General features: G+C 48.0%; 216 protein-coding genes, 2 tRNA genes and 1 other RNA gene (2 of these 219 running past the window's edge). 77 read left to right on the forward strand and 142 right to left on the reverse strand.

The genetic code is table 11. From position 1 onward, the window contains the following. From ACNI23_RS09745 to ACNI23_RS09780, 8 genes are all read right to left on the reverse strand, one after another. On the reverse strand, positions 1-47 hold the beginning of the coding sequence (locus ACNI23_RS09745) for a single-stranded DNA-binding protein (protein ID WP_420248302.1). It extends 511 nt beyond the left edge of the window; 47 of the gene's 558 nt are visible here — the first part of the coding sequence; the start codon lies at positions 45-47; its stop codon lies beyond the left edge, outside the window. A gap of 12 nt (positions 48-59) precedes the next feature. After that, complete coding sequence (locus ACNI23_RS09750) at positions 60-413, reverse strand: hypothetical protein (RefSeq protein ID WP_420248304.1); 354 nt, start codon at positions 411-413, stop codon at positions 60-62. Positions 414-485: 72 nt separating this feature from the next. Then, positions 486-1136 carry a biotin attachment protein gene (locus tag ACNI23_RS09755; protein ID WP_420248305.1) on the reverse strand — a complete coding sequence of 217 codons (651 nt, stop codon included), beginning with the start codon at positions 1134-1136 and terminating at the stop codon, positions 486-488. A gap of 201 nt (positions 1137-1337) precedes the next feature. Beyond that, the gene (locus ACNI23_RS09760) at positions 1338-3590 is read right to left on the reverse strand and encodes a carboxyl transferase domain-containing protein (protein ID WP_420248306.1); all 2253 of its coding nucleotides are present in this window, start codon (positions 3588-3590) and stop codon (positions 1338-1340) included. Positions 3591-3620: 30 nt separating this feature from the next. Then, positions 3621-5039 (reverse strand): biotin carboxylase N-terminal domain-containing protein, encoded by a 1419-nt coding sequence (locus tag ACNI23_RS09765; RefSeq protein WP_420248307.1) that lies wholly within the window; start codon positions 5037-5039, stop codon positions 3621-3623. Between the two features lie 21 nt (positions 5040-5060). After that, positions 5061-5426 carry a PilZ domain-containing protein gene (locus ACNI23_RS09770; protein ID WP_420248308.1) on the reverse strand — a complete coding sequence of 122 codons (366 nt, stop codon included), beginning with the start codon at positions 5424-5426 and terminating at the stop codon, positions 5061-5063. Positions 5427-5560: 134 nt separating this feature from the next. Further along, positions 5561-6313 carry an OmpA/MotB family protein gene (locus ACNI23_RS09775; RefSeq protein WP_420248309.1) on the reverse strand — a complete coding sequence of 251 codons (753 nt, stop codon included), beginning with the start codon at positions 6311-6313 and terminating at the stop codon, positions 5561-5563. A gap of 3 nt (positions 6314-6316) precedes the next feature. Continuing rightward, positions 6317-7069: a motility protein A gene (locus tag ACNI23_RS09780; RefSeq protein ID WP_015852713.1), complete on the reverse strand. Its 753-nt coding sequence runs from the start codon at positions 7067-7069 to the stop codon at positions 6317-6319. A 110-nt stretch (positions 7070-7179) separates the two neighbouring features. Between ACNI23_RS09780 and ACNI23_RS09785 the strand changes: the two genes are divergently transcribed. Together ACNI23_RS09785 and ACNI23_RS09790 are read left to right on the forward strand one after the other, a co-directional pair. Continuing rightward, entirely contained in the window at positions 7180-8007 is an 828-nt protein-coding gene (locus ACNI23_RS09785; RefSeq protein WP_420248310.1) for a purine-nucleoside phosphorylase, read from the forward strand. A 185-nt stretch (positions 8008-8192) separates the two neighbouring features. Continuing rightward, positions 8193-8873, forward strand: a complete 681-nt coding sequence (locus ACNI23_RS09790) for a hypothetical protein (RefSeq protein ID WP_420248311.1) — start codon at positions 8193-8195, stop codon at positions 8871-8873. A 104-nt stretch (positions 8874-8977) separates the two neighbouring features. Here ACNI23_RS09790 and ACNI23_RS09795 read toward each other — a convergent pair whose 3' ends face one another. The 5 genes from ACNI23_RS09795 to ACNI23_RS09815 all read right to left on the reverse strand — a co-directional run bounded on the left by ACNI23_RS09795 (position 8978) and on the right by ACNI23_RS09815 (position 14322). After that, positions 8978-9793 carry an ATP-binding protein gene (locus ACNI23_RS09795; protein ID WP_420248312.1) on the reverse strand — a complete coding sequence of 272 codons (816 nt, stop codon included), beginning with the start codon at positions 9791-9793 and terminating at the stop codon, positions 8978-8980. Between the two features lie 354 nt (positions 9794-10147). Further along, a complete protein-coding gene (gene hcp / locus ACNI23_RS09800) occupies positions 10148-11749 on the reverse strand; it encodes a hydroxylamine reductase (protein ID WP_420250564.1) in 1602 nt (533 codons plus the stop codon). Positions 11750-12012: 263 nt separating this feature from the next. After that, positions 12013-12204 carry a ferredoxin gene (locus ACNI23_RS09805; protein WP_015852718.1) on the reverse strand — a complete coding sequence of 64 codons (192 nt, stop codon included), beginning with the start codon at positions 12202-12204 and terminating at the stop codon, positions 12013-12015. 163 nt (positions 12205-12367) lie between these two features. Further along, positions 12368-13675 carry a 4Fe-4S binding protein gene (locus ACNI23_RS09810; RefSeq protein WP_420248313.1) on the reverse strand — a complete coding sequence of 436 codons (1308 nt, stop codon included), beginning with the start codon at positions 13673-13675 and terminating at the stop codon, positions 12368-12370. Between the two features lie 23 nt (positions 13676-13698). Continuing rightward, complete coding sequence (locus ACNI23_RS09815) at positions 13699-14322, reverse strand: 4Fe-4S dicluster domain-containing protein (protein ID WP_420248314.1); 624 nt, start codon at positions 14320-14322, stop codon at positions 13699-13701. A 110-nt stretch (positions 14323-14432) separates the two neighbouring features. Between ACNI23_RS09815 and ACNI23_RS09820 the strand changes: the two genes are divergently transcribed. Continuing rightward, positions 14433-15113 carry a Crp/Fnr family transcriptional regulator gene (locus ACNI23_RS09820; protein ID WP_420248315.1) on the forward strand — a complete coding sequence of 227 codons (681 nt, stop codon included), beginning with the start codon at positions 14433-14435 and terminating at the stop codon, positions 15111-15113. Here ACNI23_RS09820 and ACNI23_RS09825 read toward each other — a convergent pair. From ACNI23_RS09825 to ACNI23_RS09845, 5 genes are all read right to left on the reverse strand, one after another. Then, the gene (locus tag ACNI23_RS09825; RefSeq protein WP_420248316.1) at positions 15110-16114 is read right to left on the reverse strand and encodes a chemotaxis protein; all 1005 of its coding nucleotides are present in this window, start codon (positions 16112-16114) and stop codon (positions 15110-15112) included. The genes ACNI23_RS09820 and ACNI23_RS09825 overlap by 4 nt on opposite strands. A 123-nt stretch (positions 16115-16237) precedes the next feature. Further along, positions 16238-17647, reverse strand: coding sequence for a tetratricopeptide repeat protein (locus ACNI23_RS09830; RefSeq protein WP_420248318.1), 1410 nt, complete (start codon positions 17645-17647; stop codon positions 16238-16240). Beyond that, positions 17644-18936 (reverse strand): HlyD family type I secretion periplasmic adaptor subunit, encoded by a 1293-nt coding sequence (locus ACNI23_RS09835; RefSeq protein WP_420248319.1) that lies wholly within the window; start codon positions 18934-18936, stop codon positions 17644-17646. The genes ACNI23_RS09830 and ACNI23_RS09835 overlap by 4 nt, the downstream gene beginning before the upstream one ends. Beyond that, entirely contained in the window at positions 18933-20612 is a 1680-nt protein-coding gene (locus ACNI23_RS09840) for an ATP-binding cassette domain-containing protein (RefSeq protein WP_420248321.1), read from the reverse strand. The genes ACNI23_RS09835 and ACNI23_RS09840 overlap by 4 nt, the downstream gene beginning before the upstream one ends. 132 nt (positions 20613-20744) lie before the next feature. Next, positions 20745-22088, reverse strand: a complete 1344-nt coding sequence (locus tag ACNI23_RS09845; protein ID WP_420248323.1) for a TolC family protein — start codon at positions 22086-22088, stop codon at positions 20745-20747. 177 nt (positions 22089-22265) lie between these two features. Between ACNI23_RS09845 and ACNI23_RS09850 the strand changes: the two genes are divergently transcribed. Both ACNI23_RS09850 and ACNI23_RS09855 read left to right on the forward strand, forming a co-directional pair. Next, positions 22266-24623 carry a CHASE2 domain-containing protein gene (locus ACNI23_RS09850; RefSeq protein WP_420248325.1) on the forward strand — a complete coding sequence of 786 codons (2358 nt, stop codon included), beginning with the start codon at positions 22266-22268 and terminating at the stop codon, positions 24621-24623. Between the two features lie 126 nt (positions 24624-24749). Continuing rightward, positions 24750-25655 carry a hypothetical protein gene (locus ACNI23_RS09855; protein ID WP_420248326.1) on the forward strand — a complete coding sequence of 302 codons (906 nt, stop codon included), beginning with the start codon at positions 24750-24752 and terminating at the stop codon, positions 25653-25655. A gap of 66 nt (positions 25656-25721) precedes the next feature. Here ACNI23_RS09855 and ACNI23_RS09860 read toward each other — a convergent pair whose 3' ends face one another. Beyond that, on the reverse strand, positions 25722-28016 hold the full coding sequence (locus ACNI23_RS09860; RefSeq protein WP_420248327.1) for a cysteine synthase: 2295 nt from the start codon (positions 28014-28016) through the stop codon (positions 25722-25724). Positions 28017-28193: 177 nt separating this feature from the next. On the opposite strand from ACNI23_RS09860, the gene ACNI23_RS09865 reads away from it, so the two are divergent. Then, complete coding sequence (locus tag ACNI23_RS09865; RefSeq protein WP_420248328.1) at positions 28194-29957, forward strand: motility associated factor glycosyltransferase family protein; 1764 nt, start codon at positions 28194-28196, stop codon at positions 29955-29957. A 106-nt stretch (positions 29958-30063) separates the two neighbouring features. On the opposite strand, the gene ACNI23_RS09870 is transcribed toward ACNI23_RS09865, so the two are convergent. Beyond that, positions 30064-31356: a sulfotransferase family 2 domain-containing protein gene (locus tag ACNI23_RS09870; RefSeq protein ID WP_420248329.1), complete on the reverse strand. Its 1293-nt coding sequence runs from the start codon at positions 31354-31356 to the stop codon at positions 30064-30066. Between the two features lie 195 nt (positions 31357-31551). Between ACNI23_RS09870 and ACNI23_RS09875 the strand changes: the two genes are divergently transcribed. The 4 genes from ACNI23_RS09875 to ACNI23_RS09890 all read left to right on the forward strand — a co-directional run bounded on the left by ACNI23_RS09875 (position 31552) and on the right by ACNI23_RS09890 (position 35429). After that, positions 31552-31779 carry a hypothetical protein gene (locus ACNI23_RS09875; RefSeq protein WP_420248331.1) on the forward strand — a complete coding sequence of 76 codons (228 nt, stop codon included), beginning with the start codon at positions 31552-31554 and terminating at the stop codon, positions 31777-31779. 4 nt (positions 31780-31783) lie between these two features. Beyond that, complete coding sequence (locus ACNI23_RS09880; RefSeq protein ID WP_420248333.1) at positions 31784-32410, forward strand: phosphatase PAP2 family protein; 627 nt, start codon at positions 31784-31786, stop codon at positions 32408-32410. Between the two features lie 3 nt (positions 32411-32413). Further along, positions 32414-34051, forward strand: a complete 1638-nt coding sequence (locus ACNI23_RS09885; RefSeq protein WP_420248334.1) for an ArnT family glycosyltransferase — start codon at positions 32414-32416, stop codon at positions 34049-34051. Positions 34052-34208: 157 nt separating this feature from the next. After that, on the forward strand, positions 34209-35429 hold the full coding sequence (locus ACNI23_RS09890) for an HDOD domain-containing protein (RefSeq protein ID WP_420248336.1): 1221 nt from the start codon (positions 34209-34211) through the stop codon (positions 35427-35429). 64 nt (positions 35430-35493) lie between these two features. On the opposite strand, the gene ACNI23_RS09895 is transcribed toward ACNI23_RS09890, so the two are convergent. Continuing rightward, positions 35494-37143, reverse strand: coding sequence for an NAD+ synthase (locus ACNI23_RS09895; protein WP_420248338.1), 1650 nt, complete (start codon positions 37141-37143; stop codon positions 35494-35496). Positions 37144-37315: 172 nt separating this feature from the next. Here ACNI23_RS09895 and ACNI23_RS09900 point away from each other — a divergent pair, with 172 nt between their 5' ends. Together ACNI23_RS09900 and ACNI23_RS09905 are read left to right on the forward strand one after the other, a co-directional pair. Further along, positions 37316-40117 carry a response regulator gene (locus ACNI23_RS09900; RefSeq protein WP_420248339.1) on the forward strand — a complete coding sequence of 934 codons (2802 nt, stop codon included), beginning with the start codon at positions 37316-37318 and terminating at the stop codon, positions 40115-40117. A gap of 101 nt (positions 40118-40218) precedes the next feature. Further along, positions 40219-40560 carry a hypothetical protein gene (locus ACNI23_RS09905; RefSeq protein WP_420248340.1) on the forward strand — a complete coding sequence of 114 codons (342 nt, stop codon included), beginning with the start codon at positions 40219-40221 and terminating at the stop codon, positions 40558-40560. Between the two features lie 31 nt (positions 40561-40591). Here the strand turns inward: ACNI23_RS09905 and ACNI23_RS09910 are convergent, their stop codons facing one another. From ACNI23_RS09910 to ACNI23_RS09925, 4 genes are all read right to left on the reverse strand, one after another. Next, positions 40592-43057, reverse strand: coding sequence for a glycogen/starch/alpha-glucan phosphorylase (locus ACNI23_RS09910; RefSeq protein WP_420248342.1), 2466 nt, complete (start codon positions 43055-43057; stop codon positions 40592-40594). Positions 43058-43207: 150 nt separating this feature from the next. Then, positions 43208-43855: an ABC transporter ATP-binding protein gene (locus ACNI23_RS09915; protein WP_420248343.1), complete on the reverse strand. Its 648-nt coding sequence runs from the start codon at positions 43853-43855 to the stop codon at positions 43208-43210. Further along, the gene (locus tag ACNI23_RS09920) at positions 43855-44550 is read right to left on the reverse strand and encodes an ABC transporter permease (RefSeq protein ID WP_420248345.1); all 696 of its coding nucleotides are present in this window, start codon (positions 44548-44550) and stop codon (positions 43855-43857) included. Before ACNI23_RS09920 ends, ACNI23_RS09915 begins: the two co-directional genes overlap by 1 nt. A 135-nt stretch (positions 44551-44685) precedes the next feature. Beyond that, positions 44686-45510, reverse strand: coding sequence for an ABC transporter substrate-binding protein (locus ACNI23_RS09925; protein ID WP_420248346.1), 825 nt, complete (start codon positions 45508-45510; stop codon positions 44686-44688). Positions 45511-45763: 253 nt separating this feature from the next. Between ACNI23_RS09925 and fdhD the strand changes: the two genes are divergently transcribed. The 4 genes from fdhD (at position 45764) to ACNI23_RS09945 (ending at position 49579) form a co-directional block, all read left to right on the forward strand. After that, positions 45764-46552 carry a formate dehydrogenase accessory sulfurtransferase FdhD gene (fdhD, locus tag ACNI23_RS09930; RefSeq protein ID WP_420248348.1) on the forward strand — a complete coding sequence of 263 codons (789 nt, stop codon included), beginning with the start codon at positions 45764-45766 and terminating at the stop codon, positions 46550-46552. A gap of 195 nt (positions 46553-46747) precedes the next feature. Then, positions 46748-47689 (forward strand): formate dehydrogenase accessory protein FdhE, encoded by a 942-nt coding sequence (locus ACNI23_RS09935; RefSeq protein ID WP_420248350.1) that lies wholly within the window; start codon positions 46748-46750, stop codon positions 47687-47689. Position 47690: 1 nt separating this feature from the next. Continuing rightward, entirely contained in the window at positions 47691-48683 is a 993-nt protein-coding gene (gene moaA / locus ACNI23_RS09940) for a GTP 3',8-cyclase MoaA (RefSeq protein ID WP_420248351.1), read from the forward strand. An 11-nt stretch (positions 48684-48694) separates the two neighbouring features. Next, positions 48695-49579, forward strand: a complete 885-nt coding sequence (locus ACNI23_RS09945; RefSeq protein WP_420250565.1) for a transposase — start codon at positions 48695-48697, stop codon at positions 49577-49579. A 75-nt stretch (positions 49580-49654) separates the two neighbouring features. On the opposite strand, the gene mauJ is transcribed toward ACNI23_RS09945, so the two are convergent. The 7 genes from mauJ to ACNI23_RS09980 all read right to left on the reverse strand — a co-directional run bounded on the left by mauJ (position 49655) and on the right by ACNI23_RS09980 (position 55703). Further along, positions 49655-50386: a methylamine utilization protein MauJ gene (mauJ, locus tag ACNI23_RS09950; protein WP_420248353.1), complete on the reverse strand. Its 732-nt coding sequence runs from the start codon at positions 50384-50386 to the stop codon at positions 49655-49657. A gap of 133 nt (positions 50387-50519) precedes the next feature. After that, positions 50520-51968: a sensor domain-containing diguanylate cyclase gene (locus tag ACNI23_RS09955; protein ID WP_420248354.1), complete on the reverse strand. Its 1449-nt coding sequence runs from the start codon at positions 51966-51968 to the stop codon at positions 50520-50522. 86 nt (positions 51969-52054) lie between these two features. Further along, positions 52055-53041 carry a Holliday junction branch migration DNA helicase RuvB gene (gene ruvB / locus ACNI23_RS09960; protein ID WP_420248356.1) on the reverse strand — a complete coding sequence of 329 codons (987 nt, stop codon included), beginning with the start codon at positions 53039-53041 and terminating at the stop codon, positions 52055-52057. A 24-nt stretch (positions 53042-53065) separates the two neighbouring features. Then, on the reverse strand, positions 53066-53677 hold the full coding sequence (gene ruvA, locus ACNI23_RS09965) for a Holliday junction branch migration protein RuvA (RefSeq protein WP_420248357.1): 612 nt from the start codon (positions 53675-53677) through the stop codon (positions 53066-53068). Continuing rightward, positions 53674-54180, reverse strand: coding sequence for a crossover junction endodeoxyribonuclease RuvC (gene ruvC / locus ACNI23_RS09970; RefSeq protein WP_420248359.1), 507 nt, complete (start codon positions 54178-54180; stop codon positions 53674-53676). Before ruvC ends, ruvA begins: the two co-directional genes overlap by 4 nt. Further along, positions 54181-54927, reverse strand: a complete 747-nt coding sequence (locus ACNI23_RS09975; RefSeq protein ID WP_420248361.1) for a YebC/PmpR family DNA-binding transcriptional regulator — start codon at positions 54925-54927, stop codon at positions 54181-54183. A 176-nt stretch (positions 54928-55103) separates the two neighbouring features. After that, complete coding sequence (locus ACNI23_RS09980; RefSeq protein ID WP_015852755.1) at positions 55104-55703, reverse strand: RlmE family RNA methyltransferase; 600 nt, start codon at positions 55701-55703, stop codon at positions 55104-55106. Between the two features lie 109 nt (positions 55704-55812). On the opposite strand from ACNI23_RS09980, the gene ACNI23_RS09985 reads away from it, so the two are divergent. Next, the gene (locus tag ACNI23_RS09985; protein ID WP_420248362.1) at positions 55813-57294 is read left to right on the forward strand and encodes a glycosyltransferase family protein; all 1482 of its coding nucleotides are present in this window, start codon (positions 55813-55815) and stop codon (positions 57292-57294) included. 73 nt (positions 57295-57367) lie between these two features. Further along, positions 57368-58027 (forward strand): BON domain-containing protein, encoded by a 660-nt coding sequence (locus ACNI23_RS09990; protein WP_420248363.1) that lies wholly within the window; start codon positions 57368-57370, stop codon positions 58025-58027. A gap of 22 nt (positions 58028-58049) precedes the next feature. Here ACNI23_RS09990 and ACNI23_RS09995 read toward each other — a convergent pair whose 3' ends face one another. The 4 genes from ACNI23_RS09995 to ACNI23_RS10010 all read right to left on the reverse strand — a co-directional run bounded on the left by ACNI23_RS09995 (position 58050) and on the right by ACNI23_RS10010 (position 64988). Next, positions 58050-58679: a GntR family transcriptional regulator gene (locus tag ACNI23_RS09995; protein ID WP_420248365.1), complete on the reverse strand. Its 630-nt coding sequence runs from the start codon at positions 58677-58679 to the stop codon at positions 58050-58052. Positions 58680-59127: 448 nt separating this feature from the next. Then, positions 59128-61218 carry a methyl-accepting chemotaxis protein gene (locus ACNI23_RS10000; RefSeq protein ID WP_420248367.1) on the reverse strand — a complete coding sequence of 697 codons (2091 nt, stop codon included), beginning with the start codon at positions 61216-61218 and terminating at the stop codon, positions 59128-59130. Between the two features lie 204 nt (positions 61219-61422). After that, positions 61423-63705 (reverse strand): ATP-binding protein, encoded by a 2283-nt coding sequence (locus tag ACNI23_RS10005; RefSeq protein WP_420248369.1) that lies wholly within the window; start codon positions 63703-63705, stop codon positions 61423-61425. 821 nt (positions 63706-64526) lie between these two features. Then, positions 64527-64988 carry an Lrp/AsnC family transcriptional regulator gene (locus ACNI23_RS10010; protein WP_420248371.1) on the reverse strand — a complete coding sequence of 154 codons (462 nt, stop codon included), beginning with the start codon at positions 64986-64988 and terminating at the stop codon, positions 64527-64529. A gap of 231 nt (positions 64989-65219) precedes the next feature. On the opposite strand from ACNI23_RS10010, the gene ACNI23_RS10015 reads away from it, so the two are divergent. Together ACNI23_RS10015 and tdh are read left to right on the forward strand one after the other, a co-directional pair. Continuing rightward, positions 65220-66410, forward strand: a complete 1191-nt coding sequence (locus tag ACNI23_RS10015) for a glycine C-acetyltransferase (protein ID WP_420248373.1) — start codon at positions 65220-65222, stop codon at positions 66408-66410. 18 nt (positions 66411-66428) lie between these two features. Further along, positions 66429-67466, forward strand: a complete 1038-nt coding sequence (gene tdh, locus ACNI23_RS10020; RefSeq protein WP_490722700.1) for an L-threonine 3-dehydrogenase — start codon at positions 66429-66431, stop codon at positions 67464-67466. Between the two features lie 51 nt (positions 67467-67517). Here the strand turns inward: tdh and ACNI23_RS10025 are convergent, their stop codons facing one another. Next, positions 67518-67787 carry a hypothetical protein gene (locus tag ACNI23_RS10025; protein ID WP_420248375.1) on the reverse strand — a complete coding sequence of 90 codons (270 nt, stop codon included), beginning with the start codon at positions 67785-67787 and terminating at the stop codon, positions 67518-67520. Positions 67788-67942: 155 nt separating this feature from the next. Further along, on the reverse strand, positions 67943-70114 hold the full coding sequence (locus tag ACNI23_RS10030) for an AsmA family protein (RefSeq protein WP_420248377.1): 2172 nt from the start codon (positions 70112-70114) through the stop codon (positions 67943-67945). Between the two features lie 319 nt (positions 70115-70433). On the opposite strand from ACNI23_RS10030, the gene ACNI23_RS10035 reads away from it, so the two are divergent. Then, entirely contained in the window at positions 70434-71105 is a 672-nt protein-coding gene (locus ACNI23_RS10035) for a hypothetical protein (RefSeq protein ID WP_420248379.1), read from the forward strand. Between the two features lie 64 nt (positions 71106-71169). Here ACNI23_RS10035 and ACNI23_RS10040 read toward each other — a convergent pair whose 3' ends face one another. Then, the gene (locus ACNI23_RS10040) at positions 71170-71574 is read right to left on the reverse strand and encodes a MerR family transcriptional regulator (RefSeq protein WP_420248381.1); all 405 of its coding nucleotides are present in this window, start codon (positions 71572-71574) and stop codon (positions 71170-71172) included. A 247-nt stretch (positions 71575-71821) separates the two neighbouring features. Here ACNI23_RS10040 and ACNI23_RS10045 point away from each other — a divergent pair. Further along, positions 71822-71896 (forward strand) — tRNA-Val (locus tag ACNI23_RS10045). Between the two features lie 214 nt (positions 71897-72110). Here the strand turns inward: ACNI23_RS10045 and ACNI23_RS10050 are convergent. The 51 genes from ACNI23_RS10050 to ACNI23_RS10300 form a co-directional block, all read right to left on the reverse strand. After that, positions 72111-72836 carry a Mom family adenine methylcarbamoylation protein gene (locus tag ACNI23_RS10050; RefSeq protein ID WP_420248383.1) on the reverse strand — a complete coding sequence of 242 codons (726 nt, stop codon included), beginning with the start codon at positions 72834-72836 and terminating at the stop codon, positions 72111-72113. After that, positions 72793-72993, reverse strand: a complete 201-nt coding sequence (locus tag ACNI23_RS10055; RefSeq protein WP_420248385.1) for a Com family DNA-binding transcriptional regulator — start codon at positions 72991-72993, stop codon at positions 72793-72795. The genes ACNI23_RS10050 and ACNI23_RS10055 overlap by 44 nt, the downstream gene beginning before the upstream one ends. 272 nt (positions 72994-73265) lie before the next feature. Continuing rightward, on the reverse strand, positions 73266-73562 hold the full coding sequence (locus ACNI23_RS10060) for a hypothetical protein (protein WP_420248386.1): 297 nt from the start codon (positions 73560-73562) through the stop codon (positions 73266-73268). Then, a complete protein-coding gene (locus tag ACNI23_RS10065) occupies positions 73562-74548 on the reverse strand; it encodes a contractile injection system protein, VgrG/Pvc8 family (RefSeq protein WP_420248388.1) in 987 nt (328 codons plus the stop codon). Before ACNI23_RS10065 ends, ACNI23_RS10060 begins: the two co-directional genes overlap by 1 nt. A gap of 3 nt (positions 74549-74551) precedes the next feature. Further along, positions 74552-74761, reverse strand: a complete 210-nt coding sequence (locus ACNI23_RS10070; protein ID WP_420248390.1) for a tail protein X — start codon at positions 74759-74761, stop codon at positions 74552-74554. Beyond that, on the reverse strand, positions 74758-75156 hold the full coding sequence (locus ACNI23_RS10075) for a phage tail protein (protein WP_420248392.1): 399 nt from the start codon (positions 75154-75156) through the stop codon (positions 74758-74760). Before ACNI23_RS10075 ends, ACNI23_RS10070 begins: the two co-directional genes overlap by 4 nt. Next, positions 75146-77356: a phage tail tape measure protein gene (locus ACNI23_RS10080; protein ID WP_420248394.1), complete on the reverse strand. Its 2211-nt coding sequence runs from the start codon at positions 77354-77356 to the stop codon at positions 75146-75148. The genes ACNI23_RS10075 and ACNI23_RS10080 overlap by 11 nt, the downstream gene beginning before the upstream one ends. A gap of 73 nt (positions 77357-77429) precedes the next feature. After that, complete coding sequence (locus ACNI23_RS10085; protein WP_420248396.1) at positions 77430-77714, reverse strand: phage tail assembly protein; 285 nt, start codon at positions 77712-77714, stop codon at positions 77430-77432. A 24-nt stretch (positions 77715-77738) separates the two neighbouring features. Then, entirely contained in the window at positions 77739-78254 is a 516-nt protein-coding gene (locus tag ACNI23_RS10090) for a phage major tail tube protein (protein ID WP_420248397.1), read from the reverse strand. Between the two features lie 11 nt (positions 78255-78265). After that, the gene (locus ACNI23_RS10095; RefSeq protein ID WP_420248399.1) at positions 78266-79438 is read right to left on the reverse strand and encodes a phage tail sheath subtilisin-like domain-containing protein; all 1173 of its coding nucleotides are present in this window, start codon (positions 79436-79438) and stop codon (positions 78266-78268) included. Positions 79439-79440: 2 nt separating this feature from the next. Beyond that, a complete protein-coding gene (locus ACNI23_RS10100) occupies positions 79441-79719 on the reverse strand; it encodes a hypothetical protein (protein WP_420248401.1) in 279 nt (92 codons plus the stop codon). Further along, the gene (locus ACNI23_RS10105) at positions 79719-82094 is read right to left on the reverse strand and encodes a LamG-like jellyroll fold domain-containing protein (RefSeq protein WP_420248403.1); all 2376 of its coding nucleotides are present in this window, start codon (positions 82092-82094) and stop codon (positions 79719-79721) included. The genes ACNI23_RS10100 and ACNI23_RS10105 overlap by 1 nt, the downstream gene beginning before the upstream one ends. Beyond that, positions 82095-82781: a phage tail protein I gene (locus ACNI23_RS10110; RefSeq protein WP_420248404.1), complete on the reverse strand. Its 687-nt coding sequence runs from the start codon at positions 82779-82781 to the stop codon at positions 82095-82097. After that, positions 82778-83674, reverse strand: coding sequence for a baseplate assembly protein (locus ACNI23_RS10115; protein WP_420248406.1), 897 nt, complete (start codon positions 83672-83674; stop codon positions 82778-82780). Before ACNI23_RS10115 ends, ACNI23_RS10110 begins: the two co-directional genes overlap by 4 nt. Next, complete coding sequence (locus ACNI23_RS10120; RefSeq protein ID WP_420248408.1) at positions 83671-84006, reverse strand: GPW/gp25 family protein; 336 nt, start codon at positions 84004-84006, stop codon at positions 83671-83673. Before ACNI23_RS10120 ends, ACNI23_RS10115 begins: the two co-directional genes overlap by 4 nt. A gap of 2 nt (positions 84007-84008) precedes the next feature. After that, entirely contained in the window at positions 84009-84200 is a 192-nt protein-coding gene (locus tag ACNI23_RS10125; protein WP_420248410.1) for a hypothetical protein, read from the reverse strand. Beyond that, positions 84190-85035: a phage baseplate assembly protein V gene (locus tag ACNI23_RS10130; RefSeq protein WP_420248412.1), complete on the reverse strand. Its 846-nt coding sequence runs from the start codon at positions 85033-85035 to the stop codon at positions 84190-84192. Before ACNI23_RS10130 ends, ACNI23_RS10125 begins: the two co-directional genes overlap by 11 nt. Then, a complete protein-coding gene (locus tag ACNI23_RS10135) occupies positions 85035-85622 on the reverse strand; it encodes a hypothetical protein (RefSeq protein ID WP_420248414.1) in 588 nt (195 codons plus the stop codon). Before ACNI23_RS10135 ends, ACNI23_RS10130 begins: the two co-directional genes overlap by 1 nt. Positions 85623-85626: 4 nt before the next feature. Then, a complete protein-coding gene (locus ACNI23_RS10140) occupies positions 85627-86106 on the reverse strand; it encodes a phage virion morphogenesis protein (RefSeq protein ID WP_420248416.1) in 480 nt (159 codons plus the stop codon). A 3-nt stretch (positions 86107-86109) separates the two neighbouring features. Next, a complete protein-coding gene (locus tag ACNI23_RS10145) occupies positions 86110-86523 on the reverse strand; it encodes a gp436 family protein (protein WP_420248417.1) in 414 nt (137 codons plus the stop codon). Then, positions 86524-86892, reverse strand: a complete 369-nt coding sequence (locus ACNI23_RS10150; RefSeq protein ID WP_420248419.1) for a DUF7210 family protein — start codon at positions 86890-86892, stop codon at positions 86524-86526. It abuts the gene before it with no gap. 8 nt (positions 86893-86900) lie between these two features. Then, entirely contained in the window at positions 86901-87830 is a 930-nt protein-coding gene (locus tag ACNI23_RS10155) for a hypothetical protein (RefSeq protein ID WP_420248420.1), read from the reverse strand. A gap of 12 nt (positions 87831-87842) precedes the next feature. Then, complete coding sequence (locus ACNI23_RS10160) at positions 87843-88208, reverse strand: capsid cement protein (RefSeq protein WP_420248422.1); 366 nt, start codon at positions 88206-88208, stop codon at positions 87843-87845. Continuing rightward, complete coding sequence (locus tag ACNI23_RS10165) at positions 88201-89349, reverse strand: hypothetical protein (RefSeq protein WP_420248424.1); 1149 nt, start codon at positions 89347-89349, stop codon at positions 88201-88203. Before ACNI23_RS10165 ends, ACNI23_RS10160 begins: the two co-directional genes overlap by 8 nt. A gap of 389 nt (positions 89350-89738) precedes the next feature. Further along, on the reverse strand, positions 89739-90968 hold the full coding sequence (locus tag ACNI23_RS10170) for a phage minor head protein (RefSeq protein WP_420248426.1): 1230 nt from the start codon (positions 90966-90968) through the stop codon (positions 89739-89741). After that, the gene (locus ACNI23_RS10175) at positions 90955-92397 is read right to left on the reverse strand and encodes a DUF935 domain-containing protein (protein ID WP_420248427.1); all 1443 of its coding nucleotides are present in this window, start codon (positions 92395-92397) and stop codon (positions 90955-90957) included. The genes ACNI23_RS10170 and ACNI23_RS10175 overlap by 14 nt, the downstream gene beginning before the upstream one ends. 1 nt (position 92398) lies before the next feature. After that, positions 92399-94057, reverse strand: coding sequence for a hypothetical protein (locus ACNI23_RS10180; protein WP_420248429.1), 1659 nt, complete (start codon positions 94055-94057; stop codon positions 92399-92401). Positions 94058-94060: 3 nt separating this feature from the next. After that, positions 94061-94654: a DUF3486 family protein gene (locus ACNI23_RS10185; protein ID WP_420248431.1), complete on the reverse strand. Its 594-nt coding sequence runs from the start codon at positions 94652-94654 to the stop codon at positions 94061-94063. Between the two features lie 9 nt (positions 94655-94663). Further along, a complete protein-coding gene (locus ACNI23_RS10190) occupies positions 94664-94960 on the reverse strand; it encodes a VpaChn25_0724 family phage protein (RefSeq protein WP_420248432.1) in 297 nt (98 codons plus the stop codon). Positions 94961-94963: 3 nt separating this feature from the next. After that, complete coding sequence (locus ACNI23_RS10195; protein WP_420248434.1) at positions 94964-95410, reverse strand: DUF2730 family protein; 447 nt, start codon at positions 95408-95410, stop codon at positions 94964-94966. Then, positions 95411-95950: a hypothetical protein gene (locus tag ACNI23_RS10200; RefSeq protein ID WP_420248435.1), complete on the reverse strand. Its 540-nt coding sequence runs from the start codon at positions 95948-95950 to the stop codon at positions 95411-95413. Between the two features lie 3 nt (positions 95951-95953). Continuing rightward, a complete protein-coding gene (locus tag ACNI23_RS10205) occupies positions 95954-96109 on the reverse strand; it encodes a hypothetical protein (protein WP_420248437.1) in 156 nt (51 codons plus the stop codon). Next, a complete protein-coding gene (locus ACNI23_RS10210) occupies positions 96106-96525 on the reverse strand; it encodes a DUF5675 family protein (RefSeq protein ID WP_420248439.1) in 420 nt (139 codons plus the stop codon). Before ACNI23_RS10210 ends, ACNI23_RS10205 begins: the two co-directional genes overlap by 4 nt. 9 nt (positions 96526-96534) lie before the next feature. After that, the gene (locus ACNI23_RS10215) at positions 96535-96879 is read right to left on the reverse strand and encodes a hypothetical protein (protein WP_420248440.1); all 345 of its coding nucleotides are present in this window, start codon (positions 96877-96879) and stop codon (positions 96535-96537) included. Between the two features lie 167 nt (positions 96880-97046). Next, the gene (locus ACNI23_RS10220; RefSeq protein WP_420248442.1) at positions 97047-97418 is read right to left on the reverse strand and encodes a hypothetical protein; all 372 of its coding nucleotides are present in this window, start codon (positions 97416-97418) and stop codon (positions 97047-97049) included. 47 nt (positions 97419-97465) lie between these two features. Next, on the reverse strand, positions 97466-97840 hold the full coding sequence (locus ACNI23_RS10225) for an RNA helicase (protein ID WP_420248444.1): 375 nt from the start codon (positions 97838-97840) through the stop codon (positions 97466-97468). A 9-nt stretch (positions 97841-97849) separates the two neighbouring features. Beyond that, positions 97850-98296 (reverse strand): gp16 family protein, encoded by a 447-nt coding sequence (locus ACNI23_RS10230; protein ID WP_420248446.1) that lies wholly within the window; start codon positions 98294-98296, stop codon positions 97850-97852. Next, on the reverse strand, positions 98297-98752 hold the full coding sequence (locus tag ACNI23_RS10235; protein WP_420248447.1) for a hypothetical protein: 456 nt from the start codon (positions 98750-98752) through the stop codon (positions 98297-98299). Between the two features lie 2 nt (positions 98753-98754). Next, complete coding sequence (locus ACNI23_RS10240) at positions 98755-99051, reverse strand: hypothetical protein (RefSeq protein ID WP_420248449.1); 297 nt, start codon at positions 99049-99051, stop codon at positions 98755-98757. Beyond that, entirely contained in the window at positions 99036-99233 is a 198-nt protein-coding gene (locus tag ACNI23_RS10245; RefSeq protein WP_420248451.1) for a hypothetical protein, read from the reverse strand. Before ACNI23_RS10245 ends, ACNI23_RS10240 begins: the two co-directional genes overlap by 16 nt. Positions 99234-99259: 26 nt before the next feature. Next, positions 99260-99324, reverse strand: an RNA gene (locus tag ACNI23_RS10250) — hammerhead ribozyme type II. After that, on the reverse strand, positions 99324-99572 hold the full coding sequence (locus ACNI23_RS10255) for a hypothetical protein (protein WP_420248452.1): 249 nt from the start codon (positions 99570-99572) through the stop codon (positions 99324-99326). Before ACNI23_RS10255 ends, ACNI23_RS10250 begins: the two co-directional genes overlap by 1 nt. Before the next feature lie 247 nt (positions 99573-99819). After that, positions 99820-100440 carry a DUF3164 family protein gene (locus ACNI23_RS10260; protein ID WP_420248454.1) on the reverse strand — a complete coding sequence of 207 codons (621 nt, stop codon included), beginning with the start codon at positions 100438-100440 and terminating at the stop codon, positions 99820-99822. Between the two features lie 2 nt (positions 100441-100442). Beyond that, a complete protein-coding gene (locus tag ACNI23_RS10265) occupies positions 100443-100640 on the reverse strand; it encodes a hypothetical protein (RefSeq protein ID WP_420248456.1) in 198 nt (65 codons plus the stop codon). Between the two features lie 4 nt (positions 100641-100644). Beyond that, a complete protein-coding gene (locus tag ACNI23_RS10270; protein WP_420248457.1) occupies positions 100645-101013 on the reverse strand; it encodes a helix-turn-helix domain-containing protein in 369 nt (122 codons plus the stop codon). Further along, positions 101010-101603: a hypothetical protein gene (locus ACNI23_RS10275; RefSeq protein WP_420248459.1), complete on the reverse strand. Its 594-nt coding sequence runs from the start codon at positions 101601-101603 to the stop codon at positions 101010-101012. The genes ACNI23_RS10270 and ACNI23_RS10275 overlap by 4 nt, the downstream gene beginning before the upstream one ends. Continuing rightward, the gene (locus ACNI23_RS10280) at positions 101603-102337 is read right to left on the reverse strand and encodes an AAA family ATPase (RefSeq protein ID WP_420248461.1); all 735 of its coding nucleotides are present in this window, start codon (positions 102335-102337) and stop codon (positions 101603-101605) included. The genes ACNI23_RS10275 and ACNI23_RS10280 overlap by 1 nt, the downstream gene beginning before the upstream one ends. A 10-nt stretch (positions 102338-102347) precedes the next feature. Further along, positions 102348-104444, reverse strand: a complete 2097-nt coding sequence (locus ACNI23_RS10285; RefSeq protein ID WP_420248463.1) for a Mu transposase C-terminal domain-containing protein — start codon at positions 104442-104444, stop codon at positions 102348-102350. Between the two features lie 8 nt (positions 104445-104452). Next, positions 104453-104836 (reverse strand): hypothetical protein, encoded by a 384-nt coding sequence (locus ACNI23_RS10290; RefSeq protein ID WP_420248465.1) that lies wholly within the window; start codon positions 104834-104836, stop codon positions 104453-104455. Continuing rightward, complete coding sequence (locus ACNI23_RS10295; protein ID WP_319778412.1) at positions 104833-105072, reverse strand: hypothetical protein; 240 nt, start codon at positions 105070-105072, stop codon at positions 104833-104835. The genes ACNI23_RS10290 and ACNI23_RS10295 overlap by 4 nt, the downstream gene beginning before the upstream one ends. Beyond that, complete coding sequence (locus ACNI23_RS10300; RefSeq protein ID WP_420248467.1) at positions 105069-105500, reverse strand: hypothetical protein; 432 nt, start codon at positions 105498-105500, stop codon at positions 105069-105071. The genes ACNI23_RS10295 and ACNI23_RS10300 overlap by 4 nt, the downstream gene beginning before the upstream one ends. A 285-nt stretch (positions 105501-105785) precedes the next feature. Here ACNI23_RS10300 and ACNI23_RS10305 point away from each other — a divergent pair, with 285 nt between their 5' ends. After that, positions 105786-106256, forward strand: coding sequence for a helix-turn-helix domain-containing protein (locus tag ACNI23_RS10305; protein ID WP_420248469.1), 471 nt, complete (start codon positions 105786-105788; stop codon positions 106254-106256). Between the two features lie 527 nt (positions 106257-106783). After that, positions 106784-108775, forward strand: a complete 1992-nt coding sequence (locus tag ACNI23_RS10310) for a GNAT family N-acetyltransferase (RefSeq protein WP_420248471.1) — start codon at positions 106784-106786, stop codon at positions 108773-108775. Positions 108776-108966: 191 nt separating this feature from the next. On the opposite strand, the gene ACNI23_RS10315 is transcribed toward ACNI23_RS10310, so the two are convergent. Beyond that, complete coding sequence (locus ACNI23_RS10315) at positions 108967-109767, reverse strand: DUF3108 domain-containing protein (RefSeq protein WP_420248473.1); 801 nt, start codon at positions 109765-109767, stop codon at positions 108967-108969. Between the two features lie 42 nt (positions 109768-109809). Continuing rightward, on the reverse strand, positions 109810-110646 hold the full coding sequence (locus ACNI23_RS10320; protein ID WP_420248475.1) for a helix-turn-helix domain-containing protein: 837 nt from the start codon (positions 110644-110646) through the stop codon (positions 109810-109812). Between the two features lie 290 nt (positions 110647-110936). Here ACNI23_RS10320 and ACNI23_RS10325 point away from each other — a divergent pair, with 290 nt between their 5' ends. From ACNI23_RS10325 to ACNI23_RS10345, 5 genes are all read left to right on the forward strand, one after another. Next, positions 110937-113171: a mechanosensitive ion channel family protein gene (locus tag ACNI23_RS10325; protein WP_420248476.1), complete on the forward strand. Its 2235-nt coding sequence runs from the start codon at positions 110937-110939 to the stop codon at positions 113169-113171. A gap of 27 nt (positions 113172-113198) precedes the next feature. Further along, positions 113199-114230: a TIGR00341 family protein gene (locus ACNI23_RS10330; RefSeq protein WP_420248478.1), complete on the forward strand. Its 1032-nt coding sequence runs from the start codon at positions 113199-113201 to the stop codon at positions 114228-114230. A gap of 30 nt (positions 114231-114260) precedes the next feature. After that, positions 114261-115325 (forward strand): magnesium/cobalt transporter CorA, encoded by a 1065-nt coding sequence (corA, locus tag ACNI23_RS10335; RefSeq protein WP_420248480.1) that lies wholly within the window; start codon positions 114261-114263, stop codon positions 115323-115325. Positions 115326-115940: 615 nt separating this feature from the next. Then, a complete protein-coding gene (locus tag ACNI23_RS10340; RefSeq protein ID WP_420248481.1) occupies positions 115941-117014 on the forward strand; it encodes a KamA family radical SAM protein in 1074 nt (357 codons plus the stop codon). A gap of 228 nt (positions 117015-117242) precedes the next feature. Beyond that, on the forward strand, positions 117243-118529 hold the full coding sequence (locus ACNI23_RS10345; protein WP_420248483.1) for a dicarboxylate/amino acid:cation symporter: 1287 nt from the start codon (positions 117243-117245) through the stop codon (positions 118527-118529). Positions 118530-118606: 77 nt separating this feature from the next. Here ACNI23_RS10345 and ACNI23_RS10350 read toward each other — a convergent pair whose 3' ends face one another. From ACNI23_RS10350 to ACNI23_RS10370, 5 genes are all read right to left on the reverse strand, one after another. Further along, entirely contained in the window at positions 118607-119434 is an 828-nt protein-coding gene (locus ACNI23_RS10350; protein ID WP_420248485.1) for a glycerophosphodiester phosphodiesterase, read from the reverse strand. Positions 119435-119443: 9 nt separating this feature from the next. Next, positions 119444-120223: an amino acid ABC transporter ATP-binding protein gene (locus tag ACNI23_RS10355; RefSeq protein ID WP_420248487.1), complete on the reverse strand. Its 780-nt coding sequence runs from the start codon at positions 120221-120223 to the stop codon at positions 119444-119446. 12 nt (positions 120224-120235) lie between these two features. Further along, on the reverse strand, positions 120236-121324 hold the full coding sequence (locus ACNI23_RS10360; RefSeq protein ID WP_420248489.1) for an amino acid ABC transporter permease: 1089 nt from the start codon (positions 121322-121324) through the stop codon (positions 120236-120238). A gap of 1 nt (position 121325) precedes the next feature. After that, the gene (locus ACNI23_RS10365; RefSeq protein WP_420248491.1) at positions 121326-122705 is read right to left on the reverse strand and encodes an amino acid ABC transporter permease; all 1380 of its coding nucleotides are present in this window, start codon (positions 122703-122705) and stop codon (positions 121326-121328) included. Between the two features lie 72 nt (positions 122706-122777). Further along, complete coding sequence (locus tag ACNI23_RS10370) at positions 122778-123788, reverse strand: amino acid ABC transporter substrate-binding protein (RefSeq protein ID WP_420248493.1); 1011 nt, start codon at positions 123786-123788, stop codon at positions 122778-122780. Positions 123789-124085: 297 nt separating this feature from the next. On the opposite strand from ACNI23_RS10370, the gene ACNI23_RS10375 reads away from it, so the two are divergent. Further along, the gene (locus tag ACNI23_RS10375) at positions 124086-124799 is read left to right on the forward strand and encodes a GntR family transcriptional regulator (protein ID WP_420248494.1); all 714 of its coding nucleotides are present in this window, start codon (positions 124086-124088) and stop codon (positions 124797-124799) included. 75 nt (positions 124800-124874) lie between these two features. On the opposite strand, the gene ACNI23_RS10380 is transcribed toward ACNI23_RS10375, so the two are convergent. From ACNI23_RS10380 to ACNI23_RS10405, 6 genes are all read right to left on the reverse strand, one after another. Then, positions 124875-125249 (reverse strand): hypothetical protein, encoded by a 375-nt coding sequence (locus ACNI23_RS10380; RefSeq protein ID WP_420248495.1) that lies wholly within the window; start codon positions 125247-125249, stop codon positions 124875-124877. 232 nt (positions 125250-125481) lie between these two features. Next, positions 125482-126756, reverse strand: a complete 1275-nt coding sequence (locus ACNI23_RS10385) for a TRAP transporter large permease (RefSeq protein WP_420248497.1) — start codon at positions 126754-126756, stop codon at positions 125482-125484. A gap of 2 nt (positions 126757-126758) precedes the next feature. Beyond that, a complete protein-coding gene (locus ACNI23_RS10390) occupies positions 126759-127280 on the reverse strand; it encodes a TRAP transporter small permease (RefSeq protein ID WP_420248498.1) in 522 nt (173 codons plus the stop codon). Positions 127281-127337: 57 nt separating this feature from the next. Next, positions 127338-128315 carry a TRAP transporter substrate-binding protein gene (locus ACNI23_RS10395; protein ID WP_420248500.1) on the reverse strand — a complete coding sequence of 326 codons (978 nt, stop codon included), beginning with the start codon at positions 128313-128315 and terminating at the stop codon, positions 127338-127340. A gap of 246 nt (positions 128316-128561) precedes the next feature. Next, positions 128562-129269: a response regulator gene (locus ACNI23_RS10400; protein ID WP_420248501.1), complete on the reverse strand. Its 708-nt coding sequence runs from the start codon at positions 129267-129269 to the stop codon at positions 128562-128564. Then, positions 129266-130891 (reverse strand): ATP-binding protein, encoded by a 1626-nt coding sequence (locus ACNI23_RS10405; RefSeq protein ID WP_420248502.1) that lies wholly within the window; start codon positions 130889-130891, stop codon positions 129266-129268. The genes ACNI23_RS10400 and ACNI23_RS10405 overlap by 4 nt, the downstream gene beginning before the upstream one ends. Before the next feature lie 223 nt (positions 130892-131114). Between ACNI23_RS10405 and ACNI23_RS10410 the strand changes: the two genes are divergently transcribed. From ACNI23_RS10410 to ACNI23_RS10460, 11 genes are all read left to right on the forward strand, one after another. Beyond that, the gene (locus ACNI23_RS10410; RefSeq protein ID WP_420248503.1) at positions 131115-132557 is read left to right on the forward strand and encodes a DegQ family serine endoprotease; all 1443 of its coding nucleotides are present in this window, start codon (positions 131115-131117) and stop codon (positions 132555-132557) included. A 93-nt stretch (positions 132558-132650) separates the two neighbouring features. Then, complete coding sequence (gene ispE / locus ACNI23_RS10415) at positions 132651-133520, forward strand: 4-(cytidine 5'-diphospho)-2-C-methyl-D-erythritol kinase (RefSeq protein ID WP_420248505.1); 870 nt, start codon at positions 132651-132653, stop codon at positions 133518-133520. Between the two features lie 36 nt (positions 133521-133556). Beyond that, a tRNA-Gln gene (locus ACNI23_RS10420) sits at positions 133557-133632 on the forward strand. A gap of 39 nt (positions 133633-133671) precedes the next feature. After that, the gene (locus ACNI23_RS10425; protein ID WP_420248506.1) at positions 133672-134616 is read left to right on the forward strand and encodes a ribose-phosphate diphosphokinase; all 945 of its coding nucleotides are present in this window, start codon (positions 133672-133674) and stop codon (positions 134614-134616) included. 66 nt (positions 134617-134682) lie between these two features. Then, positions 134683-135273 carry a 50S ribosomal protein L25 gene (locus tag ACNI23_RS10430; RefSeq protein WP_420248507.1) on the forward strand — a complete coding sequence of 197 codons (591 nt, stop codon included), beginning with the start codon at positions 134683-134685 and terminating at the stop codon, positions 135271-135273. 75 nt (positions 135274-135348) lie between these two features. Then, positions 135349-135966, forward strand: coding sequence for an aminoacyl-tRNA hydrolase (gene pth / locus ACNI23_RS10435; RefSeq protein ID WP_420248508.1), 618 nt, complete (start codon positions 135349-135351; stop codon positions 135964-135966). Between the two features lie 216 nt (positions 135967-136182). After that, the gene (locus ACNI23_RS10440; RefSeq protein ID WP_015852796.1) at positions 136183-136698 is read left to right on the forward strand and encodes a CarD family transcriptional regulator; all 516 of its coding nucleotides are present in this window, start codon (positions 136183-136185) and stop codon (positions 136696-136698) included. A 336-nt stretch (positions 136699-137034) separates the two neighbouring features. Next, positions 137035-138309, forward strand: a complete 1275-nt coding sequence (gene rho / locus ACNI23_RS10445; protein ID WP_420248509.1) for a transcription termination factor Rho — start codon at positions 137035-137037, stop codon at positions 138307-138309. A 153-nt stretch (positions 138310-138462) separates the two neighbouring features. Beyond that, the gene (locus ACNI23_RS10450) at positions 138463-139926 is read left to right on the forward strand and encodes a M48 family metalloprotease (RefSeq protein WP_420248510.1); all 1464 of its coding nucleotides are present in this window, start codon (positions 138463-138465) and stop codon (positions 139924-139926) included. Between the two features lie 66 nt (positions 139927-139992). Further along, a complete protein-coding gene (locus ACNI23_RS10455; protein ID WP_420248511.1) occupies positions 139993-140976 on the forward strand; it encodes a bifunctional riboflavin kinase/FAD synthetase in 984 nt (327 codons plus the stop codon). Then, positions 140976-142793, forward strand: a complete 1818-nt coding sequence (locus ACNI23_RS10460; RefSeq protein WP_420248512.1) for a chloride channel protein — start codon at positions 140976-140978, stop codon at positions 142791-142793. The genes ACNI23_RS10455 and ACNI23_RS10460 overlap by 1 nt, the downstream gene beginning before the upstream one ends. A 97-nt stretch (positions 142794-142890) precedes the next feature. Here ACNI23_RS10460 and ACNI23_RS10465 read toward each other — a convergent pair whose 3' ends face one another. Both ACNI23_RS10465 and ACNI23_RS10470 read right to left on the reverse strand, forming a co-directional pair. Further along, the gene (locus tag ACNI23_RS10465) at positions 142891-143676 is read right to left on the reverse strand and encodes a hypothetical protein (protein ID WP_420248513.1); all 786 of its coding nucleotides are present in this window, start codon (positions 143674-143676) and stop codon (positions 142891-142893) included. A gap of 189 nt (positions 143677-143865) precedes the next feature. Next, on the reverse strand, positions 143866-145236 hold the full coding sequence (locus tag ACNI23_RS10470; RefSeq protein ID WP_420248515.1) for a KAP family P-loop NTPase fold protein: 1371 nt from the start codon (positions 145234-145236) through the stop codon (positions 143866-143868). Between the two features lie 292 nt (positions 145237-145528). On the opposite strand from ACNI23_RS10470, the gene hslV reads away from it, so the two are divergent. The 4 genes from hslV (at position 145529) to ACNI23_RS10490 (ending at position 150212) form a co-directional block, all read left to right on the forward strand. Further along, positions 145529-146068, forward strand: a complete 540-nt coding sequence (gene hslV, locus ACNI23_RS10475) for an ATP-dependent protease subunit HslV (protein ID WP_420248516.1) — start codon at positions 145529-145531, stop codon at positions 146066-146068. A gap of 19 nt (positions 146069-146087) precedes the next feature. Then, a complete protein-coding gene (gene hslU / locus ACNI23_RS10480) occupies positions 146088-147461 on the forward strand; it encodes an ATP-dependent protease ATPase subunit HslU (protein WP_420248517.1) in 1374 nt (457 codons plus the stop codon). A 176-nt stretch (positions 147462-147637) separates the two neighbouring features. Then, a complete protein-coding gene (locus tag ACNI23_RS10485) occupies positions 147638-148384 on the forward strand; it encodes a tetratricopeptide repeat protein (protein ID WP_420248518.1) in 747 nt (248 codons plus the stop codon). Between the two features lie 241 nt (positions 148385-148625). After that, positions 148626-150212, forward strand: coding sequence for a flagellar hook protein FlgE (locus ACNI23_RS10490; protein WP_420248519.1), 1587 nt, complete (start codon positions 148626-148628; stop codon positions 150210-150212). Between the two features lie 78 nt (positions 150213-150290). On the opposite strand, the gene ACNI23_RS10495 is transcribed toward ACNI23_RS10490, so the two are convergent. Then, on the reverse strand, positions 150291-150764 hold the full coding sequence (locus tag ACNI23_RS10495) for a ferritin-like domain-containing protein (RefSeq protein WP_420248520.1): 474 nt from the start codon (positions 150762-150764) through the stop codon (positions 150291-150293). A gap of 317 nt (positions 150765-151081) precedes the next feature. Between ACNI23_RS10495 and ACNI23_RS10500 the strand changes: the two genes are divergently transcribed. From ACNI23_RS10500 to ACNI23_RS10535, 8 genes are all read left to right on the forward strand, one after another. Beyond that, the gene (locus tag ACNI23_RS10500; RefSeq protein ID WP_420248522.1) at positions 151082-152683 is read left to right on the forward strand and encodes an aminotransferase class I/II-fold pyridoxal phosphate-dependent enzyme; all 1602 of its coding nucleotides are present in this window, start codon (positions 151082-151084) and stop codon (positions 152681-152683) included. A gap of 14 nt (positions 152684-152697) precedes the next feature. Then, entirely contained in the window at positions 152698-153015 is a 318-nt protein-coding gene (locus tag ACNI23_RS10505; RefSeq protein ID WP_420248523.1) for a hypothetical protein, read from the forward strand. Positions 153016-153151: 136 nt separating this feature from the next. Then, positions 153152-155218, forward strand: a complete 2067-nt coding sequence (locus ACNI23_RS10510; protein ID WP_420248524.1) for a methyl-accepting chemotaxis protein — start codon at positions 153152-153154, stop codon at positions 155216-155218. A gap of 616 nt (positions 155219-155834) precedes the next feature. Continuing rightward, on the forward strand, positions 155835-157016 hold the full coding sequence (locus tag ACNI23_RS10515; RefSeq protein WP_420248525.1) for an ABC transporter substrate-binding protein: 1182 nt from the start codon (positions 155835-155837) through the stop codon (positions 157014-157016). A gap of 91 nt (positions 157017-157107) precedes the next feature. Continuing rightward, positions 157108-158016 (forward strand): branched-chain amino acid ABC transporter permease, encoded by a 909-nt coding sequence (locus tag ACNI23_RS10520; RefSeq protein ID WP_420248527.1) that lies wholly within the window; start codon positions 157108-157110, stop codon positions 158014-158016. 12 nt (positions 158017-158028) lie between these two features. After that, the gene (locus ACNI23_RS10525) at positions 158029-159105 is read left to right on the forward strand and encodes a branched-chain amino acid ABC transporter permease (RefSeq protein WP_420248529.1); all 1077 of its coding nucleotides are present in this window, start codon (positions 158029-158031) and stop codon (positions 159103-159105) included. A 26-nt stretch (positions 159106-159131) separates the two neighbouring features. Continuing rightward, positions 159132-159899, forward strand: a complete 768-nt coding sequence (locus ACNI23_RS10530; protein ID WP_420248531.1) for an ABC transporter ATP-binding protein — start codon at positions 159132-159134, stop codon at positions 159897-159899. Continuing rightward, positions 159899-160633, forward strand: coding sequence for an ABC transporter ATP-binding protein (locus tag ACNI23_RS10535; RefSeq protein WP_420248533.1), 735 nt, complete (start codon positions 159899-159901; stop codon positions 160631-160633). Before ACNI23_RS10530 ends, ACNI23_RS10535 begins: the two co-directional genes overlap by 1 nt. Positions 160634-160780: 147 nt before the next feature. Here the strand turns inward: ACNI23_RS10535 and ACNI23_RS10540 are convergent, their stop codons facing one another. Together ACNI23_RS10540 and ACNI23_RS10545 are read right to left on the reverse strand one after the other, a co-directional pair. Continuing rightward, positions 160781-161248 carry a pyridoxamine 5'-phosphate oxidase family protein gene (locus tag ACNI23_RS10540; RefSeq protein ID WP_420248535.1) on the reverse strand — a complete coding sequence of 156 codons (468 nt, stop codon included), beginning with the start codon at positions 161246-161248 and terminating at the stop codon, positions 160781-160783. A 126-nt stretch (positions 161249-161374) separates the two neighbouring features. Then, positions 161375-162040: a trimeric intracellular cation channel family protein gene (locus tag ACNI23_RS10545; protein ID WP_420248537.1), complete on the reverse strand. Its 666-nt coding sequence runs from the start codon at positions 162038-162040 to the stop codon at positions 161375-161377. Positions 162041-162302: 262 nt separating this feature from the next. On the opposite strand from ACNI23_RS10545, the gene purU reads away from it, so the two are divergent. Then, complete coding sequence (gene purU / locus ACNI23_RS10550) at positions 162303-163172, forward strand: formyltetrahydrofolate deformylase (protein WP_420248539.1); 870 nt, start codon at positions 162303-162305, stop codon at positions 163170-163172. 77 nt (positions 163173-163249) lie between these two features. On the opposite strand, the gene ACNI23_RS10555 is transcribed toward purU, so the two are convergent. Then, positions 163250-164833: a hypothetical protein gene (locus tag ACNI23_RS10555; RefSeq protein ID WP_420248541.1), complete on the reverse strand. Its 1584-nt coding sequence runs from the start codon at positions 164831-164833 to the stop codon at positions 163250-163252. Between the two features lie 290 nt (positions 164834-165123). Here ACNI23_RS10555 and ACNI23_RS10560 point away from each other — a divergent pair, with 290 nt between their 5' ends. Beyond that, positions 165124-165426, forward strand: a complete 303-nt coding sequence (locus ACNI23_RS10560; RefSeq protein ID WP_420248542.1) for a hypothetical protein — start codon at positions 165124-165126, stop codon at positions 165424-165426. Here the strand turns inward: ACNI23_RS10560 and ACNI23_RS10565 are convergent. Further along, positions 165392-165916 (reverse strand): hypothetical protein, encoded by a 525-nt coding sequence (locus tag ACNI23_RS10565; protein ID WP_420248544.1) that lies wholly within the window; start codon positions 165914-165916, stop codon positions 165392-165394. The genes ACNI23_RS10560 and ACNI23_RS10565 overlap by 35 nt on opposite strands. 519 nt (positions 165917-166435) lie before the next feature. Between ACNI23_RS10565 and ACNI23_RS10570 the strand changes: the two genes are divergently transcribed. The 3 genes from ACNI23_RS10570 to ACNI23_RS10580 all read left to right on the forward strand — a co-directional run bounded on the left by ACNI23_RS10570 (position 166436) and on the right by ACNI23_RS10580 (position 169706). Then, positions 166436-167116 (forward strand): anaerobic ribonucleoside-triphosphate reductase activating protein, encoded by a 681-nt coding sequence (locus ACNI23_RS10570; RefSeq protein WP_420248546.1) that lies wholly within the window; start codon positions 166436-166438, stop codon positions 167114-167116. Then, a complete protein-coding gene (locus ACNI23_RS10575) occupies positions 167064-169115 on the forward strand; it encodes a ribonucleoside triphosphate reductase (RefSeq protein ID WP_420248547.1) in 2052 nt (683 codons plus the stop codon). The genes ACNI23_RS10570 and ACNI23_RS10575 overlap by 53 nt, the downstream gene beginning before the upstream one ends. A 213-nt stretch (positions 169116-169328) precedes the next feature. Continuing rightward, positions 169329-169706 (forward strand): response regulator, encoded by a 378-nt coding sequence (locus ACNI23_RS10580; RefSeq protein WP_420248549.1) that lies wholly within the window; start codon positions 169329-169331, stop codon positions 169704-169706. Between the two features lie 54 nt (positions 169707-169760). Here the strand turns inward: ACNI23_RS10580 and ACNI23_RS10585 are convergent, their stop codons facing one another. From ACNI23_RS10585 to ACNI23_RS10625, 9 genes are all read right to left on the reverse strand, one after another. Then, the gene (locus tag ACNI23_RS10585) at positions 169761-170609 is read right to left on the reverse strand and encodes a CheR family methyltransferase (protein WP_420248551.1); all 849 of its coding nucleotides are present in this window, start codon (positions 170607-170609) and stop codon (positions 169761-169763) included. A 29-nt stretch (positions 170610-170638) separates the two neighbouring features. After that, on the reverse strand, positions 170639-171895 hold the full coding sequence (locus ACNI23_RS10590) for an EAL and HDOD domain-containing protein (protein WP_420248552.1): 1257 nt from the start codon (positions 171893-171895) through the stop codon (positions 170639-170641). A 107-nt stretch (positions 171896-172002) separates the two neighbouring features. After that, complete coding sequence (gene argC, locus ACNI23_RS10595) at positions 172003-173055, reverse strand: N-acetyl-gamma-glutamyl-phosphate reductase (RefSeq protein ID WP_420248554.1); 1053 nt, start codon at positions 173053-173055, stop codon at positions 172003-172005. Between the two features lie 115 nt (positions 173056-173170). Then, entirely contained in the window at positions 173171-173473 is a 303-nt protein-coding gene (locus ACNI23_RS10600; RefSeq protein WP_015852828.1) for a DUF1844 domain-containing protein, read from the reverse strand. A gap of 139 nt (positions 173474-173612) precedes the next feature. Beyond that, entirely contained in the window at positions 173613-176267 is a 2655-nt protein-coding gene (polA, locus tag ACNI23_RS10605; RefSeq protein WP_420248556.1) for a DNA polymerase I, read from the reverse strand. A 47-nt stretch (positions 176268-176314) separates the two neighbouring features. Then, a complete protein-coding gene (locus tag ACNI23_RS10610; RefSeq protein WP_420248558.1) occupies positions 176315-177307 on the reverse strand; it encodes a DHH family phosphoesterase in 993 nt (330 codons plus the stop codon). A gap of 2 nt (positions 177308-177309) precedes the next feature. After that, on the reverse strand, positions 177310-177816 hold the full coding sequence (locus ACNI23_RS10615) for a bifunctional adenosylcobinamide kinase/adenosylcobinamide-phosphate guanylyltransferase (protein ID WP_420248560.1): 507 nt from the start codon (positions 177814-177816) through the stop codon (positions 177310-177312). A gap of 100 nt (positions 177817-177916) precedes the next feature. Then, positions 177917-178678: a cobamide remodeling phosphodiesterase CbiR gene (cbiR, locus tag ACNI23_RS10620; protein WP_420248562.1), complete on the reverse strand. Its 762-nt coding sequence runs from the start codon at positions 178676-178678 to the stop codon at positions 177917-177919. A gap of 335 nt (positions 178679-179013) precedes the next feature. Further along, positions 179014-182118: a UvrD-helicase domain-containing protein gene (locus tag ACNI23_RS10625; protein ID WP_420248563.1), complete on the reverse strand. Its 3105-nt coding sequence runs from the start codon at positions 182116-182118 to the stop codon at positions 179014-179016. A 307-nt stretch (positions 182119-182425) separates the two neighbouring features. On the opposite strand from ACNI23_RS10625, the gene ACNI23_RS10630 reads away from it, so the two are divergent. Then, positions 182426-184237, forward strand: a complete 1812-nt coding sequence (locus ACNI23_RS10630; protein WP_420248565.1) for a hypothetical protein — start codon at positions 182426-182428, stop codon at positions 184235-184237. A gap of 163 nt (positions 184238-184400) precedes the next feature. Here ACNI23_RS10630 and ACNI23_RS10635 read toward each other — a convergent pair whose 3' ends face one another. Further along, a complete protein-coding gene (locus ACNI23_RS10635; RefSeq protein WP_420248567.1) occupies positions 184401-184763 on the reverse strand; it encodes a hypothetical protein in 363 nt (120 codons plus the stop codon). Positions 184764-185108: 345 nt separating this feature from the next. Here ACNI23_RS10635 and ACNI23_RS10640 point away from each other — a divergent pair, with 345 nt between their 5' ends. The 8 genes from ACNI23_RS10640 (at position 185109) to ACNI23_RS10675 (ending at position 193291) form a co-directional block, all read left to right on the forward strand. Continuing rightward, complete coding sequence (locus tag ACNI23_RS10640) at positions 185109-186722, forward strand: ABC transporter substrate-binding protein (protein ID WP_420248569.1); 1614 nt, start codon at positions 185109-185111, stop codon at positions 186720-186722. 204 nt (positions 186723-186926) lie between these two features. Next, positions 186927-187901, forward strand: coding sequence for an ABC transporter permease (locus ACNI23_RS10645; protein WP_420248570.1), 975 nt, complete (start codon positions 186927-186929; stop codon positions 187899-187901). Beyond that, positions 187902-188828: an ABC transporter permease gene (locus ACNI23_RS10650; protein ID WP_420248572.1), complete on the forward strand. Its 927-nt coding sequence runs from the start codon at positions 187902-187904 to the stop codon at positions 188826-188828. Positions 188829-188831: 3 nt separating this feature from the next. Beyond that, positions 188832-189800 (forward strand): ABC transporter ATP-binding protein, encoded by a 969-nt coding sequence (locus tag ACNI23_RS10655; protein WP_420248574.1) that lies wholly within the window; start codon positions 188832-188834, stop codon positions 189798-189800. A 9-nt stretch (positions 189801-189809) separates the two neighbouring features. Further along, entirely contained in the window at positions 189810-190823 is a 1014-nt protein-coding gene (locus tag ACNI23_RS10660; RefSeq protein WP_420248576.1) for an ABC transporter ATP-binding protein, read from the forward strand. Between the two features lie 126 nt (positions 190824-190949). After that, a complete protein-coding gene (locus ACNI23_RS10665; RefSeq protein WP_420248578.1) occupies positions 190950-191702 on the forward strand; it encodes a tetratricopeptide repeat protein in 753 nt (250 codons plus the stop codon). A 204-nt stretch (positions 191703-191906) separates the two neighbouring features. After that, positions 191907-192641 carry a tetratricopeptide repeat protein gene (locus tag ACNI23_RS10670; protein WP_420248580.1) on the forward strand — a complete coding sequence of 245 codons (735 nt, stop codon included), beginning with the start codon at positions 191907-191909 and terminating at the stop codon, positions 192639-192641. Continuing rightward, positions 192638-193291 carry a PilZ domain-containing protein gene (locus ACNI23_RS10675; protein WP_420248582.1) on the forward strand — a complete coding sequence of 218 codons (654 nt, stop codon included), beginning with the start codon at positions 192638-192640 and terminating at the stop codon, positions 193289-193291. The genes ACNI23_RS10670 and ACNI23_RS10675 overlap by 4 nt, the downstream gene beginning before the upstream one ends. A gap of 69 nt (positions 193292-193360) precedes the next feature. Here ACNI23_RS10675 and bioB read toward each other — a convergent pair whose 3' ends face one another. From bioB to ACNI23_RS10725, 10 genes are all read right to left on the reverse strand, one after another. Further along, complete coding sequence (bioB, locus tag ACNI23_RS10680) at positions 193361-194344, reverse strand: biotin synthase BioB (RefSeq protein WP_420248583.1); 984 nt, start codon at positions 194342-194344, stop codon at positions 193361-193363. 4 nt (positions 194345-194348) lie between these two features. Beyond that, the gene (gene bioA / locus ACNI23_RS10685; protein WP_420248584.1) at positions 194349-195620 is read right to left on the reverse strand and encodes an adenosylmethionine--8-amino-7-oxononanoate transaminase; all 1272 of its coding nucleotides are present in this window, start codon (positions 195618-195620) and stop codon (positions 194349-194351) included. 106 nt (positions 195621-195726) lie between these two features. Then, the gene (bioD, locus tag ACNI23_RS10690) at positions 195727-196419 is read right to left on the reverse strand and encodes a dethiobiotin synthase (RefSeq protein WP_420248586.1); all 693 of its coding nucleotides are present in this window, start codon (positions 196417-196419) and stop codon (positions 195727-195729) included. A 1-nt stretch (position 196420) separates the two neighbouring features. Further along, complete coding sequence (locus ACNI23_RS10695) at positions 196421-196777, reverse strand: hypothetical protein (RefSeq protein WP_420248588.1); 357 nt, start codon at positions 196775-196777, stop codon at positions 196421-196423. Next, positions 196770-198431, reverse strand: coding sequence for a hydantoinase/oxoprolinase N-terminal domain-containing protein (locus ACNI23_RS10700; protein WP_420248589.1), 1662 nt, complete (start codon positions 198429-198431; stop codon positions 196770-196772). The genes ACNI23_RS10695 and ACNI23_RS10700 overlap by 8 nt, the downstream gene beginning before the upstream one ends. A gap of 133 nt (positions 198432-198564) precedes the next feature. Further along, entirely contained in the window at positions 198565-199377 is an 813-nt protein-coding gene (amrB, locus tag ACNI23_RS10705) for an AmmeMemoRadiSam system protein B (RefSeq protein ID WP_420248591.1), read from the reverse strand. An 18-nt stretch (positions 199378-199395) separates the two neighbouring features. Then, positions 199396-202803, reverse strand: coding sequence for a tetratricopeptide repeat protein (locus ACNI23_RS10710; RefSeq protein ID WP_420248593.1), 3408 nt, complete (start codon positions 202801-202803; stop codon positions 199396-199398). A gap of 63 nt (positions 202804-202866) precedes the next feature. After that, positions 202867-203883: a sigma-54 interaction domain-containing protein gene (locus tag ACNI23_RS10715; protein ID WP_420248595.1), complete on the reverse strand. Its 1017-nt coding sequence runs from the start codon at positions 203881-203883 to the stop codon at positions 202867-202869. A 203-nt stretch (positions 203884-204086) separates the two neighbouring features. Then, positions 204087-205499, reverse strand: coding sequence for a sugar porter family MFS transporter (locus ACNI23_RS10720; protein ID WP_420248597.1), 1413 nt, complete (start codon positions 205497-205499; stop codon positions 204087-204089). A gap of 181 nt (positions 205500-205680) precedes the next feature. Next, entirely contained in the window at positions 205681-207087 is a 1407-nt protein-coding gene (locus ACNI23_RS10725) for an NAD(P)/FAD-dependent oxidoreductase (protein WP_420248599.1), read from the reverse strand. A 246-nt stretch (positions 207088-207333) separates the two neighbouring features. Here ACNI23_RS10725 and ACNI23_RS10730 point away from each other — a divergent pair, with 246 nt between their 5' ends. The 3 genes from ACNI23_RS10730 (at position 207334) to ACNI23_RS10740 (ending at position 208918) form a co-directional block, all read left to right on the forward strand. Next, complete coding sequence (locus ACNI23_RS10730; RefSeq protein ID WP_015852855.1) at positions 207334-207765, forward strand: RrF2 family transcriptional regulator; 432 nt, start codon at positions 207334-207336, stop codon at positions 207763-207765. A 135-nt stretch (positions 207766-207900) separates the two neighbouring features. After that, positions 207901-208350 carry a DUF1499 domain-containing protein gene (locus tag ACNI23_RS10735; RefSeq protein ID WP_420248601.1) on the forward strand — a complete coding sequence of 150 codons (450 nt, stop codon included), beginning with the start codon at positions 207901-207903 and terminating at the stop codon, positions 208348-208350. Positions 208351-208483: 133 nt separating this feature from the next. Next, the gene (locus tag ACNI23_RS10740; RefSeq protein WP_420248603.1) at positions 208484-208918 is read left to right on the forward strand and encodes a rhodanese-like domain-containing protein; all 435 of its coding nucleotides are present in this window, start codon (positions 208484-208486) and stop codon (positions 208916-208918) included. A gap of 172 nt (positions 208919-209090) precedes the next feature. On the opposite strand, the gene folE2 is transcribed toward ACNI23_RS10740, so the two are convergent. From folE2 to ACNI23_RS10755, 3 genes are read right to left on the reverse strand one after another with little or no spacing between them, the layout of a single operon-like run. Beyond that, a complete protein-coding gene (gene folE2, locus ACNI23_RS10745; RefSeq protein WP_420248605.1) occupies positions 209091-209861 on the reverse strand; it encodes a GTP cyclohydrolase FolE2 in 771 nt (256 codons plus the stop codon). A 1-nt stretch (position 209862) separates the two neighbouring features. After that, positions 209863-210282: a nickel-responsive transcriptional regulator NikR gene (gene nikR / locus ACNI23_RS10750; RefSeq protein WP_420248606.1), complete on the reverse strand. Its 420-nt coding sequence runs from the start codon at positions 210280-210282 to the stop codon at positions 209863-209865. 18 nt (positions 210283-210300) lie between these two features. Further along, positions 210301-210972 carry a class I SAM-dependent methyltransferase gene (locus tag ACNI23_RS10755; RefSeq protein ID WP_420248608.1) on the reverse strand — a complete coding sequence of 224 codons (672 nt, stop codon included), beginning with the start codon at positions 210970-210972 and terminating at the stop codon, positions 210301-210303. A gap of 258 nt (positions 210973-211230) precedes the next feature. Here ACNI23_RS10755 and gcvH point away from each other — a divergent pair, with 258 nt between their 5' ends. The 5 genes from gcvH to ACNI23_RS10780 all read left to right on the forward strand — a co-directional run bounded on the left by gcvH (position 211231) and on the right by ACNI23_RS10780 (position 216749). Beyond that, on the forward strand, positions 211231-211611 hold the full coding sequence (gcvH, locus tag ACNI23_RS10760) for a glycine cleavage system protein GcvH (RefSeq protein ID WP_015852862.1): 381 nt from the start codon (positions 211231-211233) through the stop codon (positions 211609-211611). Positions 211612-211699: 88 nt separating this feature from the next. Continuing rightward, positions 211700-213031 (forward strand): aminomethyl-transferring glycine dehydrogenase subunit GcvPA, encoded by a 1332-nt coding sequence (gene gcvPA, locus ACNI23_RS10765; RefSeq protein ID WP_420248610.1) that lies wholly within the window; start codon positions 211700-211702, stop codon positions 213029-213031. Continuing rightward, positions 213031-214476 (forward strand): aminomethyl-transferring glycine dehydrogenase subunit GcvPB, encoded by a 1446-nt coding sequence (gcvPB, locus tag ACNI23_RS10770; RefSeq protein ID WP_420248612.1) that lies wholly within the window; start codon positions 213031-213033, stop codon positions 214474-214476. The genes gcvPA and gcvPB overlap by 1 nt, the downstream gene beginning before the upstream one ends. Then, positions 214463-215854, forward strand: a complete 1392-nt coding sequence (locus ACNI23_RS10775) for a dihydrolipoyl dehydrogenase family protein (protein ID WP_420248614.1) — start codon at positions 214463-214465, stop codon at positions 215852-215854. The genes gcvPB and ACNI23_RS10775 overlap by 14 nt, the downstream gene beginning before the upstream one ends. Before the next feature lie 139 nt (positions 215855-215993). Next, a complete protein-coding gene (locus ACNI23_RS10780) occupies positions 215994-216749 on the forward strand; it encodes a substrate-binding periplasmic protein (RefSeq protein ID WP_420248616.1) in 756 nt (251 codons plus the stop codon). On the opposite strand, the gene ACNI23_RS10785 is transcribed toward ACNI23_RS10780, so the two are convergent. Beyond that, entirely contained in the window at positions 216746-217924 is a 1179-nt protein-coding gene (locus tag ACNI23_RS10785) for an SGNH/GDSL hydrolase family protein (RefSeq protein WP_420248618.1), read from the reverse strand. The two genes, ACNI23_RS10780 and ACNI23_RS10785, sit on opposite strands and share 4 nt — an antisense overlap. Positions 217925-217998: 74 nt before the next feature. On the opposite strand from ACNI23_RS10785, the gene ACNI23_RS10790 reads away from it, so the two are divergent. After that, positions 217999-218622, forward strand: a complete 624-nt coding sequence (locus ACNI23_RS10790) for an MBL fold metallo-hydrolase (RefSeq protein ID WP_420248619.1) — start codon at positions 217999-218001, stop codon at positions 218620-218622. Between the two features lie 184 nt (positions 218623-218806). Here ACNI23_RS10790 and ACNI23_RS10795 read toward each other — a convergent pair whose 3' ends face one another. Together ACNI23_RS10795 and ACNI23_RS10800 are read right to left on the reverse strand one after the other, a co-directional pair. Continuing rightward, positions 218807-219874, reverse strand: coding sequence for a phosphotransacetylase family protein (locus tag ACNI23_RS10795; protein WP_420248621.1), 1068 nt, complete (start codon positions 219872-219874; stop codon positions 218807-218809). Between the two features lie 16 nt (positions 219875-219890). Continuing rightward, positions 219891-221972 (reverse strand): acetate--CoA ligase family protein, encoded by a 2082-nt coding sequence (locus tag ACNI23_RS10800; RefSeq protein WP_420248622.1) that lies wholly within the window; start codon positions 221970-221972, stop codon positions 219891-219893. A gap of 55 nt (positions 221973-222027) precedes the next feature. Between ACNI23_RS10800 and rnc the strand changes: the two genes are divergently transcribed. Beyond that, a complete protein-coding gene (rnc, locus tag ACNI23_RS10805) occupies positions 222028-222732 on the forward strand; it encodes a ribonuclease III (RefSeq protein WP_420248624.1) in 705 nt (234 codons plus the stop codon). A gap of 235 nt (positions 222733-222967) precedes the next feature. Here rnc and ACNI23_RS10810 read toward each other — a convergent pair whose 3' ends face one another. From ACNI23_RS10810 to fsa, 6 genes are all read right to left on the reverse strand, one after another. Next, complete coding sequence (locus tag ACNI23_RS10810) at positions 222968-223840, reverse strand: flagellin N-terminal helical domain-containing protein (protein ID WP_420248626.1); 873 nt, start codon at positions 223838-223840, stop codon at positions 222968-222970. Positions 223841-224362: 522 nt separating this feature from the next. Then, the gene (locus ACNI23_RS10815) at positions 224363-226012 is read right to left on the reverse strand and encodes a flagellar hook protein FlgE (RefSeq protein WP_420248628.1); all 1650 of its coding nucleotides are present in this window, start codon (positions 226010-226012) and stop codon (positions 224363-224365) included. A 73-nt stretch (positions 226013-226085) separates the two neighbouring features. Then, a complete protein-coding gene (locus ACNI23_RS10820; RefSeq protein ID WP_015852874.1) occupies positions 226086-226814 on the reverse strand; it encodes a flagellar hook assembly protein FlgD in 729 nt (242 codons plus the stop codon). A 42-nt stretch (positions 226815-226856) separates the two neighbouring features. Beyond that, positions 226857-228617: a flagellar hook-length control protein FliK gene (locus tag ACNI23_RS10825; protein WP_420248629.1), complete on the reverse strand. Its 1761-nt coding sequence runs from the start codon at positions 228615-228617 to the stop codon at positions 226857-226859. 136 nt (positions 228618-228753) lie between these two features. Further along, complete coding sequence (locus ACNI23_RS10830) at positions 228754-230166, reverse strand: glycosyltransferase family 9 protein (RefSeq protein WP_420248631.1); 1413 nt, start codon at positions 230164-230166, stop codon at positions 228754-228756. Between the two features lie 109 nt (positions 230167-230275). Then, on the reverse strand, positions 230276-230686 hold the 3' portion of the coding sequence (gene fsa, locus ACNI23_RS10835; RefSeq protein ID WP_420248633.1) for a fructose-6-phosphate aldolase. Its footprint extends 234 nt past the window's final position; only the last 411 of its 645 coding nucleotides appear in the window; the start codon falls outside the window, past its right edge; its stop codon occupies positions 230276-230278.

A 230686-nucleotide genomic window follows, 5' to 3' on the forward strand; every position in this document is an offset into this window, starting at 1 on the left:
TGCCCGAGACGTCCTATCAATATTACTTTGTTCATGCTTCCTGCCATCTAGGCCCCCATTTATCTGAATTTTCTTTTTGATGCGATCTTTTCCGCAACACTCAGCTCATCTTCAAGATCATAGCTGATGGTATTGGCTTCCGAAGCTTTCCAGTCGCCAAGAGCTTTTTCCATACGCAATTTAAGATCATATGCTTTACGGATGGATTCAGCCATGGCTTCGGCCTTTTCTTCCGGAATCATGCCCAGCTCAAGACGGTCCTTAAGGTCCTCGACAAGCTCGATAACACCGTGCGGACGCCCCTCGGGCTGCGGTTCTTCCCAAGCGGTCTTAACCAGATAAGGCCAGTTTTTCTCAACTTCGGCTTCATCATATGTACGGGCCATAACCCTAATTTGGAGCACATTTCCCATGCGAAAAATCCTTTATTAATACGGAAAAAAAGAATCCGTCAATCGCTAGATTTCAAAAAGCAAAAACTCTTATTAATCAACCTCTTCCCATTCGCTCTGAACGCGGTTGACAACTTCCTGAATCTGCTTGAGCTGATCAGCAGGACAAACACCGATCAGGGGCTGGGCAGCATCAACGTTGTCACCGTTATTGAAATATACGGAATAAATGAGACCTTCGGGCCCGCTGTAGTTGAGCGGAGTTTCCCTTTTCATGCGGGAAACTATAAACAGATCCATACCTTCGGTGACCTTAACGGAACGCTCACCGGAACCTTTGATCTTGGCATCAACTTCAGGAGTGAAGTAGTATTTTGCTTTTTCAGGAGCATTGAACAGAAAAAGAGCTTTCTTGAGGATCAGCTGAATTACTTCTTCTTTAGAAAGGAAGTGGCGGATCTTGATCAGTACTTCCCCTGCTTCAACAAAACTGCCTTCCAGATCCTGACGGATGGAAACAATCTCACCTTTTTCAGGAGCAGTGATGCTCTTGGTATTGCGTTCACGAGTAAGTTTAGCCAGTACGGTGCCGGGCTTTTCCTTCCATTCACCGGAGGGACCTTTCACCTTGTCGCCAACCTTGAGACCGGTAAACTCAACAGTTCCGGTATGGGGTACGGAGATTTCAATTTCCTCGTAAGGAGAAGCCTTGATCTCTTCAAGCAGTTCCTTAATATTCAGCATTATATTAACCTCTGGATTATTTTTACTTATATACCGCCTCATTGGACGGAGATCATTATTTTTACATTTTAAACCGGAGCCCTAAGACCCAGCATCCGGTTCGGGCAATTTGCAGACATTATCAGGCAAAGTCAACCTGCTGCGAAACTCCCTAACACAGAAAACACTTTACGATAAGTACCTACACAAATGTAGGTATATTTATCTATAATACAAATTCCGGCCACCCATGGTCATAAGAGCCTGACCGATATTGCGGCCCATTTCGCGTCTATCCCAGATTCCTTGAATATGTCCTCTGGCAAGTGCATTCCAGGCATTGTGGTAATTAGGTGGAACAGGAATGCCCGTAGTTTCGGTGATAACCCTTGGTCCGGCAAAACCGATCTTGGAAGACCGTATCCCGAACTGATAGGGGGAACATCCCAGAAAACTTGCCACGGACCCACCGTAAGAGTTGGTATCGTAGATTACCAGATATAAGCCCCCGGCATCCACATATTTACGCAGAGCCATAGTACAGCGAGGCATCTGGAGCACACCGTTGGTACCTTCTTGAATGCGGATTCCGGCTGTTCCATGAGCATAAAAAATAAGCGGCAATTGTTTGCGCTGGGCCCTTTCTGCCGCTCGGATAATCTTCTCGCCTTCAGCCGCTCCCACAGAACCGCCCCTGAACGGCGCAGCAAGGCAGATAACCACGGCATTGATCCCGTCCAAACGGGTCTCGAAGGTTATGCAGGAAGAACGCAGACCGGTTTTCTTACGGGCTTCGTCAAGCTTCAAATCAAAACCTTCGTACCCCAGCGGGTTGGCAGATTCTATGCCGGAATTGAATTCAAAACCTTCAGCATAGTTGAAAACATTATACAGATACCACTGGTATTCCATAGTAAAATGGTGACCGCAATTACTGCAAACCCCGGCAAAATCTCCAAACAAATCCGGTGCCCAGAGATCAAGACAACCCTCGGTAGCAGAATTTGGGCATGTAAAAGTACGGTCATCCTTGCACTTGGGACTATTGTATTTCCAGCGGCCTTCTTCAAAACATGGTGACTGGTCAGAAGTGGAAAGACAGAGCAATTTGTCACGTACGTCACTTGAAATCTTAACCGCCGAGCCATTATCGACACTGTTCTTCTTTAGAAGTCTGGCTGTACGCTCCTTGACGAGATGGGCTTCGGCCTGAATCTCTTCCATTCCCTGCTTTGCAGCACGAACGGTACGCCCCACAAGGTTATAGACAAAGAGCGATTTAGTGGACCAAGCCACTCCCTGAACAGCAGCCCCCATTTTCAGGAACACGGAACGCTGGTCCATATATGCAGAGGTGGAAAGGTTGCGAAATTTCTCATAGCGCTTCTCAACCAACCTTGCGCGGGCACGGGAACTCAGGGCCCAGCGCATGAAAACGTCCTCACCCTCTTCCGGTCCCTTCTGCTTGAGAGCCATAGCCCGGAAAAGTTTGAGCCCTTTCACGGAAATACAAACTTCGTTGGTAGCCCGGATTACCTCGGAACGCAGGGTGCGGAAAAAATCATAACTGGCAGGCTTGGCACCCAGATGAGGTTCCTGCACCACGCGGTCAATGTACCCCATCTTCAGGTTATCTTCGGCAGTAATCCCTAGTTTGCGAGCACAATTCCCGATCAGTGCGTTATCCACCCGTTTGCCGCCCTTGAGATTAGCCTCAATGGCTGCTGCGCCTTCCGGGGAAATGACCGAGTAGTAGCCATGCGAAAGCATGAGCCTGCGGTCGGCAAGGCCGATGGCTTCAGCGCCGCCGGACCCGCCTTCGGAAATAACGGAGATGATGGGCACATCAATTTTGCCCATCTCATAAATATTTTTGGCTATCTGCTGCGCCGCTCCGGGGTAATCCTCAATAGGATACGATCCGGGGGTAAAAATATAGGTATGAATGGGAATCCCTTCGGCCTGCGCAACTTTCATGTAATGAAGGGCCTTGGCGTTACCCCAGGGTTTAGCAGAACCTCCATTACGGAACTCCTGCCCATGCCCTTTCTCCTGTCCGATAACCATAACCGGCTGATGGACAACCTTCTGCCCCACCCGTCTGGTAATGTAGGCCTGAGCAATGAGCATGGAAGGGTCGATGCTGAACTCACCCAGTCCGCCAAGCTCGGTGTAGTTGTCGTAAACATTTTCCAGAATATCAGTCAGGCAGATGCGCTGTGGATGACGGACAATGCGCACCCTGTCCATTGGAGTCAGCTCTTTCTCCAGCTTGGATTCAAGAAAAGAAAACAGGTCCTCAAGGCGGGCAAGCTTGCTCAGGGAATCTTTGGTTGAAATGGTCCCGCGCAAACCACGGAACTCATCCAGCTCAGAGCCGAGCATGGAAATATTGGCATTTTCGAGATTCCCGAAAATATCCTTAATATAATTGAGCCTTTCAGAAAGGGCATCGATGCGCTTATCAATATTCATACAATTCCTGAATTATTTCAGCACAAGAGGCTAAAATTCCAACAACCCGGAGCTCTTATCAATCAAATACGAAATATTTGACTCAAGCTTACGTCCCGCCCGATCATGCCCCTGTAGAATCAGGCCCTTTAAAAATTCAACTCCACGCTGCTTGGCATGTTCCAGATTGTCACCGCGGACAATTGCCAGCGCGAGGTTGGGGTCAAATTCAGTGGGGATTTCATACGGACGATCAGTGGGAACCTGAGTGTAAACCTCAAGCCACTCTTCTTGCTGCCAACCGAACTCCTCAATGGTTCCTACCCAAGGAGCAAAATCATTGTCCGGATTCTCGGCAATAATGCGGTATTCAATGGCAACTCCGGAAAGATCTACGTCCTCCTGAACGTAGCCTATGGATTCACCCAGCCCGAGGCGGACCTGCTCGCGCACGATATTCACATTACGCTCACCTTTTATTGCCGAGACGGCAGCGGAGACTCCGTTCTCAACCTGAATACGGGTGTTAACCTCCATGAGAAACGGTTCTCCGCGCGGGGTAACAATCCATTCCCATGTACCCACGTTATCATAATTAACTGCCCGTGCCATGGACAGGGAATGTTCGGTTATGCTGTCCAGCACACCGGAAGCGTTGAAAATATAGTGGATTTCTTGAGGCGCAAATCCGGGAGCAACTTCAATCCGCTTCTGATTTCCGCTACTCTGCACCGAGCAGTTGCGGGTGCCGAAATGAAGATGTTTCCGTCCGCTTCGTTCGCAAACAACTTGAACCTCAAGATGGTTGAATCCGTAGATACGTTGCTCGATAAGCACACCTTCATCATTGAACTGACGTTTGGCGTAATTGCGGATACGTCTGTAAACGGAACGGAATTCATCAGGATCGTTTACTTCTTCAATCCCCATTCCTCCACCACCGGCAGAGGCTTTAACCATGATGGCCGGAGCCTGAAATCCCTGCTCCTTCTGAAAAGCGAAAAGGCTGTCGGCAAGCTCGACAGCCTCAAGTTCATCATAAATCGGACTATCGGAACCCGGTACGGTAGGCACCCCCAAACTGCGCGCAAGACGTTTTGTGTTGATCTTGTCACCCAATTCCTGAATCACCCGCCACGAAGGCCCGATAAAAATAAGCGGTTGTTCTCTCTTCACCACTCGGCGCGCAAACCTGAAATCCTCTGCAAAAAAACCGTATCCCGGATGAATGGCCGAGGCTCCGCTACGGTCCGCAACACTGAAAATTTCATTGGCATCACGGTAGGAACTTATGCAAAAGAGGCTGTTCTCGTCACCATTTTCCCGCGCAAAACGAACATGCCCGCTTTCACTATCCGCCTCAGTATAGATGCAGACAAAATTTTGATTAAGTTCCAGACAGGCTTTAGCTATCCTGATGGCAATTTCACCACGGTTGGCGATGAGGACCTTATGTTCACCTTTATACACAGTAAAATACCAACCGGGAAATCAGGATGCGCCTTTTTTCTTGCGCAGCAGGATCATACGTTTCTGGACTTCTAAAACCAGCTTATCAAGACGTGCTTCCTGATACTTATCCAGATCGACATAAATACAGCCCATCAAACCTTTGCCGATATCACGCACCACCTTAACTTCAATTCCGGTCAAAAGTTCTTTTTTACCAAGGACAAAATCAACCTTGAACTGCTGGCCCACCTCAAAACTATCTTTACCAGCAGAAAAAGCCAGACCGTTAACACTGAAATCCTTCACACTGTAAGTGGAAGGATAACCTTCAATCCTGAGAGCCAGCCCGGGAAGACTGGTCCGGAAAGCTCCTCTTGCCGAACTGCTATCGAATGAAATATCCATTCTTCTCTCCAATCACATTCAACTGGTTAACACCGTTGAGACAAAACAATAATCCAAAATCTATTCCCCAAAATAAAACCATGTCTACTTTGAGAGTGAAATCATACTTTTAATACGCTATAATAATCGCGAGCTTAAGGACCGGTCATAATCTTATCCAGAACAAACTCAACCCGTCGGTTACGCTCACGGTTCCGCTTCGAATTATTGGGAACAAGGGGATCCATTTCCCCAAGCCCTGTCGCGGTAAGCCTATTCGGTTTAATCCCTAATTTCATTAGGTAACGCAACACATTTACCGCACGTAAAGATGAAATTTCCCAGTTATCTTTCAATCTGCTCTTACTGCTGGGCTGAGTATCATCAGTATATCCCTTGATATTGATATACTGGTCAGGGTGGCTGATAAAAAAGTTCTTTAAGGCTTTTACCGCATTCTGCCCTTTTTGACTCAGCTGAACCTGCCCGGGATTGAAGAGTACATCTGAAGGCAGCTTAAGGGTAATTTTGCCATCCTCAAACTTGGCGCTCATGATACCTTCCACGCCCTTTGTGGTCTGAAGATATTTAACATCTTCAAAGACCTTCCGCTGAGCCTTGATGATCTGCCTGCGGGTGACAACCTGATTAAGGATTGCCCCGGCTTCTTCACGAGAGGCCTTGCTGGTAGCAATTTTCTGCAATTTCCCGCTGATAGATTTGCTGACAGACTGGAATGTCATATCAAACTTTTTCGCATCAATCTCGGACATGGAGTAAAGCAAAATGAAGAAAACCAGCAGCAGCATGGATAAATCCGCAAAGGTGGTTATCCACTCATTAGGCTCATCCTCGTCTGCATCGTCATCACCAGCCAGCAGCGTACCTTTCAGAAGCTCATCATCCATGGCTTAATCTCCGCTTCTGTCCTTGGGAGCCTGGAACGAGGAAAGCTTCTCGTAAACCAGACGGGGGTTATTATTCTCAAGAATGGACTTGGCACCCTCGAAAATAATTTCAAGATGCAGCTGTTCCTGAAGAGTTCTGGCTCTAAGCTTTGCCCCGATGGGAATAAAAAGCAGGGTTGCCAACAAGGAGCCGTAAAAAGTAGTCAGGATTGCCACAGCCATAGCCGGACCGATGGATGCGGGGTCCTGCAGGTTGGAAAGCATCTGAACCAGACCGATCAGGGTACCGAGCATCCCGAAGGCAGGAGCCAGACCAGCAAGACGTTTGTATACGTCCTGCGCGATCTTATGACGCCTTTTCATGGCTGAAATTTCAATCTGTAAAGTAGCCCTGATGAGTTCAGGATCAGCGTTATCAGCGATGAGCTGACATGATTTACGCAGAACTACGTTTTCCGTCTGGACATTCTCAAGAGCTATTAAACCTTCACGGCGGCTGATTTCAGCAACCTTAACCATGATGTTCACTACTTCGTTTACTTTGACCTTTCTGGAAGAAAAGGCCTTAAACCCTGCAAGCATGGCCTGCAGAACTTCTTCAAAAGGAAAAGCAACGCAGATAGAGGCCAAAGTTCCACCGATAACAATCATCATACCGGGAACGTTGACAAATACATCAACAGCCCCACCGATAAAAATCGCACCGACAACAAGGGAAAGCCCGACCAGCATCCCGATTAAAGTGGAAAAATCCATAGAATCCCGTTCTCTTTTAAGTTACTAGTTAAGACGGATGATAGAGGAATCACGGCGCATCTTTATGCCCCATCCGTACATTAAACCCGAAACTACGAGTAAAACAACCCATGACCTCCCCGGAATCTATACATACTATTAGCAGGCATATACTAGAAAAGATAGATAATTTTAAAACTAACGCCACCGGGATCATTCTCGGTTCCGGTCTTGGCGAAGCCATAACCCGGCTGGATTCGGCCATTGAAATCCCATACTCTGATATACCGGGCTTCCCGCAGTCCACGGTAAAGGGCCATTCCGGCAGTCTTATCTACGGATTTATGGAAGGAAAGCCGGTACTTGTATTCAGCGGACGTTTCCATATCTACGAAGGATACAGCGCAGCTGAAGCCTGCACCCCGGTAAGAGTCATGGGAGAGCTGGGCATAAAACGGGTTTTTATTACGAATGCCGCCGGAGCACTCAATCCGCAATTTGATGCCGGTGACCTCATGCTGATCACCGACCAGATCAATTTCACAGGTCATTCCCCGCTCACCGGACCCAACAACGACGATTGGGGAGTCCGCTTCCCGGACATGAGCAAAGTTTATTGCGATAAACTGCGCGCCCTTGCCATATCTGCGGCAAAGGACAAGGGCGTCCGGCTTGAACGCGGTGTTTACGTGCAGGTAACCGGACCAAACCTTGAAACCCCGGCCGAAACCCGTATGTTCAAAAGGCTTGGAGCCGATGCAGTAGGCATGTCCACCGCCATTGAAGCCATTGCTGCCGTGCACATGGGCATCAAGGTAATGGGCATTGCCTGCCTGACCAACAAGAACCTCCCGGACTGCATGGCTGAGACAACCCACGAAGCCGTGATTGAGCAGGCAGCTAAATCTTCAACCGCCATGTCGACCCTGATCAGAGAAATTATTTCCCGACTGGATTGATCCTTACTGGCTATGATTGCCATTTTTCCGGCTTTATCTGCCCGGTTTGCCTCTGCAAATCAAATAGCCACGGGGTCAACAGGCTGTTTAAGCGGCTCTTTTGCTCCGTGGCATTTTCATTGCAATTAACTTAGCGTCAGCAACCTATTGCAATATTGCTCATATTTTAAAAACAGGGAACTTTCATGAAAGGCAGAACAATCAGCTTGATACTGGCACTGGCCGCACTTCTGGCCCTTGGCGCATGTTCAGCGGGCTATAAAGAACGGACCTTGGACTATCTCGGCAAACGGCCTACAACCGGACCGTTTTTCAAGGAAGATAATACCCCTATGGTGGAATTGAACTACAATGCCGGGGACCAGATTTCGAACCAGCTTGAAGAAAGGCTGCCTCCGGGTTCCCCCATTACCGTATCCATGTTCCGACTTCGTGGCAGTACCCTACAGACGGACTTTGCCAAAGTACTTACCGAGCAGGTTGCCTCACGTATTGCCCAGAAAGGATTCGCCATTGTTGCTGATAGTTCCCGCTTTCCTCTTGGCGCCCTTGATGAAGATCTCGCCCCGCCGGAAAAATGCGTTCTTGCCGGAGCATATTCCGTCGGCAAGGAACAAATTTTTGTTACCGCCGCAGTTTCAACAGTTGCTGACGGTGAAATTCTCGGATCATGGGACTGGACCGTGCCGCTCAATTCCAAGACTAAAGCCCTGCTGCCCATAAAAGAAGATCCGAACATCTATCCAATGGTCAACACCTCTGGACCGTATGAAAAACGCACCCCAGCTCAATCTTCTGCACAGCCGCAATACGTACCGGACCAGTTCAACAACCAGCCCGGTTTTGAGCAGGATATTATGAATTAAAACAGTCTTTTCAAATAGAAACGGGGCATCTCCAAACAATTCGGAGATGCCCCGTTTCGGCTTATATAGTCAAAGGAGGTAGATGAATCCTTCTTTTTGAAATCCTAGAGAGGTACAGGCTGGTCAAGGGTGGTCTTGGCCTTAATTTCACCGGTACGCTTCACAATTATCTTTTCTGCAGGAATATCAGCTCCGGCCTGCTTGAGGGCTGCAGCCACAATTCTACTGAAATTGGAGCAACAGGGAACTTCCATTTCCAGCACAGTGATGGACTTGATGCCGCTCACGCTGAAAATTTCAGCCAGACGCTGTACATAAAGCTGCACATCATCAAACTTGGGGCAGCCCATGAGAACCTTCTTACCGGGCAGGAATCTTTCATGATAGCCCGGCATCGAAACAGCCACACAGTCTGCGGTAAGCAGCAGGTCCGCACCCTTCAGGAACGGGGCATCAGCAGGTACTAGGCGGATCTGGATCGGCCAGTGGGTCAGATGCGAAGGACCGGCCTCTGCATCAGTCGGTACATTGGCCTGCTGACAGGGAGAAGCTGCCGGAGCAAAAGCCTCAATCCTAGATCCTGCACAGCCGCAACCTCCGGAAGCAGGCTTAGCCTTAGAACCATCCAGATGCAGGCTTTTAGGATCAGGCATGTGATCAGGAACCGCACGGCCCTGTTCGGTAAGCAGTTCTTTAACTGCTTCAGGGTCAAAATCATCGGCTTCCACTTCAATGACCTTCAGAGCACCGGTGGGACATTCGCCCAGACATGCGCCCAAGCCATCACAGTACTTCTCGGCCACAAGCCTGGCCTTGCCATCAATAATCTGCAATGCGCCTTCTTCACAGCCCGGTACGCACTGGCCGCAACCGTCACAAAGATCTTCATCTATAGAAATCATCTTACGTAATACTTTCATTTTATTATCCTCCTGCGCCCCTACAGGGCTTAGGATTTGATGCGCTTACGCGCTTTTTCTCTAAGATGCCTTCGGCGATCCTGCCGGAGGCCTTAAACCCTTTTCCAAAAGGGTTTAAGAATCCCAAAACGTTTTAGTCAGTTTCAGGTGTGCCTCGGGGGATTAAACCCAAAGCGGAAATTTGTATTAAATCGTAAACGCCGCTCAAACAGGTAAAAATAAATTTATGAGGTTAACTAAAAATCTTCTGATTAACAGAGCGACAGCTTATTAAAAGGTTCTGAAAGGGGTGGGGTCTGGGGAGGGGAAAACTCTTGCAAGAGTTTTCCCCTCCCCGGCCGCCGGAGGCATTCCCTAACCGAGAATTGCCTTGAGATCTTCTTCAGGGGTGCTGATGGGCATAATGTTGAAGTTTTCAACGAGGAAGTTCAGCACGTTGGGTGTTACGAATGCCGGGAGACTGGGTCCGAGGCGGATGTCCTTGATGCCGAGGTGCAGCAGGGTCAGCAGGATAGATACTGCCTTCTGCTCGTACCATGAAAGAATCATGGACAGGGGCAGGTCGTTAACGCCGCATTCGAATGCATTGGCAAGCGCTACTGCGATCTGGATTGCGGAGTAGGCATCGTTGCACTGTCCGATATCCAGCAGACGGGGAATACCGCCGATGTCGCCGAGCTGCTTGTCGAAGAAACGGAACTTACCGCAAGCGAGGGTCAGAATAACGGTATCCTGAGGAGCCTGCTCTACGAAATCAGTGTAGTAGTTACGTCCGGGCTTGGCACCGTCGCAACCGCCGACGAGGAAGAAATGCTTGATGGCACCGGCCTTAACACCTTCGATAACCTTGTCAGCTACACCGAGAACGCTATTACGGGCGAAACCGCAGAGAACCTTGCCGTTGTCAGTGTCAGCTTCGAAACCGGGAAGTTCCTGTGCCTTTGCGATTACTTCAGCAAAGTCACCGTTGGTTACGTGGGTAACTCCGGGCCAGCCTACGAGGCCGGTAGTGTAAATATTGCCCTTGTAGCTTTCAACAGGCTTCTGAATGCAGTTGGTGGTCATAAGGATTGCACCGGGGAACTGTGCAAATTCCTTGGCCTGATTCTGCCATGCGGTTCCGTAATGTCCATAGAAGTGGTCGAACTTCTTCAGCTCGGGGTAACCGTGGCAGGGCAGCATTTCGCCGTGGGTATAAATATTGATTCCGGTACCTTCGGTCTGCTCGAGAAGCTGGCGCAGATCCTTAAGATCGTGACCGGAAACGAGGATGGCCTTACCGGCCTTAGCACCGAGGGGTACTTCGGTAGGAACGGGATGACCGTAAGCGCCGGTGTTACCTGCATCAAGCAGTTCCATGGCCTTGAGGTTCATTTCACCGCACTTCATAGCCCAACCGACCAGCTCTTCCATGCCGAGCTGCTGGGGTACTACGGAAAGAGCTTCGTGGATCTGAGCGTAGAGTTCATCGTCTTCCTGACCGAGAATGGCGGCATGATCAGTGTATGCGGCAACACCCTTGAGGCCGTATACAAGGATCTGCTTAAGGGAACGCAGGTCTTCGTTCTCATCAAAGGAGGTTACAGGGAATGCCTCACCCTGCTTGCTCAGTTCAGCAGCAGTGCCTGCAACTTTGGTCAGCTTGCCACAGTCTGCACTGACCTTGGCAGCCAGTTCGTCACGGGCAGCAGCAACATTCTTAATGACCGGAACAAATCTTTCGTCGTCAAAGTTAACGTTGGTCAGGGTGGAGAACACACCTTCAGCGGTGAGACGGTTAACTTCGTTGGAAACCGCAATGCCTTCCTTGCGTGCTGCGGTAGCAACGGTACCGAGTTCTACAAGAATCTGTACCAGAAGGTCTTGGATGGCAGAGACTTCATCAGTCTTTCCGCAAACACCCTTAACGGTACAACCCTGTCCTTTCGCTGTCTGTTCACACTGGTTACAAAACATTCTAAACTCCTTTTCAGGTAATTGGTTTTCTACTTCTTCATTACCGAATATCGAAGTAACCTTTTTAAGTATTTGATTCAGATCAAAAGCCATAATTTTTCCCTCTTCCCGTTAAATTCTTTTTTAAAGTTTAACCTGAGGCGGGGTGTCATCCGCGATACCCCGCATTCAGGATTGATTTCTCATTCGTTGAGTCCAAATTAGGAAAACAACGGATAAAAGTATTTGATTCAGGTCAAGGGAGAGATTTTTTTTATAACTTTTTAATCTTCCCAAATAATACAGTTTACAGGACACATATCCATTGCCGACTCAATGCACTCTTCATCTGCCCCGTCGGGATTAGTGACCTGAGCCAAATCTCCGGGCCCCATTGCAAAAACATCAGGACATTCTTCAACACAAGCTTCACATCCGATACAAGCATCAATATCAATAGCTACAGTACGACCCATATTTTTTCTCCTTTCACGAATAAAGCAAACCAAACGGTTCAGGTAAGAAAATACCATACTATTAGGACCTGCGAAACCATTTTTGTAACCAACAATAAAAGCTCTATTAAGAGTACTTCCTAATAGAGCTTTGTAAAGTATAAATCTTAAATTTAATTGGTACTTAGATGCGCGCTACACCCAAAAATAAGGCATGCAAAGTAATCACGATAACCAAAAATATCATGCGGGCCGTTTTAGGAGTCACTATCGGCAACCGATACCCGAGACTGGAGCTGGAGCAACTTGAAATACAGTCTCCGCAGAGGGTACAGGAAATTCCTGGACGCCCCGCCTCGATATCTACGGGCTTGAGAGCATTATAGCGACAGGCCCTGCTGCACTTCATACATTTGCAGCAGTCGTCAGAAATTTTCATACGCCACGGAGAAATACGACCCAGCAGATTGGAAACTATGCCCATAGGACAAAAGGCCGTGCAGTGAAACATCATGCCCATGCGCCGGGAAAACCAAAACATGACCGTTATCCCCGCTAAACCGAACAGAGCGGCACTCCAGACCGCTATTGCAGCAGAAACTCCTGCCGCACGCATCCCCCAAGCTGCGCCAACCACCAAGACCAGAAGAACCAGTCGCAGCCAGATCAACCGGGAATTAAACTTACGCGAAGGTCTAAGGTTACCAAAACGGCTGCACTGATCATCCCACGCACCGATGTAGCAGAGATGACTGCACCATGCCGGACCGACCAGCAACACCGATACGGTAAAAAGGATAGGCATGAAAAAACCGGAACCGCGATATACCGGACCTGCGGCAATTAGCGCAGGAACAGGTAAATGAAGCTTTCCGGTCATCAGAAACTGCTCAATTCCTGCAAGTCCGAGGGCCAGCTGTCCGAAAAAGACCAGCGAGAACAAAGCCCAGATACGAGGGCGCATTATTTTTGCGCCTTCCGGACTGAACATTTTTCCACCCAGCCATGAAGCGTAGCAGGCTAAGAGAAATATCTCCGCCCTGCCCCAACCGGGGAAAAAGCGATCAACAAGAAGGATAGGAAAAGAGACCTTGTTGCGGGTAATTTCCAGCAACAGCACTGTCAGTAAAAATATACTTGCCCTGAACCACCCCTGATCCTTGCCCCGGCTGAAACGCTCGCGTCCGGCATGAGAGAAGCAATAGGCGGCAGCGAAAATAGTTAGAGCGAATAATGCCCCCATTATCACAGCCAGCCTGATCCAGTCCTCACCAACGCCGATACGCAGGTTGATCAGACTGGAACCTTTAACCAGCCAGATCAGCGAACCGCAACCGAGCATAACCCCGGCAACATTCCCGACCCAACGCTCCCTGCTGAAAGCAAGTCCGGCAGTTCCGATCATAAATACAGCCAGTCCGCCATCGCCGCCACGCAGGGCATGAGCAGCCAATAGCAGATAAGAAAGTGATATTATGAAAAGTCCCGACATTTTATCGCCTGTCGTTGAGCAAACTAAGATTCCAGCAGGATTTTATCGTGACCGACACGGTCCATAACCCAACCGAAACGCTTGCCGTCTACGTAATTATCCATCCAGAGTTTCATGCATCTGGAGATCAGCTCCAAAACTTCATCATCCGAATAAACACCGGGGAGCTCCATGCCAAGGCGAGGATGCCTTCCAAGCCTGCCGCCGACAAGAAAACGCCAGCCGCTACGGGAGCAAGAGATAACTTCCGTGGGACAGACATTGGTGCAATAGCCGCAGACAAGACATTTCTCGCGGGTTATGACTACCTTACCGTCAACCATTGCCATGGCTTCGTCAGGACAGTTGCGTATGCACTCTTCACAACCGATACAACCTTCATGATCAATGACCGGAACACAAGCCCGGATCAAACCTATATCAGCTACATGCGGGCGTGAACAACCATTGGGACAAGCAGCAGCGCTGACACTGACAAGCTTATGCCTATTGATCTTCTCACCGAACTTTTGGTGGAGGAATTCAGGCCAGCCACTTTTTTCAATCACCTTTTCAAGGCGCTCGGCAAAATCCTCATCCACATGCAGCGCAAAACGGCATCCCCCGGAAGTTCCCCGGCAGGCATTGATTACAGATGTTTTATCCATACTATTTCCTTTCTTCATTTTATCCGTTAGTTAATCGTACATGATACACTTGGCACAAACCCTGACTTAAGTCATTTACCGGGCACCATTAATTATAAAAGAATGATGTAATGAAAAAGATACACGAGCTTAACAAAATTTCCCTTTTCGCAGGCCTCAGTGCTGAACAGTTGGCAAAACTCGAACAGATCGTCGTTCCTCGTGAATTAAAGAAAGGTGAACAGATTTTTAGCGCAGGAAGTGATGCGACTGGCTTTTACTCAATTAAATCCGGGAAGGTAAAAATTTACCGGGAATCACTGGCCGGGAAGGAGCAGATTATTCATATTTTCGGAGCCGGAGAAATTTTCGGAGAGGTGCCGGTATTTCAAGGGGCATGCTACCCGGCAAGTGCGGTGACTCTTGCCAAATCAAAGCTACTGTACTTTCCTCGCGATAATTTTGAAAGAGTCATTCGCGAAGACCCGGACCTTGCCATGTCCATGCTGGCTCTGCTTTCTGGAAGGCTGCGTCAGCTGGTCAATCAGGTGGCGGCACTCAGCCTCAGCGAAGTCCCGGCAAGACTGGCCAGCTACCTGCTCCTGCTTAAGTCCACCCAGAATTCCAATACACTTGAACTGGACCTGCCCAAAGGATTGATCGCATCCTATCTGGGAACCATTCAGGAGACACTCTCCCGTGTCTTCAAAAAGATGAGTGAACAGGGACTTATCAAAGTTGAACGTAAGACAATTGAAATTATTGATGAAGCATCACTGGAATTAATCGCGAGCGGTGAAGAGCAGCTTTAACCTTTACATTTATAAAGCTCATCCAAGTCCTCTCGCGCCTGCTTTACCAGTGTGGCAATCTGTGGCTTGGAGTACTGGCGGTTCGCTCCGACTGCATCACCTTTATGCAATAATTCTTCAGTAATAAGAGAGGAAAAAAGATAAACGGTCAGATCACGTAAATTTGGATCTTCCTTAATACGCTTAGTCAAGGCATGCCCGTCCATTCCCGGCATTTCAATATCCGAGACAATCAGCTGTACGAATTCGGAAACATGCAGTCCGGTTTTGGACACTTTGGCAGAAATTTCTTTAAGAGCTTTCCAGATTTCGAGCCCGTTGGGATAAGCATCAACCTCAAACCCGCCCCGCTCAAGTGAATTTTTCACCAGATTGCGCATGGAACGGGAATCGTCAGCACAAATAGCCTGATAAACACACTCCACAGACTCTTCCACTTCTTCAAAAGCAGCCTTGTCGCGTGCAGGATTGAGGTCTTCCATGGCCTGCTCAATATCAAGCACCTGCAGGATACGGTCTGGATCGGTAAGCTTTACTGTTCCGATGATGGTGCCTTCAGCATATTTAGCCATGTTGCCTTGCAGTGATTCAAGCTCACTCCAGCTGACACGGTGAATGCGGTTAACCCCGGAAACAAGAAAAGCACTGACAACTTCATTAAACTCAGTGACCAGAACCATTCGCCGATCTTTGGAAACAGCTTCCATACGCAACCAGCCGCTAAGGTCAATGAGAGGAATGACTGTCCCCATAAACTCAAACATTCCCAGAACTAACGGACTTTTGGTATCAATAGAGGACGCAACCCTTGAAACGGAACCATCGTGCTTATGACCGGAAAATTTTGTAAGATCTGCTTCTCGAACAATTTTCTTTACTTTGGCTACGTTCAGGCCGAATGACCAACGCTTATATGAATCGCCGCTCCCCTCATCAAGGTAAAGTTCCAGAAGCTCAACTTCATTGGTTCCGGATTCAAGCAGAATTTTACTCCCCGACATTACTGGCTATCCCCTCAATTCACTTTAAAAACTTAATTAATTTTTTAATCCTGATTCATGAATTACCGCACCTGACACTTTCAGTCCAGCACTCTCAGTAAAAAGCACCGAATTGCCATATACTTAAATTTTTAGTTTCTTTTTCAAAGCAACCAACATGTTGTTAAAGACAAGATTCCAATCTCCCGGCTTTTTCTGGCGAAAAAGGGTCATGCTCGGATACCAAGGAGAATCCTTGCGCTTACGCATCCAGCGCCAATCCGGGTTATAGGGAATCGCCACCCACACGGGTATGTTCAAAGCTCCGGCCAGATGAGCAACTGAAGTATCCACAGTAATAATAAGGTCCAGCTGCTCCATCACCTTGGCCGTATCTGCAAAATCCTCACAGCCGTTACCGAGATCTCGTACCAGAACTCCGCAACCTAAATTCTCGCGTTGCTTTGTTTCCGGTCCCTTTTGCAAGGAATAAATGGCCACACCGGGAATTCCGGCAAACAGCAAGAAATTTTCAATGCTCACCGAACGATTGTGGTCATTTTTATGGGTAGGCTTACCGGCCCAGACAATTCCAATCTTAAATTTAGTACCTTCCGGGACATGAACCGGAAATCCTGCTTGTGCCGGAGCGGTAAGGTAAGGACATTCCCGGGGAATGGACTTCAGATCATGCTTTAAAATTCTCGGCAGGCTGAGTAACGGACTCTGGACATCAAATTCAGGTAGCTTATCACCGCCACTCACAATTTTTTCAATGCCGTCAATTCCTTCCAGCAATGAAATCAATTCCGGCTGGCACTCAAAAATAACCCTACCTCCGGCTTCGGCAACAAGCGGAAGATAGCGGCAAAAATTCAAAGTATCCCCGAAACCCTGCTCATGATAAATAAAAATTCTTTTCCCGTTTAAAGGGGATCCGTCCCAAAGCGGCTGACGGAAATGACGGGGAACCAGTTCTTTACGTTTCCAACGGTACTCATAAAGCTCAAAGCCGTTTATGAAATCACCTTTGGACAATAAAGCCAATGACTTATCCCAGTTAATTCTGTGGTCATCAGGCTTAAACTTCAGACAGTGATTAAAAAGCCGGATCGATTCATCCAGTTTTCCGAGATCCTGCAAAACCAATCCGAGGTTGTAATAGGCATCTATAAATTTGCGATCCAGTTCAATTGCCCTGCGATGGCAGGACACTGACTCCTTGAGCTGTCCCAACCTGCGCAGAACATTGCCCAGATTGCTCCATGCACCGGGACTGTCCGCATTAACGGCAATTGCTCTGCGGTAACACGATTCTGCGGCCTTAAATTTATCCTGCGCCCGCAAAGCCACCCCAAGATTACCCAAAAGGACCGGATCATCCGGCAGTTGGCTCAAAGCCATGGAGTACAGCGCTACAGCTTCCTCATAATTGCCAGCTGAATGAGCCCTTACAGCCCTAACGAAAACTTCCTTCACCCTGGGCGGAATAGTATCAATCCATTCAGGCTGCCTGCCTTCCTGTTTAGAAGAAACGGGGCTTGTTGTGCTCATCGTTCCCTCATGGCATAGCTCATGGAGCCCATGAAAGGTTCAAGAATATATTCCATCACCGAACGGGTTCCAATATGAATTCCGGCAATCACCCGTATACCGGGAAAAAGCTTGTAGTAATTACCATCGTGCTCAAAGAAATCCTTGTCAGTCTCGATACGCACCCTGTAGAAGGTCAATCCGCGATCAGTTGAATCTGCATCCGGGCTGATGTTGACAACCTTACCATCAATATTGCCAAACCGTGCGGCATCGCTTGAAGCCAGCTTAACCACCGCCTTCTGCCCGTCCTTAACATAACCGATATCACTGATAGGCAACCGCGCTTCAATAACCAGCTTATCCCCGGCAGGAACAATATCCATGATGGTCATACCGGGACGCACAACTTCACCCACGCTGACCACGTACAGGGTTTTAACCACCCCATCCACCGGGGAACGAATGATGGTACGGCTCAAGTTATCCGCAAATTTTCTAAGACGCTGGGAAAGCTCAGCAAATTCCCTTCGTGCTTCCTGAAGGTCTTCACGCACCGAAGCCAGATAGGAGTTTCTGATCTCCCCGATATCGGCCTTAGCTTGTGCCAAAGCAGAACGGGCCTTGGCAAGTTTCGCTGAATCCTCCTCAATAGAACTTTTCAGCTTCGACTCTTCTTTAAGAAAACCGAGATGCTTGTAACGTGAGGTCAACCCGTCTTCCAGTAATCCGGCACTAATTTCAATCTGTTCACGCAATAATTGCAAGCTATTGCGCGAGTTACGCTGCCGGGAAGTTATCTGCTTGATATCCTGTTCACGCTGCTTGATCTTTTCACGCTCCGAAAGCAGGTCACTTTCGACACGGGCCTTACGGGTCTGAAATAACTTCAGAGACCTCTCAATAAGAGCCGGAAATTTTTCATAAATATCTTTAGGATAATCAGGAGCTTTAAGCCCTTTATCCTCGGCAGACAGGCGGGCAATATTCACCCTCAGGGAAGTTACGCGAACCTCAAGTTCATCAACAGTGGAATCGCTGGCAGTTGCTTCAAGAACGACAAGTTCCTGTCCCTTTGCCACCATTTCCCCTTCGCGAACATTAATCTTCATGATAATGCCGCCTTCGAGGTGCTGAACAGGCTTAACCCTTGAGCTGGGAATAACCTCTCCCTCGGCCTGACTGACAATATCCAGCTGGAAGTAGCAGGCCCACGCCAGAAAGGCCAGGCACATAACTATGCACAGGAAAAGGAAAAAATGGCTGGCACCCGTTACTTCACCGGAATATTCCGGGCTCATGCTGTTCATTGCACACTCCCGCTTTTGGGTGATTCAGTATCCTCCGGCGCTACATCCTTTTTAGGATAAAGAACGTTTGGTTTCGGCTTATTTCCGAGGTCGATAATGATATCCGCACGCTGCATAAGACGCATATCCTGTGAAACAATAATCATGGTTTTCTTTACCTTGACCATGCTCTGGATAATCATGTCCATGGCCCGCAACCCTTCAATATCAAAACCCTCGGCAGGCTCATCAAGTATAGCGACAGCCCCCTGCACAGAAAGAGCACGGGCAAGAGCAAGCCTGCGCCTGATACCAACGGCCAATTCAGCTCCGCCGTTAACCACTTGGGCTTCCAGTCCCTGAACGCTGGTATCAAGATATTTCTTGAGTCCTGCGATTTCCACGACCCGATTCAGCCTCTCATCATCCATGCCCGGTGCATTCAGACAGATATTCTCCCTGATGGTTGCATTCAGGAAGGTCGGTTCCTGCGGCAGATAGATAACCTGCTTGCGCCACCACGGAGCAGAAAGCTGTCGGACATCTACTCCGCCAACAAGAATCTGTCCCCGTCCGGGATCAATAAGCCCCAGCAGCAAACGCACAAGGGATGTCTTGCCTGCACCGTTATGTCCGGTAACAATTACAATATTACCCGGCTCAATATTTACATCCAGCCCTTCAAATAAAGGTCCGGTAGAGCCGGGATATGCAAAGCCGAGATCTTTGATTTCGATTGCGCCCTGATAATTCTTAAGTTCTGTTCCTGTTTCGGATTCAAGGGGCTGTCGGACGAATTCATGCAAGGACTGCATCATCTGTCCGGCCTGAGCGATCATGGCCCGCGATTTCATAAAAGATGCTGATACAGCCAGAGCCTTACCTGAAAGAATGGAAGCACCGATTAATCCGCCGGTGCTCATTGATCCGGCAACGACTTCGCGCGCGCCCACAGCATAAACCATAACCCGCAATAACATGGCGATACTCTGCAAGACAGCCTGTCCTCGGGTTCCGCTCTGAACCATATCCCGCTTGATCTGCTGCAGTTTATCCATCTGGGTCTGAAAAACTCCAGTCAGATATTCACGCCCACCAAATGCGCGGACGGTATCAGCACCGCTGATGGCATTGGCAAGGTTGCCGCGATGGACCACAGATTCATTACGCATGGCATCATTCATCCGCTTGCCACGGCGAATGTTCAGCCACCCCGCAAGCATGGAACACGCTATTGCCAGCATGGTAATCAAGGCCAGCACCGGACTGAGAAAAAAGGTAGCCCCCACAAAAAGGAGCAAGAAAGGCATATCCAAAACAGAGCAGATAACGGATGCGTCATAGCCGGACTGCACAACCTGTATCCCGCTCATAAGCTCGTGAATACGAGCCGGGGGAATCCTGCCCAGCGTACTCATTTTGGCCCGTGCAAGGCAGCCCAGTACGGTCTCGGAAAGCATACGATCCGGTCCCACATTGACAGCCGAAGCCAGACGGACCCGAACCACGGTAAAAGCGTGGTTCAAAACCCCGGCAATTAGCATTCCGACGGTGAGTGTAATCAAAGTTCCGTCAAAACCATAACCCACGTAACGGTTCAGGACCTGAATTACGAAGATGGGAGAAGCAAGGGAAAGTATATTGATAAAAAAAGACGCGAGGCAGATCTCGAAGGCCAAAAACGGATGTAGCGACAATCTCCTCAACAACTCTCTCATGTGACCGACCCTCTGTCCAAAGTAAGAAAATCAAAAACTGTCCGGAAAAAGAAAATTCCATGAGCATGCACACATGGAATTTTCAGTAAACTTCTAATTCGCGCTTAAAGCTTATTTGAAAACATCAATGTTCATCATGCCCATTTCATAGAGAAGCTTGTAGGCAAAGATAATGTTATCAATGTCAGCAGTAACGCTGGCACTGGTAGCTGTGGAGTAATCCCTTTCACCTACAAGAATATCAAGCAACTCCACCTGTTCACCTGTGGCTCTCTTTTTCTTGATCAGTTCAAGGAATTCCGCAGTAATGTTAGCCTGAGTCCTGTATAGCTCTGCATTCTTACGCAGAGTCATAAGTTCAAGCCATGCATTGCGGACATTTTCCTCAACTGTGCGGCGAACATCAAGGGTCTGCTTGCGGATTTCGCGCAGATTGGCCTTGGCGGACTGAGTGGCCTCGTATTCATACAGGCCGGAAAAACCGGAGTAGCCAACCTGAAAAGTTGCCTTGTTCTCGGTTCTTACACCGCTGGCACCCTGATCCTGCTCCCTTCTCTTACCTTCAAGTACGAATTCGAACTTGGGGTAAAGGGTGGCTTCCTGCACACCAACATCGTGGGAAAGCCTTTCCTTGGAAAATTTAAGCTGCAGCAACATCGGGTTCTGGGCCTGAGCCTGAACGATGGCATCATCAAGGGATGCAGGCATATAGCTGGCAGGCATTGGCACCGGAACCATCTTTTCGATTTCATCTATGGCAATGGGAAAACCGTAGACAGCCTTGAAACGGTTGCGGGCAGTCTGGAGGGAGCGTTCAACTGTAACCCTGTATGAAGTCGCCCCGGCAAGCTGAGCCTTAATCTGGAGTTCCTTGTAAGACAGACCTGCTCCGCGCTTAACCAGTGTTTCTTCCATACCGGAAAGACGCTTCATGCTTTCTTCGGACTGAATTGCGTACTTAAGGGTTTCCCTTGCCCGGATCAAACCGAGATAAGCTTCAACACCCTGAATCATCAGTTGCTGACGAGTCTGTTCAAGAACTGCTTTGTATTCATTCAGCAAGGCTTTACTGCTGTCGATATCGCTATTCACACCGCCGAAGTCCCAGAGAAGCTGGGTGGCCTGAATTCTTTCTTCATTACGACCTTTGTTGGTTCCGCCACCGGGCTTATCGATTTCTTCACGCCCGCCCTCTACGGAAATATCAAAAGTCGGAGTCCATCCGGACCAACTCTGGGAGACAAGATGTTCTGCTGATTCAACACGTGCTTCAGCAGCCTTGATACGGTCATGTGTGGAAAGAAGGTCATTGAGAATTGCTCTGAGATAAGGCTTACCGTCAGCCTGATCAGGATTCATAGGAGCCATTTCCTGCTGTGCCGAAGCAATATTGAACGCCCCTGCCATCACGCAGAGTGCTAAACCCAAAATTAAAACCTTAATTGCTTTCACCACACAACCCTCCCCAAAAAACTAACTATATTAAACAGCTAAAGTTGAATGCTTTCTTAATTTAAACTTTATTGTTACAGATATATATAAATTTAATTGAAAAATCCAGACGATTCATACATATATAAATAGTATTTACCAATATCTATTAACATAAATTTTACCCCATATCCAAAAAAAATGCTGAGCGTACTAAAAAAAATCACCGGTTCAGATTCTTTCTTTTTACTTCTCACCGGGCTGACTATTTCATTTCTGACAGCATCCCTCTATATTTTTCAGCCGCCGATCCTGCAATTCGTGGATTACAAAATCTATGACCAGCTTATGCGCTCCAGCCCTGTAGGCACTAAAACCAATATCCCGGTAATCGTTGATATTGATGATGAAAGCCTTGCTGAACTGGGGCAATGGCCGTGGCCACGCTATCGTATGGCCCTGCTGCTGGCTAAAATCCAACAGTCCGGAGCACTATCAACCGGACTTGATATTCTCATCGGAGAACCGGACCGAACTTCCCCGGCAACCATTAAAAAAAGCCTGCACGAAGAATTGGGCGTAGAGGTTAATTTCAAAGGGTTGCCTCAAGGATTAATGGACAATGATCTGGTCTTGGCTGATGTGCTTGAACGCGGTCGTTTTGTACTTGGCTTTTATTTTGATTTTCTGGAAGAACAAACTCCATCTCTGAATGACCAGCCCTGCTTTGTTAAACCGTTACCCATTGCCCAGATAAAGGCCAAGGGGGCACCTCCGCTCAAGGATCTTACCCTAAGCGCACGGGATGCAATCTGTCCGCTGCCCGTTCTGGCAAAAGCTTCACCTCTGTGCGGTTTCTATAATTCAATCACCGACTATGACGGAGTTGTCCGCCGGGTTCCGCTGATCATCACCATGGACGGCAAACAATACCCAAGCCTCGCCCTCGCTACACTCATGAAGGCAATGGGCCGCAAGAACATCATTGCCAAGACAAGCCCCATCGGCATTGAGTCCATCCGGGTCGGCAAAACAACCATACCGGTTGACGCCAAAGGACAGATGCTGGTCCGCTACCGGGGCGGCATGGAAGAATTCCCCTACTACAGCGCCAAAGACATCCTCAGCGGAAAGGTCGGGAAAAAAGAACTCAAGGGTAAAATAGTGTTCATGGGTACCTCTGCTGCAGGACTGCGCGATTTAAGAGTTACCCCTTTTGCTTCGGACTATCCCGGAGTTGAAGTCCACGCCACCATAGTGGACAACATCCTGACCCGTGACTTCCTGCTTAAACCGGACTGGGTACCCGGTCTGGAGCTGCTACTGGTGTTCGCTGCGGGCATCATCTCCATGATCCTGCTGACATGGTCCCGCTCAATGTGGATGATCCTGCCCATCGCGGTCATGGGTGCCGGTATTGTTTACGGCTCGCTTCATGTTTTTCAGGCATACAATGCATACCTTACGCCCATGTATGCTCTGATCGCACTGGGTACAAACTTCACCTTGCTGACCTTGATCAAATTCTGGCGAGAGGAAGGACAGAAGAAATTCCTGCAAGCCACCTTCTCATCCTATCTGGCCCCGGAACTTATCGATGAGATGTTCAGCAACCGTGAAATGCCGGAACTCGGTGGTGAAGCAAGAGAAATCACAGCCTACTTTACCGATATCCAAAGCTTCTCAACCTTCTCGGAAAAGCTTACCGCTCCGCAGCTGGTTGAACTGCTCAACGAATATCTCTCGGTCATGACCGACATCCTCATCGAAGAAAAAGGAACTCTAGATAAATATGAAGGTGATGCGATTATCGCCTTTTTCGGCGCACCTATGGATGTGCCGGACCACGCCCTGCGCGCCTGCCGTGTGGCGGTAAAAATGCAGCGGGCGGGAATCGAATTGCGCGAAAAATGGGCCAAGGAAAGGCAGCTACCCAATGAGCCGGACCGCAACACCAAAAATTTCCCCGAAGAGCAATGGGCCAAGGGCGAAAAATGGCCCAAGGTTGTACACAACATGCGTACCAGAATCGGGGTCAACTCAGGTGAAATCGTAGTCGGCAACATGGGTTCATCCATGCGCATGGACTACACCATGATGGGTGACGCTGTTAACCTCGCCGCCCGTCTGGAAGAAGGAGCCAAGCAATTCGGCATATTCACTGCGGTTTCGCATTTCACGCTGGATCAGGAAGTGGATGTAGAAGGAAAAACCCACAAGATTCTTGATCTCGTGGAAGCACGGCTTATCGATAACATTCAGGTTGTCGGTAAGAATGAACCGGTGCGAATCTATGAACTGGTAGCCATGAAAGGCGGCCTCACCGAAAGCGAAGAAATCCTCTTCGACCTTTTTGCCAAGGCCCGAGAAGAATACGTTGCCCAGAACTGGGACAAGGCTATTGAACTATACAAAGAAGCCAACAAATACGAGCTGTACGACGACACCAAATTCACCCCCTCGGACGTATTCATCAAGCGCGCCGAGGAACACAAGATCAATCCGCCTGTCCCCGAAGGAGAACTTTGGGATGGGGTTTATCGGATGACTAAGAAGTAGGGAACAGTGCATCACCCAACATGAGTTAACCTACGTGCAACTAGCTCCTCCTTCTGACATTTGACATAATATCAATATAATAATAAAGACACTATATCTTTACATCTATCAAAAGGAGGGGGAGGGGTGATGGAGAATAGTGAGCAATGTATTGAAATTGCGAAGATGGAGCTAAACAGCATCGACGAAACAATAAAAAGTAAACAGGCAACTTTAAAAACAATCGTCAATACGTTCATACTTCTTAATTCTGGAATTTTTTTTCTTTTTTTCAAATATGTCGGAAACTTAAAAGAGTTACAAAACTATGGGTTGACAATATTTTCCTATTTAAACTTTTTTGCAGTTTGGGCACTTATATCCTTAGCATCACGCAAACTTGCAGAATTATATTCTCTCAAATTCTATAAGAATAGAATACGACGGAAAATATTAAAAACAATTGAGCATACCAGTTGGGAAGATGTAAAAAATTTATCTATTGACTACTTAAAATGCAATAAGCCAGCCATATCAAAAACTCTTAGGCATTGTGTTCCTTATATTCTTGCAACATACAATTTTGCCCTCTTACTTTTTTTCAACATAATATTATTTTACAACAACGAGGGATATTGTATTTGGTGGACAATGACATTTATAATATTGATAGTCATCTTCTATCCAAACGTTTGTACTAGATTCTGGATAAGAACAGTGCAACTATGGGGCGGAGTTCCATTCAACGAAGTTGATGATAAAATTATGAAATTGCATAAATCACGAAAAACAAGAAAGAAACTTAAAATAGCACTCAAGTATAAAATACTTATAGCTTTATCTATAACGGTCCATATAATACTATGGTCAGTGCAATGGTATATTTTTAATAACGACGTTTTAAATTATGACAATAAAAATTATTTCTACGCTGCAATGACAGTAAATTTTATGTTTTTTATATATACTAGAATTGACTATGAATTTATCTTAAACACTAATAAGCCATTAATAAGAAACTACTTTTTTAAACACATAAAAAGAACAATTTAAACAAACACGAAATCCCCCTGCCGCACCACGGCAGGGGGATTTCGTGTTTCTATATCCAAATAAATCCTACCTAACCCGAAAAACCCGCGCCCCCTCGGAGCTGTCTTCTACGTTGAAGCCAAGCTCAAGAAGTTTATCGCGCAGACCGTCGGCTGTGGTGAAGTCTTTGTTTGCACGGGCAAGTTCACGTTGTTCGAGTAGGTCCTTGGCCTCTTCGGGCAGAGATACGAACGGCACGGGCATGGCCTCGTGATCGAGGATGCCTAGGATGTCGTCCACTTCAAGGAGCTGGTCTAGACAAAATTTTGCTTCCTTAGCGGAAAGCTTGCCACTACCCAGCAGGGAGTTGATGGTCTTGGTGAAGCTGAACAGGATAGGCCAGAAGCGGTGCAGCATGAGGTTGTCGTTCAAGGCCTGTGAAAGGCCGGACTTGAGGGTGAAGACCTCTTGGTCGATGTCCTCGGAAAGCTGACCGGAATCCCCGGCGTGAATGCTCAACCCTGCGGCAAGATCCTGCAATTTCTGCTGGTTCTTGACCCACATGGAAATAGACTGCTCGCTGCACACCAGCGGTTTCTTGTAGGATGATGAAAGCATCCACATACGCACAGCGATGGGCTGACCGGACTGCTCCAGAAGCTCATCCACACAGGGCAACACCGGACCGCCGGGAAGTACCGGCTGGGCTACCATCCATGCTTGCGGCGCGACTCTGGCTCCGGCCCAGATAGCGCGCAGGTTTTCCAGATGCGGAAAGCGATGAATCTCCCCGGCCAGCACAAGACTTACTCCGGGCAGACCTTCAAGAGCGGTCACTGCCTGCTGCATGAACCAGCTGGGACGCACATTACCCCACTCGGTCTCGATGATGTCACCGAGTTTGAGGTCCTGCAGGGTTGCCCTCTTGAGCAGAGTAAAATCACGCGGATTTTCCTTTACGTAATCATCCATATCCACAGTCTTGCCAAGGCTGACCTTATCGATATCCATGTTGGACATCTGCCCGTAACCTTTGTCGCGGGAGATATCAAAATACACGGACCGCAGCTTCTCGTAAGCCAGACCATGAGCGAGCAGCGCGCGGCAAAGCTCCACAGTCCGGTCCACAGACTCAGAAGCACGCTCGAACTGCATGGATTTGCGCACGCCCAGCAGATAAGCGGCTTTACGTACCGCAGTGGCAATCTCAGTGGAAAAAGTTTCGCGATCCACACCCCGCTCACGGGAGGCGGCAAGGGTCTGGTCCTCGAGATCAGCCAAGCCTACCAGAGCGGACACCTTGGCACCCTCGCGTTCCAGATGACGGGCCAGAACATCGAGCAGCACTATGCGCCTGAACACTTCTGGGTCATAAGGATTGTCGAACGACGGCCCCATGGTGAAAAGTCCGGTTTCAGCTTCGGAAATGGAAAGAACCCGGTCTTCACCGCTGCTTTGATCAAAGATTTTCGGTCCTTTCAAAACCTGCGGACGGAACAGCGGGGTGGAAAGGTAGCGCTCCCCTCCATCGGGAAAAATCGCCACAACCAGTCCGTCTTCAAGCTCGGAGGCGATGGCAGCAGCCCCGGCCATGGCAGCGCCGGAACTCATACCCACAAATACGCCCTCTTCCTTGGCAAGACGGCGACAGGCGTCAAAAGCATCGTTATCCTGTACCCGGATAACACGGTCCAACTTCTGCTTATCGTAGATTCCGGGAGGATAGGATTCCTGCATATTTTTCAGGCCCTGAATCTTATGCCCCGGCTCAGGCTCAACAGCAATCATCTGGATATCCTTGTTCAACTCCTTGAGCCGCTTGGTGATACCCATGACTGTTCCGGTGGTACCGAGGCAGGCCACCACGTGGGTGACTTTCCCTTCGGTCTGATCCCAGATTTCCTGCCCGGTTCCTTCATAATGAGCCTCAATGGAAGCTTCATTATTGTACTGATCCATGAGCAGGTATTTTTCCGGTTCCTCGCGGTAAAAACGGTAAGCCTGTTCAATGGCACCGTCAGTAGCAAGATGACCGGGGGTGAGCAGAATCTCGGCCCCGTAGGCACGCATGATCATCTTGCGTTCCTCGGAAGCGGTCTCCGGCATGATCAGCATCAGCTTGTAACCGCGAACAGCACAAGCCATAGCCAGCCCGATACCGGTATTCCCGGAAGTGGCTTCAATAATAATTTTATCCGGGGTCAATTCCCCGCTTTTCTCGGCTTTGCGAATCATGGCCCCGGCTGCACGGTCCTTGATGGAACCGCCGGGGTTCATGGCTTCCAGCTTAGCCAGAATCTTGACATTTTTATTGGGATTGAGGACCCGCATTTCAACAAGGGGGGTTCCGCCGACCAGCTCAAGAATATCACGAACAAACATTTTATTTAATCCTTTCAACTAATTATCTTTAAGAAAATGATTTCAGGCCGCGTCCTTTTTACTTCTGGCAATCATTTTGCAAACAAGGGAGCAGTAGATCATCAGTGTTTGAAATCCGGGGCAAGGAATGAACCCGGCTAATTACAGCTAATAAACAGTCTGCCAAGGACGGAACAAATGTCAGCCTATCCTTTTCTTAAAGACAACATCGAAGCTCTTGCAACATACAACCCGCCCTTTTATTCCTGGCTGAGCAGTCAGGATATTGACGAAGAGAAACTGAAGGAATCTCTCTTCAAGAATAAGTGGGACATTCTCGACTGGAAAATGGAAAACGGCAGCGGCATATTTGAAACCGTCATGCCCAACATGATCTACAAGAGCTGGCAGGCCAAAGACAAACCAGAAACAAGTGCCACCATCATTGTAGGCTGTAACGTGGGTTACGGTGTCAATCAGGTATTGATGAATACTCCCGACACCCACAAAGTCATTGTCAGCGAACCGAATCCTGAGATGCTGCTCGCCTGTCTGGGCCAGACCGACTACCGTCCTTTCATGAAGGCCGGCAAGCTCCATTTTTGCCCGGTCGATGAAAACAGCCTGATGAATATCATTAAAGAACTCGACCTTCAATTCGTATACGGCAAAATTTATTTGAGACTGGATATCCCCAGCCAGCAGATCGGACCGGAATACGCTCGCTGGTCCTCAACCATCCGCAACAAGCTGGAATCATTCACCGTTGAGATGACCACCCTGCGCCTGAAGCAGGACGTTATGGTCGGCAACGAACTGGATAACTTTTCACGCATCCTTGGAGACGGCAGCATTGCTCCGCTCAAGGGAGCAGGACGCGGCATGGGCGCAGTCATTCTCGGTGCTGGTCCATCGCTGGCTAAATTCGGACCTGAACTGGCAAAAAATCCCGGACAGGCGGTTTTCACAACCTCGTTGCAGGGTCTTCCCGCTGTGCATAAAGCCGGAATCAAGCCCCACTTCTGCATTGGTATTGACTACAACGCATCCATGGGCCGTGTATATCAGCAGTTGGATCATGAATGGGCCAAAGACATTCCGCTCATCTACTCCACCAAGCTGGATCACGAAGTACTTGCCGCCTACCCCGGGCCAACTATTCCCATGTGGACTGTCGGTGGACTAGGTACCTTTGCCCTGAATAACCACGAAGAAGTTTTCGATGCCGGTAGTAACGTCAGTATCACTCTGGCAAGATTCCTCGACTGGTGCGGATTCAACCATGTTCTGATGGTTGGTCAGGACTTCGCATGGAAAGGTCAGGTTTCCCACGCATCCGGTCACCAGAACTCGGGCGCTCAATACAACCCGGCAATGCTGGTGGAACTGGAAAACGCGGACGGCGAAAAGCTGACCTCTACCGTCCAGTACATCACGTCCAAGCGTGAGATGGAAGATGACATCAAAAAACTGAGTACACCGTTCTATAACCTCTACGGCGGCTGTGCAGTAATCGAAGGCACCCGCAATGTGGATATGAATGAAGTCAACATGGAAGGCCTGCTCTCCGCAGTTCCGGGCAGCATGGAACATTTCAAAACAGCCATGAACATGACCGCCACTCCGCGCGATATTCCAGTATTCGAACCGCGCAGCCCGAAGTGGACCTCATCCCTGAACCACGTCACCAAACGGCTTGAAAAACTTTTCCGCAAGCACGGCAAGAATCAGGAAGAAATCCACAAAGCGCTTCATGAAGTATATTTCTTCATTAGGCAGGACCTGCTCTACCTGCCATACCTGTATAACGAAATCCTCGATATGGCAGGACTGGCAAGGGCAAAGTCACATTACGTACCCAAGGACCTGCCCCACTATAAGAGGATCATCAAAAAGATCCTGACCAAGGTCCGCCACATGGACCGGGCCATGAACGTGTCCGGAAACCGCAAAGCGGCCTGAAAGGATCAATCAGACAAGATCGTCCAGTAAGTTAATTCATCATAAGAAAGTCCCTTGCAGCACCTGCCCGCTGCAAGGGACTTTCGCATTGAAATTCATAGACAGATCACAAAAACTCATACCCGAAATTGATAAAATCATCCTCGTAACGCTCATTTACCAGCTTAATCAGCTCCGGGGTGTAGTAGTCCTTGATGTAATCAACTCTATCGGGTCTGGATTTATTTTTATGGGGAACTTCAATCTCTTCCCCAAGCGCAGAGAAGAAACTCTTCATATCGTCAGCAAAATTCTCCAGTCTTAACAGGGTAAAATCATCCCGCAGACCTTCCGGAAAGGTTAGATGTGCTGTCTGAGACATAAAGTGAACATCAGAGAACTCGTCTGGGCAAGCAGCTATAATTTTACAGAAATTTTCAAAGCTAAGCTGACCAACGTTCTTACTTAACAAAGGGTATAAAAATTTATTCGGCGCTTCCCGCATTACGTGGGCATATAAGGAAGCAAGTCGCTCATATGGATTTCTAACAATAGCAAACTTCAAATAATCTTCAAAATAAGGATCCGTGATATCGCTACAATTTCTAAGCTCTTTAAAATGGAAACATTGGTCTTTATATTTATCAAAAATCTGCCTTAAAATACCAACAGAACTTGATGCTCCATTCTTACAGATTTCAAGAAATAAAAGCTTTCTACCTTCAATGACTGAAAAGTTCCTGATTCCGATAGGACTTTTATATATAGAAATCGACCGCCCGAGTTCGGAAGTAATATATGCAGCCAAAGCTGCAAGTTGTGTTTTACGGCCATTAATATCAATAATACAAATATCTTTAACTTTAGCGAGGTCGATATCAGCAAAGATCTGTCCATGCTCATAGTCTAACAATTCAACAAAACAGTGCTTTAACGGTAAGGGAATACAATCCCCCAACAAATTGCGTACCGCTCCGGGACCATCTGCTCTACTACTGACATTAAATACATATAAACAGTCATCTTCTTCCATATCTGGAAGATTTGAAAAAATTGACATCTTATTTTCAGGGATTTCGAACAGATCTCTATATACATCTAAAAAACAACAATGTTCCACAAAAACGGAAAAATTTTTACATCCATATGCATATAACTTTTCTGCAATTTCTTCATAAAAAACAGATGCAACAATTACTTTACACCCCTTAAACCTGTCGACACCGTTTACATTAAAAACAGGAACACAAGAAAGATCACCGGAACAGATAGTACTATCCATAAAACATCGTATATTCACATCAGGACGAGTCCTCTTTAAAGCAAAAAACAATTCTTTTGCTGTTCCTCCAAGACCATAGATGACGACATCAGAACCAAATTCAATATCATTAAGATTATGAATATAATTATATTTCAAAACACACCATTTCCTGACATAGGACTACAAAATAAAATCACAATTAATATCAAATAAAGACATCATTCACTGAGATGTATATGACACCATACGATCAATTACAATCAAGACGTATTTTAATATAGCAACAGCCAAAACCATATTTACCGCAATGATTCCCTTGAATCCTCTCCCGTCAGCGTGTAAACCGTGCCCATGAGTGATAATAAGCAAGACATGCCCTATCTCATGGAAGACGGCACACTGGTTATCCCGTTCTCTTGTCCGGACCACGAATACAAGTACTGGAAAAAGGAAGGTAAAAATCTTTCCGAAGTACTTGCTGATCTTAATACCGACAAAGAGACATGGTATAAATTCACCACAGACAAGCACCCGGATGATGCTCCTGCAAAGGAAGAATCCGGTGATGGTGAGGAGTAGGTAATTGAATTCGTTTATTCATAGAAACCTGACCTTCTGCCATTACTTTCTGGGATCTCTGCCCCTGATACTGATATTTGCAGCCTTTTTTTTCAACTTCGGCAGCGAAGCGGAAGTATTGGCCTTTTTCAAGGCCCATTCGCAGGCACACCCGGACATCAAATCCTTTGCCAAGATCGTGACCAACTGGGGCAACGCAGCCCTTTACCCGATTTACATCTGGTTTCTGATCACAGGGATTAAACAGCGCAAGACGGATAAATCACGGTTACGTTTTGCCCTCGTTTTTATTGCTGTGCAGTTGGCTGTCAGCCTGATCGCCGTGCGCTTTCTGAAAATAGCCATAGGCAAACCCCGTCCGGGCGAAGGAACATTCTTCGAACCGATGTCAATGAAGGGAGCCTATCATTCCATGCCTTCGGGCCATACATGTGAAATTTACGGGGCAAGCCTGCCCTTGATTCTACGCTACCGTAACCTGCTGCTGACCTTGGGACTGGGCATTTTTGCCGCAACCGTGGCCTTCAGCCGAATTTACCTGAACTGGCACCATCCAAGCGATGTTTTCTGCGGCTGGATGCTGGGATCAGTAGCCGGATTCGCCATTCACCTTTTTTCCAAAGAGGACTAGTCCATGCGCTATGAAAAAAGACCGTTCATCTGGGACATCATGGAAGCCAACCCGTGGCTCAGTGTCCTGTTCATTCTCTTCCTGCAGTCCATCTTCACCATGGATTACCGCTCCCTGTGGTTTTCCGATGAAGTCCGCTACGCTGATGTCTACACCCAGATGAAGGATGCCGGACACTGGCTGGTCATGTATTTAAACGGTGTCGCCTACCCGGATAAACCGCCGGTATACTTCTGGTTCCTGTCCCTGATCGATACCCTGACCCCGGCAGACGGCATCAGTGTGTTTTTCCTCGGTTCAGCACTTTCCGCAGCTTTCTTCCTGCTTTCCACTGTAGCCCTTGCCCGCACCCTTGGCTGCGGACGCAAGACATCTCTCGCTACCGGGCTGGTGCTGCTGAGCAATATTTTCTTTATCGGCATAGCCCATTATTCACGCATGGACCTGCTCTTCGGCGGTTTCATTCTCTGGGCTAACATATGCCTGTATAAAGGATTCCAGAACCGGGATTCCGGGCGATACTTCCTCTGGGCTTTCGCTTTCATGGGAATCGCAACTCTTACCAAAGGCCCTCTGGGACTTATCTTCCCCCTGCTCACTGCAGCCTGTTTCCTGATCTGGAAAGGAAGACTGAAACTGCTGCGCGACAAAAGCCTGCTCAAAGGGCTTGGTATCCTGCTGGCAATTCTGCTGGCATGGGTTGTAGGTGCGCTCATTGTGGACGGATCATCTTTCATCCACAATATTTTCTACAAGCAAATCTATCAGCGCGCTGTAAGCTCTTTCCACCACGAAGAGCCTTTCCAGTATTACCTGATAGCCTTCCCGCTGGCATGGTTGCCGTGGACACTGGCAATCTTCGCCGCACCGCTGAAACAGATATTCTCCATTGACCACTGGGTAAAAGTGACTTCCCAACGCAAAAGCACTCAGAACGAAGGCCGTGACTGGGCCTGGATTATGTTCATCAGCGGCTTTGTGCTGCTTACCTGCTTAAGCATCAAGGTTCTGATTTACATCCTGCCCCTTTTCGCTCCGCTTGCCATGCTGACCGCACGGGGACTGCTCGGCGAAAACGGACAGGAACCGGTTCTCAATTCCAGGAAACTCTGGATTGCCATTGCCGGATTCTATCTGCTGCTCGCTGTGGCTGCGCCTTTTGCCGAAGTGCTGATTCCCTTTGATATCACCCTGCACGGCCTTTCCTTCACTGTCCTGATCATGGGACTGGCCGGACTGGCCCTCCTTAAATTCAGAGAATCAGGCGCATATAAAGGTTTGCTGGTCATGACCGCCGCCATGGTTATCTGGCTCCAGCCGCTGGCTCTGCTTACCCTGCCCTCACTTGATCCCCTCATGAGTCCCCGACAGACCGGTGAAATGATGAAGGAATACGTTGCTGAAGGCAGTTATCCTATGGCTCATAAGATTTATTCCGGCATTTTCTCTTACTACGCCGGAACCAACATCCACGAAACCAGCGATTTAGAAGAAATTGGAAAGGTTCTCGGAGAAAAAGACAACGTGATTCTGATCATGCAGAAAAAATACTATGACCGCTGGGAAGACAAGCCCGAAGGACTCACAGTAGTTAATGAACAGTTCATCTCCGACCGGCCCTATGTGCTGATAAAAAAATAACCGACATCTGCAATAGAAAACAGTGAAATCCCGCTCCCGCTTTACAGGGAGCGGGTTTTTTATTTTCAAAAATCCACGGACCGTGCTATCGTCATACCATTAGCAACAATTACAAACGACTATACATCCGATACATTTCATATTTCCGGAGATGATTATGGGCCGCTCTAAAAACATACTTTTTATCGACAACGATAAAGATCAGCTGCAAAGGCTTGATAAACAGTTGAGTGCTATGAAAAAACGCTGGCAAATTGATTATGCTTCAAACAAAGATGAAACCATGGCTCAACTCAGAACACGACCTTATGATATAATTGCCATGGAACTTCATATTGACGGTTTCGAAAGGGATGAGCTTCTTGATGAAATCAAATACCGTCAACCCGGAAGCATCAGATTCATCATTTCCGAATCAGTAGACTCAAATAACTACCTTAAATTTGTCAAATACGCCCACCAATTCATAACCAAGCCCTATCTTCAGTCAGAATTAATTGGAAAAATCAAGAAAAGTCTGCGCCTAAAACATGTATTTCTTAACGAGAGAGCTTCAAAAGGAATTGCCTCAATTGAAGAACTTCCATCCATGCCGGAACTCTTTTTGAAACTTGAAAGAGAACTGAGTAAAGATGATGTAATGATCAGTAATATCGGCAAGATGATAGGTGAAGACATGAGCATGACCGCAGGATTGTTAAAGCTGGTCAATTCACCATTTTTCGGCCTCTATTCCAAAGTAACCAAACCGGAACAGGCTGTTACCCTGCTGGGCCTTGATAACCTCAAAGGACTTGTGCTCGGCATTCATCTGTTCAACTCTACCAAGGGCGCCAATATTGATTTTTCCATAGAGGAACTGGGCAAACACTGCCAATACACAGCTCTCATGGCCAGGGCCATCATCAAAGCGGAAGGCGGCAGTAATGAACAGGCTGAACACACCTTTCTAGCCGGATTTTTGCACGACATAGGAAAACTGGTCCTTGCTACATCATATCCGGATGAATACAGCACAATCCTGAGCATAGTGCGTGAAACAAATATCCCTATACCGGAAGCGGAGAAGGACGTTTTGGGTTTCACCCATGCAGAAGTAGGAGCCTACCTGCTCGCTATCTGGGGATTTGACGAAGACGTAGTTGAAGCAATCTATTGCCACCACAGCCCCCAAAGGCTCGGCAGCGTAGACTTAAGCCCGGCTGTCGCCATCCATGTAGCTAATGCATTTGACCATGAACTGCGGGTCAAAAATAGCGAATACGCTCCGCACCTGCTTTCTGCTGCCTGGCTTGAGCAAAATGAATTCAGCTCAAAGCTTCCGGAATGGCTGCAGATATGTGCCGAAACAATGGAAGAGGACGCAAAAGCAATATAAAAAACACCCCGTCAAATCCACACTGATTTGACGGGGTGTTTATCTTTTATAAAATACGTTTCGACTACCCGGTAAACCTGCATGCAATGGGCATACGCCATCCGGTACCAAATGCCCTTGAAGTGATTTTGAGCCCCGGTGCGGCCTGTTTACGCTTGAACTCAGAAATCCTGATCAATCGTAGCACATGCTGCACAGTCTCAGCGTCAAACCCGGTTTCAGCTATTATTTCACTCTCTGCCTTATGGCCTTCCACCCGCAATTCGATGATCCGGTCCAGTACATCATACGGAGGCAATGAATCCTCATCCTTCTGCCCCGGGCGCAACTCTGCGGACGGTGGTTTCTCAATAATCGCCACCGGAATGATCTCGCCCCTGCCCTGCTCATTCAACCAGCGGCAGACCCGGAAAACAAGGGTCTTGTACAGGTCGGATATTACAGCCAGCCCTCCGGCCATGTCACCGTAAATGGTGCAATAACCTACAGCCAGTTCACTCTTGTTTCCTGTCGTAACCAGCAACGCGCCCATCTTGTTTGAAATCGCCATGACAAGATTCCCGCGTATACGTGACTGGATATTTTCTTCAGTAACGTTGGCGGGCAATCCTTCAAAGGTAGGCGCGAGGGCTTCTTCAAATTGACCCATGAGTTTGTCAATGGGGATGGTTGTGCAATTGATGCCGATATTTTTCACCAGATCAAGAGAATCATCAACGCTGCCCTTGCTGGAATAAGGGGACGGCATGAGCACTCCGGTAACGTGCTCAGCTCCGAGGGCCTCAGCAGCAACAGCTGCGGTCAATGCAGAATCAATCCCCCCGGAAAGACCAAGTACGACTTTACTGAAGCCGGTCTTGCCGAGATAGTCACGCAGCCCAAGAACCATGGCCTGCCATGCCTCGGATTCTTCGCAAAAATCATCTTCCTCAATGCGTCCGGCAGAACAATCAGATTCAACAATAACTACGTCTTCCACGAAACCGTGTCCGCGGGCAACCAGATCACCGTCTGTATTGAAAGCACAACTGCGTCCATCAAAGACAAGATCATCATTGCCGCCAACCTGATTGGCATAAAAAACCGGAACCTTGTACTTGGAAGCGATATCACCAAGCAGCTTTTCACGAATCCTCTGTTTGCCGATACTGAAGGGAGAAGCGGAAAGGTTGACCAGAACATCTGGATTCATATCCATAATCTGAGGAATGGGGTTACTTCCGTAGCGCCTTCCATTATGGTTTTCACGATCATTCCAGACATCTTCACAGATAGTCACCCCGATTTTCAACCCGTCAAACTCAAAGAAATTTATATTCTCAGCAGGTTCAAAATAACGCTGCTCATCAAATACATCATAGGTGGGCAGCAACCATTTATAAAATACTTTTGGAACAGCTCCGTGTTCGATCAGCCATGCGGCGTTGCGCAAAGGATTACCGATGCCCTCATGATTAAGATCGACTCCCCCGGCCAAAAGAGCCATACCCTCAGGCATGCGCCTTGAAATTTCGGAAACTGCTTCACGGCAACGGCAGACAAAATCCGCATTGAGCAGCAGGTCCCGCGGAGGATATCCGGTCAGGGCAAGTTCAGAGGTAAGGCAAAGCCTTGCACCGCGTTCAGCGGCCCTTTTAACTCCATCAAGGATGAGTTCAACATTTCCTTCAAGATCGCCAACTGTCAGGTTGAGCTGCAACAGGGCTATTTTCATTTATTCATGTCCGTCCTTAATATATTTGGGATGGGGGAGTATCTAACGTCTGAGAGGACTCTTGTCCATTGTCATGGAACAAATAATTGTCAGTCTCCCAAGCTCTTAACCTTGCACTGAATATGCTGGAATGCTAAACAGTTGTCTATATCTAAAGCAAGAGCACGGGAATTTGCCCAACGAATCAACCAACGGATTGAAATTGTTAAAAATTGATAAAGTACAAACCAGAATCGGGGTTCTGATCGTAGCTATATCCCTAATTTCATTCATTGTTTCCGGGGCATACGATTACAGCTTAATGCGTAGAAACATGCTGAACGAGCTCAATCAAAAGGCTGACGGCCTTGTTGAAAGACTCTCCGAATCGCTGATTACTCCGCTCTGGAATGTCGATCAGGCTGCTATCAACCGTATACTGCTATCAGAAATGAACGACAAACGCATTAAAGCCATTCTGGTCACTGAAGACAACGGCAACAATGTTTTTGCCGGAAAGATGCGTGACGAAAATTGGAACATAATCAATTTCAAAAACTGGCCCATCGGCAAATTCGTTAAACGCAAGACTGAAATTTCAATCATGAATCAGCCTATCGGTGCTGTTGAAATCTTTCTTTCCCCTAAGTTCATAGATGATGAGCTGTCGCAATCGCTCCTTAATTCACTACTGCGCACCATGCTGCTGGTTATGCTGATTAACCTTGCGCTGTTTGTGACCATGCGCAGGATTCTCATTTCCCCCATAACCAAATTAAGCCAGACCGCCAGACAGATTTCGCTGGATAAAAACTACAGCTCAAGGGTGCAAATCGAATGCAAAGGGGAAATGGAAAGCCTCGTCAAAAACTTCAACAATATGCTGCAACAGATTGAAGAGCAGGACCTTAAGCTCAAGCAATACAGCGGACAGTTGCAGGAAAAGATTCATCAAAGCAATAAAAACCTTGAGAAGAGTTACCGCGAACTGAAAACCATTAACCGTAAGCTGGAAATGGCCAAGGATGAAGCTGAAGCTGCATCCAAATCCAAAAGTGAATTCATGGCCAATGTCAGCCATGAAATCCGCACTCCCATGAATGCCATCATCGGTATGGCCGACCTGACCATGGAGACCGATCTTTCCTCCAAACAAAGGGAATTCATAAAAATAATTATCAGTTCGGGTAAGGTTCTTCTGCGGCTGATAAACGATATTCTCGACTTTTCAAAAATCGAAGCAGGGAAGCTCGGTCTCGAAGAAGTTAATTTTAACCTGCATCAACTCATCCATGACATCAGTGATCTTTTTGTTGAACAAATGGTAGCTTCACAGACGGAACTGGTTATTGATATCCGCCCCGGCGTGCCCCAGCGCATTATCGGTGACCCTTTGCGACTGCGTCAGGTTCTGGTCAACATTACAGCCAATGCGTTTAAATTTACCAGCAAAGGCGAAATCATAATAACTGTTTCCGCTGACCAGATAAACGCCACCAAAACTGAAATTGTTTTTGCGATCAAGGATACAGGGATTGGAATTCCAGAAGAAGTGCAGCCCTACCTTTTTGAAGCTTTCAAGCAGGCAGACGGTTCCACGACCCGTAAATACGGTGGAACAGGGCTGGGACTTTCCATTTCCAAACGTATCGTTAATCTCATGGGCGGAAATATCTGGTTCCGCAGCAGACCGGAAGACGGGAGTACTTTTTTCTTCACCATCACTCCTAATGTGGCAGTGGAAACTTCTTTGATTGAATTCGAAATACCGCAGGAACTTAAAAATAAACCGGTTCTGGTGGTAGACGACAACTTCGCGGTCCGTAGCGTGCTGGTACGCTATCTTAAACAATTCGGGTTTAAGCCCACCAGCGTTGCCAGTGCGGAAGAAGCAATCAAACTTATCGAAGATAAGAAAGATGACCAATTCAAACTGCTCATCATCGACCTCAAGCTGCCCGGCATGAATGGCGATGAGGCAAGTATTGAAATTCGCAATACGTACAGTAAAGAAGAACTCCCCATATTGATGATCACTGCTACAGAGCTTAATACCGCACTAAGTAAGGCACAGAACGCTCAAATAAACAGAATGATCAGTAAGCCGCTCAAACAGGCCACCCTCTTCAATTCCATCATGGAAACATTCGGTTACGATGTACCTAAAGAATACACCTATGAACCCTCAAAACCTATTAAGGATGAATTCAAATCTTTCAGACTGCTTCTTGTCGAAGACAACCCCATAAACCAGCAGGTTGCAGAACAGATACTTGAACCCACCGGAATTGAAATTGCTTCAGCCACTAATGGTGCGGAAGCTGTAAGAATGGTTCAGGAAGCAGGCTATGACATCGTTCTTATGGATATCCAAATGCCGGAAATGGACGGGTATGAAGCAACGACCATAATCCGTAATGACTTGAAAATGAAAGATCTTCCGATCATCGCCATGACAGCACACGCTATGCGCGGTGACAAAGAAAAATGCATAGCTTCCGGCATGGACGATTATATTCCAAAACCAATTGATAAAGAGCTGATGATCAGCATCATCCGCAACCATCTGAAGCAGGACAAACAGACTATACAGCCTGTCGCCATTTCACCAAAAGAGAAGTCAGCCAACACTCAGAGCGATGACACTAAATTACGGGAAATTAATGTTCCCGAAGTTCTGGAAAGAATTGGTGGGGATATGGGAATTCTGATCAGTATCCTGCGTAATTTCAGAGATTACAACAAAGAGTTCGGTGCAGACCTGCAAAAACTGCTGCAAGCCGATCAACTAAAGGAAGCCGGAGACAAAGCACACACATTAAAAGGTTCAGCCGCAAACATTTCAGCAAATGATTTGGCTATGGCAGCCCTTGAACTGGAAAAAAGCTGCAAATCAGATCTGAAGGAAGATGCTGAACTTGCCCTTGAAAAAACAACTGAAAAGCTCAATCTACTTTGCGACGAGATAGCCCTTCTTGAAAAAGATTTTGACTAAGTCCTGAATATCAGAACACGGTTCATTCATTCAGTTGAAATAAATTCATATTTGAGGCAGAAATCATTAATAAATATTGACTGTAAAAGAGGATTTTAAATATGGCGTTAATGTTTGGAAGCCCCAACCGCAAGACAAGCAGGACCATTGAAGATGCTAAAAAAGATCAGCGTCTTGAGATGGCCCGCACCCTTTATCTGGGCGGAAAAGTAAAAATTGTGACCACCGATGATGTCCCGAACAGGGAAGTTCTCGGAACATTCGGGCTTATAGTCTGCCGAAGCTATAACTTCGACAATGCATTTTACGGCCTCATCGCACAGGCAATTGATGCCAATGCTGATGCGATTGTGTGCTACAGAGAATCTGTATCATTCCATCCTGAAGGGGACAAATTCTATTCCTGCTACGGCACAGCCGTTCGCCTGAAAAAAGTTAAATAAAAAAGGACCGGAATTCCGGTCCTTTTTCTTATTACGACTTCACTGCCTTAATCTTCCAGATATCTTCAGCATATTCCAGCATGGTCCGGTCAGTTGAAAATTTTCCCATGCGCGCAGTATTCAAAATTGCCTTAGCAGACCAGATTTCCTTTTCAGCATAATCTCTGTCTATCCGTTTGTGGGCTTCACTGTATGATTTAAAATCAGCCAGATGCATATAATGCTCATTGTCAGCAAGCAGTTTATCAACCAGCCAGCGAAACAGATCCGGTTCATTGGGAGAGAACCTATTTTCCAATAAGGCGGTTAAAACCTGCCGTATTTCAGGACTGTGGTTATATATTTCACGTGGATGATAGCTGCCTTCCCGTAAAGCTTTTTCCACTTCTTCCTGCTTCAGCCCGAAAAGATAAAAATTATCTTGTCCCACCTCTTCCAGCATCTCAATGTTCGCGCCATCGTAAGTACCGACAGTCAAAGCACCGTTCATGGCAAACTTCATGTTTCCGGTACCTGAAGCCTCGGTTCCGGCAGTTGAAATCTGCTCACTTACATCACAGGCCGGAACAATCTTCTCCGCAAGGGAAACCCGGTAATCAGGCAGAAAAGCAACCTTGAGCAATCCTTCGGCACGCCTATCATTATTGACAACTTTAGCTACGGAATGAATCAGCTTAATAATCTGCTTGGCCTCCCAGTAACCGGGAGCTGCCTTACCTGCAAAGAGAAAAGCCCGTGAACATGAAGGTTCAACACCATTATCCACCAGATCAAGATAGAGATGAATTACGTGCAAAATATTCAGCAGTTGACGCTTATACTCATGAATGCGCTTGGCTTGAATATCGAAAATGGAATCAGGCGGGATATTAATATCCAAGGTAGAATTTATGAAATTGCCCAGCTTGACCTTATTGGCCCGCTTGGCTCCCATGAAACGAGAGCGGAATTCACTGTCATTGATATGTCCTTCCAGTTTGTGCAACTCATTCAAATCCGTAATCCAACCTTTACCTAAAGTATCGGTGAGCAATGTTGAGAGAGCGGGATTGGCCTTAAGCATCCAACGTCGCGGTGTTACCCCGTTGGTCTTGTTGTTGAATTTCTTCGGGGTAAATTCATAAAAATCTGGAAACAAACGGGTCTTAACCAGCTCGGAATGCAGTTCTGAAACCCCGTTTACGGAATGGGACCCGACCACAGCGAGATTGGCCATGCGCACTTTCTTAATCCCGTCCTCGCAGATGAGAGACATACGTCTCAATTTCTCTTTGTCACCGGGATACTTGCTCTCAACTTTTTTCAAAAAACGGCTGTTAATTTCATAAATGATCTGCAAATGGCGCGGCAGAACCTTTTCTATCAAGGATACCGACCACAACTCCAAAGCTTCCGGGAGCAGGGTATGATTGGTGTAAGCACAGGTAGCGCGGGTAATTTCCCAAGCCTTCCCCCATTCAATACGTCTTTCATCCACAAGATAACGCATCAACTCCACAACAGTCAGTGCCGGATGGGTATCATTAAGCTGAATGGCAACATACTCAGCAAACTCTTCAAAATTTTTATTCTGGGCAAGGAACCGGCGGGTGATATCTCGCAATCCGCAGGCGACAAGGAAGTATTCCTGAACCAGCCTTAATTCTTTACCGAAAGAAACAGATTCCGTGGGATAAAGGACCTTGGAAACCATTTCTGATTCTATTTTACGCTGCACGGCCCTGATGTAGTCGCCATGATTGAAAATATCCATGTCAAAATTATCTGAAGCTCTAGCCGCAAATAAACGCAGATAGTTTACAGTCTTTCCACCGTAACCGACCACAGGAATGTCATAAGGGACTCCGATAATATCATCCCAGTCCACCCACATAGGCAGATAATCCCCGCTAGGGGTAATCGCACTTTCCACCCTCCCGTAAAGCGGAACAATAACCGACTGGTCCGGGCGGGCAACCTGCAAGGGCATCCCTTCCTTCATCCAGTAATCGGCAAGTTCCTTTTGATAGCCGTTATGGATGGACTGCCGGAACAAACCGTACTCATAATGAATCCCGTACCCGCAACCGGGCAGATCAAGAGTCGCCAGAGAATCGAGGAAACAGGCCGCCAGTCTGCCCAGCCCCCCGTTACCGAGAGCGGGATCGCGTTCACTGTCCCTAACTTCGTCCAGATCGTAGCCGAGATCCTTGAAAAGATCCTCACATAGATCCAGAATCTCCATATTACACAGATTGTTACCAAGACTACGCCCCAGCAGATACTCGATGGAAAAATAATACATCCGCTTGGCCTTCACCCGCCGATAGCGGTCACGGGTATCAATCATCCTTTCCACCAACCTGTCGCGCAAGGCTAAGGCAAGAGCCTTGCCTGCATCCCATTCACTGGCATCCTTAACTTCTTTGCTCAACGAATAAATCACATGATTTCGGATGTCCTCGGTAAGGCTGACGCGATCATTCTTCTTCTGGATCTTGAAACTGCTTGTTTTCATGACTCCTCCTAACAACTACGGGGATTAGTCACAGAGTAACAGCTTGAAGGGTCTAAATCCACTTTTATCAAGTATGGAATTAAAACGAAAAAAGGCCCGGATAACTCCGGGCCCAATATTAGCAATAGCAATCTAACGAATAGCAAAAAATCAACCGGCAAGTTGACCGCTTTCCAACCGATAAATCGTATCCGACACTTCTTCCAGCCAAAGGTGATCATGGCTGACGATAACGAGAGTTGTTCCTTGTTCTTCACGGACAGAAACCGAAGCATCATGGATGAGCTGCGTGGATTCAAAATCAAGGCTGGCGGTGGGCTCATCAAGAAGCAGTACCCGTGGATTCAAAACTAGACGTGCAGCAAGGGCAACCCTCTGCGCCTCTCCGCCGGAAAGCTCAAACCAGTTGCGATGCAGAAATTTATCCGGATCCAAACCAACCTGAATCAGAGAATCGCAAACCCGGTCATGAATATTTTTTTCACCACGAAGTTCAAGGCCATATGCAACATTTGCTTCAACCGAACGCTTAAGGAGGTATGGCTCCTGCGTAAGCATGGTAACTTCGCGGCGTAAGCTCAAGTCCGGCTCCCGGACCTCATTGCCGTCATAAAAAATTTTACCGGAATCCGGGCTTTCCAGAAAAGAGAGCATACGCATAAGGGTGCTTTTTCCGCTGCCGTTATGTCCGGCTAAGCCGACAATAGCCCCTTCACCAACTGAAAATTCTTCAAGGGACAGAACCTGCCGGCCATTATAGCGCTGGCATATATTTTCAAGCCTGAACAAATCCTTCATTACTGGCCCGCCCTTTTTCTGACACCGGACATGGAATAGTTAACCGCAAAAGCAATAATCATAAGAACCAGACCGAGTGCGATACCCATAGCAAATTCACCCTTACCTGTTTCAAGGGCAATGGCTGTGGTGATGGTCCGGGTGTGCCATTTAATGTTTCCACCGACCATCATGGAAATACCGATCTCGGAAACTATGCGCCCGTACGCGGCTGCGGCGGCAAGGATAAGGCTGTAACGGGCCTCCCAAAGGATGGTCCGCAAAATCTGTCCATGTGAAGCACCAAGGGTAAGCAGAGTCTGCTTGAGACGCAGGTCGAGGTTTTCCACCGCTGTAGCCATCATGGCAATGACAATGGGCAATCCGAGCAGAGTCTGACCTACAGCGATGCCTGGGATGCTGAACAGAAGCTCCATTTCACCCATAGGCCCTCTGCGGGAAAGCATGGCGTATACGAGCAATCCTATAACTACAGTAGGAAAGGAAAGCATGGTGTCGGCAATAAGACGCAAGCATCTCTTGCCGGGAAATTCATGGTAGCCGAGCAGGAATCCTAACGGAGCACCAATGATCAGAGTTGCACTGATGGAAATGGTAGTCACGCAGACAGTGGTGTAAATGGCGGAATATGTTTCCGGATCAGCGGAAAAGAGCAGTACAAATGCCTGCCAGAAGCCGTTTAAAATAAAGTCCATGTACTATTAATCCCTCCCTTTCACATAAATCCTATTAATACCAAACGGCCTTACAGAGAACAAGAACGAAACATACTATAAAAAGGAGGGGAAAATGAGTGGAACTCCATAGGAGCTCCACTCAAGAATCATGATCTATTTAGCGTTGGGAATGAAGAGTTTTTTGCCGAGCAGTTTAAAGTCGCCGATAGCTTTCTGAGTTTTAGCAGAAGCCATCCACTCGGAGAACTTGGTTGCCAGTTCGTACTTTGCACTCTTGCAGTTGGCAGGGTTAACAGCCAGAACGCTGTACTGGTTGAAGAGAGACTTGTCGCCTTCCACCAGAACTTTCAGTTCGGGGGAACCGTTCTTGTTCGCGCTGTACTTAATGTAGGTGCCGCGGTCGGTCATGATGTATGCATCGCGCTCTTCAGCAACGGTGATACTTTTGATCATGCCCTGACCGGTCTGGATGTACCATTCTGCTTTATCGGGAACAGCCATGCCGGCAACTTTCCAAAGGGAAATTTCCTTTTTGTTGGTACCGGAGTTGTCACCGCGGCTTACGAAAGCGGCCTTTGAATCGGCAACAGCTTTCATAGCCTGCACAACAGGAAGACCTTTAATGCCTGCGGGATCAGAATCGGGACCGATGATTACGAAGTCATTATACATTACTTCGCGACGATCTTTGAGAGCGCCCATATCAACATATTTTTTTTCAGCTGCGGGAGCATGAACCATGAGAACGTCTACATCGCAGTTCTGGCCCATTTTGAGCGCCTTACCGGTACCTACAGCAGTCCACTTCAACTCAATGCCGGTATCCTTTTCAAACATGGGAGCAAGTTCATCAAGCAGACCAGTGTTATCTGTGCTGGTGGTGGTAGCCATCATCAGCGTTTCAGCTTTTACCAGTCCCGGAGCAACGAGCAGGGAAACGAGAGCGAGAGCAAGAAGTAATACTTTAAATTTTTTCATTTTTCCTCCAAAAAGAACTCTGTTTAAAAATTCGTGAATTCCAGATCATCCGCAAATTGAAATCACGCCGGATAATAAGCGTGCACAGTTTATTCCTAGACCAGAAAGAGCGCTCTATGTCAATATGAGCACAATTATACTCTTAGTCTTAACCTGATTTTGCACCAAAAGTGTGCAGAAACAGAAGCAGAAATTAAGATCTTGCCCGCAATGCCTGTTACACCTATGCTGATTAAAATATATCAGGCGGAGCATGATGAAAGAAAGTTTCAGCTATACAGTAAAAGAATATTGCGATGGTGAATTCAAGGATAAAGAGATCAGCAGCATCCTTGAAGTACCTTTGACCATCAACCTTAACGGCCGCGAAGTGGTTACCCTGCTGACCACGGCCCGCTACCCGGACTATCTGGCTGTGGGTTTTCTGAAATCCGACGCCTACATTTCCACTCGCGACCAAATAACTGATCTCAAGATCACAGAGCACGAGGACCGTATCATCGCGGATATCAGCACCAGCCATGATCCGTGGAAAGGCCGGGTTCTCGAATATTCCATTACTTCCGGCTGTGGTAAGGGTACCAACTTCGGACGTAATGTTTCCACAATCTCCAAACGGACCATAACCTCGGAACTGACCGTAACGCCAGAACAAATATTGACCCACGCTAATGAGCTGCATTCACGCTCCATTCTTTATAACAAAACACGCGGCTGCCATAATTCATCTCTTTGCACCCCGGAGGAAATGCTCTACTTCCGCGAGGATATCGGCCGCCACAATGCCATCGACATGATTGTCGGCCAGTGCTTTCTTGAAAATGTACCCACTGACGGAAAAATGATCGTCTCTACCGGACGCGTAGCATCGGAAATTCTGCTCAAAGCGGTACGAATCGGAGTCCCCATACTCGCTTCCACTGCCGTGGCAACCAGTTTTTCCGTAGAACTGGCCCGCAAAATCGGGATTACTCTTGTCGGAAACATCAGCAAAACCGGATTCTGGGTTTACAACGATCGTGGCCGAATCAAAGGATTGTAATTTTTCCGCATAGTTAAATTATACCATTTAGACCATAATATTTATTTAAAATAATCGATTAGACTTTGTGCCAAAACGCGATTAATTAACACTCTTATGCAGGTGCCACTATTAAGGCATATGCTTTTTTTAACAGGAATGAAACAAACTCGGCCGACCCTACAGCCGGGTTCCCCTTAAGGAGTGTTTTCTATAATGAATTTTGATTACAGCAGTGCAAAAGAACAGCTGGATAAAAAAGTATCCGAGCTGCGGGAAAAGCCCTTCCTCCCGGAAGAGCTTGTTAATTTAATTTCTAATGTTGCCGCAATCCAGCTGGAAGCGCAGCAGCACTCCTCCCCGACCATTCCGACGGACCTCGCTCCTGACGAAGCCAACCTGCAGGGACGCCCCCTGCTTGCCCGTGAAAATTTCACCTACGACTACGATCAGGCATGCAAACTTGTTGAAGAACTGGCTGAGCTGGTAGGCAAAGAAGAAGGTCCCATTGCCGAAGCAACCGCAATGATCACTGCATCCATCAAGTCCGGTGAGCTGGACCTGAAGCTGGCTTTCAAAGCCTACCTTGAAACCGATGATGATTTCTTCATGGGCTGGGCGGAGAAAATGCCCGAAGCACCGCGCACTCTCAGCTTTCTCGTCCAGTCTGCACTGACCCCTTCCATTAAGGCTGTTGCCGCCGCACTGGAAGAAAAACTGCCCCAAAAGCTGGCAGACACCACTGAACGAGCAGACAGTGTCGAGCTTGATTTTGAACTGGAGCAGCCCACACCGCGCAGCCACGGACACTGTCCCATCTGCGGTTCCGTACCCTTCATGCACACACTGCACCACCAGCAGGGATTCCGCTACGCCAACTGTTCCTTCTGCCATACCGAATACCGTGTTCGCCGCATGGCCTGTGCATACTGCGATAACACCAACGCGGACAGCCTTAAATTTTTCACCGTGGAAGAAGCACCGGGCTACCGTGTAGATGTCTGCGATTCCTGTAAAACCTATATGAAAACCGCAGACTTCAGGGAAGTGGATAAAGTTTCCGTCCCCGCACTCAATGACCTCGAATCCCTGCCTCTTGATTTCGTAGCAGTGGAGGAAGGATACAACCGGGGCACCCTCTCCGTCTGGGGATTCTAAAATGGTACTCACTGACAAGATAGGACGCACGGTAAATTACCTGCGGCTGAGTGTTACTGATCGCTGCAACCTGCGTTGCATGTATTGCGTAACCAAAGACTTCAAGCACATCCCCCACCCGGACATCCTGCGCTACGAGGAAATGCTCCGTCTGGTAGCTCTCGCTGCTTCCATGAATATTTCCAAGCTGCGCCTGACCGGAGGCGAACCATTTGCCCGCAAGGGATTCATGGATTTTATCTCGCAGGTTATGAACAGCCACCCGGAAATGGACCTGCGCATAACCACCAACGGGACCTTAATCGAACCGCTGGTACCGGAGCTTAAAAAGATCGGGGTCAGCAGGCTGAACATTTCGCTTGATACCCTCGACCGGGAAACCTTCAAGGACGTAACCGGACGCGATCATTTAAATGACGTACTGGCAACCATTTCCGCCTGTCTCTCAGCCGGAATCAGGGTTAAGGTCAACGCCGTGGCCATGAAAGGGATCAATGACAAAGAACTCAGTTCCTTCATCGACTTTGCGCGCGAAAATCCCATCGACATGCGTTTCATCGAATTCATGCCCATGGGTGACGAGACCAAATCCGACAGCCGGTTCTGGTCTGCGGATGATATCCTTGCGCAAGGCAGAGAATACGTGAACCTGATCCCGGTAAAACGTACTGCCGAGAACCGCGGCCCAGCACGCATGTACTCTATCGAAGGCGGTAAAGGGAGACTGGGCCTGATTTCCCCGGTAAGTTCGCATTTCTGCGCCACCTGCAACAGGTTGCGCATTACCTCCGATGGTCAGCTGCGTACCTGTCTTTTCTCCGATAAGACATACGGCCTGCGCGATATTTTAAGGAATCCCGAACTGGGTGACGATGACCTGCGTAAGGTAATTGCTGACGCAACTATCGACAAACCGCTGGGTTACCATCTTTTGGAACAAAGATCAGGATGTGAAGGTGTATGCGAGACACAGATGTCATCCATAGGCGGATAAAAGGATCTTCTATGGGAACTGTTTCCGATAACAGGGATGAACTGCTGGTGCGTCTGATGTCTTCTGAGGAGGAAGCCAGAAAATTCCTCCTGCACAAAGCTTTGGGAGATCGCAAACCCTTCTGCCCCCGCTGCCGGGAGCACAAGCTCTATAATCTTAACGGTGACCGCTACCGCTGCTCTTCCTGCAAGTACACCTTTCAGGATTTCAGCGGCCGCTGGATCAACAACGGCGGACTTTCCGCCCGTGAATGGGTGCGCCTGATCCAGATGTTCGCCGAGGATCATACCGCGCATGCAATTTCACTTGATCTGGAGCTTTCCTACAACGCAACCTACAAGGCAATCACCGCCCTGCGTTTCGCAATTCTAGCTCAGGCAATTGATGCTCAACAGCTGTTGAGCCCTGAGACCGGGTTGCATAAGCACCTCAAAAACAAAAAGCTGACCGGGGTCCCTTCTAAGAAAACCACCGGAAGCATTCCCGTATTCGGGATAATGGAAAAGAACGGCTGGGTGTTCATCGATTTAATGCAGAACATCACTGCGGAATCGGTGTTCCACTTCAACCACAACTTCCACCTCAAGCTGGTCCGTCACGGAAGTATTATCCACACCGACCGCTACCAGAAGTACGATTCCCTGATCCTCTGCGGAGACGATTCCCTACCGCTGGATTACATCCGAAAATACCCGGATATCACCCCGCACATAGAAATATCAGGCGGAGAGTTCTGGCAATTCGCACGTCAGCGTTTCAAGCGCTACAAGGGAATATCCCCGCACCGCTTTCCTTTATATCTGAAGGAGCTGGAATTTAGATTCAACAATCGCTCGAAAGATTTGTTCGATTTATTGACTAGTTATATTTGTAAGATTGTTCCTGACGTGGATTAGGTTAGGGATTTTTGATTGGGATAAATTAGAAAACCTCCCCTGCTTTGGTAAGCGGGGGAGTTTTTTATATAATTCCTAAAAACTTGGAATCTCCATCTCATACTTCATATATTCACGAACCGCAGGCTGAAGAATTGAATAGTATGATTGAATTCTCCGATAATCATGAAAAGAGTGAACATCTATGCTCTCTTTGCCGTGAGCAACAGCACATCGACCATACTTGTACATATCTAATGACAATTTTTCCGCATCGTCACCCAGGAATTCATTATCTGAATTGCCCCAATAAGTACTGCCCATAAAATTATCGAGATATTCAGTTAGCCAGATTCCTCTTTTTTTACCATCCATATTAATTTCAAGAATTTTAAAAAGACCTAAAAATCTAAAATAAACACTATTGCTACTGATGCCTTCTCTATAAAGCCCCAAAGCAAGTCTCTGAACATCATCCACCTCTAACGGCCAATGGTAGCCAAGATCAACGACAATTCGACCACCACGATGGCCAGCAAATTCAGTAATCCCCCGTATAGGTATTGAACCACCCGTATGCATTATTGAATGGATACGAACCTCAAATAACCATGAAATTTCACTTAAAAACATTAAGCCTGCAATGTGCGCTTCATGCTCTTTATCAGAATCAATTACAACTTGATTAGAAATAACTCTTGGAAACAGTCCTCTACCTCTGTCTTCATATGTCTCTTTAACCAATTTTAATTCAAATCCATTATAATCAGTAACAAACTCATCTTGTTTAAAAGAAGCGTTGGAATCAAAGGCAATAACTGAGTACATAGTAAGGGCCTCAAATATAGAAATATAAATCCGTATTAATCAATCACCAATATTCTTTCAAGCTTCAAATCCTAAAAGCCTCCGCACAACCAAGTTGTGCGGAGCTTTCCAATAAAAATATCAAATCAAAAACTTACCCCTTAATAACCTTATCCTTCCCCTGCGCCTTAGACTCATACATAGCCTTATCAGCCCTCACGATTAGAGAATCCAAGGTATCTGCATCAGCATACTGGGCAACACCGCAACTGACTGTGACTTTCTCACCGCAATCACTTGAGACAAGATCCTCATTACATGCATCCGCTACGGCAGCTCTGATCCTCTCGGCTACATCAAAGGCAAGATCAATTTCGCCATCTACAAGTAGAAGGAACTCATCCCCTCCCCAGCGGGCGCAGAAGTCTGAATCGCGGACGCAGGAGCGTATAATGGAGGAAATCTTCTTGAGTATGCGGTCTCCTTCCAGATGACCGCATTTGTCGTTAACCTCTTTGAAACCATCAACATCTAGCAAGATAATAGAAGAAGGACCGGACTTCTTCTTGATGCTGGAAACTGCGGAATCAAAAAAGCGTTCAAATGACCGCCGATTCCCTAAACCGGTCAATTCATCAGAATCAGCTTGCTGTTCCAAGCGCAACTGAAAATGATTGATTACAAGAATGCTCAAAACAACAATGAAAAGAGTAGCTATTCCACCGACTATAATCGTACGCACAAAATTATGCCGTGCAGCATCAAGCAGCACGGTTTCATTCTGCTCAACAATGAGCCACCACTCTAATTCCGGGATATAGCGTGAAGTCAAAAAGATTCGATCGCCGTCGAAATCAAATTCATATGTTGCAGGCTCAGCAGGGTTGCTCAAAACCTGCGAGGCAATCGAGCCATGCCCCGGCATATGCCTTAGGTTTATATTTTCTATCATTCCGACTTTATGGTGAACCTGTATAAGACCGTTCCCATCCACCAGAAAAATTGTTTTACCGTACTTTTCTGAGAACTTTTTCAGTAGTCTGGAAACATTGTCCACTTTCAAGCCAACACCGGTAACACCCAGCAACCTACCGTCATCACTGGCTAAACGGTGATTGATGAAAACAGTCAGGATATTGTCAGCAGCTTCATTGGAATCCACATCCAAATCATGATCCTCACCACTGCTAATGAAATCATAATACCAGACATCGTGTTCATCTTCATGGGAGATGGTTTTAAGAATTCCACCCGGATAATAGTATTTACCTGTTTCAGCGGAAACGAAAAAGGCGCTGAAAAATCCATACTTACCCTGAATCTCTCCAAGATATCTCTTAATTTTAGAAATATCACTTTCTCCGCTGGCGGCCCAATCCTTAAGAAAGGTATCATTCGCCATAAGGGAAGAGACAAATAAAGGCCGCATCAGTACGGTCTGAATTTCGGAATAAATATTATCGCGAGTCAGAGGGAGGGAGGAATTAACTATATCCCTGTGAATTTTTTTGCGGGATTCATTATAGTTAAAAAGGCTGAGTGAAATAAACGCAGAAACAAGAATCAAGGTCAACACGAGTATCAACTTTACCCGAACAGTCATTTCCCCTCCTAAAAACAAAAATCAACAGATATTAGAAAATATTAATTGAATGGATATAAATAGAAAAGAAAAAGACCTAACCTTACCTAAAACAAACTCCCCTGCCCGCCGGAAGAAACCTTCTGGAGATGCTGGTAAGCCCTTGCAGTTGCAACGCGCCCACGGGGGGTACGTTTCAAAAAACCGCACTGGATTAAGTATGGCTCATAAATTTCCTCAATGGTGCGCACTTCCTCGGAGCAGGCAACAGCGATTGTTTTCACGCCAACAGGCCCACCACCGAACTGGTCTATCAGAATAGAAAGAATCTTGCGGTCCATGTAATCCAGGCCTAACGGGTCAACATCAAGCTTATTCAGAGCCATGTCAGCCAGTTCGCCAGTAACGACCCCGTCACCATGCACGGTGGCGAAATCTCGCACCCTGCGCAACAGACGGTTGGCAATACGCGGTGTGCCGCGCGAACGCTTGCCGATAATCAATGCACCTTCTTCAGTCACTTTAAGGTCAAAAATTCGGGCAGCACGGGTGACTATGCGAGCCAATTCTTCGGGGGAATAGAATTCCAAGCGGAAGATACAGCCGAAACGGTCACGCAGTGGTGAAGTCAGCAAGCCTAAACGGGTTGTTGCTCCTACCAAGGTAAACGGTTCAAGATCGATCTTCACGGTACGGGCGGCTGGTCCCTGACCGATGATCAGGTCGATGTTGAAATCTTCCATGGCCGGATAGAGCACTTCCTCTACGTTGGCTGGCACACGGTGGATTTCGTCGATGAAAAGAATATCGTTGCGGGAAAGGTTGGTCAGGATGGCGGCGAGATCTCCGCTGCGCTCCAGAACCGGACCGGAGGTGGAAATGAGGTTAACTCCCAGCTCGGAAGCGATGATCCGCGCAAGAGTTGTCTTGCCCAGACCGGGGTTGCCGTAGAAAAGGGCATGGTCCATGGCGTTGCCGCGCCCACGCGCAGCCTGAATGAATACATCAAGGTTATCACGCAAGTCGTCCTGACCGATAAAATCGGTCAGCCGTTGCGGTCTGATGTGATCGTCTGAACCGTTGTTTTCCATCATATTCCGGTACTGCCTGCTGAAAAATTACTTGTTCTGGGAAATCTTTTTCAAAGCTACGCGGATAGCTCCACCAGCGTCAAGGTCGGGCTCTTCCTCAAAGATATCCTTGAGGAAATCGCGCACTTCATCATCTGCGTAGCCGAGATTGCGCAGGCCGGAAAGGGCATCGAGAAATTCACTGCGGTCACCTTCCACTGGGCAGGCTCCGCTGCGTACAGTGGCGGATTTCAGGGTTTCCATCTTGTCCTTGAGGGACCAGAGAATCTGGCGTGCGGACTTGGGCCCGATACCGGGCACGATGGAGAGAGTCTTCACATCCTCGCGGAAAACGAGATCCTGTAAATCCTTGGGACCGAATTGAGAAAGGATCGCCAGAGCCTTTTTGGGACCGAGGCGGTCAACTGAAATAAGGGTGCGGAAGACCTCACGGTCGTCAAAGCAGGGAAATCCGTAGAGATCGAAAGCATCTTCACGGATTACGGAATGAACGTAAAAAGTAACATCTGAGCCGGATTCCGGCAGGGTGGAGATAGCGGAAATGGTCAGGAAAAGTTCATAGCCCACTCCACCGGGGGTGAGGATAATGCAGGACTTGTCTGTGGCCTCTAGGAGCTTACCATGAATATAGGCGATCATCTTCCGGCTACCTTTGCGAATCTTCGTTCATTGAGATGGCAGATCGCAATGCCCAGCGCATCGGTGGTATCATTGGCCCACTTGGTGTCTTTCACCCCAAGGATGCGCTCCACCATGAAAGCGACCTGCGTTTTATCAGCCCGTCCACTGCCCACCAGATTACTTTTAACCTTGGTCGGTTCATACCCGGAAACCACAAGACCGGATACAGCACAAGCAGCCATGGCAGCGCCACGGGCCTGCCCCAGCTTAAGGGCCGAAGCCGGATTGGAGGCGACAAACGCATTTTCGATTGCCGCCTCATCCGGTGAATATTCTTCTATGAGCTCAGCTATGCGAGAGTATATCTCCCCCAGTCGCGAGCACATGGGCTTTTTGGTATTGGTCCGGATTGTCCCGGCATCCACAAGGGATACCTGCCCGGAAAGCTCTCTGACGATACCGTATCCGGTAACGCGGGTTCCGGGATCAATGCCGATGATTACAATACCTGATCCACCCATCTAGTCTTCCATTTCAGCCATGAGCTCATCGGGGAAGTCAGCGTTAACGTGTACGTTCTGTACATCATCGTTGTCTTCCAGCTTTTCCATGAGGTTCATGAGCTTTTTAGCGGTAGGTACGTCAACTTCAACGAGGTTCTTGGGAACGAAAGCGAGGTCAGAGCTTTTTGCTTCGCATTCAGCAGCTTCGAAAGCTTTCTGAACTTCACTGAAATCTTCAGGCATGCAATGTACTTCGAGGGTTTCATCTTCAGCGATTACGTCCTCAGCACCAGCATCAAGGCCGATTTCCAGCAGCTGGTCTTCGGTATACTTTTCAGCATCAAATACCATGACGCCTTTTTTATCGAACATCCATGCAACGCAGCCTGCTTCACCCATGGAGCCGCCGCCTTTACCGAGAGCGTGACGTACTTCAGCAACAGTACGGTTCTTGTTGTCGGTAGCTGCTTCAACGAGGATAGCAACACCGCCGGGACCGTAACCTTCGTACATGACTTCGGAAATATCACCACCGGCCAGTTCGCCGGTACCTTTTTTGATCGCGGTATCGATCTTGTCGTTAGGCATGTTCACTGCTTTCGCCTTGGCTATGGCGAGACGCAGGGAGGGGTTCATTGCCGGATCGCCTCCGCCCTTGGCTGCAAGGATAATGTCCTTTGCCATTTTGGTGAAAATTTTACCGCGCTTGGCGTCCTGTCTACCTTTTCTGTGCTGAATGTTAGCCCATTTACTATGTCCGGCCATTTTTTCCTCCTGAGAATATCAAAGTCCCGTCTGTTGGTTTTGATGGGACAGTATTTATATATAATGATGCCTTCGAAATACAACTCGGCGAAGCCTAATAAAAGGTTTTAAGCCGCCGGAGGCAAAGTCTTTTTTATCAAAAGCGCGAAGCGCATCAAATCAAAGAACCAATCTTCTTACCCTTCAATGCCGCGAAAGCCAAGTCCTACGATGAAGAACTCCTTGCTTTCCTCTCTGCAACTCTTCGGCTTGAATCTTTTCACTTTGGAAAACATCTTGCGCAGAGAGTCGATATATTCTTTAACGTCGGGCCCATCAAAAATTTTAACGATGAAATGCCCGCCCTGCTTAAGCCTGCTGGGCACGATATCACGCGCACGTTCGCAAAGCTCAAGGGAGTTGGCCTGATCGGCAAACTTTACCCCGGTTGTCTTGGGCGCCATATCACTGATGATAAGGTCATAGGGCAACTGCTTATCCATTGCAGCCAAAAGCTCCGGGGAATCCTCGAATACGTCGGCCTGCAAAAAAGTTGCGTTATCAGGGAAGGCAGTATCTGTGGACTGGATATCTACTGCAAGCACACGTCCGGTATCCCCGACTTTCTTGGCGGCAAACAGGGTCCATGAACCGGGAGCAGCCCCGAGATCCATAACATTCTGGCCTTTTGCGAAAACTTTGAAACGCTTGTCCAGTTCCTGAAGCTTGTATACGGAACGGGCAGGATAGTTTTCCTTTTTGGCCCTTTTGAAATAATGGTCGCGATATTGTTTCATATTCTGATTTATGTTTCGCAGTGATCCGCAAAAGACTTTTGCTACCGACTGCGTTATAAGGTGACTGGAAATTAACTTATTACGGCCCGCAAGCCAAGTATAGTAAGCAATGCAACGCCCCGAAAGAATCCGCATAAAGAACGAATCCGGTCAGCAGCAATCACTTCCCGAAGGTGAAAGATATTTTCAGGACCTCGGCGGCGAAGGGAAAATACTCTTTCTCGGCCTTGGACCGAATCCGGCAATAGCCGCGCAGCTTTTCCCGCAGGCGAAAAATTTATACTACCTTGAATGCCCGCAGCACTCCGCACAACTGCCCGAAGGGTATACAATCCCGTCACGATTTAAGCAAATCAGTACGAGCGAGACAACCGATCTCTCCGAATTCCGTATAATTCTGTATACACCCGGCAAGCGGTTATTTCCCGCTTTCTGGGAACCTCTGCTCGCCAAACTGACAGTTAACCGTGCCGGAATCATGCGCAAAAGCCGCACTAAAACCGTCTGGATTCCGGGCAATGACAACTCATTGCTGGTCCCTGAACTTTGCCGCGCCTTTAAGACAGAGGGGTTCTCTTACAGAGTTATTGAGCCGGACGCAATGCGCAAGAACCTGCTCTCCTTACTGCACAGCGAATTGCCGGAACTGATCGTAAGCGTCAATTTCAATGGTCTTGATAACGCTGGTGAAACATACTTCATGCTTCGCGAGGCCGGTGTGAAAGTCGCGGTCTGGATGGTGGACAATCCCTTCCATATCTTATCCGGCATCAAATCCACGTACTGGCAGGATGTCCCGCTCATGGTCACCGACCATTGGTTCATTCCTATTCTTGAAAAACACGGAGCGAGCAAAGTCGGGCACCTGCCCTTAGCCACCGATCCGAAAATATTCAATTCCCGGTTAGAACCATATCCGGACTTGGAAGAACGTACGGTCTTCGTGGGTCGTTCCAGCTTTCCAGCCAAGGATAACTTTTTTTCCGGCTGTATTTTTAATGAAAATGACGAACAAATAGCCCTGCAGGCCATCCAAAACGGCACAAAACCAGACTTTGAATGGTGGGCTGGTCAAGACGGTATTAAAAAATTATGGCCCGGAAAGGAAGTTCGTTTAACAGGTTACAAGACTGAACAATCAGGACTGATCTGGAGGATTTTATCATTGCAAAACGCCGGAAAGGAACTCACGGTTTTCGGTGATGAAAGCTGGAAACAATACCTGCCTGATGCAGACCTGCGGCCCCCGGTTGATTACTTTACCACCCTGCCGAGTATATATACCGGGGCCGGAATTAACCTGAATATGACCAGTCCGCTACTGCCCTGCGGCCTGACCCAGCGCAATTTCGATGTCTGGGCTGCCGGTGGATTCCTGCTGAGCGACTACACACCCGGCTTATCCATTTTCCCGGAAGAACTTCTTGAACACTGTACTTTCAAGACTCCTGCAGACCTGCCCGCCCAAATCGAATTCATCAAAAGCAATTCACACCTGCAGAAAGAGCTTTCAAAAATTTGGCAGAGCCATATAATGAAAGAACATACATATAAGAGCAGAATTTGTAAGATACTAAATTTTCTAAATTAAAAAATGTTTTAAACAAAACGGTATAGCTTTTGCTTCTCTGCACTCAGAAACTCTAATCAAGGATGATGACGAGATGCGGAAATTAATATTTTGCCTTACCCTGCTGGCTTTGACCTGCATGAGCGGATGCTCTGCTTCAGTGCTTATCCCACCATTGCCCGGACCGATGATGATTCCGTCATCAGTCGGGACCTTTTACAATGCCTACGCAATCGGTACAGATGAACGAGGTTTCCAGACCATCGTTGAAGATGAAATGCTGGAAACCCGTATCCAGTCTGAAATTCTCAACGAAAAGAATCTCAACATAATGGACCTGAGCACCTACGCATATAACGGACACGTTTATGTGGTCGGAGAATATGATCACAAGGAAGATTTTCAACTCATCCGCAAGATCGTCAGGAAGAACAAGAAGGTTAATTCTCTTACCACCTACCTGTTCGCTGAAGACGAGAATGCATGCGCCAAGACAGATGACTATATGATCCAAATGGCGGTAAAAAGTGCACTACTGAACGACGACTCCGTATGGGGAGCGAACGTAGCAGTTAAATCAGTACAGTGTAATGTGGTACTTATGGGCAGGGTCGCCAGCATAAATGAGGCGCTCAAAGCTAAGCAGATAGCCGCAGGAATTGGTGGGGTGAAGGGAGTAAAGTCATTCATCCGCTCCACCCGTCAGAACAAATATCTAGGGCAACAACAAAGAATAGCTGCTGCAATGCGTTAAGATTAAAAACAACTTGTGAAGATTAAAGAGAATAATGGTTCCGCAGAAGCTCTTTGGTAAGTTCAAGATCTCCCGCTTTAACAGCATTAACGATCTCTTTATGCTCTTGAGCGTGCGCACCAAGGTCTACACCATCTTCCAAATGCTGCTTTACCAAAGTGTGCATCCAGTAATCGTTAGCTAAAGCTTCCCATGAACGAACAAGAGAGCCGTTACCGGAACACTCCATAATTGTCCTGTGAAAATCAAGATCAGCCTGCCCCAAGGCAGCCATATCCTTACGCTCAACTCCAGCAAACATACTTTCAACTGCGGACATAAGACCGCCAATATCAATCCTATTCAGCTCGTACCCCCAGCTAAGAGCCAAAGGCTCAAGCTCACTCCGCACAGCAAAATAATCATATAACTCTTCTGAAGACAGTACTTTCACCCGGGACCCTTTATAGGGTTCGGTCTCAACAAAACCTCTGGCGGTCAAATCCCTGATCGCCTCCCGCACAGCACCCTGACTGACCTGAAGCTCCCGTGAAATTCTGGTTTCAATTATCTTATCCCCGGGTTTCAGCTGTCCTTTCAAAATACTGCCAACGATGTGTTCTACAACATCATCACGCAAAACCCGTCTTTTCAATCCAACACTGGATACCATAGAATTTTCCCCCTGAAGTAAAGGCCAGATGTATGCATTCCCCCTCTAAAACGCACATATCTTTGAGTGCGGAACCTAACCACTTTTTAAAACAATATCAAGGGAGGAAGTGTGCACCACAACAATATATTATATAAAATCAACAACTAACACGCACTACGAACAATACGAAAGCCCCATCTAATTACAAAATTAACAAAACACAATCAAACACTACGTGTTTTTATACAACATATCACCAAATACAACAGTTCAACTAAACCAATTATCGCAAAGCAGAATGCAGAGACTTTTATCGTGCCAATGTATTGCAAACATATTCTAATGTATTTCACAGTCGTCTGTTATTCGAAAATACGACCTGTTAACACCTCATTGCTACACTGGACAATAAAAAAACCGCCATCCTTGCGGATAGCGGCTTGTAAATAAGATTTGGATTCAGCGTTTAGACTTTTTTCAAATCATCAATAACACTCTTAAGATCTTCAGAGAGGCGGGACAACTCATGCACTGCCTGAGAGGATTGCTCCATAGCCTGTGATGTCTCAGCCGCGATACGGTTGATTTCATCAGTGTTACGGTTAATCTCTTCAGAAGCGGCGGACTGCTCCTCAGATGCAGTAGCAATAGCTCTGACCTGATCTGCTGTGGACTCTACAATATTTACTATTGAAGACAAAGACTCTCCTGCATCTGAAGCGTAAGCTGTACTTCGTTCTACCATGCCGGAAGCCTTTTCCATATCACTGATACTATTACGGGTTCCGGACTGAATAGCTGAAACCGCTTCACCGACTTCCTTAGTGGCATCCATTGTTTTTTCAGCCAATTTCCGGACTTCATCTGCAACTACAGCGAATCCTCGCCCTGCTTCACCTGCACGGGCGGCTTCAATGGCTGCGTTAAGAGCCAGCAAGTTAGTCTGGTCGGCAATATCGGTGATCACATTCATAACCTGTCCGATACCCTCAGCCCTCTTGCCGAGATTTTCAAGTCCGGTAGCCATCTGGCCCGCAGCGGCATCAACTTCACCAATGCTTGAAATAACATTGTCTACAATCCCGCCACCGGCATCAGCCTGATTGCGGGCATCATCTGCACTTTCCGCTGCCCGGGAAGCATTCTGGGCCACCTCAAAAACAGACGCATTCATTTCTTCCATAGCTGTTGCAGCCTCGGCTGAACGCTCGCGCTGAATTTCAGCACCGGATCTGGACTGCTCTATCTGTGCGGATAGCTCCTGCGATGCACTGGTAACCTGATCTACGATCTGTTCCAACTGACCTGCTGCCTGCAGCATACCTTCACGCTTGGCGTTTTCTGCGGCACTTCTTGCTTCCTCCGCATCAGCCAAAGCTTCTTTAGCCAGCTTTGTCTGCTCTTCAGCTTCAAGACCTTTCTCTTCAGTTGTCTTAAGCAGTTTCCCCAGATCGACAACCATATCTTTCAATGCCTGCTGCAAGGTGAGCAGCTCACCGGAAAAGCGGGACTCATCAGGGATGGCGTCAAAGTCCCCCTTTGAAACGGATTGCGCCGCTCTAACGAGCATCTGGATGGGGTTGGCAATAGACCGGGCAACAAACCAGCCAAAGAGGCAAAGCACGATAGCAATACCAAGCCCTATAAGCAGGGTGTCTTTTACAGTATCATATGCCCCTTCCATGATTTCTGCCTTATCGATCAGCAGAGCCAGCTTCCAGCCGAGTGCGGGGGAAGTAAATACCCTGACAAACTTCTCCTCTCCGCCAAGAATGACCGGAGCAAAGTCGTCGTTCATTTTAGCCAGTTCCTGCATTCCAGGATCATCAAGACTATCTGCCTGTTTAAAAGCGTAGTCTTTATTGGCAGGATCAGAGAGGATGGTGTTATCACCCTCCATTAATATAATATATCCGGTCTTACCTATTTTAATTGCTGAGACAACATCGGTAAGAGTGGACAGGTTGATGTCAAAACCGACAACACCTATTACCCGGCCATTATCTCTAATTTTTGAAGTGATGGAGCTTACAGCCACACCAGTTGTGGACTTATAAGCCTTACTGACAGCAGTATCCTTAGCCCCAGACATGGCTTCGGTATACCACGGTCTTGCCCGGGGATCATAACCGGCAGGCATACCATCCTCCGGGTACATATTGAATCCACCATCCTCCATACCGAAAAAAGCAAAATCATAAGCTTTATGACTTGTAACCATTCGTTTCATCAGGTCAAAAGCGTCCTTTGCCTTCTCATTCATCAACTCTCTTTTGACCGCATCAAGGCTCTTATCCTGAACCAGATTCAGGTTATTACCAAATGACTCCGTTACCGCCGGTTCCCCGGCCAGAAATTTTGCATTCAACTCTGCTTCATGCATAAACTCTGAGATAAAATTATTCACTTGCTGCAATTCGCTAAGCGAAGACTCCTCAAAAGCCGTCTGAGCCATATCAGTCATTTTCACAAAAGAAATCGAAGCCATACCGCCTGCACATAGCAGCACAGCAGCCAGAATCAACAATATCAATTTATTCTTGATGTCCAACCTCATTCAGGTAACCTCCTACCGAATTCTGTCCGAAATAAACGTAAGCACCACCCATGATACACAATTTACTCATCGTTCTAAACGGTCATTACTTAAGTGAACCAAACTAAATTTTATATTATAATCCACCTCAGTAGCACCATAACACAAAAAAAAGCCTTCCGACAGCGGAAGGCTTTACAGTGACACTTTTATTTAAATACTTAGCTATGCATTTTCATGACTATCCCCGGCAGGTAATCTGATTATGAATTTTGACCCCTTGCCCTCTTCAGACTCTACAAGGAATTCACCCTCATGGTTGCGGGTAATGATGAAATAGGAAACTGAAAGCCCAAGCCCGGTTCCAAGACCTACACGCTTGGTAGTATAAAACGGTTCAAAAACCCTTTTACGGACATCTTCATCCATTCCCGGACCGTTATCCTCTACTTCAACACGCACAAAATCTCCGTCCTTGCGGGTTCTCAGGGTCAAAGTAGGACGTTCATCCGTAAAGTCCTTATCGGCCATAGCCTGAGCAGCATTTTTAAATATATTCAAAAATACCTGCTCAATCTCAGTTTCAGTAATACCAACGGCCGGCAGATTCTGTTCATAATCCCGGCGGATTTCAATTACTTTAAAATCGTATTTTTTCTTAAGATCATAGTCATTTTCCGCAAGGCTCAAAGCTTTTTCAAGGATTCCCTTTACCTGAACCTGCGTACGGGAAGACTCACTTTTACGGCTGAATTCAAGCATATTACGAACAATAGAAGCTGCCCTGCGCCCAGCATCGCTGATTCCACGCAGATAGCCAAGAATACCCCGCTTATCCATATACTCGTGGACCTTATTCAAATCCAGCCCCAGTTCAGAAGCAACTTCTATATTCTTCTTCAGAGAAGGAGATAAACGTCTTTCCGTGCCCTGCACTCCAGAAAGCACTGCGCCCAGCGGGTTGTTGATTTCATGGGCCATCCCGGCAGCAAGTCCACCGACAGACATCATCTTTTCAGTCTGAATCATCATGTCCTCAAGGCGTGACTTCATGGTAACATCGTCAATAAGAACAACCGCGCCGCGCCCATCTTCACTTTCAAGCAGAGGATAAATCTTAATATTTTTATACTGGATATGACCGTCTGAATTAAACGGGATCTTATTCTTCTCACGAACTTCAAGCTTTTCAACCGAGTCCATAATTAAATCACGCTCGTCTTTAAGCTGTGGAAAAACATCCATTAACTGAGTCCCTGAGACCTGTTCGTAGGTCAGCCCTGTATCTTCCTCAGCAGACCGGTTCCACTGGTTGATACGCAGAGATTCATCTACACCGACCAGCATCGTCGGCATGGAATCAATGGTATTTTTAAGCAGGTTACGTAAACGGGCCAGTTCGTTTTCAGCAGTCTTTTTTTCTGTAAAATCAAAAGCAATTCCCAGAAAGGAAGTAACCTCACCAGTATCATCCCTGACAACCACAGTACTATCCGCGATCCAGTAAATCCGGCCTGTGGGATCTACGATCCGGTACTCATGCCGATAATGATCATCACCGGCATCAATGAACCCTTGAACCTCTTCCTCCACCTTGGCCTTATCGGCAGGATGAATAACCTCGCCGTACTTCACCTTGCCGGACATAAAGTCATCGGCTTTAAATCCCAACTGACTGACATTCTGGGAAACAAGCTCAACAGGCCAGTCATACTCATTTCTCCATTTAAAAAGAACCATGGGACTTTTTTCAACAATCATATTGGATTGCCGTAAAGCTTCTTCCGCTTTCTTGCGCTCGGCAATGTCCCTGATCAAATTGAGACGCATTTCATTGAAAGCTTCAGCAACGCGGTCAATTTCGTCCGGCTTGTTATTCTTCTTCCGCCGATTAAGCACTAACTCGCGCCCAAGGGTACTGATATCCATTTCCTGTGCATATTCAGCCATGGCCTGCAAATGACGCGTGACCATATAGTGGATAATCATGAGGATAAATAGCGCTACTAAAAATGTCTTAACAGCCTGCGTGAGCAGGACGACAAAGACCCTTAACCTTAACCGTTTGAAAACATTATCAAGATCAGCAACTGCACGCAGCTGCCCTACCTCAACGCTCTTCCCGTCAATGACATGCACCAGTGGAAAATTCTTCTCAATTACGTTGCCCCCGGCAGGGACTTTGCCGATAAATGCCACCGGATCAACAGACCCGAACGACATCTCAACAACCTCGAGGTAACGCATCCCCGGCAGCTTTAAAGCCCCTTCAAGCTGGATTTTAACATGATCTATATTAATATCCCAAAGACTTGCGGCTATAGTATTGACGTAGCTATTCTCAATCTGGCCGAATCCTTTTTGAATTTCGCTGACATCACTACGGTATTCCATATACAGCTGGACGCTGGTGCCAAGAATCGTAAAAAAGGAACTACAGATTAAAATATATACAAGAAGCTTGTATGGAAGGACCTGTCCCTTTCTTATTTTTAAAAATTTGACCATATTCTCCACCGGAGTAAATGTCGCTAAGGTATAAGTGAAAACTGTTTTTCGATACGAACTCTTCAGCGTATATTGACATAAATCGCTTAAGGATAAAAGATTCTTTTGTAATAAAACAATTAATTAAAACTAAAAGCCAGCCGGAACAGCAACATATTTTACAGATCAAGCATAGCCATACGGCAATACGCCTTTGAAACTGCAATACTTAACAAAAGAACAATCAAAATATCGACATTGACCACTGCGATACTGTTATTGATTGTGTCTTCTGTTGGTGCAGCCCACCTTACCAAAACGACATGAAAATTTATACCTCAAGTGACAGTGAGGGCTATAGTTTGGAATTGGCCATAGATGATGAGATAAACCACCAAAAGAATAAAAGGAAATCATTGAAAAGGTAAAAAACGGGACATTGCCGGCCCGGACAAAGAAAACCGCCCCCCCACGAAGAGAAGCTAAGGAAAGCTCAAGGTAAAAATTTAAATCGAACCCAAGGACACTTTTGCCCGCAGAGAGCTTAACCAGCTTGAAATCAGAGCAAACATGAAACTGATGAGAACGAAAGTCTCACTAAGACGTAACAAAGCGCACAAACGCTGGGACGAGCACGTCAAAAAAAATCGATGACATGCTGCGCCGCAAACGTAAGCGCAAGATTCTACTGATTCAGCACCGTCTTTACAGACCGTCACAAAGGATAGACTGCAAAGTGATCCTTCTTTTCGTGGAGTCTGCCCGGACGGGCAATTGAAGATCGATCCTTACAAAAACGGCAATATAAGATATCTTAAACCGTAATTAAGGAGCAGTCTGTACTACTCCTTGTGTTCCGCCCATTTATTTACGGCTTCAAGAAACATGAAAGTTTCAGTCGACTTTACGCCGCCGACGTTGGACAGATCATCAACCAGAAACTGGCGGAAAGCATTTCGGGAAGAGACAAAAACTTCAACAAGGAGGTCAAACCGTCCGGAAACATTCATTACAGACTGAACTCCGGGAACATTAGCCAATTTTTCCATGATCTCGGGGTTAGCTCTTTCTTCAAGGTCAATACCGACCATGGCGATAAGGCTGTTTTCAAAATAGAGAGGGTTTACGGAAGCAGTAATTCTCAAGTAATCATTTTTGATCATCCGTTCTGTACGCAAGCGCACTGTTCCGTCGGAAACTCCAAGCTTACGGGCGATGTTTTTATATGACTCGCGCCCATTACGCTGCAATTCTTCAATAATCTTACGGTCTACATCATCAAGTACCAAAGGACGCTCTTTCACGCGAAATCTCCTTTACTTAAAATAAATTCACTTTTTATCATTTAATGAAACATACATAGGAGGAAAATAACAATTCCGTCAATATCTGATTTCATTAATGCGAATTCATCAAAACAGACTTTTTATTAGCTTTCGCACAAAATTTATTATTAAAATTTTGCTTGACACAATTTAATATGTTGTTTTTTAAATAACGCGTAGCAACACTATTACTGGACGGGAGAAACGTATATGAAAAATAATTTACTTCAGGCACTTTCAGCCCAGACCGAAGAGCTGAAAGCCAATGGCCTTTACAAAGATGAAAGAATCATAACATCCCAGCAACAGGCCCTTATTTCGGTTAAGGGTGGTCAGGAAGTACTCAATTTCTGTGCTAACAACTATCTGGGACTGGCTAACAACCCCGATCTAATTGAAACGGGTAAAAAAGCTCTGGATAAATACGGCTTCGGACTCTCTTCAGTACGTTTCATTTGCGGAACGCAGGATGTCCACAAAGCGCTGGAAAAAAGAATCAGCGAATTTCTTAAAACCGAAGACACAATTCTTTACAGCTCTTGCTTTGACGCCAATGGCGGCCTTTTCGAAACAATCCTCTCCAAAGAAGATGCGGTTATCAGCGATTCCCTGAACCATGCATCAATCATTGACGGCGTACGCCTCTGCAAGGCTCAGCGATTTCGTTACCAGAACAACGACATGGCCGACCTTGAAGAACAGCTCAAAGCTGCGGAAGGCTGCCGTTACAAACTGATCGTCACCGACGGTGTTTTCTCTATGGACGGCATCATCGCCGACCTAAAATCCATCTGTGATCTGGCAGACAAATACGGTGCGCTGGTCATGGTTGACGATTCCCACGCAGTGGGCTTCATCGGAGAAAACGGTCGCGGTACTCCTGAATACTGCGGCGTGCTGGACCGTGTAGATATCATCACCGGTACTCTCGGCAAGGCCCTCGGCGGTGCTTCCGGCGGTTACACTTCCGGACGTAAGGAGATCATTGAATGGCTGCGCCAAAGATCCCGCCCATATCTCTTTTCCAACACCCTTGCCCCGGTAATTGCCTCCACTTCCATTGCTGTTCTGGACATGATTGCAGAGAAACCGGAACTCCGTGAAAGACTTAACGAAAACAGCAAAATATTCCGTACCCGCATGGAAGAGGCCGGTTTTGACCTCGTACCCGGCAACCACCCGATTATTCCGGTAATGCTCGGCGATGCCGTTCTGGCCCAGAAAGTGGCCGAAGGCCTGCTCAAGGAAGGCATTTACGTAATCGGATTCAGCTTCCCGGTAGTTCCTCGCGGACAGGCACGCATCAGGACCCAGATGTCCGCCGCGCACACCCCGGAACAGGTTAACAGAGCGGTTGATGCTTTCATCAAAGTCGGCCGCGAACTCAAGATCATTAAATAAGGTACAAGGCGAAATACAATGAGCACCATGAAAGCCCTCGTTAAGAGCAAAGCAGAAGAAGGCATCTGGATGGAAGAAGTTCCGGTTCCGGAATGCGGTCACAACGATGTTCTGATCAAAGTAAAGAAAACCGCTATCTGCGGAACAGATATCCACATTTACAACTGGGACAGCTGGGCACAGCAGACCATTCCCGTCCCCATGGTTGTTGGTCATGAATTTGTCGGTACCATTGAGAAAATGGGCGGCGAAGTTCAGGGACTGGCCCTTGGTGACCGCGTTTCCGCAGAAGGTCACGTTACCTGCGGGCACTGCCGTAACTGTCGTGCAGGCAAGCGCCACCTCTGCCGCAACACCATCGGTGTAGGCGTTAACCGTCCCGGCTGCTTTGCCGAATACGTATGCGTTCCCGCAGTCAACGTATTCAAACTGAATAACGCCATCACTGATGATGTAGCCTCCATCTTCGACCCCCTTGGAAACGCTGTCCACACAGCTCTTTCCTTTGACCTCGTAGGTGAAGACGTTCTCATCACCGGAGCAGGCCCCATCGGCATGATGGCCGTAGCCGTTGCCCGCCATGCAGGAGCAAGACATGTTGTCATCACCGACATCAATGACTACCGCCTTGATCTGGCCGGTAAAATGGGTGCAACCCGTACCGTCAACGTAACCAAAGAAAAGCTTGAAGACGTCATGGACGAACTTGGCATGACTGAAGGCTTTGACGTAGGTCTTGAAATGTCCGGCAGCCCCGCCGCATTCGGCGAAATGCTGGACAAGATGAACCACGGCGGCAACATCGCCCTGCTGGGAATTCTCCCTGACAACACCGCTATTGACTGGAACCAGGTAGTGTTCAAGGGGCTGAAACTCAAAGGCATCTACGGGCGTGAAATGTTTGAAACATGGTACAAAATGGCTTCCATGCTTCAGTCCAGCCTTGATGTTACCCCTGCAATTACCCACCACTTCAAAATCGACGATTTCCAGAAAGGTTTTGACGTGATGCGCACCGGTCAATCCGGAAAAGTTATCCTCGACTGGACCAAATAAATTATTTAGGGGCAGATGGTAATAACCACCTGCCCCTTTTTTATCCTCCCGCTAATTCTTCATCGAGGCATAGAGCCTACGTACGTGCCGTTTGCTTATTCCCAATCGCTCAGCAATATCAGCATTTTCCACGCCATAATCTTTAAGTTGAGCTACCTTTGCAGCCAACCCGGCATGCTTCAAAAATCGAGTTGAAACGTAAACGCTTTCATGAGCAAATTCGTTCATAACACTTAAGGCTGCTTTTTCCGGACATTTCATTCCAGATTTTACATGGTTCATTTCCCGAACCAAAACATCGTAGAGTACATTCTCCCTCATTTATCTAACTCCGTATAATTATACTTGAATAGATATAGACTACACTCTACTAAAGACACCTTCTGCCAGACCTTGTCAGTTTATAAAAAATAAGCGGGCCGGACTTATAAAATCCGACCCGCCACACTGATTAACATCTTATTAATACTGAACAATTAAAACAGTTTTTTAATCGCTCCACCAAGTTCCTGAACAGGATTCTTCTTGGTTTCTTCTTCGGTACCGGACTTTTTCTTTCCGGTGAAAGTATTGCCAATGCCTTCGAGAACATCACCGACACCCTCGATCACACTACCAGCAACCTTGAAACCGGACTTGGCTAAAATGGCAGCAAAACGAGGCAGATCAACCATGACAGAAGGATCGGCAACATCGCCGGTTATCGTCATGGGAACGGTTAATCCTACGAGATCCTGCATGCCTTTGCCGCCCTGCCCTTCAAGGGTACCGACCACTTTTGCATCCAATCCGTAGTCAATCTTCATCGTGTTCAAATCAAGCTTACCGGCACCGGCAGCACGCAGTAACGGGGATTTAAGCAACAGGTCACGGTTATCGGCAATGCCATTTTTAATTTTAGCAGTAGCAGAGACCTCACCGAACTCAGTCCGCTTACTATCACGCTTGCCGAAAACTCCACCCGTCAAAACAGAGAAAGCATCCCCTGCGAGATAAAGAAGGTCAAAACCGGACACATAACCGTCCAGAACCTTAAACCCAAGATCACCGTTCAAGTTGGAATAAACGGTTTTCATATCATTACCGCTTGTTTTCAACCCGGTATTAAAGCTCATATTTCCCGAGAACTTATCTTCTCCGGTCATCTGCTGCGAGAGGTCAGCCCCATCCAATCCGGTCAGCCCTGCTGTTACAGACATAAGCGGCTCCTTACCGCGAACATCCACTACAGCAGAGGAGGTAAAAGCCCCCTTGGCCACATTAAATGAAGCAGGTTTTACAGTCAGCACTCCATCCTTGGCACGGGCACGAACTACGATTTCAGTTACTTTAGCTTTCTTGGCTATAAGCTCTTTTATGTTCAGGTCTGCTTTAAGGGTAAGCTTGCGCAGCAAGTCCACAGGAATAAGCTCCTCCTTAGACTCGGCAGGTTTCTTTTCAGCAGTCTTATCTTCTGTTTTTTCGGCTTTTTTATCTGTTGCGGGCGGCAGGTAATTATCCACATTAATCTTATCAATGCCGAGCTGGGCCAAAATATCGGGCCGCTCCGGGTTGGCAAAGGAGAACAATCCTTTAATGATAGTCTCATCAAGATTAACCTGCAGATCCTTAATCTCCACAGACTTATTCGTACCCGCATAGTTAAAGTCCATACCTACAGAAGTCAGGGCTTTACTATCCGCAGTTTTCACTCCCATTCCCATTTCATCCAGAGTTTCTTTCAAGTTGAAACCGGGAATGCTCATATCGCCTGAAAAATTTATGGACTTGGAATTGAAGCCCTTTGCAGCAAGCGAACCTTGAGCCTTCATACCGTAAGCCTCAAGAACCAGCCCGACAACATCGGCACTGCCCTTAATCATATCAAGAGCCGCATCACCGGAAACCTTGACCTTCCCCTTACCACCGGGGACAGCATTACCGCTGGCATCAACCACAACATTCAACCCTTTCACGCTGAGCTGCTTAAAATCGGCAGAAATGGAGGCTTTACCTGTAGTTTCAATATCTGCTTTAACGTCAGGCTTTGTGGAAGAAAGAAGCACGTGGACATTAAAATCAAAAGGACTGCCCGGAGCGAATCCTTCAACAACGATATCACAATCATCAACTGCCTGCCGGACATCTTCCTTACGGTCATCCCAGACAACACGGGCATTCTGGATATTCACTCCGCCCGCAGAAAGGTTCAGTTCTGTTTTACCGGGAGAAGAGGTTTTCTGCGCTTCAGGCTTACTCTTTTTGTCTCCAGTCAGGTCATCCCAGTTGGTCACTCCAGCCTTGTTGCGCATCAAAAACAACTGCAAATCAACGACATCAACATTTTTAAGCTCAATCTTACCGGAAATAAGCGGTAAAAGTTTGAGGCTTACATCAGCTGATTTGAGGCTGAACATATTCTTTTCAGAAAAACCGGCAGCATTGGAAAGAGAAATTCCCCCGGTCTTGACTCCTATCCACGGAAAAACCGAAAGCTCTAAGTCACCATCAAAAACAAGCTCACGACCGGTCTTATCGCGCACTGCATCCGAGATGTCCCCTTTATAATCATTAGGATTAATCAAGATTACGGCTAGGACCATCGCCACGGCGACAACCAGAACCAGACCAGCAACTGATGCTACAACAATTTTTACTGCTTTACTCATTATCAAACTCTCCGTTTAGCGTTGGCTATGGACAGCGTTTATAAAAAAGGACTCATTATCATCAAATACAAAACAAATTATATCTTCTCGTGAGAGAAAATCAAACTATTAAATATAAAAAGAGTCTTACCTGTCTCATTACCTTCCAAACAAATTTCAAGAAGGATTTGCCAAGAGCGTTAGAATGAGGCAAACAATACCCATGAAAAATAAGAGGTCTTTACTTCTGGCGAGCATAGCCGCCTATATATTATATTTAGTGACGATGGTTAAACTTCCTGGACTTCTGGACCACCTCATTAATTCGGACTGGCCCAGAATGATCGGACATAAATTCGCTCGAAAGATGAGTGACACTACCTTGCTCTACTTCTGCCTTGGTCATATGGCCGTATTCGGAGCAATCATACCGCTCATCATTGCAAAAAAGTTCGATCTCAAGCCGCATAGAAAGGTTTCCGGAACAATCCTCTGGTCAAGTGTTGCAGTGCTGATCGGTGCTTTTATGTTTTACGCGCACGATCAAGGATTTCTGCCTAATATGCTCAATCCAGACCCCGACCCGGCCTATATGACCGAAGCTTTTTTTTACATCTTCCCACTATCGCTGGGGCTGTGTGTCTACTCGTGCTTCCTGCTGCCCCGTGCAATCATGCATCTCATGGATCAGAACAAATATTCACCGATCCTTGAGGCTCTCATAGCCGGGGGAACAATGCTGATTTCATGGAAAGTCTACACACTGAACCCACACATTGTACCGGAAAAAGTATTCTGGACCGGAATCGCCATTGCTGCGGCAGGAGCACTCTCACGCTCTTTCTACCTTGCTTTTATAGCCTGCTTTGCCACTCTCTATGGTGCATCGATGGTTATCCCGGTTTTCCATAAAATACCGTGGCAACCAATGTTGCCCGGTTTTCTGGCTGCTTTCGGGGCCTTCTGCCTCTATCTGCATTCGCGGGACACCCGTAAATTTCCATTACACTAAAAAATAAAAGGGGAAGAATCGACAAACTCGATCCTTCCCCTTTTTCTTAAATAAATAGCTATAATTAATTCAGCAAATCTTTAATTTCCAACAACTCAGCCCTAATTTCACGCAGTACTTCTTGGGTCTGCGCTTCTCTGGATTCTTCGTGGTTGAACAGGGGCATCTGAGCGACTGCATCTGAAAGCAAGGAGCCTGTCTCCTGAAAAGCATCTCCAGTGAGATCCTCCGGGGAATCAAGCCTCTTGCGCGCCCCTTCAATGGTCAAACCCTCGTCATGCAGCAAAGTCTTGATCCGGCTGATCAATGCAATATGCCCGTCATTATACAAGCGCTGACCGGATTCCGTACGAATCGGCTCCAGCTGATCAAACTCGCCCTCCCAAAACCGCAACACGTACGATTTCAGGCCCACAAGTTTGGCTGCCTGTCCGATTTTATATATTTTTTCTTCACTCTGCCCACTCATAGAAAAACTAGTATCAGAGAGCTACCCCTTAGAAAAGCCTAAACAGGCAAATATCTTCCTGATAATCATAATTCTTAATTGAATTATCCACGGAAACAACGCGCCAAACATCACAGCCAACACCCCAGAACACTTGATTATTTAGGAAAAGAGATAGAATCATAAAAAAAACTGAAAAACCAGCTTGACAGCAGAGGCCCTCTTACGTAGAACCTTCTTCGTCGACAGCGAGTCGACACCAAAAAATAGGCGCGTAGCTCAGGGGGAGAGCGCTTGCTTGACACGCAAGAGGTCAGCAGTTCAAAGCTGCTCGTGCCTACCAGAAGTTACAAGGACTTAAGAAGTAATTCTTAAGTCCTTTTTTCGTTTGGGAAACCGGCAAGAATCCCACTATGACACTCCGAACCGATCGCCCTGCTGTAGCGCGGCAAATGCTTTTGACACTCGCGCCACCCGTTTTTAACACCAAATGTGCCAAATTTTGGCCGGGGCGAACCTCTATTTCTATGGGGTCTGTCCCGGCCATTTTTTTATCCTTAATTTAACGATGGTTTAGGGTATGGAAACGTCTTCATCTTGAGGCGTGGTTGCCAGTTCTTTTTGATAAAGTAGATGTATCTGAACTGCCGCAACTTCTTCTTTTCGGCCCTGTCCAGATTGTCACGTAAATACCGTCCTCTTTTTCCTGCTTTCTTGTGTGCAGTCAAGAGCATCGGATGGTATGCCTCACCGTCCAACTCATAGAATGTGGTGTGATGGAAGCCGCAATATACAAAGTTGCTGGCCTGATAGACCACACCCAGACCGCCGCACCGTTCATCAGCAAATGACTGAATCCATGCGCAGGACGGGATAGCAGCCTTGATGTACTTAATAGCGTATGAAATCGCCTTGCTCTCGCTATTACGCGGAGCCTCGTCTGATAGCCACATCCTGTTTAATTCCAAGTATTCACCGACCACTGTATCAGCTACTATGCTGTTAGCACGGTGAGGGTTAAGGGCATAGCCAAATTGTAACACCCCGACCAGATTACCATCCATAAACACGCCTAAATGCACGTAGCTGTTGTTCACAATCCGATGTGAGTAATGGTGCTTAATGATGATATTTCTTGCCTCGGCAACAGGAATTTTCATTACATAATAATCCCGGTTGCCGAATCCGGCCACAGCCTTTGTACCGTGGATGTATCCTTTCTTTTCACTTGTCGGAAGCTTAATTTCTCCCGGTTCCGGTGGATGAAATGGTTTTCTTGCCATTTGAGTCCCTTATGGGAAGCTCATCGGCTCTCTCGCTGGAACTCATGGTTCTCAGGTGGTTTAATGTCCCGCATCGAGGGCATTTGATCTCAATATCTGTCGCGTGTCCTTTTGCCAGCAAGCGGCCACAGTGGCCGCATCTGATTTCTTCTTTCATTTCAGTTGTCAGAGGATAGCCCAAATGATAACCAACATTTCCGCATGATCATGCACGGAGTAGCGGGCAATCTCGGCATGTGGGTAGGTCCACATGTTGGGCCGTGGTGCGGTGCTCTAACACCGCGCCGGTTGGGGGTTACAGCCCCCGGCCTGCTCCAAATCGTACCCCGGCGATTCAGCACTTTTTTTGCTGAATCGCCAGTCTTTTTCTTGACTTATTTAGCTGTCAAAGATACATTTAACCAACTGCAATTAAAAGCTTTTATAGCGTTAGCAGTAGATCAAAACATACTCTTTCTTGAGTGCCTCGGCTCCCCAAATGGCCTTTACTGCCATTCTATCTGCTTCATTGAGCTGTGAGCCGGAAATTTTCTTAAAGTCGATTACAACGCGAATTAAACGGCCCTTTTTTTGGAAGCCATGCGAGATTGATACGAGCCGTCCAATACGACATGTTTCTTCATTCCACCGCTTGCCGTACTGCCTGATTTCATATTTCTTTTCCCCAGAACGGAACTTGATATAATGTTCCGTCATTAGGGCCATGAAGAGCGGTTTATCTGCCATTAGACTATCCCCTTACTCTGACCGGTAGGCGTTTCGCATTCAATCTGACAAGAATAGCCCTGATCATCCAGAGTATGTGCAACGCGCTGAATCACCCAATCGCCCTCCAGACCGTATACGCCTGAAACAGTCAACGCACATTCTGCTGCAATGGTTGGATTGCCACCCGTTGTCAGTGAAAGTGTAGCTGTACCGCGCTGGAGCTGATTGTATTTAGCTTGCGCCTTGGCGCGGGCTTCTGCCGGGGTTGCACTTGTTCCGCCTAAACAAAATTTTGGCTTGCCGCTACCAACTGTAATGGGCATGCGCTCGGCATCATCCAAACTATGCCAGTACGCTTTGACACTCTTATACTTTCCCCTGCTGGCGGCAGTCATATCCCAACGAGCAAGATCAGAACGCTTCAGAGCTATAGAGGGCAGCTTTTTGCCACTAGCTGATTTGGCTTCACCACGCGGAACAAACAACAACCGGGATTCAATTGGTTTGGCTACTGCATCGTGATCAGCCGCCAAGCGGGTCAGAAAATGCAAGTCTGATTCCTCGGTCTGATCTATGTGTGGAGTCTTAATCTCGCCAAGCGCGGAGGCAACTACCGGGATCAAACCATGGTTTGCGGCGATAGTGGAAACAATGTCGGAAATAGTCTTTTTATCCCAGCTCTTGGTATGCGGAGCTTTTAAACTGATCCGCATATTAGCTGCATGTGCTTGAATGGTAAGGGTGTCGGGAGGACCGGACAAAGTGATGTCTCCGGCGGTAAACAAGCCCATCCGTGTTAAGCCTGTCTCCGCGAATCCCATGTATACCTCCAACTCGGCACCGGTACGCGGGATAGAAATTGCTCCGTCACGGTTGTCCAGTTCAATCTCAACTGCATCTGAAGTCTGCCCAGCCTCGTCAGTAACAGTCAGACGCTTAAGGCGATCTGCTATTTTTGCGGTTATATCTACACTATCAGCTATAATTCTATACTTGGGTGTCATGGCCTAATCCCACAGCTTAACTGTTGCTGTTTCTTCTGTGGTTTCATCCAAATCAGGAAAGACAATAGTCACACCAGCTTTAAGTACCGCTCCCTTGTTTGCCAGACCGGGATTAGCTTCAAGTACCGCCGCCACAGCATCTTCACGTCCATATTGCTTGTAGCAAAGCGCATCCAGCATATCGCCGTCTTCGGTCAAGTAAGTAATGCTCATTTTGCGTCCTCGCCGTACTTGGCAATTCGTAATGAAAACTGCTGTTTCTTTGGTGCTCCGCCTTTGAAGTGGGCTGTTTGTTCCTCGCGGACTTCCTCAATGACATACTTACCCCACACTTTACCTCGACCATCAACAAGCATCAGCGGCTTTCCTTTTCCCGCTTCGGCCCGCATGTTATTCAGCTGCTCAAGACCTCCGAGAAATTGCGGGAATATTACGCCGCTTAATTCCAGAGTATCGTCTCCCGGACCAACAAACTGCAGGGCCGGTTCACGGCTTATGCGTTCCTGCTTTGCCCATCTATATGATGTAGTGCGCACCAGATTGTCATAGGCAGCGGTTATCATGGAAAACTTGTAGGCTCCCAGCTTCATCATAACTCTAGACGCCATCGTGTAACGCTCCTGAATTCTGACGTTTAAGAATTGCGGCAACCTTACGGGCCAGAGCTTCGGCGGACTCGCCGGGCTGCTGAATTATCTGGAAATGGTTGATTGTATCACCCTTGTGAACTTCTTTGACGCTTTGGCTACTGGTCGATTCTGAACGTTCAACTGTCCTTTCAGTATTTGAATAATTTTCGACAATCTTTGTTTCAGAATTGCTTTTCTCTGTATGCGATTCAATAAATCCGGCTGCTTCGGTTCCTGCAAACTCGCCAGCATAAGAACCAAGGACCGCTCCAAGAATTCCGCCTATAGCTGTGCCTATCACTGGCACAACTGAACCGAGAGTCGCACCGGCCATGGCTCCGCCTGCGGAACCGGCCATGCCTCCAATGGAACCGCCAATCTGTTTTGAATCACCGGAACTGACCGCACCAACAAGGTCCAAAGCATTGAGTGTTACACCGATGGGAGCGGCGGCTTTGCCGAGCGCTTTGCTACCGGTCTTAAAAATTCTGCTATTAGCTATCTTTGATCCGAACTTTGAGAAAAAGGCACCGGCCTTGGCTGTCAGCTTTGAAAATCTGCCTGTTTTTGAAGCAGTACGGGCTGCTCGGCCAGCACGGGAACGTTTGCCTGACTTACGACCTTTGCCTTCGCCCGGATCAACCAAGCCATCACCAAATGATGATCCGCCATCGGGCCAGTTGACCACCTTAACGGGCGTGATCCCGCTGGTGGCAGTCACGCCGTCTGAAATAGTTTCAGCTAATGAAGAGTCACCGGCATGACCTTTGTCCCTCTTGAAAAGTCTATGTGCTTTACGCCCAAGAACCAAAGCCCCAGCACTGGCGGCAGCAATCGCTCCGACATTAAGCAGGGTATTGGTTCCTTCCGCGCCGAGGCTGCTCATAACCGAGGCAGCTTCCTGCAACGGCGCAGTTAGTTTGTTTTCAGCCCACCTTTCGGCGGCGGCCAGCATGCTTGTCCATGAAGAATTGATAATTTTGGCGGCACGTTCAGCGTCTGCAACAGTTGTTTTGCCATCACCCTCCACGGCCATGAACTTATCCAGAGAATTAATCTGCCCGTTCTTCTGGTATTCGCTTGCGGCTGTGTTGAATGCGCGGATAGCTTCCGCATCAAATATAGTTCCCAAGGCAACTTTATCACCCGCTGTGCTCTGAACGATCTCCTTCATAAGCTCGTTGATAGGACGTAAAACCCGCTTACCTTCGGCAAGCTTATCAGGGTCGAAAAGTTCAATGCCCATCTTTTCAAGCTGCTTGATTTTGGCAGGATCGGTAACGGTGCGCATCACAGCTTCAAAGGCAGTTGCTGCCATTTCAGAGGAGCCTGTACCTTGTCGGATCATCTGAAGGGCCGCGCCCATTTCCTTGAGCGCATCCACGCCACCGCGTCCCGCTGAAGTGTAAGCGGTGATGACACGAGGACCGAGGGCTGCAAGGTTTTGCAGAGTGAATGCACCTGTCTTACCCTGAACGTTCAGGGTATCAAGGGCCTTCATTACATCTTCCGGCGCGGTGATGCCCATCTTCTGGAATTCAGCGAACAGCTCACCAATATCAAGACCGGCTGCACCTGTGGCCTGCATGGCAACGCCGATGTTGCGAATGTTGTCCTCTGCAAATTTCAGATCACCGGTTTTTTCAACGATGGCCTCAATTCCTGAAACCATTTCATCGGGCTTAACCCTGATTTTGTCGTCTTGAGCTATGACGTACAGCTTATCTTTAAGGGCGGTCAGCGCATCATCGGTTATCCCGGCCTGAATAGCGAGGCGGGTGAATCGCTCTTGAATGTTGCCGACCTTTACAGCCGTAGCCCCGGTTGCAACACCACCAACTAATCCCGCATATCGGTTATCAAGAGCATCAAGCCCACGCCCGGCAGCATGGCTTAATTTTTCAGTTGCACGGAGCTGCTTAAGATTCGCCTTAAGCTTCTGGCCATATTTCCGGGCGGCGTTTCCAGCACGGTCAAAAGTTCGGGCAAGGGCGGAGGTTTCACGGCTGGTTCGTTGGGTAGCACGTTGCTCACGCTCGGATGCACGGGTAATGACGCGGGCCTGACGGCTTGCGGTTTTACCCACATCGTCAAGCCCACGCTCGGTTGTTTGCAATGCACGGGTTAACTTGCTGTCAGTGCTTCCCGTGACCCGTATGGCTGCAACCATTTCTTTCATAATTTCTCCGCTACCTCAGCCCATTGTTCCAGTTCAGGCAAAGTGAATTTTAATACTTCCGAGAGAGACTGCCCTAGTTGCTTTGCTGTTCGGGCATAGAGGTATCGGACAAAGGGGCCGGTATCCTCGCGTATTCATCCTGCAACTGATTGATGTCCACTGCGTCCAGCCCTTCAATTAAAGAGACAGGAACATCGCACTGTTGAGCAAACAGGAGAAAGTCATTCTCCAGCGGGCTTTTACCTTTGCCTTCAATTTTCAAAAGGTCCGTGCCTTTAGGACGGCGATAGTTAAGGATTTTGATTTCTACACCGTCAATTTCAACAGGGTAATAAAGTGTTATCTCAGTGCTATTCATTTTGAATCTCCATTTAAACAGCTATTAAATACCCAGCGCGTCACGCTCACTGGCAAGCTGATCCACACCGCCAATAGTACGGATTATATTTACAGTGTCGATTTCAATCGTTTCATCACCGGCAATGGTTACTTTGTAGTAGGTGAGAGTTATTCCTACCTTGAGGGTTGAATCATCACCGGCTTTCCACGTTCCAGAATCCAGCTCTTTGACCTTCCCGCGCATTTCAAGAATCACTGCATCGGCATCATTTCCACCAGCTCTGATAGCCCCACGAAATGTGATCGGGATATCATCTTTTTCAAGTACGCCGAACTTCTCAAACAGTTCCGGGCTGTACTCGGCAAAGGTGGCATTGGCTTCAAGCTTTTCCATGCCCATGTCGATTTCAACGGGCGCATCCATGCCGCCAGCGCGGTACTCTTCAGTTTTGAGTGCCAGTTTAGGAGGTTCAAGTTCCTGTACTTTTCCCAAGTATCCGGTACCGTCCACCCACGCTGTGAATTTTTTTAACTTCCTCGGAAGTGTAGTAGCTGCCATTGTTTCACTCCTTATGCGGCCAGAACCTGATTAACCAGCTCGTCATAGTAGCCGTTGTTTCTGTGTGCCCTGAAGGTCAGACGCTCAAGCGGTGCCGGAGCTTCGTTGTCAAAATCAAGGTAAAGCTGACCGGCCATGAGGGTTTCCTTGGTGTTAAGTTCCGGGTCAAGCCAGCACTTGCCGCCGAGGGTTGCTCCAATTGCTTTCTGGTGGCGCAGAAAAGCGTTTACGCTACCCTGAATATCCAGAATGAGCTGTGCGCTAAAAGGCTTATCCATTGCCCAGAGAAATGCTTCCTCAATGGATTCGTAAATCATGTCATGCGCCCGGCGCACGGACAGGAACGCCCAGAGCGGATCAGTAGCGCAGTTGCGGTTACCCCAGAGGCGGTAGCCTTCACGGTGGATCACGGTTGCCACTTCATTTTCGTTGAGATAGTTCGCCGTGCTGTTGGAGTCGGACAAGTTGAAATCAACCGCGCGAGACAAACCGACAACGCCATTAAGGGTATGGTTGGAGGGCGATTCCCAATAGTTCAGCTTGGAAATGACCCCTGCAACACGGGAGCTGACCGGCTTACTTACGGGTTTATTCAAGGTTGTATCCCAAACAAGAACCGCCGGATCGACCACGTAAACACGGGGGCTGCCCCAATCATCGCGATAAGCAATAGCCTCGGCATCAGTGGTATTAGGACCGTCCGCAATGGTCACGGCGCGGAGCTTGTCCGAAATTCCGAGCAGCTCAGACACTACCGGGTTGGCGGCGTTGTCTACACGCTGAGAAGTAAAACCCGGAGCAATCATCACTTTAGGAGTTACATGAACGTGTGACTGAGAGCCGAGGAAAGCATGAACACCGGTGGCGTTTGCGCCGCTGCCTACAATATTGGAAAGGGTTGCAGCTTCGTCAGCTCCTTCAGGAACCCTGACCACAACAACCATTGCGCCGTTCTGATCGAACACACCGTCAATACCGTCTTTCAGGGTTCCGGTGCTGCCGAGCTTGGCGGCTTTAAGCTGATTACCGGGAATTAGTACCGGCTCATTTTCAGGAAAAACAGTGTTATCCGCATCCGGTGCGGTGCCTATCAGACCGATAACGGAGGACTTAACCACCTTAATCGGTCTGGTTCCATTGTTGATTTCAACGGTTTCGCAACCGTGCAGGAAGTCAGTCGACATACCTATTCCTCCTTGCGGCCAATAACCACAGTTCGTAAAACGTTAATCATTTGTCCTTGTGCTGCCAGTTGCTCCTCAACAGAGCTGGCATCGGCCATGGCCTGCTCCGCTGCCTCCAGTTCTGCATGTGTAGGATCGCCGATCATATTGGGATCGACCAGCCTCACACTGATCTTGTAGGCCTTCCCTTCATGAACAACGGTCATATCCGGGTTGCGCCGTGCATAGTCAAAGATAAGCGCGGCAGCTTCAGGAAGATTCTTTTTGAGAGTGTCCAGCATTATGATCCCTCCTTATCCAGATTTATAACTACTTCGTTAGCGCGGGTTTCGCTTCCTTCAGGCGGTTCTACTTGCACGGCAATCTGGCGAAATGCCGCCGGAGTAACCTTGGCAGTATCGATAACGACAGCCTGCGGGTTAGTCGGATCATCGTCAGTAACAAGTGTCGCCGATTCAATCGCTACCGCAGCATAATCGCCCTCGACAAAAGATGCGTTGGCAGCACCGGTGGCAACAGCAATCTTGGGGAGGATATGCGCACGGCTAGGCACACCAGAGAGGGCAGGAATTGTTGCTCGCCGGATTATGCCCGTCTCCTGCATCAGCTGACCAATCTCTTCAACGGTCAGAGCGCGATTAAACCAGCGCAGTTGATCCATCCGAAGATTGCGCGATCCGGTATTTGATTCCGGCCCCATGATGCGGACTGTTTGGCTGGTGAAATCAACAACCGCCTCACCAATCAGACTGCCATTGATATAGCGAGATACTTTGTTGTTTGTGATTATCAACGCCAGATGTAAAAAGGGAAAATCAGCAGGATCAGGACGCGGAATATTAATAGTGGAACCGGAAAACCGGGTTACCCATTCAACAGTACTGTCATATACTCGGGAATACGACATGTGGTCGCCCTGAGAATCAGTCATGTAGTTCATCGATGAGTTCGCATCGACAATGTTCGGCATGAACCAACTAAATGAAAAAAGATTGTTTGCTGCGGTTTGAAATGGGCTAAACGAAGTTGCCAGAGAATCATTCAAGACAACACCCTTGCCAATTTTCATATCCTCATAGCCAACTAATCCTGCGGCCTGGATAATGTTTCTATTTTCCTGAGAAATCAGGCTGTCATTAAAATTCCAGACATCAACGCCACTGCTATCACCAAAAAAATCAACCACCCCGGAGGTGTCTGTCTCGGTAACGGATTCAACCACACCGCTGCCATGTTCAGTTAAAACTGTATCGCCAACGGCTATGTAATCAGGAGTTTCCAGCTCATCCACTTTTGTACCTGACAACAGTTCCAACCCGGTACCGCGAACGACAACACGAACAGCAAATGCGACCCAATTAGCCTCATACTGCCCTTGCAGCACAGGATTACTGCGGAGAATTGCACCATGATTAAGCGCAACTCCGGCAGCACTGGCCTGTACATACTCCAGCCATGTCTGCCCGATGTATGCGGCTTCGTCAGTTACGATAAATGCCGCCGCAGTCCTGATCCCGGCCCCGACGGACCATTCGGACCACCCCAAAACCTCGCCACGCTGGCGACCTTCAACCTCATAGTCTCTGCTGATCTTGAGCAGGCCAGCCAGCAGCTTGTATGAGACACCGGGAGAAAGTTCTGATGAAGTCCAGATCACATCGCCGGTATCATTCTTTATCTGGTACTGATCGGCGACATGAGTGTCTGCTCCGCCAACTACCGCAAAGCCTGACAGGGATAAATCAGGTCTTTCCTGTACATTGGTAGCTCCTGCCAGCGGTGCAGTAATTGAAGGGCGTTTTACATAGACAAAATCGGAGCGTGTGGTCCATAGTGTTGCTTCTGCGCGGTCACTGATTAACCCGCCGGAAACATACTGTTCGCATGTCGAGCGAAATTGATTCCCCTCGGTCACAATTCCCCCCGGCAATTCATACAGGGTCAGCGCAGTGGCCAGAGGACCAGAATCATGGATCGGATTTAAGAACTCTGTATCAGCCGCCTCAGCCACCAGCCAGCGGGTGGCGTAATGTTCAGGCCCCTTGAGGATGGTCGCGTGCGGAGAACAACGCAGCAGCGGCGTTGCCCCCACATCATTCGTGCCGGTTGCCGGGGCAAGCATCAGAGGCTGGGGAGCGGCAAGGCGGTCAAAAAGATTATCGTGAGCTTTGGGGTCGGTGTTGTGGTCGTCAATGTCCACCTTGGTAGCCAGCACAACCATGTTGTTGATAGTAGCTGCCACGTTTACATTTCGGCCCACCACCAGCATATAGTCAATTACGTCCTCAACAATGTATGCAGAACCGCCGGGAGGGATGTAGCCACCAGCAGAGGCATAGTGCACGGCATAGAGAATTTTGCCATGTATGGGATCATCGGCATATATTCCGGTTTCAGTGTGGGAGAATCCCTCTGCCAAGCCGCTGTTAGTGAACGCAACGGTCAAAACCGCAGTCCCATCATTATCGTTTTTAATCTCCTGAATAGGCAGGGTCAGCTTGGAATCAACTAGGCTTTCCAGCTCTTCAAATTTGACATCTTCGGGATAAACACCCGTGCCGTATTCAACGTGTGAAAACTGAATCAGCGTCCCGGTGAGGGCGCGTTTCATAAGGTCGTCACCACGCTTCGTAAGGATTATTCCTTTAGAATCCATTTAAACGCTCCTTAAACTACGGCGGCGGGAGATACGCATAACGCCACCCATGTATAATGTGGTCGGTTCCGGTGTAATCGGCTTACACTCTGCCGGGTATACTTTACGGCGGCGGGCAAAGCGGATCGCGCCGATGAAATTCATGCTGCCCTCTGAGCCGGTCAGCTCAAAATGAGGATAAATCGTGCTACGGCGGCCCCGGTAAACAATGCCACCCATGTAGATGGTTCCTTCGCGCTGCTGTCGAATTTGAATTGCGTCACGCTCTTGGCTCTGGCGTTTGGCTACGTGATCAGCTGTGACTATGTTTTCATAGTCTTGAGTAGTCATACGCTCCTTGATCTGAAGCTTATAGCGGTCATGGCTTCCGTCATACTCGTGCCATTCCAAAACCCGCACATCATAATCAAGGGCTGCACACATCAGTTCTACCGCGCCGGGTGTGCCTTTTATCCAATGCAAGGCAATACTTTTAGCAATGACCTGCCGTTTCACCTTTTCCGGCCAATCCTCGTCCCAAACATCAACAGACAAAGCCCACGCTAGATAGGGCAACACGGAAAAATGGCATTCCCACGGATTCCAAAGATTGCTAACCGGCTTAAGATCCAGATCATCAATCCGGGCTGCATCAGACGCAGCCCGCTCAAGCTGGGAGGCATTCGGGGGTAACAAGCTTTTACTCATAACTGCACCACCTGAACGTTAATGGCCGTACAAAACGGAGCCTGCCATTCTTCACAGACAATGCTCTCAACCGGCTTGGACATCTGGACATCAACGACACCCGCAACAGTCAATGCGGCATTGATCCCGGAAAGAGTTACCCGGCCTGCAATCTGGTGGGCATTATCTGCATATTCCTGCGCGTATTCTTCAGCAGCCGCCGCAACCACAGCATCGGACGGACCATTAGCGACAGTCAGTACGGCGTTAATCTCGTACTCTCTGATCTCAGCAGCCCGGACCGTCAGCAGATCACCCTGCGGGCGAACTGTCCGGTCAGAAAATATGTTTTCAACTTTGGTAATTGTCTCAGCCACGGGAGTTCCGTTTCCATTGCGCCCCAGCACAGCCAGTTCAATGCAGCCCGGAGCCGTGCGCCGGGATCGTGCGTCTTTCACCTCAGCTGCTTTTAATGCGTGGAATCTGTAGCCCTCTCCCGGACCGGCAACAGAAAAACCTTCAGGGGCCAGTTGGGTTCTGGCACGAAATTCATCATTACTTTCCTCTGTCGGCGGAATGGGTGGCTCGGCTTCAGGATCACCGGGATCAACAATCTTGCGTTCAATCGGAACCAGCGCGGCAAGATGATCAAGATCAGGGCCGAATGCGTAAGCCAGCATCAAAGATTTTGCCCGGTCATTGAACTCCTGCCGGAGGTGCATCTCATCGTAAGCCGCTTCCTCCAGAATTTTGTAAATAGGATCAGACTCAACAATAGATGAATATTCAGGGTAATCCTTTTTAAACTTAGCAAGCTTGCGCTGAAAGATGGTTTCAAAGTCCAGCTCTTCAACAACTTGAGGAGCGGGAAGCTTGGCGAGGTCAATGCGGCTGAAACCGGATTTTTCACTCACAGCACTATCCTCTCAAGCCGAATTGTTTTGCCATCCGGCAAGTATTCACCTTCCACAGCCAGTTCCCAATGGCCCGGCTCGGCAGCAGTTACGAATATCTGCTCCAGCCTGAAACGCGGTTCCCAGCGGTCAAGAGCCACGGCCACAGCCGCAAATACATCAATTAGGGTGTCATCATTCATGGGCGCGTCAATCAGATCAGGCACATCACTACCGTACTCCCGGCGCATCACACGCGTATTAATGGGAGTAGTCAGGATGTCCCGGATGGACTGATGGAGATGGGCATAGCCGGAAAGAGGCTTACCCGTATTCGCACACACGCCCTGCATGATTAACCCTCAGCCTCGGCCTTAGCTTTGGAAGTCTTAGTGGAAGTTTCCTTTTTCACTTCCACATGACCACTCAGTTTCAGGTAACGTGCTTCGGGTTCAGTCATTTCCACAACTTCACTGGCTTCATGCCAGCCCTTCCCATGCTCACGAAAACGCACAATTACGTTGTATTCTTTAGTTTCAACTTCCATCTGTTGCTCCGTTGGGTTCATTGGTTACATCCCCATTCTCGTTATGGGTGTGGTGTGCATTGGACACACCTTTTGAAATAGTATCGCAGTTATGCTGGACCAGATCGCCGTCATAGTGATCAATCTTGCCCCTGATTTCACCGCCACCGCCATGCTGGCCGAGGCCATTGTTAATAATTCCGTCCAGCTCCAAAACGGGGGCGGCCAGCTTGACCTTGGAATCACTCTCAAGGGCTATGTCATCCTTGGCCCGCGCCGTAATCTTGCCTTCGGTGGCGGTCATGTTGATGTTGCCTTTCTCGGCAATCACATTGATGTTGTCGGTCAGAGCCTTAACCGTGACCTGTCCTTTGTTGGCAACCACATCAATGTTGCCTTCAAGCGATCCGACAAAAATATCGTGACCGGCAATGGCTTCAATATCGTGGTCACATTCAAGGAGTGCGGAGCCAGGCACATATCCATAGAGCCGATGGGCGGCTTTATCGTATTCGATAATTGCTCCGTCCTCATAAACGTGACGGTCAAGAGTCGGACGGTCCGCGCAGGCCGGGGAGGCAGTCTGATAAATTGCAGGCAGAACGACTCCCTGAGCCAGATCACCGCCGGGTGAAAGCACCATTACCTGTTCGCCCAATTCAGGTGCCCACCATGAAATATCGTTGCCAGCGCGGGTTGTGATCCACGGCAGCCAGCCGGTTGTCACGTCACCAGATTTGACCCGAAGACGGGCATTTCCGTAATCAGCCTCGCAAATCTTGCCGATGCGCAGGGTGTTTTCCAATCTGCGGCTAATATCGGCATAGGCTCTGGATAAATCTGCGTAGCCCACCATTATTCGCTGTCCTCACTTCCGCTTATAATTTCGGTGTAATCGTCTTTGTGCGCTGCGCCGATGTTGGGGGCTTGGCCGAGGAAGATGGATTTAAGGGTTACGCCGTCTTCCGGTTGCCACATATATTCACCGACCCGCAGAACCTGTTTAAATGTGACTTCCCATAGCTGAACCTTTTTACTGCGTAGTTTGCCGGAATAGAGATTGCGTCCATGAACATCTGTTACCGGGAATGCGTTTTCGGCAAATTGATGCTCCGGCAGAAATTTACCCAGAGCATTGACCAAACTGTTAGCAGCCTGAAATCTAGTCTTTTTAGTTCTGGCACTGTCCCCGGTAATAACTGCGATACTGATAGACATGTGCAAGTCGGTTGTTCCGCTGCTGTCGGCAACGGGATTAAATTCAAAGAGAGCTACGCGGAAAGCAGGACCGCGCATGGCTTCCTGCGCCAAATCCTCAATGGTGAAACGTCCGCAATGGACCTCACTGGATTTTAGGACGGAAAATTCTTTTTTAAACGTATCTGCAACGAGTTCTAAAAAGTCGTTAATTTCGTCAGGTACAAGTTCATTAACTTCAGTCATGGTCCTATCCTTCCAGTGCGTAGCTAAGAAATTCTTCTGTAATCTGGTCGATGTCCTGTTCGTCATCGTCATCCATACCCAGATAAGGCCGGGCCGGAACTTCAACCTGTTTCACAACCACCATTCCCTCGCCAGCCTGAAAACACAGGGCCTTGGCATTCTTGGGTTTGATGATGGCCCCGAACTGGTGGACGGCTGCGTAAATCATGTTGCTGCCGACATCGACACGGTCAGACTTTGCTTCGTAAGTGATGGAGTCTTGCAGATGTCTATCACGCAAAAGCGGCTGATCCGAGGGAGAATCCAGCCACTTGCTGCCGTCAGGGGCTGTGCTGGTTTCAAAACGGTTCTGGGTGGAAGCAACCATGGACATACCTATCTGCTCCATTAGCGGAGTCAGGTCGGACACGACCTCGGCAAGACGGTTCAGCCTTGCCTTGACAACCTCTGTGTCCAGATCAACAGTTATGATTGCTCCACCCATCGTTTAAAACCCGTTTAAATCCCCGAACGGAGACGGCTCATTGTAAGTGAGCATATTGCCGGGGGTTGATTCGTTTTTGTTTTCGTCCACATCCAGCAGGACGGTCCCGTTGCTGATCTTGGCAAGGAGCTTCCGGGCTTCCTTGGCCCGCTCTGTCACCAGCTCAGACTCACCCATTGCATTGACGGGCAGATTGGAGACAGCAAGGTCCGCGCAAATGCGGACAAGCATATCATCCACGCTTTCCAGTGGCAGCTCGTACCGCCTGCGCAGGTAGACATTGATTTCACTACCCGCATCGTTAAGGACCTTGGTGATGACGGCGACATTCAACTCACCGTTTTCATCTTCACCGACCATGGCCCACAGCTCGTCTTCGCCGTAGCGGTCTTTGACATCGGCAGGGGTGGCGTACATTTATTCGGCGTCCTTGGACTGATATTCGGCCCATGCAAGGTGGATGTCGTCAGAGGAAACATCCATGCCGAGCAGCTTTGAAACAGAAGCGACTTTGGGAGTACCGGCCTGAGTAAAGTCTGCGTCCTTGTCCAGATCGGGAATGACCTTGAGAATGGACTTATGCAGATCATCGGTTTCGTCCGTGGAACCAGTGGATTCATTTACAGGCTTATTAAGTTGGCGGGTTGTCCCTTCAATGCTTCCCAGTTCAAGAAGGATGTCAGCGGACTCTTCATCCAGCTCAATAAGATCACCGGCTTTGTACTGCTTGCCGTTATGACGGACTTTACGCAGACACTCATAAGTTTTTATTTCAATTTCAGACATGATCCCCCCTAGATGACGTTCTCAATGAGGTAGCCAGCGTCTTTTGCCAGCACCTTCTCCGAAACAGACTCACCGGCACGGACACGAACACCTCCACGCAGACCTATGGAGGAATCATATTCCTGCATTGCTACAGGCTTACCAAAGGGGACGGTCAAACCCCATGTCATGCCGCGCTTGTTGCTGGCAGTACGGTCCTGATAATGAAATGCGACAGAATTACCCCATGTGCGGACGGGGTTGGCAGCCTGTCCTTTACGGGCATTGTTCACAAAACTGCTACCTACGAGGAGGCGATCAATTTCCAGCTCCTCGCAAAGCTGTTTGCGGGTAATGGAACCTCCGCCGCCGTTAGGGTAAAAGGATTTAAGTACATTGGGATGACGACGAATCTTGCTCCATACCCCCTGTCCCATAGTCAGGGTGTTGCCACGGATAAACATGGATTCAAGAGCATCCGTTAATATTTCAAGAGGCTTACTGGCCGGATCGGTAAACATATCGGAGCCGGACAAGGATTCGACATTGTTCGCGTTGTAATTGTTGGGGTCCTGAACAACACTGGCCACACGGATTTCCCGATCGAGCTCAACCAGCCCCATGATGTATTCCACCGAATCGCCCTGAAGGTTGATCTTACGAGACTTGGCGGCATCAAGGTCAGTCTGCGGAATAAGATCGTCCAGACCATAGTCCTTGGTAGATCCGTCTTTCTCTTCAGCCTGAAAATCAACTTCGTTGACCTTACCTTTACGGCCCACAGCAGTTTCAGGAACCCTGATACCTTCGACGATGTCGTATTCAAGGTATTTGAATTCCATTGTCGGAATGGGGCTGCAACGAAACATTACTTCATCAGCGATGAGTGAGCCGTCCGGGTTGCGCCATGCAATGGCGATGGAAGTTAAAGTCGGATCAACCGGCATTCTGCTTTTCATTATTTTTACTCCTTAAGGCAGCACACCAAGAGCATGCTGGTAGGGTGCGATGTCGTCAGCCACGGCTGAAACATATGCGTAGCCGATAATCCGGGAACCACTGACTGTGGCCTTGATGGCCTTGCCTTCCGCGTCACTGGTCAGCGGATCGCCGCGCAGAACTGTGCCGCCGTATTGGACATCGGGAAGATCACCCATAGTTACATCAACACGTTCCCCGGCAGCGTCTGCGCCGAATTCGGAAGTTACGCCCATAAGGGCATCAGTTGCAGCGGAAGCCTGCACAACAGTGAGGTCGTTGCTGCCGTGGCCGACAATACGGTAAGGATTGATCACGCCTTCGGCGGTGAGGGTCTTGGTAAATCCGGGATTAGCCATTGCTGCCTCCCATGTGTTTACCGGCCTTGACGGCTTCTACTGCTTCGGTAACAGACAGCACCACGCCTCTTGAATTCATTGATTCACGGTAGGACACGGCTTCATTTGCGACTTCTTCCGCAGTCATGCCGCCGGGGTTTTCATCGTCTTCAGAACCTTTGGACTGCTCGCCGAAGTCAACTTGCTGGGGCAGACGCTTCAAGAAATCGGACATGAATTCACGCGGGGAAAGTTTCTTCTGGTCATCACCTTCACCGAATTCAACGATGGTAGTGCCATCCGTATCCAGCCCGGCCATGAAATCGACAAGACCTTCAGCTATGGCAGGGGTCAGTTGCCCGGCATCAACCAAACCTTTCACTTCGTCCTTGGCATCGCGGCGGCGGAACTGCTCTGCGAATTCGGCGTTCTGTTTTTTCAGGGCATCAATCTCGGACTGATTGTCAGGAGCATTGGCAGCCTGATCTTCAGCACCGGAATCATCCGGCTTGCCTTTCTTTTTCATTTCTTCTTCTCCCTGCCCGGAGTCATCCGGGGTTGAGGGTTTATCTTCACTGAATTCAGCCCTGCCTTCTTCACGCGCTGCCTGTTCCTGCACCCAATCCACATCCCAAGAAGACATGGCCCTGTCCGCCTCCTCTTTCCCGAACTTTTCAACAAAGAATTCACGCAGACTGCGGAGAATGCGGGCAACGGTAAGCTCTTCGCCGAACTCAACGGTTACGCAATCCTCATCGCTCCCGGCGAACTCAACGGGCTTAAGCCCTTTCACAGCCGGAACCTGCCCGCCGAGAAAACCGACATGGCGCAGGTAGTAAGAACCGGGAACGGGGTTGTTTTCAGAGTTGGGTAAGTAGAAGCTGGCCGAAATCTTTTTATAGCGACCGGCTTCAACGGATTCAGCAAAAGCCGGTTCGACCTGAGCAGGCTCAACCAGCAGTGAACCTTCGGAAAAAGACAGGGACTTAACCCAGCCGTATGCCGGATCATCATGTTTGGGATGCCCCTTAACCAAAGGGGATTCGTGCAGAGCGGGATCATAGCAAGAAGCACATTCGACAAGATCGGCCTCGGAGAAATCAATCACCTTGCCGTTCATGTCCTTGAACTTCCCGCATTTAAAAATCTCTATGAGCTTCATTCGATCCTCCTTCAAAACTTGAGAGTCGAATTCACCATAGGCACAAAAAAAAGAGCACCCGGAACAGTTCCGGGTGCTCTTTTCGGCTTTTCAATTTCGCTTGCCACCATAGTGCAAGTGGCGACATTTGTCACCCATGCATAGAAAATAGGCAGGATACATATATAGATATGTACGTGGTTGGGCGAGAATGCCGTTTAAATTTTGATTTAAAAAATACAGGCAACATCGACCCGCAAAATTAGTCTAGAAATTCTCTAAGGCCAAATTTAAGCATAGGTTGACCAACATAGAATTAAGGGCTATTTTATTTATACCGAAGACATGGATCGGGAGGCAGCCTCGTTAATCCATGTCGGGCGGTCGTGCGGCTGTCTCGCACATGACCCTTAATCCTTACCCCACACCAATTTCCCAACTCTATGCTTGTTTGCTTCGGCCATTCTCCTTATGGGAATGTATGTCCATGTTTCAAACATGCCGTTTGATGCCTGCGCCACCAGCAGCAACACTTTATTTTTATCCAGCTCCACCACTTTGATTAAACGCTTGCGCAGGGCAATGCGTCCTGTAATCTCGTGTTCCTCAAACGATATCCAGATTTCATAAGGATCGTTAATAAGGTCTGTCAGCATCGGGATAAACTGACTGCGGTCTAGGGGAATATGCCGGGCCAATGTTTCAGCATTGGCAAGCAGCGGGGAGCCGTCCGCCAGTGTAAATATTTTTTCTTCGCCGCCCAGTTCCTTACGCAGCATGGTTGCCATTTGTTCACGGTCAGCGGCTTTAGGTCCAAGTTTGGTAGTAACTTTTTCAGCTGGTACCAGAGGAGACCTTTTTTCTGATCTATGATCACCGGAGGAAAGCTTATTCCATTTCTTCCACTCACCGCTGGCCCGGTATTCGGATACCGCTTTATCAGACAAGGTGTTGCCCCAAGCAGCCTCACCCGGATTGTAATCAAAGCCGGGGTCTATCCCTTTGGGAACCTCTATTGTTTTCTTGCCGTTAATGGTGTTGATGGTGCGCTCTTCATATTCTATTGCCGGGGCTTCTTCTGAAATCTTGTAGCCGTACCGTTTAAGGTCAGCCTCACTCAAACTCTGAACTGTACATTTACAACCCCAACCATTCATGGGGTAATGAGTACGCCAGAACGGATGATCAACCGTAAGAATAGTTCCGTGCAGGGCTTTGTGTTCCGGTCTGCGGTTCCCGCCCTTACGAGCCACATAACGTAAGTAAGGACGTTGCTTTTTGGTTCGCTGTATCTGCTGCCAACGTCCGGCCATAGATGCTTGGCGCATGTTGGTATTGTAGATTACGCGGGAACGCCACCCCGGATTACCGTTGTAGCTCCAGCCATGCTTGGCAACGATGCTGTCAAAGTCCTTGCGAAAATCAGCCAAGGTGGTGCCATCCTTAATAGCCTTCTGGATGGCGGTGTGGAAATCAAGCAGCAAGTCATCCTTCATGGCCCCGGCCACGACAAACGCTTTTGCATGTTCGCCTTTCCAAATATCCGTCCATGTGGCTGTGGGTAACCGGACCTTGCTTTGTAGAAAATCAATGGCCTCGGTAAAAGGGACGGCACCAAACTTAGGTTCAGGTTTTGACATCATCGGCACCTTGTAAATAGGCCACGCTCATGGCCTGCCCCACCAGTTCACTTATACCAGACATGTCCATGCCGGGGTAAAGCTGCAAGAGCTGTTCGGCTACATAATCCAACCCTTCTCCCTGCTGTTCGGCCTGATCCAGCAGTCCGCGCACCTGATTGATTACATCGTCCATGCCGTCTACGGTGAGCTGGTCTAGCTGCCCGGAAATCAATTCAACGTCATCTTCTTCTGCGGGATCTCGTTGCACGGGTTGCTCGGCAAATGATGCCGGGGCCGGGTTCTCTTTGCGTTTCACCCAACCGGAGCCGTACTTTTCGGTGCAGGCTTCCTCGGTCAGCTCGAAGCCCATTGCATAAATTTTAGTATCGCGGTCAATCTGCATACCCACGCGTTCGGAATCTTCAACAATGCGTGAGACCTTCGGCGGAGTCGCGCCGGGATAGTTCCACTCGGTTAGCCAACAGGCCGGGCCGGTGTTGAAGGATTCACACAGCAGATCAGCATCGGAGCGCACCACATCCAGACGGACAGACTTATGCACGTTAGCGGTACCGACATAGGCCCCCGCGTTGGTTGTGCCTGTCTGGGAAAGTATGATTTTAGCTATGGCTATATCCCAATAGCTCATAAAGGACAGGTATGAGCCGGTTCCACTTCCCGTGGCTGACAACAACTCCAAATCAAAGCCTTCAGGGAAAGCCGATGCGCTGTTCTGCCGCAGAGCTTTTGCAGCTTGCAGGGCTACGCGCTTTTGCTTCTCGGTAGCGTTGTTGGGATATTTGGCTTTAACCGAGGGACTACCAAACTTATCAAGGTAGATGGCCCAATACTTAGCACCGTTTCGCTTAAGGAATACAGGCCACCAGAGATAATGCCCAAGCCCACGGCCATACGGCGAGTCGTCATCATCCGCGCCAAAGGACGCAACCCAAAACTTGCGTTCCGGCATGGCTTCGCTTTTGATCCTGTTAACATCATACAAACGCAGCTCGCGCATATCCTTACCGAAGCCGAACCGCCGCTGCTTGCGTACAAGGATTTGATCAAGGGCAATATTGCTGCCATCCTTGGCCCACATGCACTCAGCAACAGCATAACCGTGGAATACGCCGGAAAGCATCATCCGGGTTTTACGATCCCATGATATGCCGTTTAAATACTCATTTAAACTTTCAGCGGCCATCTGCGATTTTTTGTCTTTAGCTCCGGGTGTAACCGTCCAATCGCAGGCAATGACAGCATCCCGCCGCTGCTGGTAGCAACTTTGCACCTCATGGTCGCGAAGAAGCTTGGAATATTCTTCCAGATCGCCGCCAAGGGAAGCCAGAACGCTATCCTCATTGGGAATTATGTCGCCGATCCACGTATCATATATAGTATAGGTATCGTCTGCGGAAAATTCGATTAATTCGGGTCTATCGCTCATATTAATACTCCCAGAGCATATCTTCGGGGATTAAGGACATGGCGTCATTTATCTGGTGATTAAAGACGCTGTTGCTGGAGACTTCCTCACCGGAAGAATTGTCAGCGAGAAACTCAATAGGGGCCACGTCCATGAGCGTGGCTATGTAAGCAAGGAAGTGAGCTATAGCACTATCGCCATGTCTCTTTTTCTTCTTGCCTTTACCAGCAGCCTTGCCCCCATTGGACACAGTTCGGTCACCACGGGGAACCTTCGGAACTCCGTTTATCTTTTTAATTGCTTTATGATCCTGAACAACATCATCGTTATCAGGAACTGTTGTCATGCCTTCTTCAAAAGCCCGTTTAAATTTGGGCATGTTCTCTTTGTAATAGGCATCGGAAAGTTTAACCTGACTGATTCGCTCTTCTCCGAATTTCTGAGCTGCAACCTCGGCCAGATATGAACCGTTACCGGTTGCGTCCATAGCTCCAGACTGAAACAAGGGTAGGCCGTAAACAATATAGAAAAGGATTTGCTTCTGGGCTTCAAACGGGACATTACGCATTTCAACCAGAAACGGACAAAAGCGCACAAGGTTACGCTGAATACTAATAGGCCAGATAACAGAAAGGTCAGCCACACGAGCAAAGTCCTGCCCAAAGCAATGAACTAAATCTTTCGGAAGCTTATCCAGTAGTGGCTTTAAATTCTCCTCGCACCAATCATCAATCCATGAAATTCTCTTATCTTCCGGCCAGAAGGTAAACTCACTTTCAAGCTCCAAGGAAACAACAGGCACACCAGCTGCTCGTGCTTCAATAAGCATAGTGGGGAGGAATACACCGGAGCCTTTAGACGGGATACAGAACAACTCCTCATCAGCATCCTCGCCATAAAAATCAATTACGTCCTGCCGCCACTGAGCCTCGCCTTCAGGTGACCACTCCTGACCAGTGACCAAACAGATTCGCTGATACAGGCCATCTTTAAGGGCATCGTCAAACGTGATCTCGACCAGTTTACCCGGCCTGCGCTCAGAGCGGATGTCATCACACAGCTCATTAAACGCGTTTGCTTCACCATCATGAGTGGACACAACCACCACCTTACCGCCCCAGATCAGGAGGGCCATGGCCGCTTTGATCAGTTCCGGCAGATCATCATGAAATGCAGCCTCGTCAATTATGACCAGCCCTTGACGGCCACGTAGAGAACGGGGCCGGGAAGAAAGAGCGATAATCTCAAAACCGCTGGCAAAGCTGATCCTGAAAGCTTTGATATCCTTATCACCGTCTTTGTCGTCTTTATCAGTAAAGACGAAGTCTTCAACATCGGACGCAGCCTGATTGAATGCCTTGGCCCACATGGCGCACACGTCGATAAATTCGCGGGCCATATCCAGATTGTAGCCGATGTAAAGAGTATCCATTCCTCCAGCCCCTCTGGCAGCGGCAGAGGTCAGGACAGCAGAGGAACCTATTCCCCAAGTTTCGCCGATACGGCGAGACTTTGAAATTACGGTCAGGGGGTGTTCTTCAATAGAGCTATAGGTTTCTTTCTGATACCCAAGCAGAATATCAATAGCACTGCCGCCGGGTTCCAGAACATCCGGGAAAGATTGCATGGACTCGGCACGTATGTCGGCCCATTCTTTACGGCTTACCGGATTCTTACTCATGATCTACGCCTGCACCCTGATACCGAGGATAGAGGTTTTAATGGCACTGATAGTGTCGGTGGAAAGTCCTTTTTCCTTGCCAACGTTATCAACTTCTTTGGCAGCGGCTTTCTTAACCTGTGACTCAACATGTTCACGGATTTTGAATTCGCGGTCCGAGTCAAGTTTGCTGGCCTTAGCGATCTTCTCAACGATGATTGAAAGTGTTTTAAGGCGGTCAAGGTCCGGCCCTGCTTCATCTTCATCGCTACGGTCAAGCACGGCATCAAAGACCATTGTTTTAATCATTTCAGTTACAGCACGTCCCAGATCAGTATCCGAACTTTCACCAAGCCCACCGACCAAGCCTGCGGCAGCTTCACGGGCCTCACGAAGTTTTGATCCGGTTTCTTCAATATGCAGAGCATAACGATTGAGTGCAGACTTACTGATAGGCTCCGCGCCACGACCTTCAAGTAGCTCATTGAAGTGGTCGAGAATCTGCTTCTGGGTCAACCTGCGCTCACGTAAAGCGGTATTAATCGCAACCCGCAAATCTTCCGGCAGAAGATCAATGGATGATGGACGGCCACGGCCTTTGCTTTTTTTCTTGGGCATAACCGATCCTTACAGCGAGGGCATATCCACGCCTTCAACCTCATCCAATCCAGTAGCTACCCGCTTACCTTCGGCTGTAAGCTTGGGAGTCAAACATTTCTCGCAGTCATCGGGCAGGGTCACCAAGCCACGAGCTGCAAGCCATTTAATCTGGGTACGTAGACGTTCACGGTCTTCTGAAAATGCAAACCGTTTTACTGATATTTTTTCAATAAGACTTTCGTTGGCAGTTGCGCCGCCAATTTCCATAAGAATACGAAGAATGCACAGGCGCAGGCTCTCGTTGATGTATGATCCGTAATTCATTTTCTATCCTTTTTTCCTGAGATAATTATCAAGTCTGACAGCTAGCTCTTTAGTTGATATTTGGGCCTCCTTCACACCTTCAATACGCTCAGAAAGGATACCTATATCACCAGCTAGTTCTTTCATTGTGAGATTCAGTTCTGTAACTTCTTTAGCTGTGGGCTGATTTGCAAGCCGCTCTTCGTTGATAGAAATTCGATCCTCAAGATCGTCCACACCCTCATTTATTTTTTCTATGTCTTTAGCGACATCATCTTTCAATGTGTCAAAATCTGTACTGAGCTTGGCAACCGCGTCAGTGATTTCCTTACGACACTTTTCGCAATTACCTTTTCTGACAAACCGTTTATCCAGCTTGTACAAAAACCAGCCCATAACGAACTGCCCGGCAAATATTACGGTGGGTATCCACGACTTGATTTCAGAGAAGATGCTTGCTTCGGTACTCATTTACTTACTTTCCTTCTTCTTACGAGTACCGAACCACCATAGCAGTGCAGTGGTTGCGCAATACAGAATAGTATTAATGACCTGCTGATAAATCCCCAGAGCAGTCTTAGGGTCCATCACCGAGATATTTGACTGTTTGATCACATCCAAGACTTCACACCGAGTGGTCCACACAAGCCAGATCAGGAAGACCGTCAGGCCGGGGCGAACAAGCTTCCGTAAAGCCTCAATGGGAATGAGAAGCCATACAGACCAACCGGGCAGATCATGACCATCAAGGATACTGGACGAATCATGCTGATAGGAAAGTTCCATAAGATCATCGGCAGACTCTTCAAGGCGGGTTTCGGCCTCGCGATCTGCGGCCCGCTGGCGGTATTCCCACTCCTTGTCCATTTCTTTCATGTCGAGTTTGCGCATTTCGATTTCATGAGCGTTTTTGCGCTTATCTTCGAAGTACGAAAAAACTCCCGTAAAGATGGAGCCCAAAAGACCGGTAGCCCCGCCTGTCACTATGCTTAACAATGCATCTGCAATCATGGCTTACCTCATTTTCTTACGAATCTTACGGCCTGCAAACTGAATAGCGTCACAAATGCAGCCACCTACTTTAACAACGCCGACTGCTACATAGCCACCGAGAACAAGACCGAACCCCACACAGAAAGCGGTTCCACTAATTTCGAAAATATCAATCATTGTACGTCCTCAATTATCAGTTTGAACGGTTTATGATTCAGTGCAGACATAAAGGCAGAGAGAGCAGACCTGCTACATAATCCGGCAGTCTGTTTGCCCAGACGACCAATTTTACGAGCAGGAAGGATGCACCCGTGGGAATGAGTCTTCCAACCTAGCGAAGTATCTCCGGCATAGTTCCCGGAATGTATTAAAACGTGACTGCGTCCCGGCACATCTTTGACATGGTAAACCACACCAAAACGTGGAGAACGGACCAAGACACAGTCATAACTACCAGTGGGGATATGGGAGACATTAGAGCGGTTCTGTCTGTCCGGCAGCTCTATTACGTGGAGCCGTATGCCGGGACCACGCAGCAGCCCTAATGTTCCCTGATCACCGCAGTGATAGCGTTTAAGTCTGACTGTTATCATCACGTTGCCTTATCCCCAGATAGCGAGCACAACCCATGAAACAATGGCTATCAAGGCGATACCAATGCCGAGAATGACAGGTTCCGTCCCGGAGTAATTATGAGTGCCTTTAAATCTCTTTGCAGAAACCGCCCAGAGGATTAGACCCGCCACTTCGGCCAACAGTATCCAGTTGATCCACCACCACAGCCCACAATATGCCCATGAAATAACGGCCACCACTTCAAGCAGAAGCCCGGCAATATACAAGGGCAACTTGATGCTGACCTTTTTGATTTTGGGGTTATGGCAGCCCCAGACCATAGCGGCCATGGCCGCCAGCATGAGGAGCAAATTAACAAACAGTATTTTCATAACAGCCTCCTTAGATCAGTAATTTGATATGTAATCTTATGAATTTGATAGATACGGCAGGAGGCAGGATAGGAGGCACCCGGAACTGTTCCGGGCAAAAGAAAAGCCCCCGGTCATTTCTGGCCGGGGGCTTTAAAGGGATGTTTAAACGAGGATTTAAATTACTGTCAATCCCACAGGTTTACCTTCTGTTGGGCAACCGGGGTATTGTCAGGCTTTGCGCCGATCTTTTCGCAAGCCTGCATTTCTTCATAGCAAGCATTGGATGTGTCGTCTTCGCCCTTGCTCCAGAGCTGGCGGGGCTGACAATCAATGCCTGAAAATTTGGCCTGAACTTTGGCTTTGCAAGCTCTGATCTTAGCGCGGAGCACTGCGGCAGCATAATCCGCCTTCGGTACGGTTAAGAATTCAAAGTCGTCACAGGGCAGGCTTGTTTCGCCTGTCATTGCAGCGTATTCCTTGCAGTTAACACGTACATCCTCGGCATAGGCAGTGGAACAGATCAGAACCATAAACAACGCTATCATTGTCAATCTCATATATACCTCCTGATATATTCGCTAAGTATACAGCTAATAAGCAAAGGTCAACTTAAGCCGGGGAGCATACTTTGTTCAGATTTAGGAGCCTCATTAGCCACCCGGCGGACATACCTCTCACTTACACCCAGCTCACGCGCAATATCCCGGCCCGATTTCTGTCCCAGCATTTTCTGTATCTGTGGCTTTTTGGGATCAAGATTAACGCCGCGCGGAATGGTCATCCACATGCCACCATAGGTCTCGCACAGGATTCCCATACGTTCCATGCCAAGGAGTTTGGCAAGCTTATGACTAGGCTTTGCAGTCTGGGGGATATATTCAGATACGCCGCCCAATTCCTCAGCAAGCACAAGCGCAGGCTCCCGGCCTATGGTGTCGGCCAGCTCTTGCAATAACGGCGGCCATGATGATGTAGGCATAATAACCTCCTATGAGATTCTTGCTATCCACTGTTTGAGTGATTCTATGCACTGGTTGAGCTGCTTAGTTGTCAGCCATTCGGGATCACCAACACCATCAGGATGGTCCTCGCTCTTAGTCATACGTTTAACCCATGCCCGAAGAGCTTCACGGCTGGGATCGGAAACACCACCAGCCTCGTAAAGTTCAGTCCAAAGCCCGAAAAGCATCCGGGTGTGTGCATCTTTGGACTTCTTGTGCTTACGTTTATTGCCTTTGTTCTTGAAGACAACACCCCGGCTTTCCAAGTGGTTGATAACCATATGCAAGTCCTTGGCATTCATTTTTGCACATGAGGTCTTGTTCGTAAGATTGAAAAGCATGGTTTCGTATTCATCCCGCTTTTCAGGATCGTCTAAGCCAAGCTGTTTACAGCCGAGCTTGATCTTGCCGATAAGTTTATTGCGGAAACTCATTTAAACCACCTCCAGTTCATGAATAGGAACCTGCACACGACCCCGGCCAGCAATGGAGACAAAAACATGCCACTGCTGGTCCGCGCCGAGAAAAGCAGGAGAACCTACAAAACCCAAGTCCTTTCTTGGTCCAATATCCTCTTTACCGTTAGGCACGCGCACCCGTGTTCCCTGCGGCAGGTAAAGCCGCTTAGTGTTCACATTTGTGTTGTGATCAACCAGAGACAGAAAGCCGTCACGAAACACGGCTAGAATCTCAAGCTCATTCATGAAATCGTATTTAATGCCACGTGGAGTAAACCAGCAGCCTGCAACCTTCACACGGTATTTACCGTCCTCGGCTCCGGGCTGATCCGGCCACAACATGGAATCAAAAAGCTGGAGCTTGAGTACTGTCTTGCTCGTCTTTTTGATAAGTAAAGAAATACCTTCTTCGTCTTTGCGTTTTTCGCCCATGGTTAATAGCTCCGTAGCTCGTTCATGGCTTCCCTATATTTGTCAGCTCTAATCCAAATTTTATGCGCTTTTTCAGCGGTTACACATGATGCCACAATCGCCATAGTGTCATTATTGTCTGACGCTTCTTGCATTTCACGGTCTGCAACCTCACTAAGAGCTATGCTTTTCTCTCTAAGATACATCCAACGCGCATGTAGTAGCTCCCACTGACGAATCAGATTGAGTCCAGACTTTTCCCTTATCAGGATGATTAGTTCTGCTTTTGTGAGGTCTTCAAGGGTTAATTCTTTTGGCATTCCTGCGTTTCCTTTTGGTCAGCTATGAGCCGATCCAAAATCTTACCACCTCGGATAATTTCATCTTTGGCATTCTGGCAGTTGTCGGGATTTGCGATAATGCATTCAACAAGAATACGCATCGTAGCTTCCCAAGTAGGGGTAACATCGACCGTCATTTCTTTTTTGTTTTCAGTATTCATCATATCCACCTTTGGATTTTCATCAGATCTGGCTGCTCATCAGGGCGGAGCCACCACGCTCCGCCGACAGCCCCGTGGGGCTGTTTCGCATTACTGTTTTGCCTCAATCTCGGCGCATATAAGGGCCGCGCCGCATGCATCACATTGTAAATCGAACATCAGGACATTATGTCCCCACATGAGCGGGAAGCTGGACCCGCTGTAATCTCGGCAGACGACATAAACGCCTTCCTGCTTGGGTGCATTAATCATCCAATATTCGACTTTTATATCCTCAGTGACGAAAGTGATGTCTTCTTCGGTTCTTGTGAGGACGTGATTGGTTACATTGGTTCCCATGGCTACCCCAGCGGGTTAAACATTACGGAGTTAGGCGAAGGCATACCGGGCGTGTGATCAATGGATGCCCAAGGATCAAGTCCGCCTATGGAACGCTTCTTCTTATAACTTTCAACAGACGCAAGGGGCTTAAAAGCCGGTTTAGGTTTAGGCTCTGGCTTTTGGATTCCGTGCAAGCATTTATAGCCGCAAAACCTCAGATGACCTTTGGGGAGCGACTTCCCGCAGAATTCGCATAACGGCATGGCTATTCCTCCTCATCCAAACCGAGCGGAATGGAGGCCATGTTGAGGGAAAGGGCTTCGTAAGAGCCGTCTTCCTGCCGCTCATAAACGCGAACATAAGACTTGCTGCCGACAATTTGCAGACTGTCGTTAATAGCCCGTATTGCTTCATTCCAGCGTTCATCATTGATTTTCAGGCGGCGGAGGCCGAGAATTCTGCCGACCTTCACACGGCCTTCACTGTCGACTTTGAAAGCGTCATTAATAACGGCTTTTAGTTCTCCCGGACTACCTTCCGACCATTCTTGCAGGCATTCACCTATAAGAGTTTCTGCCGCTTCAAGACGTTCATCAAAGACCATGTGTTCCTGCATGGCACGTTCAATCTTGTACTTACCGTCAAATGAATGCAGGGTAACGTTGCCCTTTTTGCCGCCGCGCTTAACGCCGTATTCTTCCAGACTGGTCTGGACAAACGCTTCAATATCACCCATCATGCGCCCCTTGAGACGGCTCATAACTTTGCGCTCGTTATGGACCTGTCCTACCAGCTCCATCACAGTTTCGTGCCTGAGTTTGTCGATCTCTTTAACTTGGTCCAAGGGTACTTGGTGCCCTTGGGCATTTTCCATATAGCCTTCCATAATCAGCCCTCCATTCCCGCGCCCAGCTCGGCTGCGATTTCTTCGGACCGCCGGAAATCAACCTGCTTCGTCTTCAATTCACCAGCCAGATCACTGGCAATGGAGTTCGCTTCCTCGCGCAATTCGCAGGGCAGCATGTCTGCCAGTATCCGCATTCTGGCCACACAATCCTTGATCCTGTTCTCAGTTTTCCTTTTCATCTGTTTACTCCTTACGATTAAGGTTCTGTTTACACTTCTGGCATGCTTTCCAGAGCTGCACTTTCAACGAGCTGGCCGCGCTAAACGGCTTGCTCTGATTCTCCAGACACTGGCTGCTTCCGATCTCGCCCAGCACCGGGCAAGTGACGACATCGGTCATGAGCGCGGCCCGGACCTTCTTCTCAACATTGGGCAGGCTGCCGGGGTACTTGTTCTTCAAAATCTGGTTAACTGCGGTGGCAGAAATACCGACTCGCTTGGCGGTCTGGTGCTGGGATTCCTGATCATCACATGTCTGTGCCAAGGCCAGCACCCAATCCGGGACTGACTCCCAAGCCTTGTTGGTGGTTTCTACTGCGCTGGTGCGGCTCATGCTTTCTCCTCCGGTGTCCAGACAACCTTATTTAAATTGGGGTCAAACACCTGTTTAATGCGTTGAATTTTGGGGGGCAGCGGGCCAGTATTTTGGATCAGGAGGAACTTGAAAGCGTTTCCCTTCTTGCCGATATTCTTTACGTACCCGGCATGGGACAGATGTTTGATATAGTCCTTCGCGTCAGCGGGCTTGATGACTACCTCGTCCGTAGATGCCAAGGCCACCAGTTCACGGATGGTGAAGTTCTTATTCATGCGCATGGTCCGCCACATATGATCCCGCTTGGAAGGAGGCAGAAGCTTGCCGTCCCTGTCGACCTTGGGGGCAAAACGGCTCCGCTTGGCGATGCTGTAGAAATGACGGGTAATGATGCCCTCTTTTTCAGAGCGTACAACCTCCAAAAAACCTGCTTTCAACAACCTTCCCATGTATTCCTTGATCACTGCCTTGCTGGAGTTGGTCTTGCGGTAGACTGCGTCCAGAGTAAATCCGGCATCACAGTCCAACTGCTGCATAACCTGCCAATAGTGTTCCTGCCCACGCGGTGCATTCTCAGCGGCCTGCTTATCAATCGGCTTACGTCCCATTAGGCTCTCCTCATGGTCGGACGGGCCTGCCAGTAAGGCTGCCCGGCAACGTCTTTCATGGTTACTGTGGTCAGGCCCTTTACGGCAGCCATTTCCCGCACGGTCTCAATGCCGTGGCAGACGCGGCGGGTTACTCCGCTGGCCTGCGCGGTCATATCGGCAAGTATTGCTTCTTCAATTTTAATCTCACCCGCATACATCTTCGCCAGATGCCCGGCATCGGTAACGGTGCAGGGCTGTGCAGCAACCCAGCTCCGAACACGGCTATCGAAACGGGGCCAGCGGGACAAACGCGCAGGAAGGTTTTCTTCGCCGATCAGAACAATCGGACACCTCGCTTTGTCCAGTATTTCCCGGATGGTGTTGACTGATTTTTCCCCCATGTTGGTCACATGGTCGAATTCGTCTATAATCACCGGGCGGCTTTCCATGGCAAGGGCTTCAATTATCTGCTCTACAAGATCGGTAACGGTTTTTTTGATCTCACCTCTACCGACCAGTTCCCCGGCGAGCACCTGACAAAACTTTTTCAAGGTCCAACTTGCGCCGACCTCAAGGTAAAGCGCACCATGCTTGTTTGCGGCATAAGTAAGGCTTTTGGTCTTGCCGTAGCCGGGGAAACCAAAGAACACGCCCAGCGGGGTTAAGTGTTCAGGGGTGTCCACAAGTCTGTTCAGCATTTCCAATGCTAAAACCACATTAGAGAGCGGAGCTGTAAGTGCATCCTGTGCCATTTAATTCTCCTTAGTTTGCCTGATACGCTTGGTTAAAAAGTTCCTGCATATCACGGCGTGCTTTGTATTCTGCCGAATGCTGATAACCTCCAAGCCAAACAGCCAGTTTAGTATCAACATCAAGTCCATTGGAAATTTGTGCCTCCAGCTCAAGAGCCAGCTTGAACTGTTCGTCAGGATCAGAAGGAATGAGGTTGGCTTCCGCAGTCTTGATTTCAATCACTTTGGCGGAACTTTGCGGCACAGCCTCACTAAGCAGCTCGGCTTCAATTCGCTCCTGTTCAGGAGTCATCTTGAGCTTCTGGGCAACCGGAGCAGCCTCAAGAGCACCACCTATGCCGTGCAGCTCGGCATCAACTTCATCCATGTGAACCTGTAACCGCTTCTTGCGACCTTGAGCACGTTTTTCACGGGCTTGCTCAACAACCGGCATGGGGAAGTAATCTGCGCTGTTGGCTTCAAATCCGGCCTCACAGATAAATCTACCATCCAGATCACGCACCCAGACCTTGCTGGCATCGTGAATGTCGTAGCCGACTTGGACCTCTTGCTTGTGGTAGTCTTCAAGGCCTTTAGAAAAGTAACGGTTGCGGTAAAGATTGATTTCACAGCGACTAACGGTGCGGATTTCGTAAGGTCTGAACAGGTCCGCAACTTCGACTTCATTAGGAATAATAATATCGGCTTCGGTTTTCAGAGCAGCCCAGCGTTCATTTGGAGACTGATTGCGCTTTTTGCCAGTGCTTGAGTCAACAACTTTAGACAACGATGAATGAGGGCGGTCATTGTATTCAGCTACGAGCACTTTCATCATTTCAATGAATTGCTCCCAAGTAGGAATAATGCGGGTAGTTCCGGTTTCTTTGATCTCCTTGAGAGCCTTTTTGCGGACAAGCTGTGCTGCCTCTTTGTCCATATCCATGCCGCAGTAACCGGGCATGCGCCGGGCGTTACGGATCAGCTCTCGCTGGAACCGTTCAATCAAACCACGCGCTTGAGATGCATACGGCAAGCTGTGTTCTTTGCTCACGCCAAGTCGGGCCAGCATTCCCATACCCGGAGAATCAAGCATGGCATTCTTAAACCCTGAGCCGTTATCAACGTAGAAAATTGCGCATATACCGTGGTCAACCACCGACATACGTATGGCATCAGCAACGCCCCATGAGTTTTCAGCCAACCCTATGGACCAGCCCACACATTTACGGGTGGCAACATCAAGAATGCTGGTAACCTCTGGTCTGAACGGCTTGCCGTGCGCAGGATGCAACACGTACATATCCATCGTATGACCGTCTGCGGTGTAAACGTCAGTAGGGAGAAGCTTTTTGAACTCACGGCGAACAAAGGCTTTGAAGCGTTTAATTTCCCGTGGCAAAAGCCTTCCACGGTTTTTCTCTAATTCACCCAAAGCAGCGACCTTGCGCTCAACAGTGCGCAGGGATGGCAGATTTAAATCCTCTTTGAGGTCATAATAAATCTGCGAAATGCTCGGTTTTGAGGGCAAACGCCATTCACGAAGAAACGGCAAAAGCCATGCGGGAAATTGCTTTTCAAGGGGAGCCTGCGTCACTTTGGGTGCAAGCCCTTCCGCGCCTTCATTATTGTTGATCCTGCGCCAATTACGCAGGGTAGAAGCGGACAAAGCCCGCGCCTTACCCTTACGGGCATTAGCTTTAGCAATGAGGTCTTGATAATACTGGGAAAGTTCCCCGGTACGGGCCATCTTGGCAAAACGCTTTTCAGCTTTAATTATGCCATCTATGACCGCGATCCGCTGGACCTCTGCCAGTATGATCAAACGTGCTTCCATGATTTCGCGCTGCCAATCAGCCAGATTGACAGGCAGAACAGCCGGGAGTTGGGGTTTGGAGGGAGTCAGGGACTCCGGCTGTTCCGCCTGCATCTGCGAGGTGATTGATGCAGAAATTTGATCACGGGTTGACTCAGGCATGGAAGCCACAATCCAGAGCTTGCCGCCGCCACGGCCCGGACGAGGCTGTGACTGCCAACCTTCACGCTTGGCACGGCGAGAGATAGTCATAGCTGTGACTGTTAGCAGCTCGACAAGCTCTTGTGTGGTGTATGTGATATTTACCTGAGTCATGGATTCACCTAAGCAGTTATTGCGAGGGGGGTAGGCTGCAATTCAACCCAGCTCATAGTGACCGGGTCCAGCATTTCGACAACATCACCGCAGGTCTGAAAGGCCATACTTGATCCATAGGAACAACCTGTGGCGTACTGTTTACCGTTCACAAAAACACAGCCATAAAGATCAACAACACGCCCAAAAACTGCTGTTGTTGCAGTTGTATAATCGGGCTTGATTCCAACTGCTGCTATGAGTTGGGAGACACGGTTTGTTTCGGCAATCAAAGCGTCATGGACCTCGGCAAGCACCTGTGGGTCAAGATTACTTTCTACTTCGCCTTTGTGGTCGACTGCATAGACAAGTTCATCGCAGGGGTTGCCATGTTTAAAAATATCAACTCTCATTTCATCTCCTTCATATCTTCTGGCAGACTCAAAATTTTGGGTGAACACCCGACTTCGAGCAAAGCCGTTAAAACTCGTCTGTTGTTTTTCGCGCCCTTAACAGTGGCGTGAACAAGGTTGGGGCTAACGTCTATTTTCTTGGCTATCTGGGCCATGTTGGTTCCCAACTCATCCAGCCGCTTGCGGATCACCCAAGGGTCACGAAACTTGCCCGCTCCTGATGCGGCACTATTCATAAAAGCTCCTCCTCCATTTTCCTCTTATCTCGTTTGGTCTTGCGATCCTTGATTACAATTGCACCGTAATCGCGGAGCTTTCTGTCTTTAGGAGTCATGATGTCAGCACCATGAACCTGCAATTGCACCTGCAACGGAGTGAGATCTTTAACCACCTCACAGAAAGCATTGATGGCGCGACTGGGGGGAACATGGTGTTTTTCTTTGACCGACAACCATTTTTCAAAGGTCGCTACAGTGAGGGCTTTGGCGTTGCCTTTTGTCAGCTTAAACCGCCCTCTATCAGCAACAGCATTCATTGCGTCCACAATCTCATCCTTGCTTTTGCCACACCGCGCAAACGCCTGATGCATTGCTCTCGCAATAGCTGCATCAAGGTCACCCAAACGGGTGGCGGTGTCGTCAAAAAGAGATAACTGTGTGTGCATTTAAAGTCCGTTTACTGTCTGGGGTTTGAGGCGGTCATTGTCTGATTTAGACTCATCTCCAGACGTTGACCGCCTCTCTGTGGTGGGCTAGGTTGAGAAAGAACTATTTTTTTCAACTGCCCATGAGCTTTTTTAACCACAAAATTGAGTTAATATCAACCTCGATTTTGCGTTAAAGTTCAACTTTGTGATATCTGTTGGAAAAATCCATAAATATCAACTAGTTGTATAGCTATGCTTGGGTGTTAAAGTTTGTGTTAAACTTCAAAAAGGAACTTTAACCCTATGACTATTGGTCAAAGAATAAAGAAGATTCGCGGAAAGACACCTCAAAAAAGGTTTGCAAGCACAATAGGTGTTGCTCAGAACACGCTTGGAAACTACGAACGTGATGAAAGAACACCTAATGCAGATGTAATAATAGCCATAGCTAAGACTTACCGTGTGTCCTTCGATTGGCTTTTGACAGGAGAGGGTCCTACTGAGCTGGCAGAAGACTTTGTAATGAAAGAACTAGCATCTGCTGACATCATAGAGTTCGGTTCAGAACTAGAAAAAAGTAAACTTCTTGAAACTGAATTAAGCAAAGAGCGTGCGACTAACCGCGAACTAATGTTAGAGAACAGAGAACTATACAAAGAAAATAGACAGTTATGGAAAGAAAACAGCTTAATGAAAATAGAAATTGAAAAGCTCAAGGCGCGGGCTGCCCCGGATCAAGATATGCACAATGAAGCACATCGAAAGGTCGGTTAGAAACACATATAAGAAAAAAGCGAACGGGCAAAAAGGTAATCTTTTTGCCCGTTTAATTATTAATACAACACCAAGAACTGCTCTTTTTTATAAATATACTATTAGTATTTTAGCAATATCTTTGCGAAAAATAATAAAACTATTTTGCTCTATTTTTGAAGCAAAACAGTTTTTAAAGTCTGACCACCGACAGTGACAAAAGCAAATGCCGCAAACACAAGTTCACGGCATTTTTAGTGTCAAAAACAATTTGACCGAAATTCAACCTCAAATCCTACCTAAGCTCCCGTATCTTCCCGGTTAATCCCGGATAGTCCCGTATTACTTCCTGTGTTAATACCTAGTGTCGGGGTACACCTGCCCACAAACGAAGACCACCAGCACTGAATAAGGCCACAACCAATTGAATGGACTTACTTTATTTTTATCCAATTTTATTTACCGAAACCCGTGTTAGGTATATTCGTTATTTGCCCCGATAGGTCTTTCCTGACTTTGGGCGGGCGAATTTAACAACGGAGAAATACGTGAGCCTGATACACGGAGTGGATCACACTTCATGCCGATCCCATATCATTCGGGAGGCGGTTCCTAACGACTTAGACTTTGTAATGCAGCTTGAACGTGAGTGCTTTGCGGAGAAACGTCAGAGTTCAAAGCGTAGCCTGCAAAACAGCATATCCAGCGCCAGCCAGCTGGTGTTAATCATCGAAACCTCTCCCGGACGGAAAAAATCCGTTAAAATGGGTGCAGCCGTAATTATCCATTACAAACGTTCAATTCGAATATATTCGCTGGCCATCGACAGAAAGTATAGAAAAATGGGAGTCGGCGAAGCACTCATCAGACACATAATCAACTTCGCATCCAGTCATGGATATGAACGAATTTCACTTGAAGCGGACATTAGCAATCCGAGACTGATTGACTGGTACAGTAAATTTGGATTTGAGGCGGCAAGAGCCCTGCCAGACTACTATGGCCCGGGAGAATCCGGGCTCAGGATGTCTCTGGTGCTATCTGCCAAAAAGACGGTTCAGGACAGATTGCTCATAGTGACAGATGATGTCAGATCATTGAAGAAATGGTCTTCGGAACTGACTTTATGCTCTGCTCAAGACTACCTTTCGGACCAGAACTATGCCAAATCCAACAGATTTCATGTATTGAACATCTGTAATTCCTACAAGATCCACTCATTGGGATATTATGTATCTTTGCTGGCTAACGCACGCAATCACATGGTTATTCCGTCCGTTGTGAACATGAAAGATGCCACAACCCCAATGGTGGCGCAAAGTCTCCTTGATGAAATAGAGGATTATCTTGCGGCAAAGCTGTCACTCGTAACAGAGCAGGACTTCACCCTTACAATTATCATGGGCAAATCCAGCGATCAGCGATTTAATGAGCTGGCTCAAAAGTTGTTCCGCCTCTTTTCAATTCCATTCTTCAGCCTATGCCTTCAATTCAAAGAACGTTGGACTGTAAAGAAAATCAAAGTGCTGTCTGTGAAAAATATTATGGCTGAAAATGAACATTTGCTGCAGGAAGCTTTGGGAGAATACAGTTCGAAAAAACGCTATACCCGTCCACGACTCAAGCATTTTAAATATGATCTGGCAATACTGGTAAACCCTGAAGAGAAAACTCCCCCATCCTGCCCGGATGCACTCGATCGGTTCAGGAAGGCAGCGGAAAAAGTCGGTTTTTACGTGGAATTCATTACAAAGGCAGACAAACGTCGAATATGCGAGTTTGATGCCCTGTTTATTCGAGAAACAACAGCAATTGAAGACCATACATATGCCATATCTCGACACGCATACACCGAAGGGCTTGTCGTAATTGACGATCCATGGTCCATAATGCTCTGCTCAAACAAGGTATTCCTCTATGAAAAGCTTGTCAGCGAAGGGATTTGGCAGCCACGCGGATGGTTACTCACCAAGAAAGATATCTCTGATAAACGCATTCAATCATTAGTATTTCCACTGGTCCTGAAACTTCCTGAAAGCTCATTCTCACAGGGAGTATATCGAGTTGACTCTCAATCCGAGTTGCAGGAACGGTTAAATGAAATGCTGAAAAAATCAGATCTGGTTATCGCTCAGGAATTCCTTGTGTCGGAATATGACTGGCGCATCGGCGTTCTCGATAACAAGCCGATCTTTGCATGCAAATACTTCATGGCGAAGAATCATTGGCAAATATACAACTGGAATTCATCCGACACAGTCGGTTTCAGCGGCCAGCATGAAGCCGTCCGCATAGATCAGGTGCCGCCTTCAATTCTTAGGGCAGCGGTACGGGCATCATCGCTTATCGGAAACGGCTTTTACGGTGTGGATCTTAAGGAGATAGGCGGTAAAGCCTATGTAATCGAGGTAAATGACAACCCGAATGTCGATTTCGGCGTTGAGGATCAATTGCTCGGCAATGAGTTATACGAGCGAATTATGCAATCTATTTTCGATCGGATCGAATTGGAACGCCAACAAATCCGTTATATTTCCTAAAGATATTAACTTAATATCTTCTGACAAGAAGAGTTGAGCAATTTAAAGGCCGCTCGTGGCTGCCATTCAACTCAAGGACTTAAGAAATATTTCTTAAGTCCTTTTTCGTTATGGGAAAATCAGTCGAGTATGTTTAAGCACAATCACACTCAAAAATAACAAGAACAGAGACGCCTTTTTGCATCATTTATTCAGAATTCTACCTCTGGATCACCGGGAGTGTATTTTGAAAGCTCCACAGAGAAATGACCTACTGAAACTTCACTTTTAACTTTTACCGGAATGCGCAATTCATCCGCCGTGAACCACATTTTAAGTGTCGCGTCCGGGCTTTTCTTGAAAACGCCGCCCAGATCTTTAATCTCAGGCTCAACCACGAACGTATCATACTCTTTACCTGCAACAGTGATGGTCTCTCTTCCCGTAACCATAGCCCGGCCAATGACTGATTTTTTACCGTCTGTTATCGGACAGACAAACTCGTAACCTTCTTCCAAAGGCTGGGTACGAAATGAAAAGAGAATGGACAAAGGATCATGCTCGCCGGGATAGATGGGCAACTTCTGGCGAAAAGTCCCGTCTGAACCGTATCTGGTTACTGAAAAGGTATTCCAGTCGAAACGCAAGGTTATATCCCTATGGTAGTCCCCTTCGCGCTGTTTTTTAAAATAATAAAGAGCCGAATCCATGCCCGGAGTAGTAATGGATTCAATTCGATTTCTCACCTTGTAAAACACATCCACGAAATCATTTGTGCGGGCCGTTGCATTGAATATAGGACCGGATGTCCCGTTACCTTTTGATGTGGTCAGCTCCGCATATCCGGCATGAAATACAGTCCAGTAAAGATTGTATTCAATTTTTTCTCCGGGATGGAAGGGAAGTTTGGATTCTGCATGCGCTGCGCAGGCAAAGAAAAGAGTAAGTACGGCACTCAAAAAGCCAGCTGCGAGCAGAGACCTAACCATGTGATCGTATAAATATTTCTGCATACTTCTAAATCACATTTGAGCTAGTGGAAGTCAATATACGGATCAGATATGCAAATCTTTCTGATATTGGCTGGGAGGAAATCCGTGAATCGCTTTGAAGCTGCGTGAGAAATGAGCCTGATCAGCGAATCCGGCCTGTAAAGCAGCATCAACAAGCGGAACACCTTGGTCCACTGCTCTACGGGCTAGATAAACTCGACACTGCATGAGATAGGCATGAGGAGGGAGGCCGGTGATGGCCTTGAACTGCCGCAAAAAATAATATGGTGAAAGCCCTGCAACAGCGGCAATATCATTCACAGAAATATTCTCAGCCGCATTTTTACGGATATAGTTTATAGCTTTTTTCACGGCTTCTGTATTGCGTATAACCGGGCATGGAGACCGGCTTTCATCTCCGTGACGCAAAAAGACTTCCGCAACAACCTGCATCATCAGGCTTTCAGCAGCCAGCATGTTATTCTGGACCCCTTCCATAAATTGATGGGCATGGAGTAAGGCAGCAGACACATCCCGGTCAAAGAGTACCGGCGATTTAAAATATGAAACACTACGCCTATCGCCATAAAGACCGAAAAAAATATCGCTGAGCAGCTCATCATTAAAGTAGGCAACACGATAGCGGCATCCATCAGGAACAGCGGATTCACCGTCATGGACCTCACCGGGGTTTATCGCAATCATTGCCGAAGCCGGAGCGACACGCTTGGCACCACCGAGTCGAAACTGCTGGACACCATCTTCAATAACACCCAAGGCATAACTCTCATGGCTGTGCTTCTTGAATGAAAAAGTCTGGATCTCCGCCTTGTAAAGAGACACCCTGCTCTCTTTTACAGGCTTCCATAATCTGGCCCAATCTTTTTTATTTTTTCCCATTATCTTAAACACTCACATGTAGACAAGCAGTCAGTTTAAGGATCATTGGAGATAATTACTTGCCGCATAATCAGAAGCAAATCAACAGATATGGACTTTACGGCAAGTTATTATCTTGAAAGCAACTTATTGTTTGGATTGCGAAATCATCGAACAGTGGTGTATATAATCGATTAATTTACTGAGATAATATGCACAAAAAGTAAGGAGATCCCTCAATAATGCCTAAGGAAAAGTATACCGCACCCAAAATAGTCTTAATTTTTGGTTTAATAATTTTAGGACTTTGCGTGTCTTTTTCAGCACTTGCGAATCAGGACTATGATTTTTTACGGAGCAGGGTGCAGAATTATCAGGCTTTTGAGGCAGAAGAGCTTGCCACCTATGCGAGCGTTGAGGATATGATTGTTCAGTCGCAAAAAGAATTTGCAATACTGCTGCAACGTTCACAAATTCTTTTTATCTCTGAAAGAGCATCTGCAAACTCCCCGATAGAAAGGAAATTTGTAAAAAACACTCTGAATGATTTAAGAGATGACATTCAAGAAATCGTCGAAAAACTCAGAAACGCCAAATCTGAATGCCTGTCCAGAATTGAAGTTCTGAAATCCTTTGAACAGCTGGCTTCCAGCATGCCGGAGGGAACCCCTAAAGATTTGATCGCCATATATCGTGAAAGATTCAAATCAGTTTCCCAATTGCGTATAAAATCCAAAAAGCAGCTTTCACGCATCAACCTTTTAGATGCACAAGGCGTACGGATGCTTGACCGGATAGAGAAGCTTGAAAAAGGCGAAAAACAAAACCTTCTCCAGCTCTGGAAAGCTTATCTGCTGACAGGAAAAACTCCGATATTCAGCTCTGACTTTTGGGAAACATCTTTTTCTCTGCACAATTGGACCCAACTGAGAAGAGCCGAATTTACGGCTGCCCTGCAAATTTACAAAAACGACTGGCTCAAACATTTATCTGTTTTTATCGTTGTCCTTTTCATTTGTTTTTCAATTAAAGGATTAGTGCAAAAAACAATCACATGGCGATATTCCATACTCCATGAACATAGAAAGATAAGATTTTACACTTTTACCGCTCTATTCAGTATTTCTTTATGCATTGCTAATATCCTTGTGTTTACAGGAACACTGGAACTCTTTTTATATTTTGTTTTCTGCGTCTTCTTTTATTCTATTTTACGCCTGTCCAAATTCCTGTCTCGTGATAGATTCTTAGTCACCAGTGGCAGTTTCAGAATGAGTGTGCTGCTATTTATAAGTGTGGCGATGGTATCACTGCACGTCCCCAGTAAATATATTACTATATTTTTTCTATTATTCACCTTGGGTTCATGGACAGTCAGCTCCACAACCGCATGGCGCAAAAACGGATTCAAGGGACTTGTTCGATCAACTCAGAAAATAAGCTTCATTACTCCACTTGTTATCCTTTCTTTTCTGGGCTTCGGAAGAATGGCCTGTCTGGTCGCTATTCTATTGTGCCTTGGAATTTTCATACGTTCCTTTGGAAGACTATGGGGACAGATTCTGTTTGTAAGTACGGAAAAAGGCGAAAAGCTGCTCAAGGGGCTGATCAGCGGGCTGGCGGTCCCTCTAGGCTGGGGGATAGCCTTTTTGATTGTTTACTACTGGCTGTCAATATTTCTGGGGCCGACTGCCATTGATGATGTCATGGCCAGACAAATCAACATTTATGGATTCTCCCTGACAATAGGGAGCATTGTTTCTTTGGCTGTCCTGTTCTTTATAACCAAAAGCTGCGTAGCGGCGTTTAATGTTTCTATAGAACACGTCGGAAATAGATGGCCCAAAGGTAAACGCGGAGCAGTACCTTCAATGCAGACTCTCTTCACTTACAGTGTCTGGTCATTGTTTGTGATAATTTCCATGAGGGTTCTCGGGGTAAACCTTACAAGCATCGCCGTTATTGCCGGTGGTCTTAGTGTCGGTATCGGTTTCGGCCTCCAAAATATCGTTAACAACTTCATCAGCGGACTGATCCTGCTGTTTGGCCGGTCCATCCAGCAGGGAGATGTTATCGAGCTTAGCGGCCTCTGGTGCACCGTTCAAAAAATCAACATCCGTACAACCTTGGTTGAGACATTTGAAAATGCAGTAATCATGATCCCCAACTCCGACCTTGTAACAACCCAGATGACCAACTGGACCAAGAACAGTTCGACATTGCGGCGGGACATCCTTGTGGGAGTTGCCTATGGTTCCGATACTGCAAAAGTAAAAAGAACCCTTTTAGCAATTGCCGAAAAAAACGAACATGTTCTTGCAACTCCTGAACCTTATGTCCATTTCAGTAACTTCGGATCAAGCAGTCTGGATTTCATATTAAGAGTCTGGATAGATGACATTGATTACTCCATTAGAGCAATGTCTGACCTACGCTTTGAGATAGATAACAATTTCCGCAAAGAGGGCATAGAGATAGCTTTTCCGCAATTGGATATTCATGTTAAGAACATGCCTGAAGCTAAACCTTCCAAAGGCAACGCATAGCCGGAAGCCAAAACAGGAGGGAAGAGCATGCCGCTTCGAGTCATTGAGATAATTGCCCCGAGCGAAGATAAGGATGAAATATGTAAAACCCTTGAAGAACATCGTCCTGATGAGGGCTATGTATTTTGGATTTCTTCAAATGAAGAGGAGCACTCCCTCACATTCAAAGTCATTATGGATGTGAAAGAATCCGAAAATGTCCTTGATCGTTTAGAGTCCTTTTTTACATGGAAAGAAAAATACCGAATAGTTGTCTTTGCTGTTGAAGCCACTCTTCCGCGGCTGAAAGAAATAGAAGAAGAACCGCCTGAGGAAGACAACCCTCAAAATAACCGGAAAAAAATACAAAACAGGCTAAGCAGAGAAGAGCTCTATGCCGACGTGCTTGATACATGTGTGTTGTCCCGGAGCTACATTCTGCTCATAATATTTTCATCAATAGTCGCAGTCATAGGGCTATTGAAGAACAACGTTGCCATCATAATCGGAGCAATGGTTTTAGCCCCCCTGCTGGCACCGAACGTAGGGCTGTCCCTTGCCACAACACTGGGTGATAACGATCTTGCAAAAACGTCCTCCAAAACCCTTGTTACCGGTATTCTTTTAGCTTTTTCCATAACGTTCATTGCAGGGTTATTCACCGGAGTGGACATAAATGAGAACTCTTCTGAATTAATCTCAAGAGCATCGACTGACTTTTCAGATATTATTCTGGCAATAGTTTCAGGGGCAGCCGGAATCATCTCTTTCACTTTAGGAGTCCCGACCTCTTTAGTAGGCGTAATGGTCGCCCTGTCGCTTCTGCCGCCACTCAGTGCCTGTGGTTTATTTCTGGGAGCAGGACACACTTCACATGCCATCGGTGCCGCCACTTTGTTTTTTGCAAACATAATTTGTCTTAATCTCTCAGGTGTGGTTTCCTTTTTACTTATGGGAGTGCAGCCGCTGACCTGGTGGAAACGGGAGGAGGCAAAAGCATCATCAATAAAAATTATTGCGATTTGGGGTGCTCTGCTGGCAATATTAAGCGCTCTTTTATACTTTGGATTTGTTAAATAGGCCTGCGCCAAAGATAATTTAGGAGGATTTATGGCTAGATTTCTAAGAAATAAAGACCAAAAGGCCGGATTGCCTCCTGGATCGCTGATTTTCACAGGACAACACAAAATTTCCACGCCCGAACTCAGGCTTATTGAGTATGACAGCTCAAGCCTGACTGATACAGCCATAGATTCACTCGCCGACATTTCAGAAGAATCTGAAAGCACAAAAAAGACATGGTTAAACATAGACGGAGTTCACGATTCTGAACTGATGAAAGAACTCGGTGAACGCTTTAGTATTTCACCTCTGGCATTGGAAGATATACTTGATACAGGGCAACGCCCTTTCATTGAGGAATATCAAGACTATCTGTTTTCTACTATGAAAATACTAGTATCTGAAGATGTCGATCAGGAGATTTTTGCCGAGCAAGTCAGCTTTATCCTACAAGAAAAGTATCTGATCTCGTTCAACGAACAACCCAATTCCATTTTTGACCCGATCCACAAACGGCTTAAAAAGAACAAAAGCAAAATAAGAAACAATGGTACCGACTACCTCTTTTATACGCTGTTGGACTGTGTTCTCGAAAACTATCTTAAAGTTATAGAAATCACAGGAGAAAGAATAGAGGACCTTGAAGAGGAAGTAACCGCTGAGCCGTGTCCGGAACATTTGGAAAGCATAAATTTTTATCGCCGTGAAATTGCATACATCCGTAAATCAATCCGCCCGGTAAAAGAAATTATCTTAAAGATTAATAAACTTGATTCTGAGCTTATTTCCGATGACACAACAACATACATGAAAGATCTACTGAACATGATGGATCAGGCATTGGATTCGCTGGAAATTTATAAAGACATTCTAGGTGATCTATTCACCACCTACAGCATGTACATGGGTACCCGCTTGAACGAGACCATGAAATTCCTGACCATCTTCTCGACAATATTCATCCCGCTGACTTTTATTGCCGGGCTATATGGCATGAATTTCACGACCATACCCGGACTAAATTCCCCCAACGGCTTTTATCTATCGATCATAATTATGGGCGCAATTTCTGCAGGGATGCTGGTATTATTTAAAATGAAAAAATGGCTCTAAAAGAATTAGCGCAAACCTTGCCATAACGCTTACTAAAAACGGACCTTTCGCTCTTCAACGCCCGTAACTGCTGTCGAATCAACCTTCAACGACAGTTAAGGCCTCCCCTTATTCAATCATACAGATTCACGACCTCCTACGCTCAAATGGGTACACCCAGTACCCTATGAATACCCAATAGGTAGCCTTGCGGCTAAAGCTTATACCTGTTCAAACTTCTCTCGGACTAAGTTCATAAACTTTATTTACGTCCACTTAAACACGAACAAAGTGTAAAAACATCTGAAAACAATAATATTTGACATTATGTTTTTAGATATAAATCACTTTTACTTCAAAACTCTTCGTTCATAAATCAACTTATGACTAAAAACATCGCCGCAAGACCTGAAGTAAAATGATCATGTATTAACTTTTTTATCCTATAGGGTGATCACAACTTCGCCACTTTACCTGTTGTTATCGGTTTATTTATATAACCAACTCAAAATGCAGAATCTATGGAACATAATTACCCCCACATAATTTTGTGGGGTTTTTTCGTTTCAGGCAGCTGCAAAGCGAAGCCACATCTCCCTTGCACTTTTGTTCGCTAAACAAACATGGAGATTTTTTATGGAAAACTGGAAAGATCAGATGAAAAACATGGTTGATTCACTTGACCGCTTAAAACAGTATATTAACGTTACCTCCGATGAAGAGGAGGCCATAAACACTTTGAACACCAAGTGGGGGACAACCCCGCATATGGCTTCGCTGATGGACAAAGACGATCCTAATTGCCCCATCCGCATGCAGGCGATACCTTCTCTTAAAGAAACCAAGAATGAGTATGGTCTCGACAACTATCTGGTCTGGAAAGAGAACCGGGACACTGAGGAAAAACGCCCGGACTGTATCGCCCGCCAGTACGTTGACCGTATAGCCTTTACCGTCACCGATATTTGCGCCAACTACTGCCGCCACTGCTTCCGCAAGGAGTTGGTAGTAGATAAAAATCTGGAACTACGCTTTGATCTGGAAGAGGGAATAGACTGGATAAGGGAACATGAAGAAATACGGGATGTACTGGTTACCGGTGGCGATCCGCTGCTTCTTTCAGATGACCGCATTGATCACCTGTTGAAAAGCCTGCGCTCAATTGACCATGTCGAAATGATTCGTTTCGGAAGTCGTGTTCCCATTGCCATGCCGCAACGCATCACCCCGGAACTGGTCGAAATTCTGGGCGGAGACCATGAAGTCCCCGTATGGCTGAACACCCAGTGCAACCACCCCAAGGAACTGACTCCGCGAACCCGTAAGGCCGTTTATGATCTGCTAACCGCCGGTGTAAACATCGGCAACCAGATGGTCCTGCTCAAAGGAATCAATGACGACGTGGAGACCTTCCGCCACCTGCATCAGAAACTTTTACAATACCGCATCCGTCCTTATTACGTATTCTACTGTGAGCCTGCACCCGGTATCGACCATTTTCGCACTCCCATCGAAAAAGGTGCCGAGCTTATCCGTGACGGGCTTAGAGGGCACACTACCGGTCTTGCCCAGCCTATGTATGTATGCGCGACCAATATCGGTAAAATTCCGCTTATGCCGGACTACTACTGTGTAGATAAAAACGATAAAGAATACACTTTCCGCAACCACCGCGGACAGACAACTACTATGCCGGTGATCAAAGATTAAAAGAATTCAACGACAATACCGATCGAATCTTTCAAGGACTTACGATGCAAATCGTAGGTCCTTTTTTAATGGACCATCCTCAAACTTGCGGAGAATACCAAGAACTGCTATCAAACCCTACACTTTTCCGGATTTCATTCAAAATACTACATATTTTTTCGATAAATGAAAATTTGTTTGTCTGAAAATTCTATTTGAGCACACTCTTAACTTACATCAGGAGGGAAGATGTTTTCTTGGTACTTCAAAAGTAACCTGTTGATTCGAATCATTATCGGTCTGGTATTAGGAGCCATTACAGGACTTATTTTAGGGCCTGAAGCAAAAGTCCTGTCTCCGCTGGGAGATATATTGGTCCGTTCGCTGAAAATGATCGTAATGCCTGTGGTCGTCTCCACCATCATCGTAGGAGCAGGCAGTGTAAAGCCCAGCCAGCTCGGTAAAGTAGGCGCTAAGTGTATGGGCTTTTACATGCTGACCACCGGATTTGCTGTTGCCATCGGCCTCTTTTTCGGAAACATTCTCCAGCCAGGTAATGGTCTTGAACTCGCAGCAGAAGGCGCTACCCTCAAAGTAGCAGCCCCCAAGGCAACATCCTTTCTCGATATCCTGATCAACATCATCCCCAAAAACCCGTTTGCAGCTATTACCACCGGTGACGTTCTCTCAACCATATTCTTCTGTATCATCACAGGTATTGCCATCTCCATGCTGCGCCACAGCGAAGACGCACGCATCAAAAATGCAGGAGACTCACTTTTCTACCTTTTCGAAGGTCTTGCTGAAGTAATGTACATCATCATCGACTGGGTGCTGCAGTACGTTCCCATCGGTGTTTTCGCACTTATCGCCGTTGTTTTCGGCGCTCAGGGCTCCAAAGCCGCCGGACCTCTGGGTGTGGTCGTAATTGCAACCTACCTTGCTTTTGCCTGCCACATTTTCCTTATTTACGGCGGTGGCCTGCTGCTTTTCAAGATAAACCCCATCAGCTTTTTCAAGAAAGTTAAGACCGCTTCCATTGCCGCATTTGTAACCCGCTCCAGCAGCGGCGTACTGCCCATCAGCATGGAAGTTGCCGACAAAGAACTGGGCGTAGACAAAAGCATCTACTCCTTCTCCCTGCCGCTGGGCGCAACCATCAACATGGATGGTACCGCAATCTATCAGGGTGTATGTGCCCTGTTCATCGGTTACGCTATCGGTGAACCCCTTACCGCCAGCCAGCAGATAACCGTCATCGGGACCACTGTTCTGGCTTCTCTCGGTACTGCCGGTATTCCCGGCGCAGGCGCAATCATGCTCATGATCGTGCTTAATTCCGTGGGTCTGGAAATCACCGCAGGCTCCCCCACTGCACTGGCCTATGCCATGATCTTCGGCATTGACGCCCTGCTCGACATGGGCCGCACCTGCACCAACGTTACCGGTGACCTTGCCGTAACCTGCGCAGTAGCCAACAGCGAAAATGAAATTAATCATGAATGCTGGGAAGCTCGCGAAGTAACACAGGAATAAACACCTGTACCACAACGCAATTAAAAAGGCCGATTCCAGATGGAATCGGCCTTTTTAATTGCGTATTTGAAATCGACCTATGCATTCTGCGGATAATCGGTAACCAGTCCGGTCACACCCCACTTTGTGAGCCGCTTTATATCTTCCACTTCGTTAACTGTATACGGGTTAATCGCCAATCCTGCTTCACGCGCAGCCTTGACCTTATCTTCAGTAAGATAGCGGAAGCCCGGATGCCAAGCATCTGCTTTAGCAATGCGGGCAGCTTCAAGCGGATCTCCTGCATATTTATGCTCGGTCAAGACCCCGGTAAGAATATGCGGGGCAACTTCTTTACTCCTGCGCACGTAATCGTGATTAAAAGAAGAAACCACCACCTGATCATCCATAGACTGCGCCCGGATGACTCCAAGCACCTTTTCCACAATATCCCCGGCAAGTGAATCCGGGACAGCTTTACTGAGGTCCTTGATCTCCACATTGATCCACATATCCAGCTCCCTGCTGACTTTCAGGGCCTCAATCAAAGTGGGAATTCGCAAATCAGCAGGAAGATTTTCCGGCAGCTCCCGCCAAGGCTGCTCAATATACTTGGGCGGGCAGAAACGACGCGGGAAGATATCAGCGCTAAGCTCCTTTATTTCAATAAGGCTGAACCTCCACGGCAGAGCCGGAGGATTACCGATAAACAAAGGATGAACACTGGCATTGGTGGACCGCAGCAGATTCAGGTCGTGGAGGAGAATGACTTCCCCGTCCTTGGTGACCTGCACATCAAGCTCCCAGCCGTCCGCCCCGGCCTCTTTGGCCTTACGCACTGCTGCAAGAGTATTTTCAGCCGCAAGGGAACGTCCCCCACGGTGCGCCCAGATCAATGGACGTTCATTAATTAAATTTAGTGACATGTATAAACTCTAATGATTCAAAATCTGCTCAAGAAACATGCGGCTGCGCTCTTCTTTGGGCGCGGTAAAGAAGTCCTTTACCGGTGCATATTCCACGATCTGGCCCTTATCCATGAAAACCATGGTATCGGCCACTTCACGGGCAAAACCCATTTCGTGGGTAACGCAGATCATGGTCATACCCTGCTCGGCCAGCTCACGCATTACATCGAGAACTTCCTTAATCATTTCGGGGTCAAGTGCTGAAGTGGGTTCGTCGAAAAGCATAATCTTGGGCTGCATGGCCAAGGCGCGTGCAATTGCCACACGCTGCTGCTGACCGCCGGAAAGCTGTCCGGGGAACTTGTTGGCCTGCTCGGCAATGCCGACTCGCTCAAGGTAAGAATGAGCAAGATCAACAGCCTGTTTGCGGGGCATGTTGCGTACGTGAATAGGACCGGAAATAACGTTATCCAGAATGGTCATATGCGGGAACAGGTTGAACTGCTGGAAAACCATGCCTACCTCACGGCGGACACGTTCAATCTGTTTCACATCATTGGTCAACGGCGCACCATCGACAATGATGGAACCTTCCTGATGTTCTTCCAGCCTGTTGATGGTCCTGATCAGGGTGGATTTACCAGACCCGGAAGGTCCGCAGATAACAACTTTCTCCTGCTGACGAATCTGGAGGTTGATATCTTTCAGTACGTGAAACTGCCCGTACCATTTATTAAGGCCCTGTATATCGATCACAACCGGGCTGTCCCCGAGATGTGTAGCTGTGTTTATGTGTGCGGTTGTCATTATATTTCTCCTCTATTTACTTGCGGAAGGCATCTTGCGTTCAAGGTATTGGCTGTAGCTGGAAAGGGCGTAGCAAAGAATCCAGTACCAGAAGGCAATAAATACGTATGCTTCCTCCAGCCTGCCGAACCATTTGGGGTTCGAGGTGGTGGCGAATGCGATTTGCAGAAGGTCCACCAGACCTACGATGCCAACGAGGGAAGTATCTTTCAGAATTCCGATGAAGTTGTTGACCATGGGCGGGATAACAATGCGCAGAGCCTGCGGCAGAATTACCACGATGGTCTTTTTCCAATAGCTCATGCCCAGTGCGTCAGCAGCCTCGTATTGACCTTTGCTGATACCCTGCAAACCGCCACGGATATTCTCCGCAAGGTAAGCGGAAAAGAACATGGTGATACCGACCAAGGCGCGCAGAACCTTATCCAATTCCATGCCCGCAGGCAGGAACAAAGGCAGAACTACGGAAGCCATGAACAGAATGGTGATCAGCGGCACACCACGGATAAGCTCGATATAGGCCACGCAAAAAGGTTTCGCGATAGGCATGTCCGAGGTACGGCCCAAGGCGAGCAGTACGCTGATAGGGAAAGCAGCCAGCATGGCGACAATGGACAGCATGATGGTAAGCATCAAGCCGCCCCAGTAGTGGGTTCCAACAACAGGAAGACCGACAATCTCGCCGCCGTAAACAAGCGCGAAAACAACAATAGGCGAAACAAACCAGAGGATTTTTAGCCACCTGCTGCGGCGATAGGATGCCACAAGACTGAGGCTGACCAGAATCACCACTATGCACAGAGCTATCAGCGGACGCCAGCGCTCTTCAGCCGGATAAACCCCGGTCATGAACACGGGCCACATTTCACGGATAAATCCCCATGCCGCCCCGGTGTATTCCTTGGCTACTTCCGGGTCGAGAGTGATGGAGGCATTGGTTACCGCCCACTCCCAGAAAGGAGCCACCGCCGACCAGATGGCCCAGCAGGAAACAATGGTCAGCACGGCGTTGTACCAAGGGCAGAGCAGATTCTTGCACACCCAGCCGATTACCCCCACTTGAGTTGCCGGGGGCTGTCTGTCAGGAATATCTTGAATCATACTACCTCTCCACCAACGCTACTTTGCTGTTGTAAATATTCATTCCAAAAGAAATGAACAGGGAAATGCACAGGTAAACACCCATCCAGATACCCACAATTTCAACCGCCTGACCGGACTGGTTCAGGATGGTTCCGCCGACACTGACGAATTCGGGATAACCGATAGCCACAGCAAGTGAGCTGTTCTTGGCGATAGCCAGATATTCACTGGTCATGGGCGGAACGATGATGCGCATGCCCTGCGGCAGGATAACAATGCGCATGACCTGACGCTCGTTCATTGCCAGAGCACGGGCGGCCTCTCGCTGTCCCTTGGAGACAGCTTCAATGCCGGAACGGATAATCTCGGCGTTGAAGGCTGATACATAGACAGTCAGCCCTACTACCAGTGCGGTGAATTCCGGGGTCAAGCCGGTACCGCCCTTGAAGTTAAAGCCTTTGAGCACGGGGAAATCGAGAGTGAAAGGCTGTCCGCCAACCAGCCATGCCAATGCGGGCAGGCCGATCAGCACGGCAAGGGCAGGAAATAAAGTTTTTACAGGCTTGCCTGTTTCATCAAGAATTCGTTTAGCACGTCTGCGGATGACCCAGATAGCGGCAAATCCGACCACAACGGCAGCGCAAAAAATCCACGCTCCCTGCTGCGGTACCAATGCAGGCATGTAAAGCCCGCGCTTGTTCAGGATCAACCAACCGCCGAGATCAATGGACTTGCGAACGTTGGGCAACTGCTGCAGGACGATAAAGTACCAGAAGAAGAGTTGCAGAAGCACAGGCAGGTTGCGGTTAAGCTCCACATACCAGCGGCAGATATTGGAAAGCAGCCAGTTTGGTGAAAGACGTCCGAGCGCCACCAGCAGCCCGAGAACAGTCGAAGCCACACAGCCGATGACCGTAACTTTCAAGGTATTGCCCAGCCCGGTTAGCAGGGCCATGAAATAGCTCGAAGATTCAGTATAGTGCGCAATTTCAACGCTGTCCCGGAAGACATAGAGTGTCAGCATGGGTAACCCGATGCTGAACATAAGACAGACCGAGAGCCACTTGCTGTTCATAGGTCTATCTGACTTACTCTTCAGGTGACGTGAAATAAGCTGGGACATTGCAAGCCCGGCCACAAGGCTGAGCAGAAACCAGAGCAATCCGCCCTGTGGCAGAGGGATTCCGGTTACCTCGCCGATGCGGAATCCGGCTTCATTACCCAGAAACCCGAAACCGGAACTGATACCACGGGTTTCAAGGTTGACCAATGTATTCCGGTACATGGAAACTGCCAGCCAGAGAAAACCACCGACCATGCAGAGCTGGAACATCCAGGCCCTTCCCTGCGGACTGCGCCAGAAAGGAACCTTTTCCTGCGGTGCGAAACGTTCGGACATAGAAAAAACCTTTTATTAAAATAAAAAAACGCGCCGGGAAAAATCCCGGCGCGAATACTACATTATTAAGACCTAGCGGAAAGGCGGTGCGTAGATGAGGCCACCCTCATTCCACTGCTTGTTGAGTCCGCGCTCCATGCGCAGGGGAGTTTTGGGACCGAGGTTACGGTCAAAGATTTCACCGTAGTTACCAACAGTCTTGATGATACGTACGGGAGCACCCTTATCAAGGCCGAGGTCGGTCCAAAGAGAACCGGTTTTACCAAGCATACGCTGTACTTCGGGGTCCTTGCTGTTAGCGAACATTTTTTCAACGTTAGCCTGAGTAACACCCTTTTCTTCAGCAGCCATGGTCAGCCAGATAGTCCAGCGGACAATGTCGGACCACTGGTTGTCGCCGTGGCGCACAACAGGACCGAGGGGTTCTTTGGAGATAACTTCGGAAAGAATGATGTGGTCAGCAGGCTTTTCCATCAGGGAGCGCTGAGCTGCAAGGCCGGAAACGTCGGTAGTGTGAACGTCACAACGGCCGGTGTCGTAAGCTTTACGTACATCAGGCTGTTTGTCGAAAACAACAGGAGTAAAGCTCATGCCGTTTTTACGGAAAAAATCGGAAATATTAAGCTCGGTAGTAGAACCGGTCTGCAGGCAAACAGTTGCGCCGTCCAGATCCTTGGCATCAGTAATGCCGAGTTCCTTGCGAACCATCATGCCCTGACCATCATAAAGAGTGGTCACGGTAAAATCGAGGCCGAGTTTAACGTCACGGCTCATGGTGTGAGTAGTGGTACGGGAGAGAAGATCAATTTCACCGGACTGCAAAGCAGGCAGACGCTCTTTGGATGTAAGCGGGGTGTATTTGATCTCGGGGACATTAACTGCTGCAGCAACTGCGCGGATAAAATCAACATCAAAACCTACACGTTTACCATTGCTGTCCAGAGCGGAAAAACCGGGGTTTTCAATGTGGGTTCCAGCCTTGAGAAAGCCGTCTTTCTTGACGTTATCCAAGGTGCCGGCCTGAGCAACGGATGCCATAGCCACAATCATCAGACAAATGAAAGAAGTACGAAAAAGAGCCATTTAACTACCTCCACCCTCAAAACTTCACAACGCAACATTGTGAGGGAATTCCAGTCCGTATAACATATAATACGGATTTGCGCTGCATAGATATTGCTGCCCACCGACCGTGGAGTCTATTCCACTTCCGAAGACAGTCATCCTGTTAACTCACTGTATGAAACCGTGATACACTGTTGCCAAGAACAGCTCAACTGGTTTAAACCAGTTTTTCAAAAAAAGTTACAAATTCGTGATGACTATGAAAAAATTATGTGCCAAGTTGAGACCTTGAACGCTCTAAAACATGACTAAATGATGAAAAAAACCAGATATTACGAAATAGTGCGGGACATGATCCTGAAACGGCTGGCTTCAGGAGAATTGAAGGCGGGAGACAAACTTCCCTCCGAAAGAACCCTCTGCGCAGAACTGTCCTTGAACAGAAACACTATCCGTCATGCCCTGCTGAAATTGCAGCGCGACGGTAAAATTTTCAGACTGGAACGGAAAGGATGGTATGTGAATCCTATCCGCATGGTCTACAACCCCGCAGACCACGTCAACTTCGCCCAACTTGCCGCATCACAGGGACGCAAAGCAGAATGGACCACAGAAGACAACGGCATCATCACTATAAAAGAAGACATGGAAACATATACCGAGGATGGATTTGCAGCCGGGACGAAAGTCTATTCCATGGAGAACACCTTCTTCCTAGATGACCAGAAAGTAGCCCGAACCCTGAACTATCTGAACGCTGAGAAACTGGAAGGAATTGTACCTAAAACCGCCCAACGCGCTATGACACAGGTTGTTGCAGACGATTACGGGCTTAGCCTGACACAAAGAAACCTGCTCATAAGACCGCTCCTACTGCCAAGGGATGTAACATCACACCTTGGAATAACTCACGGTTCTCCGGGAATTTATGTACGCCGCATCAAAACTGACGGCAAAGATACCGTGCTAACGGTCGAACACGAGTACTGGCGTTTTGATGCCATTGAACTGCGTGTGGACCAAAATTAATTTTCAGTCCAAAACAAAAACGACCCGCAATTTCTCGAATGAAATTGCGGGCCGTTTTTGTTTTAACACAAATATTTATTGTCCGGCAGCATGCTCTTCCATCACGGCAAGCAACTGGCCGGTCTTTTCTGCTTCTTCTGTCATACCCATTTCTGTAAATCCCCGGAAAGATTCGCGCACAACAGCCAATCCATCTTGGATGTTGCCGGAGACAAAAAGAAGTTGCCCGAGCAATTCTCCGGCAAAGCAATGACCTTTTGATTCGCCCAGCTTCTGAAACCTCGAATAAGCCTCCATGAGCATAAGCAGAGCCTGCTCCTGATTGCCTTCACTGATCTCGAGCTTTGCCATTTCATAAAGGGTTTCTGCCTTACCTTTGGAATCTCCGTTCTTCTCACATTCCTTAAGTCTATTTTCGTATTCCGCCTTCAAATCTGCTGACTGGTCCATATATTCTCCAAAATTGTTTTAAGCTTTGTGCGCTAGGGATATTAACGGTTTTTCCAAACGTCAAGGCACATTCAACCAGCAAAGCAACAGTTCCTCCAGCTTGTAAAAAGCTCAGCCCCCGCAACCGTTATCGGTTACGGGGGCTAGGAGCGTGAGGGATAATGAACCTGGCTGACACCACGTCCTTTATTTATTTCATAAACATTTTGATCATTAATCTGTCCACGTCACACTAATGCAAAAGGTTCGGCAGAAATGTGATAATCGGCGGACAGAAGGTCATCACCAGCAAAGAGCCCAACAGTGCGATAAGGTATGGAGTCGAAGCCTTCATAACCTTTTCCAGAGGAACCTTGGTAATTGCGCTGGCAACAAAAAGGTCCAGTCCAACAGGAGGAGTAATGCACCCAATTGCAAGGTTGATGACCATCAATACACCGAAAAACAGCGGATCAATTCCCAATTTTACAGCAACAGGCAGGAATATCGGGGTTAGAATTACAACTGCCGCAGATGCATTGATAAGAGTACCGATGAAGAGCAGCAGTACGTTCATCATAATCAGGAACATTGCCGGAGAACTGGTCAAAGAGACTATGTATTCCCCGATATGATGCGGAATCTCAAGGTTTGTGAGCATCCAGCCAAAGACCTTGGCCGCCCCGACAATGAACATAATCATTGTGGTTCCCATGACAGCCTGAAAAATAATACGCGGAAAATCCTTGAGAGTAAGTTCCTTATAGATAAAGAAACCAACAAAGATGCCGTATACCGCTGCCACAGCAGCAGCTTCGGTTGGGGTGAAGATACCGCCGTAGATTCCGCCGATGATGATTACCGGTGTCATCAATGCCCAGAAGGAATCCTTGAAGGATTTAAGTAAATGAAGGAAAGAGAATGAGCCTTCCGCCGGGATACCTTCCTTTTTGGCAATAGCGTAGCTTACCAGACACATGGTCAGCCCCATGAGCAATCCGGGAATCATTCCCCCCATGAACAGATCACCGATGGATGCACCTGCGATAACCCCGTAGACAACCAAAGTAATGGATGGAGGTATAACAATACCTACAGTTCCGCCGGCAGCAACAATACCGGTTGCCAATTCACGGCGGTACCCTTTTTTCTCCATCTCATCGACCATAGTCGAACCGATAGCAGCAGTGGTCGCTGCCGATGAACCGGAAATGGCCGCAAAGAACATACCTGAAACTGCGACAACCTGAGCCAGACCACCGGTAAACGATCCAACCAGAGCCTGTGCGAAATTAACAAGCCTTGAAGTTACCCCGCCAGCAGACATGAATGATCCTGCCAGCATGAAAAAAGGAACCGCCATAAAGGAAAATGAATCGATGCCGGAGTACATGACCTGAGTGATCATGACCTGCGGTATATTCATGTAGTAATAAAGAATTATTGAGACAGAAAGACCCAGTGCGTAGGCAACCGGTACTCCCAGAAAGGTCAAGCCCAGAAATGAACCGAGTAATACTGCTTCCATGACTACCTCCCTACTTCCGCTTTCTGTTCTACCGCAGCGTTAGTCCCGCAGCGTTCTTTGATCTCTTTGAATATTCTTATCGTATCTTTGATCAGGTAGAGAATCATCAAGAATGCGCTGATGGGAATAATGGAATAAACTACGCTCATGGAAATCCCCAGTCCCGGAGCGACCTGAAAAGTCATGACGGAAGTCATCTTGGCCCCCTGAATCAACAGGAGCATAGTGAAGGCATAGCTGCAAAGATTGATAAAAATTTCCAATACCAGACCGGAAGCAGTACCCTTAAATTTAGTGGGCAGAATTTGAACGGCCAGATGCCCGCTCTCGCCCATTATCAATGCTGAACCAAGGAAAACAACCCATACGAAAAGGAATCTTGCCAACTCTTCGGACCACTCGAAGGTATGCCCGAAGAAGTATCTGGTTACGACTTGAAAAAAGATCAGGCCGAGCATGACGGTCATTGAAGTTACGGAAATCCAGTACAGGACCGCGCGCAGTTTTTCGAATAATTTATCCATCAGGAATCCTCCCTGAGAAGCCGGAGCCGGAGAACTCCCCGGCTCCGATTGAAACGGCTATTTTTTCAGAGCATTAATTCTGTCGATATTGTCCTGTCCTACGATATCTGCAAACTTGTCATAAACAGGCTTGGTTGCTTTTGCGAACAGCTCGCGGTCAACTTCAGTAATTTTAATTTTTCCGGTTCCTTCGATGAGAGCCCAGTATTCATCATCCTTTTCAGTGGAGAACTTGCGCTGCCAGTCGATTGCTTCCTTAGCTGCTGACATGAGGATTTCCTGCTGTGCAGGACTGAGTCTGGACCAGCTGATCATGGACATTACCAGCGGTTCTGGAGCATAGGAATGGGCGGTCTTGGATGCATATTTCTGAACTTCGAAAAATCGTTTGGTCCAGATGTGGGCACTGGGGTTTTCCTGTCCGTCAACAGTACCCTGCTGCATTGCGGAATAGAGTTCACCGAAAGCCATAGGAGTGGGGGATGCTCCGAGGGATTTCATCATTTCAATATAAATTTTATTGGTCATGACCCTGATTTTAAGGCCTTCCATGTCAGCGGGAGTCTTAACTTCACGAACATTGTTGGTCAGATGGCGGATACCATTTTCCATGTATCCGAGAAGTTTGATGCCCTTGGGTTCAAGGGCTTTCCCCAGATCCATACCAACGGTATCAAGAGATTTATATGTGTGCTCACGATCCTGAAAGAGGAAAGGCATATCGAAAATTGAAATCTGAGGCTGGAACTGACCGAGTACAGCCGTGCCTACCAAGGCCATGTCAACGGTCCCGAAAATGAGGCCTTCGATCAAGTCCTTCTGGCCGCCCAGCTGGGAGGAAGGAAAAACTTTAACGATTATTTCTCCACCGGATTTTTCCTTAACAAGCTCAGCGAATTTCTCCGCTCCCTGTCCATAAGGATGCACGGGCTCTGCTATATGCCCGAGCTTGAGAACCACTTTACCTGCAAATGCGGGAATCGACATTGCTGCAATCAACACCAGCACACATATTACTGCTAATAAACGTCTCATAAACCCTCCTCTGCTTCGGCAGATTTTCAAATTTTTTTTCATAGAGCTTCTTCCCAACTTTCAAAACCTGGAGCTGAATCTATATGAAAAAAAGAAGGAGGGGTTATTAACTGTTTAATATTCTTTTTATTCTTTATGGGAATTTTGTTCATATTGTTCACGGACGTGAGAAAATGAACAATAAAAGGCAGGCGATGCCGGAATGTATCCGGATCAATAATAATTCTTCACAGTCAGCGAGACAAATCAGTTCCTGAAATACTTACGCTCCGGGCGTCCGACTGTGCCATATACGACATCGGGATAAATACTCCCGACAGACACAAGGTATTCTAGATAACGCCGGGCAGTAGACCTACTAGCTCCTATTGTCTCGCCCACTTCTTCGGCACTGATTCCTTCCTTCTTTTCAACGTTCCCATCAGCGAAAACAGCTTTGACCTTCTTCAAAGTCAAAGGATCAATACCCTTAGGCAGAGTTTCAGAATCTGAACCTGACTCGGACATGGAAGAGGCCGGATTAAGATTGCGTATGCTGTCCACGTCACTTTGCTCAATGGATTCTTCTGAACGGAGACGCTGAAAATATTCTCGAAATTTTTCGAGACAGGTCACGAAACGATCAAGAATGACCGGCTTGATGATATAGTCAAAGACCCCGCCACGCAGAGCTTCCTTGAGCGGTCCCATCTCACGGGCGGCGGTAATCAATATAACATCGGTTTCAATGCCCTGAATACGGATTTCGCGCAGCAGATCAAGACTGGTTCCTTCCGGGAAATACAAATCAAGGAGTATCAAATCCGGTTTATACAACTCAATCATGGCTTTGGCATCATCAAGCCCCTGAGCAATAGCCACCACGCTGAACCCCGGCACCCTCTCGGTAAAACGGCGGTGAAGGTCAGCTATTCTGGCATCATCCTCGACGATTACAACTTTTACATCGATCATACTACAGTACACCTGACTTTCGGAATTATCACGGAAAAGAGGGTTCCTCCGGATCTGGCAGCTGAAACGGAAACAAATCCACCGAGTTCATCTAGACGCTGGCGGACCAGATATAGCCCCAATCCCCGGCGGGAGCTTCCTTTGGATGATATCCCTTTTTCAAAAATCTTCTCTATCTGATCCGGGGAAACACCGGGACCGGAATCCTCAATTTCAAAAACAATATCATTTCCAAGGTCAGTAAAGGAAAGAAAGACCTTGCGATTGTCCTTATGCTGCTCCAGCACAGCTTCAAAAGCATTGTCCAGCAGGTTGCCAACAACTGTAACTATTTTCTCCTGCTTGATCCAATCCGGCACATCAACCATGGTGCTTTCACGGTCCACTTTGAAATCTATTTTGAGTTCCTTGGCCCGATTGTATTTGCCAAGCACAATGGCAGCAATAACAGGATGGGGCACGGCTTTGTTCAGAAATCTAATAATATCTTCGTAGCCGGAGGATTCTCGGGAAACAAGGTCCAGAGCCTCTTGATAGGCTTCAATCTGGATCAGTCCGGCAATAGTGTGAAGTTTATTTGAATATTCGTGAGTTTGTCCTCGCAACAGTTCGGAATACTCCTGAATACTTGAAAGCTCATGGGAAATACGGTCCAATTCGTCTTTTCGCCGGAAGCTGGCCACCAGCCCTTTAATTGATCCATCCTTAAGGACCGGAACAATGTTGAAGATAAGCTCCTGACCATTGACTATGCGTTCCTGGTCAAACTCGCTTTCACCGGTGGTTAGAGCATGCTTGAGCCCGGCACACGGAATAACGTCATCAATGTGCTTACCTACCAGTTCTGCGGAATAGAAGCAGGTGTATTTAAGTGCAGCTTTGTTGGCCAGACGAATTTCCCCCTTGTCGTCCGTGGCAATGACCCCCTCTCGGATGGTTTCAAGTACGGCTCCTCGTTCGAGGTAAAGGTTGGTGATTTCCGCCGGTTCAAGGTTGAGGGTAATCTTTTTAAGATGCCGGGCGATGCAGGCAGTAATAGCAAAACCAAGTAGAGTCAGGAAAAGGATAAAAATCAGTGGACGATGCATGTGCTCAGCAATGCTTTTCTTTACACTGGTCGAAAGGTACCCCACTGAGACAAAACCGAGAATTTCTTCATTCTCGGAGAAAATAGGTACAAACGCACGTATGGATCGACCCAGAGTACCGACCGCTTCCGAAACATAGGATTTACCTTCTTTAATGACCGGTCCAGTATCACCACCAACAAAGGTCTTACCGATCCTTTCTGGAACCGGATGCGAAAAGCGTTTGTTTTCCACATCACCTACCACAATAAAAGTCGCACCTGTCTTTCTGCGAATATTCTCTGCTAAAATCTGAATTCTACCTTCAGGATCATTGCGCATCAATTCTGCCCTGATCATGGGAGTATGCGCAATTGACTGCGCAGTCTGGAGAGCACGCAGACCGATCTGTTCCTTAAGCAGGTTAGATGTAAGGTCAGAAATAAGAAACAAGGTAATGCCCAATTGAGTCAGGACAAGGCCGGCAACCATATAGGCAAGGTAGTGCTGTATGGTCTTGGGTTTTATGGCAGTCAGGATCTTGTACAAACGCATGGAAATCTTCTCCCTGCAGTTTTGTTCCGGAATCATTATTTAATGAACAGACTGCATATACAACTGTAATCTGAAAACACTTGATCCGTAGCAGTCAAAAATAATGTTTGCAAATCAATACCTGCTGAATTTCCAGACTGACTATTTACATTTAAGAAAACAAGACTATACTCAAGAAAGTGCTGCCTATCCCGTTTTCCGGGCGGCATTACGAGGAGGTTACATGAAATTAAAACGCTACATTGGATTACTTACTCTCATCACTGTACTCATACTGCCCGTATACGCACATGCGGACGGACTGCCTTCCTTTGTGGATCTGGCTAAGAAATGTGGCCCCGCCGTGGTCAACATCAACACTGTGAAAATGGTCGAAGTGGGCAACCCCATGGAAGACTTTTTCAAATTCCACGGCAGAGGCGGAAACAATCCTTTTGAAGATTTCTTCAAGCAGTTCAACAACCGGGGAAATAACAAACAGCCCAAGCAGAAACGCAAAACAGGTTCTTTGGGCTCCGGTTTCATCATTTCCAAAGACGGATTTGTGGTCACAAACAACCATGTGGTCGCCTCTGCTGATGAAATCACGGTCAAGCTCCAGAACGACGGTCACGAATACCCGGCAAAAATCATCGGCAGGGACAAGGAAACCGACCTTGCCCTCTTAAAAATAGAAGTAAAAAAAGACCTGCCCTTCCTTGAATTCGCAAACTCGGACAAAGCCGAAGTGGGCGAATGGGTGCTGGCCATCGGCAACCCCTTCGGTTTAGGACATACCGTAACCAAGGGAATTATCAGCGCCAAAGGACGCATCATCGGTGCAGGTCCTTTTGACAACTTCATTCAGACTGATGCCAGCATCAACCCCGGAAACTCCGGCGGACCGCTCATCGACCTGAAGGGACGCGTCATCGGCATCAACACCGCAATCATTGCCAGCGGTCAGGGAATCGGTTTTGCCATCCCCAGCAACATGGCTGAAAACGTCATCTCTCAGCTTAAAACCGACCACAAAGTCAGCCGAGGCTGGCTCGGCGTAACCATTCAGGACGCTGATGCAAAGACAGCCAAAGCACTCGGACTGAAAGAGGAAAAAGGCGCGCTGGTCAACTCCGTGAATCCCGGTGACCCCGCAGATAAGGGCGGCATAAAAGTCGGCGACGTCATCCTCAAGATTGACGGCGAAAAAATCGACGACACCAACGACCTGCTGCGTACCGTAGCAGCCCTGCCTCCGGGCAAAGCCGTAAGTATTCAAGTATGGCGCAAGGGCCGTGAAAAGAACCTGCGCATCGTGCTTGGCGAACGCAACGGTAAAAATGTTGTAGCTGAAGCTGAAAAGATGTCCCCCAAGGCAGCGGAAGAGAACCTTGATGACCTCGGACTGGTGGTCCGCAGGGTCAACCGCAAGGCTGAAGCTGATTCCCTCGGACTGGACAGACCCGAAGGCCTGCTGGTCATCGAAGTAATGCAGGGGACACCATCCGAAGATGCAGCCATCGCAGTTGGTGATGTAATTATAGAAGCCAACCAGCATAAAGTTAATTCCATCAAAGATCTGCAGAAGATCATCAATACTGAAGGCAAAAAACGCGGATTGGTTATGCTGCTGCTGAAACGTCAGGGCCATAACATTTTCCGCACCATTGAACTGAAAGACAAATAGTCTCCCGACTGTTGTTAGCTCTCAATTGCCCCGTCCTGATCCAACTCAGGACGGGGCTTCCTAATTCAGAATCTTTACGTTATTAGACTGCCCATGAACAAAACAATTCTTACCGCCCCGGCTAAGGTCAACCTCTACTTGAAAATCGTCCGCAAAAGAGAGGACGGCTATCATGAGCTGGACACTCTCTTTCACCCCTTCCCCGCTTTGGCTGACACCCTTGAGGTTACCGAAACCGAAGAAGGCTGTACCATCCACTGTGCGGATTTCGACCTTCCGGCGGAAGACAACCTTATATATAAAGCTTGGGATAAATATGCAGAGGCAACCGGGTTCCGTCCGGGACTTCATATTGAATTGATCAAGCGCACCCCCACCGGGGCCGGACTTGGCGGAGGCAGCTCCGATGCTGCATCCATGCTCCGTTTCCTGAACACCCACCCGGACAGTCCGGGACTTGAACACGACAAGCTGAACGCACTGGCTGCGGGTCTTGGCGCGGATGTCCCCTTCTTTTTACTTGATGGTCCGGCGTGGGCAAAAGGAATAGGTGAAATTTTATCACCTTCAGAGGTTGACCTTTCCGGCCTGACCGCGTTATTAGCCTGCCCGGATGTGCACGTGAATACCGCATGGGCATACAAGGCATGGTCTGGTCGTGACCAATCCACTAATTTCAAAAAAAGTGGAGCCTTTGACTTGACAACGTCAGCCAGCGGTAATAATAGAACGGCCTCCAAAACGAGGGTGACTTTGTTCAATGACTTTGAAGAAGTTGTCCTTCCCGAGTTTCCCAAAATCAGGGAGACAAAGGAATATCTGTTGAAAAACGGAGCCTGCGGAGCTGTCATGAGCGGAAGCGGGGCAAGTATCATCTCTTTCTTTAAAGAAGATGAAGCAGCTAAAGCAGCTGCCACCGGCTTGAAATCAATAAACATTGACTCAGTTCTTCACAGGTTTTGAAAATTTTAATATAGATATATTTCACATAATCTGTGCAGGGATGTCGCCAAGTTGGTAAGGCACGTGGTTTTGGTCCACGCATTCGCGGGTTCGAGTCCTGCCATCCCTGCCAAATTCATTTCTCATCCGAGAGGTCAAGTTGGAGACCGACATGAACGGTGAACTCAAGATTATCAGCGGCTCGTCAAATCTGGCGCTTTCAGAAGCAATCTGTGACCATCTCGGCAGCACACTTACTCCCTGCCTGCGTGAAAAATTCAGTGATGGTGAAATCCGCATCGAAATTCAGGATAACGTCCGCGGCTGCGATGTTTTCGTAGTCCAGTCTACCTGTGACCCGGTGAACTTTCACTTCATGGAACTGTGTCTCATGCTGGACGCGCTTAAAAGAGCAAGTGCCCGCCGAGTAACTGCAGTTGTTCCTTACTATGGATACGCCAGACAGGACCGCAAGGTTTCTCCCCGCGCGCCCATCAGTGCAAAACTCTGTGCCGACTGCTTGACTGTTGCAGGCATGCAGCGTCTGGTTACTATTGACCTGCACGCAGGCCAGATTCAGGGATTTTTCGACCTCCCCGTAGATAACATTTACGCAGCGCCCGTCCTGCTGGACGAATTGCGCACTCGTGAAGAAGACATGGTTATGGTTTCCCCTGACGCAGGTGGAACCGAGCGCGCAAGAGCATACGCCAAACGCCTGAACGCAGGTCTGGCTATTGTTGATAAACGTCGCGACGCTCCCAACCAGGCTAAAGCCATGCACGTTATCGGCGAAGTAAAAGATAAAGTCTGCGTGGTCATGGATGACATGATCGACACCGCAGGCACCATGTGCCAGGCAGCTAAGGTTCTCATAGACCACGGCGCTAAAGACGTAATTGCCTGCGCAACCCACCCGGTTCTTTCCGGACCGGCTATCGACAGGCTGGCTGCAGCACCTTTTTCCGAGGTGATTGTAACCGACACCCTGCCTGTTCCCGAAGAAAAGCTTGCTAACTGTAACGGTAAGATCAAAGTCAAATCCGTTGCCGGAATTCTCGCCAAGTGCATCCACAATGTGCACTCCGAGTCCTCCGTAAGCGTACTCTTCGTATAACATTGCCTATTCCCACCCTCTGTCGGTCCTTTTGAGCGGCAGCAGGTTAACCATAAGGAGAAAATAATGTCTGAAAAAGTAACCTTCAAAGCTGAGCTGCGTACCAAAACCGGTAAATCCGCAAACCGCCAGCTCCGCAACCAGGGCATGGTTCCCGTTGTCTTCTACTCTCAGGAAGGCGAGAACCTCGTTCTTTCCGTTAACGAAATCGAATTCGTTAAAATGTATCGTAAGATCGGTACTACCCGCGTCTTCAGCCTTGAAGTTGACGGCAAGACCTACGATACCCTGATCTGGAAAGTGCAGATGGACCCCGTCCGTCCCCGCCCTAACCACATCGACTTCCTCGGTGTTTCCAAAGACCGTACCCTCAAAGTTGAAGTTCCCGTTGTAACTGAAGGTACTGCACCCGGTGTTAAACTCGGTGGCCGTATGGCTATTTACCGCCCCAAGCTCACCGTAGCTTGTACCGCTGCAACTCTTCCTGCTGAAATCGTTGTTAACATCGACAGCATGAACGTTGGTGACACTGTATTCGTAAACGAAATCGAACTCGGCGAAGGTGCTTCTGTTGTATATGACAGCAACTTTGCACTCGTTCGCTGTGCCGCTGGCCGCGGTTCTAAAGCTACTGACGAAGAAGCTGACGAAGAATAGGTCTTTACAAGTATACTCATTTTCGGGCCCCGGTTTATCCGGGGCCTTTGCCGTTTGTTAAGCAGGAATATTATCATGGAATACAAAGCACTAATCGTAGGACTGGGTAACCCCGGACCGGAATACGCCAAGACCAGACACAATATCGGTTTTATGGCGGTTGATGCTTTGGCAGAAATGGCAACATCCCGTAAAAGCATGCGCTTCAAAGAAATGGGTATTTCCGGTGACTTCGAACTTTTCAGCCTCAATTTAGCCGGAAACAATGTGCTGGTAACCAAACCGCTCACTTACATGAACTTGAGCGGTAAAGCGGTTGCGGCCATCTGCGGCAAATATTCCATTGCCGTATCAGATGTCTACGTCATACACGATGAACTGGACCTCCCCTGCGGAAGGATGAAATTCAAGAAAGGTGGAGGCAATAACGGCCACCGCGGACTTGAATCAATTCAGGAGAAGATGGGGTCTCCTAATTTTTTCCGTATAAGGGTTGGTATCGGCCGTCCGGAATTTTCCTCACAGGTCAAAGAGTATGTACTTGAGGAATTCAATGCGCAGGAACTTTCGATAGCTGCCCAGATGTCACAGGCAGCTATAAAAGGTTTGAATCTGCATTTCAGGCGCGGCCAAGGAACGGCAACTCAGTTCATGAACAGTTTCATGCCAGATCTTCCTGAAACCGAACCGTAGACTATTTTTTACAATTCAGTTATAATAACTTTTCGTAGCAATTCCCTCTTAAGAAAATAAATATCAATTAGAGGGTAAAAGAAATGGGAAGGGCCTGTAAACCCGTTTTCAGCTAATCCTGAATTCCACGTAACCGCGCCACCACCATCTCGGGATATCCCCGAAATTCGCACCGACCTTTCCAAGCATTTCTTTAGCAAGTCCAAGGAGCCATGAGTGTTTGAGCTAGACCAGTTGGTTGTCTACCCTTCACAGGGAGTAGGCAAAGTAGAACGTATCGAAAGCCAGGAAATCGGCGGAGCAACCGCTGAATTTTATATTGTCCGCATTTTAAGTAACAATGTTACGCTCATGGTTCCGGTCATGAACGCGCATAACGTAGGTCTTCGCGCAGTTTGTGACAAGGACGCGGGTATGGAAATATTTGAAAGCCTTAAGGACAGATCTGATTTCACCGGTTACACCGGTCAGAACTGGAACAGACGCTACCGTGAATATTCTGAGAAACTTAAAAGCGGCGATCTTCAGGACGTGGCTTATGTACTCAAAGAACTGTTCCTGATCGGTCGCGACAAAGAACTTTCCTTTGGTGAACGCAGACTCCTTGAACAAGCTATGGGGCTGGTTTCTATGGAGCTTTCCTTTGCTCTTGATCTTGATCAGGAAGAAATTAAGGAAGATATCAATGCACTTTTCAGTGATGTTCTGGAAAAGCAGGAAGAGGAATCCTAAAAATCCTGTTCAAACGACTTGTCATAAATGATTCTTTCAGTTAATGCCCTATGAGTTGCAGTCTTTAGAACGTTTCGCGTTTCATCAGAAACAATCAGCAAAGCACTTCTAAACAAAAAGACTGCAACTAGGGTGGAGCAAGAATCAAAGACGGTATTAAAGTCGTTGTATTCGAACAGATAAACAGCCCCTCACTCAGGAAAATCCAATATAATTTTCATCATTTAGTTAAGGTAGAGCATTTCAGCAAGTACATGACCACGTCATGCGTGCATTGCTGAGGCTTTCCGATAACTTATAAATATTTTTATAACTTTTTAAATCCGGTTATACAGTATGGTCCAAGAAAAAAAGATAAACAACCTGAACCTGACTGAACTTAAACAGAAGAAGATGTCTGATCTAATGGATCTGGCAGCTAAATTCAAAGTTGAAAACCCCAGCGGCATGCGCAAGCAGGAATTGATTTTTGCCCTGCTTCAGGGGTGCGCGGCACAAAACGGACAGATTTACGGGGAAGGTGTTCTGGAAGTCCTTCCCGATGGTTTCGGTTTCCTGCGTTCCCCCACCTACAGCTACATGCCCGGACCGGATGACATCTATGTTTCTCCTTCCCAGATCAGAAGATTCGGACTGCGTAAGGGTGACATTATCTCCGGACAGATTCGCCCTCCCAAAGAAGGCGAACGTTACTTCGCACTGCTCAGAGTAAATGAAATCGGACTTGAACCGCCGGAACACTCCAGAAACCTGGTTCTTTTCGACAACCTTACTCCCGTATACCCGGACAACCGTTTCAAAATGGAAAACGGACCAAAAAATTTCAGTTCCCGGGTAATCGATATCCTTTCCCCCATCGGTCGCGGCCAGCGCGCACTGCTCGTTGCACCGCCTCGTACCGGTAAAACCATGATGCTGCAGAACATCGCAAACTCCATCAACGCCAATCATCCTGATGTTGATCTCATTGTTCTGCTCATCGACGAACGTCCCGAAGAAGTCACCGACATGGCCAGAACTGTTAAGGCCGAAGTGGTCAGCTCCACTTTTGATGAGCCGCCGCAGCGCCATGTGCAGGTTACCGAAATGGTACTGGAAAAGGCCAAGCGCCTTGTTGAGCGGAAGCGTGACGTTGTCATCCTGCTCGACTCCATCACCCGACTCGGCCGCGCATACAACGCCGTAACCCCTTCCTCCGGCAGGGTTCTTTCCGGCGGTCTGGATGCCAACGCAATGCAGCGTCCCAAACGATTCTTCGGCGCAGCCCGTAACATTGAAGAAGGCGGCAGCCTGACTATCATCGCCACCGCTCTTATCGATACCGGCTCCCGCATGGACGAAGTTATCTTTGAAGAATTCAAGGGAACCGGTAACATGGACCTTTACCTTGACCGCAAACTCGCTGAAAAACGAGTCTTCCCTGCTATAGACATCAACCGTTCCGGTACCCGTAAGGAAGAACTCCTTCTCGATGACGGCGTTCTCAACAAGGTCTGGATCCTGCGCAAGCTTCTTGCCCCCATGAACTCCATTGATTCCATGGAATTCCTGCTCGATAAGATGAAGGGCACTAAAAACAATGACGAATTCTTCGATATGATGGGCAAATAGTAGCTCCAGTTTATAAAGAATTATCAACCCCGCAAGTTCTGCTTGCGGGGTTTTCTTTTTGCTTCCTTCCTTTACAAGGAGCCATTCAAAACTTACTCTCTTCAACATACAGATAATTCTTCAACATCATTTATAGATTCAATAGATTTCAGTATGCTCATCAGAAATAAAATCCATCTTCAGATCATATCGTTAATCCTGATATTTTTTTTCAGCCTGTGCATGACACCACAGGCCACTGCCAATTCACTGTTCGGGGATTTTACTGTCACAGATGAAATCAAGCTCGGCGGAGAGTTTGATAAAATGGTCCGCAACAGGCTTCCAATTATCCTTGATCCGCAAATTGACGGCTATGTAAAGCACCTTGTTGCCAAGGTGGCTAAGCATATCCCCCCCCAACCTTTCCCGATAACCGCTACCGTTATACGCAATAATGCAATGAATGCTTTCGCGGTTCCGGGCGGGTATGTCTATGTTTACACCGGCTTGATCCTGAATATGAAGCATGAGGCTGAGCTTGCAGCGGTTATCGGGCACGAACTTGCCCACGTATCCCTGCGCCACGTGGCCCGCCGCATGGAAAAAATGAAAATGGTCAACTTTGCAAGCATGCTCGGAACATTAGCCGGGATGCTGGTCGGTATTGCCGGTGGCGGCAGCAATATGAGCAATCTGGGGTCAGCTATTGCCATGGGCTCCATGGGCGGCGCGACCAGTGCATACCTCAACTACACACAGGAAAATGAAAGGGAAGCTGACCATCTCGGCATGAACTATCTCGTTGCCGCGGGTTACAACCCGCAAAGTATGATTAATGGTTTCAAGGTAATGAAACAACGCCAATGGCATATAAGCAATACCAACATACCTACCTATCTTTCCACTCACCCCGGCCTTGATTCACGTATCGGATACCTGCAGGACCGCTTCAAACGCATGCCGCCGGAATACTTTCAGCGTAAAGATGATGATGCTGCTTTTTTCAAAGTCCAGACCCTTATCAGGGCGAGACTGACTTCGCAGGACGTTGCCCTGGCCCATTATTTGGCAATACCTGAAAAAGACCGCACCTGCCTCGACCATTTAGGGCTGGGGATTGTCTACACACGCATGAAACAATACAAAAAAGCTGAGCAATCATTTAATCGGGCACACGAGCTTTGCCCTGACGACACCCTGATCCTGAGAGAACAAGGTCGGTTCTACTTTACAATCGGAGAAATGGATAAAGCCTCCCCGCTGTTGCGTGAGGCTTACCTGCGTGAGCCGCGTGATGCCATGACCCTCTTTTTTATCGCCCGTATTGAAGGCACTAGAAAAAACTACAAGCAAGCCATCCTGACAATGTGCAGAGTAGCCGAAATGGTTCCCCATGATCAGGAAATACACTACCATCTTGGACGTATGCTGGGAGAATCAGGACACTATTTCGAAGCCCACAGCCAACTCGCATATGCGGCTTTGTATGGTCAGGATATGAAAAAAGCTCAATTCCACCTCCGCAAGGCCGAGGGACTGGCAAAAACCAAGAAACAGCGCGAAGAACTCACTAAACTGCAGGAAACAATCAACCCAAAACCGCCCGAGGAAGAGGGCAAGGGAAAGCTTGAATGATATGGGCTTTTGAGGTAACGGTTTTCGTTTCTAAAATCCTATCTCCAATTAAAAAGTGAAGCGAATATGATCATCGCAAAATCAATAGATGAAATTATCAAGCCTGAAAAAGGCGCATGCGTAACAATCGGAAACTTTGACGGGGTCCACAAAGGCCACCAAAAGCTGATCAGCAGCACCTGCAAAAAAGCACGAGCCAACGGCCTTGCCAGTGTAGTAGTAACCTTTGACCCACATCCCCTTCGGGTACTGGTCAACAGCAAAACCCCGCCTTTCATCACCCTTACCTCTCAAAAACTGGAACTTATCGCCCTGCATAAGCCGGACATAATACTGGCCCTGAATTTCACCAAGGAAATGGCGGCCCTTTCTCCCGAAGAATTCATACAGCAGTACCTCATTGAACCGCTCGGGATGAAAGAAATGGTCGTTGGTTATGACTATGCATTGGGTAAAGGACGCAGCGGCAATTACGAAACCATCGTGAAACTGGGTCAAAAGCATGAATACGGGGTCGAACGCCTTGATCCGGTAATCATTAATGATGCTGTAGTCAGCTCCTCCCGTATCCGCGATATGGTCAGCGAAGGTAATGTCTGGGACGTACGTCCGTTGCTCGGCCGTTTTTATCAGGTGCGCGGTGAAGTTGTTCACGGCATGAACAGAGGCGGACGACTGCTCGGTTTCCCCACAGCCAACATCAAGCTTGAAGATGAACTTTTCCCCAAGAAAGGGGTCTACGCCATCCGTGTGGAAGTCGAAGGTAAGGTCCTGCCCGGTGTTGCAAACATCGGTAAAAATCCCACTTTCGGCAATGAAGCCCTTTCCGTAGAAGCACACATTCTCGATTTTTCCAAAGATATTTACGGCAAGGATATCCGAGTACACTTCATCCAGCGCATCCGTTCCGAGAAAAAATTCAACGGTCTGGACGAACTCAAAGAACGCATCGGTATTGATATCGGCCTTGCCAGAGAAATTCTTTCATACCCTGAATCACAGGTCCGTCCCGGCCTGCATCTGAGCGAATCAGAATCAGGAGCAGAATAATGAGTCCTTTTCTCAATCTGCATACATGGAAAGACCTCGCCCGCTCCTATCGTAAAGTCAGCCATTTCCGCTGGCTGGTACTCGGTATTGTAGTAGGTATCCTTTCCGGTATAGTGGCCGTGCTTTTTTTTGGCGCGGTAGAACTTGGCAAACACATTTTCATGAGCCAGCTGGCCGGACTTTCCCTGCCTGCCCCTGAAGGCGAAGAGCTTTTCCACGGCCATGCCGGGGAACATCTGCGCACTTGGACCATCCCCATCTGCCTGACTATAGTGGGTCTGGTTACCGGATGGCTGGTCAACAAGTACATACCGGAGACAACCTCCGGCGGCACAGACGGTACTGACGCCACCATCAAATGTTTCCATCAGGGCAGCGGACTCATGCGCCCCATCGTGCCCATCATCAAAGGAATCACCTCGGTTTTCACCATCTCCTGCGGTGGTAGTGCGGGCCGTGAAGGTCCCATCACCCAGATGGGAGCCGGAGTAGGCTCATGGCTGGCCCAGAAGCTGAAACTTTCCACCAAGGAACGCCGTATCCTGCTCCTTTCCGGTGCAGCAGGCGGTCTCGGTGCGATCTTCCGCGCCCCGCTGGGTGGCGCACTCACCGCCATCGAGGTAATCTACCGTGAGGACTTTGAATCCGAGGCTATCCTGCCTTCGGTCATATCCTCCGTTGTTTCTTATTCCCTGTTCACACTTTTTTACGGCACTGAACCGATCTTCGGTATCCCGCGCTTTGTCTTCCATGATCCGCGGGAACTGATATTCTACGTGGCTCTGGCTTTCGCCTGTACCTTGGCGGGCTGGATGTATATCCGCACTTTCCGCTTTATCAAGTTCTCGGTGTTCAACCAGATCAGGGATCGTGTCGGCCTCATGTGGGCCACAGCTCTCGGCGGACTGCTCATGGGCATCATGGGTATGTTCTTCCCGCAGGTGCTCACTGGCGGTTACGGCTGGCTGGAAATGGCAATCATGGGTGAAATTCCGCTCATGATGATGATCGCTATTGTAATCGGCAAAACCATCGCCACCTCCATGACTATCGGTTCCGGTATGTCCGGTGGTATGTTTGCTCCCGCTCTTTTCGTAGGCGGCATGTCCGGCGGTATCGTGGGACAGCTTGCCGGGAAATACTATCCCGACATCGTAACCCAGCCCGGCGGCTACGTACTGGTCGGTATGGCCGCATTCTTCGCCGGGGTGGCAAAAGCCCCCATCGGACCGCTGATCATGGTCTGTGAATTAACACAGGGTTACGGCCTGCTGGCCCCGCTTATGCTCGCTTCTGCGCTGTGCATCGTTCTGGGACGCAGCTTCTCCCTTTATGAGCATCAGGTGGAAAGTAAATTCGATTCCCCGGCTCATATCGAGGACAAGACCATCAATATACTTGAAGGTTTACACGTAGATACCCACTACAAACCGGGCCGAGTAACCACCCTTGAAGAAGGAACCACGCTCAAGGCACTGACAGACATCATCGCCAACACCAACGAGCTTTACTTCCCGGTCAAGAACGAGGAAGGGATAATCACCGGAATACTGACCATTCAGAATGTCCGTAACCACCTCTTCAACCCGGATCTCTTCGACCTCATCCTAGCCAAGGACCTCGCCACCAAACCGGCAACCCTCAAAGCGGATGATGACCTTTACACCGCCCTGCTCAAGTTCGTAGACACCGACTACGGGCAGATTCCGGTTGTAAGTAAAGAAGATCCCAACAGGATCATCGGTATCCTGAACAGGGAGAACGTGTTCCGCGCTTATGCCAAGTCTGTTAAGGAATTAAGGGAAGCTGCGGAATAAGGGCTTCGCCGTTTCAAAGACAAATTGTCATAGATCGATAAAGCTCCCTCTTGCGTTTGCAGGAGGGAGCTTTAAATTTTTCTGGCTAATTCAAACCCTAAACAACTTCATCAACATATGTTCCCGGCGGAGGAACCGTACCGACAGAAGCACTGCCTCCTTGCACGGTCTGCGTAGACTCTCCGGTCAGATCGACCTTCTTATTACCTTCCGGTGCGACAGAACTTGCCGCCGCGACTGTACTTACCTGCTCAGCAGCCTGAACATTCCCGGCAACGGTCTGAGGTTCATCCTGCTCGTTGCCTTTTAAAATCTTGTCACCTCTGGCTTCAGTAGCCTCTTCGACCTTCTCCGCAATTTCCTCGGTAAGCTCCTCGGGATCAGGATCAGCGTCCAGAACCTGCTTGGCTCCATCGGGCATGAGCTTTTCTTCAATCTTTTCCTCGACCTTCTGTTCCTGCTCTTTTTCCTCTTCCTTACGCTCAGCTTCTATCTTCTCTTCGAGCTTTTCCTTAGTATAATTCTCTGCCTTTTCTTCTGCTGCCCTTTCCGCTTTCATACCGACAAGCATCATTTCGGCCATATTTCCAGGTGAAGCTGCAGAGGTAATCGCAGCATCAAGCTGGCCAGACTCAAGCACACTCTGCATCTGGCTACGGAATTGATCAGCTACCGCATAAGAAGTCATCAACCCGTTAATATAGCGTGACTCCTCATGATTCTGCTTGACGAAACTGTCTGCCATCATATTGCGCTGGGAAAAAGTATGCCCCTGATTTTCTTGAGTTGAAACTTGCTGATGAGTAGAATTCTCCTCTTCCTCAACAGGTTTCTTCATATCGAAAATATTAAACTTAAAGCCCGAAGATTCATTGATTCTCATGGCTGGCCTCGGATATTAGTGTTTTAGAGGTTAAGTGCGTATCAATATTATTTTCGGCATAAATTAATATTTCTTTAGGTTGGGGAGCTGGATTTTTGGAAGGAAGGGAAAGGAAATGGACCTATAGAGCACTTCTGACAAAAAAACTCCCTCCTCTGCCATTTGGTCGGGGGAGGGATGTTTTATTTATTAAAGAATTGAGTCAATAATTTTTATTAATGGCCTCGTTGTTCGTTTATAATTCCAATTAGCATGTTGACCATCGTGATAACGCTTTTGCCATTCTGGATTCATTCTTTCAAATGGAACCAAGCAACAAATCAAATCATCAGAAAAAGGATCTTCTTCGCGATCTGTTTCATTAAAATAAATTACATTTTGTATATCTTGCACGCTATTAGTTCCAGATCTAATCTTTGAATATAGAGATTCATCTAAATGCAACGTAAAACAAAGAAACAGCAAAATATACGGATTATCTTTAGCTAGACTCCCTCTACGTGCTAAAAAGTATCTAGTTGCTATCTTACTCATTGTTCTTAGCTCAATTTCATGATCTTCACAGAACATTTCTAAAGCATGAACAAAACTATCTGAGCGACTATCTTGCTCACAATCAATAATATCGAGCAAATAATGCCCAAAACTATAAACCGTTTTAACCGCAGAATTATCTTTGTTAGGAAATTTAACTCTCAAATCGTAAAATTTCTCTAAATACGTACCGGCGTGCGTATCCAAACCATAACTTGACGACACAGCACACTCAAGTTGCTCCATATGAGTAACAAGAAAAAAATGAATACCCTCTCTACTAAAGAAATGTTTTATCTTCTCCAAAACATCTAATGCAAATGTAGGCTTACACCTGTCCAACTCATCAATCACGATTATTAAAGGACGTTTTGAATTTTCCTCATTTGGAATATTCCCATCTATGTCATTCGCAACTAAGTAATCTTGAAGCTGCGAGGACATGTTAATTGCAACCGAATCAAGAATTTTACTAAAATTTTTAAACGACTTCCTTTCTTGACGTCTACTAGCCAGTTTAGCTTTTAAAATAGACTCCATACCATCAAACGCAACTTGAGTAGATTCGGTGAGAATTTCAGAGAGTTCTTCCTCTCCTTCTTTGCCAACAAATTTTTGAAGCCCTCTTTTTATTATTCCTTTCCCCACAGCTGAGGCAACTTGGACTCCCACCTGCGCTGCATTATCAATAAAATCTTGCGTGGTACTGGATGGAACATCTAACTCTTGCGCCGCAGCGACAACTTCCCCAGCAATCGCTATAAAAGCATCATCTGAATAGTCATGTTTAAAAGCATCAAAATAAATGACAGGAAAACCATGCAGCCGCATATGACCACACCACATTTTTATAAATGTAGATTTGCCAGCACCCCACGGCTCATCGAGAATTGCAACCATTGGGTCTTCAACATTTCCAAAAAGACTTCTTAACGACTCGCCGAACTCTTTTCGTCGGAATATATCTTTCTCTGGTGTGAAGCCTTCATAATCCCCAACCTCAACCTCTGGAGGAAAAATGCGCATAGCAAACTCCTTTTATCGTATTGAATATGTGTATATTTTTAAAACCTCACTTTCATACGCTCATTAATATCAAAAGCAAAGCCACATATAGACAAACACACTTACTCAAAAATAATAAACATTTAAACTCATCTTCATCCCTCCCCCCTTGCCATCCCCCCCACAGGTATTATGTTCTGGTAACCAAAAATTTCACGCCGCTATGAATAAATATCCCCCGGCGTAATTATTGAATTCATAAACAAATTGAACTCAATCCGTCATATTGAAATAGATGAATCAGGAGATGAACATGGAAATGAGAGGAACAACCATTCTGGCCGTTAAGGACGATAAAGGCACTGCCATGATCGGTGACGGTCAGGTCACTATGGGACAGGCTGTGGTTATGAAACATTCCGCAGTTAAAGTCCGTACCCTTTACAATGATGAGGTCATCGCCGGATTCGCCGGAGCGACTGCTGATGCATTTACCCTTTTTGAACGCTTTGAAAAGAAACTCAAAACCTACTCCGGCAACCTTGTACGCTCCGCCGTTGAGATGGCTACCGACTGGCGCACTGATAAATTCCTGCGCAAGCTGGAAGCCATGATCATGGTTGCTGATGCCGAGCATATCCTCATCATCAGTGGTAACGGTGATGTTATCGAACCTGACGACGGTGTCGCTGCCATCGGTTCCGGCGGCTCCTACGCCCTTTCCGCAGCCCGTGCGCTCATGCGCAATACCGATATGCCCGCTGCGGACATAGCGCAGAAATCCATGGAAATCGCCAGTGAAATCTGCGTTTACACCAATGATCACTTTGTTCTCAAAACCCTTGAAAAATAAAATTTCGCGAGCCTGAAAAATGAGCAATCTTACACCTAGAGAAATCGTTTCTGAACTGGACAAATTCATTATCGGCCAGTCCGATGCCAAACGGATGGTCGCCATTGCCATGCGTAACCGCTGGCGCCGTCAGCAGCTTCCGCCGGAACTGCGTGACGAAATCGCACCCAAAAACATCATCATGATGGGCCCCACCGGGGTTGGTAAAACCGAAATCGCCCGCCGTCTGGCTAAGCTTGCCGGATGCCCGTTCTTCAAGGTCGAAGCCACCAAATTCACCGAGGTGGGTTACGTTGGCCGCGATGTTGAATCCATGGTCCGCGACCTTATGGAAATCGGCATCAATCTTGTGCGTAAGGAAGAAATGGATAAGGTAAAAGTCAAGGCTGAAAAACACGCTGAAGACGCGCTTCTCGATATTCTGCTCCCCTCTTCCAAGCCCAAGCAGCCCGGCATGGGATTCTTCAATCCCGCTGCCCCGGAAGAACAGCAAGAACAGCCCGCAGCCGACCAGTCATCCACCCGCGAAAAATTCCGCAAAATGTGGCGCGAAGGCAAACTCGATGATCGTGAAGTGGAAATCGAAGTTTCCGTACAGGGCGGCGGCGTGGAAATTATGTCCATGCCCGGTATGGAAGACATGGGCATGCAGGTCAACGATATGATCGGCAAGATGTTTCCCAACAAGAAAAAAATGCGCAAGGTCAAAATCCGCGAGGCTTACGATATCCTCATCCAGCAGGAATCAGACAAGCTCATCGATATGGATAACGTGGCAGAACTGGCCCGTGAACGTGTTGAGCAGGGCGGTATCCTCTTCCTTGATGAAATTGACAAGATTGCAGGGAATCAGGAAGGCGGCGGCTCCGCAAACGTTTCCCGCGAAGGCGTGCAGCGCGACCTGCTTCCCGTTGTTGAAGGATGCGTGGTCAATACCAAGTACGGCATGGTCAAGACCGACCACATCCTGTTCATATCCGCAGGTGCATTCAGCTACGCCAAGCCCTCTGACCTGATCCCGGAACTTCAGGGCCGTTTTCCCCTGCGCGTGGAACTGACCTCGCTAGATAAAGACGACTTCTACCGTATTCTCACCGAGCCGCAGAACGCCCTGACTGTACAGTACAAGGCCTTGCTGGAAACCGAAAAACTGAGCATTGATTTCAGCCGTGAAGCACTTGAAGAAGTGGCCTTCAACGCCCAGAAATTCAATGAAGAAACTGAAAACATCGGTGCACGTAGACTTTACACGATCATGGAAAAAATTCTCTCCGACCTTTCCTTTGAAGCACCGGACCGTTCGGGAGATTCAATTGTTATTGATAAGGAATACGTACAGAAACAACTGCAAGATGTAACAGAGGACAGAGATCTTTCACGTTACATTCTGTAACAGACTTTATATTTGCATTAATTTAACAGTAAAGCGGGACAGTTGTAAGACTGTCCCGCTTTTTTACTAGTTTTAAAAATTGAGGCTCATACAGATCTGTGCTATACGCACAGAAGACATGTGGCTGACATAATTTTAATTATATATTCTAAACAGTAAGAGACAAAACAGACGTTATGGCTGAAAGCACAGCTTCCATGCCCAAAATAAAGGGCACTTTTTCCACTAAACTGATACAGGAAATCGGAACCGGAACGACTAAAAGAAAAGTCATCCAGTCTTTTCTGTATTTTGCGGAGGAAAAAGATAATGGGGAAGTTGGCTTGCGGGTGCTCAATGAAAATGATGTTCCCTCCGGTGAAGAGCAGATTATAAGCAAGGAAGAACTGCTGGAATCATTCACCCCGGAAGTGGAACTTTATACATCCACAGTCTTCCCGGCCATCCAAAAGCTGAAGAAGACTCTTGCCAAGGCCGACCGCCATCGCAAGGAAGGCAACACCTTCACCGCAGAAATGGAATACGGCAAAGCCCTCAGCATTGATGAAGATAATATCAGAGCCAACTTCGGCATCGGCCTCTGCTACCTTGACCGCAATGAAGCGGATAAAGCTACAGATGTATTCAGTAGATTAATCGATCTTGATGCCGCCTTTGAACAGGAACATAAACACCTCTTTAATGATTTTGGTATCTCCCTGCGTAAGAATAAAATGTTTGACGAAGCCGTTAATTTTTATTCCAGAGCATTAGGGCTTACCGATGATGACGAAAACCTCTATTTCAATATAGCCCGCTGTCTTTATGAAAAAGGGGACCGTAAAGGTGCTCTGAAAAATGCTGAGAAATGCCTCGGGATTAATCCTAAGTCTGCTCCTGCAATGAAACTTAAAAGATATTTAAAAAAGAAAGCTTCAGCCTGATCTCAAAAATTACGCCCGAAATCAGAACAACTCTTGAAGTCCTCTTAATGTTTGTTAAGAAGGACTTTTTTTCCGCCTTCTCTCCAAACACAGCTAACAAACCCTTGATATTACTTAATACAAACTTTAGGCACGCCCCTTGCTTAAGTACTGGTGACCGGATTTTTATTCCGGCCTACAGGTTTAACAGGTGCAGGCGGAGTCACAGTTTTAATGCCGACACCTATCAAGGAGTTCAATCATGGGTTTCAGCTCAATGTATACAGCCGCGACGGGCGTGAAGTCACACAGTGTGCTACTGCAGCAGATTGGTGCCAATCTTGCCAACGTCAACACCACTGCCTACAAAAGCGGCGACACATTTCTTGAAACACTCGCCAGCCATAGTTCCGGGAAGGCAAATTCCGGTATTGTATCCGGTGGAATCAGCACACCGGGACAGATAGGACTGGGAACAAGGGTTGCGGCTACCAGAATTAATTTTAAGGAAGGCTCTTTTGAGACCACCAACTCAAGCACTGATATTGCTATCGGTGGTCAGGGATTTTTCCGTGTAGCCGACCCGGTCTCAAATACCAGCCGCTACACCCGTGCAGGCAGCTTCCACTTTGATAAAAACGGACAGCTCGTAGACTCTCACGATAACATTCTTCAGGGCTACAAGATTGATGATGACGGTAACATTGGCAGCACCTCGCAAAACATTGTGCTGCCCATGAAAGAAGAAACCGACACGTACGGCAACAAAATCATGGTTGTGAAATCAGACCCGAAAGGGACAGATTCTGTATCTATGCGCACCAACCTTGATTCCGGTGCAGTGGATAACAGCAGCAACGAGGATTCACCCTTCTTTTCCCTGCTTCAGGAATGGGACGGAACCAAAGACACTCCGTTGACTGCTGACAAGTATGAATACAACAGCTCCATTCAGATTTACGATGACAACGGTAACAAGCACGATCTGGTCGTATACTTCGATAAAGTAACAAATGACGGCGACAGTTCCGATAAAAGACACTGGGAATACATTGTAACCGTTCCCCCCGGCGAGGACGCAGGTGCATTGACCGGAACCTCCGGAGCCGGACTTGTTATGGCCGGGACGCTCACTTTTTCCGGTGACGGAGCCCTGCTCAACCAGAGTGCCTTCACTCTTGCAGCAGGTTCAGCTGACGGTAAGGATCTCGCCAACTGGGAACAGGCAACCTTGAACAGCAACGGGCAGCCTACTTTCAGTATTACTCTTTCCGGGGCAAGCGGAACCGCTACAGCACAGACCATATCTCTTAATATGGGTATCACTTCCGGGGCCGACTCATGGAATACCACCGGAGTGACAGCTGCGGATATAGGCAGCAATGCATCCTCACTGCCCGGGATGGTTGACGGAAAACTCAACGCTCTTGCCTCTACAGATTACTACGGCTCATCATCAACCATCAGCCAGTCACAGGACGGATTCGGGGAGGGCTACCTCCAGAACGTATCCTTCAGCCCCGATGGAATTTTGAGTGCCCTGTTCTCCAATGGAATGAGCGCAGAACTCTATCAGGTAAACCTGTACAATTTTAAAAATGAATTCGGACTGCGCCGTGAAGGATCAAACTACTTCAGCGCCACAGTCGACTCAGGAGAGGCAATCCAAGGTGTAGCGCGAAAAGAAGGACTCGGTTCTGTGGTCAGTAACAGCCTTGAAACCTCAAATGTGGATCTGGCGGACGAATTTGCCTACATGATTCTTACTCAGCGCGGCTTTCAGGCTAACTCCAAGGGAATCACCACCACGGATTCAATGATCAACACAGCGCTTGGCATCAAGAAATAACCTGATCATTAAATAAGCAAAAATAAAGCCCCCTCTGAATATTTCAGAGGGGGCTTTTCAATACCTTCGCAGCGTAAGCTAGCTCAGCTTTTCTGCCAGCATGCGCAAATGCTTGCGTTCTTCGTCAATACATTCTTCAACGAATTTACGTTCTGCATCAGGAACCATTCTCTTCAACTCAGTGAAAAGAAGAATGGTATCCTTTTCAAAACGCATGGCAGCTCGCACAGCCTGCTCAAAATTGAAAGACTCATCTTTAAAAGCCTCGGTGTAATCAAAATTGAAAACATCGTGGGAATCAACAAGTGCCATCACATACTGGGTATATTCTTCATAATCGCTTCCCGGAGGGACCTCAATAGAACCGATACGGTCACGCATATCACGGAAAAACAGTTCATGCCGGGATTCTTCCTCGGCAAAGAATTCGAAAAATTCCTTTGCGCCGGGATCTTTTGCCTCATCTGCAGCCAACAGGTAGAAAGCCTGTCCTTTCTGCTCAATACGCATTGCAAGTTCTGCCACTTCATTAGCACTGAAAAAGGTTACCATATGTACACCTCGTAAATTAAAAACTTCCTGTGGAAATCGATTTATTAATGATCTATCTTTGGATAAATCCGCCAAATCTCTGCAAACAGATGGTCATTGATTTTTAATATTAACCAGAGTTCTCAAAAGCGCAACCGTAATAAGTTATATTTTTAGCGAACAACCTTTGCCATTTTTATCATTCAAGAATATAAAAAGATAATGGATTTCTTCTAAAAAAAATTGCACAAATATTTTTTAACCGACAAGCTGAACCTTGGTTAACGGGTAATGATTTACCCCGAACCGTCTTAAATAAATCTGCCAAAGGTGATAAAATGACTGATGATTTACAAGAAGATGTAGCACTGCAACATTTCGTGGAACAATCTCTGGACAAACTGGACCAGATTGAAAACGTACTCATTGAAATGGAAAAAAGTTCCCCCCCTTCTGCGGCCTCTGTCGCACAGGTCTACGGGATACTTGTCTCCCTCAAAGAGAGTGCATCGCTGCTTGAACTCACCAACATCAGTCGCGTGGCCGACAAGATAGGCAAAGTCCTTGATCAGGTATTTAAAAATGAAATTGAACTTAGCACCGACCTGTTGAATATCATCATTGATTCTTTCGACAAACTTAATGAGATAGTCAGTAACGCCACCCTGAGTGACGATTTTGACATCCGCATAATCACCCTGCCCCTAGAAATGTATTCCAAGCCCGTGACAAAAAATGAGGCAACGGAACCACAGCAAGTAGCAAAAACAGCTGCATCTACACCGGAGCCGGAACCTGAACCCGTCGCTGCACCGGAACCTGAACCCGAAGTAACAGCAGCTCCTGCTGAAGAAGTTCAGGAAGCCGAGATTCCGGAAGCCAAACCCAAAACCGGCAAAAAACTGAGCTCAGCTGCTTTTCGTAAAAAATATGGAATCAAAAAAGAAGTAGACCTTGCCAGTAATTCCAACCCGCTGGGAATATCAAAGGCCGTTTCTAACGCCATCATAAACATGGCCAACAACTGCTCCGCATTTGAGAACAGTTCGGCAGACAGCCTTAAATTCGGTCTTGCAAAACGGCATGATGTGCCGGAAGAGTGTTTGCTTATGGCCGGAGGAGCCGTTGAGATTCTTGATCTGGCCCTGCGCTTGACCGCCATACCAGGTGTTGACCATGTGCTCAGCTATGAATACGGCATGCCCGAATACAGCAGCGTCGCAGCCTTATGCGGTGTAGAACTTTTGCGCCTGCCCAGAGGCCGTAACTACTCACCGCCTTTGGATCAGCTGGTAACGACAGCAAATGAAAACACTGCAGCAGTAATCATCACCAACCCGGACGAGCCATCCGGTTACGGCCTTCCCGCTGAAGAACTTGCAACCATGTCCAACCTGCTGCCGAAACGGACCCTGCTCATTGTCGATGAAAGGTCTGTTGAATTTTCATGGCCGGAAGATGACTACTCTATGGTCAATTTTCTGGAGAAAGCACCCAATCTTGTTATCCTGCGCAGCTTCTCGTGGTCCTTCGGACTTAAGGGAGTCCGGCTTGGATATGCACTCATGAACAGCGAGCGGGCCAGAGAATTTGAAGAATCCAGACTTCCCACTCCTATCAGTCCACTCAATATCGAAGCAGGGCTGGCAGCACTCAACCACAATGAATTCTACTACTCTACCATAGCCCTGATCATCAGAGGCCGGGAACGCGTACAGAAAGGCCTGGAAGAACTGGGTTGTACCGTATACCCCAGCCAGAGTAATTTCATTATGTTCAGTTCTCCTGTTCCGGCAAAACAACTGTACGCAGAAATGTTAGACCATGGATTTAAATTAAGGAAACTGGATGATTTCGGACTCCCGGACATGCTGACTGTTTCTATCGGCAACAATTCCCGCAACAGAATTTTTCTGGCAGCCATGAAAAACATTTTATAAACTCGGAGGATTCCATGTTGAAAAGAGTTATTATAAGCAGCATCCTGCTACTCTTTCTGGCAGGCTGTTCAGGCCATACCACCAGCATGCAGGATGTAAGCTCATTTTGTAGATCACTAGCTACGGAAGAATTATGCGACAATCAGAATTCCATATGTGCTAAGTACTCCGAAATCACGCTTGCCCCATACAAATCCGCCAAGGAATGCCGTACGAGCTGTGAAAGTGTGCGTATGAAAATGAACGCAAGCCCTGACCGGCAGGAATGCCTGCAACTGCTCCAGAGCGTGGAAGAGAAATGTAACGAGTTCTGCGACTCAAATTACGAATAATAACCTTTCAATTACCACGCACCTTGCAAGTCAGAACTCTCTGGCGTATTGACTAATCAAATATATAGGCAGTGCTTCTATAAAAAGAGGCACTGCCTATGATCAATAGATAACAAACAAAAGGATTTTTTGCGCCATGCTGAAAAGGTTTACTGTCGGACAAAAAATATTCTGTAGTTTTATTGTTGTTTTCGCCCTTTTTGGAATTGTAAGTATGGAATCCATGCTTGCACTGCAAAAATCATCTTCCGGCTTTACTGACTACCGCTTATTTGCCAAGGATTCAAATCTGATAGGCAAAATTCAAGCCAGCATACTGCAAGGTCGAACCCACGTTAAAGATTACATTATCACCGGCGACAAGAAGTTCAGTCGCAAATACTTTGAAAACGCAAAAACGGTTTTCCCCCTGCTTGAGCAGGCCGAAAAGGAGCTAGTCTCAGGCGACAGGATTAGAATAATCAAAGAGATTAAAACCTTACTGGCAGAATATGACGCCAGCTTTGCCGAAGTGGAAAAAGCTCAACTTTCAAGAGACAATCAAGCAAACTCCATACTGGTCCCGGAAGGTGACCTTATGGAGCAAGATTTCGAACGCATAATCAACAATCTCGGAAAATCTCAAAGCAACTCAGCTGCACTTTACCACTGTGCCAAAGGAGTCCGACATCTGGTTCTCGCAAGGTTATACACCACTAAATTCCTAGATAAGAGTCTAGAATCACATCAAAAAAGGGCCTTGGAAGAAATGGATTCTGTCAACGATGAACTGATTAAACTCAGCTCAATTCTAAAAGGCCAGAATCTGATGTTGCTAAATGAAATTAAGGAAGCAAAAGAAAATTACTCCAAAAGCCTAATCGAACTGTTTTCACAAACAACAACCCGCGACAGACTGATTAACACCGAACTGGATGTAATCGGCCCTAAGATGACAACTTTGATCAAACAGGCCAAATCATCAGTTATTTCGGATCAGGAAAAACTAGGCCCTTCCCTGCAGGCCCGCAACGACAGAGCCATCATGAACACTTGGATCTTCGGCATTATTGCCTTTGTCCTTGGATTCATTGCCGTTGTAATTGTAGGACGCAACATAACCCTGCCCTTGCGCAAAGTTGTTGAAGCGGCCTACCGCATTGCCGAAGGCGATATGAGTAAAGAGATCAAAGGAACTGATCGTCAGGACGAACTCGGAGCATTGGCAAGAGCCTTCAACAAAATGACCGAGTCACTCAATAATATGGCTGAAGCCATGGAAAGAGTCGCCAATTCCGATCTCACCGTGGAAGCAAAACCGCGCTCAGAGAATGACACCATTGGTAAAGCACTCGCGACCATGGTTGAAACCCTCAAAGGTGACAACCAGCAAATTCATGAAACAGTACGGACCCTATCTTCATCCTTGAGCCAGATTTCTGCTGCTTCAGCAGAATTGACTGCAAGTGCCGCAGAAACAGCAAGTGCTGTAGCTGAAACAAATGCCACAGTAGAAGAAGTAAAGCAGACAGCTCACCTCTCCAATGAAAAATCAAGACAGGTGGCTGATGTAGCCCGTAAAGCGGTTATCACATCACAGCAAGGAAAGAAGGCGGCGGAAGACGCATCTTCAGGAATGAAAGATATCCGCACCCAGATGGACACCATTGCTCAGTCTATCGTAAAACTTTCCGAACAGTCCCAGCATATCGGTGACATTATTTATGTAGTGAATGATCTGGCAGACCAGTCCAATATTCTAGCCGTGAACGCCTCGATTGAGGCATCCAAGGCCGGGGAAGAAGGACGCGGATTCACCGTGGTTGCCCGTGAAATCAGAAACCTTTCTGATCAATCCAAACAATCCGTAGCCCAGATCCAGTCAATCCTTGCTGATATCCAGAAAGCCACCAGTTCGGCGGTTATGATCACCGAACAAGGTGGCAAGGCTGTTGAAACCGGGGCAACACTCTCCTCTCAGACCGGGGAAGCTATCCTTAATCTGAGCACAGTTATCAACCAGTCCGCCCAGTCCTCAGCACAGATCGCCGCTTCCAGTCAAGAACAGTTAGCCGGCCTTGATCAGGTCGCAGTGGCCCTCGGTTCGATAAAGCAGGCTGGTGAGCAGAACCTTGATAGCTCACGCCAACTTGAAGAAGCAGTTAAAGACCTCGACCAACAAGCCCGCTCTCTCAAAGATATGATGGACAGATTTAAGCTCTAATTTTAACACGTACTAAACAAATAAGCCCCTTAATGCCTGGCATTAAGGGGCTTTACTTTTTTCGAAGAACGTTGATTGTCCAATCATTCAAAAACTGTCAAAAAACGACTACCACCTAAACAACTACTTTTATTAACTATAATCAGCACAAAATTATTTACGAGCCTTAAAAACAACAAATACATACCGCAAGATTCCTTCCCCTCTTTCCTTTCAAGCTTTTAATTTTCACTTTTACAAAATATAGACCATATATTTTTGTGAAAAACAAAATGCAATTCTTAAATTTAGCTTTTTTACAATTTTATACTAAAAACTCATACAAGAAATATATCTGAAACACACCGCAACACATAAACAAAGCACCCAATAATTGATAACATGCTGATTTATATACACTTAATTAGAAGTAATAATTTTAACATATTATTTAACGTCTAAACCCAACAAGATAACACAAATAATCCACCTTGTACAATACGCTGTAATAAAAGAATATAGATAATATTATTTGCCTTTTTGCAAAAATGTCTTTTTAAAATCTTCCATTTGCGGTATTTTTTTTACACCCAAAGACAAATCCACAATTCCCAATGAACACTTCAGGAGGTAAAGAATGAAAAAAATGATTCTCAGGTCGCTTCTGGCCCTCATGGTGCTTGGACTGGCCCTGATCATTGTCAGCGGCTGCTCAAAAACAGAAGAAAAAATCAAGATCGGGTTCAACATTCCGCTCACCGGAGATATCCCCAAAGTTGGTGAGGCCTCCAAGAACGCTGCAGAAATGCTTCTTGCCGACATAAACGGACAAGGCGGCCTTGAAGTTGGCGGCAAAAAAATCCCTCTCGAATTCTTTTATGAAGACAACGAATCCAAAGCAGAATCAGCTGTAAACGTTGCCCTTAAATTAATCGAGCAGGATGGCGTAGTTGCAATCATCGGCCCCAACTCCTCTAAGCAGGCTGTCCCCGCAGGCGGGACCTGTAACGACAACCGCACCCCCATGGTTTCACCTTGGTCCACCAACCCGGACACCACCAAAAACCGTCCCTGGGTTTTCCGCGCAGCATTCCTCGACCCCTTTCAGGGACCTGTTGCAGTAAACTTTGCCACCAAACAGTTTAAGGCAAAGACTGCTGCAGTACTCTTTGATATTTCAAACGACTACTCCAAGGGACTCGCTGAAATTTTCAAGGAAGTCTTTGAAAAGAAAAACGGCGATAAAGCCATTGTAGCCTTTGAATCACACGGAACCAAAGATCAGGACTTCTCCGCTCAGCTGACCAAAATCATCAATTCTAATCCCGATTTCATCTTTGTTCCAGACAACTACAATCAGGTTGCCCTCATTGTTAAACAAGCTCGTGACCTCGGATACAAAGGTCCCTTCATGGGTTCTGATGCATGGGGTTCCGCTGAGCTGATGAAGCTTTGCGGTGACGATTGTAAAGGCCAGTTTTTCTCCACTCATTACGCCGCAGCCGGTGCTAAAGGTGCGACCAAGGAATTCATCGACCGCTATGAAGCAAAATATGGTGAAACTCCTGACGATGTAGCTGCCCTTACTTGGGATGCCACCCGCCTCGTGCTTCAGGCCATTCAGGATTCCGGATCCTATAGTTCCGACCTGAAAACCGAACGTAAAGCTATCCGTGATGCCCTCAGTTCCATCAGGGAATTCGCAGGTATCACCGGTTCCATGAAATTCGACAGCCAGGGAGATCCCATCAAATGCGCAGTTGTTGTACGCATTGACGAAAACGGTAACTTTGTATTCGCCGAATCCGTCTGCCCCTAGTTCATTGAAGTAATCTCAGGCGGCGAATCTGATTCGCCGTCTGAGAAAATCCCTCCCTGCAACACCCCAAAGAAAAGAGGAAAGACGGAAAGTGGATATCCTCATCCAGAACCTGCTCAATGCCCTGCAGTGGGGTAGCTTTTATGCTCTCATTGCGCTGGGATACACCCTTGTTTACGGTGTCCTGCTCCTGATCAACTTTGCCCACGGCGACATTTTCATGGTCGGAGCCTACATCGCCTTTTTCGTTGCCACTGCCCTGCTCGGCTTTCTGGATTTTGCCCCGTGGATGGTGCTGGCGCTAACCGTTCCACTAACCATGATCCTCACCGCCGGGGTAGGGGTAACCCTCGAACGTATTGCCTACCGTCCCTTGAGACGAAAAGGTGCACATAGACTTTATGTGGTCATCACTGCACTTATGTGCGGCCTAATCCTAGAAAACGGCAACCTTGCCCTGCTGGGTGCCAGCCGTAAAAAATTTCCGGAACTGCTCGACAAGGTTGTCTACACTTTCGGCAATGTCTCGGTGACCAACCTTAAGATTATTGTTATCTTCGCCGCCATTGCCGTCTTCCTGCTCCTGCAATTCATTGTTACCAAGACAAGAATCGGCATGGCTATGCGCGGCATATCCTACGATAAATTTGCCATTCCACTCATGGGTATACCCATCGACAACGTAATCGTATTCACCTTTGTGCTCGGATCAGGAATGGCCGGACTTGCAGGACTGCTCTTTGCCATGTCCTACCCTATCCTTGAACCGTACATGGGGGCTCTCATCGGCTGGAAAGCCTTTATCGCTGCTGTTGTAGGAGGTATCGGAGATATTCGCGGGGCCTTTATCGGCGGCTTCCTGCTCGGCTTCATCGAAGTCGGGGTTGTTGCCATATTCCCCTCAACTTTCCGTGACCTATTCGCCTTTTCCATCCTGCTTATCATCCTCTGGATTAAGCCCACCGGAATATTCGGCGTTGCCAAGACAACCAAGATTTAAGGCGGATACAGAATGCAGAAGTACAGTTTTAATATCGGAATCTGGGCCATGGCCGCCATTGTTGTAGCCCTTTCCCAGTTCGGCGCGCTCGACCTCTATATCCAGTCGGTAATCATGTTCATCGGCATCAACATTATCCTTTCATCCAGCTTGAATGTTGTGAACGGGTATATGGGAGAGTTTTCCTGCGGACATGCCGGATTTATGTGTATCGGAGCCTATGTATCCTCTGTTCTGAGCGTAATGTTTTTCGCTCAGGACAAGATCTTCGGAGCTCCCATACTGCCCCCGGAACTTGCCCCGCTTGGATTCCCGATTGTGGTAATTATCTCAGGACTCGTTTCCGCTGTGGCCGGTCTGATTGTTGCCGTCCCTTCCTTCAAAACACGGGGCGACTATCTGGCCATCATCACCATTGCAGCCAACTACATGGTCATATCCGCCATTGAGAACATGGACATCATCGGCGGCCCGCGTGGATTCATGGGTATGAAACGCGTGGTTAACGCCATGGAAGATGTAATCGACATACCGTGGATGATGATCTGGGTAATCCTCGGCACTTTCATGTCCATCTGGATGATCCGTAGATTTGTATCATCCACCTACGGCAAAGGCATCATGTCCATTTGTCAGGATGAAGTTGCCGCCGAGATCATGAGCGTTGATACCAACAAAATGAAGATGGCTGCTTTCATGCTTTCCTCCGGTCTTGCCGGGGTAGCGGGAGCGCTCTTTGCCCATGTACTCGGCTATGTAAACCCGCAATCCTTCAACATCATGAAATCCACCGAATGCCTTGTAATGGTTTACCTCGGCGGCATGGGGTCACTTGGAGGATCAATACTTTCGGCCATATTCTTCACGGTGATGCTCGAGTTGCTGCGTTTCATCATCCCGGCCCTCGACACCGGACTGCATTTCCTGAATCTGCTCCCGGACACTTACCATCTCAGTCAGGTCTGGAAATGGGTACTCATTCCGCTGACCCTGATCCTGCTCATGCAGTTCAGACCCGAAGGAATCATGGGCAACAAGGAACTGCCCGACCTGTTCCCGCGGCTCAAGAAATTCTACAAATTCAAGTAGTCAACACCGCGAGAAAAGGAGATAAAATGTCACTATTAAGTATAGACGGACTTACACAGAGGTTCGGGGGGCTACAAGCCGTTTCCGATTTTAATATCGAGCTTGAAGAAGGTTCCCTTACCGGGCTGATCGGCCCGAACGGGGCAGGCAAAACCACCATATTCAACCTCATATCAGGATTTTATCAGCCAACAGAAGGGACCATAACCCTCGCAGGAAAGCCCACCCGCGGCCTCAAACCGCATCAGGTAACAGCTCAAGGCGTGGCGCGGACATTCCAGAACATCCGGCTCTGGCACGATATGACCGTTATGGACAATATCCGCATCGCCCAGCATTACCGCATGGGCTACGGCTTTTTCGATGCCATCATGCGTACGAAAAACTACTACCTGCGGGAAAAGGAAATTGAGCGAATCTCCACTGAACTGCTCGAATTCATGGATCTCAGGCAATACGCCGAGGAGTTGCCCACAAACCTGCCCTATGGATTACAGCGGCGGGTTGAAATAGCTAGGGCCATGTCCATCCAGCCCAAGCTACTGCTCCTTGATGAACCCGCAGCAGGCCTCAACTCTTCTGACGTTGAAGGTCTGATCAAGCTAATCAAATGGATTCATGATGAATTCGACATCACCATCCTCATGATTGAGCATCAGATGAAGGTGGTTATGACACTTTGTAAGTGGATTAAATGTATTGATTTCGGCGCAACCATCGCCGAAGGAACACCTGAAGATATCCAGTCCAGCGAGACTGTGATCAAAGCTTATCTGGGAGATGATTCAATCTGATGACTACTCTACTTGAAATCAAAGATCTCCACGTGAAATACGGTAATATCGAAGCCCTGCACGGCATCTCTTTCAATGTTAATGAAGGGGAAATCGTCACCCTGATCGGCGCTAACGGTGCAGGTAAAACGACCACCCTGCTTTCCATCAGCCGCCTTCCCCCACCGGAAGCACCCAAGGTCATCTCTGGTGACATATCATGGAAAGGTGACTCCATCCTCGACATGCCGCCGCATAAGGTTATTTCGGACCTGCACTTGGTCCTTGTGCCGGAAGGAAGACACATATTCGGCAACCTCACCGTGGAGGAAAACCTCAAGCTGGCAACCTATGCCCGCAAGGATTCCATCAAGGATGTTCATGGTGATTATGACCGCGTATTCGCCCTCTTTCCACGCCTAGCCGAACGCCGCAAGCAACGCAGTGAATCCCTTTCCGGAGGCGAACAGCAGATGCTAGCCGTGGGGCGCGCCCTCATGTCCAAATGCAACTTCATTATGCTAGACGAGCCTTCAATGGGCCTTGCACCACTGCTCATGTATGACATGTTCCGCACCCTGAAAGAACTGAATGAACAGGGGCTCACCATTCTCTTAATTGAGCAGAACGCAAACCTCGCGCTAAAGTTCGCCCATCGCGGCTACGTGCTTGATACCGGGGAAATTGTAGCTCAAGGTTCGTCTGCTGAGCTTATGGATGACCCGGAAGTGAAGAAGGCATATCTGGGCGGTTAAAGGTGCCTCCGGCGGCCCCTTCGGGGAGACCAAAGAAACTTTTAGTTTGGCTCCGCCGCTTTGGTTTATCAAAATTACTCAATTAAAAAAGGCTGGTTTGACTTTTTGTCAAACCAGCCCTTTTTAATATATTAATTTGCGGGGTATTTAGTTCGCGCGACCTTTTGCCGTTGCGTGTTCGATATTAATTTTAATTACACGCGTCTTGTCCATATCATTATGGATGTACTTTTCGCCTGCGGGAATATGATCCGGAGAAAGCCTGTGCACCAGTGCGAGCAAAGCTTCTTTCTTCTCTTCACCGGAAACTTCCTCAGCCTTACCGAAAGCGACGACTGATTTGAACTTGATGCTGAATTTGGACGGCACAAGTTCAGCATCAACATAGACGCAAAACGAAACTTTGGAATTAAAATCGATGTTGTCCAACTTGTGTCCGGTTAATGCACAATGGAAATAAATCGCTCCGTTGTGGTAAACATAATTAAGCGGGGTGGCATAGGGGTAACCGTCTTCACCGCATGTAGCCAAGACACCCTCTTCGCCGGCTTTAAGAATTTCTTCAACAGACTCTGCGGGCAATATTTTTTTGGTATTCTGAATTTCTCTGAACATAATATTTCTCCAGTTTGAACTTATGCCCAGACAATTACTTCAGAAGCCAGCCAACATAAAGAGACAATTTCCACTAATATTATGATGGCAGAAAAAAGCCCCTGAAAACGACAGGGGCTTTAAATATCACATTGATCTATTACGTCCGCCAACCCTGACAAATTCGCCGGGAGGGCCGAGCCGGATATCAAAGACCACTGCGGCTCCACGCAGGACCAGAGTCGCCATAAATCCCGATGCCATGGCAACTTCGGGCTGTACGTGCAATGTCATCATGCCCACGTTGACAAACGCTCCTGCAAGGGCAGCCACAGCATAAAGCTCGCCGCAAAGGATCATGGGGCGGTTTCCGGTCAGTAAATCGCGTATCACCCCTCCACCGGTTGCTGTCATGACTCCCATGAACACAGCAACTGTCCACGGCACCTGCGACTGCAGAAAGGCGACAGTACTTCCGGTAACGGCAAATGCACTCAAGCCGAGCGCGTCAAACCATGCGGTAGCCTTATAGCGGTCTTTAATTTCAAGACGGCAAAAATAAGTGAGCAGCGTAGCCATTATGCACAGGTACAACTCCACAGGCTCATGAGTCCACCAGACAGGGTGATCCAGCAAAACATCACGCAAGGAGCCGCCGCCAAGGCCAGTAATGGTCCCGATCAACACATAGCCGACGATATCCATCCTGCGCCTTCCAGCCGCCAACGCACCGCTGACCGCGAATACAATATCACCGAAATACATAAATCCGTTGATTGCGGACTGAACCATTTCACCGTTAATAACACTCATATCCAACCTCGAAAGCAGATAGACTGCATTTATTTTTTCAATGTTCACTTTTCCTGAAAGCGAAATCGAGCCTGAAATAATTTCTGATTCGACAGTTGTAAAGGCGTTTTTTTATAATTTCGAAATTTTTAAACACATTTTTTAAAAACTCTCTCAATTTCAAATATTTCTCACCCACTACTTTGTCTTGCCTGCCAAGAGCTGACTTGTTAAAAGAACTCCCTTTTTTGGGAACAAATTTATTTATATATCGAGTTAAACAATGACATCATCAAGAGAATCTACAGCATATTTGACTGTATCCTGTAAGGACAGACCCGGAATCGTTTCTGCTGTTTCCGGTTTCCTGTTTTCCAAGAATGCAAATATCATCCATTCCGACCAGCATTCCAGTGACCCCGTTGGAGGTCGTTTTTTCCTCAGAATGAAATTTCACATGAACGGGATTGAAGACGGCCTTGAAGAATTCAGACAGGAATTCGCCGAAAAGGTTGCTGATAAATTCGACATGGAGTGGAATATCAATCCCGCATGGATCAAGAAAAAAACAGCTATCCTCGTCTCCAAGTTCGACCATGCGCTCATGGACCTGCTCTGGAGGGCTAAACGCGACGAACTCCATACCGAAATAACTATGGTCATCAGCAACCATGATGACCTGCGTAAGGCAGTTGAATCATTTGATGTTCCCTTCCATCACGTTCCAGTGGAAAAAGGCAACAAAGAAGCCTCAGAGAACAAAATCCTTGAGCTGATGGAAGGCAATGCAGATCTGGTCATTCTCGCCCGTTACATGCAGATTTTGACCCCCAAACTGATCGATGCCTATCCCAACCGCATCATCAACATCCACCACTCCTTCCTGCCTGCATTCGTTGGTGCCGACCCTTACCGCAGGGCCGGAGAACGGGGTGTTAAGCTCATCGGGGCTACTGCCCACTATGTTACCGAGGAGCTGGATCAGGGTCCGATCATTGAACAGGACGTCATCCGCGTTTCCCACCGCCACGACTATGAAGAACTCAAAGTCCTTGGCCGGGACATTGAACGTCAGGTACTCAGCAGAGCCGTAAAATGGCACCTCACCGAAAGAGTACTGGTAGACGGCAACAAAACTGTTGTATTTATTTAGTATTTATTGGTCAAAAAAACAAAAAGCTCTCCCTGTTTACTACAGGGAGAGCTTTTTTATTGCCTGAAATATAAATTTTACTTTGCAGAGCCCGAGAGCTTCTTGGCCAGTTGCTCATCGCTCTGCTCACCGATACCGAAACGCATGAACAGATCGTTGAGCTTGCCGCGAACATCCTTGGTAGCCTTGGCAACAGCCTGCAAGCTGATGAAAACAAGAAACTCGACCTTATGGTCGCCCTTCTCGTAAAGCCTTAGAATTGCTGTTGCCAATTCTTTTTCAAGAACCAGCAGTTGCATTTCTTTTACCAACTCTTGGGCGCTATTATGTTTAAAAATCAACCAGTTCTTGTTTGCAGAATCTTTCAGCCAGAGTCTGGACATACGGATGCGGGTCATACCTATTTCATTGAGTGCCAGCACACCCTTGGTAGAAGCACGCCTGCGCTTAAGCACACGCAGCTGCATCTTACTTTCCTCGCCCTGCATCTTACTCTTAAGTAAAGAGGAAAATTTAACTTCAGTAAGGTAAAAGAATAACTTGTCCAAGGCTTCCACCCCAAACATACGCAGAAAAATGGTCAGAACCTTTTCATCGCGCTGGGTAAAACTTTTCAGACCCAGCAGGAATTCTCGGACAACAATATCAAGGGTAAGGCTTACCCCGATGGCACATGCCCCGATCTGATCCTGAGAAAACTGCATGTTACGGGCCATTTCCGCCTCTTTTTCTGCACTATCAGCTGAATATGCAGACTCGCGCAGGGCTTCCATGGCAGCGTCATAATCCTGTTTAAATTTGGTAGTAGCCGGATCAATACAGACAATGCGGGCAATTCGCTCAACAGTATCATTACTTACAGGTTCCTCACCCTGAATCAGCACCCCGCTATCAAGCAAAGAGTTATATGTCATCTTCAGAACTTCCGCAGACTCTTCATCTGCTCCGACCTGCTCAAATGCATTTTGAATTCTTGTCTTATCAATGGCTGGAAGATCAGACGAAAAACGCCCGGTGACATCATCAAACGGGAAACGCAGTATAACGTAGTTCTTATCACGGGTAAGCGTGTAGCGTTCTTTGGTGATTATCTCGGTAAGGGAGGATTCGACTTCCTGTGTGATGAACTGCTCAATCAGGGCATTCCAGAAATTCTTATCCATCTCATACTGCTCAAGCAAGGTATTGTATTTCTTGAGCGCAGGTTCACCCAGATGACGCAGGGTTACTTCCTCAAAGTTATCGGAAATAAGACAGGAAGCATAAACCACACCCTGGACAGTCTTGATCAGCAGGGTCTCAGCATTGATCAGCCGGGAACGAATGCCATCCAGAGCATCTTTATCCTTGCTGTCCTTGAGCTTGCTGTAACGACCAATCATCAGGATGAATTCACTGAGAATCTTCTTGATATATTCGTGAGATGGGAGATCGGTGGAACGGTGACATAAAAGCGCGATAATCCCGCTCTGCTGTTTTTCGAGCAAAGGAAATTCATTAATGCAGTTGTTATTGTACTTGATGAACTCAAGGAAAACCTCGCGCTCAAGTACTTCACGCAGGGTGCTGCGCTCTTTTAGGCGAGCCAGAACCTTAAGGTAAAAATCAATCCGCTTATCTTTGTCAGGAATCTGCGCATTTTCCTGGGGCACGTCACTCATGAAAACTCCATCCACAATTTCTTAAATTATTTGCATGAAAATGTCTCAATTCAGCTATAATAGTCAAGAAGTTTAGAATTATAAGCCTTAACATACACTACTTATGCAAGAATTATAACTGAAGTGCCCTCCCGAAATAATCTATTTAAAAAAAAGAACCAGCTGAAAACAATGGTACTTTTCTTGCTTACTCCAGATAAACAAATAAAATATTGACGATCATACATATTTTATTATTTACCAATACCACTGAAACTTAATACCAGAACCTTCTGAGGGATTACAGCTTAATGATAACCTGCACCAAATGCGGCCAAAAGAATAACAATGCAGCAAAAGCCTGCTCCAAATGCGGGCATAAACTGCAATCCGGCCGAAAACGGCTGGAATCCGAAATATCCCAACAGGAACGCCGAGAAATGTTCCACCTGAAAATGGAAAAAAACAAACGATTTTCCAAGCACGGTGAAGCATGGGTCTACGCTCTTTTCCTGCTTGGAGCCGTAGTATTTTTTACTTATAACCAAATTTACTGGCCCCTTTATGCCCTGACCCCAGCTATTGCTCTTCTGGCTTGGTTTCGGAAGATTTAGCGGTCTTGTTCTGTAACACCTTCAGAGCCTTCTCCTGATCCTCTTTCAACAGGTCAGGTACGGAACGCTGCCAGAACTCAGCTTCCTTATCAGCCTTCAGTTCTTTCTCAGACTTTGGAAAACAGCACTTGATTACTGAACGCTTAGTGCAGGAAGCAGGAAAGTATTCAATAATCCCACACTCATTCTCATCAATATAATACTTAACACTGCGCCGGAATTTCTTTTTCCGGGACATAATCGTAATTTCACCGTTTTCTATCTTGCAGAAGAAATCCGTGTACTTGGCCCCGTAAAAAGAATTATAGATGTAAATATTACCTCTTTTTGTACCAACGTAGCTGAACTCATGCGGATCCTTGCACTGGGCACGAGCGAGGGCTTGTCTGGTCAAACACAGATCACGCTCCTCCTCCATGCTTCTGGCCTGAGCCGTAGAAGGCACATGGCAAAGAACAGTCAATATAGTAATGAGCAAAAGGCTTCTCATAATACCTCACGAAAAAGGGTACGTTTTCAGATAAATAACTTTTCGGCCGTAATGATGACCGGCTTTAGCCTTGGGGAGACATAGCAGCGCACAATAATTTCAAATTTCACTACAAAAATCTTTTCAAATCACATACTGCTATGCTAAAAGAACTGATCATTTTGTGCAACCGCACAACCTTCCTTACTATTTTCCCATACCTTGTCAAAAACTGATTCCCGGCATTACGAACAACTTTTTTTTCTAAACTTTGTTTAGAAAAAGTCCTGTTTTTCCGTGCTCTTTGAAGGTTATGAACTTGTGGAAAACTTTTTTGATTTTCCATTATTTGGTCACATTTATATATAACCGCTAATAATGACAATGTAACAACAATTTTTCTTTCACCCCCCTGTACAAAACTCAGGCCCTGAGTTAGTATTCTCTCTGAAATTGATTCAGCCCATAATCTACGGGACCTGAAACAAAATTCAGGCAAAAGCCTTCTCTAAAAAACACATAATTCAGTAAAAAAATATCATGAACGAACTCTCTTCTGGATGGGATCATCTCCGCGGTATTGAACCGCTCAGTCTGTGTGACTGGCCCGGCAGATCCTGCTGCGTATTCTTCCTCGGCGGATGTAATTTAAACTGCCCCACTTGCCATAACTTCGACATGGCATGGAATATGGAGCGACTGCCCCTTCTGTCCAGAGCAGACATGAAATCTTTCCTAAGGAACCGAGCAAAATGGCTTGACGGGGTCACTATCACTGGTGGCGAGCCTACAACGGTACCTAACCTTGGTGAAATTCTTTATGAAATCAGACAAGTATCCAAACTGCCCATCAAAATGGACAGCAACGGAATGCTTCCCGACATTCTTGAAGATATTCTCCAGCAGGGATTGGCGGACATGTTCGCCGTTGATGTTAAAGGACCGTATGAAAAGTATCCTGCCCTGACCGGGCAGGCCGTTACCGCTGAAGCAGCGCAGAAAAACCTTGAACAGATTTTCGAGCTTGCCGAAGCCAACCCCAAAGCCTTCTATTTTCGTCTGACCAAGGTGCCCATCCTTACAGATGAAGATGTTGAAACTGCCAAGAGTTATCTTCCGGATGGTTTTGAACTGACCATCCAGAACTACATTCCTCCAAGGAGAGATCATGCCCACGCAGATAATGAAGCGAGACGGCCGGTTGGAGACCTGGTCGACTGAGCGAATTGCACAGGCCATTTTCAAAGCACTGAGCGCGAGCGGAATTAAAGACCCGCTCATGGCCAAACGCATGGCCAGAAAGGTTGAGTACAAGCTCGAAGGAGTCGACATCCCTGAACAGGAACATGTTCAGAATATGGTCGAAGAAGTGCTTATGGATTCCCGTCTGCACTCCGTTGCCAAAAAATTCATTCTCTACCGTGATAGCCGCCGCAGGCTCAGAAATCAAAAAGACGCTTATCTCGACATCAGGGAAACAATTGACGAATACCTTGAAAAAAGTGATTGGCGCGTGGCTGAAAATGCCAATATGACCCACTCCTTTCAGGGTCTCATGCTTCATCTCTCCGGAACAATTCAGGCACGTTACGCCCTTGAAAAATACCCTGAGGAAATCAGGCAGGCTCACGAACACGGCTATTTCCACATCCATGATCTTTCCTACGGACTGGCCGGTTATTGCGCCGGATGGTCCCTGCGCGACCTGCTGCTCGAAGGTTTCAATCTCGAAGGCCGTTCCTGTGCCGGACCGGCACGTCATTTTGACGCAGTCCTCGGTCAGATGGTCAACTTTCTCGGCACTCTGCAAAACGAATGGGCAGGCGCTCAGGCTTTCAACAACGTTGATACCTACCTAGCCCCGTTCATCCGCCATGACGGCCTCAGCTACGAGGAAGTACGTCAGGCCATGCAGAAATTCGTGTTCAACCTGAACACCACCTCCAGATGGGGAGGCCAGAGCCCGTTCACCAACCTCTCTTTCGACCTCGTTCCGCCAAAACACATCGCCAAGGAAGCGGTAATCATCGGCGGAAAACTTCAGGACACCACCTACGGCGAATATGCCGAGGAAATGGAGATGATCAACCGCTCCTTCCTTGAAGTTATGGTTAACGGAGATCAGCATAACCGCATATTCTCTTTTCCCATCCCCACTTACAACGTAACTGAAGACTTCCCGTGGGATTCCAAGATCGGCCACACCCTGCTCGACCTGACCGCAAAATACGGTGTACCTTATTTCCAGAATTTCATTAATTCAGACCTCAATCCCGAAGATGTGCGCTCCATGTGCTGCCGCCTGCAAATGGACCTGCGTGAACTGCGCAACAAGGTCGGCGGACTCTTCGGAGCAGGGGACCTGACAGGATCTATCGGCGTAGTAACCCTCAACCTGCCCAAACTGGCTTATCTGGCACAGGGTGAAGAGGATTTCCTCGATTTGATTGAGGAATACGCCATTCAGGCCAAGAACTCTCTTGAGTTCAAGCGTAAACTGATCCAGACCAACCTTGATAATGGTATGTTCCCGTGGTCCCGCCGCTATCTCAAGAACGGCTATAAAGGACATTTCTCAACCATCGGACTGCTGGGCGGACACGAAGCCTGCCTGAACCTGCTGGGCAAAGGAATTGAGACCGCTTCCGGAGTCCGGCTCATGACCCGGGTTCTAAACCACCTGCGTGATCTGACCTCCCAATTCCAGGAAGAAACCGGAAGCCTGTATAACCTTGAAGCCACCCCGGCTGAAGGTACCAGCTACCGTCTGGCGAAAATTGACAAGTCCCTTTACGCCGACATCAAGACCTCCGGCAACGGAACTCCGTATTACACCAACTCCACCACCCTTCCGGTAGGAGTTTCCGAAGATGTTGTTCTGGCACTCACCCATCAGAACAAACTCCAGCCCCTCTACACAGGCGGTTCGGTGTTCCACACCTTCCTCGGAGAATCCACAGCTGACCTTGATGCGCTCAAGAGCTTTATCATCAAAGCATTCCGCAACACCAAGATTCCATACCTCTCTATCACTCCGACCTTCTCCATATGTAAGGAGCACGGATATATTCAGGGAGAGCACCATACCTGCCCTGAATGCGGCTCTGAATCGGAAGTCTATACTCGAATTGTCGGCTATTATCGCCCGGTTAAACAGTGGAATGAAGGTAAAAAAGCAGAATACAAAGACAGACAGGTTTACAATACCTTCTGCTGCTAACATCGATATCGCATTTTATAATTACAAAGGGAGATCTTTGAAAAGATCTCCCTTTTTTTCATTTCAACTCATAAAACTCAACTTTGCGCTCATTTTCATTGCCAAGAAAAATACATTGCATTATGGTTAATAGTGAAAATGAGACAAGTCTGAGATTGATTTCATTGGGCTTCATTGCTCAAAAAATCACAGATGATATGAGATGGAGAGTATATGCGAATTCTGGTTGTAGATGATGAGCAGATGGTCAGGGAAAACCTTGTCGACTACCTTGAAGACGAAGGCCTTGATGTCATTTCGGTGGGGAGTGCCGAAGAAGCCCTGAATCTTATGAAAACTGAACATGCTGACATCGCCATAGTAGATATGCGTCTTCCGGTGATGCATGGCAATGATCTCATCATTCACTTAAAAAAGCTGCACCCGGATATGGATTTTATCATCCACACCGGATCAGTTGACTATGCAGTTCCGCCTGATGTCCGTACCTACGGTATTTCTTCCGACAACGTATTGCTTAAACCGGTTGCGGATATGGATATGTTCATCCAGAAAATAAGAAGCTTATTCGGCACTAAATACGATATTTAAAGAATATATTTGAAAAAGCATCACCGCCGCTTCTTTAAAAGAAGTTGGCGGTTTTTATTTTATTCCACGCATTTTACGATAAAGAAGAACCGCCCCCGTATGTTCAGTGACAAAACGGTCTGTATGCCCTGCCAGAGTTTCAGTCGCCCCAAGCATGAGATATCCTTTGTCCGGCAACAAATCGTGAATGCGGTGTATAATATCTATTTTTGTCGCATCATCGAAATAAATCAAAACATTACGGCACATAACAAAATCGAATTGACCTAAAGACCTGAAAGAATCCAGCAGATTGAACTTCTTAAAAGTAACAAGCGATTTTACAGAAGGGCCTACCTGCCAGTTAATGCCATTCTTCTCAAAGTACTTATCATACCCGGACGGCAGTCCACGAGACTTCTCCAGCCTACTGAAAAGCCCCTGTTTAGCGCGCTCAATAACTGTACCGGAAATATCAGTAGCGAGAATTGAAAAATCATCCGGGGATATTCCCCCAACGGTTCTGCTCCACTCGTGAATAAGCATGGAAAGTGAATAAGGCTCCTGCCCTGTAGACGAGGCAGCACACCAGATTTTTATTTTAGCCCCCGACCTGCGCTTCTTCACAAGCTCCGGGAGCACTTTGTTTCTGATAGCTATAAAGGGATGGTTGTCGCGGAAAAAACTGGTTTCGTGGGTGCTGATTGCTGATACAGCTTCTTCCTTAAAATGGGTATCGCCTGAAACCAGAAGATTATAAAACTCCCCCCAAGAACGACAATTACGGGATTGATACAGAGATTTAAAACGATGCTGGATCAGGTATTCCTTACCGTCGGAAATAGTCAACCCGCACATGTGGTATATCTGCTTACGCAGCAGTTCAAAATCTTTTTTCTCCAGCTTAACGTATTCCCTGCTCACAATAATATCTTTACCCGCTCTTGATCAGATTAATTTTCCCGTCCCATCAGAACAACCTCATTGGCCCACTGCATTGCTGCCATATGACTTCTGGCCACAGCAAGCGACGAAAGATTATTCCCCATAATCAAACGCCCAACCTCATCCCATTCTGCTTTCTCAAGACATTTTACCAGATCAAGATATAGCGCAGCGTCATTTTGTTTACCAACCAAGGCCATAATAAGTTCTTTTTCAACAGGCAACTCTTCCATCAATTCTTCCATAGGCCTGCCCAGCAGGACATCGAGCAAGGAAAACAGACCCAACATAAACATTGATTCAGCTGGAAGCGGACAATGCTTCATTTCCAGACAGACCAGCTCCAGAAATTTGGCTCTTTTAATGGACAGGAACGCAAGTTCGTTACCTGCAGGGCCTGCACTCATGTCTGAAAGCAAAATCATGCGCAGCCAACCTGCAAGTTTCCTGTATCCGATCAAGGTTATGGCCTGTTTGATGGAATGAATCTCGTTGGGCAATCCAAATGCAGCGGAATTCATGAACTTTAACAGGCGATAGCTCACCGAAACATCAGAGTTAATAGCCTCTGTAAGATCATCAACGTCAAAATCTTCACCACTGATGGAACTCAGAAGCTGCATGCGGTTAAGGTTGCTGGTAGAAACTTTCTTTCCGGGTATAATCTCCGGACGACTGAAAAAGAAGCCCTGAAAAAGATCAAAACCCAGCTCCAGACAGCGCTGGAACATTTCATTATCTTCAACCTTTTCAGCCAGAAGCATCACGTCCAATTGCTTGAGATTACCAACGATGTTGACAAGCTCATCAAGATTCAAATCAAGACAATCGACTTTGACTATATCAGCCAACTCAATAAAAGGCTCAAAGCCATCCTGCCCGATATAGTCATCAAGAGCCAGAACATAGCCTCGTTCTTTTAATCCCTTAAGGGCTTCGAGAACATCGGGCTCTGGTTGAACATGCTCCAAAATCTCAACAACACAAACTTCGGAGGGCAGAAAATCCGCGGCTCCCTCCAGAAGCATATTGCGGGGAAAGTTGACCAGCAGTCTCTGTCCTTCATCGATATCTTCCTGTATCAATCCGAAACCGTCAGCAATAACCTGCGATGTGGCTGCATCCTCGTCACCCACATCAGCAACATTACTCCCTTCGGAATTGCGGAAAAGCAATTCATACCCCCAGACCCCTTTATGCACGTCAAATACAGGTTGTCTGGCAACAAAGAAAGAATCTAGAAAAACATCCGAACATTCCGCCATAACTTCGCATTCCCCAAAATAATTTTAAAAAAATACTATTTAGTTAGCAGAGCTATACCTCAGCGTTTTCTTAATATCAATCAAGATGAATTATAAAGAATCCGGAATTAAGGCATCATCGGAGCAAGAGACAAGCCTCTGGTTTCTTCAAAACCAAGCATCAGGTTGGCGTTGGCAACAGCCTGCCCGGATGCCCCGCGACAGAGGTTATCAATAGCTGCAATGATAATCAGCCTTCCGGTACGCTCGTCAGGAACAACCGCTACATCACAGAATATGGTTCCGCGCACCCAGCGTGTTTCCGGCAACTGACCCTCGGAAAGAAAACGGATCATCTTTTCATTTCCATATGCCTTTTCATACGCTGCACGAATATCTGCGGCAGTCACACCGGGCTTCAGCTTTGTGTAAATGGTGGAAAGGATGCCCCGGTCAATAGGCAGCAGATGTGTGTTGAAAGAAACGGTCATATCTTCACCGGAAGCAACAGCAAGTTCCTGCTCAATTTCCGGGGTGTGGCGGTGGGTGGTCAGACCGTAAGCACGGAAGGAATCCGCAACTTCACAGAAAAGGGTTCCTACAGCAGCCTTGCGCCCTGCTCCACTGGTACCGGATTTAGAATCAATGACAATATCGGAAGTCTCAACCAGACCTTCACGCAAGGCAGGGGTCAAACCGACAATGACGGAAGTAGGATAGCAGCCGGGGTTGGCAACCAGCTTGGCGCCTTTGACCTGATCACGGTAAAATTCGGGAAGCCCGTAAACGGCTTCGGGAAGAAGGTCTTCGCGGGTGTGGTCCACCTTGTACCATTCTTCGTAAGTTTCGCGATCACGAATTCTGAAATCGGCACTGAGATCCACAACCTTGATGCCTTTGTCGTAAAGCTGCCCGCCGATGTTCATGGCTGTCTTATGCGGCACAGCAAGGAAAACCAGATCACAGGCTTCAGCAAGGTCCTCAACATCCGGGGCGGTAATTTCAAGCCCACCGAGCTCCATGCCGTTAAGAAAAGGATAAATGTCGGCCAGTTTTTTGCCGGCCTCAGCACGGGAAGTCACACGGACAAGTTTCATCCCGTCATGATTACTCAGAATACGGGTAAGTTCCATTCCGGTGTATCCGGTTACTCCTACAAGTCCTACAGGTACGGCACTCATAACTATCCATCCTTACGATAAATATTTTAGAAAAGGGCGTGACTGAGCACGCCCGGAATGATCGGTATATAAAGACAGCCCGCTCGGGGCACAAAGGAAATGTCGAAAAGGTCGGCTATTTCTTGGTTTTCTGCACGTATTTCATGCGCAGATTGTAAAGCATCTCACAGAGGAGTCGTTCTTCATCGGCGGTCATGCCGTTCTTGATTTTATCTTCTAGCACAGCAAGAACATCAATAGACTGTTTGGCAAGCACCGGAGAAAATTCAACTTTACCGGTTGAAGGATCAGGAACTTCACCCAGATGAACCATAGCGGAAGAACTCATGGACATGACAAATGTTGAGAAATTAACCTCAGGAATGGGCATATCCTTAGCGTATTCGCTACCGCAACCGCACTTTTTATCATCAGACATAATTGAACTCCTTAAGTAATCTGGCGGATTCTAAAAATATTCACCGTAAGATTCAAGCATTTTAAAAAATAAACCTCCCAAAGCTGAGAGGTTTATCAAAAAAGCAAAGACTCATGGACGGGTTAAACCGCCGGAGATATTAATGTGCTTGCGCCCAGTTACGGCCCAAGCCAAGATCCACTTTGAGCGGCACGGCGAGAGTAGCCACAGTCTGCATATCTTTTTGCAATAGCTTACCGATTTCCTCGATATTCTCTTCAGGACCTTCAACTAAAAGTTCATCATGAATCTGCAGGATCAACCTGCCGCCGAGATGCTTGATTTCGTTGTTATCAGCCACCTTGATCATGGACATCTTGATAATATCAGCAGCACTGCCCTGAATAACTGTGTTGATAGCCTGCCTGCGGGCCTGTGACAGCACCTGCGGACTGGTGGAATGAAGTTCCGGCAGTAGACGGCGGCGACCGGAAAGAGTGGTTACGTAACCTTTTTCGCGTCCCTGCTCCACTACGGAATCATAAAATTCTTTGAGCACATCAAGCTTTTCAAAATACTTGGCAATAAACTCTTTCGCCTCGTTAATTTTGATACCCAGCTCACGGGAAAGCTTCTGCGGTCCCATGCCGTAAATCAGACCGAAGTTGATGGTCTTGGCATTGCGACGCTCATCGGAAGTAACGTCCGCCGGATCACGGTCAAAAAGGAGCGCAGCTGTGCGGGAGTGAATATCCTCATCATGCTCAAAAGCGGAAACAAGGGCCGGGTCGCCGGAAAAATGAGCCAATACACGCAGCTCAACCTGCGAATAGTCCGCAGCTGCTAAACGCAATCCCTCCCCGGCAGTAAAACAGGCCCGCATACGCTTGCCCTGATCCCCACGAATGGGAATGTTCTGCAAGTTGGGACCGGAACTGGAAAGACGTCCGGTAGCTGTTGCCAGCTGATTAAAATTTGTATGAATACGCCCTTTGGCATTAACCAGCTTGGGCAGAGGTTCGAGATAAGTGGACCGCAGCTTCTCCATCTTCCTATACTCAAGAATATCGGTGATGATTTCATGCTGTCCGCTCAGCTTTTCCAATACAGAGTTGGCTGTGGAAAGTGCCCCTTTAGGGGTTTTGCCGCCCGGCTTAAGACCGAGGGAGTCAAAAAGAACAGTAGCCATCTGCTGGCTGGAACGGATGTTAAACGGCTCACCGGCACGCTCGTGGATAACGCGAGTAAGCTCGTTAATACGTTCATTTACCTCGGTCAGAAAACCAGCAAACGCATCCAGATCAATGGTGATTCCGGCTTTTTCCATATCTGCCAGAACAGGAATAAGCGGGATCTCAAGATTTGCTGTCAGCTCATCAAGACCTGCGGATTTAATGCGGGGACCAAGCACATGCATAAGAGCCAGCGCGGCCATACCCTGCGCATCTGGATGAACCTCATCCACCGCATCAGGAAGTTCTTCTCCGGCAAAAAGCATAGCCCGCAAGCGGTCCCAAGCATAGTTGCGTTCTTCAGGATTGAGCAGATAAGCAGCGAGACTTAAATCAAACCAGCGGGAGAGCTGAATCTGCCCCCACGCGTCATCAGCACGCAGAAATGATTTTACATCAGCCACAACAATTGTCTTTGCTGATTGCAATCCGGCGGCAAGTTCAGCGGCAGTAATCTTGCACATCCATTCATCACCGTCGAACCCGATGAAAAACATATTGCCCTCGCGCACCAAACCAACTTCCTTACCTGTGAAATCAGGAAGTTCTGCAGCAGAGGAAACCTTTTTCAGCTCAAGACGATTTTCAGGAGCAGCAGGGGCAGGAGCCTCCTCCCCAAACAGGGAAAGCTGGCCACCAGTGGATTTCTTGGGCTTTGCAACCGGAGCCGCTGCAGGAGCAGCCGAACCGGAAGAAGCAGGGAACAAAGTTTTTACATCCCGCACAAGTGAACGGAATTCGTAGGTAGTCATGAATTCCGCAGCACGGTCACCATCCACAGAACGAAGCTCGCACTGCTTAAGGTCACAATCAGGGCAGCTGCCCAGCCGCATGCGGGTCAGTTCACGATAGACAAAAATATTTTCCAGCTCGTCCTTCATCTTTTTCTGGATGGCAGGCTTGAGCTTATCGTAGTTGTCGCGGATATCTTCCAGAGTCGGGTATTCGGCCATTATCTTGGTGGCAGTAACCTTACCCACTCCCGGCACTCCGGGGATGTTATCAGCGGAGTCACCAACGAGGGCCTGAAAATCAGCCCATTGTTCCGGCTCCAGCTTGGTATCTTCGCGGAAATCAGTCAGAGAAGTAATCTTTTCCTTCTTTCCTGCGGGATCCCACATGAATACATTTTCATCAAGACACTGTTTGAGGTCCTTATCCGCTCCAAGGATAACCACCGGACGTTCAGACTTGTAACGGGCAGCAAGGGAAGCAATGCAGTCGTCAGCCTCTTCACCTTCGGAGACAATAAGCGGAACACCAATAACATTGAGAGCTTCCTTAAGCGGCTCAATCTGGGAGCGCAAATCATCTGGCATGGGCGGACGCTGGGCCTTGTACTGGTCGTAAAGCTCATGGCGGAAGTTCTTGCCCTTGCCGTCAAGGATGAAGACCAGATATTTCGGTTTTTCCTCTTTGATGACCTTGAGCAGGGTCCGCAACACAAAAAACATGGCATTGGTGGGCACACCGTCGGAACGCTTGAGGTCCGGGTAAGCATGAAAGCCGCGGTAAAAAAAAGCGGAACCGTCAATCAGGAACAGTGGTTCGCCGTCTAAATTCAATTTATCTCTGAGTGCCATTATATGCCTTCGGGTTCAAACCCTGCAATTGTTTGATTGAGAAAGGATCAGATGCGTTTTACGGACTTTTTGCCCTTGGTCAGTTTCTTGAGCACAAAGGATTCCGGGTCGGCACCTTCCAATGCTTCCAGCTTGATTTCAGCTCGCGCGGCAGCTTTGTGACCACCAGCGGAACCTATTTCATTGAAAAGCTTGGCGGCCATTTTGCCCATATCCTTGCGCATGCCGTCACCACGGAAAATAACCACAAGGGTATCCTCGTAAATGCCGGAAACAACGTCCCACGAAACACCGTGAATGCGCATGAGAAAATCAGCAAGTATGACCAGAGTATCCGGGTTTTCCACCTTGCCGATATGAGAAAACAACCCCGGACCGATGCGGCGCAGATTGTAAAAAGCGCGGGAGAAATAGCGCAACCAGTCAGGATGGATTTCACTGCGGGTAATGCGCTTGATGAGGTCCATATCCGCATATTTAGTCAGATATCTGAAAGCCTTGACGTCATCATCAATGAAGGGACGTTCAAAACTCTGGGTATCGGTCTTGATACCGTAGAGAAGTGCGGTGGCCAGAAGTTTGGCCGGACGGATATTCAGGTTGTAGAGATATTCGGTCATCATGGTGCAGTTAGCTGCATACTTGGGCCGGATATCCACATACTCCGCATGGGGGTATGGCTCTTCCGGCAGGGGATGATGGTCGATTATCACAGAAAATTTCAAATCCTCGAAATCGGGATGATGATGCGGCTGCGAATCGAGAATCGCAAACCTGTCGTACTGGGCCACAAGGGTAGGAATCATCCGTTGGGCCGGAATACGCAGGTAATGAATCATGGCAAGGTTATCTAGACGCTTGACCTCGTTGATATGAGCAATGCCCACTTCAGCGACCCTGCGCCCGATTATACGTTTAAAAGCCATTGCCGAAGCCAGAGAATCCGGGTCGGCATTGACCACTACCAGCCAACGCTCATCCTTATTGCAAAGGGCGAGCAAATCCTGAAGCTGATCTTCAAGCTGTTTAAAATAAGCCATAGCTACTTCTTCAGGGTCAGGGGCAACCCTGCGGCCACAAGATAAACTTCATCTGCGATTGCGGCCATTGTACGGTTGATTGATCCGAGCCTGCGAACAAAACTGCGGACTTCACGTGTCATTGCCAACGGGCCGAGCCCCACCTCACATGACACCAAAACAACATCCGGCCCTTTCCATTCAGATAAAAGCCGGACAACCTCCCCGATCTGCTGCTCTCCGTCCGCAACTTCGGAACAGGAAAACAGCCAAAAATCCAAACTGTCCACCAGCAGGTGGTCGTACCCTTCTCTAGCCTTAAGCAGAACCTGACGCAAGTCCGCGCCGGCCTCAAGAACCGGAATAGACGGATCGCGCTCCAGCCGATGATCCATAATCTGCTGCCTAAAAGCCATATCTCGGGCTTTTCCGGTAGCAATGAAGCATTTCCGGCCGGAATATTCTGCAAACAGGTCGAGGGCGTAGTCTGATTTTCCCGACTTATTGCCCCCCAGCACAAATGTAATCAAGATTTCTCCTAGGTACATGAGTACAAAAGAACGGGAAAACTATCTTTACGTACTCTATTTCCAGCAAAGACTGCAACCACAAGAAAAATTTCACAAGGTTTTACTTTATTCTTCTTGCCGTACAATAATCACTCAATAATTGCAGAGATTTAAAAAAGGATTTCTCCTCAAAAACCTCTATAGTGACCGTACCGCCCTTGCCGAGCATTTTAAATAAAACATCAAGGGTTTCAACCCCATCACTACTAAGATGTTCCAATCCCAGATGACGGCCTTTCGGCCCCGGAGCATTAAGATGCAGCATGGAAACCTGCCCCTCAAAACCGGGGTCACGCAGAAGGTCATGTTGTGCGTAAGCCAGTATGTGACCTAGATCAAGGCATATTTTCATCCCGCAATCAGCAATAACTCCGCTAAGACCAAGCAAAGAATTTTCTTTTATATTCTCAAAAAGGACAGTCTCAGGATTTATCCCGCTGCGTGAAACAACGGCCGCAAATTCCCGTATTAAACCTGCTGCTTCAGTACCGGCAGACGGAGGATGGACAACATGGGCCGTAGGATTCAGATGCTCGGCTTTTTCATTGAGGGCCAGTACTATTTCAGCAACCCTCCCTCCACCTTTTTCCCAGGGCAGATCAAGAGGATGGTGAATATGAAATGTCAATCCGGTATCGATCAATTCCTTCGGGAGATCAGCTTTCGTGTAAGCAAGGCAGGATTCTGTTTCAAAAAACAGCAATGCTATCTCGTCCACCTTCCCTGTCAGAAAACGACAGTTCTCAAAAATGGTACCGGGAATGACCCAAGACGGCGAAGATAATTGAAAATGAAAATCAGTATTATTCAAAAAAATGGACATTTTTGCCGCCACTCACTTATTAAATCGATAATATATACTTCACTAATTCACCCAACACACCGGACCACAGATTGTTTTTATATACGGCATAAGTATTGCTTAAAACAAAGTAGATTCAATTATGTCAGGAGAAACAAAAATGAAACGGGTAAGAAACTTTTTTCAACATCACTTCAACCCGTTGCACATTTTCTGCAGGCTCAGGGGAGCAGGGTTGAGCGCTATGGCCGCAAGAAGAATGTCAATGGTTTATGAAAAGGTGGTTTACAAGGTTTTTCTGTTGTAACTCAAAAACCTTGTCTACTCTTTCAACAGCACGGAATGATAAGAAAAGCCTACATATCCAATAGGCTGATCTTCTTCTCCTTCTGAACCTTTCGTGCAACCATTGCAGACTTCTTCACTGATTCAGGAATATTTTTCAAAAACCGCGACACAGGCAACATCAGGGTCCGTCCGTACAAAGGTCTCTTGACCGCGTGGGACATGTAAAGATTTTTCTTGGCTCTGGTCATACCTACATAAAGAAGCCTGCGTTCCTCTTCGGTGTTTTCCTGCACCAACGGAGCGTCTCCGGAAATCTTTCCGGTCAGGATATCCGGCCCGGCAAAAGGCACGATTCCATCATCAAGTCCGGCCAGAAATACGGCTTCAAACTCCAGCCCCTTTGCTGCATGCATGGACATGATCCGCACCTTCTCTGCTTTATTGCGCACTTGATCCAGATCATTCTGCATATGTATCCAGTTTAACAGACCGGACCACCCCCCATGCTCCTTATACCCTTTAACCATATCCCGGAAAGGCTTGCTCTCCCAGAAAAGCTGGTCAAAAGGCGGCATGTCGCTCAGGTATGCGGAAAGCCCCAAAGGACCACGGGCAATAACTTTCTCCGGAACCTCGGGAACTTCATCATCGGCGTCCTCGGCAAAACCGAGCATCCGTCGCGCAGCCGCAAGGAGCACTTCCACCCGCGAATCGTGCCAGAAACTCTCAGCTTCAGGCACACTGCAAGGGATTCCCTGCCGCTTGAGCATAGCCTCAATGGGACCGATCAATGCTTTAAAACGGACCAGCACGGCAATATCACCGGGACTTAAGGTTCCATGTTCACCAGCATCCACAAGGCTATGGCTGGTAGCCCCTATGAGGTACTTGATGCGCTCCCCGATCCAGGAAGCTTCACGGCCGCTGTCTGGAGCGGAAAAAAGATGGATATCAGCTTCATAATCTTTATGGGCCTTAAGCTGCGGAGGGTTAGCCAGAACCGACGCCGATGCATCCAGCACCCCTTGCGCAGAGCGGTAGTTATCCTCAAGTGTTATTTGAATCAGATTTTCCCAGAAAGCACGAAATCGATTCGCCACATTTCCGGCTGCTCCACGAAAACCGTAAATGGACTGATCAGGATCACCGATAGCAAAAAGCCCCTCCCCGTCATCACCGACCAAGCGCTGGACAATTGCCAGTTGCAAGGGTGAAAGATCCTGCACCTCATCAACAAGTACGTGAGTAAAGGTACGCACATACTTGTCGGACTTCAGCTCAGAAAGCCAGAACTCCAGCAGGTCTGTGTAATCCACCAGATTATATTGATCTTTCTGGCGTGTATATCTAGCTAAAATTTCTGCGGGGCCTTCACTCAATGTCTCCAGAGTTTCACGGGCAAGGCTGATGGAATCCCATGCGGACTTGAGCTTTGCACCGTTCAGCTCGGGATTGGCCCGTCCAAACACCCTCCGCGCAGTCTCTTCATTCAATATGATCGGGTCATGATCAAAAGCCGAAGTCCAGTATTCAAGAGCCAAGGCATGCAAGGTATCGGCACGGGGCAAAACTTCTTCGTCTCCGAGCATATTGCGCATACGGTCATTCATTTCCTCGGCAGCCTTACGGGTAAAGGTCAAGGAAAGAATACGCCTTGCCCGGGTTCCCCTTTCAAGCAGATGCTTGATACGCCCCATGAGAGTCTGAGTTTTACCTGTTCCCGGTCCGGCAATAACCAGCACCGGGTCCGGTCCGGCTTCAACAGCTTTTTTCTGGGCCTCATTAAAACGTACCACCCCGCTTTCCTGTTCCGGTTCGGATGTTTTACGCACCTCCGCCTCAGGCTTGGGAGTATCAAGATCACCCTTGGGTTTGCGAACCACAACAAGCTTTACGCCGTTGACAATCTCATCCCTTTCCTGTGCGGAAAAAACGGAAATGGTTCCATACAGCCCGTCAAAACCGGGGTTACGGATGACCTGTCCCTCACGCATACGGCGGATGCCCTCTGCAAGATGTTCGTTGTGACGCTTAAGGTCTTCAACCGGAACCTGCTGCAGGATAGAAAATTCTGAACCGAAATCTTTAATCAGCGGAGCGTAAACTCCGAGCACTTTCTTGGTTTTGGGCCCAGTACCCACAACCTCGGAGATAAGTTCCTTGAGCGGTACCAGAGAATCAAATCCGGGCTGTCCCTTGGGCTGTTGTGCTTCCTCACGGTCAGCAAGCTCCATAACCCTTGAATAAACACCCATAGTCAAAGGCTTGCCGCAGACCGGACAAATGCCGCCACGCATCTTTGACTCATGGGGATCAAGCATGATCCCGCACTTACGGTGCCCGTCCATGTGATATTTGCCTTCTTCCGGGAAGAATTCAATTGTACCCATGAACTTATGGCCCAGCCCCTCACCACGCAGAGCTCGATAAATTCCCTCATAGGACATATTACCGCTGAAAATATTAGCCTCACGCCCTAAATTCTCACCGGAATGGGCGTCGGAGTTCGAAACCATGCGGTATTTATCCAGCGCGGAGATAAACCAGTTCATTTCCGGGTCCGAGGAAAGTCCGGTTTCCATTGCGAAAATTTCTGAAGCAAGGTCTCCGTAGCATTCTTCCACTGTATCGAAGCCGGATTTGGAACCGAAAAGCGAGAACCACGGAGTCCAGATATGGGCAGGAATGAGAAAGGCTTTGTCGTGAGTTTCGAGGACGATTTCAAGAAGGTCTTTGCTGTCCAGACCGAGGATTGGTCTGCCGTCCGATTTGAGATTACCGATGGTATCGAGCTTGGCGTTGAATTTCTTAACCGATTCCAGATCGGGCATGTAGACGAGATTGTGAACTTTGCGGGTTTTGCCGTATTTTTTGTAGATGGAACTTATTTCAGTCTGGAGCATGAAGCGGGTCTGTCCGGCAAATGGACCGTCCACCCAATCTATGGATTCCTCAAGCCCCTTCGGTTCCCGCAAAGAAAGCAACCCGGAGCCGTCCTCCACCAGTTGCTCTTCAATTTCGGCCACCCATTCGGGATGAGTAAAATCCCCCGTACCGATGACGTCAATTCCTTTCACCCTCGCCCATGCAGCCAGAAGGCGCGGATTCAAGGCTTTGCTGGTGGCACGTGAAAATCTGGAGTGGATATGCAGGTCGGCTATAAATCTTTCCATGGTCTACCGTTCTTCCCCGTCTTGATCATTTATTGATCAACTTATCTATAAGAGCATCACAACGTCCTGTCATAACTGCACTTTATCATATCATCATCTAATCATCACAACCCTTTCAAGGCTTAAAAGGGACACTACATGCAGCCTCAAAAGATTGCAAGGCACCCCCCACTTTGATAGGGAAATTTTAAAAGAATGCCTCCGGCGGCCCTTCGGGGACCAGAGAAACTTTTTTGGAAAAGTTTCTCTGGACTCTTCAAAAACTTTTGTTGGGCTTCGCCGCTTCGTATAAATTAATGGAGCCAAATTGAGAAACGCTACAATTTACGATATTTGTGATGACCCGATTTTAAGATGTGAAAACCCCACAGTTCCGGGCGAAAACCTGCGCAAACTCTACAAGAAACTTTTCGGAAATCCGCTTTTCAAACATTTTATCCTGCGCTGGTGCTCGCATCCGGCAATTTTCCAAAGCAAGATCGGTCCTTATCAGGAGATGATGGAAGCAGCCATGCAGGCCAGCTATGAAAACTGGCAGGATAAGCAATGGATTGAAACAACCTTTGCTCCGCTGGCTAAACTGCTGGACCGTGTTCAAGACCCCGAGTGGCGCATCAGGGAAAAAGCGGACACCCGCCCCCCGCGCATACGCGAAAAAGAAGTAAATGAAGTGCTGAACGCGGTTCTTTCAGACATTATCCGAGTCTGGAACAAGAATCCCAAGGACCCTTATTTTCCGGTTTCCGCTCAGGTAATCATGCCCGGTGATTCTATCTGCGACGGCGAAAACTTCATGAACATCATGACCGGACTAGGATCATACGAATTTCAAAACATCAACCTTCTTTTCGGGTTGATGCGCTGCTTCCTGCACTCCAACCCGCTGGCACTGAAAATATTCCGCCGCCCTTGGAAAGGAATCGCCGAACCGCTCTCCATGCGTGTTTCGTGGATAACCCACCGCACCGGATTCTATGACGATATTTTCTGGGAACAAATATACAACCTTTATATATTGGAAGAGTTGCCGCAGGCTGAGCAGGACAAACTTAAGGAAATGCTGGAATCCCTGCTTCATTTCCTGATTGTTACCAGCATGGAATGGCTGCAGGCCCCCAGTTCAGGAATCAAGCATCCGGCTATCACCTGTTTGCCCAAAGATGGAAACGGACAGCCGCTTTGCAACCTCAAACCCCGCGACTGGAAAGCCAAAAAAGAACTTGGGTTTGACGATTACGTACCCGATGTAGATACAACGTTCCTCGCACTGGCAATGTCCCGCAAATGGCTGGATCTGGTGGAAGAAAAAAATCTGAATACAAATCAGGAGCTTCTGCGCGCAGCGGAAGTATTCCTTGATTTCCCGTGGGTGGAAATCATCAATGAATACCAGATAGGCGGAGGTAACAAGACCAATCCTCCGACCATCACCATGACCCGTCCGCTGGATTACTTCGGCTGCGTACCGCTCTGGTTCGACAAGCCCTTCAAAAGAGACAAAGAAGACGGACGCATTGTGCGAGAAACTCTGGGCAATGAAATCTGCCCCGGTCATAACATGGATATTTTCGAATCCATCCTCGCCAACCGCTACCAGTGGAAAGCGCTTGAGGGAGAAAATCTCGAAACCGTAAAACGATTCCTGACCTTCCATCACAATGCATTCATCAGCGGCAACTTCAAGGAAGACAGCGCAGTACGATTCTACCTGCCGGAAATCTACGTCAGTTATACCGGACGCCTTTACGATACTTGGCTGACCATCCCTGAAGATGAACGGCAACTTATCGATCCTGACGGTAAAGTCGAACAAATCCGGGCCGCAGCAATGGATTACTGCAAATACGATATGCTCGGCGCAACGCTCAATCCCTTTGACGCATCACTTGCAGTGGCAACACTCTGCCTGTTGCGCTACCCCAACCGCGGAGACGGACTTATCGAACGAGGCATAAAAGTTTTACATGACCACCTCGGCGAGGGATGCTTCAGGCATCCCTACAAAGCCTACGAATGGACCATGGTTCGCCATCCGACACGGATTATCGTCGGCAGCGAAGTCACAACCTCGCTCTTCGCCATGAACGCCATAGCTTGCTACAAACACTACATGAAATAAAAAGAGGGGGAGTGCTCTGCACCTCTCATTTAATCCGCCAGACGACTTAGAAAGTGCTAGATGCAAGGCGCAAAAAAAAGGCAGGAACGTAACGTATTACACATACGTGAGTTTCTGCCTTTTTTACAGCTACGAAGCAGATAGTGCTTTATAAGCCGTCTGGTTACCATTTAAAAAACGGCGGCCCATCCTTGGTTATATCCATATTGATAACCTTGTAGGCATCTCGTGTATCATCTCCCGGTCTCTTAATATTAATGATAACCGGAGCAGCCCCCAGCCCCACGGTGGTAAATTCAAACCGCCAACGCCCGAAATCCCCCATCATCCCGGAGTCGGGTTTGATTATCTTAAACTTATCCAGACTGACCAGCTCTGGATCAAAAGAAACCCCGTCAAATTGATAGCCCCCGGAACCGGGATTACGCATTTCGAAAGCAAGCTGCTCTCCGGGCATGAGTCCGAGGCTTATCTCATGCTTACCGTCCATATCATATTCGGCAATCGAGTCTGCAAAAGGGTTCAACGAAGAACAGCCGCTAGACATAAACGTTAATAAAAGCAGACATAACACCCAGCCAAACGAATTATATTTTTTTATTTTCATAAATTCTGCATTTTTATGTGCCTATTTTGACACCTGTGTTAATAAAATATTTTTTACAAAGCATTTCAACAAGTTAAGAATTTGAGAAAAAACCAATTCAAGTGTAATAATATTAACCGCATACGGCAAGGGGAAGCCGTACGCCATAGCTGTTTTAACAGTTATAATACTCATTTCGATGCGCGTCTTCTTCAGGAATGTTCCTGAATTCCCGGGCGCTTGGTGCTTTTATTATTGTTTTTACCTTTTTTAAGGAGTGTGAGGATGAAACGTTCATTACTGTTTCTTGCGCTAGTTGCTATTCTAAGTCTCGGCCTCGCCGGTTGCAGCGCGGAAAAAAAAGAAGAGGCCCCAGCCAAAAAGGAAATCACTGAAGCAGCTCCCGCTGCCGCAGCAGGTAAAACCCTGAAACTGGCCATGGATGCCGACCCTGTCTCCCTTGACCCTCATGTACAGCTTTCCGGTGGTATGCTCCAGTACTCCCACATGGTCTTCGATCCTCTCGTTCGCTGGGCTAAAGACGGTTCCTTCGAACCCCGTCTTGCTGAATCCTGGGAACGTATTGACGATAAAACCATGCGCTTTCACCTGCGTAAAGGTGTAAAATTTCACTCCGGCAACCCCTTCACCGCTGAAGACGTTGTCTGGACCATTGAGCGCCTCAAAAAAAGTGCTGACTTTAAAGGCCTGTTTGAGCCTTTCGCTCCCGCAAAAGTTGTTGATGCCAACACCGTTGATATCATCACCAAAGCGCCCTACGGTCTGCTCCTGAACATGGCTACTTACATTTTCCCCATGGACAAGAACTTCTACTCCGGCAAAGACGAATCCGGACAGCCTAAAGACGCTATCGTTAAAACCGGCCCCTCTTTTGCCAACGTGAACGAATCCGGTACCGGTAAATACACTGTTGCCGAACGTGAACAGGGCGTACGCGTAGTCTTCAAATCCTTCCCCGAATACTGGGACAAAGCAGGTAACGTTGATACCATCATCCTGACTCCCATTAAAAACGATGCTACCCGCGTAGCAGCACTGCTCTCCGGTGATGTTGATTTCATCATGCCCGTTCCCCCGCAGGATCTGAAACGCGTTGAGTCCACTGAAGGTCTGCAGCTGGTAACCATGTCAGGTTCCCGCATCATCACCTTCCAGCTGAACCAGAAACGCCAGAAGCCTTTCCAGAACCCCAAAGTTCGTCAGGCTATCGTATATGCTACCGATAATACCGGTATCGTAAACAAAGTAATGAAAGGCTTCGCTACTGTTGCCTGCCAGCAGGGCCCCGAAGGTTTTGCAGGTTACAATGCAGAACTCAAGCCTCGCTATGACCTTGAAAAAGCCAAGCAGCTCATGAAAGAAGCCGGCTACGAAAACGGTTTTGAGTGCACCATGATCGCACCTAACAACCGTTACGTTAACGACGAAAAAATCGCTGAAGCATTCGTTTCCATGCTCGGCAAAATCGGCATCAAGGTTAACCTGAAGACCATGCCTAAAGCTCAGTACTGGGATCAGTTCGACGCTCAGGTTGCTGACATCCAGATGATCGGCTGGCACTCTGATACTGAAGACTCTGCCAACTACACTGAGTTCCTGCTTATGTGCATCAACAAGGAAACCGGTTACGGCCAGTACAACAGCGGTAACTACTGCAATCAGGAAGTTGACGCTCTGGTTATCGGCTCTCAGACTGAAACCGACCTTGCAAAGCGTAGCGAAATGCTCCAGAAAGTTGAAAAAATCCTTTACGACGACGCAGCATTCGTACCCCTGCACTGGCAGAACCTGTCCTGGGCTTCCAAGGACGGTATGAACACCGAAGAAATCGTAAACGTACAGAACTTCCCCTACTTCGGCGACCTCGTCATCAAGTAGTGAGGATCACAGCATAAAATCACATCCAAAGGGAACTCCGATACGGGGTTCCCTTTGATGTGTCTGAAACACAATTAATTTTCAAAAAATCAATCCCGTAAGCGGGATTCCAAAGGTAAATGCTCCTTTGTCCGCCGGAGGCGAAATCACTCGCCCCAAAGCGTGAAGCGCCTCAACTGTTTTCCGTCTGGAGTGAAATAAAAAATGTTTGCTTTTATAGTCCGAAGGATCGCGCAGGCGATCATTGTAATGCTGATCATCAGCTTCATCGGCTTTGCCATCAAGCAAAGCTTCGGTGACCCGGTCAGGGAGATTACGGGGGTTTCCGTATCTGCTGCTGAAAGGGAGAAAATCAGAGACGAACTTGGCCTCAACGATCCGTTCATGGTCCAGTTCGGCCGTTTCATGCAGGGAGCGGTCAAGGGTGATATCGGTAGATCTTTCTTCTACAAAAAGTCTGCTCTTGAAGTAATCCTGAACAAAGCCCCTGCTACTCTGGAACTGGTTATCTGTGCCGCCCTGATCATCGTAATATTTTCTGTACCGCTGGGTATTTACTCGGCCATCAGGCCCAAGGCCCTATTCGCAAGATTTGTCATGGGCGGGTCCATTGTCGGGGTATCAATCCCGGTATTTCTAACCGCGATTCTCATGATCTATGTTTTTTCAGTAGAGCTGCACTGGCTGCCATCATACGGACGTGGTGAGACAGTTGACTTAGGCGGCTGGCGTACCGGATTTCTGACAGCTGACGGCTGGCTGCACCTGATCATGCCTTCCATCGCCTTATCTTCCATCATGCTCCCGCTCTTCATTCGACTCATTCGTTCCGAAATGATGGAAGTTCTTGAAAATGACTACATCAAATATGCATGGGCCAAGGGTTTGATGCCCAAACGCGTATGGATTGTCCACGCTTTCAAAAACACCCTGCTCCCGGTAATTACCGTGGGTGGTGTCCAGCTGGGAACAATGATCGCCTTCACCATCCTCACTGAGACCGTATTCCAGTGGCAGGGCATGGGCTTCATGTTCATTGAGGCAGTGGAACGCGGCGATGCTCCGCTGATGGTAGCCTACCTCATGGTGGTCGGGCTGATATTTGTAGTTGTTAACACCGTGGTTGACGTCATTTACGGACTGGTCAACCCGCAGGTCAGAATCGCGGGGCAAAAATAAATGAAAACCAGATCACGCTGGCAGAGATTCAAAGAATCATATTTTCTGCACGATTTTCTGCACGACAAAGTTGCCCTCACAAGTTTCGGTATTCTGGTCGTGCTGCTGTTCCTGGGCTTTGCGGCCCCCCTTGTCGCACCTTTTAATCCCTACGATGCCCACAACATCAATATCATGGACGCGGAAATCCCGCCTTCATGGCTTCCCGGCGGGAACAGCGAATTCCTGCTCGGAACAGATGCACAGGGTCGCGACCTCTTCTCCACCATGCTTTACGGCATGCGCGTATCACTGATCATCGGTTTCGGCGCTGTCGCCCTTCAGGCTTTCCTCGGCATCATGGTCGGGCTGGTAGCTGGTTTCATGGGTAAAAGGGTGGAATCCATCCTCATGCGCATTGCTGATGTACAGCTCTCCTTCTCCACCTACATGGTTGCTATCTTTATTTCAGCCATCTTTCAGGCTGTATTCGGGGTCGCCAAATACGAAGACATCGCTGTTCCATTACTGATTCTGGTCATCGGCTTTGCTGAATGGCCGCAGTATGCACGTACAGTGCGTGCTTCCGTACTGGCGGAAAAGAAAAAGGAATACGTTGAAGCGGCTAAGGTCATCGGCCTTTCCCAGAAAAGGATTATGTGGCGACACGTTCTGCCAAACACCCTTTCTCCGGTCTTCGTTATCTCCACCATTCAGGTTGCAAACGCCATCATGAGTGAGGCCGCCCTTTCCTTTGTCGGTTTGGGCATGCCTGTAACCCAGCCTTCGCTGGGCTCACTGATCAACGTTGGCTTTGAGTACATCTTCAGTGGCTCATGGTGGATTACCATGTTCCCCGGTATTGTACTCGTTGTGCTCATTCTGGTTATCAACCTGCTTGGTGACTGGCTGCGCGACTTCCTCAACCCGAAACTTTACAAGGGGTAACCAATGCAACCGCTTCTTGATGTTAAGAACTTAAGTGTCGAGTTCGCATTGCGCCAAGGCCCCCTTGAGGCAGTACGCAATGTAAGCTTCACCCTTAACAGGGGGGAAAGGCTCGGTCTGGTTGGTGAATCCGGGGCCGGTAAATCTGTTACCGGTTTCTCCATTATCAACCTTATTTCCAAGCCCGGATATATCTCTAACGGGTCGATCATGTTTGAAGGACAGGACCTTGCGAAAATGCCCTTTGATAAAATGCGCGGAGTTCGCGGCAACCGCATTTCCATGATCTTTCAGGATCCCATGATGACCCTGAACCCGGTCCTGACCATCGGTACCCAGATGATTGAGACCGTGCTGGCCCACATGGACGTCACCCGCAAGGAAGCTGAAGAAATTGCGCTGGAAAAATTGCGCAAAGTCTACATTCCTTCCCCGCGCAAACGTCTGGATCAGTACCCGCATGAATTCTCGGGCGGTATGCGCCAGCGTATCGTAATCGCCATTTCCCTTTTGACTGATCCCGCGTTGATTATCGCCGATGAACCGACCACCGCGCTGGACGTAACCATTCAGGCAGAGATCATGGACCTGCTGCTGGAGCTCTGTGAGACCGACAACATGGGCCTGATTCTGATCACCCATGACCTCGCTGTTGTATCGGAAGTAACCCAGCGCATCGCAGTCATGTATGCGGGCGGAATTGTGGAGACAGGTTCAACCCGTCAGGTAACCGAAACCCCGGGCCACCCTTACACTCAGGGACTGATCGCAGCCCTGCCCCAGTCCGGTGCAGCTGGAGATCGCTTGACCCAGATTCCCGGTGCCATGCCTTCACTCATGAATATGCCCGCTGGCTGTCCTTTCAACCCCAGATGTCAGCACTGTACTGAGATCTGTAAGCAGGAACGGCCCGAACTTAAAGAAAATAAATCCGGTATTCTGGTGGCCTGCCACCATGCCGACAAAGTATAGAGATTCGTCATGCCAACCGATTCCCTCGTAAAAATAAAAAATCTGGTCAAGCACTTCGACATTTCCGGTGGACTGCTCGACCAGCTGCAAATGGAAAACGGACGCATCACACGCAACCGGACCATCGTTAAAGCGGTCAACAACGTCAGCTTTGAGATTAAAAAAGGTGAAACCTTAAGCGTGGTCGGCGAATCCGGATGTGGTAAATCAACCCTTGCAAGAACCGTAATGGGCCTTTATCCGCCCAACTCCGGTGAAGTGCACTACGGTGGAGAGCGCATCGATCACCTGCCTCACTCGCAAATGCTGCCCTACCGTACAAAAATGCAAATGGTCTTTCAGGACCCCTATGCCTCGCTGAACCCGCGCATGACCGTGCGCCAAATCATTGAGGAGCCCATTTATTTCCACAACAAGGGCATCTCAAGGGGTGAAGCGAAAGACAAGCTGCATAAAGTCATGCGCAGCGTCGGTATGGACCCGGAATGGGCCGGAAACTATCCCCATGAATTCTCCGGTGGACAGCGTCAGCGCATCAGCATTGCCCGCGCTCTGGCTGTTGAACCTGAATTCATTGTGGCCGATGAACCCATCGCTGCACTGGATGTTTCCATTCAGGCCCAGATTCTGAACCTGCTTATGGATGCTCAGGAGGAACGCAACCTGACCTACCTGTTCATCAGCCACGACCTTTCCGTTGTTGAACACATTTCCACCCGTGTGGCGGTTATGTATCTGGGTAGTCTTTGCGAACTGGGCACATCCAAGGAAATCTTTGCCCGTCCGCAGCATCCTTACACAAGGGCTCTGCTCTCGGCCATTCCGACACTTGGCGGGGAAAAGAAAACGCACATCCACCTCTCCGGTGACGTGCCTACTCCCATTCACCTGCCCACAGGATGCGTCTTCCACGGTCGCTGCACATTTGCAAATGACCGCTGCAGGGAAGAAGTTCCCATCGCACGCAATCTGGAAAACGGCACCCTCTGTGCCTGCCACGCAGTGGAAGAAGGAAGGCTCTAGCCGGCAATACCGATTCGCAACCAATATCGACTTACAAAAGAAAAGCCCGTTAATCAGAGACGGGCTTTTCTTTTGTATGCTATACTCTTGCAATAACATTGATCCAATTTTTTGCAGGATGACAGTATGAGCCAAGAAATAAAAGTGTTGGGTGTTTACTCCCAAAACATCAAGACCAGAATCGGAACAGGCACAACCTCGCAAAAATCCGAACATAAAACCTACCATTACGTCATCCGCGTAGGCTACAGTAAGTACCATGTGCAACCATTGAACGAGCAGGACATTCCTTCCGGGATGATTTCCGTTATTTCTGAAAAAGATTTCATCGCTCAGTTCAGCCCTGAATTATATTACTACCAGCGCAAAACCCTGCCAGCTTTAAAAACTCTGCAAGCCAAAATAGCTAAAGGTGAAGATGCCTTTGAAAAAGGCAACTTGGATGATGCTGAGCATGCTTTTGCCGGGGCTCTGCTCCTGGACCCGAATAACCCCAAAGCGAATCTAGGCATGGGTACCGTCCAGTGTACAAAAGAAAATTTCGATAAGCTTACTGAGATCATCCAAGTTCTACTGAATCTGGATGCAGTTTTTCTTGAAGAACAACGTCAGGAATTCAACCTTTTTGCCATAGTGCTGCGCAAAAGCAAGCGATACAATGAAGCCCTGACTTTTTATAAGAAAGCACTTCATATTTATCCGAATGACGAAAACCTGCATTTCAATATTGCCCGGGCTTATTTTGATACTGACAACAAGGAAAAAGCTCTTTCACACATAAATAAAGCTCTTGAAATCAATCCTGAGCTGGAATCAGCCACTCTTTTCAAAAAATATCTGCTTAAAAAAAAGAAAAGAAAGCCCAAATCTTCAAATTAAAGATTGCCGCCGAACTACAGGGCAACACTAATGATAAACCAAACAAAAATTCCTAAATATAAACTCCTTTTTTAAACAAGTTCTAATCGACTTTTTTAAAAAGCCTGCTTATAAACAGCTGGCTTTTTGTTCAACAAAAAGAAGAATACGTTCCAGTGTAAGTGCGCAGCTTATTTGATATACGTCTATGTGGGGAGACAGTGGATGGAAGATATTTTTCAAGTACTTGGTGTTTATTCCAAAAACATCAAAGATCACACCGGAGCCGGGACAACAATGCAGCGGTCCGAGAGCAAGACATACTACTATGTCACACGGTCCGGTGTGGATAATTTTCAGGTTCAGCCCCTCAATAACCAGAACGTTCCCTCAGGCATGGTGATAACTTTAAGCAAAAAAGAGTTTATCACCCAATATGCTCCCGAAATAAAATACTACGAAAAGAAGACCCTTCCAGCTCTAAAATCACTCCAAAACAAAATTGAAAAAGGGGAAAAGAATTTCCTAAACGGAAACCTTGATGAAGCAGAACAATCCTTCGCCAAGGCCCTTATTCTGGACCCGGAACACCCGAAAGCCAATCTGGGAATGGGTTCTGTGCAATGCACGAAGAAAAATTTTAAGAAACTTTCCGGAATAATAGACAGGCTTTTAAATAAAGACGAAATTTTCATGGAAAGCCAGAGGCAAGAGTTCAACCTCTTTGCCATCAGCTTGCGCAAGCAATCTCTTTTTGATGAGGCCATCACATTTTATGACCGGGCCATTCAGATCAATCCTAATGACGAAAATTTGCATTTCAATACAGCCAGAGCTCATTTCGATGCCGGTAATAACGACATGGCGTTAAAACATCTGGATAAAGCACTTGAAATTGCACCTACACTTGAAGTAGCTTCCATGTTCAAGAAGTACATCGTCAAACGGAAAAAGAAATGATCTCTCAAAAGGAAAAACTCAAGGCAGCCTGTACTCCCGGACTCAAGATAACCATTGAGTTAGGTGGACTGAATGACAAAGCCCCGACCATCGTTGTTGGGGGGGACTTTATAAAATCCCTTATTGTCAAAGAACCCATGGTCCACCATGCAGACAAATCCCTCTGGTCCGAATACATGTATCCCGGAAACGAAGCCACTATCCGCTACATTTATGAAGGAATCGCTTCAGGATACAAAACCGAAGTGATCAGAATGATCAGCGCGCCCGACAGACTACTTTTTCTTAAATATCCAAAGCGGATAGAATCATATAATCTCAGAAGACACAAAAGGATCTCCTGCTTCATGGAAGCACAAATTGAACTTGGAGAGAAAAAGAATACAGCTGTGCTGGAGGATCTAAGCACCAGTGGCTGCTGTGTGAGCTACATAACAGATAAAAACTACCCGGACCCTGAAATTGGGGACAAAATGAAAATTTACTGTCCCTACTTTGCAGACAACGGAACCAAGTTCATTCCCTGCAAAGTACAGCGTTGCACCAAGGATTCACGAAAAACAATTCTGGGCATGACCTTTGAAAAACCATCCCCGGAAATCCTGATCAAGATACAGGATTACGTAGCCACCATACTTTACCATTCCTAAAAATTTCAAAAAGAAGGCCCTGCTGGATAATTCCAGCAGGGCCTTCTTTTATATCGTAAAAAAAACGGACTATTTTTTAGTACGGACCGTAAGCCCCAAATCTTCAAGCATGGTCAGATCATGATCTATGCCCTGCCCGGAGACAGTCAGAAAATCACCTACCATCAGGCCGTTACAGCCGGCATGGAAAATAAATGATTGTAATGAGCGCAGTGCGGCACGACCTGCAGCCATACGCACTTCCGCATGAGGGTTGACCAAACGGAACATTGCGATAGTCAGCAGAATTTCCAGAGGCTGCAATGGTTCAACGTCCTCCAGAGGTGTTCCCGGAATGGGGATCAGGAAATTAAGTGGAATGGAATCAACTTCCAACTCTGCAACAGCAAGAGCAAGTTCCACCCGCTGCTGATGACTTTCGCCAAGCCCAAGCAACCCACCGCAACAGACTTCAAGTCCGGCTTTTTTGGCATCGCGCACCGTACGCACCCGCTCTTCATAGCTATGAGTGGTGCAGACATTCGGGAAATAGCTTTCCGCTGCCTCAAGGTTGTGGTGATAACGAACTACGCCGGATTCATACAATTTCTTCAATGACTCAAAATCAAGACAACCAAGCGATGCACAATGGTTGAAACCCTTTCCGCGCATACCGTCCACAGCCTCACAGACATGATCAAGAGATTTACCCTTTAGTGCCCTGCCGCTGGTCACATAACTGAAGAATTCAAGGGGTGATTGCCCTGCTTTTTCAGCACAGTCACGGATTTCCTCCACTGACATGAGAGGATAAGCCGGAGCCGGGGTGCCTTTGAAATGGCTGGACTGGGCACAAAAGGTACAATCTTCCGAACAATTCCCGCTACGTACGTTGGCGATGGAACAAAGACTGACTTCACGGCCGAAGCGTCGCATGGTCATGGTATGTGCGGCGTGCAGAATTTCTGCAAGTTCTCCGTGGGAAGCACCGAGTACTGAAACCGCAGTATGTTCATCAATGGCTCCGCCACCGTGAACGGCATTCCACAAAGCCTGTTTCTCGTTTCTATCCAAAATATTACCCCTGAAGGCCGATCACTTCACATATAGCGGAAGTCAAAGCCTCAAGTTCAAGATTCGAAATTACATAAGGCGGCATCACATAGACGAGTTTTCCAAAAGGACGAACCCACACGCCGCGTTTTACAAATTCCCGCTGAATGGAATTCATATCCACGGGTTCTTTCAGCTCGACAACTCCAATAGCACCAAGGCAGCGAACATCAGCCACCGCACCTGATTTAGCACAAGGTGCCAGCCCGGAACAAAGAAGCTCGGTAATCTCCGCTACCCGCTCCTTCCAATTACTCTTCAACAAAAGATCTATAGAGGCATTAGCCACAGCGCAGGCCAAAGGGTTGCCCATAAATGTCGGGCCGTGCATGAACACCCCGCCCTTGGAGGAAATACCTTCGGCAACTTCCTTTGTAGCAAGGGTTGCTGCCAGAGTCATCATGCCCCCGGTAATGGCCTTGCCAACACACATAATGTCCGGGTTGATCCCGGCCATTTCGCTGGCGAACATGGCCCCGGCGCGCCCGAATCCGGTAGCAATTTCATCACAGATCAACAGAACGCCATGTTCATCGCAAGCCTCGCGGACCCGTTTCAGATATTCAGGGGAATAAAAACGCATCCCCCCTGCTCCCTGCACCACAGGTTCAAGGATAACTGCAGCCAACTCATGAGCGTGCTTTTCAATCTTGCTCTTGAAATCCGCAAAATCTTCATCCGTACATCCGGCATCGAATCCACACTGTGGGGCCTCGGCAAAAACATGCTCCGGCAACACAGAGGTGAACATGGAATGCATGCCGTTTACGGGATCACAGACCGACATGCAGCCGATGGTATCACCGTGATAGCCGTTACGGATTGTCATCAACCTGTTTTTCTCAGGCTTACCCGTGGCATACCAGTATTGGATAGCCATTTTGATTGCCACCTCGACTGAAACCGAACCGGAATCAGCCAGAAACACCTGCTGCAAAGGTTCCGGGGAAATCTGTACCAGCTTACGGGCCAGTTCCACAGCAGGTTCATGGGTCAGACCGCCAAACATAACATGCGGCATAGTCTCGGCCTGATCGCACAAAGCCTTAACCAGCGCCGGATTATTATAACCATGAATGGCGCACCACCAGGAAGCCATACCGTCAATAAGCTCGGTACCGTCTTCAAGAATGATCTTAACGCCCTCAGTGCGCTTGGCCTGAAAAGTAGGTAGAGGATTAGTAGCTGATGTATAAGGATGCCAAAGATGATTTTTGTCGAATTCTAGAATAGACATGGTATGCCTCCGGCGGCCCTGCCGGGGGCCTTAAACCCTTTTTGTAAAAAGGGTTTAAGAATCCCAAAAAATTTTATCAGGGCTCCGCCGCGTTATTTATAATAAATCAGGAATCAAGAGCCTTATCTACTTGCTCCCAGCATTTAGGATCATTGTAGTCCCAATTTTCGATATATGGAATGGAAGCTATAACTTTCACTTCGGAAATTTTTTCGATGAAACGGATATTCTCTTCGGCCATACCGAATTCTTCCGGAGCGGGCTGGTTGGGAGAAGTCATGACCAGACCGGAAATTTCCAGACCGGACTGCTGCAAGGCCGCGATGGAAAGCAGTGCCTCGTTAATGCAGCCAAGCTTGTTTTCAACAACCAGAATCACCGGATATCCAAGCTCTTTCATGAGATTGAGCATGGAAGAATCGTCACTAAGGGGAACCATTATTCCCCCGGCACCTTCTACCAGAAGAAAATCATCACCCTCAAGTTCACGGACTTTCCGGGCAATCTCGACATAATCAAGCTCCACCCCGGCCAGCCTTGCGGCAAGATGCGGAGAAGTCGGCGGCTCGAAAATATAAGGACATTGTCTATTGATATCCCAGACCGCCCCGGCAGCACGATAGACATCGCCGTCCGGGGAATCGAATGAACCGTCAGGCAGAACAATAGCCCCGGACTGGACAGGCTTCACCGGAAGTATACTCCGCCCTGATTTCATAAAGAAACGGGCAAGCCCTGCGGTAACCACAGTCTTTCCTACATCCGTACCTGTTCCGGTAATAAAAAATCCGGCAGACAATTTAACTGGCCTCGCCTGATTCGATTACTTCCAACGGGTCACGGTCACTTGTTTCGGCAAAGAACAGTTCTTTGTCGTAAGGACCGAAATGGCCTTCGTCACCAACTAGGGTAAAAAATTCAATGCGGGAATAGCGGCGGCAGCGTTCTTCGCTGACGCGATTGGCGATGTAGTAATTGAATTTATCCATGGAATGGGTGGACTGTCCCAGATCGATTACCCGGTCTGCAAATTCGCACCACGCATGAGCTACCCACTTGTCATCTTTAAAAATCCAACCGTGAACAACTTCAACTTCAGTATTCTCACTGGCAGGTTCAAGGCAATATTCGTATGCGGAAGGTTGATTTCTACTCATTACAGGTATCCTTTTTCTTGGTATCAAGAGCCATTTTGATCGCGCCCAAGGCGTTACCAACTTCATGGTGGGAGGGGAAAACAGCTTCAGTGTGCAGTTTTTCAGCAACTTCAGGCAGCAACTTTTGAGCGGCTGCGCCGATACCCACGATGGGCAGATTGAGTGAAGCATCAAAGCTTACCAGCGAACTTGCCGCACGCCCGGAAATAAATCCGGCCATGTTGCCGCCGATTTCCTTGCGCACAATGTGTTCGAGCATGGCATTTTCAATTTTGACCCTTGTTTCTGAAAGGACCATTTCCGCAAAGCCTGCTCCATCAAGATCGAATTCCTTGCCCAGAATATCAGCCGCTGCTTCAGAAACAGACTTATCGCCGATATCCAGCTGTCCCTGCACGTGCAGTGCGTCAGTGGGGGTAAAACCGACTTCTTCCACCAACTGTTCGCGTACAAGCTTCTGGACCTTTCCGCTAAGGCCGATTTCACCGAGTCCGGTTCCTTCCATGATCTGCCCGAAGGTTGCGGGACCGTTTTCTAAAAGATATTTCAGGACTGCGTCATCGGAGCTTTTTTCCGCAGACGGGCCGACCTTAAGCAGATGTGACTCGTGTCCTTTGCCGATCCATTTTTCGGGAGCGGGAATGTCCCCGGCCATACACAGGGGTACAACCCTGCCCGGACCGACTTCAAAATTTCCTGATCTGTTGATGCGGGCAAAACTGTCTCCACCGACACCAACGGTAAACATTTCCACCGCCTCAACATGGGTTTCCCAGTCGCCGATAATGGAACCGCTTTCTTGAATTGTAGGCTGGGAATTACGGATCAAAGTAACGTCAGTGGTGGTACCACCCACATCCACGATGAGCGCATCTTTTTCCGGGGAATAAATGGAGCCGTAATAAGCGGTTGAGGCAGGGCCGCTGGCAAAGGTTTCAGCCGCACGCTGAACAGCATCTTCCATGCTCATGGGAGTTGCGTTACCGCGCACAACAACCACAGAAGAACCGAGGCCGCGTTCATTAAGGGCCTTGCCTACACCGGACAAAAATTCTTTCATTACCGGCATGAGACGGGCATTCAGTACAGCTGTAGCCGCACGTTCAGCCTGCCCTGCACGGGTACTGATTGTATGGGAGCAGAATACGGGCTGGGGATCGGTAAGAGAAATAGCTTTTGCTGCAATAAGTTCGTGCGCCGGATTCTTGATACTCATGGCCGAGCAGACAGCATATGCATCGACATGTCCGGCCATATCCTGAATACCGTCCACAAGGGATTCAATATCCAGCGGATCTTCTTCCATTCCGGTAATCTTGTGTCCGCCCTTAACGTAACGCAAGGTCACAACAGGCAGCTTCAACGCCTTAGTGGTACCGATCATAAACAGACCGACCCGTGCACCTTTATTCTCAACAACGGCGTTGGTAGCCAGAGTGGTGGAAACAGAAACAAGCTTGACCTCATCCGGGCTGATCCCGCTTTCCTTCATGGCTTTATCCAGAGAAGAAGCCAGACCGAGGCTCAGGTCATGATGGGTGGTGGGTGATTTGGCTGTAGCCACCACGCTTGAGTCTTCGCATTTTACAACAACAGTGTCTGTGTAGGTTCCACCTGTATCAATACCGATCGCATAACCGCTCTCAAAACTCATTGCACATATATCCTTCGCCCGCAGGAGGCATTTTTGTTCAATATCCGACCGCACCATAGCAGGTCTGAACAGTACAAATAATGCCGCTTTTCCCGATTGGCAAGGGCTAGGATTCTATTTCATAAACCAGACGTTAAGAGATGATCACTCCTGCATAGGCCACTACCCGTTCGTAGTCACCGGTTGCCTGCCCTGAATTTGTGTAATGCACAAGCTTGCCGGAAGAGGCACCAAGCTTCTTGGCGGCAAACATTGCCAAGGTCATGGGCAGAACCCCGCACATACTGATCTGATTGGACGAAACTATGGAATAAAGGTCGGAAGGATCCATACGGATAATCGCCTCAAGGGCCATGGAATCGAGCTTCTTGGCCTGATCTGCAGAGACAAAATGACTCATGTCGGAACTGACAACCATAGAGACAGGTTGTGGATGATCTTTCATTATTTCCGCAATGGCCTCACCTGCCTTGCGCAGATTTGACGGGGAAGCTTCAGAAACGCAGACCGGAACGATCTTCATTGCCGGATTAAGGTAATGCAGAAAAGGCACAATAACTTCAAGGGAGTGTTCCCGCGAATGAGCCTTTTCATTTGAAACAAAACCGGTTCCACTTTCAATGAGCTTTGCGGCCAGTTCCTCATCCACATCCAGCTTGCCACCGGGAAATTCCCAGCTTCCTTTATCCCAGACAGATAAAGGTGAACCGAGTCCGGTATGGTTAGGACCAAGCAGAAATACAGTGTCAGCCAACCTGCTCTGGGCAAGGGTTTTACCGCATGGTTCACCGGAAAACATATATCCGGCATGGGGAACCATGACCAGGCGGTCAACCGGACGGTCCCCATCAAAATTCAGGGTTCCTGAATACATCTCAAGCTCCTTACGAAGCTGATCAGGACTTTCCGGGTAAAAACGTCCGGCTACTACGGGCTGTCTGTTCATATTTACCTGCCTTAAAAATTATTGAAACACCGGGTCCGGCTGGAACTTGGAAGCATCCTTCTCAATCTTGTGGGTTGCCAGTGCGGAAGTAGCAAGACGTCCGTAAAGATCGCCCGGCTTTTGCTTGGCAACTTCTTCCATCAGTTTCTTCCACTCGGAAACAGCCCCGGCCTTTTCGTAGAGCTGGGCCAGACGGAAACGGGAAGAAGCCCATTCCGGATCAGAAAGCGGGATATACTTATCGTATTCCGCAGCCCACTTAAGAGCTTCCCGGTAACGCCCGGAGCTTTCCGCCGCGAAAATTGTCATAAGGATACAATCCTTGATCTTTTCCCGGTCTCCACCGGTCTCAAGTAGCATGGCTAATGCTTCCTGTGCATAAACGAAAACCTTCTTCAGCTCCTTCTTCTTCATGGAAGACTTGGCCATGTAATACATGGCATAAGCACGCGAAGACTGGGGTAAAAGCAGATTGGAAGCCAGCCCTGCCCAAAGCGGAGTACTGCGCTCTGTCTCCCCGAGATTCTCGTAAGCCATGGCCTGAGCGTATTCTATATGAACCTTCTGCTTTGGATCAAGTTTCCACTTATCCTTAGCAAGGTCGACCAGCGCGGTTACCTTGCTCCAAGCTTGCTCATCCACATAGATACCAAGGGCCATATCAAGAGCCATTGCTGAATACTTGGGAATTTCCTCACCCTGCAAATAGCGGTCAATCAATTCCAAGGCTTTCGCAGGCTGCTCTTTCTTCCAGAAGCTGAGCGCCACACCGAGCCTTGTCTCATCATTAACATCTTTGCCTTCGTTATTCTTTTGGGCGTACTTGTTCCAGTAATCGACCACCCGGCCGTAGTTCTCATCCCGAACCAGTTCCGGCACAGCCTTATCAAAAACTCGTGTACCAAGTTCACTGGCCCGCTCTCTCAACCCGCTACGAGGATATTTATCCAGAAAACCCTGAACCGCACCGAGACAATCACCGTACTTCTTGTTCCAGTAATACCACATACCGAGCTTGAGCTGTGCAAGCGGAGCAAGCGGACTATCCGGGAATTTTTCAATAATGTGGTTATAAATTTTCTGCGGCCTGAGGTTGTAAGGACGGTCAAAGACCTTGTCCATCTGGCTCATGCTGGGGTCATCATAAATGCCCTCTTCAGCAAGACGCATCATGGAAACCAGCCCACCCTCTTTATCAGGAAAATCTTTGGCTGCTTTTTCGTAAATTTCCTTGGCGGCGGTTTTCTGACCTGTCTTAAGATAAATATCGCCGATGCGAGCCAAAACAATATCCGCTTCAGGAGCTTCCGGGGCAAGGTTGTAGTAAGCCCAATAGTTTTCACGGGCCTGCCCTATCTTGCCCAGTCTGTTCTGGGTATTGGCCGACATAAGCAGGAAATTCAGATCTTCAATGTAGAAACGAGGCCAGCGTTTATCAATATAGTCAATAATTTGAAAAGCCTGTTCATCATAACCAAGAGCATCCAAAGACTTGGCAAGACCGAGCGCGGCATCACGGACAATCTTGCTGTCCGGATACATCTGAACCAGATACTGGAACTGATCCGCAGCCTTTTCGTATTCTTTCATGCCGAGGTAGTACTCACCCCAATAGTAACTGATATAAGGAATGTTGGGATCGTTGGGATACTGGGATTTAAGAAGATTAAAATAAGCCTTGGCCTCAGGCATGTTGCCTACTTTGAGATTAAGCAATCCCAGATTGAGTAAGGCCATGGGGACATTCGGAGACTTGGTGTCCGCATTCATTGCTTCCATCCACGCACTGGCAATTTCACCGAAATTATCAGCCATGGCATCGCGATGCAGCTCGGTAAGCGACTCAGCTTTACCGTAAAGTGCGCGCAAACGCATATCCAGCGGCAACTCTTTCATTAAGGAAACTTCAGTAAAGCCATCTATTGCAGCTTGAATCTCCCCTTCATCCAGAGCTCCTTCCGCTGCAAGAAGAACCCCCTTGGCGACCTTGATCCGGTCCTCAAGAGTAATTTCCTTTTCGCCTTCAACACCACCTTCTCCGTCATCATCAATCTGCTCGGAGTCTCCCACTGGATAGGCGTCAGACGCAGATGCATCCTGTTCACCTTCTGCCGCTTCATCACGAACATCTGTTCCATTATCTGCCTCATTGCTAGTCTCACCAGCTTCTTTATTTTCAAGAGCGGGGTAATCAGTAGCCTCAAAGGAATCTTCATTACTAGGCGGAGGTGTAATCTGACCAGACGCTGAGGAATCAGGCGGTGCTATCTTGCCGGAAACCTGACCTGATACACTACCTGCAGCCTGTCCGCCTGACTGAGATGGAGGAGGTGCAATCCTGCCGGAGACACTGCCGGACGCACTGCCTTCGGATTGCTGCGGCGGGGTGACTGAACCGGACGCACCTTCGCCTTCGGGAAATTCTTCTTCGTAAGCAACTTCATCAGCAGCCACGCCCTCGTCAACTGCTTCATCGACACCTTCACCAACAGCCTCATCTGACGGTGGAGGTGCAATGGTTCCGCCTGCCGAGCCACCGGAACTTTCCGGTTCTATACGGGCGACAACCTGCCCACCGGAATCGCCGTTATCAGCAACACGGCGGGCAATGCCCCCGGCCCGTGCCGGAGGAACCGAAGTATCCACAGGCTTAGCCTGCCCGGGGCCGACGTTGGCAACAGGAGCACGGTAAGTATAAGGAACTGAATAAAATGGACGTTTTACTGGCTGTGGAGGAACCTGTTCATCCGGAGTCTCTTCTGAGCCCTGTTCCAACTCCTGTTTGAGTTGCGATGATTCTTCATCTTCAGGCAGATCGACTTCATCAATGACCGGAGGCTTTGGAGGCTTAGCCTCAGCCTTCATAGCGGCTTTTTTTGCGGCTGCAACACGAGCGGCTTCAGCTTTTTCTTTTGCTTTCTTGTCAGCTGCGCGTTTTGCCTCAGCCTTTTTCTGGGCTGCTATTTTCTTTTGAGCCGCTTTTTTACGTTCGGCTTCACGGCGAGCTTTTTCTTCAGGGGAGCGCCATTTGGAACCAATGGGATCGCGGAAAAACTGAATCGTCATTTGACCATTACCCGCGGGCATGCGGATAAAACCAAAAGCACTGGTCCGGGTTCCGATGGTGATGGAGCTCGGGCCCATTTGTAGAGAATTAACCAAACGCAAAGAGGATAAAGGAGCCGGGGTTGGCTGCTTTTCTCCCTTAAGGGCATTTTTGGGAAAAGAAATGGTGATCTGCTGCCGTCCGGTACGGGCGACTTTTCCGGAAAGATTTTTCTGATCAAAGACAAGACGTATGGAATCCATGTCAGCCTTGGTATCAATAAAGTACTCCAAGGCATGACTAGGATAAGGGCAGGCAAGCCAAAAAACGACCGCCAGAAAAAGGGACCGGACAACTCCGGTAAGTCGGCTAAGCGTCACAATTAATTATCTTTGCAATTTTCCTGCCTACCCCTCACAAAATCCACACTTTTTTTAAAATAACTAAACTTCCAGATTCCTCTTCTTGATCTTTTCAATCAACGTCGTCCGCTTTACCCCGAGAAGTTCTGCGGCCTTATTCTTGACGCCACCTGCCCTTTCAAGGGCTTCGATCATGAGACGGTCTTCTACCTTCTCCAGAAAATCCTTGAGCCCGTTGGCTCCCTGCTCTTCCATATCTGAAAGGGTAGGCCAATTGAATCCAACAGGCTGCATAAGCTCGGCAACCTTTTTCTTGGGTTCCTTGCCCACATCTTTCCAAATTTTTTCCGGCAGGTCATCGGGAACGATTTCAGCTTCATCACAAAGGATGCACATACGTTCCATAAAATTTTCGAGCTCACGGACATTACCCGGCCAAGTGTAGGAAACCAGCATATCAGCTGCATCGGACTGAATCCTAAGCTGCTCCATATCCTTATCCTCGCAGAACCGGCCAAGAAAATGCTGTGCCAGCAGAAGCACGTCCCCGCCGCGTTCACGCAGCGGAGGGAGATGCATGGGAATAACATTCAGGCGATAGAAAAGGTCCTCGCGAAATCTTCCTGCAGCAACCTCGACTTCGAGATCGCGGTTGGTTGCAGCAACAATACGCACATCAACCTTTTTGATGGAAGTCCCACCGACCCTTTCGATTTCCTTTTCCTGGAGGACTCTCAGGATTTTGACCTGCAGGCTCAGATCCATTTCACCGATTTCATCGAGGAAAATGGTCCCGCCGTCAGCAAGCTCGAAACGGCCCGGACGGGAACGCACTGCATGGGTGAAAGCACCCTTCTCATGCCCGAAAAGTTCAGATTCCAGCAACTCCTTGGGGATGGCCCCGCAGTTTACCGGAACAAATGGCTTTTCCTTTCGTTTGCTGTTGCGGTGCAAAGCACGCACAAGCAGCTCCTTACCCGTGCCGGATTCCCCGGTAACCAGCACGGTACTGTCTGTAGGCGCCACCTTTGCGAGAATCGCAAAGACCTCCTTAAGCGCAGGACTGTTTCCAATTATTCCACCTAAATTAAGAGCCATTCGGCCTCCCAAATTATTCTAGTCCGGGGAACTTTTTTAGTTCTGTTCCGCCTTGTACGGATTAATCCATCATATAAAATAGATAACCCTACACATTCACTGTCAATGAAATGACGCAAAGTCAATATGCAATTGAATTTTTCTTGCAAAAATCAAATAAAAAACAGTCGAATATCATAATATCAGCCACGGGGGATGAAAACTCACTCCATATCTTCCAATTCCCTGCCCTTGGTCTCCCGAACCATAAAGAGAACAAAGAAAAATGATACCGCCGCAAAAAAGGCATAAATGGAATAAGTAATACCCAATCCGACCCAGCTTACAAGCGATGGAAAGGAGGCGGAAACCATGAAATTTGCTACCCACTGTGCCCCGGCCCCAAGAGCAAGAGCAGAAGCGCGGATTCTGTTGTTGAACATTTCTCCGAGTAACACCCAGACCACAGGCCCCCATGAAAATCCGAAGCAGAAGACATAAAGATTGGCGGAATACAAAGCGGTTGTAGCGGATGCTCCTTGCAGAACCGGATGCCCGGAAGCATCAAGGGGAGCATTGCCGAACAAATAGGCCAAAACACCAAGAGTAACCAGCATTCCGGCCGAGCCTGCCAGAAGCAAAGGCTTTCGGCCCACACGATCAATAAGCACAATGGCTACCAGCGTGGTCACGATATTTACAACCCCGGTAATCACGGTAATCCACAAAGAATTCTCTTCGGAAAATCCGACACTGCGCCAGAGCATGGAACCGTAATAAAAAATGACATTAATACCCACGAACTGTTGCAATACCGAAAGTCCAAGCCCGATCCAGACTACGGGATGCAGCCCCCCTTCACATCTCAGGGCTGCAAATGAAGGAGTACACTCGATCGTAAGACTTCCCTTGATTTCTTCAATTTTCTCAAGAGTCTTGTCCCCAAGGACTTTCGCAAGGATGCCCTCTGCCTCTTTCTCTTTTCTGGAAGCAATAAGATAGCGGGGAGATTCCGGGATCATCAGAGCTGCAAATCCGTACAGAAGTGCAGGCGGGACCTCAGCCCAGAACATCCAGCGCCAAGTTTCAAAGCCGAGCCAGAGCACATTATCCGCCGATCCTCCGGCGATCCCCACCAGCATGTAGTTGCTGAGCATAGCAACGAAAATCCCGACCACAATGGCTAGCTGCTGCAATGAACCGAAACTTCCGCGCAGGTTGGCCGGGGAAATCTCTGCGATGTAAGCCGGAGTAATAGCGCTGGCAAGACCAATCCCCACGCCACCGAGAAAGCGCCAGAAAATAAAATCCCAGACAGAGATTGGAATCCCGGAACCAACTCCACTGAGGGTAAATAAAAAAGCCGCGAGCAACATCGGTTTAATGCGTCCGTACCGATCCGAAACCGCCCCAGAAAGCAAAGCTCCAACTGCCGAGCCTATCAACGCCAAAGAAACAGACATACCCACCAACACCGGACCGACCTTGAAATAATTACCCAGCGCCACCACAGCGCCGTTGATAACCGCAGTATCAAAGCCGAAAAGAAAGCCGCCGAGTGCTGCGGCAGCTGAAATAAGGAGAACAAAAATTACCGATGCTGATTGCTTGGGATCGTGGGCGGGACTTGCAGACATACTTACCTTCTTAAAGTTGGCTAATACAGCTTAGTAACAGTAACAAACAATACAAGCTGTTACCATAATCTCCGTATCAATGTCACCACAACTTCAAGACAACCACCGCAAAAACAAAAAAAGGAGATACCGACCAAAGTCAGTATCTCCCATTCTTTCATAAAAGACGCGAAGTGAATCTTTATTTCTTAGCTCTTCTGGCAATCTCTTTAGCGGGGATGATTCCGGTAGCGGAAGCGGAAACAATGTTTCCTGCTACGCCCGGACCGTCACCTGCTACGAAAAGACCTTCCAACGCTGTTTCAAGCTGGTCGCTGGTTTCCACCTGAGTGGAGAAGAACTTGATTTCCGGTGCGTAAAGCAGAGTTTCCTCGTTGGCAACACCGGGAACTACATCGTTAAGCTTCTCGAGACCTTCGATGAGGTTACGTACGATACGCTCAGGCAGAGCCATGGCGATATCACCGCAGGTAACGTTCTTCATGGTCGGCTCAATAAAGCTGTTGCGAACACGATTCCATGTGGAACGACGTCCGCGCTTGAGGTCGCCGAAACGCTGAAGGATCGGCTTGCCCCCGCCGATGATAGTGGCGAGCTTACCGATGGATTCACCATAAGCCTGGTTATCGGTAACAGGCTCTTCAAGCACAACCTTGGACAGGAAGGCGAAGTTGGTGTTCTCGGATTTTTTATCCATATAGGCGTGTCCGTTTACGCAGACAAAATCCTGATAGTTTTCAAGAGCTACGAAGCCACCCTGGTTGGTACAGAAAGTACGAACCTGATCATCGTAAGTATTAGTACGGATAAAGAAGGTGGGGTCATAGATCACGGAACAAAGATCACGCATGATATCGCCGTGTACTTCCACGCGAACACCGACCTCGATACCACGCTGGGTGATGGCAAGGTCGTGCTTCTTGGCAACGCTGCCCATCCACTCGGAACCGACGCGGCCCGGAGCGAGAATAACATTCTTGGCTTTGTATTCACCTTTCTTGGTCACAACACCGGCCAATTCGCCGTTTTCAATGAGAATGTCTTCTACGTGCTCACCGGTGCGGAAGGTAACACCCTTGCTCATACAGTAATCAGCCATTCCGGCAATGTGTCCGGGCAGGTTGTCACTACCAAGGTGCTTCTGCTTGATCAGCAGCAGATCGATACCGTGCTTGAGAGCATCCTTGCGGATATTCTTAGCTTCTTCCATGTTGGTGGGGTAAACCTGACCGTCCATGTTGAAGCGGTTGAAAATTTCTTCGGTCTCATCGATAAGGGCTTTCGCCTTGGAAACCGACATAAACTGGGTAAGGTCGGTTTTGCCGAGCTTGTGAATATAGTTGAGCTTGCCGTCAGAAAAAAGGCCAGCCCCGCCCACACCGGAAAGGATGTTGCAGGGTTTGCATTTAATGCATTCCTGATCCCCGGTTATGGGACAATGTCGTTTAAGGGACGCCTTTCCCTTTTCGATGACCAGAACATCAAGGTCGGTATTCTCGCCAAGGTAATAGGCTGCGAAAAGTCCTGCAGGACCACCGCCGACAATAATTACATCAAACTCTTTCTTCCCGTTATCTTTCGGGCTCATAATATTCTCCAGTATTGGTCTTTTTCGCCTGCTTTGCGCTACCCGCGCAGGCATGCCAATATACGCTTTTATCCATAGAATTTCAAAATTGCAACCTTTTCTTATTTTTTTTCAAATCAAACAAAAACTATATATAATCAAACACTTAAACCACACAGAGCAAATTATCGGTTATAGTTAAAGCGATCCCTCTTGACCCAGAGCAATTACTTTTCTAAATGGATTAGTAAACCAAAAGGAAATTTCATGAGACTGACAACTAGAAGCAGATACGGAACCCGAATGATACTGGACATTGCTACGCACTGCACTGCAGGCCCGGTCCGTATCAGTGACATTGCCAGCCGTCAGGGACTTTCAACAAAATACCTTGAAAAACTCATCCGCGAATTGAAAAAGGCCGGATTTATTGCCAGCAAACGCGGCCCCGGCGGTGGACATTCATTGGCAATGGCCCCGGAAGATATAACAGTAGGTGCAGTGGTTAGAAGCCTTGAGGGAGACGCCGGACTAGTCGAATGTCTGGATAATGACGATCTCTGCAAACGCATAGACAACTGCCCCACCCGCGAGGTCTGGATCAAAGCCAGCAAGGCCATGTATGCAGCCCTGGATGAAATATCCATTGCTGACCTGCTTAAAGAAGGCTCTTTCTGCGTCAAGACTAATCCTTTCTAAAAATTACTCACATTAATTTTCCACCCCTGCCCCGTTTTATCGGTTCAGGGGCTTTTTTTTGAATAACACTTTCTTTACAAAAATTTCATTAATTTACCTTGCGGATAAGCCAAAGAGTATTCTACATTCACACATATGATTTATAAACTAACAACACTCATTATCATTATTTGCGCTGGCGCCCTATTTACCGCTGCCCATTTTTCTTCCCCTCCTAAAAATCTGGGAATTACAGGCGGCAATCTTTCTCCATGCCCGAAAAGCCCCAACTGCGTTTCCTCACAGGAAACCGACAAAGAGCATTCCACCCAAGCTTTCAAAGCCAGCGGCAGCAATAAACAAGTCATGAAAAAACTAAGGGCCTGCATCAAAAAAATGGGTGGGAAAATTACTTCCCGCAGCGGCCCCTACCTGCACGCTGAGTTCCGGAGCAAATGGTTCCGTTTTGTAGATGACTTTGAATGCATTTATGATGAAGCGGAAGGAAAGATTGATGTTCGCTCGGCAGCACGCCTCGGCTATTCCGATTTCGGAGTAAACAAAAAAAGGGTTGATGAATTGCGTAAACTTTTTGAGGAAGAATAAAATTCTGACCATACTCAGCTTCTATAGAGAAGCAGGATACCATTTAACTTTATCTATCAGTTTTAAATATTCGACGAATTCTTCTGCCTGAGCTTAAGGATTGATTCTAAATCACAATCAGGAGGAGAAACAAATGACTTTTAGTAAAAAAATGATGGTAATGCTCGGATTGGCAGCACTGCTTCTTTGCGTTGCAGGAAACGCTTTCGCCATGAAGGATAGCTACAATTACATGAGCCCCGCAGCCCTGCAGAATGCAATCGACACCAAGGCTGATGTTGCCATTGTCGATATTCAGGTGGCTGAAGAATTTAAATCTCACCACATCAAGGGCGCAATCGAAACCTGCGCTTACCCGGTTAAGACCGTCGCCGAAACAGAAAAACTTAATGCAACCCTGAACAACCTCAAAAGCTCAACACAGCCTGTAGTTGTCATCTGCCCGCGCGGGAAAGGCGGCGCAGAAAGAACAGTAGACTACCTCGCCAAAAAGGGAATCGCTCCTTACCGTTTATTCATCCTCACCAACGGTCAGGACGGCTGGCCCTATGCTGTTGAATCGAACTAAGAACAGCTAGACAAAGCAGACAAAAAAACTCCCGCCGGAAAATCCAGCGGGAGTTTTTTTTATCCAAAAGTGTCGCCGCAATCGCTCTATCCTTTCGGTAAGCAACTGCGGCTGTCTGCGGAGATCAGGTGGGGAATAATCCCCTCTGCCTCCTTACTATAATAGTAAGCACTTATTCAGGTTTGGCAATACTTGCAAAGGCACAATGATTGTGAATTGATTCAAAACTTTCCACATCAACTTGATACCACAAAATTTTAGCGTGTTTTTCAAGCCCCATAGCGGCATTGCGGACCACGTCCTCAACGAAGGTGGGATTTGAAAAACTTTTTTCAGTTACGTGTTTTTCATCCTCTCGCTTAAGCAAAGAGAACACTTCACACGACCCTGAAGCTTCGGCAATCTCCACCAGATCCTCGATCCAGACAAAACCCTTTGACTTGGTCCTGATGTGGACCACCGCCCTCTGGCTGTGCGCTCCTTCATCACTGATAGCTTTTGAACAAGGGCAGACAGTCATAACCGGAACTTTTACACCTAGGGTGAATTCCAGATTATCACCGACCATTTCGCCTTCCACTGTGCACTCATAACTCATGATCCCCTTGCGTCCACTGACCGGGGATTTCTTTTGCAGGCAGTAGGGAAAGCTGAGTTCCGCATGAGCACGTTCAGCTTCGAGACGGCGCAGGATGTCGCTGAGCAGATTGTAAAAACTCTGATAATCCAACTCTTCGGACCAATCTTCGAGAGCCTCTACAAAACGGCTCATGTGTGTACCTTTGAAATGCGCGGGCAGATCAACAGATAAAGCTACTTTAGCCATGGTGCTTTGACTGCCTGATTCCCGGTCACGCACCACAAGAGGGAGAGTCAAATCCCGCACACCGACCCTGTCGATGGACATTGCCACTTTTGCGGGACTGTTCTGTACGTCTTCCATTTTAAACAAGAGCCTCGCCGGTAGTAGTAAGGCCGAGCTTTCCGTGCTTTACGCCTTTGGTAGAGATAAGGCGGTGAGCCAGTTCCTTGATCTGCTTGCCGTCACCCTTAAGGACCATGACTTCGAGACAATTGTCGTGGTCAAGGTGCACATGCAGGGTGGACATGATCAGATCATGACTGTCGTGCTGCAGCTCGGTGAGTCGCTGGGAAAGACCGCTCTGGTGATGGTCGTAGACGAGAGAAAGAGTTCCGGCCATTTGACCGTCAGCCTCATCCCATTCCTTTTCCACCAGCATGTTGCGGATCAGGTCGCGAATAGCCTCGGAACGGGTCTGGTAACTTTTCTCGTCACAAAGCTTATCAAATTTCTCAAGAAGATCGGAATCAAGGGAAACCCCGAAACGTATAGTTTTACCCATTTCAAACCTCCGTAAAAATCATATGGATTTGCCGGGAACAACTTCCCGGATATTTACTGTCATTTCCGCATTACAACAGGCCGCCTTCTCAGTCAGGGGCAACGCTGTTTTCCAGCCTAAAGCTTCAAGCTTTTCCCAGACCGGAACTGAAACATCACGCCTTGGTTCGGCCATCCAGATGGTTCCGCCCGGTTTAAGCACCCGCCGGAAAAGCTTTTCCAGCGGATCAAAAAATCTTTTTTCGTAGAGAATATCCCCGCCCCAGATAAAATCAAAGGAATTCTCGGCAAGGGAAGGCTCGCGCCAGTCCATCTGCAGCCAGAGCGGCTGGGAAGTGTTATTGGAAACGGCGTTGTCTTTCGCAAAATAGAGCGGCGGCAATTCATAATCAAAGGCCACAACGTCAGCTCCAAGAGACTGCCCGATAACGGCTGTCAGCCCCAGTCCGCAACCGAGATCAAGACACTTTCGTCCTTTGATCAAGTCCGCATTGCGATAAAGCCATTCACCGAGTAAAACACTGGCCGGCCAAAGTTCCGCCCAATATGGAAGTCGTTCGTCATCGCCAAACTCTTCTTCACCGATTTCATCCCAGAGGGTTTCAAGATCAGCTGTGCGCTCAATCTTCCAGACCCGTCCGGCGGTCTCCACTTCTATCAATTCCCGTTCACCGGAAACATAATCTTTCAATGAAAAGCACTCCTATTTGGTCTTCTGCGTATGCTTTTTTTCGTCAAAACACAAGAGACAGTAACACGAACTATCCGAATGCAAAATTATTAAATCATTCATTTTTAAGTTATGGATAATTTTACAGAATTTTTTTCTGCAAATTAGCCCTATAGAAGCCTTTTATTTCTTAAGCAGGAATGCTATCAGGAGCGAGTTATCCATAAAGACACGGTCAAACAACAAAACAACTCAGTCTATCCATAAGAAGGAGGCCCCATGATTCCGCAGGAACTTCTTTACGCCAAATCTCACGAATGGCTCAAGGTTGATGGTGAAAACGGTGTTATCGGTATCACCCATTTTGCTCAGGAACAGCTCGGCGACCTTACTTTCGTCGAACTCCCGCAGGAAGGTGACACTTTCGCAGCAGGCGACGAATTCGGTTCCATTGAATCCGTTAAAGCCGCCAGCGAAATGTACGCTCCGGTTGATTGTGAAGTAGTTGCAGTTAACGAAGCACTGGAAGACGCTCCCGAGAAAGTCAATGAAGATCCTTACGGTGACGGCTGGCTCATCAAAGTTAAAATCACCGGCCCCACTGACGCTCTTCTTGATGCCGCAGCTTATGAAAAGGTTACTGAAGAAGAAGCTCACTAATCAGGAGCCGTTCTTTATCTAATAGTACACAAAATTCCCCGCCGACCGCTTAAGTCAGCGGGGATTTATTTTTATACCGGAGGACATAATGCCTTACGTACCCCATTCCCCGGAAGAAATCCGGGAAATGCTTGATGTTATCGGCGTGAACTCCGTGGATGATCTCTTTGCCGAAATTCCGGCCGAACTGCGCCCCAAAAGCTTTAACCTGCCTAAAGGTAAAAGCGAAATGGCAGTTCTGCAGCAGCTGGGAAAAATGGCAGCAAAGAACACCACGGACCTGACCAGCTTCCTCGGAGCAGGCTTCTACGACCACTTCATTCCCACAGCGGTTGATGCCCTTTCCTCCCGCAGTGAGTTTTACACCGCCTACACCCCGTATCAGCCCGAATCCTCTCAGGGAACCCTGCAGGCGATCTTCGAATATCAGACCGCAATGGCCAGACTCATGGACATGGATTACGCCAACGCCTCTGTTTACGATGGCGGTTCCGCGCTCTACGAAGCCACTCTCATGGCTGTGCGCAAGACCAGACGCAGGAAAATCATCGTAAGTGAAGCGTTGAACCCGATTTACAGGGTTATGCTCGACTCTTACACCACCAACCTGAATCTTGAACTTGTCACCGTGCCACACAATCATGGCCGCACCAACGTCAAGTCCATCACCGCAGCAGTAGATAAAGACACCGCAGCGGTTATCGTTCAGAACCCCAACTTTTTCGGCTCAGTAAACGATTTCACCGAAATGTTTGCAGCCGTACACGAGCACAAGGCATTGGCAATCATGTCCACTTACCCGGTCATGCAGTCCGTGCTGAAGACTCCCGGTCAGATGGGTGCTGACATTGCCGTTGCAGACGGACAATCCATCGGACAGCCCCTGTCCTTCGGCGGTCCCTACCTCGGCATCATGACCTGCTCCAAAGCGCTGGTCCGCCAGATGCCCGGACGTATTGCAGGACGCACCGAAGACGAAGACGGCAAGCCCGGCTACGTTCTGACCATTCAGGCACGTGAGCAGCATATCCGCCGCCAGAAAGCGACCTCCAACATCTGCTCCAACCAGGCCCTCTGCGCCCTGCGTACCCTGATCCACCTCTGCCTGCTGGGCGAGGAAGGTCTGAACCGCACAGCTGTCCTTTCAGTTGAACGCGCCCACTACGCAGCTGAACGCCTCACCGCCATTGATGGTGTGGAAATGTTCACCAAGGGTCCCTTCGGCAACGAATTCGCAGTAACCCTTCCGGTTAACGCTTTCGAAGTAATCGACAAGCTCACCGAACGCGGTATCATCCCCGGTTTCCCAGTGGGACGTTACTACGAAGGACTGGAAAATGTACTGCTGGTGGCCTGCACAGAAAAGACCACTGAAGAACAGATCGGCATCTTTGCTGAAATTCTGCGGGGGACAATCTAATGAAGACAGTATTTGAAAAATCCGTTCCCGGCCGCGAAGGCTGCTGGCCTGAAGAACCCAAATCCAAAATCGAGGACTTCATTCCCGCAGACCTCCTTCGTGATGGCGCAGGTATGCCTTCCCTCTCCGAACTGGACGTGGTTCGCCACTTTACCCAGCTTTCCCAGAAAAACTTCGGTGTGGATTCCAACTTTTATCCGCTTGGTTCCTGCACCATGAAATACAACCCCAAGTTCACCGAACAGGTGGCAGCAATGCCCGGATTCGCAAAACTGCACCCGGTCATTCCCCAGCTCAAGGGAGCAGGCCACCATTGTCAGGGCGCACTTGAGGTTATTCACGAAACCGAATCACTGCTCAGCGAACTGACCGGTATGGCTGCATTCACCATGCATCCCATGGCCGGTGCTCACGGCGAGCTGACCGGTGTTATGCTCATGGCCGCCTACCACCGCGACAAGGGCAACAAAAAGACCAAGATCGTCTGCCCTGACTCCGCCCACGGCACCAACCCCGCATCCGCCGCTGTAGCCGGATACGATGTTGTTTCTGTTGAATCCAAGGACGGCATCATCACCCCTGAAGCCCTTGCCGAAGTACTTGATGATGAAGTTGCAGGCGTAATGATGACCTGCCCCAACACCCTCGGTCTTTTTGAGACCCACCTGCAGGAACTGGTGGAAATGATCCACGCTAAAGACGCCCTGCTCTACTATGACGGCGCAAACATGAACGCCATCATGGGCAAACTGCGTGTCGGCGATGCCGGATTCGACATCGTGCACCTCAACCTGCACAAAACCCTCGGCACCCCGCACGGCGGAGGTGGCCCCGGTTCCGGCCCTGTAGGCGTCAGCGAAAGGGTTAAGCCCTTCCTGCCCGTTTCCCGCGTGGAAAAGCTGGAAGACGGCCAGTACTACCTTTCCTATGACGAACCTAAATCCATCGGTTACGTTGCTCCCTTCTACGGCAACTTCGGCGTTTACCTGAAGGCATACGCATACATGCTCCGCCTCGGCCGCGAAGGTCTGACCCGCGCCACCGAAGGTGCGGTCCTCAGCGCGAACTACATGCGCAAACGTCTCGAAAAGCATTACGAGATTCCCTACAACCGCATCTGCATGCACGAATTCGTTGCATCCGCAGTTGAGCAGGCCAAAAACGGCGTACGCGCTCTCGACGTAGCCAAGGCCCTGCTGGATAAGGGACATCATGCTCCGACCATCTACTTCCCGCTCATCGTGAAGGAATGCCTGATGATTGAGCCCACCGAGACTGAAAACAAAGAAACCATCGATCGCTTCATCGACGATCTCATCGAGATCGCTGAAATAGCGGAAAAGAACCCCGAAGCGCTGCAGGCTGCTCCGATTTCCATGTCAGTAAAACGACTGGACGAGACCAAAGCTGCACGTTCCATGGTGATTACCGATGACGTCAAATAGTTTCCCGACAGAAACACGCTCCTACGACCTCGTGGTCGTAGGAGCCGGTCCGGGCGGTTTTGACGCGGCTCTTGAAGCTGCGGAAGAAGGCATAAAAGTCGCGCTGGTGGAAAAAGAACTGCTCGGCGGGACCTGCCTCAATGTGGGCTGCATTCCCACCAAGATGTACCTCGGTGCAACTTCTCCGGTGGAAGAACTTGCCGCCCAGTCCAAGGCGCGCGTTGCCAAAGGCGAAATCGAGATTGATTTCAAGGCACTGTGTACCAAGAAGGACCGTTTTATTGCTGCTACCCGCAAGGCTATGGCCCAAAAAGCCAAAAAGCTCGGCATCGACATTTACCCAGCAGTAGCTAAAGTAATTGAGCCGGGCAAAGTGGAAGTTTCCCACCCCGAAGAACAGGCTGTACTTGAGTACAAAAACCTTGTTCTCGCCACCGGTTCCCACCCCACTGCATTCCCCGGACTGGAACCGGACAACGAGACCATTCTCGATAACACCGGATTCCTCGCGCTGGAAGAAATGCCCACTTCGCTGCTGGTCATCGGAGCAGGGTTTATCGGCCTCGAAATGGCTCAGATTGCTCACCGCACAGGATGTAAAATCACTGTAGTGGATGCCCTTGACCGCATTGCTGTTTATGAGGACCCGGAAGTTTCCAAAGCTTTGCAGGGAGTATTCAAACGTCACAAGTGGCAGTTCAATCTCGGCGTGAAAGTTAAATCCGTCACCGCTGAAAACGGACAGGCCGTGCTGCGCACCGAAGACGGAGAAGAATTCACCGCCGAGAAAGCGCTCATTGCTATTGGTCGCCGTCCCAATTCAGCGGACATCGGTCTCGAAACACTGGGTGTGGAAACCGAAGGTCCCGGTTTCGTCAAGGTTAACGAAAATCTTGAAGCCGCGGACAATGTCTACGCCATTGGTGACCTGAACGGCAAAATCCTGCTCGCCCACGCCGCCAGCCATCAGGCCGGATATGTGGTCCGCCGCCTTGCCGGAAAGACAGACGGTCCCTACGAGCACGGCCCAGTCCCGTCCATTCTCTACGGTTCCCCGGAAACTATGCGCGTAGGACTTATGCCCGCCGATCTCGAAGGTCAGGGTGAAGTAAAAGTATCTTCCTTCCCGCTGGTGGCCAACCCCATTGCACAGGCCTATGCTTCTACGCAAGGCTTTGTAAAAGTTGTCTGGCTTGACGGCAAAGTTGCCGGAATAACCACTGTGGGACACCATGTCTCCGGTTTTACCACCGCTGCTGCCATGATCGTGCAGGAAGAATGGACCAAGGACGACATCCACAAAGTAGTCTTTCCCCATCCTTCTCTGGATGAAGCATTACTTGGAGCTCTCAAAGCTGAGCAGCTTGAGCCCAAATAAAAGACTACATATTCATAAAATTAAAAAAGGTCCCCTGTTCATCCGAACAGGGGACCTTTTTATTGCTCCATTTGCTACGTCTATCCGCACGTGCTACTATACTTAAAAATCATCCTTTTTCCTGAAACACGGAGGGACAATGTCCAAATTGGCATCCGTTTTACTCTTGCTGATTATTGCCATGTTTCCGAGTAATTCGTCAGCACGCATGACGATTACTTTCGCTACGCAAGACTTCTTCCCCTTTTCATATCTGAAAAATGAGAAAGTAGCTGGTCCCGGAGCAGAAATTATCCGGGAGGTATGCAAAGAGATTGATGTAGAATGTGATATCAAACTTTATCCGTGGCGAAGATCACTGGCGATGAGCGAAAAAGGGCAAATTCAAGCTCTTTTCATGGTAGGCAAGAACAAAGAGAGGGAACAGGAGTTTTACTTCAGTCCACCTTTGATTGCTACCGAATACGGTTTTTTCGAATGCACGGAAAAACCGATAAATTATAATGGAGTCGAAAGCCTTCGCAACATGACAATCGGGACTTACGGCCCATCAAACACATCGTATAATCTTGAAAAATTTACCATCAATTTCAAAAGCAATATAAACATTGATATAACCCCTGATGACCTTACACAATTCAAAAAGTTATCTCGATGCAGGGTTGATGCGGTTTACTCAAACAGAGATGTCGGACTGGCGGCAATTAAAAGATTAAAGCTAAATAACATTTCCTACGCTGCAACAGAAAAAAGCCTGAACTATTACATAGCATTTTCCAAAAGATACACGCCGTCCGTACTTGTAAGAAAGCTCAATTTCAGTCTTTCCCAAATGAAAGAATCCGGGCGTTTACAACAGATTCTACAAAAATACGGATTACAGGCAGCAGACTAAGATCCCAAAACAAAACGCTCGATTTCGTCAATACGCTTTATATAGTCTGTTGTGTACAGAGGGCCATTGGCTGTAAATGAAGCTGCAGCATTACGATGGACCTGACACCAGTGGGTCAAAACCGGATTGGGCCAGATACGGGAATATGTTTTGATCATATGCAATGTATTATGGCAGACCGGGGTAAACTCGGCGGTACGGGCCAATAGCTCAGTGTAATCTTTTCCAAGATCGAGAAAAAAAGAACCGACAGCCCGTGCGCACTGATAGTTTGCGCCGGAAGATAACATATCTATAAGTTTGTCCTCGGGAAATTTTTCCGGCTGCCACGGACGCAACCATTCATCAGGAACAATCTCCGCACCGGAATATTCTATTCGCCCTTCTTTCAGGAACTGCTCTATTTTGCCAGCCAGCACGGGCCACATGGAACCGATATGCTCCACATCACGGCTGGCGTGCAGCCCTGTAATAGAATTATTTTCCTCGGTAATCCTGAATTTAAGAAACGGGCAATGGGCTTCAATCTTTTTCTCTGATCCGGCCCATATTCCGGCAAAAATGCGATCCAACTCAACAACATTCAAATCATCAATTTCACTCTCCCAGCTCTTAAGGACAGGTCTGGCGGTACGCCAAAGATCAGTCCATCCTTCAAGATAGGAATATGGATCGGGACCGAAAGCCGGATAATGAGAAAGCCGTGAAACTACAATGATAGGCACCTGCGGAAAACGATCACGAAGATTGCCGAGCATTTCCCGGTAACGCTTCAGGTAACTGCCCGGTGTTGCCTGTACCATGCCGCAGTTACCTTTCATCCATGCTTCGAATTCCGGGTGCTCATGCCACGCCTCGGGATTAACGAAAAATATATATTTAGATTCCCCATGCACAAAGAGTGGGCTATTTTCATGAAAAAGATTCATCACTATAAGTTGCGGCTGAGGGTCGTCAGGTGCAATCATCTGGAACTGATGAATCAGCTTCCGGTCGTGGTAATATTTTTCCAGCCCATATTTAGCGTCCATGGCCGCTAGTTCCTCTGGGATAATTCCCGGTGAACTGTTATATGTAAATGGGGAAGCCAGAACCCGGTAGGTGCAGGGGTAACCAGATTTTTCTACTGCCCTGCCGAGGAAATCCATTTGACAGTTTCCCAAAAAATAAAGCATTCTGACTCCTTGATGATCAGTGTTTAACTATCAGGATTTCACTCTATTGCAGACTTACAGTCAACCATTGAAGAATGAAAGAATTAAAGGTTGAAACATTTGTACTTGGTCCCCTTGAGACCAATTCCTATCTGCTCACCGCTGGATCTGAGGCAGTGGTTATTGACTGTGGAATGGAACCGGCCCCCATGTTGCAAGCCATCCGTGAGCGGCAACTGAACGTTCATTCCATTTACCTGACCCATATGCATTTCGATCATGTCGGCGGCGTAGGTGCACTGCAAAAAGAGACCGGAGCCACGGTCTTCGGCAACCACAAAGATTTATATCTCAATGATGTTCCCGTCAAAAACGGAGGTTCGCTTGAATTCAAAGAACTGCTCGATTTTGAAATCACTGATTTGAAGCAGGGGCGCAAAACCATTCTCGATAATCCGGTAATGATCATTGAGACTCCGGGACACACACCCGGAAGCCTATCCTACTTCTTTCCTGCTATAGGCTGCATCTTTGTTGGCGACCTGCTGTTCATGATCTCAGTCGGACGCACCGACCTGCCTGGAGGCAACAGCGATGAATTGCTCAGCTCCATCAGCAACAGAATTTTTATCCTTCCCGGTGAAACCCAAATATTCTCCGGACACGGTCCAATGACCACAATCAAACACGAAATGCGCAATAATCCTTTATTTGTTTAGAGATGCCTCCGGCGGCCCTCCGGGAGCCAAAGTAACTTTTTGAAAAAAGTTTCTCTGGACTCTTCAAAAACTTTTAATAAGCTTCGCTCTCTTAGTAACCCAAAATTTTCCACTACAAAAAAAAGGAGAAACAACCTTCAGGCTGTTTCTCCTTTTATTTTGAATTCTATTTTATTTAGTGAATCTAATATTTCAGGCCCAGCTGTTTTTTCAGGTAGGTGAAATCGATGTGTTTTTCTACAAGTTCAACACCGTGTTTGATCTTGGCAGACTCACGCAGCTTGTGGCGGGAAAGGATATCTTCCATTTTCTTGGCAACGGTAAAAGTATCGTCACGAACCACGATAATGGGTGTTTCCAGTACTTCTGAACGGGTCAGGATAATGTCATTCGGATAGAGATTACCGGTCAGCACCAGACACGGACATTCCCCTTCAAGGGCCACTAACTGAACATCAGAGCGGTCACCACCGACGATAACTGCTGAGTTACGATGCCTGCGGAAATGCGTCATAAAATTTTCCACCTGCATGGTACCGATGAGAAAACTTTCAACAGGCTGGTCGGAGCGATTGTGAGCAGTAATGATCTTTCCGCCAAGACGGTCAGCAAGATCGCCAACTTTAATTGTGCCCATGAGCGGGTCCTTGGGAATCACGCCGAGAACTTTAACGCCCTTCCGCTCAAGAAACGGTTTGATCAGGGTGGTAATCTCATCCATGAAGGTCGGCGGGATATCGTTAAGCACAACGCCCGCAAGATTATCTCCCAGAGCTTCTTTAAGCACTACCAGATAATCGTAATTAAGTTCCTTCTGGAAACGGTCAATGACCACACATTTGATGCCCAGCTTTTTAACCAGATGAATACCATCAACCCCGCAATATTTACCGGAGTACATGGAACCGGAACCGGCAACCAGAGTCAGGTCTTTGCCTGCGCTGATCTTGGCGTAACTGTCAACAATAGGCTGGACATGGTCCTCGACCTTACCGTTGAAAGCCTGAACCTTAAAATCGTGGGTAACAACCACCGGGGTGACAACATTCGGAGGATTGGAAACGCCGAGCACATCCTGAATAAAGAATGCATCTTCGTCGCCCAGTCGGCCATCAACTTCGGCAGGAATAGCGCCCACAGGCTTCATGTAACCAAGGCTGACGCCCTGTTTCTGAAAATGCAGCCCCAACCCCATGACAATCATGTTCTTACCGGAATATCCGCTAGTAGAACCAATATATAAACCGGACATAATGTCCTCCTTGTAACTAACTTACTGTCATCCTCATGTTGGCAACAACGGCACCATCCGGGCCAGCGATAACCGGATCAAACTCAGCTTCCTGAATCTCCGGAAGGTCAGAGGCCATCTGGGAAACCATGAGCAGCACATCTTCCAACGCGCCGAGATTTACCGCCGAGCCGGAACGTACCCCCCGTAAGATAGGATACGCCTTGATCTCACGGATCATTTCCTGAGCATCATTAAGAGCCAGAGGAGCCAGCCGTGATGATACATCACCAAGCAGGTCCACGTGAAGTCCCGCAAGGGAGAAATTTATAAGCGGACCGAACTGGGGGTCACGCTTGAAAGTTACCACAATTTCATGGGAATCCTTCGGCCCCATAGCCTGCACCAGACACCCGGTAATGTAGGCATCTTTGCACCTTCTGGTCGCCCGTGTGGTAATCTCCAAAAAAGCCTTACGCAGGGCCTGCGGAGTCTGGATATCGGTGATAACCAACCCAAGTTCCTGTTTCCGGGAGATCTGAGGGGAAGCCACCTTAAGCGCCACAGGATACCCGATCCTTTTGGCGGCCTTGGCTGCCTGATTTGAAGTGCGGGCTAATACGGTTTCCGGCACAGGAAGCTCATAGGCGGAAGCCAACTGCTGGGCATCCAATTCCACGAGTTCTGTCAATCCGGTCTTACGGCAGTTCTCTACAATGGACTTGGCCTTGGAGTAGTCACGTCTGAAACAGACATCAATAGGCCAATCTTTTTTCTGCCAACGGTAACAACGGGTCATGGCGTCAAGAGAACGGACCGCGGCTTCTGGAAATTCATAGCATGGAATTCCGGCTGCACGAAGCATCCTGCGTGCATTTCGGGTCGAATGGTCACCCATAAAACAGGTAATGATCGGCTTATCACATTCTTTTTCCAGCTCAATAATATCTGCGGCAGCTTTTTCCACATCTTCAAGAATATTGGCCGCCGGAGTCAAAATAACCAGAATGGAATGAAAAACATCGTCCTCGGCAACAGCTCTAAGTACTTTGTGATACGTATCAGCATTTGCATCCCCAAGCATATCGATAGGGTTGTACAGAGAAGCATAACGAGGAAGAATTTCCTTCATCTTCTCAAGAGTAGCCGAGGAGGGACGGGAAATATTCAGAGTGCCCTTCTCTGCCATATCGGTGGCGAGAATACCGGGCCCGCCGGAGTTGGTAACAATAGCAACATTGGACCCGCTGGGCAGAGGCTGACAGGAAAATGCATGGGCAAGGTTGAACATATCCTCAATGTCCACAGCCTGCATTACACCGGTCTGGTTGAATGCTGCATTATATGCGGTGGTAGCCCCGGTCAAATGTCCGGCATGCGCTGAGGCGGCTCTTGCACCGGAAGGGGTTTCCCCTGCCCGCAGCAAGATGAGAGGCTTTTTGAAAGTGGTGTCGTAGGCCGTGCGGAGGAAATCCTGTCCGTCCTTGAGTGTTTCGCAGTAGCCGACAATAACCTTGGTATCTTCATCGTTAGCGAGATAATTAAGCATGGTGGCTTCGCCAAGCACAGCCTTATTGCCGAGACTGATAAACTTTGAAAAACCGACCCCTTCGCTGTTGGCCCAGTCTAAGGCAGTGCTACACATGGCCCCGGACTGTGAAAGAAAAGCAATATTACCCTTAAGAGTGAAATCCGGATCAAGGCTGGCGTTCATACCCAGAGCGGTATTCATGAGCCCCATACAATTGGGACCGAGAATAATCATATCATGATTCTTCGCTGTCCTTGCCAATTGCCGTTCCAAACGATAACCTTCGCGTCCGGTCTCGCCGTAACCACCACTGGTAACTACTGCAGCCCGGACCAGAATTTCTGAAAGATCGTCTACAGCCTGAATAGATTCAGCTGGCGACAGGCATATCAATGCCAAATCGATCCCACGGGGTAATTGGGAAACCGAAGAAAATGCGGCAAGTCCGTGAACTTCGGCTCCTTCCCCATTGACGGGGAATATTTTTCCCCTATATCCAGAGGCAAGAAGGTTGGCAATAATTATGCTAGCCTTATCCTGAGGATCGGCAGAAATTCCGATTACGGCAATCGCTTTGGGCTCAAACAAGGCCTTTAAACATGAATATGAGTACATTCGTTAATATAAATTCAAGCAGGTTTGTATGGTAGAAGATTTTTCTCGCCTCCAGCAAGGTATCCACTATCGATTTTCTCAAGTCAAGCATTTAGCCACCGCACTGACACACAGTTCTTGGGCAAATGAACAACCTGAGCCTGTTGAAGATAACGAAAGACTGGAATTTTTGGGTGACGCAGTGTTGGAACTCTGCGTTACAGAAGAGCTGTATAAAAGGTTTAAGGGAGCCCATGAAGGGCAGCTGACCAAGATCAGATCAAAGCTGGTCAAAGAGAAAAGCCTTGCCACAATTGCCCGGGAACTGGATATCAACGATTTTTTAAAACTGGGACGCGGAGAAGAAGCACAAGGCGGCCGCAACCGTTCTTCCCTGCTGGCTGATGCTATGGAAGCAGTTATCGGGGCTGTATTTCTTGACGGGGGCTATGCCGAAGCACAGAAATTTATAATGCGGATATTTGCAAATAAATGGCCTGCTACTTTCAAGATAGAAAGTTCCAAGGATTTCAAAAGCAAATTACAGGAAGTGACTCAGGCCAGATTCAAAGAACGCCCGACCTACGTGCTTACCGGGACCAAAGGCCCGGAACATGAAAAAATATTTATGGTAAATCTGAATCTCCCGGACGGGAAATTTTTTGATTCGGAAGGTTCCAGTCTGAAAAAAGCCGAACAGACAGCTGCGGCCAAGGCTCTCGATTATCTCACAGAAGACGAAGATCCATCTTAAAAATAACCTTACTCAACTTTTTCCTACGCTCTGGGATTTGAAAAAGAACCAGATGCGAGGAGTAAAAAAAGGCTGAAATGATGCGTATACAACATACGTGAGTTTCAGCTTTTTTTTGCAACACGCCAAAAAGGTATAACGCTTTATTGACTGCCCAAAAATAGTTCAAGGACTGGGAGGCGGTGATCAATCGCCTCCACAGTCCTTAATCTTCACCCGATTATCTCAAGCGGCTTTAGCCGCCAATGAGCTGCATTGCCATCTTCGGCAGTGAGTTAGCCTGCGAGAGCATCGCTACCGCGGACTGAGTGAGAATCTGGTTACGTACGAATTCGGTCATTTCAGTTGCTACGTCCACGTCTGAGATACGGGATTCAGCAGCCTGAACGTTTTCTGCCTGAATGGAGAGGTTGGTAATAGTATTTTCCAACCTGTTCTGCATGGCACCGAGGTTCGCGCGAATCTTATCTTTTGAAATAATTGCCTGCTGGAGCTTATCCAGAGCAGCCTGTGCCAGCCCCTGAGTGGAGATGGAAGTCTGTACACCAAGGGCAGAAGCTGTGGATTCACCGATTGCGATGTAATAGTAGTCTTCTGCGGAATCGTTACCTGTTCCGAAGTGAACCTTCAGCGGGCCGGTGGAATGGAGTCCACTACCGTTATGGGTACCGGACCCCCCAGAAAGGTTACCGTTAAGCAGGTGGATACCGTTGAAGTCGGTAGCATTTGCGATACGGGTAATTTCCGAGGCCATTGCCTGGAATTCAGAATCGATGATAAGACGCTGGTCGGAGTTGTAGGTACCGGTGGATGCCTGGGTTGCCAGCTCTTTCATGCGGATGAGCTTTTCATCGATTACCTGCAGCGCGCCGTCTGCGGTCTGAATCATGGAAATAGCGTCGTTGGCGTTTCGCATACCCTGGTTAAGGGATTTAACGTCAGCGCGCATAAGTTCACGAATTGCGAGACCGGCAGCATCGTCAGCTGCGGTGCCGACTCTCAAACCTGAGGAGAGACGACGGGTTGAAGTGCCGAGGTTGCCGTACGCTTCCTGCAGGTTGCGCGAGGCGTGCATTGCCATAAGGTTGTGGTTAATGACTAAGGACATATCTGAACCTCCTTGTAGTTCACAAAATTCCGTTTTTGTTAACCAACCTTAAGCAGAGCGTGTGCCAAAACTATTTTTTATTTAAATTTCAAACACTTACTTATATAAATAAAGTCTAGACTTCTTTATATTCGGCTAAAGAGTCAATTTTTTCCCGCCCTTTCGGTCTATTGACCGTCATTTTTCAGAACAACGGGAAAAGCCGTCCCACACCACAAGCAAACCATTATTATAATTACATCTTAAAGGAAATAAGACCTGTCAACTAGGCATTTACTGCCGCTGTACCATCAATCCAAACCGGAAATAAACATCAAGAAACACAATCTGATTAATGTGGAATAAATATTCCTTAAGGTGAGAAGGTCCGGAAACAAAAAAATGAAAACCCCGCTTCCGAAACGGCATATTCGGGAGCGGGGTTTCCGGGTACCTGTGCAGTCAGGGGAGTCAATCCCGTCTGCGGAGGTTGTAGAAGGAGTTTTCTTATATATTCAGCATCTTCAGGATACTTTATTCACGCTAGCGCTTGAGCTGGATAAGCTCGCCCATCATGGAGTCGGTTGTTGTGATTACCTTGGAGTTCGCCTGGAAACCACGCTGGGTGGTGATCATGCTTACGAACTCAACCGCAAGGTCCACGTTGGACATTTCAAGAGAGTTTGAGGCGATGGAGCCCTTACCGCTGCTGTTTGGCAAGCCGGTCAAAGCATCTCCAGACTCCCTTGTCTGGGTGAAGAGGTTACCGCCTTCACGTCTCAGCCCCCAGTCATTATTGAATGAGGCAATGGTCAGTACGTAGAGTTCCTGAATCTGACCGTTTGAATAACGTCCGGTCAGAACCCCGTCCCTGCTGACGGAAGTACTCTGCAGGAAACCTGCGGTGTAACCGTCCTGAGACTGGAACAGAGTGGTGGAACCGGAGCTGTAACTGGTGGTTGAAAGTGCGCTCTTCTCAGCATCACCGAAGTTGGGGATACCACTGATGTCAGTAATGTTAGTACCGAGCAGGCTCGCGTTGGAGACCGTTGCCCCACCCCAACCTTTAGTTGTTCCAGTTCCGGAAAGGTCCTTGTTGTTTAAACCGAAGTTCATCTCGACCGTTACCGGATCGTTGCTGGCATCGGTAAAACTTGCATTGGACCGCGACAGGAAGTTTGCTGTCAGAACAGGCAGCCCGTCCTGTGAGAATTCAGCCAGAGACCATTCAGCCGGGTCCCTGAGGTCAGCTGCTGCGGTACCGCCGTTACTCTTAAGGGTAAAGGCCGATACACCGGTCAGGTCACCTGCTGCGTTGAAAGTCATAGTACCGGTCATGAGCATTCCTGCTGCAGAAGTTCCGGCAAAGTTTACACCGTCATCGGAGATACGACCGTCTTCTTCGGGATCGCAGGTTACGATAAATTCCCAGACCTTCTTACCGCCTGCGTTACTGAGAGTAACCTGGTCAAAATAAGTGGTCACGTTATGAGCGGAACCGTTAGCGTCATAAACCTTGATAGTGGACTGGTAGCCGTACAGAGAATCACCAAGAGGCGGCTCAGCAGCTCCATCCCAGGAATTGAAGAGGGAGAGATAGGGAGCAGTGCTGTCAGTTGAACGACTTGCTTCGCCTGAATCAAGGTTAGTGATCATATTAATCGTAGTGGTGGCCTTCGGTGCGGACTGAAAGTTCTCCAACCTGATATCGGTAGGCACACCAACAGTACGTACAGCATTACTGGTACTTACACTGGCGCCGGTGGCAACCTGTGAATTACTTTCATCCTGTACCTGCCAGCCCTGCAGCACATAACCGTGCGGGTCGGTAAGATAACCGTCTTTGTCGAAACGGAAGTTACCGGCTCGGGTGTAGTAGGAAGTCTCTTCATCCTTGGGAGAGACTATGAAAAATCCGTCACCACCGATTGCGAGGTCGGTGGACTCAGAGGTTGTTTCAAAGGACCCCTGAGCGAAGTCGGCATAGATTGCCCCAACCTGTACGCCTCGACCTACCTGTGCAACACCGGTAGCTGTGGACATATCCTGACTGATGGCGTCTTCAAAGTGCATCTTGGCACTTTTAAAACCGACTGTGTTTACGTTTGCAATGTTGTTACCAAGCACGGACATTTTGTCGCCGTGGGCCTGTAAACCTGTGATTCCTGAGAATAATGATGCTGATAAACCCATAAGAACCTCCTAAAGTCCTGTTGACTCGCGAATGTTTTCCTATCCCTTAAGCCGGGCCATGCCGTTGGCCTGATTAGCTTGAAGCGGATTCGGAGGATTCACTTGATGAATCAGAGACATCCGTCGGACTTACTACTTCTCTGATGTTGAGGAAGTTGATGTAGCGACCGTCTTTAAGGTGCAGGTATTGCTGCCCGCCCTCGGAAACAACTCCGGAGACTTCACCACTGACTTCCGTCTTTACCATTACCGGACTGCCTTCAGCGTCTTCCGCTGCCATGGCGATGGTGTAAACACCGTCCGGTACATCCTTGCCTGCCCAGTTCTTACCATCCCATTCGAACTCAAAAGTCCCTTCAGCCTTTGAGCCGAGTTGAACAGTGCGGACAAGGTTTTTATTGTTATCGTAAATATTGATGAACGCGTTTGCCACAGGCTCGCCGAGACCGTAGAAGACCTTACTGATCTTTCCGTTATCGCGGCTGATGGAATAACCTTCCGCTTTTACTTCTTTGCCGATGAAGCCTACTGCGGAGACCATCTGGTCCTGAGCGTTGTTATCGATCATAGTCTTGATGTTGCTGTTCACCTGAGTGAGCTGTTCAAGACTGGAGAACTGTGCCATCTGCGCCATGTACTCTTTATCTTCCATGGGGTTTGCAGGATCCTGGTTCTGCATCTGGGTAAGGAGAAGCTTCAGGAAGTCGTCCTGTCCCAGCTGATTTTTATGCTTTGGCTGGTTGCTTGCTGCCATGTCGGCTTCTGCTCTGCCAAGTATGTTGCTGAACCCTACGTATCCCATGACTACACCTCTTAATTTTTGCTAAGCGGGGCTAAATTTATGTTAAGCCACTATGTAAAGCCCGCTCTGGGAAATTTGTGCCTTCTGCTGTACAGTTTGCATTTCCCGGGCCAAAGAGGTTCCTTCTTGTCTCAAAGTATGCCAGCGCTTACGCATTTCAGACATCATTTCCTGATATTGCGCCGAGTTATGATCTTCAGCATTTTTCCATGAAGTGTCTGTCCGGCTATCTGAAATGCCGGTCTGGACCTCAAGTTTTTCCACTTTGAGACCCTGCTCTTCCAATGCCTGCTTCACAACTTCAAGTTGCTCGGCAATAACTTTCGCCGTATCAGGATTTTCCGCCCTGATTGTAGCCTGAACATCCTTGTTCTTGACCTGCAACATTACGTTTACAACGCCGAGATTGTGAGGATTAAGCTGCAATGTAAGCTGCTTGCGACCCTGACCGAGATTCTTGAATACGCCTTCCTGAACCTGCTCCAGAATGTTGGATCGGGCAGTTTTTTCCCACATGAGATCAGTCTTACCGGCCTGAGCTGACTTGACTGCACTTTGCAGGGTACCGAATCCGTTGCCGAAGATATTGCCGTTAAGATTTCCTTCGCCCTTCACGAAGGATTCATCAGTAAGCTTGCCGAAGAAATCATTCCAGCTGTCCTGATCATCAGAATCGGAAAGAAGCTGTTCCAGCCAATGACGGTTGGAATTCTTATCTTCAGTCTGGCCGGCATTCTGTTTCCCGGCATTGGCATCGCCTTTTAAGTCGGCACCGTTCTTGGAAGGATTGTTATCTTTCTGAGCAGGATTTTCTCCGTTCTGAGCATTCTGTCCATTCTGCCCCTCCTGCTTGACGCTCTCACTGACTTCCTTAGCCGCTCCCATGGAGTTGCTAATCACCTCAGCCGAGGCCATACGCATAGTGCTGGGAGACTGGTCGGAAGCTTTTTCCATGGCAGAATGCAAGGACTCTGCTACAGTCTTAACCAACTTGAGATCCTTTCCATCCTGCTCGGCCTGCTGCTGAGCAAGGGCCGACTTAAGAACAGAAAAACCTTTTTTAAAATCACCGACGGTAGCATTTTCAGCAGTAAGCAGCTGGGTAATCTTTTTGCCTGTATCACCCTTAAGCTTGAAAAGGTCGGTTAAGGTCTTGGTTTCATCTTCAGAAAGTTGAAGCTTTTCGGAGTCAGGCATAGCTGCCAGCTTGGCCTGCATTTTCTCAACTACATCACCAAGCTTACCCTGACGGATGGAAGCCAAGAGCCCCTTGGATTCATCCGGGGTAAAACCGAGCTGGGAAAATATGGAATTGAGATTCTGTTCTTGAATCGGGCTGAGAGTAATACCTTTCATGCCTTTCATCATGCCTGAAAGCTCAGACACCAACTGGCCATAGGTAATGCCGTTCTCGCTCATAACCTTCTCTTCAAGGTCGGCGATATCTTTTTTATCTAGACCGTACTCTTCAAGTTCTTCCTTGATTTCGTTCCAGTCTTCACGGCTTACCTTAAGATCCTGCGGCTGCTCTTCAACAGACTGCATGGCAACTTTTTCCGCAGCATCATCAATATATTCAGCAGCGGCTTCAGGTTCGGCATGGGAAGTTACATCCTGATGAACAGATGCAGCTTCATTCACGATATCCTGAACCGGCTGGTACGCTGCCTGCGCCTCGGACTGGCTGGAATAAAGGAAATTGTCGAACATTGATGAGCGAAAAGTATCCTCGGACAGTGATGTTCTATCCAAAAGATTGCTCAAGCCCTGATTAGTTTGTTCGTGATGTGGAAGTATTTTCATATTCTGACTCCTCGACTTTTCTTTATTCACGAGGCGTGCCAAAAACAAAAACACTTTATTTCAGCAGGTTAGAAGAGACACTCCCTCCAACTCGAAGGAACATTCTTCCCTTTTAAGGAAAATAATTCAGTGCTGGTCAGTTGCTGCTTAGAATTGCAGCAAGCAGTTCATAGTAAGATAGGACTCTGATCCACGACTCGCGGCTGTAGTCATTATTTTGCAGAAAAAGTTGTATGTAACCCGTAAATTGCCGCAAAATTAAAGGGCATGAATTCCAAAAAGAATCATCCAGAGGAGCGCTTCGGGCCAACCCGCGGCTGAACTCTTTACCCAAACGCGGAAGGTGTTTAGTCATCTTTCCAGCAAGCTCCGGTTTCTGGACAGCAAACTCTGCCCAAACCCGCTCGGAACCGTCAGAAGACCACAAGCCGAAAACCGTTCCAAAATACTGCTGCCAGAACTTACCCAATAAATCCCCGGCCTGTGCCCTGCTGCCGCTCAACTGGTTCAAATGATATAACCCGTTAGCATTACGTGCAGTTAAAGACATGCGCAAACCGGGCATATTGATTTTCTGTAAACTGGCCCGGTCTTCAACAATTATGCGCTTGGCAGCCACGGCGATACGAGAAGGAGTAAAAGGATTATGACAATACAATTGATCTCGGGTGCAGGACCAACACCCAAGAGCGCAACTCATGGTTGAGCGCAGGATAAAATGATCATTCTGATACGGGCCGGTTTCCCACGGGTTCACATTACCCATGGAAAGGTTGAGTACTTTTAATCCCGACCATGCAGCCAGATGCATGGGGCCGGTATCCGGGGTAATAAAGAGTTGCAAAGACTGCCCCACAGCAATCAATTCCCCCAGCTTAAGTTTACCGGACATATCCAGAACAGGACCTTTACACAGGCGGGCGACTTCCTGCCCCATCCCCTGCTCCATAGGCCCGCCGAATAATACCGGTCTAAGCCCCTTACCCAGCAGTTCCGTACACAAATCGGCCCAAAACCGGACCGAAGGACGCTTAGCCTCCTCACTTGCTCCAAGAAAAATACCGATTCGATTGGAATCCTTATGCAGAGTACGCGGCTGAGGCCATCTGGTACTGGCAAGACTGCTTAGTGGAACGCAATCCAAAGCATTCAAATCCGCCCAGTGAAAAAGATTATGGCGATTATTCTCGACCACACTGGCACGATAAAGCTGCCAGTTACCCAAGATGTGGGTCACCCCGTCCTTAGATGCCACCGGACCGAGCTTAGCTTCGGCCTGCAACTCCCCGGCAAGGTTTGCAGCCTGACTGCGGATACTCAGATTGACAATCAACTCATACTTATTCTGACGCAGAACCTGAACACCTTCCCAAGGGAAATAGGTGACTCTAGGACTGATCGGCATAAGAGGACGAAAAAATTTTTCCTCGGCCACCACCCAGATAGGATGGCCGGGATAGGTTCTTTCCAACCAGAGAAAAAGCGGAAAAGAGAGAATCAAATCCCCCATGCGCTGCATCTGAAGAACAAGTATCGGACGTTTAGACATGGGCGCAGTTTACAGTAATATTTTATAAAATTCTATGGGGAGACGGGCAGCAAAAAACCCGATCCTTAATACAAAGGACCGGGGTTATACTCGAACAGACTTGCCTAAATTACTTGGTAAGCTTCTCCCAGTCAGCATTAAAAGCAGCCAGCCCCTTATCTGTCAGGGGGTGGGCGGCAAGCTGGCTGATTACACTATATGGGATGGTAGCCACGTCCGCACCGATCAGAGCTGAATCCAGCACATGCATGGGATGGCGAATCGAAGCCACCAGAATCTTGGTGGGGAAATCATAATTATCAAAGATAGTACGGATCTGGCGGATGAGCTCCATACCGTCGTGGGCTATTCCATCCAGACGGCCAACAAAAGGACTAACATAAGTGGCCCCGGCCTTGGCAGCCAACAAAGCCTGCAAAGGAGAAAAAACAAGGGTCACATTGGTCTTTACGCCTTTGCGATAAAGGCTTTCTGTAGCCACCAACCCTTCGTTGGTCATGGGAACCTTGATAACCACGTT

The organism is Maridesulfovibrio pacificus (SeqCode), from assembly GCF_048612815.1.
Classification (GTDB): Bacteria; Desulfobacterota; Desulfovibrionia; order Desulfovibrionales; family Desulfovibrionaceae; genus Maridesulfovibrio; species Maridesulfovibrio pacificus.

Excerpts from the sequence above, each read along its gene's own strand:
- ACNI23_RS09925 (WP_420248346.1), bottom strand. The coding sequence starts at position 45,510 with ATGAAAAAATTTAAAGTATTACTTCTTGCTCTCGCTCTCGTTTCCCTG.
- ACNI23_RS10490 (WP_420248519.1), top strand. The coding sequence starts at position 148,626 with ATGGGTTTCAGCTCAATGTATACAGCCGCGACGGGCGTGAAGTCACAC.
- ACNI23_RS10375 (WP_420248494.1), top strand. The coding sequence starts at position 124,086 with ATGAAAAAAACCAGATATTACGAAATAGTGCGGGACATGATCCTGAAA.
- ACNI23_RS10570 (WP_420248546.1), top strand. The coding sequence starts at position 166,436 with ATGAACGAACTCTCTTCTGGATGGGATCATCTCCGCGGTATTGAACCG.
- ACNI23_RS10460 (WP_420248512.1), top strand. The coding sequence starts at position 140,976 with ATGAGTCCTTTTCTCAATCTGCATACATGGAAAGACCTCGCCCGCTCC.
- ACNI23_RS10290 (WP_420248465.1), bottom strand. The coding sequence starts at position 104,836 with ATGAGAGTTGATATTTTTAAACATGGCAACCCCTGCGATGAACTTGTC.
- ACNI23_RS10005 (WP_420248369.1), bottom strand. The coding sequence starts at position 63,705 with ATGGTCAAATTTTTAAAAATAAGAAAGGGACAGGTCCTTCCATACAAG.
- ACNI23_RS09935 (WP_420248350.1), top strand. The coding sequence starts at position 46,748 with ATGAATTTTGATTACAGCAGTGCAAAAGAACAGCTGGATAAAAAAGTA.
- moaA (WP_420248351.1), top strand. The coding sequence starts at position 47,691 with ATGGTACTCACTGACAAGATAGGACGCACGGTAAATTACCTGCGGCTG.
- ACNI23_RS10060 (WP_420248386.1), bottom strand. The coding sequence starts at position 73,562 with ATGGCAGATAAACCGCTCTTCATGGCCCTAATGACGGAACATTATATC.
- cbiR (WP_420248562.1), bottom strand. The coding sequence starts at position 178,678 with ATGTCCATTTTTTTGAATAATACTGATTTTCATTTTCAATTATCTTCG.
- folE2 (WP_420248605.1), bottom strand. The coding sequence starts at position 209,861 with ATGGAAGACGTACAGAACAGTCCCGCAAAAGTGGCAATGTCCATCGAC.
- ACNI23_RS09975 (WP_420248361.1), bottom strand. The coding sequence starts at position 54,927 with ATGGCCGGACATAGTAAATGGGCTAACATTCAGCACAGAAAAGGTAGA.
- ACNI23_RS10450 (WP_420248510.1), top strand. The coding sequence starts at position 138,463 with ATGCTCATCAGAAATAAAATCCATCTTCAGATCATATCGTTAATCCTG.
- ACNI23_RS10715 (WP_420248595.1), bottom strand. The coding sequence starts at position 203,883 with ATGGCTCTTAATTTAGGTGGAATAATTGGAAACAGTCCTGCGCTTAAG.
- ACNI23_RS10495 (WP_420248520.1), bottom strand. The coding sequence starts at position 150,764 with ATGGTAACCTTTTTCAGTGCTAATGAAGTGGCAGAACTTGCAATGCGT.
- ACNI23_RS09750 (WP_420248304.1), bottom strand. The coding sequence starts at position 413 with ATGGGAAATGTGCTCCAAATTAGGGTTATGGCCCGTACATATGATGAA.
- ACNI23_RS10735 (WP_420248601.1), top strand. The coding sequence starts at position 207,901 with ATGATTTATAAACTAACAACACTCATTATCATTATTTGCGCTGGCGCC.
- ACNI23_RS10245 (WP_420248451.1), bottom strand. The coding sequence starts at position 99,233 with ATGAATACTGAAAACAAAAAAGAAATGACGGTCGATGTTACCCCTACT.
- ACNI23_RS10320 (WP_420248475.1), bottom strand. The coding sequence starts at position 110,646 with ATGGGAAAAAATAAAAAAGATTGGGCCAGATTATGGAAGCCTGTAAAA.
- ACNI23_RS10075 (WP_420248392.1), bottom strand. The coding sequence starts at position 75,156 with ATGGCGTCTAGAGTTATGATGAAGCTGGGAGCCTACAAGTTTTCCATG.
- ACNI23_RS10455 (WP_420248511.1), top strand. The coding sequence starts at position 139,993 with ATGATCATCGCAAAATCAATAGATGAAATTATCAAGCCTGAAAAAGGC.
- ACNI23_RS10280 (WP_420248461.1), bottom strand. The coding sequence starts at position 102,337 with ATGGCACAGGATGCACTTACAGCTCCGCTCTCTAATGTGGTTTTAGCA.
- ACNI23_RS10165 (WP_420248424.1), bottom strand. The coding sequence starts at position 89,349 with ATGAAGCTCATAGAGATTTTTAAATGCGGGAAGTTCAAGGACATGAAC.
- ACNI23_RS10230 (WP_420248446.1), bottom strand. The coding sequence starts at position 98,296 with ATGAGTTTCCGCAATAAACTTATCGGCAAGATCAAGCTCGGCTGTAAA.
- gcvPA (WP_420248610.1), top strand. The coding sequence starts at position 211,700 with ATGCCTTACGTACCCCATTCCCCGGAAGAAATCCGGGAAATGCTTGAT.
- ACNI23_RS10065 (WP_420248388.1), bottom strand. The coding sequence starts at position 74,548 with ATGACACCCAAGTATAGAATTATAGCTGATAGTGTAGATATAACCGCA.
- ACNI23_RS10300 (WP_420248467.1), bottom strand. The coding sequence starts at position 105,500 with ATGCACACACAGTTATCTCTTTTTGACGACACCGCCACCCGTTTGGGT.
- ACNI23_RS10125 (WP_420248410.1), bottom strand. The coding sequence starts at position 84,200 with ATGGAAGTTGAAACTAAAGAATACAACGTAATTGTGCGTTTTCGTGAG.
- ACNI23_RS10530 (WP_420248531.1), top strand. The coding sequence starts at position 159,132 with ATGTCACTATTAAGTATAGACGGACTTACACAGAGGTTCGGGGGGCTA.
- ACNI23_RS10155 (WP_420248420.1), bottom strand. The coding sequence starts at position 87,830 with ATGAAAAGCAGAATGCCGGTTGATCCGACTTTAACTTCCATCGCCATT.
- hcp (WP_420250564.1), bottom strand. The coding sequence starts at position 11,749 with ATGTTTTGTAACCAGTGTGAACAGACAGCGAAAGGACAGGGTTGTACC.
- ACNI23_RS10825 (WP_420248629.1), bottom strand. The coding sequence starts at position 228,617 with ATGAAAATACTTCCACATCACGAACAAACTAATCAGGGCTTGAGCAAT.
- ACNI23_RS10820 (WP_015852874.1), bottom strand. The coding sequence starts at position 226,814 with ATGGGATACGTAGGGTTCAGCAACATACTTGGCAGAGCAGAAGCCGAC.
- ACNI23_RS10665 (WP_420248578.1), top strand. The coding sequence starts at position 190,950 with ATGAGCCAAGAAATAAAAGTGTTGGGTGTTTACTCCCAAAACATCAAG.
- ACNI23_RS10355 (WP_420248487.1), bottom strand. The coding sequence starts at position 120,223 with ATGACAACCGCACACATAAACACAGCTACACATCTCGGGGACAGCCCG.
- ACNI23_RS10675 (WP_420248582.1), top strand. The coding sequence starts at position 192,638 with ATGATCTCTCAAAAGGAAAAACTCAAGGCAGCCTGTACTCCCGGACTC.
- ACNI23_RS09795 (WP_420248312.1), bottom strand. The coding sequence starts at position 9,793 with ATGAAAGTATTACGTAAGATGATTTCTATAGATGAAGATCTTTGTGAC.
- ACNI23_RS09895 (WP_420248338.1), bottom strand. The coding sequence starts at position 37,143 with ATGAAAATAGCCCTGTTGCAGCTCAACCTGACAGTTGGCGATCTTGAA.
- ACNI23_RS10470 (WP_420248515.1), bottom strand. The coding sequence starts at position 145,236 with ATGCGCATTTTTCCTCCAGAGGTTGAGGTTGGGGATTATGAAGGCTTC.
- ACNI23_RS10035 (WP_420248379.1), top strand. The coding sequence starts at position 70,434 with ATGATCGGACATAAATTCGCTCGAAAGATGAGTGACACTACCTTGCTC.
- ACNI23_RS10565 (WP_420248544.1), bottom strand. The coding sequence starts at position 165,916 with ATGAGAAGCCTTTTGCTCATTACTATATTGACTGTTCTTTGCCATGTG.
- ACNI23_RS10430 (WP_420248507.1), top strand. The coding sequence starts at position 134,683 with ATGTCTGAAAAAGTAACCTTCAAAGCTGAGCTGCGTACCAAAACCGGT.
- ACNI23_RS10610 (WP_420248558.1), bottom strand. The coding sequence starts at position 177,307 with ATGGCTTATTTTAAACAGCTTGAAGATCAGCTTCAGGATTTGCTCGCC.
- ACNI23_RS09995 (WP_420248365.1), bottom strand. The coding sequence starts at position 58,679 with ATGGTATCCAGTGTTGGATTGAAAAGACGGGTTTTGCGTGATGATGTT.
- ACNI23_RS09810 (WP_420248313.1), bottom strand. The coding sequence starts at position 13,675 with ATGTCGGGACTTTTCATAATATCACTTTCTTATCTGCTATTGGCTGCT.
- ACNI23_RS09805 (WP_015852718.1), bottom strand. The coding sequence starts at position 12,204 with ATGGGTCGTACTGTAGCTATTGATATTGATGCTTGTATCGGATGTGAA.
- ACNI23_RS10040 (WP_420248381.1), bottom strand. The coding sequence starts at position 71,574 with ATGAGTGGGCAGAGTGAAGAAAAAATATATAAAATCGGACAGGCAGCC.
- ACNI23_RS10315 (WP_420248473.1), bottom strand. The coding sequence starts at position 109,767 with ATGCAGAAATATTTATACGATCACATGGTTAGGTCTCTGCTCGCAGCT.
- nikR (WP_420248606.1), bottom strand. The coding sequence starts at position 210,282 with ATGGGTAAAACTATACGTTTCGGGGTTTCCCTTGATTCCGATCTTCTT.
- ACNI23_RS10790 (WP_420248619.1), top strand. The coding sequence starts at position 217,999 with ATGAAAGAATTAAAGGTTGAAACATTTGTACTTGGTCCCCTTGAGACC.
- ACNI23_RS10255 (WP_420248452.1), bottom strand. The coding sequence starts at position 99,572 with ATGGGAACCAATGTAACCAATCACGTCCTCACAAGAACCGAAGAAGAC.
- ACNI23_RS09830 (WP_420248318.1), bottom strand. The coding sequence starts at position 17,647 with ATGAGCACAACAAGCCCCGTTTCTTCTAAACAGGAAGGCAGGCAGCCT.
- ACNI23_RS10645 (WP_420248570.1), top strand. The coding sequence starts at position 186,927 with ATGTTTGCTTTTATAGTCCGAAGGATCGCGCAGGCGATCATTGTAATG.
- ACNI23_RS10540 (WP_420248535.1), bottom strand. The coding sequence starts at position 161,248 with ATGTTCAGAGAAATTCAGAATACCAAAAAAATATTGCCCGCAGAGTCT.
- mauJ (WP_420248353.1), bottom strand. The coding sequence starts at position 50,386 with ATGTACTCAGTTATTGCCTTTGATTCCAACGCTTCTTTTAAACAAGAT.
- ACNI23_RS10385 (WP_420248497.1), bottom strand. The coding sequence starts at position 126,756 with ATGGAAGCAGTATTACTCGGTTCATTTCTGGGCTTGACCTTTCTGGGA.
- ACNI23_RS10655 (WP_420248574.1), top strand. The coding sequence starts at position 188,832 with ATGCAACCGCTTCTTGATGTTAAGAACTTAAGTGTCGAGTTCGCATTG.
- ACNI23_RS09985 (WP_420248362.1), top strand. The coding sequence starts at position 55,813 with ATGCAACGCCCCGAAAGAATCCGCATAAAGAACGAATCCGGTCAGCAG.
- ACNI23_RS10135 (WP_420248414.1), bottom strand. The coding sequence starts at position 85,622 with ATGACTGAAGTTAATGAACTTGTACCTGACGAAATTAACGACTTTTTA.
- ACNI23_RS10150 (WP_420248419.1), bottom strand. The coding sequence starts at position 86,892 with ATGTCTGAAATTGAAATAAAAACTTATGAGTGTCTGCGTAAAGTCCGT.
- purU (WP_420248539.1), top strand. The coding sequence starts at position 162,303 with ATGACATCATCAAGAGAATCTACAGCATATTTGACTGTATCCTGTAAG.
- ACNI23_RS10400 (WP_420248501.1), bottom strand. The coding sequence starts at position 129,269 with ATGATCGATGTAAAAGTTGTAATCGTCGAGGATGATGCCAGAATAGCT.
- ispE (WP_420248505.1), top strand. The coding sequence starts at position 132,651 with ATGAACAAAACAATTCTTACCGCCCCGGCTAAGGTCAACCTCTACTTG.
- ACNI23_RS10170 (WP_420248426.1), bottom strand. The coding sequence starts at position 90,968 with ATGTCAAAACCTGAACCTAAGTTTGGTGCCGTCCCTTTTACCGAGGCC.
- ACNI23_RS10640 (WP_420248569.1), top strand. The coding sequence starts at position 185,109 with ATGAAACGTTCATTACTGTTTCTTGCGCTAGTTGCTATTCTAAGTCTC.
- ACNI23_RS10185 (WP_420248431.1), bottom strand. The coding sequence starts at position 94,654 with ATGCCCAAGAAAAAAAGCAAAGGCCGTGGCCGTCCATCATCCATTGAT.
- ACNI23_RS10720 (WP_420248597.1), bottom strand. The coding sequence starts at position 205,499 with ATGTCTGCAAGTCCCGCCCACGATCCCAAGCAATCAGCATCGGTAATT.
- ACNI23_RS10100 (WP_420248401.1), bottom strand. The coding sequence starts at position 79,719 with ATGCTGGACACTCTCAAAAAGAATCTTCCTGAAGCTGCCGCGCTTATC.
- bioA (WP_420248584.1), bottom strand. The coding sequence starts at position 195,620 with ATGTCTATTCTAGAATTCGACAAAAATCATCTTTGGCATCCTTATACA.
- ACNI23_RS10590 (WP_420248552.1), bottom strand. The coding sequence starts at position 171,895 with ATGGCGGAATGTTCGGATGTTTTTCTAGATTCTTTCTTTGTTGCCAGA.
- ACNI23_RS09905 (WP_420248340.1), top strand. The coding sequence starts at position 40,219 with ATGGCGTTAATGTTTGGAAGCCCCAACCGCAAGACAAGCAGGACCATT.
- ACNI23_RS10725 (WP_420248599.1), bottom strand. The coding sequence starts at position 207,087 with ATGAGCCCGAAAGATAACGGGAAGAAAGAGTTTGATGTAATTATTGTC.
- ACNI23_RS10380 (WP_420248495.1), bottom strand. The coding sequence starts at position 125,249 with ATGGACCAGTCAGCAGATTTGAAGGCGGAATACGAAAATAGACTTAAG.
- ACNI23_RS10505 (WP_420248523.1), top strand. The coding sequence starts at position 152,698 with ATGTTGAAAAGAGTTATTATAAGCAGCATCCTGCTACTCTTTCTGGCA.
- ACNI23_RS10095 (WP_420248399.1), bottom strand. The coding sequence starts at position 79,438 with ATGTCGACTGACTTCCTGCACGGTTGCGAAACCGTTGAAATCAACAAT.
- ACNI23_RS09980 (WP_015852755.1), bottom strand. The coding sequence starts at position 55,703 with ATGAAACAATATCGCGACCATTATTTCAAAAGGGCCAAAAAGGAAAAC.
- ACNI23_RS10200 (WP_420248435.1), bottom strand. The coding sequence starts at position 95,950 with ATGATTGCAGATGCATTGTTAAGCATAGTGACAGGCGGGGCTACCGGT.
- ACNI23_RS10210 (WP_420248439.1), bottom strand. The coding sequence starts at position 96,525 with ATGATAACAGTCAGACTTAAACGCTATCACTGCGGTGATCAGGGAACA.
- ACNI23_RS10120 (WP_420248408.1), bottom strand. The coding sequence starts at position 84,006 with ATGCAGGGCGTGTGTGCGAATACGGGTAAGCCTCTTTCCGGCTATGCC.
- ACNI23_RS10305 (WP_420248469.1), top strand. The coding sequence starts at position 105,786 with ATGACTATTGGTCAAAGAATAAAGAAGATTCGCGGAAAGACACCTCAA.
- ruvC (WP_420248359.1), bottom strand. The coding sequence starts at position 54,180 with ATGGGTGGATCAGGTATTGTAATCATCGGCATTGATCCCGGAACCCGC.
- ACNI23_RS09890 (WP_420248336.1), top strand. The coding sequence starts at position 34,209 with ATGGGCCGCTCTAAAAACATACTTTTTATCGACAACGATAAAGATCAG.
- ACNI23_RS10190 (WP_420248432.1), bottom strand. The coding sequence starts at position 94,960 with ATGAATTACGGATCATACATCAACGAGAGCCTGCGCCTGTGCATTCTT.
- ACNI23_RS10365 (WP_420248491.1), bottom strand. The coding sequence starts at position 122,705 with ATGTCCGAACGTTTCGCACCGCAGGAAAAGGTTCCTTTCTGGCGCAGT.
- ACNI23_RS10235 (WP_420248447.1), bottom strand. The coding sequence starts at position 98,752 with ATGGGCGAAAAACGCAAAGACGAAGAAGGTATTTCTTTACTTATCAAA.
- ACNI23_RS09820 (WP_420248315.1), top strand. The coding sequence starts at position 14,433 with ATGAAAAAGATACACGAGCTTAACAAAATTTCCCTTTTCGCAGGCCTC.
- hslU (WP_420248517.1), top strand. The coding sequence starts at position 146,088 with ATGAGCAATCTTACACCTAGAGAAATCGTTTCTGAACTGGACAAATTC.
- ACNI23_RS10050 (WP_420248383.1), bottom strand. The coding sequence starts at position 72,836 with ATGGCAAGAAAACCATTTCATCCACCGGAACCGGGAGAAATTAAGCTT.
- ACNI23_RS10105 (WP_420248403.1), bottom strand. The coding sequence starts at position 82,094 with ATGGATTCTAAAGGAATAATCCTTACGAAGCGTGGTGACGACCTTATG.
- ACNI23_RS09955 (WP_420248354.1), bottom strand. The coding sequence starts at position 51,968 with ATGACTGTTCGGGTAAAGTTGATACTCGTGTTGACCTTGATTCTTGTT.
- ACNI23_RS10525 (WP_420248529.1), top strand. The coding sequence starts at position 158,029 with ATGCAGAAGTACAGTTTTAATATCGGAATCTGGGCCATGGCCGCCATT.
- fdhD (WP_420248348.1), top strand. The coding sequence starts at position 45,764 with ATGATGAAAGAAAGTTTCAGCTATACAGTAAAAGAATATTGCGATGGT.
- ACNI23_RS10180 (WP_420248429.1), bottom strand. The coding sequence starts at position 94,057 with ATGAGTAAGAATCCGGTAAGCCGTAAAGAATGGGCCGACATACGTGCC.
- ACNI23_RS09915 (WP_420248343.1), bottom strand. The coding sequence starts at position 43,855 with ATGAAGGATTTGTTCAGGCTTGAAAATATATGCCAGCGCTATAATGGC.
- ACNI23_RS10030 (WP_420248377.1), bottom strand. The coding sequence starts at position 70,114 with ATGAGTAAAGCAGTAAAAATTGTTGTAGCATCAGTTGCTGGTCTGGTT.
- ACNI23_RS10795 (WP_420248621.1), bottom strand. The coding sequence starts at position 219,874 with ATGTCCGGTTTATATATTGGTTCTACTAGCGGATATTCCGGTAAGAAC.
- ACNI23_RS09945 (WP_420250565.1), top strand. The coding sequence starts at position 48,695 with ATGGGAACTGTTTCCGATAACAGGGATGAACTGCTGGTGCGTCTGATG.
- gcvH (WP_015852862.1), top strand. The coding sequence starts at position 211,231 with ATGATTCCGCAGGAACTTCTTTACGCCAAATCTCACGAATGGCTCAAG.
- corA (WP_420248480.1), top strand. The coding sequence starts at position 114,261 with ATGGCTAGATTTCTAAGAAATAAAGACCAAAAGGCCGGATTGCCTCCT.
- ruvA (WP_420248357.1), bottom strand. The coding sequence starts at position 53,677 with ATGATCGCCTATATTCATGGTAAGCTCCTAGAGGCCACAGACAAGTCC.
- pth (WP_420248508.1), top strand. The coding sequence starts at position 135,349 with ATGGAATACAAAGCACTAATCGTAGGACTGGGTAACCCCGGACCGGAA.
- ACNI23_RS09770 (WP_420248308.1), bottom strand. The coding sequence starts at position 5,426 with ATGGATATTTCATTCGATAGCAGTTCGGCAAGAGGAGCTTTCCGGACC.
- ACNI23_RS10830 (WP_420248631.1), bottom strand. The coding sequence starts at position 230,166 with ATGTCTAAACGTCCGATACTTGTTCTTCAGATGCAGCGCATGGGGGAT.
- ACNI23_RS10295 (WP_319778412.1), bottom strand. The coding sequence starts at position 105,072 with ATGAATAGTGCCGCATCAGGAGCGGGCAAGTTTCGTGACCCTTGGGTG.
- ACNI23_RS10175 (WP_420248427.1), bottom strand. The coding sequence starts at position 92,397 with ATGAGCGATAGACCCGAATTAATCGAATTTTCCGCAGACGATACCTAT.
- ACNI23_RS09825 (WP_420248316.1), bottom strand. The coding sequence starts at position 16,114 with ATGTCGGGGAGTAAAATTCTGCTTGAATCCGGAACCAATGAAGTTGAG.
- gcvPB (WP_420248612.1), top strand. The coding sequence starts at position 213,031 with ATGAAGACAGTATTTGAAAAATCCGTTCCCGGCCGCGAAGGCTGCTGG.
- ACNI23_RS09850 (WP_420248325.1), top strand. The coding sequence starts at position 22,266 with ATGCTGAGCGTACTAAAAAAAATCACCGGTTCAGATTCTTTCTTTTTA.
- ACNI23_RS10070 (WP_420248390.1), bottom strand. The coding sequence starts at position 74,761 with ATGAGCATTACTTACTTGACCGAAGACGGCGATATGCTGGATGCGCTT.
- ACNI23_RS09790 (WP_420248311.1), top strand. The coding sequence starts at position 8,193 with ATGAAAGGCAGAACAATCAGCTTGATACTGGCACTGGCCGCACTTCTG.
- ACNI23_RS10700 (WP_420248589.1), bottom strand. The coding sequence starts at position 198,431 with ATGAGTTTTGAGAGCGGTTATGCGATCGGTATTGATACAGGTGGAACC.
- polA (WP_420248556.1), bottom strand. The coding sequence starts at position 176,267 with ATGGCACTCAGAGATAAATTGAATTTAGACGGCGAACCACTGTTCCTG.
- ACNI23_RS10555 (WP_420248541.1), bottom strand. The coding sequence starts at position 164,833 with ATGAGTGACGTGCCCCAGGAAAATGCGCAGATTCCTGACAAAGATAAG.
- ACNI23_RS10130 (WP_420248412.1), bottom strand. The coding sequence starts at position 85,035 with ATGGTGGGCTACGCAGATTTATCCAGAGCCTATGCCGATATTAGCCGC.
- ACNI23_RS09835 (WP_420248319.1), bottom strand. The coding sequence starts at position 18,936 with ATGAACAGCATGAGCCCGGAATATTCCGGTGAAGTAACGGGTGCCAGC.
- ACNI23_RS10345 (WP_420248483.1), top strand. The coding sequence starts at position 117,243 with ATGTTTTCTTGGTACTTCAAAAGTAACCTGTTGATTCGAATCATTATC.
- ACNI23_RS10625 (WP_420248563.1), bottom strand. The coding sequence starts at position 182,118 with ATGGAAAGATTTATAGCCGACCTGCATATCCACTCCAGATTTTCACGT.
- ACNI23_RS10780 (WP_420248616.1), top strand. The coding sequence starts at position 215,994 with ATGTCCAAATTGGCATCCGTTTTACTCTTGCTGATTATTGCCATGTTT.
- ACNI23_RS09920 (WP_420248345.1), bottom strand. The coding sequence starts at position 44,550 with ATGGACTTTATTTTAAACGGCTTCTGGCAGGCATTTGTACTGCTCTTT.
- ACNI23_RS10515 (WP_420248525.1), top strand. The coding sequence starts at position 155,835 with ATGAAAAAAATGATTCTCAGGTCGCTTCTGGCCCTCATGGTGCTTGGA.
- ruvB (WP_420248356.1), bottom strand. The coding sequence starts at position 53,041 with ATGATGGAAAACAACGGTTCAGACGATCACATCAGACCGCAACGGCTG.
- ACNI23_RS09910 (WP_420248342.1), bottom strand. The coding sequence starts at position 43,057 with ATGAAAACAAGCAGTTTCAAGATCCAGAAGAAGAATGATCGCGTCAGC.
- ACNI23_RS10500 (WP_420248522.1), top strand. The coding sequence starts at position 151,082 with ATGACTGATGATTTACAAGAAGATGTAGCACTGCAACATTTCGTGGAA.
- ACNI23_RS09990 (WP_420248363.1), top strand. The coding sequence starts at position 57,368 with ATGCGGAAATTAATATTTTGCCTTACCCTGCTGGCTTTGACCTGCATG.
- ACNI23_RS10405 (WP_420248502.1), bottom strand. The coding sequence starts at position 130,891 with ATGCGTTTGTACAAGATCCTGACTGCCATAAAACCCAAGACCATACAG.
- ACNI23_RS10220 (WP_420248442.1), bottom strand. The coding sequence starts at position 97,418 with ATGAGATTGACAATGATAGCGTTGTTTATGGTTCTGATCTGTTCCACT.
- ACNI23_RS09760 (WP_420248306.1), bottom strand. The coding sequence starts at position 3,590 with ATGAATATTGATAAGCGCATCGATGCCCTTTCTGAAAGGCTCAATTAT.
- ACNI23_RS10775 (WP_420248614.1), top strand. The coding sequence starts at position 214,463 with ATGACGTCAAATAGTTTCCCGACAGAAACACGCTCCTACGACCTCGTG.
- ACNI23_RS10465 (WP_420248513.1), bottom strand. The coding sequence starts at position 143,676 with ATGAGAATCAATGAATCTTCGGGCTTTAAGTTTAATATTTTCGATATG.
- ACNI23_RS10410 (WP_420248503.1), top strand. The coding sequence starts at position 131,115 with ATGAAATTAAAACGCTACATTGGATTACTTACTCTCATCACTGTACTC.
- ACNI23_RS10350 (WP_420248485.1), bottom strand. The coding sequence starts at position 119,434 with ATGTCACTAAATTTAATTAATGAACGTCCATTGATCTGGGCGCACCGT.
- ACNI23_RS10370 (WP_420248493.1), bottom strand. The coding sequence starts at position 123,788 with ATGGCTCTTTTTCGTACTTCTTTCATTTGTCTGATGATTGTGGCTATG.
- ACNI23_RS10485 (WP_420248518.1), top strand. The coding sequence starts at position 147,638 with ATGGCTGAAAGCACAGCTTCCATGCCCAAAATAAAGGGCACTTTTTCC.
- ACNI23_RS10740 (WP_420248603.1), top strand. The coding sequence starts at position 208,484 with ATGACTTTTAGTAAAAAAATGATGGTAATGCTCGGATTGGCAGCACTG.
- ACNI23_RS10810 (WP_420248626.1), bottom strand. The coding sequence starts at position 223,840 with ATGTCCTTAGTCATTAACCACAACCTTATGGCAATGCACGCCTCGCGC.
- ACNI23_RS10240 (WP_420248449.1), bottom strand. The coding sequence starts at position 99,051 with ATGCCAAAAGAATTAACCCTTGAAGACCTCACAAAAGCAGAACTAATC.
- ACNI23_RS10600 (WP_015852828.1), bottom strand. The coding sequence starts at position 173,473 with ATGTCTGATGATAAAAAGTGCGGTTGCGGTAGCGAATACGCTAAGGAT.
- hslV (WP_420248516.1), top strand. The coding sequence starts at position 145,529 with ATGGAAATGAGAGGAACAACCATTCTGGCCGTTAAGGACGATAAAGGC.
- ACNI23_RS10575 (WP_420248547.1), top strand. The coding sequence starts at position 167,064 with ATGCCCACGCAGATAATGAAGCGAGACGGCCGGTTGGAGACCTGGTCG.
- ACNI23_RS10205 (WP_420248437.1), bottom strand. The coding sequence starts at position 96,109 with ATGATTGATATTTTCGAAATTAGTGGAACCGCTTTCTGTGTGGGGTTC.
- ACNI23_RS10580 (WP_420248549.1), top strand. The coding sequence starts at position 169,329 with ATGCGAATTCTGGTTGTAGATGATGAGCAGATGGTCAGGGAAAACCTT.
- ACNI23_RS10545 (WP_420248537.1), bottom strand. The coding sequence starts at position 162,040 with ATGAGTGTTATTAACGGTGAAATGGTTCAGTCCGCAATCAACGGATTT.
- ACNI23_RS10110 (WP_420248404.1), bottom strand. The coding sequence starts at position 82,781 with ATGAGTAAAAGCTTGTTACCCCCGAATGCCTCCCAGCTTGAGCGGGCT.
- ACNI23_RS10535 (WP_420248533.1), top strand. The coding sequence starts at position 159,899 with ATGACTACTCTACTTGAAATCAAAGATCTCCACGTGAAATACGGTAAT.
- ACNI23_RS10330 (WP_420248478.1), top strand. The coding sequence starts at position 113,199 with ATGCCGCTTCGAGTCATTGAGATAATTGCCCCGAGCGAAGATAAGGAT.
- ACNI23_RS10660 (WP_420248576.1), top strand. The coding sequence starts at position 189,810 with ATGCCAACCGATTCCCTCGTAAAAATAAAAAATCTGGTCAAGCACTTC.
- ACNI23_RS10785 (WP_420248618.1), bottom strand. The coding sequence starts at position 217,924 with ATGCTTTATTTTTTGGGAAACTGTCAAATGGATTTCCTCGGCAGGGCA.
- ACNI23_RS10695 (WP_420248588.1), bottom strand. The coding sequence starts at position 196,777 with ATGAGTAGAAATCAACCTTCCGCATACGAATATTGCCTTGAACCTGCC.
- ACNI23_RS09775 (WP_420248309.1), bottom strand. The coding sequence starts at position 6,313 with ATGGATGATGAGCTTCTGAAAGGTACGCTGCTGGCTGGTGATGACGAT.
- ACNI23_RS10090 (WP_420248397.1), bottom strand. The coding sequence starts at position 78,254 with ATGGCAGCTACTACACTTCCGAGGAAGTTAAAAAAATTCACAGCGTGG.
- ACNI23_RS10025 (WP_420248375.1), bottom strand. The coding sequence starts at position 67,787 with ATGAGGGAGAATGTACTCTACGATGTTTTGGTTCGGGAAATGAACCAT.
- ACNI23_RS10145 (WP_420248417.1), bottom strand. The coding sequence starts at position 86,523 with ATGTACGCCACCCCTGCCGATGTCAAAGACCGCTACGGCGAAGACGAG.
- ACNI23_RS09815 (WP_420248314.1), bottom strand. The coding sequence starts at position 14,322 with ATGGATAAAACATCTGTAATCAATGCCTGCCGGGGAACTTCCGGGGGA.
- ACNI23_RS09780 (WP_015852713.1), bottom strand. The coding sequence starts at position 7,069 with ATGGATTTTTCCACTTTAATCGGGATGCTGGTCGGGCTTTCCCTTGTT.
- ACNI23_RS10390 (WP_420248498.1), bottom strand. The coding sequence starts at position 127,280 with ATGGATAAATTATTCGAAAAACTGCGCGCGGTCCTGTACTGGATTTCC.
- ACNI23_RS09865 (WP_420248328.1), top strand. The coding sequence starts at position 28,194 with ATGTCAGCCTATCCTTTTCTTAAAGACAACATCGAAGCTCTTGCAACA.
- ACNI23_RS09755 (WP_420248305.1), bottom strand. The coding sequence starts at position 1,136 with ATGCTGAATATTAAGGAACTGCTTGAAGAGATCAAGGCTTCTCCTTAC.
- ACNI23_RS10160 (WP_420248422.1), bottom strand. The coding sequence starts at position 88,208 with ATGGCTAATCCCGGATTTACCAAGACCCTCACCGCCGAAGGCGTGATC.
- ACNI23_RS10055 (WP_420248385.1), bottom strand. The coding sequence starts at position 72,993 with ATGAAAGAAGAAATCAGATGCGGCCACTGTGGCCGCTTGCTGGCAAAA.
- ACNI23_RS10285 (WP_420248463.1), bottom strand. The coding sequence starts at position 104,444 with ATGACTCAGGTAAATATCACATACACCACACAAGAGCTTGTCGAGCTG.
- ACNI23_RS10080 (WP_420248394.1), bottom strand. The coding sequence starts at position 77,356 with ATGAAAGAAATGGTTGCAGCCATACGGGTCACGGGAAGCACTGACAGC.
- ACNI23_RS10510 (WP_420248524.1), top strand. The coding sequence starts at position 153,152 with ATGCTGAAAAGGTTTACTGTCGGACAAAAAATATTCTGTAGTTTTATT.
- ACNI23_RS10670 (WP_420248580.1), top strand. The coding sequence starts at position 191,907 with ATGGAAGATATTTTTCAAGTACTTGGTGTTTATTCCAAAAACATCAAA.
- ACNI23_RS09860 (WP_420248327.1), bottom strand. The coding sequence starts at position 28,016 with ATGTTTGTTCGTGATATTCTTGAGCTGGTCGGCGGAACCCCCCTTGTT.
- ACNI23_RS10085 (WP_420248396.1), bottom strand. The coding sequence starts at position 77,714 with ATGAATAGCACTGAGATAACACTTTATTACCCTGTTGAAATTGACGGT.
- ACNI23_RS10730 (WP_015852855.1), top strand. The coding sequence starts at position 207,334 with ATGAGACTGACAACTAGAAGCAGATACGGAACCCGAATGATACTGGAC.
- amrB (WP_420248591.1), bottom strand. The coding sequence starts at position 199,377 with ATGAACAGACAGCCCGTAGTAGCCGGACGTTTTTACCCGGAAAGTCCT.
- ACNI23_RS10000 (WP_420248367.1), bottom strand. The coding sequence starts at position 61,218 with ATGAGGTTGGACATCAAGAATAAATTGATATTGTTGATTCTGGCTGCT.
- ACNI23_RS10140 (WP_420248416.1), bottom strand. The coding sequence starts at position 86,106 with ATGGGTGGAGCAATCATAACTGTTGATCTGGACACAGAGGTTGTCAAG.
- ACNI23_RS10195 (WP_420248434.1), bottom strand. The coding sequence starts at position 95,410 with ATGAGTACCGAAGCAAGCATCTTCTCTGAAATCAAGTCGTGGATACCC.
- ACNI23_RS10225 (WP_420248444.1), bottom strand. The coding sequence starts at position 97,840 with ATGCCTACATCATCATGGCCGCCGTTATTGCAAGAGCTGGCCGACACC.
- rho (WP_420248509.1), top strand. The coding sequence starts at position 137,035 with ATGGTCCAAGAAAAAAAGATAAACAACCTGAACCTGACTGAACTTAAA.
- ACNI23_RS10265 (WP_420248456.1), bottom strand. The coding sequence starts at position 100,640 with ATGAAAAGGAAAACTGAGAACAGGATCAAGGATTGTGTGGCCAGAATG.
- ACNI23_RS10360 (WP_420248489.1), bottom strand. The coding sequence starts at position 121,324 with ATGATTCAAGATATTCCTGACAGACAGCCCCCGGCAACTCAAGTGGGG.
- ACNI23_RS10340 (WP_420248481.1), top strand. The coding sequence starts at position 115,941 with ATGGAAAACTGGAAAGATCAGATGAAAAACATGGTTGATTCACTTGAC.
- ACNI23_RS10275 (WP_420248459.1), bottom strand. The coding sequence starts at position 101,603 with ATGGGACGTAAGCCGATTGATAAGCAGGCCGCTGAGAATGCACCGCGT.
- ACNI23_RS09785 (WP_420248310.1), top strand. The coding sequence starts at position 7,180 with ATGACCTCCCCGGAATCTATACATACTATTAGCAGGCATATACTAGAA.
- ACNI23_RS09885 (WP_420248334.1), top strand. The coding sequence starts at position 32,414 with ATGCGCTATGAAAAAAGACCGTTCATCTGGGACATCATGGAAGCCAAC.
- ACNI23_RS10425 (WP_420248506.1), top strand. The coding sequence starts at position 133,672 with ATGAACGGTGAACTCAAGATTATCAGCGGCTCGTCAAATCTGGCGCTT.
- ACNI23_RS10815 (WP_420248628.1), bottom strand. The coding sequence starts at position 226,012 with ATGGGTTTATCAGCATCATTATTCTCAGGAATCACAGGTTTACAGGCC.
- ACNI23_RS10650 (WP_420248572.1), top strand. The coding sequence starts at position 187,902 with ATGAAAACCAGATCACGCTGGCAGAGATTCAAAGAATCATATTTTCTG.
- ACNI23_RS09875 (WP_420248331.1), top strand. The coding sequence starts at position 31,552 with ATGAGTGATAATAAGCAAGACATGCCCTATCTCATGGAAGACGGCACA.
- ACNI23_RS10260 (WP_420248454.1), bottom strand. The coding sequence starts at position 100,440 with ATGGAAGGCTATATGGAAAATGCCCAAGGGCACCAAGTACCCTTGGAC.
- tdh (WP_490722700.1), top strand. The coding sequence starts at position 66,429 with ATGAGCACCATGAAAGCCCTCGTTAAGAGCAAAGCAGAAGAAGGCATC.
- ACNI23_RS10395 (WP_420248500.1), bottom strand. The coding sequence starts at position 128,315 with ATGAGACGTTTATTAGCAGTAATATGTGTGCTGGTGTTGATTGCAGCA.
- ACNI23_RS10215 (WP_420248440.1), bottom strand. The coding sequence starts at position 96,879 with ATGAAAATACTGTTTGTTAATTTGCTCCTCATGCTGGCGGCCATGGCC.
- argC (WP_420248554.1), bottom strand. The coding sequence starts at position 173,055 with ATGAGTGCCGTACCTGTAGGACTTGTAGGAGTAACCGGATACACCGGA.
- ACNI23_RS10015 (WP_420248373.1), top strand. The coding sequence starts at position 65,220 with ATGAAAAATAATTTACTTCAGGCACTTTCAGCCCAGACCGAAGAGCTG.
- ACNI23_RS10560 (WP_420248542.1), top strand. The coding sequence starts at position 165,124 with ATGATAACCTGCACCAAATGCGGCCAAAAGAATAACAATGCAGCAAAA.
- rnc (WP_420248624.1), top strand. The coding sequence starts at position 222,028 with ATGGTAGAAGATTTTTCTCGCCTCCAGCAAGGTATCCACTATCGATTT.
- ACNI23_RS10270 (WP_420248457.1), bottom strand. The coding sequence starts at position 101,013 with ATGAGCCGCACCAGCGCAGTAGAAACCACCAACAAGGCTTGGGAGTCA.